The organism is Pseudomonas sp. H1h, assembly GCF_000633255.1.
Lineage (GTDB): Bacteria > Pseudomonadota > Gammaproteobacteria > Pseudomonadales > Pseudomonadaceae > Aquipseudomonas.
Genome location: NZ_AYMJ01000031.1, coordinates 403112 through 621538, shown reverse-complemented (window position 1 = coordinate 621538; position 218427 = coordinate 403112). Strand labels below are relative to the sequence as shown.

Sequence of the window (218427 nt, the reverse complement as noted above, 5' to 3'; positions counted from 1 at the left end):
AAAAGCGCCAGACATGCCGGCATTTTCAACTCCTTCCAGGCTTCGATGAACTGAAGCAAGCCGCTGTCGAAAACTGCGTAACTCTTTGAATCTCAAGGAGTTTTCCGTTTCGACTGCGCCGGAAGTGGGGCGAATTATAGACCTCCAGAATCTGCCGTCAACCGTTAATTTTAGTTTTCTGTCGAGACACTGAAAAAGCCTGCTTATATATAGACGCAATGCCATCGAATGCGCAGTATATTGCCCAACACCTAAAACAATACCCTGCTCTTACCTTCGGATGATGCCTCGCAATGACTGACCAACCCCGCTCTCTGGCCTCAATGCTGTTCCCGGTTGGCCTGTTATTGATAGCCATGGCATCCATCCAGTCCGGCGCGTCACTGGCCAAGAGCATGTTTCCGGTGGTCGGCGCTCAGGGAACGACCACCCTGCGCCTGATCTTCGCCAGCGTGATCATGTTGATACTGCTACGTCCATGGCGCGCCAGGCTGACGGCCCAGTCCCTGCGGACAGTGATCGTTTATGGCATGGCGCTGGGCGGAATGAATTTCCTCTTCTATATGTCATTGCGAACGGTACCGCTCGGAATCGCAGTCGCACTCGAATTTACCGGCCCGCTGGCCGTCGCCATTTATGCTTCCCGTCGTGCCATCGACTTTCTCTGGATTGCTTTGGCTGCGGTCGGCCTGCTTTTGCTGATCCCCACTGGAGCGACAACAGCAGGAATTGATCTGGTCGGGGCTGGTTATGCCTTGGGCGCCGGCGTCTGCTGGGCACTTTACATTCTGTTTGGTCAGAAGGCCGGCGCAGACAACGGCGTTACCACTGCGGCCCTGGGTGTAATGATTGCCGCACTGTTTGTTGCACCGATTGGTATTGTCCACGCAGGCGCTGCTCTGTTGACGCCGTCACTCATCCCGATTGCTATTGGCGTCGCCGTCCTGTCGACCGCTTTGCCCTACACGCTGGAGATGGTCGCCCTCACCCGCATACCCGCACGTACCTTTGGCACTTTGATGAGCATAGAACCCGCCTTCGGCGCACTGTCAGGACTGCTTTTCCTGCAGGAATACCTCACGCTGTCACAATGGATGGCGATCCTGTGCATAATTCTGGCGTCAGTCGGAGCCACCATGACGATGGGCAGCACCGCCAAGCCCGCCATTGCGGCAGATTGAAACAGGATTTGATGAAGGTCTGGCAATTGGCGCTCATTTAGGCCATGTTTAGATCCCTTAACTCAGTGTCAGATATGGATTTTTTCGGACAGGGATATCAGAACGCTTAAAGCGCAAGCGAATACAGGCAGACCCGAGCGCCAGACTCGTGGCTACCATAAGGACGGTAATGAAACGATTTTTGATACTGATCGCTGTGTTGGCAGTAACGGGGTGCGCAGCGACCTCCGAGACCCAAGTGAAGCACGGTAGAAAAGGGCTGCACATCAACTGTTCGGGGCTGTCGTCCTCCTGGGACAAGTGTTACACCAGCGCCGCCAACGCTTGCGCTCCGAAGGGTTACAAGGTCATCGCCAAATCAGGAGACGCCGTGGAAGAACCTGGCGACTACCCGTTCGGTCTCAATCCGGCTGGCTATACCAGTCGAAGCATGATTGTCATCTGCAAATGAATCATTCTGGCTGCTCGTCTCGCCGAGCAGCCAGTTGACGCCCGATTTCTTCATGGCTGGACTTCAATACCGTCCGTTGAATCTCCGGCGTCACCAACATCCGCGCAACCACCAACGCGCCGACGCATTGCGACAGAATCGCCCATGCCAGGCTGTCACTCTGCAGAATCTGCGCCCAACTGGTTTGCAGCCGACAAATCCACAGCTCGGCCTGCTCGCGAACCTGATCATCTGAACGGGCTATTTCCGCACCCAGCGTCGGCAAGGCACACCCCGATTCAGGCTGCTCTACGTGAGCCATGCTCAGGTATTGTTTGAGACAGCGCTCCAGCCGCTCGCGATCCTGCTCACCTCTCCCACCCAGTCGCTCCAGGCTCTGACACAGTTCGCGTTCGACGATTGCCGTGAATAACGCGTCTTTCGATGAGAAGTGGCTATAGAAGGCCGCCCCACTCAGGCCGATGGCTTTCATCAATCCATCGACTCCGACAGTCGAAAATCCAGCGCGCTTTGCCGACAGCGCACTGCTGTTCAGCAGCTTTTCCCGGGTTTCCAGCTTATGACCGGCGGAATACCGCATGCACTTACCCTCTTGATCGACCGCCTTGACGTTGCCCGAATCCTAGCATAACGTTCGTTCACTTAACGATCGTTTACTAAAGGGAAACACCCATGAATAACAACAAGGTCGTACTAGTGGTCGGTGCTGGCGATGCTACCGGCGGAGCCATCGCCAAGCGTTTTGCCAAAGAAGGTTTTGTTGCCTGCGTTACCCGACGCAGTGCTGACAAATTGCAGCCGCTGGTCGAGGCCATTCAGGCCGAGGGTGGAGAAGCACATGGCTTCGCCTGCGATGCACGCAAGGAAGAAGACGTCATTGCGCTGATTGAAGAGATTGAAACCCGCCTCGGCCCGATCGAAGCGTTTGTTTTCAACATCGGCGCCAACGTGCCTTGCAGCATTCTTGAAGAAACTGCGCGCAAATACTTCAAGATCTGGGAGATGGCCTGTTTCTCGGGTTTTCTCAATGCCCGCGAAGTGGCCAAGCGCATGGTCACCCGCAAGCGCGGCACCATTCTGTTTACCGGGGCCACCGCCGGGCTTCGCGGCGCCGCCGGTTTTGCCGCATTTGCCGGCGCCAAACACGGTATTCGTGCGCTGGCGCAAAGCATGGCGCGCGAGTTGGGGCCGATGAACATCCACGTCGCCCACGTGGTGGTTGATGGCGCCATCGATACCGACTTCATCCGAAACAGCTTTCCGGAGAAGTACGCGACCAAGGATGAGGACGGTATTCTCAATCCCGAGCACATCGCCGAAAACTACTGGTATCTGCACAGTCAGCCACGAGATGCGTGGACGTTCGAGCTGGATCTACGTCCATGGAACGAACGCTGGTAATCCCCCTCCTCCATAACAATAAATAGAGAGCAGCGAATATGACGAAAACCGTGGAGTTCTATTTCGACCTCGGCAGCCCTGCCACTTATCTGGCCTACACCCAGTTACCGAAAATCTGTGCCGACACCCATAGCGAATTGATCTACATCCCGATGCTGCTGGGCGGTGTGTTTAAGGCGACCGGCAATGCCTCACCGGCGATGATCCCGGCCAAGGGCCGCTACATGTTTCAGGATCTGGATCGCTACGCCAAACGATATGGCGTGCCACTGAAGTTCAATCCGCATTTCCCGATCAACACACTGATGCTGATGCGCGCCGTCACCGGCATACAACTGCGCCAGCCGGAACGCTTTCAGGCGTTTATCGATTGCCTGTTCAAGGCACTGTGGGTGGAGGGACGTCCTCTCGATGAGCCGGCCACTGTCGCAGCGGTGTTGAGCGAACACGGCTTCGATCCCAATGAAGTCCTGGCCCTGACCAACGACGAGGCGGTCAAGGCAGCACTCAAGGACAACACCGAGACAGCCATTAAACGCGGGGTGTTTGGTGCGCCAAGCATGTTCATCGGCAATCAGTTGTTCTTCGGTCAGGACCGCCTCGACTTTATCGAAGAAGCCCTGCGTCAGGCTTAGAAGGAGAACAGACCCGGGCGCCACACAGCTCCCGGGTTGATGCCATCAGATAGCCGCTGTCCGCGTGTTCAGCCACGCCAGTGCAGCGCCCTCCAGCAACGGACTCAAGCGCTCACGCACTTCGGCGTGATAGGCGTTGAACCACTGCTTCTCCTCCTGCGTCAGCAAAGACGGCTCCAGGCAGCGCGTGTCGATCGGGCACAGAGTCAAGGTTTCAAACTTGAGGAACTCGCCAAACTCGCTGCTGCCCGCCTCGCGATTCATGGCCAGGTTCTCGATTCGCACACCCCAACGGCCCGGACGGTAAGTGCCCGGCTCGATCGATGTGATCATCCCCGGCTGCATTGCCGTTTGCGGAGCCGCTGCGGCCTGATACGCAATCACCTGCGGGCCTTCGTGAACGTTGAGGAAATAGCCGACCCCATGACCGGTGCCGTGGCCATAATCCACGCTTTCAGCCCAGATCGGTGCACGGGCGATGGCATCCAGCAACGGCGACAGAATGCCTTTCGGGAACTGTGCCCGCGACAGTGCGATCACCCCTTTGAGCACGCGCGTGCAGTCACGCTTCTGCTCATCCGTTGGCGTACCGACCGGCACCATGCGCGTGATGTCGGTCGTGCCGCCCAGGTACTGGCCGCCCGAGTCGATCAGCAGCAAGCCATCACCCTCGATCACCGCGTGTTCTTCTTCGGTGGCGTGATAGTGCGGCATCGCGCCATTGGCGTTAAACGCGGCAATCGTGTTGAAGCTTAGCGACACGTAATCCGGACGGCGTTCGCGGGCGGCGGTGAGCTTCTCGTCGATGGTCAGTTCGGTAATGCGCTCGCGCCCCCAGGCAGACTCCAGCCAGGCGAAAAATTCGCACAATGCCGCACCGTCCTGTTCCATGGCCTGGCGAATGTGCTGCGCATCGGCTTCGCTTTTCTGCGACTTGGCGAGGGTTGTCGGATTCAGGCCTTCGACCAGTTTCACCCCGCTTTCCAGGTTATCCAGCAAACCGCTGGTCACCCGCGCCGGATCCACCAACAGGGTTGCGCCGCCTGGCACAGCGCGCAAGGCGTCGGCCACTTCATGGTAATCACGCAGAGTCACTCCGTCCCGCTCCAGCACCGCACGCAATTCGGCATCGACCTTGCTCAGAGCCACAAACAGTGTCGCTTGCTGTTGATTGATCAACGCAAAAGAAACGAACACCGGGTTGAACGACACATCGCCGCCACGCAGATTGAACAGCCAGGCGATGTCATCAAGGGTGGCGATGAAGTGCCAATCGGCACCACGTTCCTGCAAGGTCTCACGCAGTCTGGCGAGTTTTTCGCCGCGACTGACCGTCGCTTGCGGTGGCAAATGCTGATAGATCGGTGCGTTCGGCAGGCCAGGACGATCGGCCCAGACTTCATTCAGCAGATCGATGTCAGTGCGCAGACGCGCACCACGGGCTTCAAGCTTGCTGCTCAAGGTACGCGCCGAGGCCACGGCCATCACCGCGCCATCAACCGCCACCACGCCACCTTCCGGAGTCTGCTCGGCCAGCCAGTCCAGTGGGCTCGGTTGCCCCGGTTGCAGCTTGACCAGTTCGATGCCGCTGCCTTTGAGTTCCTTGGTCGCCTGTTCCCAATAACGACTGTCGGCCCAGACTCCGGCGAAATCAGCGGTGACAATCAGCGTGCCAACCGAACCATGGAACCCCGACAGCCATTGCCGCCCTTGCCAGTATCCCGGCAGGTATTCCGACAGGTGCGGGTCGGCCGACGGCACCAGCAACGCATGAATGCCTTCGCGGCGCATCAGTTCACGGGTGTGCGCCAGGCGCTGGGGAACCGTTCCTTCGGTCAAAGTCTGGGTACTCATCATGTCTCCTGCCAATCACTTCATCGTTATTGTTCGTAGCCGTGGAAGTCGGCTGGTTAAAGCCCAGTCGCCCAGAATGCCGGAGCACTGGCGCAGGCGCCTTTGATCAGTTCTACCGCCTGATCGATATCGTCGGTGGTGGTGAAGCGGCCGAGGCTCAGGCGAATGGTGCGAGCAGCCAGCCGGGCGTCATGCCCCAGTGCCAGCAGCACGTGGGAAGGCGCATTGCTCGCGGAGTTGCAGGCCGAAGTCGCGGAAAACGCGATCGAATGGCTCAAGGCTGCGCTGTTGAACTCACCTTCACTGAACGTCAGGCTCAAGGTGTGCGCAATACGCTGACTGGCGCTGCCGTTGAGGCGCACGCCCGGCAGGCTCAGCAACGGTTCGAGCAAGCGATCACGCAGCGCCACGATGGACTTTTTCTCCTCATCGAACATCGCAGTGGCCAAGGCGAATGCCGCGCCCATACCCGCAATCTGATGGGTCGCGAGGGTCCCGGAACGCAAGCCGCCTTCGTGCCCGCCACCATGAATCTGCGCCTGCAAACGCTGCTGCGCCCGCGGCCCGACATACAGCGCACCAATGCCTTTGGGGCCGTAGAGCTTGTGCGCCGAAAACGACATCAGGTCCACCGGCCATTGCTGCAGATCGATCGCCACTTTACCGGCGCCCTGCGCCGCATCGACATGGAACAGCGCTCCACGGCTGCGCACGACCTCACCGATGGCCGGGATGTCATTGAGCGTGCCGAGTTCATTGTTGACCAGCATCAACGAGACCAGAAAGGTGTCGTCGCGCATCGCTTCGCTGACTGCCTGCGGGGTGATCAGGCCCTCGGCATCCGGCACCAGGTAGGTCACCGCAACGCCCGCGTCCTGCAGTTGCCGGGCGGTATCGAGGATGGCTTTGTGTTCGATCTGGCTGGTAATGATGTGGCCGCCGGCAACGCCGCGTGCCTGGGCCACGCCTTTGAGGGCGAGGTTGTTGGATTCGGTGGCACCGGAGGTCCAGACGATCTGCGTGGCCTCGGCACCGACCAGTTCGGCGACTTGCCGGCGGGCGTGCTCGACTGTTTGCCGGGCCTGCTGACCGAATGCGTGAGAACTGGACGCCGGATTGCCGAAGTTGGCGTGAAAGCCCAGACAGTCGATCATCACCTGGATGACCCGATCGTCCACCGGAGTGGTGGCGGCATAATCGAAATACAACGGACGTTTATTCATAAAAGACTCGCAGAGCGTGTTCCGGGATCAGGAGGCTCGTGTCTGCAAACGGCACAGCGCAGCCTTGTGAGCTGCGCGTCGGTTCGAGAGCGTCATCAATACCTGATCGGATGCCGTTAAAGAAGAACAACTTCATTTAAAAGTGCGTAGGAACGCTCCTGAAGCCGAGCTTAACAGGCATCGGGCCGGCGGTTGAAGCAATGCGTCAGTGAAAGCTTTCGAGAAGTAACGGGTACAGCGAAATCACCAACAACGTGGCCATGCCCCAGTTGAATACGCGCAACCAGCGTGGGTCCTTCAGCACGTTGCGCAACAACGTGCCGCACGCCGCCCAGACGCCGACACTGGGCAGGTTGATGATGGCGAACACCGCAGCGATCACCACAACATTGGTGAAATACCCCTGCATTGGCGTGTAGGTGCTGATCGCGCCAATGGCCATGATCCAGGCCTTGGGATTGACCCACTGAAACGCGGCGGCGCCCAGATAACTGATCGGTTTGCCCTCGCCTTGCACGCCCTCGCCCACCGGTCCCGAATGAGCGATCTTCCACGCCAGGTACAACAGATACGCGGCGCCTACATAGCGCAGCACCGTGTAGAGCAGTGGATATGTCTGGAACACCGCGCCCAGGCCAAAGCCCACCGCGACCACCAACACGAAGAAACCGCAGGTGATGCCGAGCATATGGGGAATGGTGCGGTTGAAACCGAAGTTCACCCCCGACGCCAGCAACATGGTGTTGTTCGGCCCCGGTGTAATCGAGGTGACAAGGGCAAACAGGGCAAAGCCCAGCAGCAGATCAAGCGAGAGGGTCATGTAGGCATTCCGTCGGGGGTCATTCAGGTGTTGACCCTATCGCACGGCAGCCCGCAAACCCACGGACAGTTGGCTAAAACTTCGAGCAGTACAGTTTGCGATCAGCTTGGACGACCGTGCAGCTGTATGGCACGTCCAGCGCTCATTTCAGCTTTCTTGTCGAACGACGATTGACCCAGCAGCGCCGCTTTTTTCGCGTGGTATTCGTCGAAGGACAAGCCGCTGCGATTCAGCGCTTCCATCGCCAGTTCGCGGGTCTCTTCGGCGGTGTAGGGCCGTTGTTCGGGGGAAACGTGGGTGGCGCATCCGGCGAGCACGGAAACAGCGAGCAGCAGCGAAACAGTCAGTAAACGATTCATGGGGGGCGTCCTGGCGAGCGGTGTTAGTCGATGGACAAAGGCTACGCCCGCGCCTGCCCGGGCAAAAATCAACGCGCTCAATAGTGGCTATCAGGATTTCAGCTTGATCACCCTCATATCTCTTAAAGATCTATAAATATCGATTAACGTTCTTTTACGGAATAACAAGCAACCGCTATAAATCCCTCCATACGGCGAACAGCTGTTGCTCCAGCAACTGTTGCCCAGGCAACAGCAGTTCAACAAACCCGCCTGATATCTGCACAACTCAATGGCGCCAGAACGCTATAGCCCCCGCGAACCGGGCTTCTCAGGAATTGGTACAGCGCTTGCTCAAGCCTTGGCACTTACTCACTGCTCGCTGAGCAACTGTTGATAAAAAGGAACTCATCATGTCGCGTACCCTGAAAGTCGTTGCCCTGTCCGGCGGCACCTGGCGCCCGTCCCGCACCCTGGTGCTGACTCAGGCTTTACTGGCCGAACTGGGCGAGCACCTGCCGCTCGACAGTCACCTGATCGAACTCGGTGACATCGCACGGCCACTCGGTGCTGCGCTGTCGCGTCAAGAACTGAGCGCAGAGGTCGAGGCCGAGCTGCAAGCCATCGAACAGGCCGACCTGCTGATCGTTGCAGCGCCGGTGTATCGAGGCTCCTATCCGGGCCTGCTCAAGCATCTGTTTGACCTGATCGACCTCAATGCACTGATCGACACCCCGGTGTTGCTGGCCGCCACCGGTGGCAGCGAGCGTCATGCGCTGGTGCTCGATCACCAGTTGCGTCCGCTGTTCAGTTTCTTCCAGGCCGTGACCCTGCCGATTGGCGTTTACGCCACCGAGGCCGATTTCGCCGACTACCAGATCACCAGCGAACAGCTGAAAGCGCGCATCCGCCTGGCCGCTGAACGCGCCGCGCCGCTGTTCGGCACGCAAATCAAACCGTTGCTGAAAATCGCTTAAGGAGCTGTTCATGGATGTTTTCTGGTTCCTGCCGACCCACGGCGACGGCCATTATCTGGGCACCACGCAAGGCGCGCGCCCGGTCACACTCAATTACCTCAAACAAGTGGCGCAAGCCGCCGACAGCCTTGGCTACCACGGCGTATTGATCCCCACCGGGCGCTCCTGCGAAGACTCGTGGGTGATCGCCTCGGCGCTGGTGCCGTTGACCGAACGCCTGCGTTATCTGGTGGCGATCCGTCCGGGGATCATCTCGCCGACCGTATCGGCGCGTATGGCGGCGACTCTGGATCGCCTGTCCAACGGTCGCCTGCTGATCAACGTGGTGACCGGCGGCGACCCCGACGAAAACCGTGGCGACGGCAGTTTCCTCAGCCACAGCGAGCGCTACGAAGTCACCGACGAATTCCTCAGGATCTGGCGGCGAGTGCTGCAAGGCGAGGCGGTGGACTTCGAGGGCAAACACCTCAAAGTGCAGAACGCCAAAGCTTTGTATCCGCCGGTGCAGAAGCCGTATCCACCGCTGTATTTCGGCGGTTCCTCCGACGCTGCCCATGACCTGGCCGCCGAGCAAGTAGACGTGTACCTGACCTGGGGCGAACCACCTGCCGCCGTCGCCGAAAAACTTGCCGATGTGCGCGAACGTGCAGCTCGGCACGGGCGCAAGGTGAAGTTCGGAATTCGCCTGCACGTGATCGTCCGCGAGACCGCCGAAGAAGCCTGGAAAGCTGCGGACAAACTGATCGAGCACATCAGCGACGAGACCATCGAGGCGGCGCAGAAATCCTTCTCGCGCTTCGACTCCGAAGGGCAGCGGCGCATGGCGGCGTTGCACGACGGGCGACGCGACAACCTGGAAATCGCCCCCAACCTGTGGGCCGGTGTCGGCTTGGTACGCGGCGGCGCCGGGACTGCGCTGGTCGGCGATCCGCAGCAAGTGGCGGCGCGAATCAAGGAGTACGCCGACCTCGGTATCGAGAGCTTCATTTTTTCCGGTTATCCGCACCTTGAAGAAGCCTACCGCTTTGCCGAACTGGTGTTCCCGCTGCTGCCGGAACCCTACGCGAGCCTGGCCGGGCGCGGCGTGACCAATCTGACCGGGCCGTTTGGCGAAATGATTGCCAACGATGTGTTGCCCACAAAAGCCACTGCCTGAACCGAAACCCTTGTGGGAGCGAGCCTGCTCGCGAATGCAGTGGTCATCTACAGGAATGGTGACTGATACGACCCCTTCGCGAGCAGGCTCGCTCCCACAGGGGACTGCGTTGACTCTCTGAGGAACACCGTGTGACCGCCAAACCACAAAGTACCCTGCTCTCCCCGCTGCAGAACGCCCGCCAACTGGCCACCGAATTTGCCCTCACCGCCGTCGAGCGTGACGAGCGCGGCGGTACGCCGAAGGCCGAACGCGATGCCCTGCGTGACAGCGGCCTGCTGGCCCTGAGCATTCCCACGCGCTACGGCGGCCTCGGCGCGCGCTGGAGCGAAACCCTGCAGATCGTGCGCGAGTTCGCCAAGGTCGATAGTTCCATCGCCCACGTCTTCGGCTTTCATCACTTGATGCTCGCCACCGTCCGCCTGTTCTCGCGCCCGGAACAATGGCAGCCGTGGTTCGAACAGACCGCACGGCAGAACTGGTTCTGGGGCAACGCCCTCAACCCGCTCGACACCCGCACCGTGGTCAAGGACTGCGGCGGCTGGCGCGAATTCTCCGGCAAGAAAAGTTTCTGCTCCGGCGCCAGCGACTCGCAGATGCTGATCGCTTCGGCGGTGGACGAAAGCGCCGGCGGCAAATTGCTGATCGCGGCGATCCCCAGTGGGCGCAGCGGCATCACCCTGCACGATGACTGGAACAACATCGGCCAGCGCCAGACCGACAGCGGCAGCGCCACGTTCGAACGAGTGCGCGTCGAAGAGTCCGAACTGCTGCTCGATCCCGGCCCGTTGAGCACACCGTTTGCCTGCCTGCGTCCGCTGATCGCACAACTGACGTTCACCCACCTGTTTCTTGGCATCGCCGAAGGCGCTTTTGCCGAAGCCCGCCAATACACGCTGAGCGAAACCCGGCTCTGGCACAAATCCGTGGCCCGTGATGTGCGCGAAGACCCGTACGTGCTCGCGCATTACGGCGAGTTCTGGGTGGCGCTGGAAGGCATTCGCCTGCTGGTCGAACGGGCCGCCTCGCTGCTTGACGACGCCTGGGCCAAAGGCCCGAATCTGACTGCCGAGGAGCGTGGGCATCTGGCCACGGCGATTGCCACGGCCAAGGTCGCCGCCAGTCGTCAGGGGCTGGAGATTTGCAGCCGCTTGTTCGAAGTCACCGGCGCGCGTTCGACCCACGCTTCGCTGCGCCTGGACCGGCACTGGCGCAACCTGCGCACCCAGACCCTGCACGACCCGCTCGACTACAAGCTCCATGAGCTGGGCGACTGGGCGCTGAATCAGGCGCTGCCGGTGCCGACGTTCTATTCCTGATCTTTCCTTTAATGGAGCGTGCCATGCAACTGCTGACCCTTCCGCCCTCACCCGCCCTGGCGACGTCGATCCGCGCCACCGCGCAAGTCTTCGAAGACCCGAAATCCCAGGCCCTGCTCGCGCATCTGCAGCAAGTCGCACCGAGCGAAGCCAGCGTGCTGATCATCGGCGAAACCGGCACCGGCAAGGAGCTGGTGGCGCGGCATATCCACAACCTGAGCAATCGCCGCCATCGGCCGTTTGTCGCGGTCAACTGCGGCGCGTTCTCCGAATCGCTGGTGGAAGCCGAACTGTTCGGCCATGAAAAAGGGGCCTTCACCGGCGCCCTCAGCGCCAAGGCCGGCTGGTTCGAGGAGGCGGACGGCGGCACCTTGTTCCTCGACGAAATCGGCGATTTGCCGATGGCGATTCAGGTCAAGTTGCTGCGGGTGTTACAAGAGCGCGAAGTGGTGCGCCTGGGCTCGCGCAAGAGCATTCCCATCGATGTGCGGGTGCTGGCCGCGACCAACGTGCAACTGGAAAAAGCCATCAATGCCGGCAACTTCCGCGAAGACCTGTTCTACCGCCTGAACGTGGTCAATCTGGAACTCAGCCCGCTACGCGATCGGCCCGGTGACATCCTGCCACTGACCCGACACTTCATCGAAGCCTACAGCCAGCGCCTGGGTTACGGGCGGGTCAGCATCAGCCCCGGCGCCGAGCACAAACTGCGCGGCTACAGTTGGCCGGGCAACATCCGCGAACTGGAAAACGTCATCCATCACACCCTGTTGATCTGCCGCAACGGTGTGATCGAGCGCGATGATTTGCGCCTGTCGAACCTGCGCATCGAGCGCCCGGACGATCAGCAGTCGAGCGCCGACGACTCACCGCAAGCCCTGCTTGAGCGAGCCTTTCAAAAGCTCTTCGAACAACAGGCCGGCGCTCTCCACGAAAAGGTCGAAGACGCCCTGCTGCGCGCCGCGTATCGGTTCTGCCATTACAACCAGGTGCACACCGCTGCCCTGCTGGGCCTGAGCCGCAATGTCACTCGCACGCGGCTGATCAAGATCGGCGAACTGGCGGTTAACAAGCGGCGATTCACGGAGAACCTGCAAGGCGAACGCCTGATCCAGTTGTCGATCTAGCCCACCAGGTTGCAGTGCAGCGCATCGTCATGACTGCGGGCGATGCTGCTCAATACCTGGAACGAATTGAAGGTCACGGTTTTCGCCTGATGGGCACGGATCAGTTGCCAGAAATCCTGCTCGCCACTTTCAAAACGGCTGAACGCTGCTTCCCCGGCCTCGCGGGTCTGCCATTGCAGCAGGCTCAGCACCCGCCGACCGTCGTCACTGACCTGCACGCTGGCGCTGACAAAGCCTGCGTAGCGCTGCGCCAGATGCTCGGTCTGCTGCGCCAGCGCCGACACCAGCGCCGGTTGCTGGCGCGGTTCGATCTCGAATTCGATCAATTGGGTAAAACTGCGATTTTTCGCTGACGTTTGCATGACAAGTCCCCATTCACCGTAAGACGAGTCTTGCGACTCGAAGGCCTGCAGGGTAAAACCTCTAGTTAAGTCAAGGTCAAGAGTCATTTTGCCAATGATCACCAATGAAACCCTGCACAAGCAGCTCACCGTGGGCGAAGTCGCCGCGCGCAGCGGCGTGGCAGTCACCGCCCTGCACTTTTACGAAGCCAAGGGCCTGATCAAGAGCCAGCGCAATGCCGGCAATCAACGCCGCTATCCACGGGAAGTCTTGCGTCGAGTGGCGCTGATCAAGGTCGCGCAACGGCTGGGCATTCCGCTGGCGGAGATTGGCGAGGCGTTGAAGATGCTCCCGGACGATCGCGCGCCGACCGCGGCGGACTGGAAAGTCCTGTCCGAGCAGTGGCGACGCGAACTCGATGAGCGGATCAATCAGTTGACCCTGTTGCGCGATCGGCTCACCGGTTGCATCGGCTGCGGCTGCCTGTCGATGGAGGCCTGCCCGTTGCGCAATCAGGGCGATGTGCTCGGTGAACAGGGGCCAGGCGCGCATTTCCTCGGCTGACTGCTCGTCGGGCAAAAATCCTCGTTGCGCAGACAGTTCTATAGTGAATCTTCCACAAATCCGGTGGAGCCCCACACCTCGCAAAACAAAGAACAGGGAGAACGTCATGAGCGTCAAACCCATTCCCGAGGGGTATCACAGCATTACCCCGTACCTCGGCATCCTCAAGGCCGCCGAAGCCATCGAATTCTATAAAAAAGCCTTCGGCGCCACGGTCGTCATGCGCCTCGACATGCCGGACGGCCGCATCGGCCACGCCGAACTGCGCATTGGCGACAGCGCAATCATGCTCGGCACGCCCTGCGACCAGGGGCCATTGAGCGGTCCGGACAACGCCGTGTCGGTCGGTCTGCATTTGTATGTCACCGATGTCGACAAGTCCTTTCAACGGGCGCTGGATGCCGGGGCCAAGGCGGTGTCCGAGGTCAAGGATCAGTTTTATGGTGACCGCAGCGGGACGCTGAAGGATCCGTATGGACATCTGTGGTTCCTGGCTACGCGCAAGGAAGATCTGACCGAAGAGCAGATCAAGCAGCGGGCGATCGAGATGTTCAGTCAGGGTTGAGACCTTCAGTGTCTTGACCGGCCTCTTCGCGAGCAAGCCCGCTCCCACAGGGATCTCTGGTGTGAACACTATCGTGGTCAAACAGCAGAACACTGTGGGAGCGGGCTTGCTCGCGAAGGGGCCAGTGCGGACACATCACACTTCATGAACCACCACACCACGCTGCGCCTGTTGCTCCCGAACGCAAACACTTTCAGCATGCCGACAACGACTGAAAAAAGGATCAGCCCGATGTTTGCCGGATTTTGCAAAGACCAGCGCCACGTCAACGGCATCGACATCGCCTACCGCCTCGGCGGCAGCGGCCCGGGCCTGTTGCTGTTGCACGGTCACCCACAGACCCACGTGATCTGGCACAAGCTTGCCGAGCAACTGGCCGGGCACTTCACCGTGGTCGCCGCCGACCTGCGCGGTTATGGCGACAGCAGCCGGCCCGCCGCCGATGAGCAGCACCGTAACTATTCAAAACGTGAAATGGCCAGGGACAACGTCGAGCTGATGCATGCGCTGGGTTTCGCGCAGTTCTCGGTGCTGGCCCACGACCGTGGCGCCCGGGTCGCCCATCGCCTGGCCCTCGACCACCCAACTGCCGTGCAGCGGATGATGCTGCTCGACATCGCCCCGACTCTGTCGATGTACACGCAGACCAACGAAGCCTTCGCCCGTGCCTATTGGCACTGGTTCTTCCTGATCCGCCCGGCGCCATTGCCGGAAACCTTGATCGAGGCCGATCCCGAAGCCTATCTGCGCAGCGTCATGGGCAGCCGCAGCGCCGGGCTCACACCGTTCACCGAGCCCGCGTTCAGCGAATACCTGCGCTGCCTGCGACGTCCCGGCAGCGCCCGGGGCATTTGCGAAGACTACCGCGCCAGCGCCGCCATCGACCTTGAACATGACCGCGCCGACATCGCCGCCGGCCATCAGCTGCATCTGCCGCTGCGCGTGCTGTGGGGCGCCGAAGGCACGGTCGGACGTTGCTTCGAACCGCTGCGCGAATGGCAGCAAGTGGCAACCGATGTCAGCGGTAAAGCACTGCCCGCCGGGCATTATCTGGCCGAGGAAGTGCCTGATCTGCTGCTCGCCGAAGCCCTGGATTTCCTGCGCTGAATCGAGCCTTGCCTGCCGATGCTATGCTGGCGGCTTGTGCCGCCAGTGCCCGTGCCAACATGTCCCAGAACCAAGAACCCGTGCCCCTGCCCGAAGACCTGCGCGTGCTGTTGACGGTGATCCGCAAGAACGGTTTCGCGGCCGCCGCCGACGAGCTGGGCCTGTCCCCGGCCTACGTCAGCAAACGCATCCAGATTCTCGAATCGACCCTCGGTACCCGCCTGCTGCACCGCACCAGTCGCCGCGTGTCTTTGACCGAGGACGGTGAGCGGGTGCAGCGCTGGGCCTTGCGCATCCTCGATGACTTTCAGCAACTGCGCGACGACCTCGCCGACGCCCACGACAGCCCGCGCGGGCGCCTGCACATCTGCAGCAGTTTCGGCTTTGGCCGCAATCACGTGGCGCCCGCCGTTTCGCTGCTGGCCGAACGTCACCCGCAATTGCAGATTCGCCTCGATCTGTTCGACCGCGCGGTGGACATCGTCAACGAAGGCTTCGATCTGGAAATCCGCGTCGGCGATGACCTGCCCGGCCAGCACATCGGCCGGCAACTGGTGAGCAATCGCCGAGTGCTGTGCGCAGCGCCCGAATACCTGCAACGCCACGGTACACCGCAGACGCTGGACGACTTGCAACAGCATGACTGCCTGGTGATCAAGGAGCGCGACAACGCATTCGGCATCTGGCACCTGGATCGCGACGGCGCGCAGGAAAGCGTGCGGGTCAGCGGGCCGCTGTCGTCCAACAACGGTGAGATCGTCCTGCAATGGGCGCTCGACGGACGTGGCGTGTTGCTGCGCTCATTGTGGGATGTGAAGCCGTTGCTGGAACAAGGCCGATTGGTGCCGGTGCTGGCCGATTACAGCCAGAGCGCCAACGTCTGGGCGGTGTACCCGACGCGGCTGGCCAACTCCGGAAAGCTGCGGGCGTGTGTGGAGTTTTTGCAGGGGCATTTCAAGGATCTTTCACTGTAGCCCTTGTAGGCCTTCGCCTGCTCGCGATGGCGGTCATTCAGCCAATGATGATGTTCACTGACACGACGCTATCGCGAGCAGGCGAAGGCCTACACAGGTTGGTACTGTGTCAGGCAAGCCATGGGTTGTTGGTCAGGTGTTCGCGCTCGAACGCCTTGATCTGTTCACGCCGCTGCAAGGTACTGCCAATCGCATCCAGCCCCAGCAACAGGGCGGTTTTGCGCAAGCCCTCCATCTGGAAATCCAGCACTTCGCCGTCCGCCAGACGGATCTGCTGCGCCTCCAGATCAATACTGAGCCGTGCACTTTCCGGCTGACTCACCCGCCGGCCAATGCGCTGCACCTGCGCCTCGTCGAGGGTGATCAGCAACACCCCGTTGCGCTGGCAATTGTCGTAAAAGATCCCGGCGAAACGGCTGCCGATCAGCGCGCGAATCCCCAACTGCTGCAGCCCCCACACCGCGTGTTCACGGCTGGAGCCGCAGCCGAAATTCGGCCCGACCACCAGAAAGCTCGCACCCTGCCAGGCCGGCTGGTTCAACACGAACTCAGGGTTGGGCGTACCGTCGGCAAAAAAACGCAGATCGAAAAACACCCCGCGATCCAGTCCCTGACGATCAATGCCCTTGAGAAACTGCTTGGGCATGATCACGTCGGTGTCGACGTTGGCCGCCAGCAGCGGCGCGGCCTGGCCGCTGACCTGAGTGAAGGGTTGCAGGCTCATGGGCGTTCTCCAAAGTGACGAATGTCGGTGAGGTGGCCGCTGATCGCGGCGGCGGCGACCATCGCCGGACTCATCAGGTGGGTGCGCGCTCCGGCACCCTGCCGGCCTTCGAAATTGCGGTTGGTGCTGGAGGCGCAGCGGTCGCCGGGCGCCAGCACGTCATCGTTCATCGCCAGGCACATCGAGCAGCCGGACTGGCGCCATTCAAACCCGGCGTCGATGAAGATCTGCGCCAGGCCTTCGACCTCGGCCTGAGCGCGGACTTCGCTGGAGCCGGGCACGATCATCGCCCGCACATGTTCGGCCACTCTCCTCCCGCGCACGACAGCGGCGGCGTCGCGCAAATCCTCGATCCGCGCGTTGGTGCAGGAACCAATGAACGCATGGCTGATGACGATATCGCGCAGCGCCATCCCCGGTTCCAGGCCCATGTAATGCAGGGCCCGGCGCATGTCCTGACGCAGGATCGGATCGTCGATGCTTTGCGGGTCCGGCACTTGCGCGCCGATGGCTACCGCCTGATCCGGGCTGGTGCCCCAGGTGACCATCGGTTCCAGCAGGCTCGCGTCGAGGTGCACTTCGCGGTCGAACACGGCGCCGGGATCGCTGCGCAGTTCACGCCACTTCTGCAACCCGCGTTCCCAGAGTTCACCCTGCGGTGCTCGGGGTTTGCCCTTGAGATAGGCAAACACTTTTTCGTCCGGCGCCATGAACGCACCGCGCGCACCGGCCTCGACCGCCATGTTGCAAATGGTCATGCGCGCTTCGACGCTCAGGGCATCGATGGTCGAACCGCTGAACTCGATGGCGTAGCCGCTGGCACCGGAGGCACCGATGCGGCCGATCAGCGCCATGATCACGTCCTTGGAGGTCAGGCCCGGCGCCAACGCGCCGTCGACGGTTACGCGCATGCTTTTCAGGCGTTTGTAGACCAGGGTCTGCGAGGCCAGCAGGTGTTCGATCTCCGAGGTGCCGATGCCGAAACCGAACGCCCCCAGCGCACCGTAGGTGGTGGTGTGGCTGTCGCCGGCGGCGATGACCATCCCCGGCAGAATGAAGCCTTGCTCTGGGGCGATCACATGCTCGATGCCTTGGCGCTTGTCGAGGATGTCCAGCAGTTCGATACCGAAGTCCCGGCAGTTTTCCGCCAGATACGACACCTGCCGCGCACCGCCCGCATCAGGCATCGCCGCGACCCGCAACGGTGTGGTCGGGTTGACGTGATCAACCACCGCCAGCGCCGTGCCCGGCCGCCAGACCTGACGCCCGGCTGCACGCAAACCGCTGAAGGCCTGGGGGCTGGTGTATTCGTTGATCACCTGACGATCGATATACAGCAGGACATGGCCCTGCTCGTCGAGGCGGCACACGGCGTGCGAGTCGATGTGTTTGTCGTAGAGGGTTCTGGGGCTCATCAAGGCGCTCGCTCAGGGGAATCCGGTGATTTCCATCATAGGGAGCGGTTGGCGGCCATCAATTGGCAGGAAGTGAGAGCGGCGTTCATGAATCGTGTTCGATCCCCTGGCCACCGAACGCCCCCTGTAGGAGGGTTGGTGGTGTCCGGGGGAAGTGCGAAACATTTACTTTCATATAAGCCATCGGGATTTACCCGGCTCATCCGTCCTATAGAGATGCAGGCCGTTCGCGTAGGCAACAGCCACGACCGCGCCTTTCAGGGTCACCCTTGCTGCGAAGCCCGTAGCCGCGTGCCCTTTCATCGCAATCAAGACGCGCAATCATGTCGAAGAAATCCCGTTCCAAACTGTGGTTCCTGGTGCATAGCTGGCTCGCGCTGCCGATCTGGTTTTTTGTCCTGATCGTCTGTGTCACCGGCACACTGGCGGTGGTCAGCCAGGAGATCGTCTGGCTGGCCAACCCGCAAATGCGCGCCAGCCAACCGGCGGACGACGCTCCGCTGCTCAGTTACGATCAAGTGCTGGCCGCAATCAAGAAAGCCGAACCGCAAACACTGGTCCAAAGCATCAGCCGCCCCGACGAGTCGCATTTCGCCCTCGACGTCGAGGTCAGCTACCCCGACGGCCGCGCGCAGACGGTGTACGTCAACCCGTACACCGGCGCGATCCAGGGCCCGGCGCCGGACTTCAACTTCAAGGCATTCACCCGTGCCCTGCACGGCTGGTGGCTGGTGCCGTTCACCAACGGCTATAGCTGGGGCTGGTACCTGGTGTCGTTTCTCGGCCTGCCGATGCTCGCCTCGCTGGTCACCGGGCTGGTGGTCTACAAGCGTTTCTGGAAAGGCTTTTTCAAGCCTACGCTGCGTTTTCGCCACGGCGCCCGGATCTTCTGGGGGGACTTCCATCGACTGAGCGGCATCTGGTCGATCTGGTTCATTGCCGTGATTTCCATCACCGGCACCTGGTTTCTGATTCAGGCGTTTTTGTTCGATAACCAGGTGTCCATCACCACCGAGCCGATCATCCCGGCGATGGCCCGCGAAGACGTGCCAATGTCGGCCGACGCCGGGCCACCGCCACGGATCAGCCTGGATCGCGCGGTGCAGATCGCCGAACAGCAAATCCCCGGGCTGGAAGTCAGCTTCATCAGCCTGCCGGGCAACGCCTACAGCCATCTGAGTGTCGGCGGTCGCGGCTGGTATCCGCTGATGTTCCAGACCGCCACGCTCAACCCTTACAACGGCGACATGGCTGCCTCGCGGCTGATCTCCGACCGCTCCTCGCTGGAGTTCGTCACCGAGTCGATGCGACCGTTGCACACCGGTGATTTCGGCGGCCTGTGGATCAAGCTGATCTGGTTCTTCTTCGGCCTGTTGCTGAGCATGATGGTGCTCAGCGGCCTGTTGATCTGGACCAAACGCACCGCGCTGGCCACCGCCAACGCGCTCAAGCGCGAGAGTAAAAAAGCCCGCAGCACCAGCGTCAGTCGTGAACCGGCGGAGGTCAGCCTGTGAGCCCGTCCAACCGCACTGTCCAGCCGTCCACACTGCGCCGCTTCTGGCACAAATGGCGCTTTCATCTGAATGCGCTGCTGCTGCTGATTCCGTTGGGTTTCATGCCCAAGTACTTCGCCGACGCTGCGCTGTTTCGCGGCGATGTCGGCCTCGGCGAGCACCAGATCGGTGACATCCAGGTCGGGCCCTGGAGCCTGCGCCTGGCCGAACTGCGAAACGAAGCGCCGCATCTCGACGGCCCCGCCGGTTACATGAAGGACTTCAATGCAGCCCTGTGCGACGCCTGCGTCGAACAGGTCAAGGCCACCTACCTGCGCATCGGCAAGCCCCGCAGCCTGCGCGCCGCCGGGGTGATTTTCTTCGGCACGCCGTACCGCATGGGCGCGCAGTTGCCGGTGGCGGAAAAGACCCAGGCCGACGCCGACCTGTGGATCACCATGGAAGGCTGGGACGGCAGCCTGCATCAAGCCTCGATTCCGCTGCGCCGGGCCTCTCCCGCCACCATTGCCTGGCTGAACAAACAAGGAGCCAAACCATGAACCGCGTTCAACGCTCTTTCCGCCTGCGATTGCGCGCTGCCTTGCTGCTGTTGTGCAGCGGTTTCAGCGCCGGCGCCCTGGCCCACAACCCGATGTGTGAATGCAAAGCCGTCGATGCCGAGCAGATCAAATGCACCGGCGGCTTTTCCGATGGCAGCGGCGCGCCCGGGGTGACTCTGGACGTGATCGGTTACGACGAAACCATTCTGCTGCCGGGCAAGCTCGGCGCCGACTCGAGCCTGACCTTCAAGAAACCCGCCGCCGAGTTTTACGTGCTGTTCGACGCCGGCCCCGGTCACGTCGTGGAAATCGACCAAGCAGACATCGAGGCCCCATGAGTACGCCCACCACGCAAGTCGTCCGTCCGGCCGGCGCCGGCCATGAAACCCTCAACGTCCTGCTGCTGTGCCTGTTGATCCTCGCGGTTGCCGGTTCGGTGGTGGCGTGGCGCGGGGTGTCCCATGAACCGCAGCCGGTCGCCAGCCATCAGCTCGATGCCCGGCGCGACCTCAGCGCCGCCGAGCAAGGCATCTACGCCGACCTGCGGGTGACCCTGGACGAAATCCGCCTGTTGCGCGAAGAGCAGCAAACCCTGCCGACCCCGCACACACTGGCAGAGGAAGGTTTTGCGCCGTTCGCCCAGGACGCCAGTTCGGTCAGCCGTGGTGGACATGCCTGGCAGTTGCTGGCGGACACCGCCTATTTCGGCCATAGCCAGTCGCCGGCCGTGGCGGGATCGTTCGTGATGCTGCTGAGCGCCGATGCCCATGCGGCGCCGGACATCTGGCTCAACCGCGCCGCCGATCTGCAGACGCCCGCCGAACTGACCGACACCGCGCTGTCGGCCGCTGGCTGGAAGCAGATCGTCGCGCAATTCGATGCCGGCGTGACTCGCGAGCATCGCCACTGAACCTTCGCCTTCACCCCAGAGAAGACCGCTTGCCCATGTCTATTTCATCGCCTCGCCGTCCCTTCCTGCGCCTGCTGCTGGCAGGCCTTTGCGCCTGCCTGCTGAGCCCGCTTGCCAGCGCCGATCCGGGCAAGCGCCTGCGCATCGGCATCACGCTGCACCCGTATTACAGCTATGTGGCCAACATCGTCGGCGACAAGGCCGACGTGGTGCCGCTGATTCCTGCCGGTTTCAATCCGCACGCCTATGAGCCACGGGCCGAGGACATCAAACGCATCAGCGGGCTGGACGTGATCGTCCTCAACGGTGTCGGCCATGACGACTTCGCCGACCGCATGATCGCGGCCAGCGAAACGCCGAACATCAAGACCATCGAAGCCAACGAGAACGTGCCGCTGCTGGCCGCCACCGGTACCGCCGCGCGTGGTGCCGGCAAAGTGGTCAACCCGCACACTTTCCTGTCGATCAGCGCCTCGATTGCCCAGGTCAATAACATCGCCCGCGAGCTGGGCAAACTCGACCCGGACAACGCCAGGACCTACACCCAGAACGCCCGCGCCTACGGCAAACGCCTGCGGCAGATGCGCGCCGATGCGCTGGCGAAACTGACTCAGGCCCCCAACGCCGAGTTGCGGGTGGCGACAGTGCACGCGGCGTACGACTATCTGCTGCGCGAGTTCGGCCTGGAAGTCACTGCCGTGGTCGAGCCGGCCCACGGTATCGAACCCAGCCCGAGCCAGTTGAAAAAGACCATCGACCAACTGCGCGAACTCGACGTGAAGGTGATCTTCTCGGAAATGGACTTCCCGTCCACCTACGTTGAAACCATTCAGCGCGAATCCGGCGTGAAGCTGTACCCGCTGTCGCACATTTCCTACGGCGAATACACCGCCGACAAGTATGAAAAGGAAATGACCGGCAACCTCAACACCGTGGTGCGAGCGATTCAGGAGTCCGGGGCATGACGGTAAAAGAAACCCTCTCTGATACCCCCCAATCCCCTGTGGGAGCGAGCCTGCTCGCGAAAGCGCCCGGCCAGTCAACCACATCGTTGAATGACACACCGCCATCGCGAGCAGGCGAAGGCCTACAAAGGGTCAGCGGGCCGACGCTGGAGTTTGCGCAGGTCAGCCTGACCCTGGGGCGTACCACAATTCTCGACAACGTCACCTTCCAGGTGCAGCCCGGCCACGTACACGCATTGGTCGGCCCCAACGGCGGCGGCAAAAGCTCACTGATCAAGACCTTGCTGGGACAGATGCCGCATCAAGGTCAGTTGAGCCTGCGCTGGCCGGGCGAACCCGGCACCATCGGTTATGTGCCGCAGGCGCTGGAGTTCGATCGCGGCCTGCCAATGACCGTTGACGATTTCATGGCCGCCATGTGCCAGCGCCGTCCGGCGTTTCTTGGCCTGAGCAAGCACTACGCCAAGGCCATCGGCGAGGCACTGGAACGGGTCGGCATGCAAGACAAACGCAAGCGACGCATGGGCGCGCTGTCCGGCGGTGAGCGGCAGCGCGTCCTGCTCGCCCAAGGGTTGATCCCGCCGCCACAACTGCTGGTGCTGGATGAACCGATGTCGGCGCTCGACGAAGCCGGAATTCAAGTGTTCGAGCGCTTGCTCGGCGACTGGCGCGCCGCTGGCATCACCGTGCTGTGGATCGAGCACGATCTGGAAGCGGTCAAGCGCCTGGCTATTCGGGTCACCGGCCTCAACCGGCGCGTACTGTTCGACGCCACGCCGCAACAGGCGCTGACTCCGGAACGGCTGCTGACGCTGTTCTCGACCCATCCTCGGAGCGCTGTCTGATGAGTTACGAAGCCTTTCGTTTGATGGTTCAAGGCTGGGCCACCTCCGGTTACCTGCCGGAAGCGCTGGCCTACGGTTTTGTGGTCAATGCGCTGCTCGCCGGCCTGCTGATCGGCCCGGTGCTCGGCGGCCTCGGCACACTGGTGGTGGTCAAGCGCTTCGCGTTTTTCTCCGAAGCGGTCGGCCATGCGGCGCTGACCGGCGTGGCCATCGGCATTCTGCTCGGCGAACCCTACACCGGGCCGTACGGCAGCCTGTTCGGTTACTGCCTGCTGTTCGGCATCCTGCTCAACTACCTGCGCAACCGTACCGGCCTGGCGCCGGACACGCTGATCGGCGTGTTCCTCTCGGTGTCACTGGCGCTGGGGGCGAGCCTGCTGCTGATTCTGGCCGGCAAGATCAACGTGCACATTCTGGAGAACGTGCTGTTCGGTTCGGTGCTGACGGTCAACGGCAACGACCTGCTGGTGCTGGCGATCGTCGGTTCGCTGGTCATGGCCCTGGCGCTGCCGTTGTACAACCGGATCATGCTCGCCAGTTTCAACCCGCAACTGGCGGCGGTGCGCGGCGTGGCGGTGAAGACCCTGGATTACCTGTTCGTGATTCTGGTGACGCTGATCACCGTTGCCGCAGTGAAGGTCATCGGTGCAATCCTCGTCGGTGCGCTGCTGGTGATTCCGGCAGCGGCGGCGCGCTTGCTCAGCCAGTCGCTCAAGGGCTTCTTCTGGTGCTCAGTGCTGATTGCCACCGTCAGCACCTTGTGCGGGATTCTCGCGCCGATCGTCTTCGATCTGCCAATTCCGTCCGGCGCCGCGATCATTCTGGTCGCCGGCATCGCCTTCGCCCTCGCCGCCATTGCGCGCGGGGTTGTTCCGAGTCTGAAAGGGAACCTTGGATAAATGGCTTTCTCATTGCGCAAACTGACCCTGGCCATGGCCCTGTGCGGCGTGATCTGCACGCCCCTGATCGCTGCCGAAAACGCCAAACCGTTGCGCGTGCTGGCCTCGTTGCCGATCACCTACGGGCTGGGCGAGGTGCTGCTCAAGGGCACCGATGTCAGCCTGGAACGCGCGGCCCCGGCGAATCTGCCGGGCAGCCGTCAGACCGCCTACTTCACCGGTCGCGGTGCGCCGGCACTGGGCAAACTGGCGAACGACGCCGACGCGGTGATCGGCGTACGTTCGCTGTGGGCCGATGATCCTCTGTACCCGATCGCCCGGCGCAGCAACATTCGCATCGTCGAGGTCGACGCGGCGCGCCCGGTCGATGGCGCCTTGCCCGGAATTGCCGTGCAACCGGGGCTCAAGGTCGATGGCTTGAACAGTCAGCCATGGCTGGCGAGCAACAACATGGGGCGCATGGCCGACGTGATGGCGGCGGACCTGGTGCGCCTGGCACCGTCCGCCAAGCCGAAGATCGAGGCCAATCTGGCGGCGTTGAAACAGCGCTTGCTCAAGCTCAGCGCCGACAGCGAAGCGCGTCTGGCCGAGATCGACAACCTCAGTGTGATGAGCCTCAGCGATCACTTCGGTTACCTGATTGGCAGCCTGAACCTGGAGCTGATCGGCCAGGATCCACGACCGGATGCCGAATGGACTGCGGAGGATCTGCAGAAACTCACGGCGACGCTCAAGGACAACGACGTGGCGCTGGTACTGCATCATCGTCAGCCATCGGAGGCGGTGAAAACGGCGATTGCCGAGTCGGGGAGTCGGTTGCTGGTGTTGAGTACCGATGCCGAAGATCCGGTGGCGGAGCTGGAAGGGAATGTGGATTTGCTGCTCAAGGGTTTGAACGGGGCGTAGTTTCAGTTGCGCCGCGTTATCGTTCTTCGCGAGCAGGCTCGCTCCCACACCGGATCTGTGTCACTCACAAATCCCCTGTGGGGGCGAGCCTGCTCGCGAAGAGGCCCGCCAAAACACCACAAATGCCAGCCATGAAAAAACCCGCTGACTGTCACCAGTCCAGCGGGTTTCTTTTGTCTGTCAGCTTACTGAGCAGCCGCCTGCCCTTCCATCTTCTGGCGCAGGCTCAGCGGACGCATGTCGGTCCAGGTTTCCTCGATGTAGGCCAGGCATTCCTTTTTCAGGCCGCTCTTGCCCACGGTGCGCCAGCCTTGCGGCACGGCCTTGTAGTCCGGCCAGATCGAGTATTGCTCTTCGTGGTTGACCACGACCTGAAAGAGGATGTCCTCGCGGTCGAATACTGACGTCATGCTGGTTCTCCATCGTTGTAGGGGTGGGCTGCACACAGGGTGCAGCCGGGTATGTAGAAAGAACGTTGGGCGCTGTAAAAAATTTACCCGGCTGCGGTGGCAGCGGCCAAGGCACGCCCGAAGATTTCGGCGACGCGGTCGATTTCGGCAGCAGTGATCACCAGTGGGGGCAGGAAGCGCACCACCGCGCCATGGCGGCCGCCCAGCTCCAGAATCAGCCCGCGCTTGAGGCATTCGCGCTGCACCAGCGGCGCCAGACGGGCGAAGGCCGGCGGATGGCCGAGGGCGTCCGGCGTACCGTTCGGGTCCACCAGTTCGACGCCGAGCATCAAGCCGCGACCACGAATGTCGCCCAGTTGCGGGAAGTCGCGTTGCAGAATGCGCAGGTGTTCGCTCAGGCGCTCGCCCATGGCCGCGGCGTGTTCGCAGACCTTGTGCTCAACCAGATAACGCATCACCGCAGAACCTGCGGCCATCGCCATCTGATTGCCACGGAAGGTGCCGGCATGGGCGCCCGGTTGCCAGGTGTCGAGCCAGTCGCGATAGACCACCACCGCCAATGGCAGGCTGCCGCCGATGGCTTTGGACAACACCACCACGTCCGGGGTGATGCCGGCGTGCTCAAAGGCAAACATCTTGCCGGTGCGGGCGAAACCGCTCTGGATCTCGTCGACGATCAGCGCCACACCAGCCTTTTCAGTGATCCGACGCAAGCCGCGCAGCCACTCGATATCGGCCGGAATCACCCCGCCCTCGCCCTGCACCGCTTCGACAATCACCGCCGCCGGCAACTGCACGCCGGCCTCGGGATCGTTGAGCAGATTTTCCAGATAACTCAGGTTGGCTTTGACCCCAGCCGCGCCGCCGAGGCCGAACGGGCAGCGGTAGTCATAGGGGAACGGCATGAACTGCACGCCGTTGCTGAGCAAGGCAGCCAATGGCTTCTTCGGCCCCAGACTGCCCATCAGGCTCAACGCGCCCTGGCTCATGCCGTGATAACCGCCGGAGAACGACAGCACAGTGCTGCGCCCGGTGGCGGTGCGCACCAGTTTCAACGCGGCTTCCACCGCGTCGGTGCCGGTCGGGCCGCAGAACTGGATCTTCGCCTCGGCCGCCAGTGCCGGCGGCAGCAGGCCGAACAGATCCTGCACAAACTGATCCTTGACCGGTGTGGTCAGGTCGAGGGTGTGCAGCGGCAACTCATCGGCGAGCACTTGCTGGATCGCCTCGATCACCACCGGATGGTTGTGTCCCAACGCCAGCGTGCCGGCACCGGCCAGGCAATCGATGAAGGTGCGGCCTTCAACGTCTTCGACGTACAGCCCCTTGGCACGTTTGAGCGCCAGCGGAATACGTCGCGGGTAGCTGCGGGCGTTGGATTCCTGCTGGCTCTGACGGGCCAGCAGTGGCGACTCGGTGAACTGATACAGGGTTTCGGCCGGCGCGGAGGTGATCCGGGCCGACGACTCTTCGATAAGGCTGGTGGCGACTGACATCTCTCGACCCCTCAATACGCTATGGATAGTGACCAAAACAGCACACCGCACAGGTGCGCGTTCCGGTCGCGGGGCGCACATGCAGGTTTTCCTGTTCTGGAAACGCTTAAGCGGGGCGAGGATTTAGACCCTTGATCGCGTTGTCAGTCGGGCAATGGCAACGGTTTGTGCAACACGACGCGCTGCAAGCCCTGATCGATGAAGGTTGGCGCCGACTCGCGGTAGCCCAGATACCGATAAAAAGCCGCACCGGTGCGTGTACTGACGATATTCACCTGAGGCACTGCGCGAATCCGCAACCAGCCTTCCAGGTCCGTCATCAGCGCCCGCCCCGCGCCACGGCGAAACCATTCCGGTTGCACATGACAAAAGCCGATGTCGCCGCTGACCATGGCCATGCCGACGCCCACCGGCTTGCCCTGCAACAGCGCGATATTCAGGTAGCAATGCGGGTCGGCCAGCTGCGCGCTGATGAAATCAGCACAGTGCTGCGCAATCCAGCGGTTGAGCAGTTGAGGGTCGTTACGGTGTTCGAGCGCACAACCGAGACGGATCGAACGTTCGATGATCCGGCTGATAATGCCGGCGTCGGCAAGTTTCGCCGGGCAGATACAGATTGCTGCTTCCATGCTGCGGTCCCTCAATCCATTGAGTCAGAGCAGCCCCGACCATAACGCCGGGACTGGCGAATGACCAATGCGCAGACGTTACATTTGATGTGCCCGCAACACAGATCCCCTGCAGGAGTGCAGCCTGTTCGCGAAGGCGGTGTGTCAGTCAACGCATCACTAACTGACACACCGCCTTCGCGAGCAAGCCCGCTCCCACAAGGGAGTTGCGGTGGAGTCAAACAGGTTGCAACGGCATCGTCAGCTCCACGCGCAGGCCATCCGGGCGGCTGTCGAAATGCAGGGTGCAGGCGCAACGCTGGACGATGGCTTGCACGATGGCCAGGCCGAGTCCGCAGCCAGTGCTCTGGCCGTTGCGCCAGAAGCGCTGGGTCAGATGCTGCAGATCATCCGCAGCAATCCCCGGGCCGTGGTCGCGTACCACAAAGCGTGCGCGCTGGCCGACGGTTTCCAGGCTCAGTTCCACGGCAGCGTCCGCCGGGGTATGGCGCAGGGCGTTGTCGAGCAGATTGCGCAGCGCGGCAATCGACAGCACCGCCGGCATCTGCACCGGCGCGCTGGACAGCGGCGTCGGCAATTGCAGTTTGATGCGCTGGCGCTCGCCGCCGGCCGCATCCTGCATCGCCAGTTTCGCCACCTGCTCGGCACTGCACTGCACGCCATCGTCGAACGACAGACTGCCCTCGACCCGCGCCAGCAACAGCAATTGCTCCAGCGTGCGGTGCATGCGGTCGGCGCCCTCCTCGGCCCGGGCCAGCGACTGATCGCGGGCACTGCCCTCGGTCATGCGCGCCACTTGCAGGTGAGTCTTGATCGCTGTCAGCGGGCTGCGCAGCTCATGGGCGGCGTCACCGGTCAGGCGGCGTTCACGTTCGATGGTCTTGCCGATGCGCTGGAACAGCTGGTTCTGGGTGTCGAGCAGCGGTTTCAGTTCGCTGGGAAACGACTGCAGTTGCAACGGTTCGAGCGAGTCGGCGTTACGCCGCATCAAGGCTTCGCGCAGGCGATTGAGCGGCGCCAGGCCCTGACCGATGCCCAGCCACAACAGGCACAGGCAACCGAGCAGCGCCACGCCGACCGGCACCGAGGCCGCCAGCAGAATCGACATGTTCAGGGCTTCGCGCTCAATCTGCCGATCGGCCGTGGTGATCCGCACGTCACCGCGCGCGAGGGTGAAACTGCGCCACGGCGCGCCATCGATCATCTGGTCGTGAAAGCCCATTTTCTCGGCTTCCAGGGTTTGCTCTGGGCTGCTGTGGCTGCGGGCAAGAATCTCCCCGCGCAACGAACTGACCTGACAGGCCATGCCGCCGGGAATGTTCAATTGTTCGGCGCTGAAATGGGTGCCCTCGCCCTTGCTCGGTAACGCCGGCAGTTGCTCCAGCAACCCGGCGACCATGCGCGCCGAAGCCACCAGCCGCTGGTCGAGGGAAAACATCATCTGATTGCGCAAGTCACTGAGCATCCAGGCCGCGGCCAGGGCCCAGATCAGGGCGAACGCGGCGCCGAGGGTCAGACTCAGGCGCAGACGCAGGCTCATCACTTCTGTTGCTCTCCACCATCGGCCGGCCCGAGGCGATAACCCAGACCGCGAACGGTTTCGACGATGCCCTTGCCGAGCTTGCTGCGCAGGTGATGGATATGCACGTTCAGGGCGTTGCTCTCCAGTTCGTCATTGAAGCCGTAGACGCTGTCTTTCAATTGCTCGGTGGACAGCACCCGGCCACGATTGTGCAACAGCGCCTGCAACAGCGATTGCTCGCGCCGCGACAGGTCCACCGGTTGCCCGGCCAAGGTGGTTTCACGGCTGCTTGGATCGTAGGTCAGCGCGCCATGTTCGATCAGGTTGACACTGCGCCCGGCGACCCGGCGCAACAAGGTTTGCAAACGGGCGAACAATTCACGCAGATCGAATGGTTTGAGCAGGTAATCGTCAGCCCCGGCCTGCAAACCATCGACGCGGTCGGTCACCGAGTCCCGCGCGGTCAGAATCAGCACCGGAATTTCCAGGCCCTGTTGCCGCAACTGTTGCAGCAATTTGAGGCCATCTTCGTCGGGCAGGCCGAGGTCGAGCACCATCACGTCGAATTCGGCGACCTTGAGCATCGCCCGCGCCTTGGAAGCCGTATTGACATGCTCCACGGTGAGGCCTTGGGCTGTGAGCCCGGCAACGATACCGCTGGCGATCAATTCATCGTCTTCGCAAACCAGTACGTGCATGATCAGTCCCGTAGAAAAAAGCCGATTAGGCCGTTGGCCGATTAAGCTGACATTATGGCGCCCAACGCAACAGCGACAAGGGCGTGACGCTTAATCATCGGTTAATCGCCATCCACCATTGTGCCCACACTTGCACAGGGACAAGGCTCCTCCATGCGTCATTTTTTTCTTTTGTTTGCACTGCTGATCTCCGGCCTGGCCCAGGCGGGAAATAATCCATTCGAGAGCAAACCGGAATTTCTGCCGGTCGACAAAGCGTTCGTGCTCACCTCCGAACGCCTGGAATCCGGGGAAACCCAGCTTTTCTGGCAGATTACCGACGGCTACTACCTGTATCAGAAGCGTCTGAAATTCGACGGCCTCAAAGCCGAGCAACAGCCGGTTCTGCCCGAGGGCGAGTCCCACAGCGACGAATTTTTCGGTGAACAGCCAGTGTATCGCCAGGGGCTGGAGGTGAAAGTCCCGGCCTCGGCCAGCGGTCAGATCAAAGTCAGTTACCAGGGCTGCGCCGATGCAGGCCTGTGTTACCCACCGCAAACCCGGGTCATCGATCTGGGTGGCAAAGCGGCACCGTCGACCAGCGCTGAAGCACCGGATCAAGCCTTGGCCAGCGGCCTTGAGCAACGCGCGTTGGGCTGGAGCCTGCTGGTGTTCTTCGGCCTTGGCCTGTTGCTGGCATTTACCCCGTGCTCGTTGCCGATGTTGCCGATCCTGGCGGGGATGATCGTCGGCAGTGGTGCCACGCCTCGTCGTGGTTTTGCGCTGGCCAGCAGCTATGTGATCTGCATGGCGCTGGTGTATGCGGCGATGGGCGTGGTTGCTTCTCTGCTCGGCGCCAACCTGCAGGCATGGCTGCAAAATCCATGGCTGCTCGGTGCGTTTGCCGCAGTGTTCGTGGTGCTCGCACTGCCGATGTTCGGTTTCTTCGAATTGCAATTGCCGGTGGCATTGCGTGACCGCCTCGAACACGCCTCGCGCAGCCGCAACGGCGGCAGCCTGATCGGCGCCGGGGTGCTCGGGGCCTTGTCCGGTCTGCTGGTCGGCCCGTGCATGACCGCGCCGCTGGCCGGCGCCCTGTTGTACATCGCCCAGAGCGGCAACGCGCTGCACGGTGGGCTGATTCTGTTCGCGCTGGGCATCGGCATTGGTGTGCCGCTGTTGCTGCTGGTGACCGTCGGCAACCGCTTCCTGCCAAAACCCGGGGCGTGGATGAACCTGCTCAAGGGCATCTTCGGTTTCCTGTTTCTGGCGACTGCGCTGCTGATGTTGCGCCCGGTGCTGGACTCGTCCCTATGGCTGGGCCTGTGCGGCGCGCTGCTGTTGATCGCCGCGTTCTGCGCCTGGAAACAATCGGAAGGTTTCGGACGGGTCGCCCAAGTGTTCGGCGCCAGTTCGTTGCTGCTCGGTCTTTGGGGCAGCCTGTTGATGATCGGTGCCGCTGGCGGCAGTGACGACCCGTATCAGCCGCTGCAGGTGTACAGCGCCGGCCGTGTTGCCAGCGCCACGCCGAGCGGGCACGACGCGTTCACCACGATCAAGGATCCGGCAGCGCTGCAACGTGAGCTGGATGCCGCCAAGGCCCAGGGTCAATGGGTGTTGCTCGATTACTACGCCGACTGGTGCGTGTCGTGCAAAGTCATGGAGAAACAAGTGTTCGGCAAGGACAAGGTCATGCAGGCGCTCAGCGACGTGCGTCTGCTGCGGCTGGACGTTACCGCCGACAATGCCGCCAGCCGCGAGCTGCTCGGTCGCTACAAAGTCCCGGGGCCACCGAGTTTTGTCTGGATCGGCGCCGACGGCGAAGAACGGCGTAACCAGCGCATCACCGGTGAGGTCGATGCCGATACGTTCCTGCAACGCTGGACCACCACCCGAGACGCCAATTAATGCTGACGTTCACCCTCGGCACCTTTGCCATCGCGCTTAACCACCTGCTGCTGATCAGTGCCTTGGCGCTGGCGACCTTTGTCGGCTGGCGGGTGGCCAAGCGTGGCGGCGATAACCCCGAGTCGGCGCTGTTCAGTCTGTTTCTGCTCGGCATGCTCGCCGCGCGCGTGGCGTTTGTCGCGCTGTATTGGGGCCACTATCGCAACGATCCGTGGCAGATCATCGACCTGCGCGATGGCGGTTTTCTCGCCTGGCCGGGGGTGATCGTGCTGTTACTTGCGGCGTTGTATCGCGGCTGGCGCCGCCCGGGCCTGCGTCGGCCGCTGGGTTTTGGCGTGGCCAGCGGTGTGCTGTTCTGGCTGTTGGCGACCCTGTCGTTGAACATCTACGAGCAAGGCACCCGCCTGCCGGAGATCACCCTGCGCAACGCCGCCGGGGAGACCATCCAGCTCAGCGATTATCAAGGCGGTCCGCTGGTGATCAACCTGTGGGCGACCTGGTGCCCACCGTGTCGGCGCGAAATGCCGGTGCTGGAAAGCGCCCAGCAACAACGCCCGGACCTGACCTTTCTGTTCGTCAATCAGGCCGAAAGCATGCAAAGCGTTGCCACCTTTCTCGAAACCCAGGGCCTGAGCCTGAACAATGTGCTGTTCGACCGCAGCGGCCGACTCGGTCAGGCCGTGGGTTCCATGGCGCTGCCGACTACGCTGTTCTATAGCCCGGATGGACGACTGTTGACCAGCCATCTGGGCGAGTTGTCGAACGCCAGCCTGGCCCGCGCCCTGGAAAATTTCGACATTGCGAACCCATCCGCCGCACCGGCCACCTCTGCAAGGAAACTGCCATGCCCCGCCTCCGCCACCTGCTGACGCTGACTCTGGGCACTGCCCTGCTGCACCTGCCGTCGCTACAGGCCGCCGAAGAATTGCCCGCCGCGATCAAGCAGATCGAAGCCAAGGGCGCAAAAATCGTCGGCCAGTTCGACGCCCCGGACGGTTTGCGCGGTTATGCGGCGCAGTATCAGAACCGAGGCATGGCGTTGTACCTGACGCCGGACGGCCAACATGTGTTGCTGGGCAATCTGTACGACGCCGACGGCAAGGACTTGAGCAGCGAGCCGTTGCAGAAACTGGTCTACGCGCCGATGGCCAAGGAAATCTGGGGCAAGTTCGAAGCCAGCAACTGGATTCAGGACGGCAACAAGGATGCACCGCGCACCGTGTACCTGTTCAGCGATCCGAATTGCCCGTACTGCAACATGTTCTGGGAACAGGCCCGTCCATGGGTCAAGGCCGGCAAGGTGCAGTTGCGGCACATCATGGTCGGGATCATCCGCGAAGACAGCCCGGCGAAATCCGCCGCATTGCTGGCGGCGAAGGATCCGGCCAAGGCCCTGGAAGAGCACGAGAAGGCGGGCAAGGAAAGTTCGCTAAAACCATTGAAGAACATTCCACCTGCGGTGCAGACCAAACTGGCGGCCAACATGCAGTTGATGGAAGACCTGGAGTTGCAGGCGACTCCGGCGATTTTCTACATGGATGACAAGGGTGAGCTGCAACAGCAACAAGGCGCGCCGTCGCCGGATAAGTTGGCGAAGATTCTTGGGCCTAAGTAACGTCGGATTCTTTATTGCCTGAAGCGGCCTTTTCGCGAGCAGGCTCGCTCCCACACTTGGTTCTGTATACGCAGAGCCATTGTGGCAGCGAGCTTGTTTGCGGGGCGGCGTTCCGACGAAGAACGATTACTCGGTGCGCCGGTTGCGCTCGCTGAGGAAGGTAAACAACACCTCGTTCACAAACTCCGGGTTCTCCAGACTGGAGATATGCCCCGCCTCCGGCACCAGCGCCCACGGACAACCAATCAACTCGGCCATTTCCTGCGCCTCCGACGGCGGTCGCGGTTTGTCCTGATCGCCGCACAGCACCAGCGTGGTCGCGGCATTCAATTCGCCCAGACGCGGCAACAGATCATCACGACTGAACGTGATACGCCCCATCGGCACAATGCTTTCGCGCAGGCGATCAGTGGTGTAAGCCGCCAGTTTGGCGCGGAAGCCCTGATACAGCGCCGACTGTGGATCGATGCCTGGGCGGAAGAAAATCGGTACGACAATGTCGAGCAACTGCTCGGAAATTTCGCCGCTTTCTTCGATCTGCTTGAACAGCGAGAAGTAGTACTGACGCGTTGGCTCAGGCTCCACGCCGACGTAAGTGTCCATCAGCACCAGGCCGTTGAGCCGCTGCGGTGCCGACAACGCCAGGCGCACGCCCCACATGCCGCCGACCGACAGCCCGACCAGAGTGACCTGATCGATATCCAGATGATCGAGCAAGGCCTGCGCCTGACGGGCAATGTCATCCAGTGATGCCGTGCCTTCAGGTAACCGTCCCGACTCACCATGGCCCCAAAGGTCCAGTGCGATCACCCGATAGTGCGGCGCCAGCGCTGCGATCTGCGGTGCCCACATGGCGCTGTCCCACAGATAACTGCCTGCCAGCATGACGGCCGGGCCGGTGCCTTGATCAATGTAGTGCAGCGCTTGTCCGTCAACCCTGAAAAAAGGCATCGACCACCCCCGCGACAAAAAAGAGAACCGGCAGACTGAGCTGCCGGTTCTGGATCGTCAACCCTGGATGTGTACGTGAATATGCCGGTTTATTGTGTTGAATTCACTGACGCCTTCGCGAGCAAGCCCGTTCCCACAAGGGATCTGTGATCGACACAAAACCCCTGCGGGAGCGAGCCTGCTCGCGAAGCGGCCGCGGCAGACGCTGGAGATTAAAAGCCTTCCAGTTCCGCCATCAGATCATTCAACCGATCCACTTTGTCCTCGGTGATGTCGCTGACCGCCAAGCCCTCAATGTACTCGGCCAGTTCCTGCACCGTGCTGCACTCGAACATCGCTCGCAGCGGCACGTCGCGTTGCAGGGTTTTCTGTACCCGCGAGGCGATCTGCGTGGCGAGCAGCGAGTGACCGCCCAACTCGAAGAAGTTGTCGCGTACACCGACCTTGTCGACCTTGAGCACCTCGGCCCAGATATCGGCCAGGGTCTGTTCCAGCTCATTGCGCGGGGCCAGGTAATCCTGGCTCTGCAGCTGGCCAATCTCCAGCGCCGGCAGGGCCTTGCGGTCGAGTTTGCCATTGGCGTTGTGCGGCAGTTGATCCAGCCACAACCAATGCAGCGGCACCATGTACTCCGGCAGCTCGCTGCGCAGGCGCTGCTTGATTCGCTCCAGGCGTTCGCTCGGATTCAGCGCAGTGTCGGCGGCGACCAGATAACCGACCAGATGCTTGCCATTGACCCCTTCCTGCACACCGACCGCCGCATCGCGGACTTCCGGTTGTTCGTGCAGACGCGCCTCGATCTCGCCCAGTTCGATGCGGTAGCCGCGAATCTTCACCTGATGGTCGACCCGGCCGACGTACTCCAGCACACCGTCACTGCGACGGCGCGCCAGGTCACCAGTGCGATACAGACGTTCGCCCGGCGCGCCGAACGGGTTCGGCACGAACACCGGCGCGGTGCGCAGCGGATCGCCGACGTAACCGCGACCGACGCCGGTACCGGCCACGCACAACTCACCCACCGCTCCCAACGGCACCAGTTCCAGCGCGCCATCGACCAGGTACAGCAAGTTGTTGTCGGTCGGCGTACCGATCGGCAAGTAACTGCCGCGAGTCGAAGCCATATCGACACGGAAGAACGCCACGTCATCGGAACATTCCGCCGGACCGTAGGCGTTGACCAGACCGATCTGCGGATAACGCAACAGCCACTGATGCGCCAGCTCCGGCGGCATCGCTTCGCCGGTCGGCAGCATCCAGCGCAGGCCGTCGAGGCTCAGGCGCTCAGTGGCGAGCATGCCCTGAATCAGCGACGGCACGCTCTCCAGCACGGTAATGCCCTGGGCCTGTACATGCACCAGCAAACCTTGCGGATCGTGGGCGATGGTATTCGGCACGATGTCCACTCGTGCGCCAAACAACGGCGCGGCGAGGAACTGCCAGACCGAGATGTCGAAGCTTTGCGAAGCGGTCTGCGCGATCACATCGGCGTCCGTCAACTTCAGGTACGGCACCTTGCTCAACTGGTTGTTGAGCATGCCGCGCTGCTCGACCATCACGCCTTTCGGCAAGCCGGTTGAACCCGAGGTGTAGATCACATACGCGAGGTTGTCCGGGCCACTGTAGATGCCCGGGTTTTGCAGCGCCGTCGCCAGCGCTTGCACCTCCTCCCAGACCAACAGCCGTGGGCGGTTGGCGCAGCTGAATTCATCGAGCAAGGTCTGCGCCTGTTCGCGACAGGCTTGCGTGCACACCAGCAGCGGCGTACGGCTCAGCTCGATGATGCGTTGCAGACGCTGGCTCGGCAGGCCCGGATCCAGCGGCAGATAACCGGCGCCGGCCTTGAAGCTGCCGATGATCATGCCCAGCAGGTCGAGGTTACGCTCCGCCAGCAACGCCACCGGTTGATCCATTTGCACCCCGGCCGCGACCAGTGCATGGCCGAGGCGGTTGGCGTTGTGGTTCAGCTCGGCATAGCTCAGTTGCTGATCGAGGCAAGTGGCGGCAATGCGCTGCGGATGCGCCGCAACCTGCGCTTCGAACAGCGCAACGTAGCTCTGCTCCAGCGGATAATCGTGCGCGCTCTGGTTGCAACCGTGCAGCAGGAATTGCTGTTCATCAGAGCCCAGCAGCGGCAGATCGGCCATGTCGCCATGGAAGCCATCGACCAGTGCCAGCAACAGACGCTTGAACTCGCCGAGCATGCGCTCGATGGTCGACTCGTCGAAATAACGCTGGTCGTACGACAGGTGCAGACCGAGGTCATCGCCCGGGTAGCACACCGCCGTCAGCGGGAAGTTGGTGTGGGTGCGACCGGAATCCGAGGTCGCGTTCAAGCTCTGCGCGCGGTCGAGTACCGAGACTTCCACTGGCGCGTTTTCAAACACGAACAGGCTGTCGAACAGCGGTTGGCCTTTGGGCAGTTCGCTCTGCTCCTGGATGTTCACCAGCGGCAGGTATTCGTACTCGCGCAGTTGCATGTTGCTGTCGAGCAAACCGCTGAGCCACTGACGCACGCTGCTGCGCTGATCGTCCTCAGGCATTTTCACTCGCAGGGCGATGCTGTTGATGAACAGGCCGACCGTGCGCTGCATTTCCGGCATGTCCACCGGACGCCCGGCCACGGTCACACCGAACAGTACGTCGCGATCACCACTCAGGCGCCGCAGGACCAAGGCCCACGCCGCTTGGGCGAAGGTGTTGATGGTCAATTGATGGGCCTGGGCCAATTCACGCAGGCGGGCGCCATCCTCGACATCAAGGCGAGTGTAGCGGTCGCCAACGATCATCCCGCCGCTTTCGCCAGCGTGCTCACGCAGGAACGGCCGGTCGCTCGGGATCGGCGTGGTACGTTCGAAACCTTGCAGGTTCTGCTGCCACCACTGGCGCGCCTCGGCCAGGCTCTGGCGTTGCAGCCAGCCGATGTAGTCGCGGTAACGCGGCGGCAGCGACAACTGCGCTTCGCGACCTTCACCCAAGGCGGTGTAAATCTCGAAGAAGTCGTTCATCAGCAACGAGCGGCACCAGGCATCGATGAGGATGTGGTGGTTGCTCATCATGAACCAGTAGCGCGCCGCGCCGACCTTGATCAGGCGCAGGTGGAACGGTGCCTGGTTGAGCAGATCGAAACCGGCCTCGCGCTCGCTTTTGAGCAGCGCTTGCAGTTGCGGTTCCTGTTCGTCCTCGGCAACGGCGCTCCAGTCCAGGTACTCGATCGGCGTGCGCCCCGGAGTGTGGATCACTTGCAGCATGTCTTCGCCAACGTTCCAGCAGAACGATGCACGCAACGCTTCGTGACGGGCGACCACCGCTTGCCAGGCCTGGGCGAAACGCTGGGGATCGAGCTCGCTGTTGATGCGGTAGCGATCCTGCATGTAGTACAGGCCAGTGCCCGGTTCGAGCAAGGTGTGCAGCAACATGCCCTCCTGCATCGGCGTCAGCGGATAGACGTCTTCGATATGCGCCGCCGGCACCGGCAACGCGTCGAGTTGCGCCTGGGTCAGTTTCGCCAGCGGGAAGTCCGATGGCGTGAGGCCGCCGGCGGCGTCTTGCAGACAATGGGCGATCAGGCTTTGCAGTTCGCCGAGGTAGGCGTCGGCCAGCTCATTGATAGTCTGCGCGTCATGACGCTCGGCACTGAAAGTCCAGCGCAGCAGCAGTTCACCGCCGTACACCTGACTGTCGATGCTCAACTCGTTGGGCAGCGGCGCCTGCGGATCGTGGGCCGCACCGACCGCCTCGTCCAGCGGACGGAACAGCGCATCGCTGCCGAAACTCTGGTCGAACTGGCCGAGGTAGTTGAAGGTGACCGGTGCGTTCGGCAACGCCGCCATGCTGCGCTGGCTGAGTTCATCAGCCAGATAACGCAGCACGCCATAGCCCAGGCCTTTGTGCGGCACACCGCGCAGTTGTTCCTTGATCGCCTTGATCGAAGCGCCCTGCCCGGCGGCTTCTTCGATGTTGTGCGGGGTGAGGCGTAGTGGGTAAGCGCTGGTGAACCAGCCGACAGTGCGGGTCAGGTCAATCTCGTCGAACAGGGTTTCGCGGCCGTGGCCTTCCAGCTGAATCAGCGCTGACGGCTGACCGCTCCAGCGGCACAACACACGGGCCAATGCGGTCAGCAGCAGGTCGTTGACCTGAGTGCGATAGGCGCGCGGCGCCTGTTGCAGCAGCTGTTGAGTGCGCTCGGCATCGAGGCGCACGCTGACGGTTTGCGCATGGCGGTTCTGCCGCCCACCCTGCGGGTTTTCGCACGGCAGTTCAGCGCTCGGCCCGGCCAGTTGCGTCTGCCACCAGCGCAATTCTTCACGCAACGATTCGCTGCCGGCATAGGCTTGCAAGCGTGCCGCCCAGTCCTTAAAGGCACTGGTTTTCGCTGGCAGTTTCACCGACTGTTCGGCGTCGAGTTGGCGATACACGGTTTGCAGATCGTCGAGCAATACGCGCCACGACACACCGTCGACCACCAAGTGATGGATCGCGATGAACAGGCGTTGCTGACCTTCGGGGCCGTCTACCAGCAAGGCGCGAACCAGCGGGCCATTTTCCAGATCAAGGCTGCGCTGGGCATCGGCAAACAGGGCTTCGCACTTGTCCATCGAGGTGACGCGCACTTGCCACAACACGGCCGCATCGGACACCGGTTGGTGCGTCGCGTGCCACTCGCGGTTGGCCTCGGTGAAGCGCAGACGCAAAGCGTCATGCTGTTCGATCACCACCAGCAGTGCCTGCTCCAGGCGATGCGCTTGCAGTGTCACGCTCGGCTCCAGCAGCAACGCCTGGTTCCAGTGCTGACGCTCAGGGATTTCAGTGTCGAAGAACCAGTGCTGAATGGGCGTCAGTGCCGACTCACCGCTGACCAGACCTTGCTCGGCCGTCACCTGTTCGCTGCGGCTGGCGACGCCGGCGAGGGTCTGCACGGTCTGATGCTGGAACAGATCGCGCGGGCTGAAGTGAATGCCCTGCTGCCGCGCCCGGCTGACCACTTGAATCGACAGAATCGAGTCGCCGCCAAGCTCGAAGAAGTTGTCGTTGAGACCGACCTGCTCGACGTTGAGCACTTCGCACCAGATCTGCGCCAGGGTCTGCTCCAACTCATTGCTTGGGGCGACGTAGTCCTGGCGATTCAACTCAGGGTCCGGCGCCGGCAAGGCACGGCGGTCGAGTTTGCCGTTGGCGGTCAGCGGCATGCTGGCCAGCAGGATCAGGTGCGTCGGCACCATGTAGTCCGGCAACTGGAGCTTGAGGTGCGACTTCAGCGCTTCGCGCAGTTCGGCCTGTTGTACTGCGCCTTGCTCGGCGACATCGGTAACCAGGTAGGCAACCAGTTGTTTACCGCTCGGCGTATCCAGCGCCAGCACCACCGCTTCACGGATTGAAGCGTGATCGAGCAGACGGGTTTCAATTTCGCCCAACTCGATCCGGAAACCGCGAATCTTCACCTGATGGTCGATCCGCCCCAGGTATTCCACCAGCCCGTCGGCACGCTGGCGCACCAGGTCGCCGGTGCGGTACATGCGTGCGCCATTGGCGGCAAACGGGTCGGCGACAAAACGCTCGGCGCTGATGCCCGGACGGTCGTGATACCCCTGCGCCAAACCCGCGCCACCGACGCACAATTCACCGGTGGCGCCTTGCGGCACCAGCGCCAGATCGGCGTCGAGAATGTACGCCACGCGGTCGCCGATCACGCTGCCGATCGGCACACTGCCGGCGCCCTCTTCCAGCACTTGCGGCGCCAGACTGGCGAGCGGCATGACCACGGTTTCAGTCGGGCCGTAAGCGTTGAAGAACAGGCTCGGTTTGAACGCCGCGCGAATCCGCTGCAGGTGTTCGCCGGTCAGCGCTTCGCCGCCGGTGATGATCATCCGCACCGGCAGGATCTCGTGTTGCGTGGCGAGGAACTGTGCCAACTGGCTGCCGTAACTCGGGGTGAAACCGAGAATATTGATGCGATGTTCGCGAATCAGGCCGCAGATTTCTTCCGCGTCCCACTGCCCTTGCGCCCGCAACACCACTTGCGCACCGCTGAGCAACGGCACCAGCAGACGCTCGGTGGCGGCGTCGAAGTTGATCGAATAGAAATGCAGTTCGCAGTCGTCCGGGCGCATACCGAAACGTGCAATCACCGCCTGGCAATGCATGGCGATTTCACCGTGGGACACCACCACGCCTTTCGGCTTGCCGGTGGAACCCGAGGTGTAGATCAGGTACGCCTGATGCTGCGGCAGGCTGATAAATGGCAACTCGCTGGCCGGGTAATCGGCCAGCGCCGCGCTGTCCTCTTCCAGGCACCAGCGCGCCACGCTCGGCGGCAGATCACCGAGGGCGTTGAACATCGCCCGATCGCTGAGCAGCAGACCGATGCGGCTGTCTTCGATCATGTAGTGCAAACGGTCGAGCGGGTATTCCGGGTCGAGCGGCACGTAGGCGCCACCGGCCTTGAGAATCGCCAGCAGGCCGACAACCATTTCCAACGAGCGCTCCAGCGCCAGACCGACTCGCACTTGCGGGCCGACGCCGCGCTCACGCAGGGCCCAGGCCAGGCGATTGGCACGAGCGTCGAGTTCGGCGTAGCTCAGGGTCTGCCCGGCGAAGGTCAGGGCCGGCGCGTCTTTGCGCGCCAGCGCCTGCTCGGCGAACAGGTGATGGAGGCACTGGTCGAGGCGATGTTCGCCCGGCTCGACACCGAGGCTGTCGAGCAACTGCTGTTGCTCCGGCGCAGCCAGCAGCGGCAATTGACTGAGGCGCTGCTGCGGATCGGCGATCAACGCTTCCAGCAGATTGCGCCAATGCTGGGCCATGCGTGCGATGGTCGGCTCGTCGAACAGGTCGGTGCTGTACGTCAGGCAGCAACCAAGACGATGGTCGAGATCGGTGACTTCCAGGTTGAGGTCGAACTTGGTCGCCCGCGCATCGTTGGCCAGGTACTCGACGGTCATCCCGGCGAGCATGCGGCTCTGCTGGAATTCCCAGCGCTGCACGTTGCACATCACCTGGAACAGCGGATTGTACGCGGCGCTGCGCGGAGGTTGCAGGGCTTCAACCAGATGATCGAACGGCAGGTCCTGATGCGACTGGCCTTCGATCACGGTGTGACGCACCTGCTCGAACAACTCGCCGACCGACATCTGGCCGTCGAGCTGGCAACGCAGCACCTGGGTGTTGAGGAACGCACCGATCAGCGCTTCGCTTTCCGGGCGGATACGGTTGGCTACCGGCGCACCAATGCGCAGATCGGTCTGGCCGCTGTAGCGGTAGAGCAACGTGGCGAGCGCGGCGGTCATGGTCATGAACAGAGTCAGACCGTTTTGCGCGTTGAACGCACGGACACGGGCAGCGAGGTCATCACTGAGGTCAAAACGGAACAGTTCGCCCTGATGACTTTGTACCGGCGGACGCGGACGGTCGCCGGGCAGCTCCAGCAGTGGATGCTCGCGACCCAGTTGCGCGGTCCAGTAGTCGAGTTGACGCTGACGCTCACCGGACTCCAACCAGTTGCGCTGCCACACGCTGTAGTCCAAGTACTGCACCGGCAGCGGCTCCAGCGGCGAGTCGCGGTCATCGACGAACGCTTCGTACAGCGCGCTGAGTTCGCGGGCAAAGATATCCATCGCCCAGCCTTCGGTGACGATGTGGTGCAGGGTCAGGACGAAGTAATGCTCGTGCTCGGCGGTCTTCACCAGACAGGCGCGCAGCAGCGGGCCGGTCTCCAGATCGAACGGCAGATGCGCTTCTTCGTCGGCCAGTTGCTGAACCTTTTGCTCACGCTGCTCAGCCGCCAGTTTCGAGAAATCCTTCCAGCCCATGCGCACGCCCGTCTCGGCATGCACTTGCTGACGCGCCACGCCGTCGACGCTCGGGAAGGTGGTGCGCAGGGTTTCGTGGCGCAGGATCAACGCCTGCAGAGCGGCCTCGAAACGCTCGACATGCAACACGCCACGCAGGCGCGCCATGCCGCCGACGTTGTACGCCGGGCTGTCCGGCTCCATCTGCCAGAGGAACCACATGCGTTGTTGTGAATAGGACAGCGGCACAGGTTTGCTGCGATCAACCTTGTCGATCGGCGGCTGTTTATTGGTGCGGCCGCTGGCCTGAATCAGACGGATTTGCTCGGCGAAATCCGCCAGTTCGCTGTGCTCGAACAAGGCACGCAACGGCAGTTCGACGTCGCAGGCCTGACGGGTACGCGAAATGATTTGCGTGGCCAGCAAGGAGTGACCACCGAGGGCGAAGAAGTCGTCGCGCAGACCGACTTGCGCCAGGCCCAGCACTTCACGCCAGATCGCGGCGATCTGTTGTTCGAGTTCAGTGACAGGTTCGACATGCTCACGCACTTGCCAGTGCGGCTCGGGCAACGCGCGACGGTCGAGTTTGCCGCTCGGACTCAGGGGCATTTGCGCCAGACGCATCAGTTGCGCCGGCACCATGTATTCCGGCAGCTCGGCGGCCAATGCAGTTTTCAGGCGGGCGATCTGCGCGTCCTGATCTTCGCTGGCATCAAGCGCGGTGAAATAGCCGATCAGTTGTGCGCCGGCCGCTGTTTCACGTACCAGCACCACGGCTTGGGCGATGCCGTCCTGGGCCAGCAGGCGTGCTTCGATTTCTTCCGGTTCAACGCGAAAGCCACGCAGTTTGACCTGCTGATCGAGACGCCCGAGGTATTCGATCACGCCGTCCGAGGTCCAGCGTGCACGGTCACCGGTGCGGTACAAACGTGCGCCCTGCTCGCCCAGCGGATCGACCACGAAACGCTCGGCAGTCAGCGCCGGGCGACCGAGGTAACCGCGAGCCAGTCCGATGCCGCTGATGCACAGTTCACCCGGCACACCGGCCGGCACGGGATTGAGATCGGCGTCGAGTACGCGGCAGACCACGTTGCCCAGCGGACGGCCAATCGGCGAACGTTCGCCGTCGGCGCTTGTGCAGTGCCAGTGGGTGACGTTAATCGCGGTTTCGGTCGGGCCATAACGGTTGTGCAATTGCACCGCCGGCAGTTGCGCCAACACTCGGTTACGCAGTTCCGCCGGCAGCGCTTCACCGCCGGAGAATACCCGGCGCAGGCGGGTGCACTCAGCGCTCAGCGGTTCATCGATGAACAGCGAGAGCAACGGCGGCACGAAGTGCAGCGTGGTCACGCCGTACTCTTGAACCAGCTGGGCGATGCGATGCGGATCACGGTGCTCGCCCGGTGCGGCAATCAGCAATCGTGCGCCGGTGATCAGCGGCCAGAAGCACTCCCACACCGACACGTCGAAACTGATCGGCGCCTTTTGCATCAGCACGTCGGCGTCGTTCAGGCGATAAGTGTTCTGCATCCATTGCAGTCGTTCGGCCAATGCCGCGTGAGTGTTGCCGACGCCTTTCGGCTGGCCGGTGGAGCCCGAGGTGTAAATCACATAGGCGAGGTTGTCGCCGTGCAGGTGCAGGCCCGGTGCCTGACTCGGCCAGTTCTCCAGGTGCAGGGTGTCCATGGCGATCACGCTGACGCCTTCACTGGCCGGCAAGCGATCGAGCAACGCAGTCTGGGTCAGCAGCAGCTCGACACCGCTGTCGCTGAGCATGTAGGCCAGGCGCTCGGCCGGGTAATCCGGGTCCAGCGGCACATAGGCGCCGCCAGCCTTGATGATTGCCAGCAGGCCGATCAGCAGTTGCGGCGAACGCTCGGCGGCAATCGCCACGCACACATCCGGGCCGACACCTTTGTCGCGCAGGTAGTGCGCAAGACGGTTGGCCTGGGCGTGCAGTTCGGCGAAATCGAGGCTGCCACCGTCCCACACCAGCGCAGTGCGTTCCGGGGTCTGGCGTGCCTGCTCGTTGAGCAGTTCCGGCAGCCATTGTTGCGCTGGGGTGCACGGTGCGACGCTCCATGCCTGCTGCTGTTCGTGCTCGCACGGAGTGAGCATTTGCAGGTCACCGATCGCTTGTAGCGGTTGCTCGCAGACAGCGCGCAGCAGGTTGCTGAAGTGTTCGGCCAGCCGCTCGATGGTCGCCGCCTCGAACAACTCATCGGCGTAGTCGAAGGATAGGGTCAGGCGCCCATTGCGATCCTCTTCGCTGTGCAGTTGCAGGTCGAACTTGGCCTCGCGGCTATGCCACGGCAGTTCTTCGGCGAGCAGCCCCGGCAAGCGCTTGAGCGCACTCAAGTCGCGTTGCTGGTGGTTGAACATGACCTGGAACAGACCCTGCTCCCGGGCCTGCGGGAAGGCTTCGAGCAGTTGTTCGAAAGGCAGGTCCTGATTCGCCTGAGCGCCGAGCGATGCCTGGCGGGTTTGCGCCAGCAACTCGACAAACGACAAGCGCGAATCAACCTCCGCGCGCAGTACCTGGGTGTTGATAAAGAAGCCGATCAGGCCCTGGGTTTCCAGGCGCGGTCGGTTGGCATTGGGCACGCCGATGCGAATGTCACGCTGGCCGCTGTAGCGGTGCAACAGACTCTGGAATGCCGCGAGCAACAGCATGAACGGCGTCGATTGATGTGCCTGGGCGGTCTGCCTGATCGCATCGCTGAGGCTGACGCCAAGACGCACGCTGTGGCGGGCGGCGCTGTACAGCTGTCTGGCCGAGCGCGGGTGGTCGGTCGCCAGTTCCAGCACTGGATGTTCGTCGCCCAGTTGGGCTTTCCAGTAGCTCAGCTGCCGCTCGCCCTCGCCTTGCGCCAGCCACTGGCGCTGCCAGCTGCCGTAGTCGGCGTATTGGGTCGGCAACGGCGCGAGGTCGGCGCGCTGGCCTTGGGAGGCCGCCGCGTACAGCCGCGAGAATTCATCGATCAGCACGTTCAGCGACCAGCCGTCAGCGATGATGTGGTGCAGTGTCACCAGCAACTGGTGATCTTCGTCGTCAAGACGTACCAGCGTCACCCACAGCAGCGGGCCTTTTTCCAGATCGAACTGAGTGCGCGCTTCGTCTTCGCGGATCTGTTGCGCGCGGGCTTCACGCTCGTGCGCCGGCAGGTCACTGATATCGATCAGTTGCAAGTTGAATTCACTCGCCGCGTCGACGTGTTGCAGCGCCACGCCGTCACGTTCGAAGAAGCGCGTGCGCAGGGATTCGTGGCGTTCGAACAGTTGCTGGAAGCTGGCGCGCAACGCCTCCTCGTCCAGTTCACCGCGCAGACGCAAAGCGCCGGGGATGTTGTAGGCGCTGCTTTGTGGGTCGAGCTGCCAGGTGATCCACAAACGGTTTTGCGCCAGCGATTGCGGCATCGCTTCAGTGCGCGCCAGGGCGGTGATTTCGCCTTGGGCGCTGCCACCGTTGTGTTGCTGTTGCGCCACGGCAGCGGCGAACGCGGCCAGGGTCGGTGCTTCGAACAGCAGGCGCAGGTTAAGCTCCAGGTCCAGTTCTTCGCGCACTTTGGCGATCACCTGAGTTGCCGCAATCGAGTTGCCGCCGAGGAGAAAGAAATGGTCGTCGGCGTTGACCTGTTTGACGCTCAGTTGCTCGGCCCAGATCTTGCCGATCAGGGCTTCCAGCCCGGACGCCGAGGCGCCTGGGTTCTCAGTGGCTTCGCTGGCGGACGGGAACACCGCATAGCTGTCGAGGCTGCCATCGGCCAGACGATTGCGACAGGCGGAACGCTGCAGCTTGCCGCTGGAGGTTTTCGGCAACGCGCCCGGATTGAGCAGTACCACCACGCTCGGTGCTTCCTGATACGCCTCGGCCACCGCTTGGCGAATGGCTTTGATCAGTGCTTCGGGCGGGAGGATTTTCTGCACGCTGCGGCTGATTTCTGCGGCGATGCCGATGCCTTCCTCACCGTCCTGACTGACCGCGAATGCCGCAACCCGACCCTTGCGCACCACTTCCACTTCGCGCTCGACGGTTTGCTCGATGTCCTGCGGGTATAGGTTGTGGCCGCGCACGATCAGCATGTCTTTCAGGCGCCCGGTGATGAACAGTTCACCGTCGCGAATGAAGCCCAGATCACCGGTACGCAGCCAGGTCTGGCCGGCGTGCTGAACAAAGGTCTTGGCGCTGGCTTCAGGGTTGCGCCAGTAGCCATGGGCAATGCTCGGCCCCGCAGCCCAGACTTCGCCGACGAGGCTGTCAGGCTGTTCTTTCAGCGTGACCGGGTCAGCAATCAACACGGCGTGATCGGGTTGGCTGACGCCACAACTCATGATCGGGCTGCCGTCGCCCGGCTCGGCGCGGTTTTGCGCCAGCGCCTGATCGTCCACGCGCAGCGCAGGAATGCCGGTGCCACGCGGTGTGCCGGCAACGAATAGCGTCGCTTCGGCCAGGCCGTAAGAGGCCATGAAGCTGTCTTCACTGAAACCGCACGCGGTGAACTTCTCGGCGAAGCGTTCAAGGGTGTCGAGACGAATCGGTTCCGAGCCGGAATAGGCCACGCGCCAGCGGCTCAGATCGAGACGCTCCAGCGCCGATTCACTGACGCGCTCGCTGCACAGACGGTAGGCGAAATCCGGGCCGCCGCTGATGGTGCCGCCGTATTCGCTGATCGCTTCGAGCCAGCGCAACGGCCGACCGAGGAAGTACGCCGGCGACATCAGAATGCACGGCACGCCGCTGAAGATCGGTTGCAACAGACCGCCGATCAGGCCCATGTCGTGGTACAGCGGCAGCCAGCTGACGATCACGTCGTCGGGGTTCACATCGATGCCGAAACCGTGGCGGATCAGCAGTTCGTTGGCCACGAGGTTGCCATGGCTGACCTGCACGCCTTTGGGCAGCGCGGTAGAACCGGAGGTGTATTGCAGGAAGGCGATGTGGTCTTGCGGCAGGTTTGGCTCAACCCAGTGCTCGGCCAGTGCGCTGTCGAGAGTATCGACGCACAGCAATGGCGGTGCCCCTTCGATCTGCTGCAAGGCATCGCGCAGGTCGGCGCTGGTCAGCAGCAGACGCGGTTCGGCATCGGCAATGATCGACAGCAGCCGCTCCTGATGATGACGGCGGGCGGACTCCGGAGGGTAGGCCGGTACCGCGATCACGCCGGCGTACAGGCAACCGAAGAACGCCGCGACGTAGTCCGGGCCGCTGGGAAACAGCAGCACCGCGCGATCGCCGAATTCGGCTTCAGCCTGCAACGCGGCCGCGATGCGGCGGGCGCGCTGATCGAGTTCGCGATAGCTGAGCACCACAGCCTGCTCTGCGTTTTCGGCAAGAAAACGCAAGGCCAGTTGATCCGGTGTCCGGGCCGCGCGGCGCTGGAGGGCTTGGACCAGGGTGCTGGGGAGTTCGAACGCGTCGGTCATGAGGTTTCCTGCCTGAATTCGGCTTGCTAATGGAATCGGGTTGCTGCGTCACGCCCCTCGAAGGGCATGCAGGGCGCGGTCTGTGCCGACCGCGCAAGGCTTCGGAATGCTGTCTGGCCGGGGTTGTGTACCCGGAACCATTCACCAATGAGAACGGATGGCGTCTTGAAATAATTAGTCGGCAGGCTGGATCGCCAATGGGAGCGGGAGTGTGGCGGTGTGTCGCAGTGCTCGCTTCGCACTTTTATGGAGCATTACTTCTCTTTCTCAATTGACAATCATTATCATTCAACATAATTTGTCGCTCGATGTGTAGGACGGCCCCGTCCCCCAGGCGTCCCACTAACCTATTGGCAGCAAGGTGATTTCCATGACGGAACAAGTATCCACAAGCAGGTGCGATTCACCGCTACTTCAGGCCTTCGTCGACAATCGACTGATTCTGGTGAAGATTGCAGCGCGCATTACCGGCTGCCGTTCGCGCGCCGAAGACGTGGTGCAGGATGCGTTCTTCCGGTTGCAGTCGGCGCCGCAAATCACCTCGTCGATCAAGGCGCAATTGAGTTACCTGTTCCAGATCGTGCGCAACCTTGCCATCGATCATTACCGCAAACAGGCGCTGGAGCAGAAATACGCAGGACCCGAAGAGGAAGGATTGAATGTGGTCATCCAGGGCGCTTCGCCGGAAACCTCGCACATCAATTTCTCGACGCTGGAACATATTGCCGACGCGCTGACCGAACTGCCGAGCCGCACCCGCTACGCTTTCGAGATGTACCGCCTGCATGGCGTGCCGCAGAAGGACATCGCCAAGGAACTCGGCGTCTCGCCGACCCTGGTCAACTTCATGATTCGCGACGCGCTGGTGCACTGCCGCAAGGTGTCGGGCAGTCGTGGGGATGCGGCATCGATGGGTCGTCGTTAATCAGAAAAATCGTGGCGCCCTCATTCGCGAGCAGGCTCGCTCCCACACTGGTTCTGCGTACACAGGACAAATGTGGGAGCGAGCCTGCTTGCGAAGGCGACCTCAGGATCATTGAAATCCCGAGGCCTGAGCATCAAGCCAACTTGCACCGATCAAAAAACCGCTCACGCCCCAGAATCATCAACGCCGCGCGCTTGTGCGGGAAGTCGAATTCCTTTTCGCAGTGGAAGCACTGGTTGTGCATGTGGCCGATCATCTTCGCGTTGTCGGCACGCGGTTCGGCGACCACTCGCTGAGTGCGCGGATCGTCCAGAAACAGGTAATGCACCAGCGCCGACAACCAGCTCGCCACCTTGTGCGGGCCACGGTGATCTTCCTCCCCGACCAGCATGTGAATGCCGCGATCGTAATTGTCGGCGTCGTAGAACGGCGCGATACGATCTTCCTTGGCCCAGTAGGCTTCGAAGTAAGCGAAGGGCTGATCGTCGAAACAGCCGATCAGGGTCAGCGTGTGCGGGTCGGCGTCGAGCTTGCTCAGGTACTCGCGATGCTGCTCAAGACTGCCCTCTTCCTGCCAGAAACTGGCGACCCGCGGGCTGTTCTGCCAGCGATTGAAACGCGGCAGATCCTGCTCGATCTCCACCGTGCGCAGGGAAATCCAGGCGCCGAGACGCGCATCGAAACGCCGATAGACTTCACCGCGCGGTTTCACCGGGCGCAGCGGGTGACGCTTGCCATGGCTGATCACCATGTGCTGCGGATAGCTGCCGCTCAGAGACGTGCCGAGCCATGGTTGCGGCAGTTGCCAGAACAGCGCGCGTTCGCAGCGATATTCACCGGCCACCTCGGTGCTGACCAGCAGACCGCTGAGCAAGGCCTCGGTAGGCGGTTGATCGAGTTGCCAGGTCAATTGCTGGCGCGCCGGCTCGCGGGCAAACAACCAATAGCAGGCCGCCCATAGCGCCAGGCCTGGCGGCAGGGCAAAACGCTCATCGAGCTGGATCGGGCCGTTGCCTTCACGATCCAGGCGCAGGCGAATCAGCGGTTGCCCGTCCAGACTCAGGCTCAGACGGCTTTCAGTTGCATCGGCTACCAGTTGGCTGCCCGAAGGCAAGGCCAGGGCAGTCAGGTCATTCAGATTGGACATGGGTCGGGCTCACGATAATCGTCGACAGTTCAACGATGGGACGTGAGCCGAGAGCGGAAATTTAGCCGCGCGGGTGAAAAACGGTCAGGGATGGGGCACCGGCACCACGGCAATTTTGTAAGGATCGAATATCTTCAGCATCTGGCCGTTGTCGCGCAAACCCTGCAGCAACTTGCCGAATGCCTCGCCGGTAATCGGAGCGGTCGGGCGCAGAATGGCGTAGTGGTGATAAATCTGATCGATGCGCTGCGACACCAGCAGATCGTCTTTCACCTTTTCGTTGCGCTTCAGATAATCGAACAGGTAGGAGCGAGTCACCAAGGCAATGTCGGCCCGCCCGCGCAGCACCATCAGCAGGTTGCTGTCGTGGGAATAGGTCAGCGTGGCGTTGAATGTATCAGCAAGGTATTTGGGATCGGCATTGAAGTTGGCGAACTCATAGTGATAACCGCTGTACAGCGCCAGGCGCTTGCCCTTGAGGTCGGCGAAATAGTTCTGCTGACGACCGTCTTCGCGCTGCGCCACGAAAATCTCGGCATCTTCCAGGCCCATATCGACATCCGTGTGCGGGATATCCTTCCAGCCCCAGTCGGGATTCTCGAAGATCGCCATGTCGATCCGGCCCTGCTTGAAATCACCGAAGCGACGGGGAATCGAGGTCGGCACGAGGACAAACTGATAATTCGTCTGCAACGCATTGAGCGCCTCGACCAACTCCGGCAGCAGCCCGGTATCGGCACCGCTTTCCGGACGGATCGTGTAAGGCGGGAAGTGCGCGGCGCCCACTCGAACCAGTTGCGCCGCCTGCGCAGGCAACCCTGAAAATGCCGTCAGCGCGACGAGTACCAGACCCGTGGCCGTCCGAATTGGCGAAGACTTCAAAACACCCCACTCCCCGAAAAAAATACCGATCAATGCATTCAAGCTAGGCGGTTTCGCCCAGTTAGCCAGTTTCCCGACCCGTTAGAAAGTGGATCAGCGCTCTTCGAGCACCAGAACCAGCGCTTCATCGGCCAGTTGATCGAGGCTCAGACTGCCGCCGGCACGGAACCAGGTGGTGGTCCAGGACAACGCGCCAGTGAGAAAACGTCGGGTTACGAACACATCACCACGGATAAATCCGGCCGCCTTGGCTTCGCCCAGCACCTGCAGCCAGATGTCTTCGTAGACATCGCGCAGGGCCAGCACTTTGGCCTGACCGTCTTCGGACAGCGAACGCCATTCGTAGACCAGCACCGCCATCGCTTCGCCGCTGCCGCCCATGATCGATTGCAATTCGCAGCGGATCAGCGCCAGCACCCGCTCGCGCACATTTGTCGCGTCGGCCAGTGCGGCGCGCATCAGCGCGGTGTTGTAGCGGATGGTCTCTTCCATCACCGCACGGAGGATTTCGTCCTTGCTTTTGAAGTGATGAAAAATGCTCCCGGACTGAATCCCCACCGCCCCGGCCAGGTCACGCACGGTGGTGCGCTCATAGCCCTTGTTGCGAAACAGGTGAGCGGCCACTTGCAGCAGTTTGCCGCGGGCGCTGTCAGGGTCGGTCAACTGGCCCTGGTCGACCAGTTCGCGCATGACCCTCAGGGCTTTTTGCTCGTCCACCCGTTCTCTCCTACAGTCGATCAGTCTGTTGCCCCCTGAACATGCAGGGTTGCGCGCAATTTAAGCCGCGGGCTGCGACCAAGCAAGCGCTTGGGCAGAAGATATTTCTACTGTTTACAAACCAAGCGCTTGCTTGGTAGCCTCCAGACACTTCTGTCGCAGGTTCCTGAGTCGGAGATAACAATGCCAACCACCGTTCGCATCGGATGCGCCAGCGCATTCTGGGGTGACACCAGTACCGCCGCCGCGCAGCTTGTGGCAGGCGGGCGCCTGGATTATCTGGTGTTCGACTACCTGGCCGAGATCACCCTGTCGATCATGGCCGGCGCCCGTCTGAAAGATCCTCAGGCCGGGTTCGCCGGGGACTTCATCGAGGTGCTCGCCCCGCTGCTGCCACAACTGGCCGAACAGAACATCCGCGTCATCAGCAACGCTGGCGGTATCAATCCACAGGCCTGCGCCGCCGCCCTGCAAGCGGCCTGCGACAAGGCCGGCGTGGCGCTGAAAATCGCCGTGCTACTGGGTGATGACCTGCAACCGCAATTCAAGCAACTCGCCTCTCAGGGCATCCATGAGATGTTCAACGGCACGCCGCTGCCGCCAATCTGCGTGTCGACCAATGCCTACCTTGGCGCGCCAGGCATCGTCGAGGCTCTGCGCCTGGGCGCCGACATCGTCATCACCGGGCGCGTGGTCGACAGCGCGGTGGTCAGTGCCGCACTGGTGCATGAATTCGGCTGGGCGTGGCACGACTACGACAAGCTCGCCCAGGCCGCACTGGCCGGGCACATCATCGAATGCGGCGCGCAGTGCACCGGCGGCAATTTCACCGACTGGCGCGACGTGCCGGATTACGAACACATCGGTTTTCCCATCGTTGAAGTCCGCGCCGACGGCCAGTTCATCGTCAGCAAACCCGAAGGCTCCGGCGGCCTGGTGACGCCACTGACCGTCGGCGAGCAGTTGCTCTACGAAATCGGCGACCCGCAGGCGTACCTGTTGCCGGACGTGGTCTGCGATTTCACCCAGGTCAAATTGCAGCAACAAGGCAAAAACACCGTGCATGTGCACGGCGCCAAAGGCTTGCCGCCCAGCGACAAATACAAGGTCAGCGCCACCTGGCCGGACGGTTTTCGTTGCACCGCCAGTTGCCTGATCGCCGGCATCGATGCGGTGGACAAGGCGCGACGCGTCAGCCAGGCGATCATCGACAAGACATCCGAGATGTTCAGCCAACGCGGCTGGCCAGGCTACAGCGAAGTCGACATCGAACTGCTCGGCAGCGAAGCCACCTACGGCCCGCACGGCCAGCGCCGAGACAGTCGCGAGGTGGTGATCAAACTCGCCGTGCGCCATCCACAGAAACAGGCGCTGGTGCTGTTCTCCCGGGAAATCGCTCAGGCCGCCACCGGCATGGCGCCTGGGCTGACCGGCATCGTCGGCGGACGGCCGACGGTGTACCCGCTGATTCGCCTGTTCTCGTTCCTGATCGATAAAACTGCCTGCACCCTGCAAATCGACATGGCCGGTGCGCAACATCCCTGCGCCCTGCCCGCGCAGACCCCGCTCGACAGCCACGACCTGCCCACCCCCGACCAGCCGCCCAAACCCCAAGGCCGCGCCGACGCCAGTGTGCCATTGGTCAAACTGGCGGTGGCGCGCTCCGGTGACAAAGGCAATCACAGCAACATCGGCGTATTGCCGCGCCGGCCCGAATACCTGCCGTGGATCGCCGAAGCGCTGACCCCGGCGGTGCTCGTCGACTGGATGCGCCACGTGCTCGACCCGATCCACGGCCGGGTTGAACGCTGGTATTTGCCCGGCACCCACAGCCTGAACTTTCTGCTGGAAAACGCTCTCGGTGGCGGCGGTGTCGCAAGTCTGCGCATCGACCCACAGGGCAAAGCCTTCGCCCAGCAACTGCTGGAAATCCAGATCCCGGTGCCGCGGAGCATCGCCGAACAACTCGACTAGAGGTTGGGCTTCATGGCTTACGAATCGATTTTCAAAGCCGATCTGTTCAGCGGCCAGACCATCATCGTTACCGGTGGCGGCAGCGGCATCGGGCGCTGCACTGCGCATGAACTGGCGGCGCTCGGGGCCACGGTGCTGCTGGTCGGGCGCAAGCCGGAGAAGCTGCAAAAGGTCGCCGCCGAAATCACCGAAGACGGCGGCCGCGCCCACTGGCAAGCCTGCGACATCCGTGACGAAGAAGCAGTCAAGCAATTGGTCGGCGAGGTGATCGCCGAACACGGGCCGATCCACGGTCTGGTCAACAATGCCGGCGGCCAGTACCCGTCGCCGTTGGCCTCGATCAATCAGAAAGGCTTTGAAACCGTGTTGCGGACCAATCTGGTCGGCGGTTTCCTGATGGCCCGGGAAGTGTTCAACCAGTCGATGAGCAAGCACGGCGGCAATATCGTCAACATGCTCGCCGACATGTGGGGCGGCATGCCCGGCATGGGACACTCGGGCGCGGCACGCTCGGGCATGGACAATTTCACCAAGACTGCCGCCTTCGAATGGGGTTACGCCGGAGTGCGGGTCAATGCAGTGGCCCCGGGCTGGATCGCCTCCAGCGGCATGGACACCTACGAAGGCGCGTTCAAGGCGGTGATTCCGACGTTGCGCGAACACGTGCCGCTCAAGCGCATCGGTACTGAATCGGAAGTCAGCGCGGCGATCGTTTTCCTGCTCAGCCCGGCGGCGGCGTTCATCAGTGGCAGCACCTTGAAAATCGATGGCGCGGCCAGCCTCGGCAGCCGCGCGTGGCCGCTGCACAAGGCGAGCCACAGCCAGTCGTTCAACGGTTTCCATCGGGCGTACTTGCCCGACGTCCTCAAGGACAAGGAGTAAGCCATGCCGCAGATCCAGTCCCAACTCGATCCGCACAGCGAAGCGTTCGCCCGCAACCGCGCGGTGATGCTCACGGCCATCGAGCAAGTCCAGCAACTGGAGCAGAACCTGCTGAACAAGGCCGCTGAAGCCAAGGCCAAATTCGACAAACGCGGGCAACTGCTGCCCCGCGAACGTCTGAACCTGTTGCTCGACCCCGGCGCACCGTTCCTCGAACTGGCGAGCCTGGCCGGTTACAAACTGCACGACGACAAGGACGGCAGTGCCGCTGGCGGGGGCTTGATCGCCGGCATCGGTTACGTGTCCGGCGTGCGCGCACTGGTGGTGGCCAACAACAGCGCAATCAAGGGCGGCACCATTTCGCCGAGCGGCCTGAAAAAATCCCTGCGCCTGCAACAGATCGCCCAGGAAAACAAACTGCCGGTGATCACCCTCGCCGAAAGCGGTGGCGCCAACCTCAACTACGCCGCCGAGATCTTCGTCGAAGGCGCACGCAGCTTTGCCAATCAGGCGCGCATGTCGGCCATGGGCCTGCCGCAGATCACCGTGGTGCATGGCTCGGCCACCGCCGGTGGCGCCTATCAGCCGGGGCTGTCGGATTACGTGGTGGTGGTGCGGGGCAAAGCCAAGCTGTTTCTTGCCGGGCCACCCCTGCTCAAGGCCGCGACCGGCGAAGTCGCCACCGATGAAGAACTGGGCGGCGCCGAGATGCATGCGCAGGTTGCCGGCACCGCCGAATACCTGGCCGAGAACGACGCCGATGGCGTACGGCTGGTGCGCGAGATCCTGCGCATGCTGCCATGGAACGAGCAACTGCCGTGGCTGCCGGAGCCGCAATACAAGGCGCCGCTCTACCCGATCGACGAACTGCTCGGGCTGATTCCCGACGACCCGAAAAAACCCTACGACGTGCGCGAAATCATTGCGCGAATCGCCGACGAATCGGAGTTTCTCGAATTCAAGGGCGAGTTCGATCAACAGACCGTGTGCGGCCAACTGAAAATCCACGGCCGCGCCTGCGGCCTGATCGGCAACAACGGCCCGATCACACCGGCCGGTGCGAGCAAGGCAGCCCAATTCATCCAGCTGTGCGACCAGAGCCAGACACCGTTGCTGTTTTTCCACAACACCACCGGGTTCATGGTCGGCACCGAATCCGAGCAGCAAGGCGTGATCAAACACGGCTCGAAACTGATTCAAGCGGTGGCCAATGCGCGCGTGCCTAAACTGACCATCGTCGTGGGTGGCTCCTACGGCGCCGGCAACTATGCGATGTGCGGGCGTGGTCTCGATCCTCGGTTCATCTTCGCCTGGCCCAACAGCCGCACGGCGGTGATGGGCGGCGCGCAAGCCGGCAAGGTGCTGCGTATCGTCACCGAGGCCAAGCAGCTCAAGGAGGGACTGGTGCCGGACCCGAAGATGCTCGACATGCTCGAACAGGTCACTGCGCAGAAACTCGACAGCCAGTCCACCGCGCTCTACGGCAGCGCCAACCTGTGGGATGACGGCCTGATCGACCCGCGTGACACCCGCACCCTGCTCGGCTACCTGCTGGAGATCTGCCACGAAGCCGACATCCGCACGCTGCAACCCAACAGCTTCGGCGTCAGCCGTTTCTGACGGCCACGGATCCCAAGGAGAACAATAAAAATGATCTTCACCCCGGAACACGAAGCACTGCGCCGCACCGTCCGCCAATTCGTCGAACACGAGATCAATCCGCACGTCGATGAGTGGGAAAAGGCCGGGCGTTTTCCGATCCACGAGATTTTTCGCAAGGCCGGCGACCTCGGTCTGCTGGGGATTTCCAAACCGGAAAAGTTCGGCGGCATGGGCCTCGACTACAGCTACTCGATTGTCGCCGCCGAAGAGTTCGGCACCATCCATTGCGGCGGCATTCCGATGTCCATCGGCGTACAGACCGACATGTGCACCCCGGCGCTGGCCCGCTTCGGTTCCGATGAGTTGCGCGAAGAGTTTCTGCGCCCGGCCATCAGCGGTGAGCACGTTGGCTGCATCGGGGTCTCGGAAGTCGGTGCCGGTTCCGACGTCGCCGGGCTCAAGACCACCGCGCGCAAAGATGGCGATGACTACCTGATCAACGGCAGCAAGATGTGGATCACCAACTCGCCGAGCGCCGACTTCATCTGCCTGCTGGCCAACACCTCGGATGACAAGCCGCACATCAACAAGTCGCTGATCATGGTGCCGATGAACACCCCGGGGATCAGCCTCAGTTCGCACCTGGACAAGCTTGGCATGCGCAGCTCGGAAACCGCCCAGGTGTTTTTCGACAACGTGCGTGTGCCTCAGCGCAACCGCATCGGCCACGAAGGCGCCGGTTTCATGATGCAGATGCTGCAGTTCCAGGAGGAACGCCTGTTCGGCGCCGCGAACATGATCAAGGGCCTGGAATATTGCGTCGACAGCACCATCGAGTACTGCAAGGAACGCAAGACCTTCGGCAATGCGCTGATCGACAATCAAGTGATCCACTTTCGCCTGGCGGAGCTGCAAACCGAAATCGAGTGCCTGCGCGCGCTGGTCTATCAGGCCACCGAGCAGTACGTGAAAGGCCAGGACGTCACACGACTGGCATCGATGGCCAAGCTCAAGGCCGGGCGTCTCGGCCGAGAAGTCAGCGACAGCTGCCTGCAATATTGGGGCGGCATGGGCTTCATGTGGGATAACCCGGTGGCGCGTGCCTATCGCGATGTGCGGCTGGTGTCGATTGGCGGCGGTGCCGACGAAATCATGCTCGGCATCATCTGCAAACTGATGGGCATCCTGCCGGGGAAAAAGAAATGAGCACCCTGCCCGATTGCCAGACGCTGTTGCTGGAGCTGCATGGCGGCGTGCTGCACATCACCCTCAATCGCCCGGACAGCCGCAACGCGATGAGTCTGCAGATGGTCAGCGAACTGCGTGCCGTGTTGGCCGCAGTAAGGGATGACCGCCGTGTCCGGGCCTTGGTGCTCAGTGGCGCCGGCGGGCATTTCTGTGCCGGCGGCGATATCAAGGACATGGCCAACGCCCGCGCCCAGGGCGCCGATGCTTACCGTGATTTGAATCGCGCTTTCGGCGCGCTGCTGGAAGAAGCGCAGCACGCGCCGCAAGTGCTGATCAGCGTGTTGCAAGGTGCGGTGCTGGGCGGCGGGTTCGGACTGGCGTGTGTCAGCGACATCGCCATGGCCGACCATCAGGCGCAGTTCGGTCTGCCGGAAACCAGCCTCGGCCTGCTGCCGGCGCAGATCGCCCCGTTCGTGGTGCAACGCATCGGCCTGACCGAGACCCGCCGACTGGCGCTGACCGCTGCGCGCTTCGATGGGCATCAGGCGCGGCGTCTGGGACTGGTGCACTTTGTCGAGCAGGATCCGCAGGCACTGGCCGAACGCCTCGATGAGGTTCTGCAGCATGTGTTGTGTTGCGCGCCGGAGGCGAATGCCATGACCAAGAAGTTACTGCTGGCCAGCGCCGGACAACCGTCGAGTGAATTGCTGGACGAGGCGGCGCAGTGGTTCAGCGAGGCGGTGACCGGGGCCGAGGGGGTCGAGGGCACCATGGCTTTTGTGCAAAAGCGTAAACCCGGGTGGGCCACCTGAAAAGCTTCGCGAGCAGGCTCGCTCCCACAGGGGCAGCAACGCATTCCAGATGTGGGAGCGAGCCTGCTGGCAAAGAGGCCAGCACATGCACCGCAAATTCCGAGGAAACAGCCATGCCCACCCTCCACAAAATCCTGATCGCCAACCGCGGTGAAATCGCCTGCCGCATCCAGCGCACCGCCCATGCCCTGGGCTATCGCACCGTCGCGGTGTTCAGCGACGCCGACGCCCAGGCTTTGCATGTGCAGATGGCTGATCAAGCGGTGAACATCGGCCCGGCACCGGTGCAACAGTCCTACCTGAACATCCCGGCGATCCTCGACGCCGCGCGCCGCAGCGGTGCCGACGCAATTCATCCCGGTTACGGTTTCCTCTCGGAAAATGCCGGATTCGCCCGCGCCTGCGAAGAAGCCGGCCTGATTTTTATCGGCCCCAGTGCCGACGCCATCGAGCTGATGGGCAGCAAGCGCCTGTCGAAAATCGCCATGCTCGACGCCGGTGTACCGTGCATCGCTGGCTATCAAGGCGCCGCGCAGGACGACGCGACCTTGCTGCGTGAAGCCGAACGCATTGGCTATCCGCTGATGATCAAAGCCAGCGCCGGGGGCGGCGGACGCGGCATGCGTCTGGTGCACAGCCGCGATGAGTTGCCGGCGCAATTGCGTACGGCGCGCTCCGAGGCATTGAACGGCTTCGGCAGTGACGAACTGATCCTCGAACAGGCGCTGATCGAACCGCGACACGTCGAGGTGCAATTGTTCGGCGATAGCCACGGCAATCTGGTCTATCTGGGCGAACGCGATTGCTCGGTGCAGCGGCGCCACCAGAAAGTCATCGAGGAGGCACCCTGCCCGGTCATGACTCAGGCGTTGCGTCAGGCCATGGGCGAAGCGGCGCTCAAGGCTGGCCGTGCAGTGAATTATGTGGGTGCCGGCACCGTCGAATTTCTGCTCGACGCCCGTGGGCAATTCTACTTTCTGGAAATGAACACCCGTCTGCAGGTCGAGCATCCCGTCACCGAACTGATCACCGGGCTGGACCTGGTCGCCTGGCAACTCGCAGTCGCCGAGGGGCAGCCGCTGCCATTGACCCAGGATCAGGTCACGCTCAGCGGCCACGCCATGGAAGTACGCCTGTATGCCGAAGACCCGACGCAGGATTTCCTGCCGCAGACCGGGCGCATTCAGGCCTGGGAACCGGTCTTGACGTCGGGCGCACGGATCGATCATGGCCTGCTCGAAGGTCAGTCGATCAGCCCGTTCTACGACCCGATGCTCGGCAAGCTGATCGCCCACGGCGCCACCCGCGAGGAGGCGCGGCGCAAGCTTCTGCGCGCGGTGCAAGACAGCGTGCTGCTCGGTGTACAAAGCAATCAGCGCTTGCTGGCCAGCCTGCTGCAACATCCGCAGTTCATCAGCGGCGAATTCAGTACCGCGTTCATCGCCCAACACTTCACCGACCACGCTTGCCTGCACGCCTACGTGCCCGGTGCCGAGGAACTGGCCATCGCCGCCGTGCTGTTTTATCAGTCTGGCGCGCAGGCCCATCGTGCGCCGCTCAAGGGTTGGCGCAACAATGCTGGGGCGCCGCTCAATTACCGCCTTGGCCTTGAAGAACAGGACTGGACGCTGCAACTGCTGGCGGACAGCGATGGCCACTTCATCGTGAACGTGATGGAGCGCTCGCTGGCGCTGAACATTATCGATTGCAACGAGCGCTCGCTGACCCTGGAAATCGACGGCCTGCGCCAGCGTCACGCCTATCGGCTGGAGGGCGGACAACTCTGGCTGTTCACCCGCCCCGGCAACCTGCGGCTGGAGGATCGAACTCATGCACTGATCAGCAGTCAGAGCAGCGTCATCTCCGGCACGCTGAAGGCACCGATGGACGGTGCTATCGTCGACGTGCTGGTCAGCGAAGGCAGCCCGGTCAGCAAGGGTCAACTGCTGGTGGTGCTGGAGGCAATGAAAATGGAGCACCCGCTCAAGGCCGGAATCGACGGCGTGCTCAAGCGGGTGCAGGTCAAGGTCGGCGATCAGGTAAAAAATCGTCAGGTTCTGTTGCAGGTCGAGTGAGTCACCAAGCGCAAACGCGAGGTTTGACTACGCTCTGATCTATCAGGACGCGTAAATCAGGAAACCTGCGATGCCCCATTGGCTGGTCATTGATCTGGAAGCCACCACGGATGAAGGTGGCTGGCCGGTTACGGAAATGGAAATCATCGAAATCGGCGCCACGCTGGTCGATCGTGCCGGTCGTGAGCAGGATCACTTTCAGCGTTTCGTCAAACCGACACGGCGGCCGTTGCTGACGGCATTCTGCCGTGAGCTCACGCACATCACCCAGGCCAATATCGACGCCGCGCAGCCGTTGACCGAGGTCTGGCCGGCCTTCGAACGCTGGCTCGGCCAACACCAGACGCGCCTCGAAGGCTGGGCCAGTTGGGGTGACTACGACCGCAAGCAATTGCTTCAGGAATGGCAGCGCCTGCAACTCGACAGCGTGTTGAGCCGGGTGCCGCACATGAACCTCAAACAGCGCTTTGCCAAGGCCCGGCGCCTGGAGCGGCCGTTGGGGCTGAACGGGGCGCTGCAACTGGCTGGCATGCAGTTCAGCGGTCAGCAGCATCGAGCCCTGGAGGATGCGCGCAATACCGCGCGATTGTTGCCGTTGGTATTGCCACTCTAGAGTCAGGGCGGGAACTTGCCGGACACGCCCCGGGCAGGTGACGGCGCCAGGAGCCTTGTGCATACTGGCCAGCCTTTTTTAACCCTTTTTTGCCCTTTTCGAGAGGAATCGCCCATGTTCAAAGTCAACGAGTACTTCGACGGCACCGTCAAGTCGATCGCTTTTGGCACCGCTGAAGGTCCGGCGACCATCGGCGTCATGGCCCCGGGCGAGTACGAATTCGGCACCAGCCAACGGGAAATCATGCACGTGGTCTCCGGCGCACTGACCGTCAAACTGCCGGACAGCAGCGACTGGGAAACCTTCGCCGCCGGCAGCCAGTTCAACGTACCGGCCAACAGCAAGTTCCAGCTGAAAGTCGCCGTCGACACTGCTTACCTGTGCGAATACCGCGGCTGACGCTGCAGGTTTTCCCGGTGCAAAAAAATGCCCGTGTCGAAGGACACGGGCATTTTCATTTCAGGAACGGTTACTCGAGGACTTCCACCGGCATCCCGACTTCCAAGTGACCATTGCTGTCGTTGACCAGGTTCTGGCCAAACATTGCGCCATCGGCCTGGGCACGGTATTTCTGCAAGGTAGCCAGCGGTTCGCGATCAGCACTGCGCTCGCCAGTCTGCGGGTCGATGGTGGTCAGAATGCACCGTGAGCACGGCTTCACCACCCGAAACTCGACATCACCGATGCGGATCCGCTTCCAGCCATCCTCGGCGAACGGCGCGCTGCCTTCGATCACCAGATTGGGCCGAAAGCGCAGCATCTCCAGCGAACGCCCGACCCTTTGCGAAAGATCCTGGAGGGACGCCTCGCCGATCAGCAACAACGGGAAGCCATCGGCGAACGCAACCTGATCGTCGTCGCGGCCATAGCCGTCCTGAGTCATGCGAGCGCGGTTCAGTGGCACCTGCACCAGGCGGGTGGGTTTGCCAATGAAATCGCTGACCCAACGAGCCGCTGCGTCACCGGCATCCGGTACGCGCAAGGTGTCGCGCCAAATGGTCACGCCGCGCAGGCCGGTGTCAGTATCCTGCTCGGGCAACGGCACATCCAGCGCCGCGTGCCCTGGCGCGCTGAGGGTCAGGCCGCCCTGAGCATTCCACAGCGCCGACAGCTGGCTCATTTTCGCCTCGGCCCGCTGGGTCAGAAAGCGCCCGCTGGCCTCGTCCACCAGCATCCAGCGGCGGTCGCCTTCAAGGCCCAGTTTATCCAGACCAATCGATTGCAGAATCTCGGGTTTGCCGGATTTCAACGGGTAACGATAAAGCGCGCTCAGACGCAGCATGGCCAGCTCCCTGGAGGATCAAAACGCCACCCTATACGAGCTTTATTCGCGAATCAAAGAACAAACACTGCAGGCTCACTCCTGCAAGACGTTGTGATCAGGCCGGCACTTCATCGAGCATCAGACGCTGGCGCACCACATCGACCAGCTTGTCCGGCTGGAACTTGGAGAGGAAGTTGTCGCAGCCGACCTTCTTGACCATCGAGTCGTTGAAGCTGCCGGACAACGAGGTGTGCAACACCACGTACAGGCCACGCAGACGCGGGTCGTTGCGGATCTCGGTGGTCAGGCGGTAACCGTCCATTTCCGGCATTTCCGCGTCGGTGAACACCATCAACAGTTTGTCGGTCATGTTCACGCCGGTATCGGCCCAGGCCTTGAGCATGTTCAGCGCTTTCAGACCATCGCTGGCGATGTGCATTTTCACCCCGAGCTGGCCGAGGGTGTCACGCAGTTGCGAGAGCGCGACATTGGAGTCGTCCACCAGCAACACTTCGCGGCCACGGGCACGCTCCAGCACCGGATCATCCAGCTTGTCGCGCGAGACCTTGGCGTTGTACGGGACGATTTCGGCGAGGACTTTCTCGACGTCGATGATTTCCACCAATTGCTCGTCGACCTTGCTGATCGCAGTCAGGTAATGCTGGCGCCCGGCGCTGGTCGGCGGCGGCAGAATGGCTTCCCAGTTCATGTTGACGATGCGATCCACGCCACCGACGAGGAAGGCCTGCACTGAACGGTTGTACTCGGTGACGATAATCGTGCTGTTGGGACCCGGTACCAGCGGACGCATGCCGATCGCCTGGGACAGGTCGATCACCGGCAGCGTCTGGCCACGCAGGTTGACCACGCCGCAGACAAACGGGTGGCGCTGAGGCATCAGGGTCAGCTTCGGCAGTTGCAGAACTTCCTGAACCTTGAACACGTTGATCGCGAACAGTTGGCGTCCGGCCAGTCGAAACATGAGAATTTCCAGGCGATTCTCACCCACCAGTTGCGTGCGTTGGTCTACCGTGTCGAGAATGCCGGCCATCAATGACTCCTGGGCTTGTTCTGATGAATTCACTAAGAGGGGTTATCGGCTGTTCATGGTGAATCTTGATCCCCGCACAAATCACCAACAAAATGCCATACACAGGCATTGATGTCACATTAACATCATGCTTTACTGGCTCGGTGATTTCATCTGCTACATTCTCTTCTGGCGCGACCACGGTTTGCGCCACAGGTTCCCGCGTGTAAGGGAATCCCCTAGTAACAATCAGGCCCAACCTGATGTTCGCAATATCCAATAGCCATTAATGTGACGCCATTCTCATTGCATGAACGGAGTCAGGCTATTGTGTGCGATCGCAGTTCGGTGGAAACGCATCCTCTCGAAACCCTCAGCTTGTGCACTTGCACGCCGGGGCGCGGTCTCGCGACGATTCACGATCGTCGACACACACGGCATTCCCTCATCAGACATGACGCTGTGGAGATAAGCATGCCAATCGACCGTAAAGACTGGGCACAACGCTTTCCCGAATTTCTCGTCGAGGCAGAAACACTCCTGGCCAAATCCGAAGAATGCCTGAGCCACCTGCAACTGATCAGCAACGACAAGGACGCCATTGACTGCATGCTCAGCACCCTGCTAAAACTCGCAGGCCGGGCTGAAGCATTGGCGCTGGAAGCGGTTTCCGAGTTTTCCCTGCACATTCACAGCCTGCTCACCCACGCGCCGGATCATATCGATCTGCACGCACAGGCACTGGATGCGCTCAAAGACTGCTTCACCCTGATGGCTTGGCAAATCGAACTGGTTGACCAGAACACCGGCCAGTTGAGCCTTGATGACAGCGAACAGACTTCCCTGATCGAAGCCTTTGCATTCCAGGTAGGCCAAAGCCAGTTTCAGCCATCGCTCTCGACCCGATCACTATCGTTCACGCCCTACTCGGAGCGTCAGGCCTGATTGGCCGCTGTTAATACGCAAATCGAGGCTGTATATCCGAGTCGCTGAATGTCGCAATTGAATAGTTCATACCTGCCAGCGACAAGCCGAATTAAATAATCACACCCGTCAGCAGCGGATATTTTCCCGCGGCCTCAGGGTTTTCCTGTGTCCGTGTAACGAACAACTTCGAGTGACGTGGATATCTAGCGAGCACAATAAAGCGACTTTTTTCCATTATGGAACTCGCGTCCAACATGGGGTCTTTCCTGACTCGTTGGACATATATGGCAAACGCGACCAACGGTATCTTAAGTGGTATTATGCCGGCCATTAGTTGCTTTCAATTAATGGCACAGTGATTCAGTGACAGGCATCCACCAAACTTGGCGGTCAAATATCGCTCACTGAACCTCGTTAAATTCAATAACATAATTGACAGCATTTTCAGACAGAGATCCGCCAGCCACCGGCCGGTCTGCCCGCAGCGAACATCCATTGGCTCCATCCGTTATGTACGCCAGCCTCAAGTCAATCACTACATGGCCACCTTCCCGGGAAAATGCCCGCCGGTTCACGCTCATATTGAGTGTCGTCGCGACTGTCGGCAGCCTGCTGACCTACGGTTTGTCGGCGCCACTGTCACTGGGATTGCTACTGCTGAATGTCGCGGCCAACGCTTGCGTCTGGGTGCAATACCGGCTGTCGCGCAAATCGATCAAGTTCCAGCCTCAGGAACTCGCAGACCGCCTGCTCGAAGTGCAGGAAAACGAACGGCACCGACTCAGCCGCGAACTGCATGACGATATCGGTCAGCTGCTGACGGCTGCCAAGCTGCAAAGCGAATGGCTGAAGAGACGCCTGCCGCAGGACTTGCAAGAACATTGCTCGACACTTTGCGACACGCTTGAAGAAACCCTCAACAAGGTGCGCGATGTTTCAGCCATTCTCAACCCGCGCCAACTGACTAGCCTCGGGCTCGAAGCCAGCCTGCGCGCGCACTTGCTCAAGGCTCTGGCGAACACCCCGGTGCACTGGAGCCTCGATTGCCAGCAACGCCTCAATGGCATTCCGGAAGAAATGGCGGTCGCCGCCTTTCGTATTACTCAGGAAGCGGTCACTAATATCCTGCGTCATGCGCAGGCGAAAAACCTGCTGATCCGCGTACAACGCCTGCCGCAAGGTCTGACGTTGTTTATCAGTGACGATGGCCTGGGATTTGCGCCTGCCGCCGACCCGGCCCGCGAGGGACAACGTGGCATGGCCGGGATGGCCGAAAGAATCGAACAACTGGGCGGCACACTGAACGTCATCAGCGAGCCGGGCAAAGGCACTCAAATCGAAGCACTATTCCCCTGGGCGCCCCGTGCACTCGAGCGGGCCAGTACGAATAAGGTTATGCGTTGACTTGTAACTTACTTCTGGTGGATGACCACTCGCTGATCAGGGCCGGCGTGCGCGCTCTGGTGCTCGATATTCCCGGTTACGCGGTCATTGGCGAAGCCAGCGATGGCTCGCAGCTGCTCGAAATGGTCGAGCAACTGACGCCCGACATCGTGTTGCTGGATATCTCGATGAAAGAAACCGGTGGACTGGAAGCCCTGCAACGACTCAAGCGGGTGCGTCCGCAAAGCAAGGTGCTGATCCTGTCGATGCACACCGATCCGGCGCTGATCATGCAGGCACTGGAGTCCGGCGCACACGGCTATTTGCTCAAGGACACCACGGCCACCGAACTTGAACATGCCCTTGAAGCGCTGCGCAACAACGAACGCTACCTGAGCCCGGCCATCGCCCATACCGTGATCAACCAGGCGCTGACCCGCACGCAGAAAAATCAGCCGGAAGTGGCCGATTCGCACAACCTGACGGCTCGTCAGCTGGAAATCCTGCGGTTGATCGTGCGCGGCAAGTCCACCCGGGAAATCGCCAACGGCCTGGGCTTGAGCATCAAGACCGTCGAAACCCACCGCTCACAGATCATGAAGCGCCTGCAGATCTACGATGTGGCGGGTCTGGTGCTGTTCGCGGTACGTGAACAGATCATCAGTCTCGACGACTGACCGACCGCGCGCCGCCCAACAGCGGCGAATGCTCGGGCAAGTGCACCCGCAAGGCTGCGGGGCGCACCTCGAAGCGCAGGCTTTCACCTTCCAGCGGTTCGCCGTCAAGATTGATGCTCAACCCTTCGGCGACCTTGATTTCGACCCAGGGCAAGCGCGCCCGGACAAACATATTGTCGAGGCCGAAGCCATCGCTGAGCAGGTTCTTCAGCGTGCCGAACAACTCCTGTGGTGCCGGCAGGATGCTGATATCCAACAGGCCATCATCGGCCAATGCCTGCGGACACAATTCGTGTCCGCCGCCCGCCTGGCGGCCATTGCCGATACCCAGCGCCAGCAACTCGCCACTCCAGTGAAAATCCGGTCCATGCAATTCGCCGTAGGCCGCGTGCAACTCACTGAACCGCGACAGACCAGTGAACAGATAGGCCGCCCCGCCGAGTACTTTTTTCAGATCCTCAGACGTATTGGCGGTGACCTGGCTGCCGAAACCACCCGTCGCCATGTTGAGGAAAATCTGTCCACCGACTTCACCCAGATCAATCTCGCGCGGTGGCACATCCAGCAGCTCCAGCGCCTCGGCCGGCTCCAGCGGGATCCCCGCTGCGCGGGAAAAATCGTTGGCCGTCCCCAGCGGCAGCAGCACCAGACTGGCCTGATGCGGATGTGCGGCGAGCGCTTCGGCGATATCGCGTAACGTACCGTCCCCGCCGCCAGCGATAATCTGTTTGTACCCGGCCGCCAATGCCTCTTGCACCAGACGCTGAGCGTCACCGGCTTCCCAGGTCAGTCGCACCGCAAGCTCCCAGCCCTGTTTGCGTTTGCCTTCGACGGCGGTGCGAACCGCCTCATTGAGTGCCTGCTTGCCATGCAGAATCAACAGCGCCCTGCGTTCACTCATAACCATTACTCCCCACGTTTGACTCGGTCTGAGACATCTTGACCACTGGCGCACGTAAAAAAGCCGCAGGAATCACTTTTAATTCAAGCGACTGACCTGTTGCGTCCTACACAGCGGTATTTTTTCTTACAACATGTGAGGAATCGGCTCAATTGACCCGTCGCGTTCATTGATTCACCGTGTGCAGGTGATATCAATCTTCGATTTAACAACACAAGGATGTGCAGGTCATGAGTGGATACACCCTCCGAACGGGTAACAGTTTGAATCATGGAAAGCTTAGCGAGCTTACAATTGAAACAGCCGACGGACATTTCCATGCAAAGCCATGAAGCCAGAATTTCAACTAGTCCGCTGCCCTCTCTCACCGAAAGTCGCGCCAGTCACACATCCGATTTCAAAAAGAGCGCCAGAGCCACTGGAGAAGTTGATATGGAACCGCGCGTGACCGAACTGGAAACCCACCTCAAATACATTCGCCGGGATATGGATGAAGTCCGCGGCGATGTCAAAACCATCAAGCACCGCCTCGCCTATTCGGCGGGGGCAACAGCGGTGGTGCTGGGGCTGCTTGGGTGGGTCGCCAATAGCAGGTTCGATCAACTGGTCACACTGATGAGCCATTGATTGGGAATGCAGGCATCGACGCTGTATCGGTCGAGCCTGCACTTGCAAGGCGGAGGATCAGCCGAGCAGATCACTCAGAGGAATGAAGACAACTTGATCGTCTTCCACCAGTGTGCGTCCCTCAAGCACTTCTACCAGTCCATCCGCCCAGGCAGCACTGCGCAGTACCCCTGAACTTTGATTGCGGTAGATGATTGCACGGCCTTGTTCGAGTCGACCGCGCAAGTATTCACGCCGATTGCCCGCCACAGGCCAGACAAAGCCTGCCGGTACCGTGAACTTCAGCGGTTCGACGTCCTTCACACCCTGACGCCGCAACAAGTAGGGCCGTGTGAGCAGGGCAAAGGTCACCAGCGTCGAAGCAGGGTTACCGGGCAAACCAATGACCGGCACATTGCGAAAATGGCCGAACGTCAGCGGTTTTCCAGGTTTGATTGCCAGTTTCCATAGCGCCAATTCGCCCTCCTCTCTCAAGGCGATGCCCAGAAAATCCGCTTCGCCAACCGATACCCCTCCCGTCGAGAGAATCAGGTCGACATTCTGCAACTCGCCCAGACGTGCACGGGTGGCATCCAGATCGTCCGGAAGAATGCCGGCATCGATCACCTCACAACCCAGACGCTGCAGCCAACTGCACAGCACCACTCGATTGCTGTTGTAGATCTGGCCCGGGCCCAACGCCTGGCCGGGTTCGACCAGTTCATCGCCGGTAGACAGCACCGCCACCCGCACCTTGCGTACCACACTCAGCCCGGCGCAACCCAGCGATGCCGACAAACCTTGTTCGATCGGTCCCAGCCGGGTACCTGCCGGCAGGATCAACTCACCGATGGTGGTTTCCTGGCCTTGCGGGCGAATGTTCTGGCCGACGGTGATAGTTTCGGTAAAACGCACCCGGCCGTCGGCCTGAACCTCGGCGTTTTCCTGCATCTCCACGCAATCTGCCCCGGCAGGCACGGGTGCGCCGGTGAAGATCCGCGCACAGGTACCGGGCTTCAAGGGCTCGGGCGCCTGCCCGGCGAACACCTTTTGGCTGACCGGCAAAGGCTCTCCGGTCCAGTCTGCAAGATTCAGGGCGTAACCATCCATGGCACTGTTTGGCCAGGGCGGCAGGTCCAGGGTCGAGATCAAGTCCTCGGCCAGCACCCGCCCCTCGACGTCAGCCAATGGCAGGAACTCTCGCTCGACAATCAGCGAGGCCTCGGCCATTGCCAGCAGGCGAGCCAGCGCTTCTTCGACAGGCATCAGACTGCCGGTCTTGCCCGGCTTACCCACGGGATTCACAAGGCGCCGCCTGTTTCAGGTGAGGTACGAAGTTGCAGGGGCGGTGCCGCGAGTCCAGTTGTTCAGCCAGAATGCCGTCCCAACCAGTGCGCACGGCGTTAGTCGAGCCTGGCAGACAGCATACCAGCGTGCCATTGGCCAGCCCCGCCAATGCCCGCGACTGCACGGTCGAGGTGCCGATATCGGCCACTGATATCTGGCGGAACAATTCGCCAAAGCCATCGACCTGCTTGTCGAGCAGACAGGCCACGGCTTCCGGTGTGCTGTCACGCCCGGTGAAGCCGGTACCGCCGGTAATCAGCACGACCTGCACCACGTCCTCGGCAATCCAGTGGGCAACTTGCGCGCGAATCTTGTACAGGTCATCTTTGAGCAAGACCCGTTCGGCCAGGCGGTGGCCGGCAGCGCTCAGGCGGTCGACAAAGACCTGGCCTGAGGTGTCGGTTTCCAGGGTTCGGGTATCGCTGACAGTCAGCACCGCAATGTTCAGCGGTGCAAAAGGTACATCGGCCTTGGCTTTCATTAGGCTCGTCCAGTTGTAGGAGAAACAGCCCGGTGTTATATCACAGCGCCTGAATTTTTCGCCGCCCTGCTGGAGAGCTGCCATGACCTCGAATGCGCCATTGCCCCCCTGCTCCATTCTGCTCCTGGCGGGTGGACGCGGCCAGCGCATGGGCGGCCAGGACAAAGGCCTGATCGAATGGCAGGGTGAACCGCTGATTGCCCATCTGCAGCGCAAAGTGCGGCCACTGACCGACGACTTGATCATCTCCTGCAATCGCAATCACGAGCGCTACGCCGCGTACGCCGATCAGCTGGTGAGCGATGCAGAAGGCGACTTTCCCGGCCCATTGGCCGGCATACTCGCCGGGCTCAAGGCCGCGCGCCGGTCACACCTGCTGGTCTTGCCCTGCGATGTACCGCGCATCGACGCCGCGCTGCTGCACGACATGCGAATAACCGCCGGCCAGTTTCCTGACAAACCTTTAATGTTGCGTCACGACGGGCACTGGGAACCGCTGCTGTGCGTGATTCCAGTAGCCCTGTTGGCCGCGTTCGAGGCGGCCTGGAACGCTGGTGAACGCAGCCCCGGCCGGGTCATGCGCGACCTTGGCGTCACTGCCCTGCAATGCCCGGACAATGACCCGCGACTGGCCAACCTGAACACCCCCGAACTGTTAAATGCGCATAACACTGTGTCAGACTGACAGCATTCAAGGAACTCTCACGCCTTGTATACGTCTCAAGCTCAGTAACCAAAAGTATTCCCATTCGGAGACACACCCATGACTCAACGGACCCTCGCCACTTTCATGCTCGCACTGGGCCTGGCAACTCTCGCTGGTTGCTCCTCGCCAACAGTGATCACCTTGAATGACGGTCGCGAAATCCAGGCCGTCGACACCCCGAAATATGACGAAGATTCGGGTTTCTACGAGTTCAAGCAACTGGATGGCAAACAGACCCGCATCAACAAGGATCAGGTTCGTACCGTTAAAGAGCTGTAAGCTTTACGTCGACGCCGGATACAGAAAAGCCCGCATTAATGCGGGCTTTTTCATGGGCGCTGGAAAAGTCGGTTGTCTCACCACAGCAGGGTGATCCGGCTCTCGAACGAGCGCTCTTCGCCCGTCACCGGGTCGATAAACCGCAACCCCTGCGCGAGCAGTTTCAGCGGATTGGCGTAGTCATCCTCAGCGTCTTTCAACACATCCGGGTAAAACGGATCATTGCAGATACTCGCCCCCAGCGCGGTCATGTGCACCCGCAACTGATGTTTCTTGCCGGTCACCGGATACAGTCCGTAGCGCCAGAGTTCACCGTTTTTCTCCCGCACCTCGACCGCCGTTTCCGTGTTGGCAACACCGGGGCCTTCCTGCATGCGGAAGAACGGTTCGCCATCGATCAGACGACTTTTGTGTACGAGGGGAAATTCCAGATCCGGCAGCGCGGGGGCAATGGCCTCATAGCGCTTATCGATCTGCCGGGTTGGAAACAGCGACTGATATGCCGAACGGGTCTGCGGATTGGCCGAGAAGATCACCAACCCCGCCGTGTGCCGGTCGATGCGGTGCAACGGCACCAGATGCGGATTGTCCAGGCGCCGGATCAGTCGGCGCAGCAAGGTTTGCTCGACATATTCGCCGGCGGGTGTCACCGGCAGAAAATGCGGTTTGTCCGCTACCACCAGATGGTCGTCGGCATAGAGGATCGATTCCAGCACCGGAATCGGCTTCTCATCCGGCACTTCACGGAAGTAGTGAATCCGCAGGCCTTCCTTGTACGGCAGGTCCAGCGCAATCGGCTGGCCCTGACCATCCAGCACCCGCCCCCGCGCAATCCGGTCCAGCCATTGCTCGCGACTGATCGCACTGAAATGTTCGCACAGGCAATCAAGCACGGTGAGCCAGGCGCCTGGCGGCAGGTAAAGGGTGCTGGCCTGATTCTGGGCAGCGGAAAATGTTGGTGTGGACATACGGAAATTCGAACCCTCGATGCAGGTCGGCATTATCCAACACTGAGCGATGCGAACCTAGCGCAGATTCCGCCGCCCGCCTCAGGCCGGGATCGACTTGAGCGCTGCGGCTTCGGTGAATTCCTTGAGCCAGCGCAGGACATCGACCGCCTCCCAGCGCCCCGGGTCGTACAAGGCGTACAACAGCCCCTGATAGCCGACCACATCCAGTTGCTTGTGATAACCGGCACGCTGGAACAGCGCCTCGATTTCGGCAAAGCAGGTGTTGAAATGCAATTTGTTGAACGGCGTCTTGCCCTCCGTGACCAGCCCGTCCAGGCGCAACTCGAGGACTGCCTCGCGCACCACGTCAACCGACATCCGGTTCACGCTGTTCTTCAACTGTTCGACATTGACCACGGTTCGTCCCTCTGACTGCCGGATTCACCTGCTCAAGTCATGCAAAGCAGCAGGCCAATCCAATTACTGTATGCACATACAGTAACTGAATAAACCGCAAAGTGCCAAGGGACGGATGCACGCTCGCGACCGGCGGAGGACAGTGGCACGCCAGCAGGAAACAGTTCAGCGCAGGAAGGCCACTACCTGATCGGCATTGAACGGCCAGCCCAGTTCTGCACCATTATCAATCCGGCGCAGCACCGGAATCCGCAGGCTGTAAGCCTCGTACCAGGGTTCATCGTCGGCAATATCCACCAGTTCCACCAACAGACCGTGCTCGACAAAAGGCATCAACTCGGCCTCTGCCAACTCACACAAGTGGCATCCCAGGGTGCCGAACAGCTGACATTCAGGGGGCATGATCGCTCAACCGGAAAAATGAGCGTTCATTCTAGGCTTGCCTCGAAAACCCGTCGAGCCACTGCCCAAAGGTCCCGACACGACACCCAGTACGCAAAACCCTGACGCAAATCAGCCCGCACAAAAGCCAATCAGGCGATGCTCCCGCGCTTTTTGCCTCTACGCTTGAGAAGCCAGAGCCTGACATCGGAGTGTTTTGTGTTTGCCAACCTGTTGATCATTCTTGCCTCATCCCTGGTGATGATTGCCCTGTTCCGTCGCCTGCGGTTGCCGCCAGTGCTGGGCTATCTGTGTGTGGGCTTGATGGTCGGGCCGACCGCATTCAACTGGGTCAACGAAAGCGAACACCTGCCTGACGTGGCCGAGTTGGGCGTGGTGTTCCTGTTGTTTTCGCTGGGCCTCGAATTTTCCCTGTCAAAGATGATCGCGCTGCGCCAGGTGGTGTTTCGCCTGGGCAGCCAACAGGTGTTGCTCAGCACCGGGGTGCTGGGCCTGGTGTTGATCCTGCTGGGCATGCCGGTGACCCCGGCACTGCTACTTGGCGCCGGACTGTCGTTGTCGTCGACGGCGATTGTCACCAAGGAGTTGAGCAGCCTGGGTGAGGTGTTCAGCAGTCACGGGCAGAACGCGGTCGGGGTCTTGCTGTTTCAGGATGTGGTTGCGGTGTTGCTGCTGACGCTGGTGCCGGTGTTCGCCGGGAGCAGCGCGCAAGCCTGGTACTGGGCGCTGCCGCTGACTCTGGGAAAAACCGTGGTGCTGTTTGTCGGTTTGCTGTTGGCCAGCCGCTGGTTGCTGCCACGACTGTTTCATGAGGTGGCCGCCTCGCGCTCGGCGGAACTGTTCGTGTTGCTGGCGCTGGTCATTGTGCTGCTGACCGCATGGCTGACGCACCTGTTAGGCCTGTCCCCTGCCCTCGGTGCATTTCTGGCCGGCATGTTGCTGGGCGAGAGCCACTACCGCCACCAGATCGAAGCCGACATCCGGCCGTTTCGCGACATTCTGCTCGGGGTGTTTTTCGTCAGCATCGGCATGCTGATCGACCTGCAACTGTTCGTCAGCCACAGCGTGCTGATCATCGGTCTTACCCTCGGCCTGATGCTGATCAAGGGCACTGTCGTGGCGCTGCTGGTGAAGTGGCGCGGCAGCGATCACGAAACCGCCTGGCGCAGCGGCCTGGCCCTGGCGCAGGGCGGTGAGTTCTGCTTTGCGCTGATGGCGCAGATGCAGCAAAACAGGATGCTGCCTGACGAGCTGGGCGGCCTGCTGCTCGCGGCAACGTTCTGCTCGATGCTGCTGACCCCGCTGCTGCTGCGCGCGGCGCCGAACATTGCCTTGCGCCTCCATCGCAAGCCGAATCAGGAGGCGCAAATCGAAGAAATCAGTGCGCTCAATGCCGACCTCGACCAGCATGTGGTGATTTGCGGGTACGGGCGGGTCGGCCAGTCCATTGGCCGTTTCATGCGCAACGCGAATCAGCCTTACATCGCCCTGGACAACGACCCCGTGCGGATCCAGGAAGCTGCCGTCGGCGAAAGCAATGTGCATTACGGCGACTCGTCTCGCGCCGATCTGCTGATCGCCGTCGGATTGTTGCGCGCACGGCTGGTGGTGATCGCGGTGGATCAAGGCGACGTTGCCCTGCGCGTTCTCAAGGAAGCCCGCCGCCACAATGATCAGGTGCCGATTCTGGTGCGTACCCGCGACGATAGCCAATGGGCGGAACTCAAGGCTGCCGGCGCCACCGAAGTGGTGCCGGAGCTGCTGGAATCGAGCCTGATGCTCGGCTCACACGCACTGATCATGCTCGGATTGCCAGCGCGCCAGGTCCAGGAGCGAGTCGATCAGGTGCGCAGTGACCGTTATCGCCTGCTGCACGGTTTTTACCCCGGCGCCGACGATGAGGAAACTTAATCCTGACTCACCGCGCCGATCTTGTGCAGCGACAGGTCGGCGCCGTAATACTCCTGCTCCTGACTCAGGCGCAGGCCGTGCAACGCCTTGATCAAACCGTAGACGGCGAATCCGCCAATCAGCGCGACCGCCACCCCCAGGGCGGTACCGATCAACTGACTGATCAGACTGACACCGCCCAGGCCACCGAGCGCACTCTGGCCGAAGATGCCGCAGGCGATCCCGCCCCAGACCCCGCACAAACCGTGCAACGGCCAGACCCCCAGCACATCATCGATGCGCCATTTGACTTGCGCCGCGGTAAAGCACCAGACAAACAGCGCACCGGCAATCGCGCCAGTCACCAAGGCACCCACCGGATGCATCAGGTCGGAGCCGGCGCAGATCGCCACCAGCCCGGCCAGCGGGCCGTTGTGCAGAAAGCCCGGGTCGTTGCGCCCGACGATCAATGCCGCCACAGTGCCGCCGACCATCGCCATCAACGAGTTGACAGCGACCAGACCGCTGACACCCTGCAAGGTCTGCGCGCTCATCACGTTGAAGCCAAACCAGCCAACAATCAGAATCCACGAACCCAGCGCCAGAAACGGAATGCTCGACGGTGCGAACGCCACCAGGCGCCCGTCGCGATAGCGGCCGTTGCGCGGACCGAGCAACAGCACCGCCGCCAGCGCCAGCCAGCCGCCCATGGCATGGACCACCACCGAGCCTGCGAAATCATGGAACGCAGCGCCGAACCGGCCCGTGAGCCAGGCTTGCAGACCGTAGTTGCCGTTCCAGACCACACCTTCGAAAAACGGATAGATGAACGCCACGATCAGCGCCGTCGCGCACAGTTGCGGAACGAATCGTGCGCGCTCGGCAATGCCGCCGGAAATGATCGCCGGAATCGCCGCCGCGAAGGTCAGCAAAAAGAAAAACTTCACCAGACCGTAACCGTGATCGGCACTGAGCACCGCGGCCGGTTGCATGAAGGTCACCCCGTAGGAGATCCAATAGCCTATAAAGAAATAGGCCAGGGTCGAGACCGCGAAGTCGCTGAGAATCTTCGACAGCGCGTTGACCTGGTTTTTCTGGCGAACCGTGCCGACTTCAAGAAAGGCGAAACCGGCGTGCATCGCCAGCACCATCACCGCACCGATCAGAATGAACAACGTGTTGGAACTGTGAACCAGCGTGTCCACAGCGCTTTGCAGATTTTCCATAAAGAGGCAGACCTGAAGGCTGAAAAAGGCACCAAAGCGGTTCGCGCGGACAATTCATGCACCAAGTTGCGCCTTGCCGGGCACCGCACTGGAGCTGCGATGAACCGCTTTGGCGCACAAGGTCGATGTCCTGACACAAACCCGGATTATTTGAGTTAAGGTTTTCCTGCAAGTACGCCCGCCAACAGCGCACGGCGGTTGCAAGACGCACCACGACATAGCAAAAGCTGTACCAGTCATTTGTACTGAACCTTCGTGCAAGGCTCATACTCGAACGCTTCAGACGTCACTTACGGAGATCCACCCATGGCCAGCATCAAGGCAAAGACTGCTCAAGAAATCCTGATGAACGACTTCCAGACTCTGGTGGCCGACACCGAACGGTTGCTTGAGCACACCGCGACTCTGGCAGGCGATCAGGCCGATGAGCTGCGCGAACAGATCCACGACAGCCTGCTGCGCGCCCGGGAAACCCTGAAGCTGACCGAAGACACTCTGCGCGATCGCGGCCAGGCCGCCGTCACCGCGACCGAAGACTACGTGTCGGCCAACCCTTGGCAATCGGTGGGCATCGCCGCCGGGGTAGGTTTTCTGATTGGCCTGCTGGCCACTCGGCGCTGATCATGTCGATCGGAGAATCCGGCCTGGGGTCGGGCACCACTTCTTCCACGCGGCGTCTGGGCGCCGCTGTTCTTGGATTGCTGCACAGCCATGTCGAACTGTTCGGCATTGAACTGCAGGAGCAGAAATCACGCACCGTCAGCCTGTTGCTGTTCGCAGGTCTGGCACTGGTGTTTGCACTGCTGTTGCTGGTCGGCCTGTCGACGCTGGTGCTGATCCTGTTCTGGGACACCTACCGTCTCCCCGCCATCATCGGCCTGTGCGTGTTCTACACATTGGCGGCCGCTTTCTGTGGACTGCGTCTGAAGGCTGCGGTTTTCGATGAATCCTCTCCCTTCCACGGCACCCTGGAAGAATTGGCCAACGATCGGGAGCGCCTGTTGCCATGAGCCTGCCTGAACTGCCACACAACAGCTCGCGCCGGGAAATGCGCAAGGCGCTGATCCGCCTGCGCATGGAAATGCATCGTCAGGAAATCCGCCATGAAGCCGGGCAAGTGCTGCAACCGCTGCAGCGCATGCGCGGCATGACGCAAAACCTGCAAGACGGTTTTGGCATCAAGCACGCGCCGCTATGGGGCGTGGCCGCCGTCACCCTGCTGGGTTTCATCACGGGCAAAGGCGCGAAAAGCGGTGGCGTCGGTGGCCTGACCCGGCTGATTCGTCTGGGGACCAGCCTCGGGCCGCTGATCAAACTGGTGATGCAGAACTCAGACAAACGCTGAGCCGCGCATCTGGCTGCATTCTTGCAATACCCGCGGGATGAACCTCTTACCTGGAGGCTCAATCCCGCGTGCCTACCCGGTCAGCGCGGTTCAACCAGAACAAAAACGACTAAGGAGGCCCCGTGATCGACGGGCAACCGCTCGCCTGCTTTCAGCCTTTCATCGATACCGCCACCGGACGAATTGCAGGCGTCGAAGCACTGGGCCGCTTGCGTCAGATTGACGGCCAACTGGCCTCGGTCGGCCCACTGTTCGCCGATCCGCGCTCACCCGCCATCGCCCTGCGGCGCCTCGACCGGCAAATCCGCGACAACGCCCTGAGTCGACTGCATGAAGCCCCCGCCGAGTGGTTTCTCAGCCTGAACATGTCGCCGCGCTGGATCAGTCGCCTGCGCACGGATCAGCCGCTGCCCAGCTTCAAGCAGATACTGCGCCACGGCGTCGACCCGCAACGCATCGTCTTCGAAATCACTGAACTGGGCGGCAACAGCCAGCGCCTGACCGAAGTGGTTGCGCGTTATCGCGACGCCGGCGCGCGGATCGCCATCGATGATTTCGGTGCCGGTTATTCACAGCTTGATCGGGTGCTGGCGTTGCAGCCGGACATTCTCAAACTCGACATGCGGCTGTTTCAGGCCGCAGCGTTGGGCGGGCCGAGCAGTGATGTGGTCAAGGCACTCGCGCAAATGGCCGAGAAGACCGGCTGCTGGATCATTGCCGAAGGCGTGGAAACCGAAGCACAGCTCAATTTCGCACTGGAATGCGGGTCGCGTTACGTCCAGGGTTTCCTGTTCGCCCGGGCGCAGGAAGCCTTCTATCCCACTGACGCCTTCGTGCAACGCTTCGCCGAACTGCGCCAGCGTTACGTGCGGCAGAAACTGGCCGAACGCGGACGCCTGATGCAAATGCGTCAGCAGCTCGGCGAACTCATGTCGATTCTCCAGGCCTGGGCGCAGGCCCGCGCTCCGCTCAGTGCACTGCCGCAGCTGGACGCCTTTCCGTGGTTGCTGCGGTTCTATCAATGCGACCGCCACGGTACGCAGTTGACACCCAACCTGGAATGGCGCCAGCGCGGCTGGGTCGCCGACGACCGCTATCTGGGACACAACTGGTCATGGCGCCCGTACTTCTATCATTTGCTGGCCGAAGGTTGGGAGGAGCGTCGCTTGACCCTTTCCAACACCTACCGCGATGCCACCAGCAACCAGTATTGCCTGACCGCGGGCCAGTTCTTCGATAACGGCGAGCGCCTGCTGCTGATCGATATTGATGCTGCGGGACTTTAGTTCCGCTTGCAGCTGGAGGCCCGAACCGGGAAGCTAGGGCAACAGTCATCCCAGTCACCGACGGAGAGAACCAGCCTTGGATTGGCAGACCCTGCTCAACCGCGAACGCCTTGGAAAACCGCTGCACAGCCCGCAAGAGCTGGGGCGCAGCCCGTTCCACAAAGACCATGACCGCATCATTTTCTCCGGCGCCTTCCGGCGTCTGGGACGCAAGACCCAGGTGCATCCGGTGTCGAGTAACGATCACATCCACACGCGCCTGACCCACTCGCTGGAAGTCAGCTGCGTGGGTCGTTCGCTGGGCATGCGCGTCGGTGAAACCTTGCGCAGCGCCCTGCCCGACTGGTGTGAGCCCAGCGATCTGGGCATGGTCGTGCAGTCGGCCTGCCTGGCCCATGACATCGGCAATCCACCCTTCGGCCATTCCGGTGAAGACGCGATTCGCCACTGGTTCCAGCAGGCGGCCGGGCGTGGCTGGCTCGACGCAATGAGCGAAGCCGAGCGCGGTGACTTCCTCAATTTCGAAGGTAACGCACAAGGTTTCCGGGTGCTGACCCAGCTTGAGTACCATCAGTTCGACGGCGGCACCCGTCTCACCTATGCCACCCTCGGCACCTATCTGAAATATCCGTGGACGGCGCGTCACGCCGACTCGCTGGGTTACAAGAAACACAAGTTCGGCTGCTACCAGAGTGAACTGCCGCTGCTGGAACAGATCGCCCACAAGCTCGGCCTGCCGCAGTTGGAAGACCAGCGCTGGGCGCGTCATCCATTGGTGTACCTGATGGAGGCCGCCGATGACATCTGTTATGCGCTGATTGACCTCGAAGACGGCCTGGAAATGGAGCTGCTGGACTACGCAGAAGTCGAATCGCTGCTGCTCGGTCTGGTGGGTGACGATCTGCCGGAAACCTATCGTCAGCTCGGCCCCCAGGATTCGCGTCGACGCAAACTGGCAATCCTGCGCGGCAAGGCCATCGAGCACTTGACCAATGCCGCCGCCCGGGCGTTCGTCGAACAACAGGACGCGCTGCTGGCCGGCACCCTGCACGGTGACCTCGTCGAACACATGCACGGCCCGGCCAAACGTTGCGTGCTGAACGCCAAGGACATCGCCCGCAAGAAAATCTTCCAGGACAAGCGCAAGACGCTGCATGAAATCGGCGCCTACACCACCCTGGAAATCCTCCTCAATGCGTTCTGCGGCGCGGCGCTGGAGCAACACGGCGGCCGCACCCCGTCGTTCAAGAGCCGGCGCATCCTCGATCTGCTGGGCAACAATGCGCCGGATCCACACGGCCCGCTGCACAGTTCGTTTCTGCGCATGATCGACTTCATCGCCGGGATGACTGACAGCTACGCCAGCGACATGGCGCTGGAAATGACCGGGCGCTCCAGCCACTGACGAGACGCTTCGTCTCGACCGGTCAGTATGACTGCCCGGTCGAGCGACTTGCTCATTAAACTGGTTCTGCAGCGTTCGATTATCTTTTGATCAGCGAATAAAAACTCAAACAAAAACGCTGCATGCGCCACACTCTGCAAGCAACTTAAAGCATTCAGATAAACAAACATTCCCAACACTTCCTTACGCGACACAGAGCTTTGTCGTAGTAGATTTCCTTTTAGTGTGTAGGACTTATCCTATATTGCCGCTAATGCCATGCGAGTTCATGCGGCCGCTCATTTTTCTGAGCTAAGGTGCGCGCTTTATTCGCGCACGTATGGGATTTGATTATGAACTCCGTTTTTATTGTCGATGATCACCCCGTCATCCGGCTTGCCGTTCGAATGCTGCTCGAACATGAAGGTTACAAAGTCGTCGGCGAAACCGATAACGGGGTCGATGCCATGCAAATGGTCCGCGAATGCATGCCCGACCTGATCATCCTCGATATCAGCATCCCCAAACTGGACGGCCTGGAAGTCCTCGCGCGCTTCAACGCCATGGGCACTCCGCTCAAGACCTTGGTACTGACGGCGCAATGCCCGACATTGTTCGGTATTCGCTGCATGCAGTCCGGTGCGTCCGGTTATGTCTGCAAGGAAGAAGATCTGAGCGAACTGGTCAGCGCGATCAAGGCAGTTCTTTCCGGTTACAACTACTTCCCCAGCCAAGCGTTGAATCCGGTGCGCAGCGACGATGTGCGTTATGCCGAACTGGAACTTTTCAAGTCCGTCAATGACCGTGAACTTATGGTCTTGCAGTTACTTGCTCAAGGGCGCACCAACAAGGAAATTGCCAAGGGCATGTTTCTCAGTAACAAGACAGTCAGTACCTACAAGAAACGCTTGATGCAAAAACTCAAAGCCAGGTCTCTGGTGGAACTTATCGAGATGGCCAAGCGCAATGCGCTAGTGTGAGGGCGCGCATGCTCAGTCGTTTAAAGATCTATCTCGCTGGATTGTGCGCGAGCCTGTGCCTGACGCCCCAGGTGAATGCCGAGCTCATTACGGCGCAAGATTACGTGCTGCGCAGCCGTTCGAGTCACGAAACGCTGTCCGTGTCCCTGCAACCGGCGCAACGCCAATGGTTGCAGACTCGCAGCGAACTGATACTGGGCACTTCCGCACCGGATTATCCGCCCTTCGACATGACCGCCAGCGGGCGCGATTACGAAGGTTTCACCGCCGACTACGCCGGCCTCCTCGGTCAGGCCATCCAGTTGCCGATCCGGGTCAAGCGTTTTGCCTCACGGGACATAGCCTTGCGCGCGTTGTTAGCCGGACAGGTCGACATGCTCGGCACGGCCAACGGTTTCGAGGCGAGTAACGCAGACGTCCTGCTTTCAACCCCTTACGCCATTGATCAACCCGTGTTGGTCACCCGTGAGGGCGAGACCCGCACACTCACCGAAGGCCTGGCCGGACTGCGACTGAGCATGGTCTACCACTATTTGCCACAGGATGAAGTCAAGGCGCTGTACCCCAAAGCCATCCTGACCTCCTACCCCTCTTATCAAAACGCAATCAACGCGGTGGCGTTCGATCAGGCCGACGTGTTTCTGGGCGATACCATCTCCACCCACTACATGATCAACAAGGGCTATCTGAACAACATTCGCATGGCCAATTTCGGCAAACAGGAAGCCCACGGTTTCAGCTTCGCCGTGCGCGCAGACAACACGCAACTCCTCACCCTCATCAACACCGTGCTGCGGGCCGTTCCGGTCAGTGAACGGGACAGCGTTGCCAAACGCTGGAGCGCTGGCAGCGACATCCTGCTGACCGACCAGAAGCTGCAATTGACCGATCATGAAGAGCAATGGCTAAAGCAACATCCGGTGCTGCGTGTGGTGGTGAACGAAGCGTTCGCCCCGATGACTTTTTTCGACAGCGACGGCAATCTGCGCGGCATCACCGCAGACCTGCTGGAGCTACTGCGCCTGCGCACCGGCATGCGTTTCGAACTGGTGCGCAGCCGCAGCGACGGCGACATGATCGAGCAGATCAATCAGCATCAGGCCGATCTGATCGCAGCGTTGCTCCCCACCCCCCAACGCGAAAAGACGCTGCAATTCAGTCGCCCCTATCTGGAAAACTCGTTTGTCCTGCTGACTCGCAAATCCGCCGACAGCCCAACTCATCCGACCCAGCTCAAGGACAAGTACCTGGCAATCGCTCAGGGCAATCCAATGGCCGATTACCTGCGCCGCGAGTTCCCCAGTATTCACCTGACGGAAACCTCCGACACCTTTGGTGCCGCGACCTTGCTCGCCGAAGGCAAGGCCGATGGCGCCGTCACCTCGCTGGTGATCGCCAACTATCTGATTGCATCGCGGCTCTTCGAGCACCCGTTGCAGATCACCACCACCCTGGGCACCCACCAGGCCGCCTTTTCACTGGCCACCGCCCGCGACAACATCGAATTGGGGTCGATCCTCGACAAGGCGCTGTTGAGCATCACGCCGGAAGAGCTGGGGGTCATCAACAGTCGCTGGCGGGGTTTTTCCAACGCCGCGCAAGGCAACTGGAATCACTATCAGCGTCTGTTTTACCAACTGATTGGCGCGGCGTGCCTGCTGTTGGTGCTGTCACTGTTGTGGAACGCCTACATGCGGCGCCAGATCAAGCAGCGTCAGGCGGCCGAGCGCGCCTTGAACGATCAGTTCGAATTCATGCGCTCGCTGGTTAACGGTACACCGCACCCGATCTACGTGCGCGACCGTCGTGGCCTGCTGCAAAGTTGCAACGACAGCTACCTCGAAGCCTTCAACGCCAAACGCGAAGACGTGATCGGCAAAAGTGTCATGCAGGGCACCCTGAGCAATGCCTTCGAAGCGCAGAGCTATCAGGCCGATTACCAACGGGTGGTGGCCGAAGGCACACCCTTGGTGCTGGACCGACCGCTGCACATTGGTGGCCGGCGGCTGACGATCTACCACTGGATCCTGCCGTACCGCGACTCCAGCGGTGATGTGCAAGGCATCATCGGCGGCTGGATCGACATCAGCGAGCGCCGCCAGCTGTTCGATGAACTGCGCACGGCCAAGGAGCAGGCGGACAACGCCAACCGCGCCAAAAGTACCTTTCTGGCAACCATGAGCCACGAAATCCGTACGCCGATGAATGCCATCATCGGCATGCTCGAGTTGACCCTCAAACGCATGACCCGACAACACCCGGACCGCACATCCATCGAAACGGCTTACTCTTCGGCCAAGGACCTGCTGGGCCTGATCGGCGACATCCTCGATATCGCCCGGATCGAGTCAGGGCGCCTGAGCCTGAGTCCGGAGCGGGTCAATCTGGTCGATACGGTAATGTCGGTGGTCAGGATCTTCGACGGCCTGGCCCGACAGAAAAACCTCGCCCTGCCCCTGACCCTCAATCCTCCCGGACTCGAAGTCGATGTAGAACTGGACCCGTTACGCTTCAAGCAAATCCTCTCCAACCTGATCAGCAATGCCATCAAGTTCACCGAGTGCGGGCATGTCCGGATCACTCTGGACGTACTGCCCGGACGGGTCGACGGTTGCTCGCTTATCCAGTTGACGGTTCAGGACACCGGAATCGGGATCAGCATCGAAGATCAGCAGCGCCTGTTCGAGCCCTTCGCCCAGGCCGACGGAGGTCGGCAGCAGGCGCGCAGTGGCGCCGGTCTGGGGCTGGTCATCAGCCGCAACCTCTGTGAAATGATGGGCGGCCAGTTGCAATTGAGCAGCCAGCCGGGGATCGGCACCCAGGTCTGCCTGTCGCTGCCGCTGCAGACGCTACCGTGCACAGTCGCCACGACGAAATTCGAGCCGCCGATCCGTGCATCGTTTACCCCGCTGAATATTCTGGTGGTCGACGATCACCCCGCCAATCGCCTGCTGATGTGCCAGCAACTGGAGTTTCTGGGCCACCGCTTCAGCCTTGCCGAAGAAGGTCGAAGCGGGTTTGCACAGTGGCAGACCGGCGAATTCGACCTGGTCATTGCCGACTGCAACATGCCAGTGATGAACGGCTACGAACTGACCGCCGCCATCCGCCAGCAGGAACAACGCACAGGGCGTGCACCTTGTACCGTGCTGGGCTTCACTGCCAACGCGCAGCCTGAAGAAGTGCAGCGCTGCAAGCAGGCCGGGATGAACGACTGCCTGTTCAAACCCCTGAGCCTCAGCGCGCTGAGCCAATGGGTCAACGGGTTGCAGCCCGTAGCGTCCGAGCCACCTTTCAATCTTCAGGGCTTGCATCAGTTGACTGGCGGCAATCCGCTGCAGGCCCGGCGCCTGCTCAGCGAATTGCTCAAGAGCAGCCGCCTTGACCGCCAGGAACTGTTGGCCCTGGCCCCGCACAATGACCGTGAAGCATTGGCAGTGGTAGCGCACAAGATCAAGGGGGCTGCGCGGATCGCCCAGGCCTCGCGCCTGATTGCCTGTTGCGACGCCCTCGAACAAGCCTGTACGCCCACATCTCCCGTCCCCGTTATCGTGCGTTGCGTTCAGGCCACCGATGCTGCCATGGTCGAACTGGAGCAGGCGTTGCAGCAACAACTGGAGTCGTTTGAACAAAGCACAATGACCGAGCCTTAACTATGCTTGAACGCTGAGCAGTGTGTTTACCTCAATGGAGAGTCAGCAATGCCCAGCCCACTGCGCCCGGATCAACGCCGGTTCCCGTTGCACGTGCATATCAGCGTCATGTTTACCTTTCTGCTATTGCTGACGGGCATCGTGCTGGGATTGTTCAATTATCGCCAGACCACCAAAATCATCCTGTCGAGCAGCGAAAACCTGTTCAATCGCATCGAGCAGGACGTGCGGCTGGATCTGCACGCCACTTATGAACCGATCCGACATTTACTGAGTCTTTTGGCCGCCAATCAGGCGGCCGAGGCCTCGAACCTGCAGCAGCGTCTGGCATTGCTCAAGCCGTTCAGTCAGTCGCTCAAGGACAATACCGACCTCGCTTCTCTGTATCTGGGGTATGGCAACGGCGACTTCTTCATGGTCCGCCCCTTGCGTACCAGCGCTCTGAAGGCTCTGGTCAAGGCGCCGCCGACAGCGGCTTATCAAGTCTGGAGTATCGAGCACGCTGCCAGCGGGACAGCGTCTTCACAATCGTTGTTTTTCGACGAAGCGCTGAACCCGGTCGGTCGTCAGGACAACACTGAAGACAGCTACGACCCACGAACCCGCAAGTGGTACAGCAACGCCCTGCAACAAGGCGATCAGATCACCACCGAACCCTATGTGTTTTTCTCCACGCACAACGTGGGCACCACCCTGGCCCGACGCAGCAGCGAAACCACAGTGATCGGTGCCGACCTGACCCTGGCCGCGCTCTCGGCCACCTTGATCAAGCACGTAGTGACCCCCTCCACCGAAATCGTCCTTTTTGATGCCGATGGCAATGCCGTGGCCTATCCGGACAGCCGCCGGTTGATTGTCGACGACAGCAGCGCACGCCTGGCCAAGGCCGCCGACCTGAGCCCGACCCTGCATGCACTGCTGTCCTCGGCGCACCCGGGCAAGCGACTTGACGTCGATGGACGCCACTGGATCGTCGCCCGCAGCAACCTGCAGGAAGGTGGGCCGAAAGGTCTGCAGATGGCCCTGCTGGTGCCGGAGGACGAGTTGCTCGCCGACGCCTACCGCATGCGCTGGCAAGGAGCGCTGATCACTTTGGCGACATTGTTGTTATGCCTGCCGCTGGGGTGGCTGACTTCACGGATTCTGGTCAAGCCGCTGCATGCGCTGGTCAAGGAAGCCGACGCGATTCGCAGTTTCGATTTCAACTTTCCGGTCACGCGCCGCTCGCCGGTGCTGGAGGTCGACCAGTTGAGCCTGTCGATGGCGCGCATGAAGGACACCCTCGCCAGTTTCTTCCGCATCACTGACAGCCTGTGCGCCGAAACCCGCTTCACCCCGCTGCTGCAACGGGTGCTGTTCGAAACGGTGCAGATCGCCCAGGCCCAGGCAGGCTTGATCTACCTGCGCGAAAGCGATGGCAGCCGGATGGAGCCCTACGGACTGGTCATCGATGGCGTCGCGCAGGAGCCGGGCGAGTTCGATGTGCTGGGCCAGGATCTACTGGCAGGCCAGGGGCCGGGATGGTTCCAGCAACTGACAAATTGCGACAACGTGGTGAGCAGCCTTGGCTTCGAACAGGCCGCAGACCTGCAGAGAGTGCTGCTGGCGATGCAGTCACCGCGTATCCACTTGATCGGCCTCCGCCTGCGCAACCGGCACAACGAAACCATCGGCCTGTTGATTCTGCTGGTCAACGACAGCGGCGCCACGCAAGACCTGGAGAAGTTGCGCCCGGATCGCATCGCCTTCCTGCAGGCAGTCTCTGGCGCCGCTGCGGTGAGTATCGAAAGCCAGCGCCTGCAAGCCAAGCAGAAGCAGTTGCTCGATGCGTTCATTCAGTTGCTTGCCGGCGCCATCGATGCCAAGAGCCCCTACACTGGCGGCCACTGCCAGCGCGTCCCCGAACTGACCCTGATGCTCGCGCAGGCCGCTGCCGCCAGTCAGGCGCCGGCCTTCCAGAGCTACCAGCCAAACGAAGACGATTGGGAAGCGCTGCACATCGCCGCCTGGCTGCACGATTGCGGCAAGGTCACGACGCCGGAATATGTCGTCGACAAAGCCACCAAGCTGGAAACCCTCAACGATCGCATCCACGAAATCCGCACCCGCTTCGAGGTGCTCAAACGCGACGCCTGGATCAGCTACTGGCAGGCGCTGGCCTTGGGCGGTGAGGAGGTGCGACTGAGTGAACAGCGTGAAGCCACGCTGACGGAACTGGACGACGACTTTGCATTTGTCGCCCGCTGCAATCTGGGCAGCGAGGCCATGGCGCCGGACGATCTGCAACGCCTTGAGCGCATCGCCGAGCGCCGCTGGACGCGCACCCTCGATGATCGACTGGGCGTGTCATGGGAAGAAAACCGGCGGCAGACGCGAACCCCGGCACCGACGCTTCCAGCCAGCGAACCACTGCTGGCGGACAAACCCGAACACCTGATCGAACGCGCCGACAGCGAACTGATTCCGCAAGACAACCCGTGGGGGTTCAAGCTGGATGTGCCGCGCTACAAATACAATCGCGGCGAACATTACAACCTGAGCATTGCGCGCGGCACGCTGACCCGCGAAGAGCGCTACATCATCAATCACCACATGGTGCAGACGATCCTGATGCTCAGCCACCTGCCTTTCCCCGGACATCTGGACAGCGTCGCGGAAATCGCCGGCGGGCATCACGAAAAGATGGACGGCAGCGGCTACCCCAAACGCTTGAAGCGCGAAGACATGAGCCTGCCGGCGCGGATGATGGCGATTGCCGATATTTTCGAAGCACTGACGGCCGCTGACCGGCCGTACAAGAAGGCCAAGTCCCTGAGCGAGGCCTTGGGGATCATGGCCACCATGTGCCGCGAAGCACACATCGACGCCGAGCTGTTTGGGCTGTTCCTCAACGACGGGGTGTACCTGCAGTATGCCGCGCGTTTTCTCGACCCGCGGCAAATCGATGCAGTGGAACCGGCCAGCCTGCTGCGCAAGGCTGGCCTGAGCACCTGATCAGCAGTCGGTCAGACGCAGGAAGATCGCCGCCAGTTGCTCGATACCGGCCTGATCGTGCGCAGCGAAACGCGCCAGCTTCGGGCTGTCGAGGTCGAGCACGCCGATCAACCGGCCGTCCTTGACCAGCGGCACCACCAGCTCGCTGTTCGAGGCGCTGTCGCAGGCGATATGCCCGGCAAATGCATGCACATCTTCGACGCGCTGGGTCTGCAGGCTGGCCGCCGCCGCGCCACACACGCCGCGCCCGAATGGAATGCGCACGCAGGCGATCTGGCCCTGGAACGGGCCAAGCACCAGTTCTTCGTTGCGATTGAGGTAGAAGCCAGCCCAGTTCAGATCATCGAGCTGGTTGAACAGGAACGCCGAAAACTGCGCGGCGTTGGCGATAAAATCGCGCTCGTCCGCCAGCAGCGACTCCAGTTGCGCGGCCAACAGGCCATAGCCTTCAAGGCCCTGGCCGCTTTGTTGCAAATCAATCATGCCTTGTGCTCCAGCAATTTCAGTCCCACCCAGTAACGGGCGAATTGGTACGCGCAACGTCCGTTGCGATTGCCGCGCCCGGTTGCCCAGCGCACAGCGAGGATGTCCAGCGCTTCGTCACGCTGCCAGCTCAAGCCGGCCTTGGAAGCCAACTGACCGATCCAGTGTTCGACGACGTTGAGAAAGTGTTCCTGGGTAAACGGATAAAACGACAGCCACAGGCCGAACCGATCCGACAGCGCGATCTTGTCTTCTACCGCTTCGCTGGGGTGCAGTTCGCCGTCGACGCGTTTCCAGTTTTCGTTGTCGCTTTCCTTCTCCGGCACCAAGTGGCGACGGTTGGAAGTGGCGTACAGCAAGACGTTGTCCGGGGCTTGTTCGAGCGAGCCGTCGAGGACGCTTTTCAGCACGCGATAATCGCCTTCGCCGGATTCGAACGACAGGTCATCGCAGAACAGCACGAAGCGCTGCGGCAGTTTGGCGATCTGCTCCACCACCCGCGGCAGGTCGGCCAAGTGATCGCGCTCGATCTCGATCAAACGCAGCCCGGCCTTGGCGTGCTCGGCCAGCAGCGCCCGCACCAGCGAGGATTTACCGGTACCGCGCGAGCCCCACAGCAGCGCGTGGTTGGCCGGCATGCCGTCGAGGAACTGTTGGGTGTTACGCCCCAGTTGCTCCAGTTGTCGGTCGACGCCGATCAGATCGGACAGACGCATATCGAGGCTGACTTCCAGCGGCAGCAGATAGCCGCTGCGCCCGTCACGCTGCCAGCGCGCCGCCAGGCATGTGCCCCAGTCGATCAACGGACGCGGCGCCGGCAGCAACGGTTCGATGCGCGCCAGAACCGACTCGGCACGTTCAAGAAAAGCATTCAATCGGGAATCCACGTCTTCTCCTCGGGCACGTTCACAGTGATGATGTCGATCCAGCGACGACAGACAGATCTCAATCCCCGCTCAGGCCTTGTTACAAGGCGATTCGGGAACCTCGGTATCCATACATGATCGACTATGCTTGAGCAGCGAAGGGAAACGGAAGTGGTTCAACACCCCATGGATATCAAATTCACCCACCGGCTGTCTTACAAGCAAGCCAGATTCACTGTGCTGGTAGGGTTCGTTCTGGGCACGCTGCTCAGCCTGCTGCAAATCGGCATCGATTATGCCAGCGAAGACGCCTCCATCAACCGTGAAATCCTGTCTTTACTGGAAATCAGCCACAATCCGGCGTCACGGATCGCCTACAACATCGACGCGGAACTGGCTCAGGAACTGACCCTGGGCCTGTTGCGTTCGCCGGCGATCATCTCGGCGCAACTGACCGACAACAATGGCAACGTTCTGGCCAACGTCAAACGCCCGGAGCTGCAGAGCGGCTATCGAGTAATCAGCGACTTCCTGTTCGGCGCCAAACGCGAGTTCGAAGACCGCCTCTACCTCGACCACCTGCCCAACGAATCGCTGGGCATTCTGAGCCTGGAAGTCGATACCTATGCGTTCGGCAGCCGGTTCCTGCGTCGTGCCGAGATCACCCTGCTCAACGGGTTTGCCCGTAGCCTGATCCTTACCGGAATCCTGCTGGCATTGTTCTATGTGATGCTGACCAAGCCACTGGTGCGGTTGATCCGCGAACTCAGTGGCCGCGATGCGCGCAGTGCAGAACCCACGACGCTGGAATGCCCGGCCGGGCACGCCAACGACGAGATCGGCGTGCTGGTCAGGGTTGCCAACCAGCAGTTCGACAACATCGCCACGGAAATCCAGCAACGACGCAACGCCGAAAACCGCCTCACGGAGTACCTCGGGCAACTGGAGCACATCGTTTCGGCGCGCACCGCCGAGCTCAAGGCGATCAACACCCGGCTCAGCCAGTCCAACCAGGAACTGGAAGTCGCCCGCAGCACCGCCCTGGACATGGCCGAAGCACGTTCGGCGTTCCTCGCCAACATGAGCCACGAGATCCGCACCCCGCTCAACGGCTTGCTGGGCATGATCGCCCTCTCCCTCGACGGGCCACTGAATGCCGAACAGCAACAACAGCTGTCGATTGCCCATGACTCGGGCAAGGTCCTGGTGGAATTGCTCAACGATATTCTCGACTTGTCCAAGTTCGACGCCGGGCAGCTGGAGCTGGAACACATCCCGTTCGACCTCGGCTCGCTGATTGAGGACACCGCCAACCTGTTATCGCAGAACGCGGCGCCCAGCGTCGAACTGACGTGCCTGATCGACCCGCACTTCCCGGCGCTGGTGCTGGGGGATCCGACCCGGGTGCGGCAGATCGTCAGCAATCTTTTGTCCAACGCCCTGAAGTTCACCCGGTTCGGCCGGGTCGATGTGCGTCTTTGCGCCCACAAGGACGGGGTGCGCATCGAAGTCTGCGACACCGGCATCGGAATCGCCCAGGAAGCCCAGGTGAAAATCTTCCAGCCGTTCACCCAGGCCGGCGCGGGCATCACCCGTCAGTACGGCGGCACCGGCCTCGGCCTGGCGCTGACCTACAACCTGTGCGAAGCCATGCAGGGCCGGCTGACCATCAGTTCCGAAGCTGGTTTCGGCAGTCAGTTCTGCGCCGAACTGCCGCTACCGTGCCACACCCGCGCGATCGCACCGCCACCGCTGCACGGCAAAGTCCTGGCGATCACCGCCGCCAGCAGCGGGTTGGCCGAGCTGCTCAAATCCTTGCTGCCGGTGTGGGGCGTGACCTACGAACAGCGCACGATGGACGAGCCGTTGCTGGGCCTGTCCCCTGACCTGGTGATCACCGATTGCCCGGAATGCCTGTTCAGTCTGCGCCCGACCCTCAGCGCACCGATCCTGGTGGTCACCGCCTATGGCAGCTTCATGCCCGGTGAAGAAGCCGCCGCGCTGGCTCCGCTGCAACAACAGGCCCGACCGCTGGCACGCAACGCGCTGTATCAGATCCTGAGGCGCATCCTGCTCGCCGACCTCACTACGATCAACGACGCACGTCTTGAGAGCCTGCCGATCCAGCGGCGCGGCAAGGTGTTGCTGGTGGAAGACAATCCGGTCAACCAACTGGTGGCCAAAGGCATGCTCGGCAAACTCGGCTGCGACGTGGTCGTCGCCGCCCACGGTGCCGAAGCGCTCGATCAACTGGAGCACGATGAGTTCGATCTGGTGCTGATGGACTGCAACATGCCGGTGATGGACGGTTACGAAGCGAGCCGGCAAATCCGCCAGAGCGGGCGCTGGCCACATCTGCCGATCGTCGCACTGACCGCCAACGCCATGTCTGAGGAACGCGAGCGCTGCCGTGCCGCCGGCATGAGCGATTACCTGGCCAAGCCGTTCCGCCGCGAAGAGCTGGCGGCGCTGCTCGACCAGTGGATTCCGACTACGACAGCGCTTTGATCTGCCCCAGCAGGTGATCAAGGCCGTTGCGCAAATCGTTGAGCCGATTAAGGTCCACCCCGCTGTCGCACAACAATCGGGCCTTGAGCGGCCCGACCTGCTCGCGCAGCGCCTGCCCTTGCGATGTCAGGCTCAGGTGGACTTCGCGTTCATCGAGCGCCGAGCGCTGACGCTGCACCAACTGCAGTTGCTCAAGACGCTTGAGTAGCGGCGTCAGGGTGCCGGAATCCAGCAGCAGCCGCTCGCCCAACGCCTTGACCGTCGGTTGCTCTGGCGCATTCTGCTGCCATTCCCACAGCACCAGCATCGCCAGGTATTGCGGGTAGGTCAGGCCGAGCTGATCGAGCATCGGCTTGTAAGCGCGAATCACCGCCCGGGACGCGGCGTACAACTTGAAGCACAACTGACTGTCGAGCTTCAGCGAATCGACGGGCAGGCTGTTCATTTGAGCAAGGCTTCAATCTCGCTGGTCAGGTCCTGCGGCTTGGTGGCCGGGGCGAAACGCTTGACCAGTTGACCATCCTTGCCAATCAGGAACTTGGTGAAGTTCCACTTGATGCCTTGTGAGCCGAGCAGACCCGGAGCGCGCTTTTTCAACTGCACGAACAGCGGATGCGCGTCGGTACCGTTGACGTCGATCTTCTTGAACAGCGGGAAGCTGACGCCGTAGTTCAGCTCACAGAACTCACTGATCGCGCCCTCGTTGCCCGGCTCCTGTTTGCCGAACTGATTGCACGGGAAGCCCAGCACCACCAGGCCCTGATCCTTGTAGGTCTGCCAGAGTTCTTCCAGACCTTTGTATTGCGGGGTGAAACCGCATTTGCTGGCGGTGTTGACCACCAGCACCGCTTTGCCGGCGTATTCGGCGAGGGTCTTTTGCTCGCCCTTGATGTTCGTGACAGGGATATTCAGCAGGTTGTCGCTCATGAGTCGGCTCCACGGGTTATCGGGAAAAACCAAACATAGCGAGCAATTAAATTGTGTGCAATTTAATTATCCGAAAGGCGGCCCGCAGGTCGCCCGTTCGATTACTCGCGCGGCTCGAGATTCAGGCACACCGAGTTGATGCAATAACGCAGGCCAGTCGGTGGCGGACCGTCAGGGAATACGTGGCCCAGATGCGCATCGCAGCGAGCACACTTGACCTCGGTGCGAATCATGCCGTGGCTGGTATCGCGAATCTCGGTCATGGCGCTTTCGCCGATCGGCGCGTAGAAGCTTGGCCAGCCGCAGCCGGAATCGAATTTGGTCCTGGAGTCGAACAGCGCTTCATTGCAGCAGACGCAGTGATAGACGCCATCGGTTTTGGTGGCGTTGTATTTGCCGGAGAACGGCCGTTCGGTAGCACTGAGTCGGCAAACGTTGTACTGCTCCGGGTCGAGCATCGCACGCCATTCTTCCAGGGTTTTTTCCAACTTTTCCATCATCACACCTCAGCGGCTGAAAAAGCCCGATCTGTACCTTTTCCACGGATCGGGTGGCACGTATGATTGCGCCTCGTCACACGCCAGTCTGGCAGCCAGACCGGGCGCATTCAAACGGATTCTCGGCGCCACGGCGCAAGACTCCGCCTGTGCGAAGACGCAGGAATCCCAGCACGGTTGTCCATTCGCCGTCTGGATCGTTCATTTTCGGGATCACATCGCCATGCAGTTCAGCAAATCGAACAAGCTCGCCAACGTCTGCTACGACATTCGCGGCCCAGTGCTCAAGCACGCCAAACGTCTGGAAGAGGAAGGCCAGCGCATCCTCAAGCTGAACATCGGCAACCCGGCGCCGTTTGGTTTCGAAGCGCCGGACGAAATTCTCCAGGATGTGATCCGCAACTTGCCGACGGCCCAGGGCTACAGCGACTCCAAAGGCCTGTTCAGCGCACGTAAAGCGGTGATGCAGTACTACCAGCAAAAAAATGTTGAAGGTGTCGGCATCGAAGACATCTACCTGGGCAACGGCGTGTCCGAACTGATCGTGATGTCGTTGCAGGCGCTGCTCAACAACGGTGACGAAGTTCTGGTGCCAGCGCCGGACTACCCGCTGTGGACCGCCGCCGTGAGTCTGGCCGGCGGTAACGCCGTGCATTACCTGTGCGACGAAGGTGCCGGCTGGTTCCCTGACCTGGCCGACATCAAGGCCAAGATCACCCCGAACACCAAGGCCATGGTGATCATCAACCCAAACAACCCGACCGGTGCGGTGTATTCGAAGGAAGTCCTGCTGGGCATGCTGGAAATCGCCCGTGCACACAACCTGGTGGTGTTCTCCGACGAGATCTACGACAAGATCCTCTACGACGATGCCGTGCACATCTGCACCGCTTCGCTGGCTCCTGACCTGCTATGCCTGACCTTCAATGGTCTGTCGAAATCCTACCGCGTCGCCGGCTTCCGCTCCGGCTGGATCGCCATCTCCGGGCCGAAACACAATGCCCAGAGTTACATCGAAGGCATCGACATGCTGGCCAACATGCGCCTGTGTGCCAACGTGCCGAGCCAGCATGCGATCCAGACCGCCCTCGGTGGTTACCAGAGCATCAATGACCTGGTACTGCCGCAGGGTCGTCTGCTGGAGCAGCGCAACCGCACATGGGAGCTGCTCAACGACATTCCGGGTGTCAGCTGCGTCAAGCCGATGGGCGCGCTGTACGCGTTCCCGAAGATCGACCCGAAGGTCTGCCCGATCCACAACGACGAGAAGTTCGTGCTGGACCTGCTGCTCTCCGAGAAGCTGCTGGTAGTGCAAGGTACAGCGTTCAACTGGCCGTGGCCGGATCACTTCCGCGTGGTGACCCTGCCACGTGTCGACGACCTCGAGATGGCCATCGGGCGCATCGGCAACTTCCTCAAGTCCTACCGCCAGTAACGGCCAGACCGTGCGCAACGGGCCGAACGTTGCGCACTGTCTGATTCAGCAACACTTCTGCCCTCCCCGCCTCGCTGCGCCTTCTACACTTGCGATTCGTATGGCTTACACGCATCTGACGTAATGGCGGCGGGTGGCGGCTGTCTGTCAGTCCTTTCGGTTTTGCTCGTGGGGAATGACCTGCCCGCCATGGATTCCGCTGTAGGACACAGTTTGAAATAGTCACTCGGTTGAATCACCCGGTGCCGCACCTTATATACCCCGCAGTACGCTACATCTTTAGCTTGAGGAGATTTCTACAACCATGATGCGCATCCTGCTGTTTTTGGCCACTAACCTGGCGGTCGTGCTGATAGCCAGCATCACCCTGAGCCTGTTCGGCTTCAACGGGTTCATGGCGGCCAACGGGGTTGATCTCAACCTCAGTCAGCTGCTGGTTTTCTGTGCGGTCTTTGGTTTCGCCGGTTCGCTGTTCTCGCTGTTCATCTCCAAGTGGATGGCGAAGATGAGCACCAGCACCCAGATCATCAGCCAGCCACGTACCCGGCATGAGCAATGGCTGCTGCAAACCGTCGAGCAACTGTCCCGCGAAGCCGGGATCAAGATGCCCGAAGTCGGTATTTTCCCGGCCTACGAAGCAAACGCCTTCGCCACCGGCTGGAACAAGAACGACGCGCTGGTCGCGGTCAGCCAGGGCCTGCTCGAGCGCTTTTCGCCGGACGAAGTGAAAGCCGTACTGGCCCACGAAATCGGCCACGTCGCCAACGGTGACATGGTCACCCTGGCGTTGATCCAGGGCGTGGTGAACACCTTCGTGATGTTCTTTGCGCGGATCATCGGCAACTTCGTCGACAAGGTGATCTTCAAGAACGAGGAAGGCCAGGGTATCGCCTACTACGTGGCGACCATCTTCGCCGAATTGGTACTGGGCATTCTCGCCAGCGCCATCGTCATGTGGTTCTCGCGCAAACGCGAATTCCGTGCCGACGAGGCCGGTGCACGGTTGGCCGGCACCAACGCAATGATCGGCGCCCTGCAACGCCTGCGCGCCGAACAGGGCCTGCCGGTACACATGCCCGACACCCTGAATGCCTTCGGCATCAACGGTGGCATCAAGCAGGGCTTCGCCCGCATGTTCATGAGCCACCCGCCGCTGGAAGAGCGTATCGACGCCCTGCGTCGTCGCGGTTGATCGGTTTGGCGCAGTAAAGAAAAGGCCCGCAGCGATGCGGGCCTTTTTTATGCTCTGGATTATGCGGCGCCTGTTCTGGCCCCTTCGGGAGCAAGCCCCCTCCCACAATGTTTTTTGTGTATTCAAGATGCCGAGAACACCCGCGATCCCCCTGTGGGAGCGGGCTTGCTCGCGAAGAGGCCGTTAATGCCGACAAAAAACTACCGGCCAGTGACGCGGTAAACCCGCTCCCCCAGCCGCGTCACTCCCGCCTGCTCTTCAAGCATCTGCACCTGCCAGACACCCGTTCTGGCCCCTTCGGGAGCAAGCCCCCTCCCACAGTGATTTTTCGTATATTCAAGATGCCGAGAACACCCGCGATCCCCTGTGGGAGCGGGCTTGCTCGCGAAGAGGCCGTTAATGCCGACAAAAAACTACCGGCCAGTGACGCGGTAAACCCGCTCCTCCAGCCGCGTCACTCCCGCCTGCTCTTCAAGCATCTGCACCTGCCAGACACCCGTTCTGGCCCCTTCGGGAGCAAGCCCCCTCCCACAGTGATTTTTGTGTATTCAAGATACCGAGAACACCCGCGATCCCCTGTGGGAGCGGGCTTGCTCGCGAAGAGGCCGTTAATGCCGGCAAAAAACTACCGGCCAGTGACGCGGTAAACCCGCTCCCCTAGCCGCGTCACTCCCGCCTGCTCTTCAAGCATCTGCACCTGCCAGACATCGGTTCTGGCCTCTTCGGGAGCAAGCCCCCTCCCACAATGTTTTTTGTGTATTCAAGATGCCGAGAACACCCGCGATCCCCTGTGGGAGCGGGCTTGCTCGCGAAGAGGCCGTTAATGCCGACAAAAAACTACCGGCCAGTGACGCGGTAAACCCGCTCCCCCAGCCGCGTCACTCCCGCCTGCTCTTCAAGCATCTACACCTGCCAGACACCCGTTCTGGCCCCTTCGGGAGCAAGCCCCCTCCCACAGTGATTTTTCGTATATTCAAGATGCCGAGAACACCCGCGATCCCCTGTGGGAGCGGGCTTGCTCGCGAAGAGGCCATTAATGCCGACAAAAAACTACCGGCCAGTGATGCGGTAAACCCGCTCCCCCAGCCGCGTCACTCCCGCCTGCAGGAACTTCCAGCTCTCCCCCAGCACATCCTGCTCTTCAAGCATCTGCACCTGCCACGCATGTCCCAGCAAGCGCTGCACCTCATCATCACCCACCGCAAACGGCGGCCCGGACATCTGCGCCTGATCGTAATCCAGCGTGATCAGCAACCCTTGCACCGCCTGCGGCAGGATCTGCTGCAGATGCGTCGCATAGCGCTCACGCATCGCCGGCGGCAAGGCAATCAGCGCGGCCCGGTCATACAGCGCCGCGCAATCTGCCACGTCGCCTGCGGTCAATGCGAAGAAATCGCCACACCACAACTCAATACCGTCACCACGATAGACCTTGAACGCGCCCTTTTCGCTGATCTGCGGCGCTATCTGATGCTCACCGAAGAAGTCCTCAATAGCCCTTTCCGATAATTCGATCCCTAGCACCTGATGACCGCGCCCAGCCAGCCATGCCAGATCCAGACTTTTCCCGCACAACGGCACCAACACCCGCGCCTGCGCCTGGAGGGCCAGTTGCGGCCAGTGACGCTGCAAATACGGGTTTACCTCAGGCAAATGAAAGCCGATCTGATTGGACTCCCACTTCTTGTGCCAAAACTCAGGCTGCATGCATCCCTCCAATAAATTCGATCAAAAGGCGTTAAAACTTATATTAGATTTAGATCAATGGTCTGACTGAAGATGAGGCCATCTTACCGCTCAGGAACCCATCATGTTTCCCAGCCTGTTTATTTCCCACGGCTCACCCATGCTTGCTCTGGAGCCAGGCGCCAGCGGCCCGGCCCTGAAGCGCCTGGCAGCCGAGTTGCCCCGACCGAAAGCCATCGTGATCGTCTCCGCGCACTGGGAGAGCCACGAACTGCTGGTCAGCAGCCACGCGCAGCCGGAAACCTGGCATGACTTCAGTGGCTTCCCGCGCGCCCTGTTCGACGTGCAGTACCCGGCACCGGGCGACCCGCAACTGGCGGCCGAGGTCGCCCAATTACTGCAGGCCGCGCATCTGCCAGCACGTCTCGATCCGCAACGCCCGTTCGATCACGGTGTGTGGGTGCCACTGTCGCTGATGTATCCGCAAGCGGATATCCCGGTGGTGCAGGTTTCGCTGCCGAGTCGCGGCGGCCCGGCGCTGCAAACCCGCGTGGGGCAAGCGCTGGCGAGCCTGCGCGATCAGGGCATTTTGCTGATTGGCTCTGGTAGCATCACACACAATCTGCGTGAACTGGACTGGCACGCCGGCCCGGACAGCGTCGAGCCGTGGGCCAGGGACTTTCGCGACTGGATCATCGACAAGCTTGCCGCTGACGATGAGACGGCACTGCACGACTACCGTCAGCAGGCGCCGAACGCGGTGCGCAGCCATCCGAGTGACGAGCATTTGTTGCCGTTGTATTTTGCCCGCGGTGCCGGGGGTGAGTTCAGCGTGGCGCACCAAGGGTTCACCATGGGGGCGCTGGGTATGGACATTTATCGCTTCGGCTGACGCATTCCCGAGCAGGCTCGCGTACAGGCTGGTGTGGCAACCCGAAAGGCAGGCATAAAAAATCCCCGAACCAGTCGGGGATTTTTTATGTTCGATCAATCAGCCCAGGGGCGGATCAATCTTCGCGATAGCGACGCAGTTTCAGCTGCTTGCCAGCGACACGAGTGTCCTTCAGCTTGGTCAGGAGTTTGTCCAAACCATCTTCCGGCAGCTCGACGAGGCTGAAGCTGTCACGCACCTGGATGCGACCGATCGCTTCGCGGGCCAGACCACCTTCATTGAGGATGGCGCCCAGCAGGTTCTTGGCGGCGATACCGTCACGCGCACCCAGCGCGGTACGGCAACGGGCACGACCTTCGCCCAAAGGCATTGGCGCACGACGCTCGCGGTCACCACGATCCGGACGATCACCGGAACGCTCAGGACGGTCGCCACGCGGTGCGTTGTTCGGCACCAGTGGACGTTCCTTCTCGATCGCAGCCAGGTTCAACGCTTGACCGTTGGTAGCCTTGCGCAGCAGAGCAGCAGCCAGAGCACGCGGAGTGCAGCCGATGTCTGCAGTCAGACGATCGAGCAGCTCACCGTGAGTCGACTCGGCATCAGCGACCAGCGGCGACAGGCTGTTGGTCAGTTTCTTGATGCGTGCATCGAGAACAGCCTGAGCGTCCGGCAGACGCACTTCGGCAACCTTCTGACCAGTTACACGCTCGATCACTTGCAGCATGCGGCGCTCACGTGGCGTCACCAGCAGCAACGCACGACCTTCGCGACCGGCACGGCCGGTACGGCCGATACGGTGCACGTAGGACTCTGGGTCGTACGGCATGTCCACGTTGAATACGTGGGTGATGCGCGGAACGTCCAGACCACGGGCAGCCACGTCAGTCGCCACAACGATGTCCAGACGGCCATCTTTCAGCGAGTCGATGACGCGCTCACGCTGGTTCTGGGCGATGTCACCGTTCAGCGCAGCGGCTTTGTAGCCTTTGGCGTCGAGGGCACTGGCCAGATCCAGGGTCGCTTGCTTGGTGCGCACGAACATGATCAGAGCGTCGAAATCTTCCACTTCCAGCAAGCTGAGAACGGCGGACGTCTTCTGGTCAGCGTGAACCAACAGGTGAGCCTGTTCGATCGCGGTAACGGTCTGGGTCTTGCTCTGGATCTTCACATGCTTCGGGTCGCGCAGGTGGCGCTCGGCGATGGCACGGATCGACTGCGGCAGGGTCGCCGAGAACAATACGGTCTGACGGGTTTCCGGCATGGCCTTGAAGATAACTTCCAGGTCGTCCATGAAGCCCAGTTTGAGCATTTCGTCTGCTTCGTCCAGAACCAGGTGGTTCACGGTAGCGAGGACTTTTTCGTCGCGACGCAGGTGGTCGCACAGACGGCCCGGAGTGGCGACAACGATCTGTGCGCCATTACGGATTGCTTTCAATTGTGGGCCCATCGGCGCGCCGCCGTAGACAGCCACAACAGTTACGCCCGGCATTTGCTTGGCGTAGGTTTCGAAAGCGGTTGCAACTTGTAGCGCCAACTCACGAGTTGGGGCCAGGATCAGAGCTTGCGGCTCGCGCTTGGACGGATCAATGCGGTGCAGGATAGGCAGGGCAAAGGCAGCGGTTTTACCGGTACCGGTTTGCGCCTGACCAATCATATCGTGACCGGCGAGGATGATCGGGATCGACTGCTGCTGAATGGCCGAAGGCTCTTCATAGCCGGTAGCGACTACTGCAGCGACAATATTGGGATGAAGTTCAAGAGCGGCGAAGCCGCCGATTTCCTGGGTCATGGGTCTGCCTCTAAGTGCATCCGCAAAGACCCATGCTCCAAAGCTGCACATGCCGTGTTGAGACTCAAGAGTCGCCCTGGCAGCTTTGTCGGCGGGGATTTGCGAAAACGTATGAATGAAAAAGAATCGTCAAGGAAGAGCCCGCAGTGCGGACGTGCAGCCGAAGCTGACTTCGGGGAATTGCGCTACCTAAACGCGGCCCGGTTAAAGGCCGGCGCGCACTATACCGGAATTTGCCCAAAAAGGGAGCTTTTTTTATCGCCTGAATCCGTGTGTCACCGCTGTGTAATGGGGTTTTGCGGATAATCGTGCGAAGGCCTATTTTGCAAAGGCCCGGCCCTGCGGGTGATGACGCTTAAACGATTCATCGATGTGCGGCATACCGTCGCTGCACCCGCCCTTCCCGCCCGAGGATTTACCCATGAATCAGCCCTGCCCCGGCCGCGTCAGCCGTGAACGTCGTGGTCATGTCCACCTGATCGGCCTGGATCGGGCCGCCAAACGCAATGCGTTCGACCTCGACCTGCTCAATGCGCTGAGCCTGGCCTACGGTGAATTCGAGGCCGACAGCGAAGCGCGGGTGGCCGTGGTGTTCGGGCATGGCGAGCACTTTACCGCCGGTCTGGATTTGTTGAACGCGAGTGCTGCGCTCGCCGAAGGCTGGCAGGTTCCGACCGGCGGTTGCGATCCGTGGGGCGTTTTCGTTGGGCCACGGGTCAGCAAACCGGTGATTGTCGCCGCGCAGGGTTACTGCCTGACCATCGGAATCGAGTTGATGCTCGCGGCGGATATCAACCTGTGCGCAAGCAATACCCGCTTCGCGCAAATGGAAGTGCAGCGTGGGATTTTTCCTTTTGGTGGCGCGACCTTACGCTTTCATCAAGTGGCCGGCTGGGGCAATGCCATGCGCTGGCTGCTGACCGGTGATGAGTTCGATGCGCATGATGCGCTGCGCCTGGGACTGGTGCAGGAAGTGATGGCCAGTGAGGACCTGTTGCCCCGAGCGATCGAACTGGCCGAGCGCATTGCCCGACAGGCCCCGCTGGGCGTGCAGGCGACGCTGATGTCGGCGCGGCAGGCACGCTATGAAGGCGAGACGGCGGCGGCGCAAGGGTTGCCGGCGCTGGTGAAGAAGTTGCTCGGCAGTGAGGATGCCAAGGAGGGGGTGCGTTCGCTGGTTGAGCGGCGGCCGGGGATTTTCAAAGGGATCTGAAAATCATGGCGCCTGTCAGGGCGCCATCGCGAGCAGGCTCGCTCCTACAGGGGGAATGCATTCCAATGTAGGAGTGAGCCTGCTCGCGAAAGGGCCATCACTGACGACTCAAGTCGCCGGGCGAATCGCCTTGATCAGCGACTGCAACGAATACCCCAACTGTGGCGCCAGCGCTTCAGCCCGGGCCGTCAGAGCCTGCATGTCCAGCGCCTGATCGAGGTCGGCCGGCACAATCAGAATCACATTGCCCTCCTTCACCGGCAGCTCCCAGTAGTGCCGGTGATAAAGACCGCGCAACAGCGCCGCACCCAGTGGTTTGCCGTCATCGGTAGCCCACTGGTTGATCACCAGCCAGCCGCCCGGATTCAGGCGCTTCTGACAGTCACCGAGAAAACTCCAGGCCAGATGCCCGACACCCGGGCCGACATCGGTATACAGGTCGACAAAGATCAGATCCGCTGGCTCGGCCGTCGGCAGCAGTTCCAGCGCATCGCCGACACGAATATAGAGGCGCGGGTCATCATCCAGCCCGAGGTATTCGATGGCCAGGCGCGGTACATCCGGGCGCAGTTCGATGGCTTCGACGTCTTCCAGCGGCAGGAACTTGAGGCAGGCCTGGGTCAACGTGCCGGCACCGAGGCCGAGAAACAGCGCGCTCTCCGGTTGTTCGTGGCACAACGCGCCAATCAGCATTGCCCGGGTGTAGTCGTACTCCAGCCAGCTCGGATCGGCGGTAAACACGCAGCTCTGCTCGATAGCATCGCCGAACTCCAGAAAGCGGTAATCGGCCACTTCCAGCACGCGAATCACGCCGAACTCATCCTGTACCTCGGCGAGCAACAGCTCGACGCGCTCCTCAGTCATTTCGTCTCCTGATGGTCACCGGGCGCGGTGACGCGATGGCACCGCTCAGGCGCCGTGGCAAAGCGGCGATTGTCGGTGATGGGGTGGGAGCAGGTCACGCACTAATTGCTGCTACCATGGGCTTCCCGTGCGTAGAACCAATTAGAGACCGTGATGAGCCAACCGTGGAGCCCTGACAGCTGGCGCGCCCTGCCGATCCAGCAACAACCCCAATACCCCGACGCTGCGCATCTGCGCCAGGTCGAGCAGACCCTCGCCAGCTACCCGCCACTGGTGTTTGCCGGCGAAGCGCGCGAGCTGCGCCGACAGTTTGCCGAAGTGACCCAGGGCCGGGCGTTCCTGCTGCAGGGCGGCGATTGTGCGGAAAGCTTCGCCGAGTTCTCGGCAGCGAAGATTCGCGATACGTTCAAAGTGTTGCTGCAGATGGCGATCGTCATGACCTTTGCCGCCGGTTGCCCGGTGGTCAAGGTCGGGCGCATGGCCGGCCAGTTCGCCAAGCCGCGCTCGGCCAACGATGAAACCATCGATGGCGTAACCCTGCCGGCCTACCGTGGCGACATTGTCAACGGCATCGGTTTCGACGAAAAAAGCCGCGTGCCGGATCCTGAGCGTCTGCTGCAGTCGTATCACCAGTCCACCGCCACCCTCAATCTGCTGCGCGCCTTCGCCCAGGGCGGTTTTGCCGACCTGCATCAGGTCCACAAGTGGAACCTCGATTTCATCGCCAACTCGGCGCTGGCCGAGAAATACAGCCACCTCGCCGACCGCATCGATGAAACCCTGGCGTTCATGCGCGCCTGCGGCATGGACAGCTCGCCGCAACTGCGCGAAACCAGTTTCTTCACCGCCCACGAAGCGCTGCTGCTGAACTACGAAGAAGCCTTCGTGCGTCGCGACAGCCTGACCAACGATTACTACGACTGCTCGGCGCACATGCTGTGGATCGGCGACCGCACCCGTCAGCTCGACGGCGCCCACGTCGAATTCCTGCGCGGGGTGAACAACCCGATTGGCGTAAAAGTCGGCCCGAGTATGAACCCGGACGACCTGATCCGCCTGATCGACGTGCTCAATCCGGACAACGATCCAGGCCGTCTGAACCTGATCGCGCGGATGGGCGCGAACAAGGTCGGCGATCACCTGCCGGCGCTGATCCGCGCGGTGCAGCGTGAAGGCAAACAGGTGCTGTGGAGTTCCGACCCGATGCACGGCAACACCATCAAGGCCAGCAGCGGCTACAAGACCCGCGACTTCGCGCAGATCCTTGGCGAAGTGAAGCAGTTCTTCCAGGTGCACGAAGCCGAAGGCACTTATGCCGGCGGGATTCACATCGAGATGACCGGGCAGAATGTCACCGAGTGCATCGGGGGCGCGCGACCGATTACTGAAGACGGGTTGTCGGACCGTTATCACACCCACTGCGATCCGCGGATGAATGCCGATCAGTCGCTGGAGCTGGCGTTTTTGATCGCGGAAACACTGAAGCAGGTTCGGCGCTGAATCCGTCAGGTATCTAGCGTCTGACCGGCCGCCTTCGCGAGCAGGCTCGCTCCCACATTGGATCTGTGTCGTTCACAAGTCCCCTGCTCGCGAAGAGGCCAGGTCAAGCCCCGGCCAATCGGCCTCCGCCGCAAATTCAAGGCCAGCGCCAGCATCCCCTCATCTCCCAGCCCCGGTTCCTCCTCCCACATTGGATCTGTGTCGTTCACAAGTCTCCTGTGGGAGCGGGCTTGCTCGCGAAGAGGCCAGCTCAGTCACAGCCAATCTGCGCCAATGCCACCCGCAACCGCCCCGCACTCTCTCGCTGACAATTCAGTTGCACCCGCTCAAGCCCCAGCCAATCGGCCATCCGCCGCAAATTCAAGGCCAGCGCCAGCATCCCCTCATCTCCCAGCCCCGGTTCCTCCTCGTGCACCGCATGCACCGCCAGGCGTCCCGACGCCCGTTCGGCGCGTAGATCGACCCGCGCGGCAATCCGCTCGTTGTGCAAGAACGGCAATACGTAATAGCCGTAGACCCGCTTGTCCTGCGGCGTGTAGATCTCCAGTCGATAGCGGAAATCGAACAACCGCTCGGTGCGGCTGCGCTCCCAGATCAACGAGTCGAACGGCGACAACAGCGCACTGGCGACAACTTTGCGCGGCACTTTCGGTTCCGGCAGGCAATAGGCGATCTGTCGCCAACCGGCAACTTCGCAGGTCTGCAATTGCCCGTCCTCGACCAGTTCCGCCAGTCGCGGTCGAGCATCTCCCGGATTCAGGCGAAAGTAATCGCGCAGGTCTTTTTCAGTGCCGACACCCAACGCCTGGGCCGCATGCAGCAGCAAACCGCGCTGGGCTTCGGCTTCATCCGGCAGCGGCTGCTGCAGAACCGGCGCCGGGATGACCCGCTCCGGCAAATCATACAAACGCTCAAACCCCCGGCGGCCGGCCACGGTCACTTCACCGGCAGCAAACAACCATTCCAGTGCATGCTTCTCCGCGCTCCAGTCCCACCACGGCCCGGCCTTGTCTTCGCGGGTCGACAGACTGCCGGCGCCCAGTGCGCCTTGCTCTTCGACAGATGCCAGCACCCGGCGAATCGTCTCCTGCTGCTCACGCCCGAACCTGGCCAATTGTTGATAGATGTCTTCACCACGCCTGGCGCGCTGCATGCGCCAGCCGAGTAACGGATACATCGACAGCGGCAACAATGACGCTTCATGGCCCCAGTATTCGAACAACGTGCGACGTCGCCCCGAACTCCAGGCAGCCTGGTCGAGCAAATCAGAGGAATAGGCACCCAGACGGGAAAACAGCGGCAGGTAGTGCGAGCGCACCACGGCATTGACGGAGTCGATCTGCAGCAGGCCCAGCCGTTCGATCAACCGGTTGAGCTGCGGCGCTTTGACGGTCGGCGGCTGGCGCCCGTTGAACCCTTGGGCAGCCAGCGCCAGACGTCGCGCCTGTTTGAGGGAAAAGGCCAGAGTCGCGGGCATGAACATCTCCTTGTCTGCTCGCAACCTACCTCACTTGAAAGTGGTTTGTGTAGTAAGGCCCTGATCATTTATGCATCGGATCGTCCCAGAACGGCCGGATGGCCTCGTGCTCAACGTCGGCACGGCTGACCCCGATGTCCTTCAGCGCTTCGTCGCTCAGACTGGCGAGCAACTCGCGTTCGCGGTGCAGTTCATACCAGCGGCTAAACTTGTGCAGCAGGTCGGAAACGATATGGCCGTGGCCGGAAAATTTTGTTTCGTCTACATACTCTCTTTGACCTTTCATCGTGTTGCCCTCCTTGTGGATGGCTCAAGTCTCGCGCTGGCGTTAAGATCAATCCAACGAATGTTTCTGATGGCATTCATCACGGAGATTCATCAATTGTCGGCCTACCCCAGTATCGATACCGATGTCCTGCGCACCTTCGTCGCGATTGCCGACCAGGGCGGGTTTACCCGCGCCGGCGAAATGGTCAACCGCACGCAATCGGCAGTGAGCATGCAGATGAAGCGTCTGGAAGAAGACGTGCTGCAGCGCCAGTTGTTCGAGCGTGACGGCCGTCAGGTACGACTGACCGCCGAGGGCCAAGTGCTGCTCGGGTATGCGCGGCGCATCCTCAAGTTGCACAGCGAGGTGTTCAACACCCTGCGCGAACCGCACATGGTCGGCACCGTGCGCATCGGTACGCCGGACGATTACGTGATGCGATTTCTGCCGGGGATCCTGTCGCGGTTTGCCCAGTTCTATCCGCTGATCCAGATTGAAGTGCACTGCGAATCCAGCAAGCAGTTGTTGCAGCGCACTGACCTCGACTTGTCGATTGTCACGCGTGAGCCGGGCAACGAGATCGGTCAGTTGCTACGCAAGGAGCGTTTCGTCTGGGCCGAGGCGCAAAACTTCAGCGCTCACGAGCAGACGCCGCTGCCGCTGGCGATGTTCAACAGTGATTGTTTTTGCCGCTTGTGGGCCTGCAATGCGCTGGACGCAATGGGCCGTGATTACCGCATCGCCTATAACAGCACCAGCCTGTCGGCGCTGATGGCGGTGGTGAGCGCGGGTCTGGCGATCACTGCGCAACTGGAAAGCCTGATCACCCCGGACATGCGCATTCTCGGCGCTGCCGAAGATCTGCCGCTGCTGCCCGAAGCCAGCATCATGCTGATCCGTAACCTGAACAATCCGTCGCCGATCACCGAATGCCTGGCCGAGCACATCGTCGAAGGCTTCAAGCTTTAAGGGCGAGCATTACCGCACACAGCACCAGGAAACCGCAAAACAGCCCGCGCAGCAGCCTTTCCGGCATGGCGTGGGCCACTTTCACGCCCCAACTGATGCTCGCCAGACCGCCGACGGCCAGCGGCAGGCCGATCATCCAGTCCACCTCGTGATGCACCGCGTACGTCACCAGCGTCACGCCGGTGCTCGGCAACGCCAGAGCCAGCGACAGGCCCTGAGCAACCACTTGGGTGGTGCCGAACAGGCTGGTCAGCACTGGCGTCGCCACCACGGCCCCGCCGACACCAAACAGTCCGCCCATGGTTCCGGGCGCCGCGCCTAGCACGCCGAGCCACGGCCAGGAATAACGCATCCGGGAAGTGGCAGACGGTTGCTTGCCGAACATCTTCAGCAAGTTGTACGCCGAGAGCACCACGAGGAAAGCGACAAAGCCGATACGCATGGTTTGTGCATCGATCCCCACCGCCCAGATCGATCCGATCCAGGCGAAGCAGAAGCCCATGATCGCCAACGGCAGTGCATGGCGCAGTTCGATGCGATTGCGCTGGTGATAGCGCCACAGCGCCAGCATCACGTTGGGCACGACCATCACCAGCGCCGTGCCTTGGGCGATCTGCTGATCGAGACCGAACCAGACACCCAGCAGCGGAATCGCGATCAGCCCACCGCCGATGCCGAATATGCCGCCCAATGTGCCAAGGGCGGCGCCAAACAGCAGGTACAACAAAAACTCGAGCACAGCGATTCCCTCATCCGTCAGGTGATTCATCCTACGCAGTCGAGGCTGGCGGGGAAACGCACAGCAACGCACAATGGCTATGCCAACTTTGCACAAGCACTGAACACTCATGAACCCCAACCAATTGACCGACCAGCTCGGGCTGTTTCTCGATGTGTTGGAAAGCGGCAGTTTTTCTGCGGCTTCCCGTCGTCATCCACTGACGCCTTCCGCCGTGGCGCGGCGGATCGACAGCCTGGAAAGTGCAGTCGGCAGCCAGTTGTTCATCCGCAGCACCCACGCAGTGCGGGCCACACCGGCCGGGCTGGCGTTTGCCGAACGGGCACGGCGCATCGTCAGCGAGCTGCAACTGGCCCGGGCCGAAGCGGTGTCGTTGAGCAGTGCGCCGGAAGGCTTGATCCGCATCGATGCCCCAGCGGCGTTCGGTCGCCGCCATCTCGCGCCAGTGATTGCCGACTTTCTGGTGTTGTACCCGGGCCTCGACGTGCAATTGCACCTGATCGACAGCTTCATCGACATGCACGGCTCAAACCTGGGCAAGGTCGACCTGGTCTTGCGTGCAGGGCAAATGGCCGATACGCGGCTGGTCGCTACCCCGCTGGCCAGCATGGTGCGCATTGCTTGCGCCAGCCCCGACTACCTCAAGCGGCGCGGTGCGCCGAGCCATCCCGGTCAGTTGAGTGAACATGACGGACTGGATTGGGAAGGCCTTGCCCCGCCCTTCGCCTGGCGCTTCGAACAGGACGGGCAGATGCAGTTGCATCGCCCCTCGCGTATCCGCATGAGCGCCAACAATGCCGAGGCGCTGGTGTGCGGTGCACTGGCCGGGCTGGGCATCGCGCATTTGCCGACCTGGCTGGCCAGTGAGTACCTGCTGCGTGGCGAGCTATTGCCGCTGTTCTGCGAGAACGGTCTGCCACAACCGGAGACCACCGGCATTTATGCACTGCGCATGGAACAGCAGACCCACTCGCGCAGCCGCTTGCTCCTCGAATACCTGAAGACTCGCTTCAGCCCGGTACCACCGTGGGATCTGGCGCTGCAACGAGAACTGGGCCGGCACTAGATTCGGGATAATTATCTGGCGCCTTAAACATTCGCGCGCTAGATTCAAACCCTTCATCGAACAAGGCTTTGCCATGACCACCGAACGCGACATCACCGACAACTGCGATCACCTGCTGCTGGATAACCAGGCCTGCTTCGCCCTGCATTCCACCTCGCTGATGATGACCAAAGTCTACAAGCCGCTGCTGCAAGCGCTGGGCCTGACCTATCCGCAATACCTGGCGATGATGGTGCTGTGGGAAAAAGACGGTTTGACCGTGGGTGAAATCAGCGCGCGGTTGCTGACCGATCCGGGGTCATTGACGCCGTTGCTCAAGCGCCTGGAAGGCGAAGGCCTGCTCAGCCGTACGCGCAGTCGCGAGGATGAGCGGGTGGTGATCGTCGAATTGACCGCACAGGGCCTAGCCCTTCGTGACCAGGCCAAGCGCGTTCCGCAATGCATCCTGGGCGCCAGCGGCTTTACCGTCGAGCGCCTGCAACACCTGCAGTCGGAGCTGCAAGCCCTGCGCAGCCACCTGCAAGACAGCCTGACCGAGTCCACCTGATTTCCCCTTGTGGGAGCGAGCCTGCTCGCAAAGGCGTTCTTCCAGCCCACACCTTCGCTGACTGACGCACCGCTTACGCGAGCAGGCTCGCTCCCACAGAAACCTCCTGCTGATCTGAAAATATTGACGCTGCGAAAATTATTTTGCTGGCGCTGATTCGCCTTAAGCCGCTCTAGAACAAACCTTCCAGCCGGCCGCACCACCGCGCTTGGTGGCATATCCCGATTTTCCTCAAAAAATTATCTTGCGCACTAAATATTGGCGAGCTACATTCATCTCGCACTTACTTAGCGCGCAAACAATTAGCGCAGCAAAATACACCCAACGAGGCCCACACCATGCAAACTCTCTACACTGCAATCGCAACCTCCACTGGCGGCCGTGACGGTCGTGCGATCTCCAGCGACAACATCCTCGATGTCAAACTCGCCACTCCGAAAGAACTTGGCGGTGCCGGCGGCGCAGCGACCAACCCTGAGCAACTGTTCGCGGCTGGCTACTCGGCCTGCTTCATCGGTGCACTGAAATTCGTGGCCAGCCAGACCAAACGTAAAATCCCCGACGACGCCTCGATCACCGCCCATGTCGGTATTGGTCAGATCCCTGGCGGTTTCGGTCTGGACATCGACCTGCACATCAGCCTGCCGGGTCTGGAACAAGCGGATGCACAGAGCCTGGTCGAGGCGGCGCATCAGGTCTGCCCGTACTCCAACGCGACCCGCGGCAACGTCGATGTGCGCCTGCACACCACCGTTTGAGATCAGCGCCTATCCACTGTGGGAGCGAGCCTGCTCGCGAAGGCATCCTGACAGTTAACACTTCACTGGATGACACACCGCCTTCGCGAGCAGGCTCGCTCCCACGGGGCCGGTGTTGAAGGTGAAATCGCAGGCACAAAAAAGCCCGGCTCAATGGCCGGGCTTTTTCTTTCCGCAAAAAGCTGTGCTTATTTGGCACGGCCTTTGTAGGAACCGCCTTCGCGGGTGTCGATCTCGATCTTGTCACCGATTTCGATGAAATCAGCAACCTGCAGCTCAGTACCGTTGCTCAGCTTGGCTGGCTTCATGACTTTGCCGGAAGTGTCGCCGCGAGCCGAACCTTCGGTGTAGTCAACTACGCGCACGATGGTGGTCGGCAGCTCTACGGAAACCAGACGCTCTTCGAAGAACACGGCTTCGCAAACGTCGGTCATGCCTTCTTCAACGAAAGGCAGAACGCTTTCGATGTCTTCGGCGTTCAGCTCGTACATGGTGTAGTCAGTGGTGTCCATGAACGTGTAGGTGTCACCGCTGATGAAAGACAGGGTGGCTTCTTTACGATCCAGGATCACGTCGTCCAGCTTGTCGTCCGCACCGTAAACGGTTTCGGTCTTGTAACCGGTCAGCAGGTTCTTCAGCTTGGTCTTCATGATCGCGCTGTTACGGCCCGATTTGGTGAATTCAGCTTTCTGAACCAGCCAAGGATCGTTGTCGATACGGATCACGGTACCGGGTTTGAGTTCTTTACCAGTTTTCATTGCGAATATCCGAATTTGGATGGGATTTACAAAAATCTAGGCCGCGTATCATATCCAATTTAGGTAAAACTGTACCAGCGCCGTGGCAAGATCCGCCTGCAAGCCTTGTTCCAGACACCATTGCTCGGCATTTTCCTGCAGCTGCGGCCAATGTTTACGGGCCTCTAGCCAGTGCTCGCCGATCGGTTGCCCGGCACTCCAGGCTCGCCACAGACCGTTCATCGCCTCGGCCGCCGCCGGCGAAAGACCTTTCGTGTACAGCGCAAGGAAGGCGTCGAGCTTGTCCAGATGGATGTCTTCGTCCTGCTGGTAGATGTGCCAGAGCATCGGGCGACCGGCCCACTGTGCCCGGACAAATGAATCTTCCCCGCGCACCGCATTGAAGTCGCAGCACCACAGCAACTGATCGTATTGATCCTGGCGGACGAAGGGCAACACTTGCACCGTCAGCGCCTGCCGTACGTTGAAGTCGCCGGCGGCCAGCGAATCGACTCCGAGCCAGCGCGCGACGTCGCCGAGAATCCGCCCTTCCGGCACCAGCAGGTGGGTTGGCACAGCGTCCGCAGCCAGCACGTCCAGCCAACTGGCAAGCCCGGCATTTTCGTAGGCAAACAAGGAGATCAATTGTGCATCCGGTGCACGATCAACCCCCAGCCCCAGCAGGAATTGTCGCTGCGCCCCGTCGTCAGCCTGAAACGCACGACGCCGCTCTAGCAAGCCCCGTTCGCGTAGCAATCCGCCAGTGCCTGGCTGAAACCCCGGAAAGAAGAAAAACTTCTGCACCGATTTGTACTTCACCGAGGGCAAGCCGTGACAACCGCTTACCCAGTCTTCGGCGCTGAGGTAATCGAGGTTCATCCACAGCGGCGGTTGTTGCCGCTCGGCCATGGCGTCCATATAAGCGGGTGGTAGCTGGCAAGCGAAAGCGGCAATCACCACGTCCGCCGCGGCCGTCTGCGGCCAGTCACTCGGCCAGTGCCGCACCTCGACCCCCTGCTGCGATTGCTGCGCAACGTGGATATCGATCTCGGGGCAGATACGCTCGAAGGCGCGCAAGTCATCGACCCACAGGCGCACAGTCATGCCATGCTCGGCCACCAGTTGCCGGGCCAGACGCCAGGTCACGCCGATGTCGCCATAGTTGTCGACCACGGTACAAAAAATATCCCAGCGGGTTTCCGATACCGACATGCAAGACTCCCGTTGGCAAAAGCGCTGATTGTCCGCATAAATGACGTCGCGCAGAAGAGCCGACGGCGATTAATCTTCGTGCGACAATCGCCACTTGCCCGCAATCATCCGCCAGGAGGCAGCCATGCCCTATCGTCCCAACCCGCGTCGTCCGTTGCCTGTTCAGCTTAGCGCGCTGCAACTGACCGGCAGTATTGCCCTGGGCATGTGGCTGGGCTTTCTGGCCATCGCCCTGACCTGCTGGCTGCTCTCGCGTTTCATGTTCACCGAACAACTGGCGCCTGTCGCTCAGGCGGTGCAGCAACTGGCCAAGCCGCCAGCGGCCGTCCAGGTACAACCGGACATTCCGCCACAGAGCCCGCTGTTCGAGCAGTACGAAGAGAACCTGCGCAAGAACGAACAGCAGGCACGTCTGGATCAGGCTCGCGGTAGCAGTCGCAACCAGTCGAATGCGAAATGCCAGTTCTGGCTGCAACAGGACCAGACCGCGCCGAGCGAAAAGAGCCGCGCCAACGTTTTGCAATTCTGCGATTGATCATGAACAAACACACCGTCCACCAACTGATCCTCGACAAACTGCGCGTCGACCTCGACATCGCCGAGCGTGCCGCGCAGACCGCTTACGAAACCGCGACCCACGAAGAGAACATCGCCGAGAACAAATACGACACGCTCGGGCTTGAGGCGTCTTATCTGGCGGCGGGTCAGGCGAAACGGGTCGAGGAAATCCGCCAGTCGCTGGCGCTGTGCCAGAACCTGGCGCTGCGCGCCTACGATGAAAATCGCGGCATCGAGATCGGCGCCCTGCTCGGTCTGGAAGACGAAAAGGGTCGCGAGCAATGGCTGTTTCTGGCGCCGGATGCGGCAGGCCTGAAAGTCGATGTGGTGGGTCAGCCGATTACCGTCATCACCCCGCGCTCACCGCTGGGTAAAAGCCTGCTGGGCAAGTTCGAGGGTGACGAGGTGGAGATTCTGGTGGCGGGCACCCGGCAACAGTTCGCTGTCACCGAGGTGCTCTGAGGCAGGGTCTTAGTGGACCGGCAGTTCGACGCCGTCGAACAGCTCTTCCAGCTCCTGCTTGTTGTGGCACTGAATGGCTTTGGCCATCACTTCACGGGTCAGGTGCGGAGCGAACTTCTCGATGAAGTCGCACATGAAACCACGCAGGAACGTGCCGCGACGGAAACCGATCTTGGTGATACTCGACTCGAACAGCTCGCTGGCATCCAGCACCACCAGGTCGTTGTCCAGTTTGGTGTCGACCGCCATCTTGGCCACGATGCCCACACCCAGGCCCAGGCGCACGTAGGTTTTGATCACGTCGGCGTCGGCAGCGGTGAACACCACTTTCGGCGTCAGGCCACGATGGCTGAAGGCCTCGTCAAGTTTCGAACGGCCGGTGAAACCGAACACGTACGTCACGATCGGGTATTCGGCCAGCGCTTCAAGGGTCAGCTTCGGCAGCTTGGTCAGCGGGTGCCCCTGCGGCACCACCACACAGCGGTTCCAGCGGTAGCACGGCATCATCACCAGGTCACCGAACAGCTCCAGCGCTTCGGTGGCAATGGCGAAATCAACGGTGCCGTCAGCGGCCATTTCGGCGATCTGCATCGGCGACCCCTGGTGCATGTGCAGCGCCACGTCCGGGTATTGCTTGATGAAATTGCTGATCACCGGCGGCAGTGCATAACGCGCCTGGGTGTGGGTGGTGGCGATCGACAGGGTACCTTTCTTCTCGTTGGAGAATTCCTGGGCAATCTGTTTGATGCTTTCAACTTTGCGCAGAATCTCGCCAGCGGTGGTGATGATGCGCTCGCCGGCCGGCGTGACGCGGGTCAGGTGCTTGCCGCTGCGGGCGAACACTTCAACGCCAAGTTCGTCTTCCAGCAGGCGGATCTGTTTACTGATACCCGGTTGCGAGGTGTAAAGGCTTTGGGCTGTAGCGGAAACGTTGAGGTCGTGGTGCGCCACTTCCCAGATGTAGCGCAATTGTTGAAGCTTCATATGTATCCCTCAAAGCAGGTAGACGCCACGGGCATCAGCGACGGTATATAACTATATTAATGGTTTGATGAATAAATCTAGAACTTTTTTATCAAAACGCCATTATTACCGCTTCAGCGATCCCCCCGACGCCGACGCTCCACCAACGGCACCAGATAAACCGGCACCTTGGCCAATTGCAGGACTCGCGTGGCCGTGCGCCCCAACGGCGTTTCCACCCCCACACCGTGGCTATGCGTGCCGACGATCAGCAAATCCACCGAGAGCTTTTGCACCTGGTCGAGAATCACCTGCGCCGGATCGCCCTGCAGCACCCGAACCGCGCGAATCCGCTGCAGATCCTGCTCGCCCTCGTCCCCCAGCTCTTCGCGAAAACTGTCGAGCACCCGCTGTTCGATATTGGCGATGACAGTTTTCAGACCCTGACTGTGGAATTCGTTCAATGCCTGCTCGTCGAGATAGCTTTGCAACACCGACTCGGCAAACAACCCCATAGGCTCCACCGCATGCACCACATACAAGTCGGCATTGAATGTTCGCGCCAACGCCAGGGCATGCTGCATCACTAACGGTGCGTACAGACCGAGGTCAGTGGCATACAGCATCGAACGAATCATATGACCTCCTCGCGTGCCAACATGGCGGAGATTTGATTCAGCTTAGCAGTGCCCAGGCGAGTACGACGTGCGACGCAACGTCTTGAAGCACAGGGGCTTTAGATCGACGGTTCGTTGCTGATGCCGTGCGGCACGTGGCCGGTGGCGACCACTTCGCGGGCGAGCTCGCAGTGGCCGGCCTGATCGTCGAAAAACACATCGGCAGCAAAGGCTTCGAGAAACGCCGATTTGGTCAGCCCGCCGAGGAACAACGACTCGTCGAGACGGATGTCCCACTCGCGCAAGGTGCGGATCACCCGCTCGTGGGCCGGCGCCGAACGTGCGGTCACCAGCGCCGTGCGAATCGGGCAATCGTCCTCGGGGAACTCGCGCTGCAGCGCATTGAGCGCCGCCAGGAAGCCTTTGAACGGCCCGCCGCGCAATGGCTCGCGCGCCGCCTCACGCTCCTTGGCCTGAAACGCCTCCAGCCCGCCGGACTGATAAATGCGCTCGGACTCATCGGAGAACAGCACCGCGTCGCCATCGAAGGCAATGCGCAACTCGTCACTGGCAGCACGACTGGCGCCACCGGACAGAATTGTCGCGGCAGCAAATCCGGCGTCCAGCGCGGCGCGTACATCTTCGGCGTGCGTGGACAGAAACAGATCACAGCCAAAGGCTTTGAGGTACGGATACGGACTGCGCCCGCCGACGAATGCCGCCCGAGAGATGTCCAGCCCATAGTGATGGATCGAATTGAAAGCGCGCAGACCGGTGTCGGCACTGTTACGCGAGACCAGAATCACCTCGACCCGGGCGCGGTCGAGGCGACTGTTGAGGCTGAGAAGTTTTTCCACCAGGGGAAAGGCATCGCCGGGGGCGAGAATCTCGTCTTCGTGCTCGATCTGATATTGCCGGTAGGCTTCGACGCCGCTCGACAGGTAGACCTTGTGACTCTCGCTCAGGTCGAACAAGGCGCGAGACGAAATCGCCAGCACCAGCTTGTCATCGATGTTCTTGGCCATGCCTTCCCCCACTTCCCGAAAAACCGACTCAGGTGTTGCGTCGGTCGATGAAACTCAACGTGCGATACAGCGCTTCAATACGCGGCAGTTCACACCCTGCCGCCTTGGCTGCCGCCAATGGCCGGGCATAAATCGCTTCCAGCTCCAGCGGCCGCTTGTGCAGAAAATCGTGGTACATGCTCGGCCAATAGTCGGGCATTTTCTCGGTCATCATGAACAGATACTCGGCGTAACCGGGCGGCATGTCGTGACCACAGGCCCTGGCGCCCTGCACCACTTCGGCCATCAAGGCCTGGATCAGCGCGCGACCGTCGGCATCGGCCATCAGCGGCGTGGTACTGGCACCGAGCAACACCGAGAGGCCGTTGTAGGGAATATTCCAGACCAGTTTCTGCCAGCGCGCCTGATGCAGATTGGGCATCGCCTGTGAATCGATGCCGGCAGCACGGAACAGCCCGGAGCCCTCCTCGACGATCGCCATGCGCTCTGCGTCGCCCGCCGCCGGGCCGCTGTGGTAACCGACGTTCACCGCCCCCAGAGCCTGATGAGTAATGTGCCCGGGGCCTTCGCGATGCACGCAGATCAGGCACAGACCGCCGAGCAGATGCAGGGAATCAGGCAGCAACTCGCGCAAGCTATCTTCGACATCGAGGCCGTTTTGCAGCACAAGCACTTTCGCACCGGGTTTGGCCGCAGCGATGATCGCCGGGGCCAGCCCGGCGCTGCTGGTGGTCTTGGCGCCCACCAGCAGCCAGTCGCAGGCCGGCATGTCCTCGGCCTTCGCATAGGCCTGCAACGGGTTCAGCGTCAGCGTGCCATGAACGGCACTGTCCACCTGCAAACCACGTTCGGCCACTGCGGCGAATTCACTGCGCAGTAAGAAGTGCACATCGCAACCGGCTCGCGCCAGCATCAAACCGTAGAATCCCCCAATCGCGCCGGTGCCGATAATCCCCACCACCGGTTTGCTGACCTCTCCCATCATGGCAACTCCTCTGCAATTCGACCCAGCGCCTGCGCCACTGCCGCGTTCAGCGCGTCGGCTGTCAGGCGCGTGTGCAATGCCCCAAAGAACTCACCGTCGCGCACTACAAACAGCGCCGGCAAATGAAAGACCTGATAACGCTCCACCAACCCGCCATTGTCGCCGGCATCGATCCAGCACAGGCGATCGACCGCCAGCTCGAACCCGGGCAACACCTCCCTGGCAAAGCGGCAGCTGGAGCAGCCGACACTGGTGAAAATCACCAGTGAAACACCGCTCATCGCCAGCAGCCACTGGTCGGCGTCAAAATCGGTCAGCTGCGATTCGACCACTATACTGGGTGAAACAATGTCAAATGGCCGACACAGGGAGTCTGTGCTCATGGGACGTTTCATTCCTCATCCGGACGAAGTGCCTGTCGAATTAACGCTACTCAAGCCCGAGTGCATTTCCAGGCAACAGCTGCACACTATCAGCCTCGGCGGGATCGCTTGCAATTATCACCGCGCCTGGCGCCACGGCACCGCACTGCAAGTACGCATGCCGACGCTCAACTCCGACATTTGTTACCCAGGCTATGTGGCGTGGTGCCTGCGGCGTAAAAAGGGCTATCTGGTGGGGATCGCGTTCACCGACGAGCAGACGCTGTTCAGCGCCCGAATGGGCGAACAGGTGTGCCAGATCGAACGCTATTGCCGCATGAACGAGGCCCACGACGACCTGCAGGATATTCAGGCGCTGGCGCTGCAATGGGTCGAACAACACGCCGACGAGTTCTCTCACGACAGCGTTCGCAAGGCTTTTGCCCAGCCAGTGCTGGATTAAAGCGGCGTTTGCCCATTGTCGAGCCGCGTCTGACGCGCTAAGGTTCGGCTCCCCGACGCGCTTAAATCTGCTGTGCTCCGCCGCGCGGGGATCGCTGGCGGCCGGCACCCGTGACCTGACGAGTAAACGATGGCTGATTTACCGATCAACGACCTAAACGTCGCCTCTAACGAGACCCTGATCACTCCCGATCAGCTCAAGCGTGATATCCCTCTGAGCGACGCTGCCCTGCGCACCGTCACCAAGGGCCGCGAAGTCATTCGCAACATTCTTGATGGCACCGACCACCGTCTGTTCGTAGTGATCGGCCCGTGCTCGATCCACGACATCAAGGCTGCCCACGAATACGCTGACCGCCTCAAGGAACTGGCGGCGGAAGTCTCCGATACCCTGTATCTGGTCATGCGCGTGTATTTCGAGAAGCCACGGACCACCGTCGGCTGGAAAGGTCTGATCAACGATCCGTACCTCGACGACTCGTTCAAGATTCAGGACGGCCTGCACATCGGTCGCCAGTTGCTGCTGGACCTGGCCGAAAAAGGCCTGCCGACCGCCACCGAAGCCCTCGACCCGATCTCCCCGCAGTATCTGCAGGACCTGATCAGCTGGTCGGCGATCGGCGCGCGCACCACCGAATCGCAGACTCACCGTGAAATGGCTTCCGGCCTGTCCTCGGCCGTCGGCTTCAAGAACGGCACCGATGGCGGCCTGACCGTGGCGATCAATGCCTTGCAGTCGGTCTCCAGCCCGCACCGCTTCCTGGGGATCAACCAGGAAGGTGGCGTGTCGATCGTCACCACCAAGGGCAACGCCTACGGTCACGTGGTGCTGCGTGGCGGCAACGGCAAGCCGAACTACGATTCGGTCAGCGTCGCCCTCTGCGAGCAGGCGCTGAACAAGGCGAAGATCAAGCCGAACATCATGGTCGATTGCAGTCACGCCAACTCCAACAAGGATCCGGCCCTGCAACCGCTGGTGATGGAGAACGTCGCCAACCAGATCCTCGAAGGCAACCAGTCGATCATCGGTCTGATGGTCGAGAGTCACCTGAACTGGGGCTGCCAGGCGATCCCGAAAGACCTCGCCGACCTGCAATACGGCGTGTCGATCACCGACGCCTGCATCGATTGGGCTGCCACCGAGAACACCCTGCGCAGCATGCACGCCAAACTCAAGGATGTTCTGCCGAAACGTCAGCGCAGCTGATCAGCGTTTCGCAGGCATAAAAAAACGCCGGGCTCAGCCCGGCGTTTTTGTGTGTAGGGTTTGTCAGATTTTCGCGGCGCGCTTCTGATGGCGCTCCATGTAGCGCTCGACGTAGGAGCACGACGGTATCACCGTGTAGCCCATTTCCTCGGCGTATTGCAGCGCGCTTTCAGTCAGCGCAGCCGCAATGCCCCGGCCACGCAGCGCGTTGGGCACGAAAGTGCGATAGATATCCAGGGTCTGTTTCCCCAGATCCATATAGGTCAGGTAGGCACGATGACCGTCCACATTGGTCTCGAACTGATGACCAGCCTGGTCATGGTGGATGGACAACGCCTCGCTCATCACTACTCCTCGCGGGTCTTGAATTCTGACCCCTACCTTACCGATGTTTTTCCGGCGAAGGAACATCTACGCCACCCCGTGCCTGATGAACACCGAGAAGAGCCACACCGATCTCGCACAACCGAGCACGTGATAAATAGTAGGCACCATTGGCGAAAATGCTCAAGGTGCGCTCGTCATCATGCTCATTGACCGGGTGACATCGATGGGCGTAGTGGCAGGCGTGGGGAAGATCTTCCCGAAGCGCTCACCTGAACATTGCCGAATGTCGAGACTTAAGACGTAGCGTCTTGTTTAAAGTCACCTCAAGAGAGACAAAGATAGGTGAGGCATCATGCAAAATCGGAACAAAAGTGTAGACGAATTCATCTAGACAGACTTGGTGCAAGACGGCAAAAACTGCACCGGGCAACGGGAACTTTTTCTCAATAACTCGCTCAAGCCGGGGCTTGTAGCTGGATATTTTTTATACAGCCCAGTTAAAAGTTGCTCGAAAAAGAATCAACGCCTACAATTTTTTTTGCTTCTTGCGCTACGTCAGTTTACTTACTACAAGTAATGGGTAGTATGTACGCCGGCTATTTCCTCAATCGGAGGAGAAAGCCACTTAATTGAAAGTCCTTGAAGGGGAACACGATGAACAACGTTCTGAAATTCTCTGCTCTGGCTCTGGCCGCAGTTCTGGCTACCGGTTGCAGCAGCGCATCGAAAGAAACCGAAGCACGTCTGACCGCTACTGAAGACGCAGCTGCTCGCGCTCAAGCTCGTGCAGACGAAGCATACCGTAAAGCTGATGAAGCTCTGGCTGCTGCTCAAAAAGCACAACAGACTGCTGACGAAGCTAACGAGCGTGCTCTGCGTATGCTGGACAAAGCTAGCCGCAAGTAATAATCCCTCGGGATTGTTATCAAGCCGACCCAGTTTCTGGGTCGGCTTTTTTTTGCCTGATGCTTTTGTCCGGGCAATAAAAAACCCGCCGACGCTGCACGCGCCGGCGGGTCCGGATCGACCTTACTGTTGCAGATCGATCGGCGTGTTCGAAACCATCGGCGCCGCCGCACCCGGCGTACCGATTTCGGTTGGCAGGCCGTCTTCAGCCGCCACTACATCGCGCACAACGTCCCAGTTTACCCGTACGTTGTTGGCGATATCTTCACGCTTGAGCATCGCGTTGATCACCGCAGTGTGCTTGTCGACCACCGACGGGTTGCCCTTGTCGTCGATCGGCGTGTGCGCTTCCAGGTAGACCTTGCCACCACTGCGACCGAACTTGTACGCGTCGTTGAGAATGCGCACCGAGGTACCGACCGGCACCATGCTGGCCATTTCCAGCACGTTGTTGTTGAACATGCGGAAGCAGCCGTGGCTGGTGCGCATGCCGATGCCGAACTTCTTGTTCGAACCATGGATCAGGTAACCGGGTGTGCCGAGGCTGAACTTGAACGGCCCCAGCGGGTTGTCAGGACCGGCCGGCACCACGTTCGGCAGCGGATCACCATCGGCGGCGTGCTCGGCCTTGATCGACGCTGGAGGGGTCCAGGTCGGGTTCGGCGTTTTCGCGGTGATAGTGGTGTGAGCGATCGGCGAACCCCAGCCTTCACGACCGATACCCAACGGAAAGGTGTACACCACGTTCCGGCCTTTCGGGTAGTAGTAGAGGCGGTATTCGGCGAGGTTGATCACGATGCCTTCGCGCGGACCCGGCGGCAGGATGAACCGCGTCGGCAGGACGATTTCAGTGCCGGCGCCCGGCAGCCAGGCATCGACGCCCGGGTTGGCCGCGACCATTTCCGAATAGCCCAGATCGTAGGTGGTGCCCAGGTCAGCGAAGGTATCTTCGTACTTGGCCTTGATCACCTGCACCTGGCCGATGATGTCCTCACCGGGTGGTGGCAGGGGAAACTCCAATGCAGCAACGGGACCGGCCACACACAGGGCGGCAAGTGACAGGCAGCGGGTGACGGCAGGAAAGCGCGGCAACATCCGGAAAATCCTTCGCATGATCAACAAGGGTATAAGAGCGCGATTGTACACCGCGCCTCGGGAATTCGGGGAGACCACCCTGCAGCAGGCGACAAGGTGCCTAGGGTGGGAGCGGGCTTGCTCGCGAATGCGGTGTGTCAGTCAAAGCATTCGTTGAATGAAACACCGCATTCGCGAGCAAGCCCGCTCCCACAAGGTCAGAGCTCGAAACGCAACTCAGGCCAGATCGGCGAGGTACCGCGCTTCTGCGACTCAAGGATCGCCCGGCACAACGAGCACAGGCGCTGATCCTGAAACACCCGGCGATCGACACTCGACCAGCGCGGCTGCGCCGGCAGCAAGCTGCCACACAACGTCCGGTCGGCCGAGCCACCGAGTTCGAGTTGACGGGTCACCAGATGCACCCGCACTTCCTGGCAGGCGAACAGATCCAGCTGTTCGTCAGGCTCGATCAGTTGGTAGGCAAACAGGGACCAGGCAGAACGCGACATCGGGGGCTCCAAATAAGGGGGCGCCACATTAGCCGAAAGCCTGCCACTAGAAAAGCCTCATAACAGCGGTTTTAGCGTCGGCCAGACATTTTCCAGCAACTTGCCCTGAGCCCCGACTGCCGGGTGCAGACCATCGGCCTGCATCAGATCGGGATGGCCACCGATGCCATCGAGGAAAAACGGCACCAGCGGGATCTTTTTCTCGGTGGCGAGTTTGCCGTAGACCTCGGCGAAAGCATCGGTGTAACGCTTGCCGTAGTTGGGCGGCAGTTGCATGCCGAGCAACAGCACCTTGGCGCCGTTCTGGCGGGAGCTGTCGATCATCGCCGCAAGGTTTTGTTGCAATTGCGTTGGCGGCATTCCGCGCAGGCCGTCATTGCCACCCAATTCGAGAATCACCAGTTCCGGCTTGTGCTCTGCAAGCAGCGCCGGCAGGCGCGCCTGGCCTCCGGCACTGGTGTCGCCGCTGATGGAGGCATTGACCACTTTGTCGTCAAAACCTTCCTGTTTGAGCCGTTGCTCGAGCAGCGATACCCATCCCAGGCGGGTATCCAGTCCGAAACCGGCGCTGATACTATCGCCAACGATCAGGACAGTACCCGCCGCTGCGTTCTGGGCCATGCACATCAAGGCCAGGCCAGCACTCAAAAACCACACACGCATCGGATTCTCCATGGGCGCAAGCATTCTCACCGCGAAGAACCTCAGCAAAGTGGTTCCCAGCGCGGAAGGTGAACTGACTATCCTGCACGAACTCAGCCTGGAACTGAACAAGGGCGACAGCCTGGCCATCGTCGGCGCGTCCGGTTCCGGCAAATCCACCCTGCTCGGCCTGCTGGCCGGCCTCGACCTGCCGAGCAGCGGCGAAGTCATCCTCGCCGGGCAAGCCCTGAGCAATCTCGACGAAGACCAGCGCGCGCGTATCCGCGCCGAGCACGTAGGTTTCGTCTTTCAATCCTTCCAGTTGCTCGACAGCCTCAACGCACTGGAAAACGTCATGCTGCCGCTGGAACTCGATGGCCGCAAAGACGCCCGCGAACGCGCCACCGAATTGCTGCAACGGGTCGGTCTTGGCCAGCGCCTGACGCACTCGCCACGCCAGCTCTCCGGCGGCGAACAACAACGCGTGGCGATTGCCCGGGCCTTCGCCGCCGAACCGGACGTGCTGTTCGCCGACGAACCCACCGGCAACCTCGACAGCCATACCGGCGAGCGCATCAGTGACTTGCTGTTCGAGCTGAATATGGAGCGCGGCACCACGCTGGTGCTGGTGACCCACGATGAACGCCTGGCCCATCGCTGCCGGCGCCTGATCCGACTTGAAGCCGGGCTGCTGGTCGCCCCTCTGGAGCCTTGATGGCACGTCTGCCGCTGTTGCGTCTGTTCAGCCTCGCTATCCGCCAGTTGCTGCGCGATGCCCGCGCCGGTGAATTGCGCGTGCTGTTCTTCGCGCTGGTCGTCGCGGTGGCGGCAAGTACCGCCATCGGCTATTTCGGCGCCCGCCTCAACGGCGCGATGATGCTGCGCGCCACCGAGTTCCTTGGCGCCGACCTGGTGCTTGAAGGCAGCTCACCGGCCCGTGACGAACAGATCCGCAGCGGCACCGAACTGCGCTTGATTCATGCCCAGGTGGTGGAGTTTTCCAGCGTCATCGCCACCGACAACGGCATTCAGTTATCGAGCATCAAAGCAGTCGACCGCGCATACCCACTGCGCGGCGAACTGAAAAGTGCCCCCGCTCCATTTGCCGCAGAAACCTCCGGAGGCGAGCCGCAACCCGGCGAAGCGTGGGTCGAAGCACGACTGTTGACCGCGCTGGATCTGAAGATCGGCGACAGCATCGACGTCGGCATGAAAACCCTGAAGCTGACCCGCGTGCTGACCTACGAGCCGGATCGTGCGGGCAACTTCTACAGCCTCACGCCTCGGGTGATGATCAACCTTGATGACCTCGCCGCCACGGGTGTGGTGCAACCGGGCAGCCGGGTCAGCTATCGCGAGTTGTGGCGCGGCGAACCGCAGGCGCTGGAAACCTACCGACAGCTGATCAAACCGGGACTGGCCGCCAACCAGCGGATTCAGGATGCCCGCGACGGTAACCGACAGATCGGCGGTGCGCTGGGCAAGGCCGAGCGCTACCTGAACATGGCCAGTCTGGTCGCGGTGCTGTTGGCCGGTGTGGCCGTGGCGCTGTCGGCGAACCGTTTTGCCAGTCGCCGCTTCGATGCCAGTGCCCTGCTGCGCTGCCTTGGCTTGTCGCGTCGGGAAACCATGCTGTTGTTCAGTATTCAACTGACGGTACTGGGCCTGGGCGCCGCCCTCAGTGGTGCGGTGCTCGGCTGGCTGGCTCAACTGGGGCTGTTTGCCCTGCTGCATGACTTGCTGCCGGCGGATGTACCGCCGGGTGGGCTGTTTCCAGCGATGGCCGGGATCGGTACCGGTCTGGTGGCGCTCGCCGGGTTCGCCCTGCCGCCGCTTGCCGCGCTGGGTCGAGTGCCACCGCTGCGGGTACTGCGCCGCGACATGCTGCCGATTCCGTCGAGCACCTGGATGGTCTATGGCGCAGCACTGGGCGCACTCGGTCTGATCATGTGGCGCCTGAGTCTCGATTTATTGCTGACCTTCGCCCTGCTCGGTGGCGGTGTCGTGGCGGCGGTGATCCTCGGCGGGTTGCTGCTGTTACTGCTGAACAGCCTGCGTCGTCTGTTGGCGCGAGCCTCGCTGCCTTGGCGCCTGGGGCTGGGTCAGTTGCTACGCCATCCACTGGCGGCCGCTGGACAATCACTGGCGTTCGGTCTGATCCTGCTGTCGATGGCGCTGATCGCCCTGCTGCGCGGCGAACTGCTCGACACCTGGCAAAACCAGTTGCCGAAAAACGCCCCGAACTATTTCGCCTTGAACATCCTGCCGGCGGACAAACAGGCCTTCACCGAGCACCTGGTCAGCGTCTCCGCACAAGCGGCGCCACTGTACCCGGTGGTGCCAGGACGACTGGTCAGCATCAATGGCGAGCCAGTGCAGCAAATCGTCAGCAAGGATTCGGCCGGCGACCGCGCGGTTCAGCGTGATCTGAGTCTGACCTGGGCCGCCGATCTGCCGGCCGGCAACAAGCTTACCGCCGGCACTTGGTGGACCGCGCAACCCTCGGATGACGTACCGGGCGTGTCGGTGGAAGGCAAGGTCGCCGAAAGCCTCAAGCTCAAGCTGGGCGATCACCTGGTGTTCAGCGTCGGCGGCGTCAATCGCGAAGCGAAAGTCACCAGCCTGCGCGAGATCAACTGGGACAATTTTCAGCCGAACTTCTTCATGATCTTCCAGCCCGGTACGCTGAAGGATCTGCCGGCGACCTATCTGACCAGTTTCTACCTGGCACCCGGTCACGATCAGCAGATCGTCGAGTTATCGCGAGCGTTTCCGGCGGTGACCATTCTTCAGGTCGAAGCCCTGCTCGAACAACTGCGCAGCATCCTCGCCCAAGTCACCCTGGCGGTGGAGTATGTGTTGTTGTTCGTGTTGGCAGCAGGGATGGCGGTGCTGTTCTCCGGCTTGCAGGCGACGCTGGATGAACGCATTCGCCAAGGCGCACTGTTGCGAGCGCTGGGTGCGGAACGGCAGTTGCTGGTCAAGGCCCGGCGCATCGAGTTCGGCTTGCTCGGTGCGGTCAGCGGGCTGCTCGCGGCCATCGGCTCGGAGGTGGTGAGCCTGGTGTTGTATCGCTATGCGTTCGATCTGCCGTGGCATCCGCATCCGTGGCTGCTGGTGCTGCCTTTGATCGGTGCAGCGCTGATTGGCGGTGCCGGTGTGTTCGGCACGCGTCGGGCACTGAATGCGAGTCCGCTGACAGTCTTGCGCGAGGGTTGATAGACTCCAGCCTTCGTCACCACAAGAAGTTGCCATGAGCCGTTATCGCCCTCCCCGCACCGCCGGCACCGCGCTGATCACCCCAGAGGGTGAAGCGCGGATGCGCGCCGAATTCCATGAGCTGTGGCATGTGCGCCGCCCGCAAGTGACGCAATCGGTCAGCGAAGCCGCGGCTCAGGGCGATCGTTCGGAAAACGCCGAGTACACCTACGGCAAAAAGATGCTGCGCGAAATCGACAGCCGCGTGCGTTTTCTCACCAAGCGCCTGGAAGCACTCAAGGTCGTCAGCGAAAAACCCAGCGATCCGAACAAGGTCTACTTCGGTGCCTGGGTGACCATCGAGGACGAAGACGGCAAGCAATCACGCTACCGCATCGTCGGCCCGGATGAACTGGATCTGAAACTGGGTTTGATCAGCATCGACTCACCGCTGGCCCGCGCCTTGATCGGCAAGGCGCTGGACGCCGAAGTTCGGGTACAGACGCCAACCGGTGAGCAGTGTGTCTATATCGTGGCGATCGATTATCCGTAACGCGTTTCAGCGACGAGTGATCAACCCCTGACGCGCAACGCGGGTCAGTTGCTTGATCATTTCCGGAGCGTCTTCAGCGCTCGGCGCCTGAATCACTGCCAGATCGAAACTGTCACTGGCAAAGCGTGCCAGGGACTCGCCGTCTTCGACAAACTGGATCAGGAACGCGGCAGGACCACCGCTGCGACGTGGCCAACCATCGAGATAACGCAACAGCGTCGGCTGATGTTTGCCGCCAAGCAGAATTTTCGGGTTGCGCTGAGTGATATGTGCCGTGATCGGCGCGGGACGTGCTGGAGGGCGTAGTGCATTCATCGTGTCGTGTCTCTGCCTCAAAAGTCTGCATGGCAGGTGAGAGGCAACACCGAACCAGCGCTTTAGCGGTATTTCGAAGCCCTGTTCCGGCTTCTGACGGCAACTCTCTGAGTCACCTGGCGCCCCGCAAGTAGCTGTTTAAATCGGCGCATGAGCAACATCCTAGAGAACGTGACCGACGAGTGTCAAGAATCAACCACAACAAAAAAGGCCCGCACAATGCGGGCCTTTTGCTTGATTCAGAGCGCTCAACCGGCGATGGCGCGATCCACCGACAGCTTGCCGGCGCCTTCGATCATCACCGCGAGGCTGCCACCAAGCAGCGCCAGGGCGAACTCGTAACCGTTGTTGGCCATGAACAGGCCGTTGCTGATGTGAACGGTGAAGATCGCCACCAGCGACAGGAAGGTCAGCCCCAGCGCCGCCGGACGCACCAGCAGGCCGATGATCAACGCCAGACCGGCGAAGAACTCGGTACCGCCGGCCAGCGTGGCCATCAGATAACCCGGGTGCAGACCAACGCTGTCCATGTACTGCGCGGTGCCCGCCAGACCGTAGCCACCGAACAGACCGAAGAGCTTTTGCGAACCGTGTGCGGCGAAGATCACGCCGACGGCGATGCGCAGAATGGTCAGGCCGTAACCGGCGCGAGTGAACAGAACCTTGTTGATCAGAGAGCTCATGGGGCATTCCTTGTTTTGCGAGAAGTGTGTTGGGATTGGCCGCTATATTAATCAGTTAATTTCATGTTAAAAGCGCAATTATTCCGCCATAACAATCAGATTATTAGATCATTTGCGTGAGGCAACTTTCTGTCCCCGGGGCTCCAGCGATTCTCGCTCCCGGTCGAACGCCAAGTAGTACTTGTTCACGCTATTAACATAGCTGACGGCCCCCATGCCGACCTGCTCCATTGCGATGCGCTCGACCTGGAAGAACCACTGATTGGGGTTCAACCCACGTCGCCGCGCCTCGGCACGCATGCCTTGCACGCGCTCCGGGCCGATGTTGTAGGCCGCCAGGGTGAACGCCATGCGCTCGCGTTCATTGAGTTTCGGACTGTTGAAAAACTTGCGGCGGATCATCGCCAGGTACTTGGCCCCGGCCTGCACATTTGCATCGAGATTCTGGATATTGTTCACACCGACCCGTTGCGCCGCGGACGGAGTGATCTGCATCAACCCGGTCGGGCCACTGCCGCTGCGGGCGCTGGGTTGCAGGGCTGATTCCTTGAACGCCAGCGCCGCCAGATTCAGCCAGTCCATGTTTTGCGCGTCGGCGTGTTTTTGCAGGGTCGGACGCAGTTTTTCCAGACGCTGGCGGTCCGCCTTGGCCAACGGATAGTGCACTTGATAAAGGCGCCGATAGATCCGCAGAAACTCTGCGTCTTCGTTCGAGGGCTTCTTGTAGCCGACCAGGAAGCGATCGATGCTCGCCCGCAACATCGAGGCATCGCGGCGCACGAACCAGTATTCCTCGCCCGGCTCGCTGATCATCAACTGGCGATCGAAACGCAACCTAGGCAGGATTTTGCCCCAGCGCTCGGCGATGGGTTGCTCGACGATGGTCAGGTGAAATATCCCGCCCTGCACCATCTCCAGTACGTCTTCGACAGCCAGGGTGGGGTCGACCCACTCGATCTTGATCGGCGCCAGTTTGTGCAACGCGAGTTTCTGATTGAGCTGGCTGACCGCCTCCCCCGCCGCGCTGCCGGTCGGCAAGGCCAGGGTTTTGCCGGACAGCTGTTCAACCTTGGTGTAACGGCGCTCGCCCTTGATGCCGACCAGCACCAACGGCACATTGCGGGCAATCGGCTCGCTGCTGGCAACCGCGTGGCCCGGCTGCAGATCAAGCAGTTCTCCTGGGGCTACCACGTCACCTTCGCCGCGCTGCAAGGCACCGAGCAGTTGGTCCTTGGCTTTGGGAATGATCTTGAGGGTGATTTCCTGGCCATCGCGGGCGTGGCCATTGAGGTATTGCTCGAAGGCGCGCAGGCGGTGGTATTCGACACCGATGGCCTGACCCTGAACTTCACCGGAGCTGTTGCGGCTCTGGTTGACCAGCACTCGCAGCACGCGGCTGCTACGGATCTCCGACAGGTCTCGGACCTTGGCGGCCGGCACGGCTTGCAGTGGCCCGGGCAAGCGCGCAACCGCCGTTATCGGCAGCAGCAGCGACGCACACAACAGGAGCAAAACCGAGGGACGATGCATCCACTCTCCGGAAAGAATACGGGGTGTTTTTACCGCTGAACGGTCAAAAACACCGACGAAAACAGAGCGCCTATGAGCGCTGGCAAAGTGCGAGAGACTGGCACAGTGATGGCACTTCTGCCAACCCGGGCTGCGTCACGGCATCAAAAGACAGCTATAACTCTTTGTAGTTCTTGGCTTTTCTTATAAATCTACAGCTCTGGTATGCTTTCCGGCCTTCGGCCCGAGGTAGAACCATGCAACTCATCGATATCGGCGTCAACCTGACCAACCCAAGTTTCGCCGAAAAACATCAGGCCGTGCTCGACCGCGCCTACGCCGCCGGGGTCTGCCAACTGGTGCTGACCGGCACCAGCGTCGAGGGTAGCGAGCAGGCGCTGGAACTGTGCCAGCAACTGGATGACAGCGGGCAACGACTGTTCGCCACCGCCGGCATTCACCCGCATTCGGCCAGTGATTGGAACGCTGACAGCGCACGTCGTTTGCGCAGCCTGCTGCAAGAGCAAAACGTGGTCGCCGTGGGTGAATGCGGGCTGGATTTCAACCGCGATTTCTCGCCGCGCCCGCAACAGGAAAAAGTGCTGGAAGAACACCTGGCACTGGCCGCAGAACTGCAACTGCCGGTGTTCCTGCACGAGCGTGATGCCAGTCAGCTCCTGCTGGAAATGCTCCGGGACTTCCGCGATCAGTTGCCCGCTGCCGTGGTGCACTGCTTTACCGGCGAACAAAAAGCCCTGTTCAGCTATCTGGATCTGGACCTGCACATCGGCATCACCGGCTGGATTTGCGACGAGCGCCGGGGCACCCATCTGCACCCGCTGGTCAAGGAGATCAAGCGCGGACGGCTGATGCTCGAAAGCGACGCGCCGTACCTGCTGCCGCGCACTCTGCGACCGAAGCCGAAAAACGGCCGCAATGAGCCGGCGTATCTGAGCGAAGTACTGCGCGAGGTAGCGCTGCATCGCGGCGAGAGCGAGGACGACCTGGCGGCACACACCACGGCGTGCGCCCGTGCGTTCTTCAACCTGCCCACCCTCCCCTGACCCCCCAGAATTTCTCTGTGGGAGCGAGCCTGGTCGCGAAAGCAATGGTTCAGACAGCAACGATGTCGACTGACACGGCCTCTTCGCGAGCAGGCTCGCTCCCACAGGGGAGAGTGCGGTCTGTTGACTCATATCAAGACGTCTATATCTGCGTAGCGGCACAATGCTGGCACCTTGCCGAAACTGTTTCCGCTATCAGAGAAGACCTCCATGGGTGCCTGGCTTAGCAATATCTCGCTGAAATACAAATTCTGGGCGGTCAACGCGGTCGCCTTTGTCACCACCCTGCTGCTGGTGCTGTACGCCGTGCAACTGGAGCAACAGGCCCGCAGCCACGCCTCACAAGCATCCGCTCAGGCCCAGGCACAATTGCTCAAGGCCTGGCCGACCGGACAGGCCTTGCCCAAGGCTGACCAGGTGCTGACCTTCAAACGCGGGGAAGCGCCGCGCCTCAACGATCAACCCGTACTGGAAATCAGCGACAGCAACGGCTGGAACGCAATCAATCACCTGCCGCTGTTCGGCGACAACCCATTGATGGGCGCTGAAGTATTCAGCCGCGCCGATGGCCAACAGGTCGCAGTCATCGCCTATGGTCCAAGCCTGGCGCAAGTGTTCAGCGAGCGTTTTGCCAACTACGCGGTGGCGGTGTTCATCCTGATGTTCGCGATGCTCTGCGCGTCGCAGTTGCTGATCCGCTTCCTGCTCAGCCAGCTCAACACGCTGAAGGACGTGATGCTGCATGTCGAGAAAAGCGGTGACCTCTCGGCCCGCGTACCGTTGGCCTGCAAGGATGAAGTCGGACAGATGGCCAATGCGTTCAACGCGATGCAGGCCGGTTATCAGCGCGTGGTCACGACGGTCGCCAACACTGCGCGGCAACTCGACGTCGGTGCTGCACGCCTGGCGGCGAGCATGAACGAGGTGCGCCACGGCATGCTCGGCCAGCAGAGCGAAACCGATCAGGCCGCCACCGCGATCAACGAAATGACCGCCACGGTTTATCACATTGCCCAGCATGCCGGCGCCACCCGCGATCTGTCGCAGACCGCCGATGGCCTCGCGGGCAGCGGCCAGCAAGTGGTCAGTCGGGTGCAGCAATCGATTGCCGGACTTTCCAGCGGCGTGCAGCAGACCGCAGAGATGATCCAGCGCCTGGCCGAAGACAGCCAGAAGATCAACGGCGTGGTCAGCGTGATTCACAGCATCGCCGAGCAGACCAACCTGCTGGCACTGAATGCCGCCATCGAAGCCGCCCGGGCCGGCGAGATGGGCCGCGGTTTTGCCGTGGTCGCCGACGAGGTGCGCAATCTGGCAAAACGCGTGCAGACCTCCACCGATGAAATCACCACCATGGTCTCGGCGTTGCAGGCCGGCACCCGCGATGCGGTGGACTTCATGCAGGAGAGCTCGTACAAGGCCGACGACTGCGTGCAACAGGCGCAGGAGGCTGGCGAGGCGCTGGCGGAAATCACCGGCGCCGTGGCGCAGATGCGTGAGAGCAACACCCAGATTGCGGTGGCGGCCGAGCAGCAGAGTCAGGTAGCGGAAGAGATGAATCGGGCAGTGGTGAGCATTCGTGATGTGACCGAGAACACGGTGCAGCAGACCGTGGATTCGGCGACCACCAGTAATGAGCTGGCGACGTTGGCCGGAGAGTTGAGCAAGGCCATCGGTCAGTTGAAACTCTGACGGCCGCTTCGCGAGCAAGCCCGCTTCCACAGGGGATCTGCGGCGTACACAAATCTGCTGTGCGGGCTTGCTCGCGAAGGCGTCAGCCGGGCCAACATCAAATCCGGCGATGACGCCTATCACCGCAATAGCCAACCTTGATTCGCCGCCCTACCCGCCCCGGCCTATTCTTCAATCATGTGTTCAACATGGATCGAGGAGTAACCAACATGGGCAAACGTCACCCCAATCTTCCCGCGTGGCAATGGCGCGCGTACCCGAACAATCACCAGCACCCGACCAATCTGGTGTTGCACCTGATTGCAGTGCCGTTGTTCATCGTCGCGTTTCTGTTGATCGTGTCCGGGGTGTTCAGCCTGAGCCTGGCCAGCGTCGCCATCGGCGTGATCGGTATCGTCGCGGCGCTGGGTCTGCAGCGCCACGGCCACAGCCTGGAGGCGCAAGCCTCCGAGCCGTTCAGTGACCGCAAAGATGCAATGTCACGCTTGCTGGTCGAACAGTTCCTGACCTTTCCGCGGTTTTTCCTCAGCGGCGGCTGGTGGCGCGCCTGGCGTGAGCGCCATCGTCGGCATTGACTCAGGCAAAAATCGTCACGGTCTGTCGACTCATGGCGATCAACTCTCCTTCCGCGCTCCACAGTTTCGCGGCGACATGGCCGTAGCCGTCGGCGGCGTACTCGATGTCAGCCAGGTATTTGCACCAGTCCAGCGTGCTCAAGTCGCGTAGCGGCTGAACGAATTCAATGGTCCAGGTCAACGTGCTGCCCGGTGCCGGTTTTTTCAGGTACGGCAACAGTGCCGGCGGCCATGCATCTACTAGCGCCAGCAGATGCGCTTCATTGACCGGCTCTTCCTTGACGTCTCCACGCAACCGCACCCAACCGCCCATTTGCCGCGATTTGTTGCCGGTGAACGGCATGCCGCCGACACTCCAGCGCATCGACAGGTGACGCATGAACTCCGGGGTCACACCCTTGATGTAGGGCAGCTCCTGGCATTCATCCCAATGGTTCATTTCGGCCGCCGGATAAGCTGCAACGGCCACTTCCGAAGGTCTGGAAGCACCAAAGCTGCCTTGCACGATCGTCACCACCTGCCCGTTCTGCATCGCACGCCCCAGCACCTGACTGACCGCCTTGCCTTCGCGCAGCACATCGACTTCAAAACGCACCGGGACTTCCGGCTCCACCGGGCCGACGAAGGTAATAGCCAAAGAGCGCACCGGACGATCTGCGGGGACCTTCGCGCGCATGGCTTCATATTGCAGCGCCGCTACCAGGCCACCAAAACTGGCCCGACCCTGGCCCCACTCGGCGGGAACGGTCAGTTCTGGATCGCGGCGGACCGCATCGAGCAGATCGGAAAAGCGCATGACAACCTCGGAAAGCGAAAAGTGTATGCAGCGATCTTAACCAGCATGGCAGAGCGCCGCAGCGTCTATTCCGGTCAAATGGACTGACAGAAAGGCCTTAAGGCCAAGGAGATATTCGAAGGTGGGAGCGAGCTTGCTCGCGAAAGCGGTAGATCAGCAGACACATCGGTGACTGATATTCCGCTTTCGCGAGCAAGCCCGCTCCCACAGGGGTTCTATGGAGGATCAGGATTTGAAGCAGGCAGTGCTGAGTTTTTCGAGCACTCGATCCGCCTTGGCTTCAGCCTTGATCAGGCCCGCCTGCCAGGTCGCAACGCACGGTTGCAGATCGCTTTCCTGCTCGGCCCGCGCCAGCCACTGCCAGCAATCGTGCCAGTCGCCCAGCGCGCCTTGTGCAGACTTCAATCGCGCCAGCGCCGCCGCAGGCAAGCGATCCAGCTCCGGATACGCTTCGATGCCATAGCGCACGCGCTTGATCAACAAGCGCAAGCGATGCCGATCGTGGGCCGGATCGCGCAGGGCCTCGTCGAGTTTTTTCCATTGTTTGTGCAGGCGTTTTTCGATGCGCGTGGCCAGCCCCTTGAGCAGACCCTGACGTTCAGACGCACGCAGGAATCGCGGGAAGGCGTCGAGGATGATCAGCAGCGAAGCCACTTCCGTACTTGCTGCCAATGCCGGATAGGCTTCGGCCATTTGCGCCATGCGTCGCTGCGCCGCTTGCGGTTGATCATGCTTGAGCAGATACGCCGCCAGCACCTCGCGATCACGCCACGGCGTGGTCACCTGCCCCACCGCTGACGCCGCCACTTCCAATTGCTCGACACCGGGCAAGCCGCGCAATGGCCGCAGCAGGCTGCGCAAGCGCCGCACCGTGGTGCGCAAGTCATGCAGCGCTTCGGGGTCGGTGCGCGCGGTCAAGCGCGCCTGACACGCCAGCAGCCGCACTTCCAGGCTCAGGACATGAGCCACCAACCGATCCACCAACGCAGACATCACTTGCTCCTGATTCAAATGGCTTGAAGGACCAGTCTGCCTCAGGAAGGCAGCCGCATCCTTGCGTCAAGTCAGCAGCTTAGCGGCCGGCGCGGGATTCGCGAATATAGAAACGGGCTTTCTCGGCCTTATTGCTGCAGCCCTCGAAGCCTTCGAATTGCTGCTGGGTCTTGGCGGCCGTCAGCAACGACAGCGCCTTGGAATAGCTGACCGTACCGGCGAAACCTTCGGCCTTGGCCAGGTCCAGTTCATGCCACGCCGCATCAAGCTGAGTGCCACAGCTGTCACGATAAGCAGTCTTGCCCGCGCAACCGGCCAATGCCAGCGCGATCAACGGCACACAGATCCAGGCTTTCATCACTTACACCTCAAAATAGGTCAACAGTCGTGCAGTTAAGACGGTGCGGCGAGGAAAAAGTGCCTTGGCGCCCGATGAATCTGCGGTGACTCAAGGATAGCGTCGAGTGGTCACGGAGTATCGAAAAAACGACGCCCCCGCCGCCCCGAACGACCCTGCCGATTGTCGCCCGCCCCAGGATAGGTGCATTGTGGAACCTTGTCGGGAGGAAGTCAGATGAAAAAGCGTGTCGCACTGGTGCTGGGCTCCGGTGGCGCCCGGGGCTATGCCCATATCGGGGTCATTGAGGAGATCGAAAGACGCGGTTACGACATTGCCTGCATTGCCGGTTGTTCGATGGGCGCGGTGGTCGGCGGGATCTATGCGGCGGGCAAACTCGACGAGTACCGCACGTGGATCGAATCCCTCGACTATCTGGATGTGCTGCGGCTGGTGGACGTGAGTTTCCGCCTCGGCGCGATCCGTGGCGAAAAAGTCTTCGGGCAGATCCGCAAGATCGTCGGCGAGATCAACATCGAGGACCTGCGCATCCCCTACACCGCTGTCGCCGCCGACCTCACCAACCAGCAGGAAATCTGGTTCCAGGAAGGCTGTCTGCATCAGGCGATGCGCGCTTCGGCGGCGATTCCCAGCCTGTTCACCCCGGTGATGCAAGGCAACCGGATGCTGGTGGACGGTGGCATTCTCAACCCGTTGCCGATCGTGCCGGTGGTGTCCAGCCACTGCGACCTGATCATCGCGGTCAACCTCAACGCGACCAACCAGCGGCATTACAAATTGCCGGTGATCCAGCGTCCGCCAGCCTTTCGCTCGCGCTTCGACAGCCTGCTCAGCTCGCTGGGTTCGAAGATGCCGTTCCGGCGCAAACAGGCCGAGCAGTTGCTGTTGCTCGAGCAGGAAGCCCTGCGCGCGGAAGCGGCGGACATCAACCCCTGGCTGGAAGGCAGCGAACCGGAAAGCCAGCAGCCGGCGGCGGCACCCGAACGCGAAGGCGCACCGAAATCCGCCACCGGTTCGTTCATCATCGACAACGTCGGGCCGGCGTCACTGCTGGACCTGATCAACCAGAGTTTCGAGGTGATGCAGACCTCGCTGGCGCAGTACAAGATCGCCGGCTATCCGCCGGACATTCTGATCAACGTGCCGAAGCGCGTGTGCCGGTTTTTCGAGTTCTACAAGGCGCCGGAACTGATCGCGCTGGGGCGCGAAATTGCGCGGGATACGCTGGACCGGTATGAGAGTGAACAAGGCTGAAATCCCGGCAGCCTGTCAGGCCTCTTCGCGAGCAAGCCCGCTCCCACAGGGGTTGGGTGATCCAATGTGGGAGCGGGCTTGCTCGCGAAGAGACCAGACACCCCAAAAACTACAGGCTGCCCTCACTCAACAACCGATACCCAACCCCCGCCTCAGTCACGATAAATCGCGGCCGTGTCGGATCATCCGCCAGTTTCTGCCGCAAATGCCCGACGACAATCCGCAGGTAGTGACTGTCTTCGGTATGCGTCGGCCCCCAGATGTCCTTGAGCAATTGCTGCTGGGTGATCACCCGCCCCGGGTGCCGCGCCAGTTGCGCCAGCACCGCGTACTCCTTGCGGGTCAGCGCCACTTCGGCGCCATCGAGCAACACCCGCCGATAGGCCAGATCAACCGTCAACGGGCCAAACGTCAACGCCGCTTGTTGCGCTTCGCCGGCCGGTGCCTGGCGCAACAAAGCGCGGACCCGGGCGAGAAACTCCTGAATGCCGAACGGCTTGGTCACGTAGTCGTTGGCGCCGCCATCCAGCGCCTGGACTTTCTGCCCTTCGCTGGCCCGCACCGAAAGCACCAGCACCGGCGCGGTGGCCCATTCGCGAAATTCGCGCAGCACCTGCTGGCCGTCCATGTCCGGCAGGCCGAGGTCTAGCACCAGCAAGTCCGGTTTGTTCAACGCGGCCTGGGCCAGGCCCTCGGCGCCGGTGCCGGCTTCCAGCACTTTGTAGCCTTGTGAGGAGAGGCTGATGCGCAGGAATTTACGGATCTGCGGTTCGTCATCAATGACCAAAATGGTCGCGGTCTGGCTCATGAATTCACATCAACGCAAAAGATTGGCAAGAGAGTAGCGCAGCCGGGCTCAGGCTTCATTGTCCATCCCCGGTTGCGCCTGCAACGGCAAATGCAGGGTGATGCTGGTGCCGCGCCCGTCGATGCCGTCGGCGACGCTGATCCGCCCGCCATGCGCACCCACCATACCCTGACAGATCGCCAACCCTAGACCGGTGCCCTGGCCGCCGCGATCACCGCGGGCAGCGGTGTAGAACATGTCGAAAATCTTCGCCCGCTCATCTTCTGGAATCCCCGGCCCCTCATCGCTGACCGTGAAAAAAATCTCTTCACCGCTCGCCCCGGCGCTCAATTGCAAACGCCCATGGGCAGGCGAAAAACGCGCAGCGTTTTCCAGCACATTGACCAGCGCCTGTTCGATCAGCGCCGCATGCACGAACAGCAGCGGCAACTCGGCCGGCACGTCGGTGCTGACCTGCAACGGCGCCAGCACCGCACGCAGGCGATTGAGCGAGCTGCCGACAATGTCGGCCGGCGCCACCCAGTCCCGCGCCAGCTTCAACGCCCCGTGGCCGAGACGGGTCATGTCCAGCAGGTTCTGGATGTAGCGGTCGAGGCGTTCGGCCTCATCACGAGTGCCTTCGAGCAACTCACGGCGATCTTCCAGCGGAATGGCTTCGCCGAGCGCCAGCAAACTATCGATGCTGCCGCGCATGGCGGTCAGCGGTGTGCGCAGATCGTGGGACACCGAGGCCAGCAGCGCACTGCGCAATTGCTCGGTTTCACCGTGCAGGCGCGCGGCTTCCAGATCGTCCGCCAGTTGCGCCCGGGCCAGTGCCTGAGCGAGTGGCTGACTCAACGCGGTAAGCAGGCGTCGGCGCTGGCCGCTCAAGGTCTGGCCCTCTTTGGCGCAGACCCCGAGCAGCGCCAGCGGCCCGTCTTCCACCGACAGCGGCCACCACCACCAGCGGCCGAATGGCAGCGTGCCGGTGCCCATGCCCGCCGGTTGATCGTGCTGCCAGGCCCAGTCGGCGGCGGCACGTTCGGATTCGGTAAATTCCAGCGGCCCGCCGGTCTCGACTTTCCAGCCACCCTGGCCGTCACGATTGAGCAGGCACAATTGCAGATCGCTCCAGCCATTGAGGTGTTGCGCGGCGGCGCTGACCACCGCCTGACGGTCGGTCGCCGCAGTCAGTTTGCGCGACAGATCGAGCAGTTCTGTGGTCTCTTCCTGAGTGTCACGCAGGGCCTGCAACTGCCGCCGCTGGCGCGCCGCGAGATTGCCGGTGAGCGCCGCCATCAGCAGGAAGAACAGCAAGGTCAGGACATCTTCTTCGCGCTGAATGGCGAAGGAAAAATTCGGTGGAATGAACAGAAAATCGTAAGTCAGAAACGACAACGCCGCGCAGGCCAGCGCCGGCCCCAGACTGCTGCGCACCGCCACCAGCAACACCGCCGCGAGGAACACCAGCGAGATGTTCGGCAGCGGCAACACACTCGACACCGCCCACGCCAGGGCACTGGCCAACACCGTGGCCGCCAGCGCCAGCGCATAGTCGAACCAGACCAGCGTCGGCGTGACCCGCAGGCGCGGTTGAGGGTGTTCATGGTCGTTGTCGAGAACGTTGATTTCCAGTCCGTGAGCCTGGCGCAACAAGCGTGCTGCAAGCCCACCACCGAACAGGCGACGACGCAGGCTCGGTCGCGACTGGCCGACCAGCACCAGGCTCGCACGGCGTTCGCTGGCGTGTTGAATCAGGGTCTTCGCCACTTCACCGGCACGCAGCAGCACCACTTCGCCACCGAGGCGTTCAGCCAATTGCTGAGCGCTTTGCAGACGCAGGCGCGATTGCTCATCGCGCACCGTGCCGTTGTCGACGTGCACCAGGCTCCACGGCAAATGCCGCCGCTGGGCCACGCGACTGGCGTGACGCACCAGGCGTTCGGCATGGGCATCGCCATCGACGCCGACCAGCAGACGCCCGCGCACCGCCGGGGCCGCCTGACCGAGTTGACGATAGCCTTGCGCGAGATCGTTATCGACCTGTGCCGCCGCCGTTTGCATCGCCAGTTCGCGCAACGCGGTGAGGTTGGTCTGAGTGAAAAACGCATCGATTGCCGCCCGCGCCTGTTCCGGCACGTAGACCTTGCCTTCGCGCAGACGCTCAAGCAGCTCGCGCGGCGGCAGGTCGATCAGCAGCAGTTCGTAGGCTTCCTGCAGCACCCAGTCCGGCAGGGTTTCGCGCACCAGCACGCCGGTGATGCCACGCACCTGATCGTTGAGGCTTTCCAGGTGTTGGACGTTGACCGTGGTGTACACGTCGATGCCGGCGGCGAGCAGTTCCTGAATGTCCTGCCAGCGTTTGGCATGGCGGCTGCCGGGGGCGTTGGTGTGCGCCAGTTCATCCACCAGCACAAGCTTCGGTTTGGCCGCGAGCAGGCCGTCGAGGTCCATTTCTTCGAGCATCACACCGCGGTATTCCGAGCGCACCAGCGGCTGCTGCGGCAAGCCGCCGAGCAACGCTTCGGTTTCGGCCCGGCCGTGGGTTTCGACGACGCCGGCGATGATTTTCACGCCTTGGCGCAATTGTGTGTGCGCGGCCTGGAGCATGGCGTAAGTCTTGCCGACACCGGGGGCGGCGCCGAGGAAGACTTTCAGCCGGCCACGGCCGTCGCGGGGCAGGTCTGCTAACAACGCGTCGGCGCGGCCGGAGTCACTCATGCTTGATCTCTTCAGTCAGATGTTTATGTGTTACCTGTGCGGGCCTCTTCGCGAGCAAGCCCGCTCGCACATTCTGGAATGCATTCTCCTGTGGGAGCGAGCCTGCTCGCGAATGGCCGTGCCGCAGATTTACAGTTTCTCGAGCGCCATGTTCAGCTCCAGCACATTCACCACCGGCGGCCCCACCAGAGGCTGTTCGATGTGCGCATCGAGCAGTTGCTGCAAGGTCGACACCGGCAGGTTGCGGGCTGCCGCGACACGCGCCAGTTGATAGGCAATTGCCGCCGGTGGCAAGTGCGGATCGAGACCGCTGCCGGAGGTGGTCAGCAACGCCAATGGCACTGGCCCCTGACCGGGCACCTGCAACTTGTTGGCGTCGTCGATCACCCGGGTGGCCAGTGCCGGATTGCTCGGCGCCAGGTTGCTGGCGCTGCTGGAAACCGTAGCAAAAGCACCCGCCGAAGGACGTGGATGGAACCACGCATCACCGACGAAATCCTGGGCGATCAGCGCCGAGCCACGCACCTTGCCGTCGGCGTCGTGGACCAGACTGCCGTTGGCCTGTTCAGGGAAAGCGACCTGCGCAACACCGGTTACCACCAGCGGGTAGGCCACGCCGGTGATCAGGGTCATCAGCACCAGCAGGCTCAGGGCCGGACGTATCATTGTGGACATTGCAAAATCCTCGAATTCGTTGGGCAACTTGGGTGGAGTGTCAGGGAGACTTCTTCCCCCTCACCCCAGCCCTCTCCCCCGAGGGGAAGAGGTTAAAGGGAGCCGATCCTGGTGTTGTTCAAGACCTGAGTTCGGCTCGGTATTTCAGGTCGATCCAGCTCCCGCAAACACCTCGGTCGGTCCCCTCTACCCCAGGAAGAAGGTTTAGGGTGAGGGGCTCTTTCAGTCTCAAACCAGATGCAGCGCCGTCAGCAGCATGTCGATCGCCTTGATCCCCACGAACGGCACCAGAATCCCGCCCAGTCCGTAGATCAGCAGGTTGCGGCGCAGCAATGCCGCCGCACTTGCCGCCTGCACGCGCACGCCACGCAATGCCAGCGGAATCAGCACTACGATGATCAAGGCGTTGAAAACAATGGCCGAGAGAATCGCGCTCTGCGGACTGGTCAGGTGCATGATGTTCAGCACGCCCAGTTGCGGATAAATCGCGGCGAACAGTGCCGGCAGAATCGCGAAGTATTTGGCGACGTCGTTGGCGATGGAAAAGGTCGTCAGCGCGCCACGGGTCACCAGCAATTCCTTGCCGATCTGCACCACGTCCAGCAGCTTGGTCGGGTCGCTGTCGAGGTCGACCATGTTCGCCGCTTCGCGTGCGGCTTGCGTGCCGTCGTTCATCGCCATGCCGACGTCCGCCTGGGCCAGCGCTGGTGCGTCGTTGGCACCGTCGCCGCACATGGCGACCAGACGACCGTCGTTCTGTTCGTGACGAATGCGTGCCAGTTTTTTCTCAGGGGTAGCTTCAGCGAGCACGTCATCGACGCCTGCTTCTGCCGCGATGGCCGCTGCGGTCAACGGGTTGTCACCGGTGACCATCACGGTGCGAATCCCCAGTTTGCGCAGCTCGGCAAACCGCTCGCGAATGCCCGGCTTGACCACGTCCTTGAGGTGGATCGCACCGAGCAGTTTGCCGTCGGCGCAGACCAGCAACGGGGTGCCGCCACTCTGGGCGATCTTGTCGATTTCCCGCGACAGCGCAGGCGCCAGATCGGCACGTTGTTGGCCGAGGAAGGCCAGCAGCGAATCCACTGCACCCTTGCGGTAAACGCGGCCCTGATAGTCGACACCGGACAAACGGGTTTCAGCACTGAATGGCACGGCGGTCAGGCTGTCCAGCGTCGGCTCAGGCTGTGGGTGCAGACCGCGCAGGTATTCAACGATGGATTTGCCTTCAGCGGTTTCATCCGCCAGCGAAGCGAACAACGCGCCTTCGGCCAGTTCGCGACCATTGACGCCAGGCGCGGCGTACACCGCGCTGCAACGACGGTTGCCGAAGGTGATGGTGCCGGTCTTGTCCAGCAGCAGCACGTGCACGTCACCGGCCGCTTCCACCGCGCGACCGGACTTGGCGATCACATTCAGGCGCACCAGACGGTCCATCCCGGCGATACCAATCGCCGACAGCAAGCCACCGATGGTGGTTGGAATCAGCGTGACCAGCAGCGCCACCAGGAACACCAGCGGCAGGTTGCCGTTGGCGAAATGGGCGAATGGCTGCAGGGTCACCACCACCAACAGGAAAATAAGGGTCAGACCGATCAGCAGGATGTCCAGCGCAACTTCGTTCGGGGTCTTCTGGCGTTTGGCGCCTTCGACCAGTGCAATCATGCGGTCGAGGGTCGATTCACCCGGGTTGGCGGTGATCTTCACCAACAGCCAGTCGGACACCAGTCGCGTGTTGCCGGTGACCGCCGAACGATCGCCCCCGGACTCGCGAATCACCGGCGCCGATTCGCCAGTGATCGCCGCTTCGTTGACGGCCGCGATGCCTTCGATGACCTCGCCGTCACCGGGGATCATCTCCCCCGCTTCGACGCGCACCACATCACCTTTGCGCAGGTTGGCAGCGGGCACCACCTGGAAGCTGCCATTGGCCATTTTACGCCGCGCGCTGAGGCCTTCGCTGCCCGCCTTGAGACTGTCGGCGCGGGCCTTGCCGCGACCTTCGGCCAAGGCTTCGGCGAAGTTGGCGAACAGCACGGTGAACCACAGCCACAGGGCAATCTGCGCAGCGACGAAAGTCGGCACGACGTTGTCCGGGATGAAGCACAGCACGGTGGTGAAGATCGCGGTCAGTTCGACCACCAGCATCACGGGCGAGCGCACCAGCTGGCGTGGGTCGAGCTTGACGAACGCTTGCACCAGCGCCGGGCGCCACAGGGCCGAGAGCGCGGTTTTCGCTTGTTCCGGTGCCTTGATGGCAGCGGGTTTGATTGCGGGCATATTCATCATTGAGTCCTCAGAAGCCCATGCTCAGATGTTCAGCGATTGGGCCCAACGCCAGGGTCGGCAGGAAGGTCAGGCCGCCCACCAGCAAAATGGTCACGGTCAACAAGGTCACGAACAGCGGGCCATGGGTCGGGAAGCTGTTCTGGCCGATCGGTGCGGTTTTCTTCATCGCCAGGCTACCGGCCAGTGCCAGCACCGGCAGGATGTAACCGAAGCGCCCGATCAACATGCCCAGACCGAGCATCAGGTTGTGGAACGGCGTGTTGGCACTCAGGCCACCGAAGGCCGAACCGTTGTTGGCGCTGGCCGAGGTGTAGGCGTATAGCAACTGGCTGAAACCGTGCGGGCCGGGGTTGCTGATGGTCGCCGCCGGGCCAGGCAGGGCCGCCGCGATGGCGCCGAGGACGAGCACGCCAACCGGCATCACCAGCAAGGTCACCACCAGCAATTGCACTTCCCGCGCCTGCAGTTTCTTGCCGAGGTATTCGGGGGTGCGGCCGATCATCAGGCCGGCGAGGAACACCGCGATCAGCACGTTGAGCAACATGCCGTAGAGCCCGGCACCGACGCCGCCGAAGATCACTTCGCCGACCATCATGTTGACCAGCGCGACCATGCCACTGAGCGGGTTGAGGCTGTCGTGCATGCCGTTGACCGAACCGTTCGACGCGGCGGTGGTGGTCACCGACCACAGCACGGTGGCGGTGGTGCCGAAGCGCGCTTCCTTGCCTTCCAGCGGTGCGGTCTGCTCGACGGCGACGTTGTTCAGCGCAGGGTTAGGCTGATATTCGGCCCATAGCGAAGTCGCGCCGCCGATCAGGAACAGTGCCAGCATGCAGGCGATGATCGCGCGGCTCTGACGCTGGTCCTTGACGTAATGGCCGAAGGTGAACACCAGCGCCACCGGGATCAGAATGATCGAAGTGACTTCGAACAGGTTGCTCCACGCGGTCGGGTTCTCGAACGGATGCGCCGAGTTGACGCCGAAGAAGCCACCGCCGTTGGTGCCCAGTTGTTTGATCGCAATCTGGCTGGCCGCCGGGCCGAGCGGGATCACTTGATCAACACCCTGCATCGTCACGACATTGACGTATTGCGCGAAGGTTTGTGGCACGCCTTGCCACACCAGGTACAACGCCAGCAGCAGGCACAGTGGCAGCAAGCCGTAGAGAGTGGCGCGGGTCATGTCGACCCAGAAGTTGCCCAGGGTCTTGGTCGACTTGCGCCCGATACCACGGCACAGCGCAACCAGCACGGCGAGGCCGGTGGCGGCGCTGACAAAGTTCTGCACGGTGAGACCGACCATCTGGCTCAGGTAGCTGAGGGTCGCTTCACCGCTGTAGGACTGCCAGTTGGTGTTGGTCATGAAACTGACCGCGGTGTTGAATGCCTGAGTCCATTCCTGGCCCGGCAGGTTTTGCGGGTTCAGCGGCAGGTGATCCTGAAACAACAGGATCGCGAACAGCAGCAGGAAACCGGCGAGGTTGAACGCCAGCAGTGCCAGCGTGTATTTCTGCCAGCTCTGTTCAGCCTGTGGATCAACCCCGGCAATGCGATAGCAGCCGCGCTCGACCGGGCCGAGAATCGGCGTCAGCCAGGTGCGCTGACCTTCCATCACTTTGTAGTAGAAGCGCCCGAGGAACGGCGCCGGCAACAAGACCACCGCGAAAAACGCGAGGATCAGCCAATAGTCATAACTGTGCATAGCCGCTCCTAGTTCCGGTCCGCGCGCAACAGCGCAACCAACAGATAAATGAACAGCCCGGCTGCCAACAGCAGGGACACCCCGTCCAGAACGCTCATGGAAGATCTCCGTGTTACGGCGTATTGCCGCGTGTGGAGGCATTGTCGGAAAGGAGGCTGTAAAGGAACGAGACCGAGGGGTGTGGCGGGGCATAAAGAAAGCGTAAAGAGTGGGTTTATGCGGGCGTTACAGCAGGTTTTTGCGCCGTCAGGCCGGGCTTCTTCGCGAGCAGGCTCGCTCGCACAATTTGAAATGCATTCCCCTGCTCGCGAAGACGGCATAACCGTCAACATCGCACTCAACTGGCGCACAAAAAGCCGTTATTGCGCCGCGAACATCCCCGATACGACAGCTTTCAACTCATTACGACTCGTTTCACAGCAATGGCACGCCCACTGCACACGCCCTCCCCCGAGCTTTCCAAACCGTTCAGGGAGCATGCGCATGAACACACAACTCAAACCCACGCTGGGCACCCTGCACCTGTGGGGCATCGCCGTCGGGCTGGTGATTTCCGGCGAGTATTTCGGCTGGAGTTACGGCTGGGGCGTAGCCGGCACGCTGGGCTTTCTGGTGACCTCGTTCATGGTCGCCACCATGTACACCTGCTTCATCTTCAGCTTCACCGAACTGACTACGGCGATTCCTCACGCGGGCGGCCCGTTCGCCTACAGCCGGCGCGCGTTCGGTGAAAAAGGCGGACTGATCGCCGGGCTGGCGACGCTGATCGAATTCGTCTTCGCACCACCGGCTATTGCGCTGGCAATTGGTGCTTATCTGAATGTGCAATTTCCTGCGCTCGACCCGAAACACGCAGCGGTCGGTGCCTACGTTGTGTTCATGACCCTGAATATCCTCGGGGTGAAACTGGCGGCGACGTTCGAGCTGATCGTTTGCGTGCTGGCGGTGATCGAATTGCTGGTGTTCATGGGCGTGGTCGCGCCGGCGTTCAGCTTCAGCAGTTTTGCGCTCAATGGCTGGGCCGGTTCCGATGTGTTCGGTGCACCGGCGATTGCCGGGATGTTCGCCGCGATTCCGTTTGCGATCTGGTTTTTCCTCGCCATCGAAGGCGCGGCCATGGCAGCCGAAGAGGCCAAGGATCCCAAGCGCACGATCCCCAAGGCTTACATCAGCGGCATCCTGACGCTGGTGCTGCTGGCGATGGGCGTGATGTTTTTCGCGGGTGGTGTGGGTGACTGGCGCACGCTGGCAAACATCAACGACCCGTTGCCCCAAGCAATGAAAACCGTGGTCGGCGACAACTCCGGGTGGCTGCACATGCTGGTGTGGATCGGCCTGTTCGGTCTGGTGGCGAGTTTCCACGGGATCATCCTCGGCTACTCGCGACAGTTCTTCGCCCTTGCCCGCGCCGGATATTTGCCGGCCTCGCTGGCGAAACTGTCGCGCTTCCAGACCCCACACCGGGCGATCATCGCCGGAGGCATCATCGGCATTGCCGCGATCTACAGCGACGGACTGATCAACCTCGGCGGCATGACCCTCACCGCCGCGATGATCACCATGGCCGTGTTCGGCGCTATCGTGATGTACATCATGAGCATGCTCAGCCTGTTCAAACTGCGTAAGTGCGAACCGAATCTGGAGCGTACTTTCCGTGCGCCGTGCTATCCGTTGGTGCCGATGATTGCGCTGGTGCTGGCAGTGGTGTGCCTGGTCGCCATGGCCTGGTTCAACGCGCTGATCGGGCTGATCTTTCTTGGCTTCATGGCGGTCGGCTTCGGCTACTTCCTGCTGACCGGTCAATTGCGTGCTGACGCCCCAGCGGATGCAATGCTGACGGGTCGTTGAGGGATTTCGGGTGCACCGGGCATAACCGGCCTAGAATGGAACCACTGCGAACTCACTTCGCTCAAAGTGGTATGCAGCGTCTGTGGTGAAACCCTCGCCCGTCGAGCTGCCATTAAGGAGAGCCGTTATGCCCTGGTATGCCTGGTTGATTCTGGTCGTTGCAATCGGCTCGATCGTTGGCGGATTGATGATGCTGCGCGACACCGCCAACAAGGTCGAACTGACCGATGAAGAACGTAAGCGCGTTGCGCAGCGCAACGCCGAAGCGGACATCAAGGACGCACAGGATCGTTGAATAAAAACCCCGCCGGAACAGGCGGGGTTTGTTTTTGTACAGACTTTTACTGGCTGCGTATGTCCGGTAGTGCCCTCAAGGATCATGTTGGACTGAGCGGCGCGCTATTAAGAAGTAGAAGTACAGTCACCATGTCATTTTCCTTGGTTAAGATGGCGGTCTTGTTGCGGAGAGTTCCACATGCGTTACTCGCAAGATCATAAAGCTCAGACCCATCAACGAATCATCAAGGAAGCTTCGGCGCGATTTCGCAAGGACGGCATCGGCGCCACCGGTCTGCAGCCGCTGATGAAAGCACTGGGGCTGACCCATGGCGGCTTTTACTCACACTTCAAATCCAAAGATGAACTGGTCGAAAAAGCCCTGCAGGAGGCGAGCGATCAGGTCGACGGTTTGTGCGCAGAGATCTTTGCCCAGGAAAACCCGCTGCACGCGTTTATCGACACCTACCTGTCCGAATGGCACCAGACCTCCCCGCACGAAGGCTGTCCGCTGCCGACGATCTCTTCAGAACTGGGCCTGCGCGGCCATCCGAGTCCGACCAGTGATGCCGTACTCATTGCCCGACTGAACCAGATCGAGAGCACCCTCAAAGACAACAGCGCCGACGAGGCCATCGTCATCATGTCGACGCTGGTCGGCGCGCTGTTGCTGTCACGCAGTGTCGCTGACGCCGAGTTTGCCCAACGCATCCTCGACGTCACTCGCGATCACCTCAAGCAATCACAGGACTAAGCCTGCCAACGCTTGAACAGCACACTGGCGTTCACCCCGCCAAAGCCGAAACCGTTGGACAGGGCATATTCGATCGGCATCGAACGCGCCTGACCATGGACGATGTCTACGCCCGCGCTCGCAGGATCGGGGTTATCGAAATTGAGCGTCGGCGGCACGATCTGATCGCGTATAGCCAACAGGGTGAAGATCGCTTCCAGCCCGCCCGCTGCCCCGAGCAAATGCCCAGTGGCTGACTTGGTCGAGGTCACGGCGATTTTATTCTCTGTGCCGAACAACCCCTTGATGGCTGCCAACTCGCCAAGATCGCCGACCGGCGTGGAGGTCGCATGTGCATTGAGATGCTGCACCTGATCGGGCGTGACACCGCCCTGCGCCAATGCCAGCGCCATGGCACGACGTGCCCCGCTACCGTCCTCCGGCCCGGCGGTGAGGTGATAGGCATCGGCGGTAGTGCCATAACCGACCAGCTCGGCCAAGGGCTGCGCTCCACGTGCCAGCGCATGCTCCAGCGATTCGATCACCAACAGGCCCGCGCCCTCGCCCATCACAAAGCCATCGCGCCCACTGTCGAACGGCCGTGAGGCGCGTTCGGGGGTGTCGTTGTAACCGCTGGACAGTGCTCGCGCCGCTGCAAAACCGGCCAGGCTGACCCGATCGATGCACGCCTCCGCCCCGCCGCACACCGCTATATCCGCCTCGCCTGCGCGAATCAGGCGGGCCGCATCGCCAATCGCCTGAACCCCGGCGGCACAAGCAGTTACCGGTGCCCCCAGTGCGCCTTTCAATCCGTGCTCGATCGATACGTGTCCAGCGGCAAGATTGACCAGAAACGATGGAATGGTGAACGGCGACAGACGACGCGGACCGCGACTGTCGGTGGTGCGCACCGCGTCAGCTATCGCACCGAATCCGCCCACACCGGAACCGATGATGGTCGCGGTGCGCACCTGATCCTTGTCCTCGGTCGGGTGCCAACCGGCCTGCGCCAACGCCTGCCGCGCCGCCTCCATGGCAAACAGGATGAAGCGATCCATCTTCTTCTGCTCTTTGGGTGGCGTGGAACGATCCGGATCGAAACCGGCCTCGGCATCCTCCGCCATTGCCGGTACTACGCCGCCGACGCGGGTCGGCAGATCAGCGATCACCGCGTCCGGTAAGTTACGCAGGCCGGAACGCCCGGCCAGCAAGCGCTGCCAGACAATCTCGACATCACTGCCCAAAGGAGAAACCAGCCCCATGCCGGTAACAACAATTCGACGTTGACTCATACCACAGTTACCTCTGATCAGTTCTTGTAGCGTTGGGCTGCCGAACTGCGCGACAGGTTCGGCGCCATGACATGCCGGGCACGAACAAAGGACTGCCATTCACCTTCGTCAGGCAGCGACGGGATGGTGATCAACTCGCCCTGATCCAGACCGGCCAGCGCCGCATCGACCATCTCACCCGCCTCCATCACCATCTCCGCCGGAATGCCACTGGCATCAATGCCCGAGCGCTCCCAGATTTCGGTGCGGGTAACGCCCGGTAATACCGCTTGTACCTTGACGCCGGTGCCTTCGAGCTCGGTGTTGAGCGACTGGGTCAGGCTTAATACGTAGGCTTTGCTGGCGCTGTAGGTCGCGTTGAAACGCTCGGGAAACAGCGCCACCACCGAGGCAATATTGATGATCGTGCCACGACCAGCCTGAGTGAAACTGGCGGCAGCCGCCGCAGCCAACAGGGTCACGGCGGTGACGTTCAACTGAATCAGGCGCTCCAGTTGCTCGGCGTCAGCATCGGCCAACAGTCCATTGGCTGCCACACCCGCGTTGTTCACCAACAGGCTGATGCTCGAATCACTGCGCAGGCGTTGCTGGAGTTTCAGCAGATCATCCTTTCGCGTCAGATCGGCTTTGAGCACTTCGACCTGAACACCATGGGCCTCGCGTAATTGGCTCGCGGCACTTTCCAGTCGTTGCTGATCACGGGCCACCAGCAGCAGATCAAAGCCCCGCGCCGCCAGCCGCTGTGCGTAAACGGCACCGATACCGGACGATGCACCGGTGACAACAGCGGTACCTTGAGACTGAACCGAATTCATGAGGGTGCTCCTGAAACAGTGGGGAACATTAACCTCCAACCCACACAGGTCTGGAGGCGACGGAAATTATTATAGGCATAATACCAAGACAATATGATACCCATAATTTTCAACTCACCGACAAACGCGTGAGCCTCCCTCCACCGAATTTCCGGCATCCGAAAACAGAAAGGCCGGTCAATGACCGGCCCCTTGGCGTTGAATAATCAGCTTAGTTCACTTCCAGCTTCTCGCGATTGCGATCAAGAATCGCCTTGCCGATGCCTTTGACTTCCAGCAGCTCATCCACCGACGCGAATGGCCCATTAGCATCACGGTACGCAACAATCGCTTTGGCCTTCGCCTCGCCTATCCCGGACAATTGCTTTTGCAGAGTTGCCGCATCTGCACCGTTGAGATCGACCTTTTCACTCGGGGACTGCGCCTGGGCATCAGTCACCATCGCCGCCTTTTCGGTGGAAGAAGTAACAGCAGGCGCTGCAATTACGGCAACTGAAGCACCGGTAAGCAGAGCAAAAACCAGAGAGTAGAAAAAACCGTTACGCATAAATGACGCTCCATGACATCGTTTGAGAAAGCAGCTTTTCCCAAGCTGCTCTTACAAACCTAGGCCATGGAGGGCAGGTGTCAAAAATGCGTCTATTACAGGATGTGAAACAATCAGGGTTCGAGGCGGCGCTGCTGGTAAATCCAGTCGACGATTTCGCCGTCGGGGGTATAACCGCTGACGGTTTCGCGCAGGAGTTGGCGAACTCGGGAATAGTCGTCCCTATCTACCGCAGCGAGCAGATCGTTCAACTTGACCTTGAGTGCGTCCCAGGGGAGATGGTCTTCATTGGCTGTCATGATCATCGGATGGGGCGTGGCCGCCACGTTATCGCCGATCAACAACTCCTCGTAAAGCTTTTCACCGGGTCGCAAACCGGTGAATTCGATTGAGATATCGCCCTGAGGATTGCGATCGGAACGAATGCTCAATCCCGACAAATGGATCATTTTCTCTGCCAGCTCGACGATTTTTACCGGCTCGCCCATATCAAGCACAAAGACATCGCCGCCCTGCCCCATCGAACCTGCCTGGATGACCAGTTGGGCCGCTTCGGGAATGGTCATGAAATAGCGGGTGATTTTCGGGTGCGTGACGGTCAGCGGGCCGCCGGACTTGATCTGGCTATGAAACAGTGGAATCACTGACCCGGACGATCCCAATACATTGCCGAAGCGGACCATGGTGAAACGTGTCTTGTTGACCCGGGAAACATTGGCTTTGTCGCCGAACAGGACCGGAGCGACTTCACGGCTCAAAGCCTGCAGTGTCAGCTCGGCAAGTCGTTTGGTGCTGCCCATCACATTGGTTGGGCGAACAGCCTTGTCGGTCGAGATCAGTACGAAGTTCGACACACCGGACTGCAATGCGGCCTGGGCAGTGTTCAACGTGCCAATGACATTGTTCAGCACGCCTTCGGCAATGTTGTGCTCAACCATTGGCACATGTTTATACGCAGCTGCGTGATAAACCGTATCAACCTTCCAGGTCTTCATCACATCAAGCAATTTGTCCTGATGGCGGATGGAGCCAAGGATGGGCAGCAGGCGCACAGAAATTGATTCACGGGTGCAACGCGGCTCAAGCTCGGAAAGAATGCTGTAAAGATTGAACTCACTGTGCTCGAACAGTAAAAGCGTGGTCGGTCCTAGCGAAAATATCTGCCTGCACAACTCTGCACCGATCGACCCCCCGGCCCCAGTAACCATGACAGTCTTGCCCTTGATACAGCGTTCAAGCAGGTCGGGCTGTGCTGGCACGGCATCGCGTCCCAGCAAGTCCGCAATGTCGACCTCCTGGATATCCTCGACCTTGACTCGGCCACTGGCCAGATCGGTGAAATTGGGTACGCTGCGAACATGGAGCGGGAAACCTTCCAGCATATTGAGGATTTCCCTGCGCCGAGCACGGGTCGACGATGGCAGCGCGAGAAGAATCTCCTGCGCACCCGTCATGTCGATCATCTGCTGGATATGCTTGGGCTTGTAGACCTGAAGACCCGAAATGGAACGCTCGGCAATACCAGCATCATCATCAAGAAAAGCGACCGGGCGCATGACGCGGCCCATGCGTAGTGCAGCCACCAATTGATTGCCGGCGACACCGGCACCGTAAATCGCAACCTTGGTAAGGCCGTCATCACGATTGGCAAAGGGGACATGCTGCGCTGCGGTAAACCAGTCGCCCATAAAGTACTGACGCATGAATAAGCGCAGACCGCCGATGATGACCAGGCTCAACCACCAATAATTGAAGATGATGGAACGCGGGACAACGGCTTCGTGATTGCTGTACCAGAACACCACGAGGGCCAGGATCAACGACGAAAGGCTCACGGCCTTGACGATAGCGATCAAGGCATCGTTGCCAAAGTAGCGCATGACTGCCCGATACATGCCAAAACGCACAAAGAGCGGGATCGCGATCAGCGGCGCTGATACGAACAGCCAAAAATGCGCCCTGAGAGGGTTGTACATATCGTCGACACCAAGGCGCACAATGAAGGCCAGCCAAAGCGCCAACCAAACGAGTACGACATCGGTGGCTACCTGAATCAGCCTTTTCTTGCGGCGAGGTAACCCAAGTAACAAAGCCCGAAATCTATCCATAATGCTTTCGTTCTCATCAACTTTCGATACTAAGTCCACGACTCAGGCAATATCCCTGAAGAATACAGCACCCGTCAGCCGGATGCGCCATTGTCATGGTCCTTGAGTGGCGCCTTCCAGTGCACCGGCGTGATATTTAATAGCCAGCAGTACCAGCGGAACATAAGCCAACACCACGCCGGCCAGCCCCGGAAAATCAAGCCGCACAACGCAGAATGCAATGGGCAGCAACCAGAAAAGATTAATCAATCCTACGCACAGCGTAACCGGCAGATGTTTACCCACCTGACGAGAGGCAAACTGATAAGCATGCGAACGATGAGCCTCATACACTTTGTCGCCCCGCAGCAAACGCCTCAAAAGAGTAAATGTCGCGTCAACGATAAACACCCCCATCAGGATCAACCACGGCCAGATTAACCCGGGTTGCTTGAATGCGGCCTGAAGTGAGAGTCCGGCCAACACAACGCCGAGGAAGCCACTGCCAGCATCGCCCATGAATATCTTCGCAGGCGGGAAATTCAAAATCAGAAAGCCGGCAACACAGGTGGCAAGTAACAGCGGTGCCAGGATCAGCTCGAAATGCTGCGTGATGCTGTACAGCACAACCATCCCCAGACAGGTTGTCACCGCTTCGACTGCGGCGATTCCATCGATGCCATCCATGAAGTTGTAGAGATTCAGCATCCAGACCAGATAGACGGCAGACAGCACCAGCCCGATCACGCCCATATCGAGCGCAAAACCCGCCATCGTGATCGTTGGAAATGGACCGAGTGGAGCAATGACCAAAACGGCTGCTGTGAAGTGTCCGATCAGGCGCCAACGCGCAGCTATATGGCGATGGTCATCGATAAAGCCAATTATTGCGACGAGCGCCCCTGCTCCCGCGCTACTCATAAGCGTCGAACTATCGACCTTTGAGAAAAACCACGCAAGTGTCAGAAATACAAGATACGTCAATACAAACGCCACACCACCACCACGTGGAGTCGGTACTGAGTGGGAACTACGCGAATTGGGGACATCCAGAAGTTTTCGGTGCAGCGCGTAATGACGCAAGTAAAGTGTCAGTGCAAACGACATGACCAGGATCAACAGCATCCACAAAAAATAATAATCCATCACAACCCGTCACCCTGTAATTCTCGTCGACCAAGGACACTGTGTTTCGCAGTAACTGTGACTTCGCTGATATGTGCAAAGAAAACAGTTACTGGAAACACATTTATCTTTAGCGCCCTATACAGCGGCTTTTTCCACTTGCGGCAGAGACTCCTGAACCGACACTTTCTTAGTCGAACGGGCATATTTCTGCATCAGTGGACGCTCAAAGAAATGCCAGGACACGGACGCCAGCGTAATGGTCAACACCAGAGCCAACACTACAATTTGTTCAAAGCTCAGCCAATTCAGACGCTTGAGCGAAAGCAGCACAGGAAGATGCCAGAGGTAGATGCCGAAGGAGATCTCACCCAGATAAGTGAGCGGCCACAACAGGCGCTTGACCTGGACGCTTGGGGTAATCACGCAGGCAGCAAAAATGATCATGCCAAATGACACTGCAATGAAGGTTCGGAACAACACGACCATCACCGGGATGTCCCAGAAACTGGCGTGTTTCCAATAGATGGAAAGCATCAAATAAAACACTGCGGCGGCGACGGCACATACGCCCAGCGCAACAGGCAGCTTCTGACAGTAGTCAAAAATCCTGTGCCCCAAGTCACTGCGAAACAGCTTCGCCATCACAATACCGATGGCGAATTCATCCAGCATCCCCGGCAACTGTGTCGAGACCAAAAAGATCTTGAAGGGTCCCATTGCATCAGGCTCGACAAACCAGACCGTCCCCAACCGCCACGCCCAGGCCACCATCAAAAACGCAAACAGCACTTTCCAGATGCGAGCGACGTACAGCCACGGGGAAACCACCACCATCAGTGCGTAAAACTGCATCTCGGTCCCCAGCGACCAGTTGCTGCCGTTTATTGCACCGTGAAAGGCGGGAAAGAGGTTATGCAGGAAAAACAAATGCGTAAGCAGATTTGCCCAAAATCCCTGAAACATGACCTCAGGCATAATGAAAGCGATGAAAACAAGCATGGTCAGGTAATGAAGTGGCACGATCCGGGCGATACGACGCCGGATGAAATCCGCGCGAAACCCTTGCGGACCGAACTTATCAATGCCTGAAAACGCTGCGAGGCCGATCACCAGACCCGAAATTACAAAAAAAAGGTCAACTCCCATCCAGCCAATTCGAAACCAGCTCAAAATACCCTCAGCTGGAAACGCCTTCCATGAGAAGTGTTCGATGATGTGATAAATCACTACAGATATAGCTGCAAATCCCCTTAACAAATCGATCAAGGGAAAGTGCAAAGATCGACGCTGCTGTAAAATTTCCGTAGTCATAATCGCAATATCAAGCCAGTGTGAGTCGAACTACCCTGTGCGTCTGACTTCATTCCATTCTCAGGACACAGGACAATAAAAAAATCGGCCAGCCCGCATGACGGGCTAGCCGATGTGCAACATTAACCCAAGAGCTTATTCTTCAAACCCCGAAGACCCTGGTTGCGCAGGACTTCCCAGCCCTTCTTGGCCATCTCGCCACCGGTTCTCGGATTCATGATGGATTGCTTCAGCAGGCCACCCAAGCGCGACCAGTCCACGGTTTCCATGCCACCACGAAAACCTGGGGTCAGCACTCGCGAGAACTCGAGCAACGCTGCCGCTTCTTGCTTCTTGTCGTGGAACTGCGGGTATTCGACCTTACCCTGAGTTTCCCACCAAGCCTTGTAACCGGTGGCATCGAACGGTTCCGGGAACGCACGCTGCAAGTCGATACGCTCACGATAAACAGCGCGGGCGCCCTTGCTGATCGGAGTGCTATCAGAGTATTGACCGTAGGCCCACACTTCTTTGGCAAGCGGATCTTCCGCCAGCTTCTTGGTTTCATCGTCGTACCAGTTAACCAGCTTGCTGACTGCCGAGTTGGTACCGCCATTTTTCGCTGCCATGACGCGGTGAGCACCGCTGTCAAAACCGGTGAAGTGATAAAAGCCCAAAGGCTCGCCGTTCACCAGGTAAGTCCCGTTGTCATCAATAGTGATTTCACGGGTGGTCAGGTTCCATGGTGCGACGTTATGGCGAGGTGTGCGCATGATCGCGACACCTTCAAACAGCGCAGGTACCAGGTCGATCCACTTCTGGTCGGTAAACAGACCATTCGGGATGTCGGCACGGCAGAAGTGATAAATCCGCTCACCCCACCAGTTGGCGAAGGCTTTACCGGTATCTGTTGCTGCAACGGCGGCGAAGCCCAGGTTGTAGACACCGTGCTTCAGGCTGCAGATTTCGTTGTCCATCACTGCGGCAAGGCTGGACTCAGGTGTAATCTGGTGTGGCGTCAACACGACATTGGACTCATCGAGTGCAGCAACGATGTCATCCAGGCGCGAGAAGGCAACGGTGTCCGGATCCAGATAGATAACTTTGGCGGTATCCGGCAACGCGAGCAGTCGTGACAACGTGAATGGCTTGATGGCCGTGGCGAGCTCAACGATGGTGTGGCAGAACGCCCAGGCTTTCCAGTGTGGAATATTCAATTCGCTGAGGGGAATAACCTCGTCGAAAGGCTCGCTGCTCAGGTCAATATTGTCACGCAACTCATCAGCCAGAGCCAAATGCAGGCGCCATTCTGGATGGTGCTCACGCAGCGAATTGAACAACATCCTCACTTTTGGAATGTAGTTGAATGCCGCGCTGGTGAAAACGTGCACTTGAGTCATTTCCAATACTCCTAAACCGAATAAATTCTTTTATGAAACATTACCAGCTCACTCAGAACTGACGGCACGTCGAAGTTCTTGAGTATGAGCGCTTTTTGATAGCTGGCAAGACGTTCTGCGGGTGCCCCTAGATCAAAACTGGCTACGGGCAATTTCATTTCCATCAACTCTTGGACGACGTAAGAGAACGTTTCTGGCCAAATGGACGGGAACAGCATGACATTCACGCCCGAAGATTCGATCAATTTTGCCAGATCGTCATGCTTGTAGTGGCCGGTTTGTGTAACCACCGACGCATCACACTGCGTCTCGATCGAACCGATGATGACAATCTTGATATCAAGCTGCTGACTCATGATCTCTTCAGACAAACGCTGGACAATCTGAGCCCCTTTATGGAGCCCGATCTGTCCCACCACCCCGATTCTGAGTTCGGAGGTCTGGGAAGGTTTCACTGCGCCAAAATCGATGTATTCAACCACGTGCGGCTTGACCACGGCGCGCGACAAATCAATAGATGGATAAGCCTTGCACAGCAGTTCCAGCGTGTTGGTGGAGAAGGTACGGACCTCATCCGCAACACTGAGGACAGTTCCCCACAGCGCTCGCCACTGATGCATATCTCGAGCACTGAACAGCGAAGTAAAACCGTTGTGGTTATTCAACAAGCACGACTGGCACTTGCTAAGGTCGGGAATACCACAATACTTGTTGCTGTCATCGATCAGGAAGTGTGAAGGACACACCATGAAAAAATCGTGGACCAGCAACAACAACTTTGAATTGAGCTCTTTTTTCAGTTCAATAATAAGTTGTGGAATCTCTTCCGAGCGTGCAAATGAAACGCCCGTATTGTAGACGATCTCGTCAATCTTCAGCGACTTGCACAGCTCGATCAGAAACTCGTAGCCGGGAATCGACAATGTCTCACTCGTCGCGCCCTTCCTGACCATGAGGACATAAGACAATGTGGCAATATGGAAGCTGAAAATATAAACAACTTTCCCTTCCTGAATTTTTTCTGCGACCAGCCGTTCGCGATAATGGTTGGCACCGCCACCCAGATCATGATCAATAATCAGGACCGAGGATTGCGAGCCCGTAACACCCAACTGATTGCGTGCGTTCGACACATCATTTAACGATCCCGAAGGACGGTTACGAGTATATCGCTGGATTTTCTCGACCAACAATTTAAACTTCAACTGCCTGATTAACGACAAGCCACGTTTGAAAAATGCCCAAAACTGTTTCGCCAATGGCAACGCATTGGCTGACGTTTTCTCTAAAGAAATTAGCGAGGAAACCGAGACAGGAAGTTCTACCGAAGTACCATCGGCAAACTCAATCAGAAGAAATAAGTTATCACCACTTTCGGCATCGGCTTTACAACTACCATACATTACAAAACCGGAATGCAAGGCATTTTGCTTGCCGGAAAAATGAGAGGAGACATCTTCCCTCGGATTCCCGTAGCTAGCTGGAATTGCTTGAAAAGAGCCATTTTTGGTCTTGACCGCCAGTTTAACGCCTACGATCACCTTCTCTTCGTGAAAAGCCCAGCCAAATCCAAAATAAGTCTGGTTCCGCAGTACTAACGAATCAACGGACCAATGTAGCTTTTCCACTATCAATTCCCTTCACTTTTTTTAATAGCATCGAGCTCAGCCAAACGAGAAATTGCCAATTCCTCCGCAAAAGTCTTGGCGTCTTCTGTAAGTTGTAGCCTTTCCCTTAAAGCTTGATTCTCTGCATGGAGCCCAACAATCTCATCCTGCTTTTCAGTATTCTCTTTGAATGCATTGAGTTCATCCAATCGAGAAATGGCCAATTCCTCCGCAAAAGCCTTGGCGTCTTCTGTCAGTTGTAGCCTTTCCCTTAAAGCTTGATTCTCTGCATAGAGCCCAACAATCTCATCCTGCTTTTCAGTATTCTCTTTGAGTGCATTGAGTTCATCCAATCGAGCAATGGCCAATTTCTCCGCAAAAGCCTTGGCGTCTTCTGTCGCTTGCAACTGTTCTGTCAGTGAACGAAGCTCTGCACCAAACTTTTTGGACTGCTCTATGCTTTTTACATTGAGTGCATCAAGCTCGCTCAAGCGGGAAATGGCCAGAGCGTCAGATTCATCCTTTGCGCTCTCAGTCAGACTCAACTGTTCTCTCAGATCATCATTTACCGTGCAAAGGAAGTGAATTCTGTCCATTGAGCTAACGTTGGCGTTTAATGCATCCAGCTGAGCCAAGCGGGAAATCGCCAACGATTCTGCGTAGCCCTTGGCGTCTTCCGTCAGTTTTAACTGATCCTGAACCTTTTGAATTTCGGAACAAAGGCTGTTTATCTCATCCAGGCGTCCGAACGCCAGATCCTCAGCGTACTTCTTGGCCGTCAACGTTTCATTAAGGCGAGCGTGGAGAGAGACCTTTTCAGCGCTGCATTCTTGCAACTCCAGCGAAACTCTATTGAAAGCACTACGCAATGCATTTCGCGCAACTTCGTCCAATGCCGACAAAATAAAACATTCAGAAGCCACAGAGGACTTCGATGCGATATTCAGTGCCGAGGCACACTGAACGGCACCGTCGATGATTTCCACGGAATCATTCAACGAGAACATGAAAGGTTGATCGATATTTCCAACAAACTCCAACATATCAGAGCTCAAACACTCAAATGCGAGCTTGACTCCCTGCTTCCACATGCTGATCGCTTGTTCACGCTCACTCGCATTCCAGTGAATCATACCGGCATGATAGGCCGCACTGACCTGCTTTGTTCCAAGTGTCGGCGTGATACTGAAGATCTCGCTATTCACAACACTTTTGTAATACTGCAGCGCTCGCTGTTGCAAATTGGCACGGTGGCAAAATCGAGCCTGAAGATAATTTAACGAAACACACCATCTGCGAACATGCGGATTATCCGACCGATCATTTTTCAGATACAAATCAACCGCGTCACCCCAGCCCAACAAGTCTACCGCCGAATCCGCCTCGAAGTATCGCCACCCGAGGATGGCCAATGCCGCACCTTGGTCTGCGCTGGCATCACTGGAACGTGAGAGTATCTGTTCGGACAATTTGAACAGTTGTTCAGCACTCTTTATCCTCCACGGAATTTCCACTACGGAATGGACAATCCATGGATTTTCGTAATATCGAGCAAAATCAACGAGGTGAGTCTTGCCATTAAATTCCGGCAGATTTCTTTCTTCATACGGCGCAGAATATTTTACGAGGGGACTTCTGAAAAACGAGAGAATCCAGTTACTCTCAGCTGTCTGCGCCTGAAGTGCAGCAATGCTCAGACTTGATTCAAAAAGCAGCCCCTTGGCCTCAAGAGCTGATTTATTCTCGGGGGAAATATCCCCGTCAGCACACGAATCGTTCGAACACCGAACCAGAAGACGACCTCCAGGCCGTAGCTTCTCCGCTGCAAGAGTAGTGAGTAGCGCAAGTCCTGCCGAATCCACAACAGCATCGATGCAAACGATCGTATCGATGTCACGACTTGATTCGGGAACAACGCCTTTTAGAGCAACTGCATCAATGGCGCCACCGGTCAATACTGAGAGAGGGATCTCACTGAATACGAAGTTTCGTGCAATCGAGTGGTTTTTAAACAAACGCAGACTTGCATTCGAACCTAGAAACAGAACGTCTGACAGAGGCGAAAAATACTTCGTTGCCAATTCCTTATAGGCTTCGATATCCAGCAGAGACTTAGGAACGCCACTGTCACGCAGGTTCGCAAAAGTGCTCAATGGATTGGCAAGCAGTTTGTGAGCGAATACGGATTTGTATGCCTCGGGATTCGCTATGGCACGATGAGCCATGTCGACGATATCTTCTCCCGTCCACATCGCGAACAACCCGCCCAACTGCTCCAGCGTCCCCTCAATCTTCCAGGTATTGGAAGGCAGGGCAACAAATGGAGTGTTCGCGAGTAAAGCCAGATAGACGGCGTGGTGGCGACCTGTAATAACAAGCTTCGCTGCGCGAAACTTTCTTAAAGTATCCCGCCAGTCATTTACACTGTTTTCATATTCAAGCGGAAAGTAAACACAATCAGCAGAAAATTCGACGTTGGCTCTTTCCAGAACCTGCCTTACATCCTCTCGAGACAAATGACAGTCGGTGATAATGACCTTGTCACGATAGTTTTCGTCAACACCTGGGTTGAACCGTGCTCCAACAATCGAATCGGATACAATTCGCGAGTCAATACCCAGGCTAGACAGGTATCTGAATGAGTTCACCTCTCTGACGGTCAAGTCATCAAGCTTTGCCAGGACATCGAGATAAACAGGTACATCCTGCAAGACCGCATTCACCAAAACAGTGCGCTTGCCCAACTCTTGAGCATAGGCGAGGATGGCAAGCAAATGAAGGCCTGATCCGTGATGGATCGTGCCTTCACCATTGACCACCACAGCATCCACTGCAGAAATTTCTGCTGCCAGGGCACTATTTGCAAGAAAATCACGGGTCGATTTTTCGTCACCCTGCCACAAATCATGAAACTCATTGACGAAGTGTCGATATTCGACGACTGCCCCCACTTCCGAGAGCATTCTGTCGTGAGCATCCGACACGGCAAGGCAACCTATATGGTGATAGCTGCTGGTGTCATTGAAGATGGCAACTTTCATGCTGAATGCTCTATAAGTTTTTGTTCAAAACCCAAATCGCAAATTCCGCCAACAACATGCTCTTGCTGTTTGATTGCCACAGTAAAGAAGGCAGCTTCGTCCATCCAATGCAATATCTGCTGCGACCCATAATACATATCATGCTCACGAGTCACCGTCGCCTGCACCTCGTAGAGGTTTGCACCAAGCGTGCAGGCAGCATTAAACTCCACCGCAAACTCCGTACCTGCGCTGAAGTTCTTCAACCAAATAATTTCGGACTCATCAGCATTCTTCAGTGATGCACGCATATCATGATTCAATGTGCCCCATGAAGTAATCTTGACGCCTTCCTTGTTTCGAATACGAAATGCAACGTTGACATTATTCAGATCAACGTTCGCCCGCAGCGAGACCTTGATCGTGAGGCGCTCGCCAATATAAAAATGCGAGACCTCAACACCTTTGGAATCGAGGATTTTCACACCCAGAATTTCAGCTTCCAGATCACCAAAAGACTTGATCTTGTTATGTTTCTCCGGAAGTTCAACGCCTTTGACCTTGGCCTCTTTAACAGCCGCTGTAGTGGCTGCCGCATTGGCCGTCAGCTTTGCACCGTACTCAAGAAAGCTCTGGCGTTCATCCTCATGAAGCATCCGACGATACTCCAGAACGACGTCAGATGATTTACCCCACATCTTCCTCACACCTTTGTGAAGAAGCAAAGCTCGGTGAGTCAGGGTGCGAACGCTTTCCTGATCGTGGGAAACAAAAAGTAGCGTGGTGCCATCAGAAATCAGCTTTTCAATCTGCTGAAAGCAGCGCTTTTGAAACAGCGCATCGCCAACTGCGAGCGCCTCGTCAACGATTAGGATGTCCGGAGTCACCTGGACCTGTACGGCAAACGCCAAACGAACCAGCATCCCGCTCGAATATGTTTTAACCGGCTGGTTAAGGTGATCACCGATATCTGCGAAAGCAGCGATGGCGTCAAAACGGTCTTCGATTTCTTTCTGGGTCAGGCCGAGGATCGTGCCATTCAGAAAAATATTCTCACGACCGGTAAAATCTGGATTGAACCCCGAGCCAAGTTCAAGCAACGCAGCAATCCTGCCAAATGTCTGCACGCTGCCGGTGGTCGGGTTCAGCGTGCCGCAGATCATTTGCAAAAGCGTTGATTTGCCCGAACCGTTTCGGCCGAGAATGCCAATCGATTCTCCTCGCTTGACCTCAAACGAAAGATCGCGAAGCGCCCAAAATTCTTTGTAGTACTGCTTTCTCACTGGAGAAAGCATTTGTAGCAAGCGGTCGCTGGGCTTGTCGTAGATGTGATAACACTTGCTCAGGTTCTCAACTTTGATCGAGATATCAGAGGACATCGGCAAACCCCTTTCTTGTTTTTTGGAACCAGGCGAAACCCAACCAGCATACGACGACGGAGACCGCCATGCAGATTGAGTAGAGTCCCCAATCAATACCTTGCCCAAAAAATAGTACGCCTCGCGCCAACTCAATTACTGGGGTCAGAGGGTTCATGAAAAGCAGGCTGCGGAATTCTTCAGGAATGGCTGTTGCCGGATAGAAGATCGGCGACAAAAACATCAGCGTCGTTGTAATAATGCCGATCAGTTGCGATATATCACGCAGAAAAACCCCGGACGCTGCGAGTAGCCAGGAAAACCCCATCACAAACAATATAAGAGGTAAAAAAACCAAAGGAATAAGAAATACGGTCAAATGAGGAATACCAAAAAGCAAGGCATACGCTGCAATCCAGACACTCAAACTGATCAGCGCATGAAATAGAGCCGCCCCCATACTGACCCAAGGCAGAATCTCAAGAGGAAAAATCACTTTCTTTACATAATTTATATTACTTGTAATCAATAACGGTGATTTATTGATACATTCAGCAAAAAAGTTATAAACCAGCAGACCGGCAAACAGCACAAGGGCGAACTCGACTTTAGAGTCACCTCCTCCGCCCCAGCGCGCCTTGAAAATAACACTGAACACGAGTGTATACACACTCAACATAAATACTGGGATCAGGAATGACCACAGAATACCCATCATGGAGCCGCGATAACGCCCAACAATTTCGCGTTTGACCAAAGCCTTGATAAGTCCGCGATTTTTCCAGAAACTACTGACCATATTCAGGGGCGAAATTGAAAACTTTTCCATTACCAGCACACCTCAGCATCGCTCGGGAGATTTCCTGCACCATCTGAAACGATGCGTAACTGCCTAACGTTAATTCCCACAATGATCGACTCGCAAGACCCAAAATGTTCTGCTACACCGCTCATAAAAATCACAGAACCATCCACTTGACCAAACTTCATTTTAAATCCATCTCATTGATTAGAGAAAAGCGAATGATTAGTTAGCCATGTGCAAAACAGCACTTTCATGACAACTTCCAAAAACCACTCCACTTTAACTCCACCACATTAATCCTTTAAGTAAGATTGGTAATGCACCCCAAGAGGAGATATTTCGACTCAAAACTCAACGGGATCCACTACCCTCAAGTACAAAAACAAATATAAAAATACCCCCCATTATACATCAGAACAAAAAAAAGATACAGCCCCAGCAATTATTGTTAATATCTGCAACCTAACAACATTCCAACCGCACTTCAAAAGTTCCAGAGCAACAATAATTTATTGTTGGCTCTCGAGAAACTTTAGTGCAGTTTTCTTCAACTCCACCTCTGGAGAATAAGGCGCAGACCAACCGAGAGCCGCCTTTGTTGCCGTAATGTCAACCTGCAAAGAACCACAAACTCGCTGTATGACAGAGTGCATTCCACACAATCTCAAGACCGCCCTGAGCACCACTTCGGGAAAAGGTATCAGCAACGCCTTGCCACCGATTGTCTCTCGCAGGCAACGCAACAATTCGCTAGTGGACAAATCTCTGCCATCGCTGACCAGGAAGGTCTGATTCCTTGCACCAACGTGATCAACACAGGTGACAATCAGATCCACCAGATTACTGATACCCACCATACTTCTACGATTATTGATTGCGCCCATCGGCAACGGCAACCGCCTCGTCAGCACGCTCATCATCCGGTAGAAATTCGCCTTTACACCCGGCCCATAGACAAGCGGAGGCCTGATAATGACAACCTCCATCCCGGTCTCTTTACCGATACTTTTCAGCGCCTCTTCCGCCTCGAGCTTTGAAATGCCGTACGCATCAAGAGGCGCCGGGATGTCATCGGCCTTGAACGGATGACCTGGCAGCGTCACCTCACCGTTAACCTTGATCGAACTGATAAATATGAAGCGCCTGACCCCTGATTGCGCCGCTTTTCGCGCCAACTTCACAGTACCGTCGACGTTTACTTTTCTAAAGGCTGCGAGCGCATCTGGTGCTGCCTCTTTCATGACATGCACGCGCGCGGCCGCGTGAATCACCGCATCTATATTCTCGAACTCGGGCAGCTCATTCGAACTGGCAAGATCGAACATTACCGCGGGGCACAATCCCGACAAACACGATGCCCTTCTGACGACAGCTACCGGGGTCAGCACTTGATCAAGCAATAATCGGAGAACGACCGCCTCACCGACAAAGCCGGTAGCACCTGTAACTAATACTCTTCGGGAAGTCATCTTGCCTTCCCTCCTAACAGAGAAGTTAACCAACAGGTAAAGAAAAACAACACTTTGTCACGCAATCGTCGCCGGCAACTTGCAGCACTCAGTGATAGTTTGAGTAACTGCCAACGCCCCAGCTTCGACCAGCGCCGAACAAAAGGATCCGAATCCAACCCCACCAACCGCACAATCAATCGCACCTGATCAAACCACCAACCATCATGGATCGTTTTGTATCGAGCAATCAGATTGGAAATTCCGGTATTCGCGCCCACCTGATTGTGCTCGTGCTGCCGATATCGCATAGAAGGCAAAGGATCTATGAACCAGCGATATCCATGGCTGCGCGCAAAGGCGTAACAGAACCAGTCATGCAAAGTGACACCCTGCAGCGAGTGCCAGTTGGCCAGCATTGATTGCTTCAGGTGTTGCGCCAATGCGCGACTGAATACATAGGTACAACCTGGACCTGCCGCCTCGAATATATGATCCCAGGCAACCTGAGGCTGCGCCTTGTTCAAAACAACAGTTCGCCCATCCGACCAAAAGGCCGTGACATTGCTCGAATAAGCGGAGTATTCGCCGGTTGCAAGAATATCGGTGGCGCGCTTCAGTTTTTCAGGAAGCCAAATATCGTCCTGATCGGAAAACCCGACGAAATCAAACGAAGTCAGATCGACATCACGAACCAAGCGATAGAAGTTACATGCAGCGCCGCCATACCGATCACCGGCAGGCAGCACCGTCACACAATCATGTCGGGCGGCAAGATCTGCACACCAGGCTTCAGTACCATCCGTTGAGGGGTCGATACTGATAAAGAGGTTGAGCTCCACCCCTTGCTGGCAAAGAATCGAAGCGACCTGCTCTTCGATCCATGCCATGCCATTGTACGCAGCAAGCAAAATTGCAACTTTAATGGGTCTCACCGCTATACCAGCCCTGAATTACCCCTAAAGAAGGGCGCACTGAATCTTCCCGAGCAAATTCAGATATGACCTGTCTCCAACAGTTGCTGCAGATATTGCCCGTAACCGGTTTTCTTCAAGCGCTCTGCCTGTTGTGCGAGTTGTGCAGCATCAATCCAGCCATTGTTGTAGGCGATTTCTTCCAGGCATGCGACCTTGAAACCTTGCCGATGTTCGATCGTATGCACAAAGTGACTGGCCTCAAGAAGCGATTCGTGAGTCCCTGTATCCAACCATGCGAAACCGCGACCAAGAAGCTCCACTTTCAAGGAGTCCTGGCTCAAATAGGCGCGATTTACATCGGTGATTTCAAGCTCACCACGCGGAGAAGGCTTGATTCCCTTGGCAATCTCGACAACCTTGTTGTCATAGAAATACAAACCGGTAACGGCATAGCTCGATTTGGGCTTTGCCGGCTTCTCTTCAATGCTCAGCGCCCGACCTTGCGCATCAAACTCCACGACACCGAAGCGCTCAGGATCAGAAACATGATATCCGAACACCGTGGCCCCCTCCTGCTGAGAGCAGGCTGAGCGCAGGTTGTCGGAGAAATGCTGACCATGAAAAATATTGTCGCCCAGAATCAGGCAGCAAGGATCATCACCGATGAACTCTTCACCAATGATGAACGCCTGAGCAAGACCATCCGGGCTTGGCTGCTCCGCATAGGTCAGCTTGATACCGTACAGACTTCCGTCTCCCAGCAACTTGCGGAAGCTTGGCAAATCATCGGGCGTGGAAATGATCAGAATTTCACGCATGCCAGCCAGCATCAGCACCGACAAAGGATAAAAGATCATCGGCTTGTCGTAGATGGGCAGCATCTGCTTGGAAACGCCGAGCGTCAGTGGATGCAGGCGTGTGCCGGAACCGCCGGCGAGAATGATGCCTTTACGATTTGTCGTGATCATTTATTCAGAACTTCCATAATCATTCGGGTTACACCACTTTGCCAATCCGGCAAGTGTAGAGAAAAGTTGTCGCGCAGTTTCTGAGTATCAAGTCGGGAATTCAGAGGGCGGCGCGCAGGAGTCGGGTAGGCGGTGGTATCTATCGGATTGATTGCCTTGACGGCAAGCTCCTCACCGTTAGCCTTGGCAAGGTCAATCACATGACAGGCATATCCGTGCCAGGAGATTTCGCCGGCAGCGGCCAAATGATAGAGGCCTGCCAACTCAGGGCGGAGCAGAACCCGCTGAATAGCCAATGCTGTCACGTCAGCAATCAGGTCAGCACCTGTTGGAGCGCCGATCTGATCGGCGATGACGCCAAGCGTCTCGCGATCCTTGGCCAGACGCAGCATGGTCTTGGCGAAATTATTGCCACGCGCTGCATAGACCCAACTTGTACGGAAAATCAGGTGCTTGCAACCCGAGTCGACTATCGCCTGTTCGCCTGCCAGCTTGCTGGCGCCATAGTGATTGACCGGCGATACCGCGTCGGTCTCCCGCCACGCAGCCAAGCCCTCACCACTGAACACATAGTCGGTTGAATAGTGAACCAGCCACGCGTTCAAAGACGCAGCTTCCTGCGCCATAACCTCCGTGGCGAGAGCATTCACGCGATCAGCCAACTCGATTTCGGATTCGGCCTTATCAACGGCAGTGTAAGCCGCCGCATTGACAATGATGTCGGGCTTGACCTGACGAATCGTATTACGCAGCGCGTCAAGGTCAGACAGATCACCAGTCAGACCGCCAACCGGGTGACGATCCAGAGCAACCAGTTCGCCCAGAGGAGCCAGGGAGCGTTGCAGCTCCCAGCCTACCTGGCCGTTTTTTCCAAGTAGAAGGATTTTCATGCTTTTTTTGAACGGTCTGCGTAGTTTTGATCGATCCACTGCTGGTAGCTGCCGCTCTTCACGTGAGCAACCCACTCAGTGTTCTGCAAATACCACTCGACAGTCTTGCGAATACCGGTTTCGAAGGTTTCTTCCGGCGTCCAGCCAAGCTCACGTTGAATCTTGCTTGCATCGATCGCGTAGCGCTGGTCATGGCCAGGGCGATCCTGCACATAAGCAATCAGACTTGCGTGCGGACGATGCGCGGAATCAGGACGAAGCTCATCAAGCAGCGCGCAAAGAGTATGGACAACCTCAATGTTCTGCTTCTCGTTGTGACCACCAATATTGTAGGTCTCGCCAATGACACCTTCAGTTACAACCTTGTACAGCGCACGCGCATGGTCTTCGACATACAACCAGTCGCGAACCTGATTGCCTTTGCCATAGACCGGCAATGGCTTGCCTTCCAATGCATTGAGAATGATCAACGGGATCAACTTCTCGGGAAAGTGGCAAGGGCCGTAATTGTTCGAGCAGTTTGTCACCAGTGTCGGCAAGCCGTAGGTGCGAGCCCATGCGCGAACCAGGTGATCGGAACTGGCCTTGCTGGCCGAGTACGGGGAGCTCGGCTGATAAGGTGTAGTTTCAGTGAACAGATCTTCCGGACCTTCCAGATCACCATAAACTTCATCAGTCGAAATGTGATGGAAACGGAAGCTGGCTTTACGCGCATCATCCAGTGCGGCCCAATAATGGCGAGCCGCTTCAAGCAATGTGTAAGTGCCGATGATGTTGGTCTGGATGAACTCGGAAGGCCCGGAAATAGAGCGATCGACATGAGATTCTGCGGCCAGATGCATAATCGCATCGGGTTGATGCTCACGCAGAACACGATCAATCTGATCACGATCACAAATATCAACACGCTCAAAAGCGTATCGCGAGTCATGACTGACTTCAGCCAAAGACTCCAGGTTACCGGCGTAGGTCAGCTTATCAACGTTAACGACAGAGTCGGTGGTGTTGGAGATGATGTGACGGATGACTGCCGAGCCGATGAACCCGGCGCCGCCGGTAACTAGAATTTTCACGCGAAAGCATACCCTTGAGCTGCGGACAGGCCATATAAGAGCGCTGTCTAATCCATGAATGCGGAAACCACCAACCTCAGGGCTTCCGTCAGAGTCAGTCTGAATCGACGTGGAAATAGACCACTATCGAACAAGGGTTGCATTTTACAGCTTAATGAACGTTTTACTAATGGATATGGACAAGCGACGACCCAAATTTGATAGGCGCGCTGCAACCATCAAACTCAGACAAGGCGCTTTCGTGCAGCTCTGGACGAACGTCCCAGAAACCACCCAAGGATCGGACCAATCAGCATGCCAACGAGCAATGCGCACACCACCACCAACGATACTGGAAGTTGTGGCGCAGCCAAACCGAGGAACATCAACGAGGTGGATTGCTGATTCTCGAGCACGAACGCCAGAATCACCAATACCAACAATAAAATGAAAACGCCAAGAAGCATGCGCTTGAGGTTACGCATGATTGACTCCTTGAGAGATAGCGACTGTCAAACCCCCTCCTCCTCTTCCTCATTCACCCGGTCGCGCAATTCCTTGCCCGGCTTGAAATGCGGAACGAATTTGCCGTCCAGACTGACAGACTGACCAGTCTTTGGATTGCGCCCGACACGCGGCGCACGGTAATGCAGGGAGAAGCTGCCAAACCCGCGGATCTCGATGCGATCACCGGTGGCCAGACATTGGGACATTTGTTCAAGCATGGTCTTGATGGCCAGCTCCACATCCTTGGATGAGAGTAGCCCTTGATGGGTGACAATTCGTTCGATCAACTCCGACTTCGTCATATTTTTCCCTTCTTTTTCAAGCAGCTAGATCAGCGCTTGAAAGGTTTTAGCACGCCCGGAAGATTTTGAACAGCCCAGGGATTGACATATCTTCCTCGGCGTCGAAACGCCCGTTTTCAGAACACAAAAACACCAAACCGGATCAGCGCGCGGTCAGCGACACATCACCAGCATGGTTCGGGTTACATAGCCTGCAGGGTTGAAGCCAAATGGAAACTCATCGTCATCCTTTGCGTCATCAGACCGGGTGAGCACCTTGTAACCCGCCCCCTTGCACTCTTTCGCTGCGCGCCTTTGACATTTCTCCCACCCCGAACCCAGGCCGGAACAATCGATCTCGATGCCACTGACCCCACGTACCGCATGCGTCTTGGCACTTGTGGTGCAACCAGCCAACACCAACACCGACACCAACACCGCCATGAAGACAATAAATCTGTTCATCCACTTCCTTATGCCAGGCAACAGCCCGACCACTACACGACTAACACCTAGCTTAGTCGCGAACAGGCAATTGATCCGATTAAAGAAACAGACAACCAGGCAAACAGATTGGTTTCACCAGCGACCCAATACACCCAGACCGCATCACAACTCACCAAATCGCAGGCACAAAAAAGGGCGACCGAAGTCGCCCTTTTTCATGATCAAGCAGAACTTAGTTCTGTTTGGCCATTGCTTGCTTCAGCAGAGCAGCCATGGTGGTATCGGCTGGAGCTTCCTGAACAGAGTTCAGGCTCTGGATAGCTTCTTTCTCTTCAGCATCGTCTTTCGATTTGATCGACAGCTGAATTACGCGGCTCTTGCGATCAACGCTGATGATCTTGGCTTCTACTTGCTGGCCTTCTTTCAGAACGTTGCGCGCATCTTCAACGCGGTCACGGCTGATTTCGGAGGCTTTCAGAGTTGCTTCGATATCGTCGGCCAGAACGATGATGGCGCCTTTGGCGTCAACTTCTTTCACGGTGCCAGTAACGATTGCGCCCTTGTCGTTAACCGAGACGTACTCGGAGAACGGATCGCTTTCCAGTTGCTTGATACCCAAAGAGATACGCTCGCGCTCTGGGTCAACCGACAGGATAACGGTGTCCAGTTCGTCGCCCTTCTTGAAACGACGTACGGCTTCTTCGCCCACTTCGTTCCAGGAGATGTCGGACAGGTGAACCAGGCCGTCGATGCCGCCGTCCAGACCAATGAAGATACCGAAATCGGTGATCGACTTGATGGTGCCGGAGATTTTATCGCCCTTGTTGAACTGGCCAGAGAAATCTTCCCATGGGTTCGATTTGCACTGCTTGATGCCCAGGGAGATACGACGACGCTCTTCGTCGATGTCCAGAACCATAACTTCCACTTCGTCGCCGACTTGTACGACTTTCGAAGGATGGATGTTCTTGTTGGTCCAGTCCATTTCCGACACGTGCACCAGACCTTCAACGCCTTCTTCCAGCTCAGCGAAGCAGCCGTAGTCGGTCAGGTTGGTTACACGAGCGGTAACGCGAGTGCTTTCTGGGTAACGGGCTTTGATAGCAACCCATGGATCTTCGCCCAGTTGCTTCAGGCCCAGGGAAACACGGTTGCGTTCGCGATCGTATTTCAGAACCTTAACGTCGATTTCGTCACCAACGTTGACGATCTCGGAAGGATGCTTGATGCGCTTCCAGGCCATGTCGGTGATGTGCAGCAGGCCGTCCACGCCACCCAGATCGACGAATGCGCCGTAATCGGTGAGGTTTTTGACGATACCTTTGACTTGCTGGCCTTCCTGCAGGGATTCCAGCAGAGCTTCACGCTCGGCGGAGTTCTCGGCTTCCAGGACGCTGCGACGGGAAACGACAACGTTGTTGCGCTTCTGGTCCAGCTTGATGACCTTGAATTCCAGCTCTTTGCCTTCCAGGTGCGTGGTGTCGCGCACTGGACGGACGTCAACCAGGGAACCTGGCAGGAACGCACGGATGCCGTTAACGTCGACAGTGAAGCCGCCTTTAACCTTACCGTTGATAACGCCCTTGACCACTTCCTCAGCTGCGAAGGCTGCTTCCAGAACGATCCAGCATTCAGCGCGCTTGGCTTTTTCACGGGACAGCTTGGTTTCACCGAAACCGTCTTCAACCGAGTCCAGAGCAACGTGAACTTCGTCACCGACATTGATAGTCAGATCGCCAGCGTCGTTGTAGAACTGCTCAAGCGGGATGAGTGCTTCAGACTTCAGGCCAGCGTGAACGGTTACCCAGCGAGCTTGGTAATCGATATCAACGATAACACCGGTGATGATGGAGCCTGCCTGAAGGTTCAGGGTTTTTAGGCTTTCTTCAAAGAGTTCCGCAAAGCTTTCGCTCATTTTAATTCCTGTAAATGAGGGCGAAGGATACGCCCATCTCCACACCCCAGACGGTGTGGGTTAGTTTCATATAAAAGAAGCGCTGCAGGACTATGACTGGTCCCCTGTAGCCTTCTTGGTCACCCGGCGATATCGCGAATGGCGATCTCGCTCATGATGCGTGCAAGCACCTGATCGATGGACAACTCCGTGGAATCCAGCTGTATGGCGTCAGCCGCCGGCTTAAGCGGGGCTACCGCTCGCTGGGTGTCACGCTCGTCGCGCGCACGGATCTCATCTAGCAGACTCGACAGACTAACATCCTCGCCTTTGCCCTTCAACTGCAAATATCGACGACGCGCCCGCTCCTCGGCACTGGCCGTCAGGAAAATCTTCAGCGGCGCATCGGGAAACACCACCGTGCCCATGTCCCGACCATCAGCCACCAGCCCCGGAGCCTCCTGAAATGCCCGCTGGCGCTGCAGCAGCGCCTCGCGAACTGCCGGCAATGCCGCCACCTGGGAAGCGCCGGCGCCGATACTTTCAGTGCGGATGACATCACTGACTTCATCACCCTCAAGAATGATGCGCTGCAACTGACCTTCAGTCGCTGCAATGAACTGCACATCCAGATGAGCAGCCAGCTTCTTCAGCAGCTCTTCATTGGTCAGGTCGACACCATGGTTGTGCGCAGCGAACGCCAGCAGGCGATACAGCGCACCGGAATCCAGCAGGTTCCAGCCCAGACGCTTGGCCAGAATCCCGGCTACCGTGCCCTTGCCCGAACCGCTTGGCCCATCGATGGTGATGACCGGTGCGATGTTTTTCACGACTGAGCCTCTTGAGCAACACGAATGCCGACCTGCGCACACAGCGCAAGGAAGTTCGGGAACGACGTCGCGACGTTGGCACAATCATGGATGCGGATCGGCGCCGTGGCGCGCAGCGAGGCGACGCTGAAGGCCATCGCGATACGGTGATCACCATGACCATGCACTTCGCCACCACCGATCTGGCCGCCATCAATGATGATGCCGTCCGGGGTTGGCTGGCATTTGACGCCCAGCGCCAGCAAGCCGTCCGCCATCACCTGAATGCGATCCGACTCCTTGACTCGCAGCTCTTCGGCGCCGGTCAGCACGGTGCGCCCTTCGGCACAGGCCGCTGCCACGAACAGCACCGGGAATTCGTCAATGGCCAGTGGCACCAGCGCTTCCGGAATCTCGATACCTTTGAGTTTAGCTGCCCGCACGCGCAAGTCAGCCACTGGCTCGCCACCGACTTCACGCTGGTTCTCGAGCGTGATGTCCGCACCCATCAGGCGCAGGATGTCGATGACACCGGTACGAGTAGGGTTGATGCCGACGTGTTCCAGCACCAGCTCGGAGCCCTCAGCGATCGATGCCGCCACCAGGAAGAACGCCGACGACGAAATGTCGCCCGGTACTTCGATGTGGGTCGCGGTCAGCTTGCCGCCGGACTCGACCGACGCCGTGGCGCCATCGACGCTCACCGGGTAGCCGAAGCCGCGCAGCATGCGCTCGGTATGGTCACGGGTCGGCGCCGGCTCGGTCACGGTGGTCTTGCCTTCAGCATACAGACCCGCCAGCAGCAGGCAGGACTTCACCTGCGCACTGGCCATCGGCATGGTGTAAGTCAGGCCTTTGAGCTTGTGACCGCCACGAATGGTCATCGGCGGACGACCTTCGGCAGCAGTTTCGATCACCGCGCCCATTTCACGCAGCGGATTGGCCACGCGATTCATCGGACGCTTGGACAGCGAAGCATCACCCGTCAGGGTGCTGTCGAAGTTCTGCGCAGCCAACAGGCCGGACAGCAGACGCATCGAGGTACCGGAGTTGCCCAGATAGATCGGGCCCGGCGCAGGCTTCAGGCCATGCAGGCCGACGCCGTGAATGGTCACACGACCGTGGTGCGGGCCTTCAATGACCACGCCCATGTCACGGAACGCCTGCAAGGTTGCCAGGGCATCTTCGCCCTCAAGGAAACCTTCGACTTCGGTCACGCCTTCAGCCAGCGAGCCGAGCATGATCGAGCGATGGGAAATCGATTTGTCACCCGGTACGCGAATCCGACCGGACAGGCGGCCACCAGGTTGAGCCAGGAAAATCAGATCGTTGGAATTCATAGCGTCCACATAGGCCCTGCGGGCCAGGATTTTACTGAAATGCTCGCGGGCAACCCGGGCGCGCGTGAAGACGCCCAACAATTGGTGCCCATCCCCTGCATCGACCGCGTCGCGCAAGGCGTCGAGGTCGCTGCGAAATGTATCGAGTGTGCGCAGGACAGCCTCGCGGTTGGCGAGGAAGATGTCGTGCCACATCACCGGGTCGCTTCCGGCGATTCTTGTGAAATCGCGGAAACCGCCCGCAGCGTAACGGAAGATCTCAAGGTTTTCATTGCGTTTGGCCAACGAGTCGACCAGACCGAAAGCCAACAGGTGCGGCAGATGACTGGTCGCAGCCAGCACTTCATCGTGACGCTCGACCTGCATGTGCTCGACATCGGCGCCCAACTCGCGCCACAAGCGATCGACCACCGCCAGCGCGACGGGATCGGTTTGCTCAAGCGGAGTCAGGATCACCTTGTGACGACGGAACAGTTCGGCATTGGAAGCTTCCACCCCGCTCTGCTCGGAACCGGCGATCGGGTGGCCCGGCACGAAACGCGCCGGCATGCCGCCGAACGCCTCGGTCGCCGCACGCACCACATTGCCTTTGGCACTGCCGACATCGGTCAGAATTGCCTGGCCCAGATCAACGCTCGCCAGACGGGCCAGCACTTTTTCCATGGCCAGGATCGGCACCGCCAACTGAATCACGTCGGCGCCCTGACAGGCAGCGATCAGGTCGTCCTCACAACGATCCACCACGCCCAACTCGACCGCCAGCTTGCGTGATTGCGGATCGAGATCGACCCCGACCACTTCGCGGCAGATACCACTTTCACGCAAACCTTTGGCAAACGAACCACCGATCAATCCCAGACCGACCACCACCAGGCGACCGATCATAGGTGCAGCAGATTGCAGAGCAGTGACATCACCCACGAGCCAGAACCTTACGCAGCGCCTCGAGGAAGCGGCTGTTTTCCGCCGGCAGACCGATGGTCACCCGCAGGTGGTTCGGCATGCCGTAATTGGCCACCGGACGCACAATCACGCCCTCACGCAGAAGGCCCTGGAAAATCGGCGCTGCCACCTGACCGAGGTCGACACAGATGAAGTTGCCCTTGGACTCGATCCAGCTCAGACCCAGCTCCCGAAAACCTGCCTGCAGTTGCTGCATGCCGGCCTCGTTGAGCTGACGGCTTTGCGCCAGATACTCTTCGTCTTTCAGCGCTGCACAGGCCGCAGCCAGGGCAAGGCTGTTGACGTTGAACGGCTGGCGTACGCGGTTCAGCACGTCTGCCACGACAGCGGTGGACAGGCCATAACCCACGCGCAGCGCTGCCAGACCATAGGCCTTGGAGAAGGTGCGCGACACCAGCAGGTTCGGATACGCCGCAAGGAAGTCCAGACCGTCCGGCAGATCGCTGCCTTCGGCGTACTCGATGTACGCCTCGTCCAGCACCACCAGCACATGCTCCGGCACATCCTGCAGGAACTCGTCCAGCGCTTCAGCGCCGAACCAGGTGCCGGTCGGGTTGTTCGGGTTGGCGATGAACACCACGCGAGTGTTGGCGTCGATGGCCGCGAGCATCGCAGGCAGGTCATGCCCCCAATCTCTGGCCGCAACCACTTTGGCCTCAGCGCCGACCGCCTGGGTCGCAATCGGGTAAACGGCGAATGCGTGCTCGCTGAATACCGCGTTCAGGCCCGGCGCCAGGTAAGCGCGCGCCACCAGCTCGAGAATGTCGTTGGAGCCGTTGCCCAGCGTCACCTGATTGAGCTCGACGCGGCACTGCTCGGCCAGCAGGGATTTGAGCGCGAAGCCGTTGCCGTCCGGATAGCGGGTCAGCTCGGTCAGCTCTTCGCGGATTGCCGCCAGCGCTTTCGGACTGGCGCCCAGCGGATTTTCGTTGCTCGCCAGTTTGACGATTTTCGCCGGATCCAGATCCAGCTCGCGCGCCAGTTCGTCCACAGGCTTGCCCGGAACGTACGGCGAAAGTTGTTGCACGCCCGGCTGTGCCAGAGCGAGGAAATTGCCACTCATTTGCTACCGCCCCTTAGAGAACTGCTTTCGGGTAGGAACCCAGCACTTTGAGTGCCACTGCTTCCTGACTGATCTTTTCCAGCACACTTTTGACCAACGGGTCGCGGTGGTGGCCGACGAAGTCAATGAAGAACACATACGTCCATTTGCCGCTGCGCGATGGACGGGTTTCGATACGAGTCAGGTCGATGCCATTGTCGTGGAACGGCACCAGCAACTCATGGAGTGCACCGGGCTTGTTGCTCATCGAAACGATGATCGAAGTCTTGTCATCGCCGGTCGGCGGCACTTCCTGGTTACCGATCATCAGGAAGCGCGTCGAGTTGTCCGGACGGTCTTCGATCTTCTCGGCCAGACGCGTCAAGCCATACAAACCTGCAGCCATGTCGCCGGCAATCGCCGCCGAATTCCACTCACCTTTAACCCGCTTGGCTGCTTCGGCGTTGCTCGACACCGCGACGCGCTCGACATTCGGGTAGTGCGCGTCCAGCCACTTGCGGCACTGGGCCAGCGACTGGGCGTGGGAGTAGATGCGGCTGATGCTGTCGGTCTTGGTGTTTTCACCGACCAACAGGTGGTGGTGAATGCGCAACTCGACCTCACCACAGATCACCATGTCGTGCTCGAGGAAGCTGTCGAGGGTGTGGTTGACCGCACCTTCGGTGGAGTTCTCCACCGGCACCACGCCAAAATTCACCGCACCCGCCGCCACTTCACGGAACACTTCATCGATCGCCGCCATCGGCTTGCTGATCACCGCGTGACCGAAGTGCTTCATGGCCGCAGCTTGCGTGAAGGTACCTTCAGGGCCGAGATAAGCCACTTTCAGCGGCTGCTCCAAGGCCAGGCACGAGGACATGATTTCGCGAAACAAGCGCGCCATCTCTTCGTTGCCCAGCGGCCCCTGATTGCGCTCCATCACACGCTTGAGCACCTGAGCTTCGCGCTCAGGACGATAGAACACCGGCACTTCGCCCTCGGCCAGCGAGGCCATCTTTACTCGCGCGACTTCCTGGGCGCAACGCGCACGCTCACTGATCAGCTCCAGGACTTTGGTGTCGAGGGCATCAATGCGAACGCGCAGTGCCTTGAGTTCTTGCTCGGACATCAGCCGTGCTCCTTCTCGAATTCAGCCATGTACGCCACCAGCGCATTGACGGCGTTGATGTCGACGGCGTTGTAGATGGAGGCGCGCATGCCGCCCACGGAGCGATGGCCCTTGAGATTGAGCAGACCGCGCTCGTCGGCACCCGCCAGGAACGGCTTGTCCAGGCGATCGTCAGCCAGACGGAACGGCACGTTCATCCACGAGCGGTCCGACTTCTTGATCGGGTTGCTGTAGAGGCCACTGGCATCAATGAAGTCGTACAGTGTGCGCTGCTTGGCGTCATTGAGCCTGGCGATGGCCTCAACGCCACCCTGCTCTTTGAGCCACTGGAACACCAGGCCGGACAGGTACCAGGCCAGGGTCGGCGGGGTGTTGTACATCGAGCCATTATCGGCCGCGACCTTGTAGTCGAGCATGGTCGGGCACAGCGCACGAGCCTTGCCCAGCAAGTCTTCACGGATGATGTTGACCACGATGCCGCTCGGACCGATGTTCTTCTGGGCACCGGCGTAGATCATGCCGAAACGCGAGATGTCGACCGGACGCGAGAGGATGTCCGAAGACATGTCAGCCACCAGTGGTACGTCGCCGGTTTCCGGGATCCACTGGAATTCCAGGCCGCCGATGGTTTCGTTCGGCGCGTAGTGGACATAAGCGGCGTCTTTCGACAGGTTCCACTCGCTCTGACCCGGGATGGCGAAATAGTCGTAAGGCTTGGCGGTAGCGGCAACATTGACGTGGCCGTAGCGCGAGGCTTCTTCGATGGCTTTCTGCGACCAGATGCCGGTATCGATGTAATCGGCAGAACCGTTTTCCGGCAGCAGGTTCAGTGGAATCTGCGCAAATTGCTGGCTGGCGCCACCTTGCAGAAACAGCACTTTATAGTTCGACGGGATATTCAGCAGGTCACGCAGATCCTGCTCGGCCTGATTGGCAATGGACACGAACTCATCACTGCGATGGCTCATTTCCATGACCGACAGACCCTTGCCATGCCAATCAAGGAGTTCACCCTGGGCACGTTGCAGGACAGCTTCAGGAAGCGCCGCAGGACCGGCACAGAAGTTATAGGCTCGCTTGCTCACATCCAATCTCGCTCTGATTTGGTGGTATCACGCAATAAATCACAACATCAATCAACACAGGGCCCCTGCCGAGACAGGAAATCTGTGGGAGCGAGCCTGCTCGCGAATGCATCACCACGGTGCTTCAGAGGTACCGCAGCGCCTGTATTCGCGAGCAGGCTCGCTCTCACAAGGGGTCGCCCTGGACATCAAACTTTCTGTTCGGACAAATAACAAGGGGGCGAATTTTCATCCGCCCCCTCGCTTGTCCGCTTATTCCTGCGGCTCTTCGTCAGCTGCGGCGTCGAGTTGCTGGTCTTCGGCAGCATCGTCGATCACGACATTGCCTTCGAACGCCTCACCCTCTTCACCTTCAAACTCTTCACCTTCGACTTCCGAAGGCTCCTGAACCCGCTCCAGACCGACCAGGGTTTCATCCTTGGCCAGTTTGATCAGGGTCACGCCCTGCGTGTTACGACCCAGGCTCGACACTTCGTCGACACGGGTACGCACCAGGGTGCCCTGATCGGAGATCAGCATGATTTCTTCGCCATCCTGCACCTGAACCGCACCGACCAGACGGCCGTTACGCTCGTTGCTGACCATAGCGATAACGCCCTGGCCGCCACGCTTGTACTCAGGGAACTCGGAGATGGCTGTACGCTTGCCGTAGCCGCGCTCGGATGCAGTCAGAATTTCGCTGCCTTCTTCCGGAATCAACATGGAAATCAGCTTCTGCCCTTCCGGCAGACGCATGCCACGCACACCACGAGCGGTACGGCCCATGGCACGAACTTCGGATTCCTTGAAGCGCGTCACTTTGCCGCCGTCGGAGAACAGCATGATTTCCTGCTCGCCATCAGTGATGGCTGCGGAGATCAGGATATCGCCTTCGTCCAGCTCCAGCGCGATCAGACCGACACTGCGCTGACGGCTGAAGGCCACCAGCGGCGTCTTCTTCACAGTACCGTTAGCGGTCGACATGAAGATGAACGGAGCCTTCTTGCGGTCAGCAGCCTTGATACGCGCGCGACGCTCTTCGTCGGTCTCGTTGCTGTTTTCGATTTCCTCTACATCAGCCTCGGCGCCTTCAGCCTCTTCTTCGTCAGCCTGACGCTTCATGGCCTCGAGATCGACCGGCAGCATCGTGGTGATGTATTCGCCTTCGCTCAACGGCAACAGGTTGACCAACGGACGGCCACGGGCAGCACGGGATGCTTCCGGAATTTCGTACGTCTTGAGCCAGTACACCTTGCCCTTGCTGGAGAACAGCAGCAGCGTGGTGTGGCTGTTGGCAACCAGCAGGTGAGCAATGTAGTCCTCATCCTTGACGCCAGTGGCCGACTTGCCTTTACCGCCACGACGCTGAGCCTGGTACGCAGCCAGCGGCTGGGTCTTGGCGTAGCCACCGTGGGAGATGGTCACGACGCGCTCTTCTTCCGGGATCATGTCACCCAGGGTGAGGTCGAGACGCGCATCGAGAATTTCGGTGCGGCGCACGTCGCCGTATTCGGCGCGGATCACTTCCAGCTCTTCGCGGATCACTTCCATCAGGCGCACGGCGCTGTTGAGGATGCGGATCAGCTCGCCGATCTGGTTGAGAATCTCTTGATACTCGGCCAGCAGCTTCTCGTGTTCCAGACCGGTCAGACGGTGCAGACGCAGCTCCAGAATGGCTTGCGCCTGCTCTGGCGACAGGAAGTATTTACCTTCGCGCAGACCGTATTGCGGATCGAGGTTTTCCGGACGGCACGAATCGGCACCGGCACGCTCAACCATCGCCACTACGGCACTGGATTCCCACGGGGTGCTGACCAGTGCTTCTTTCGCTTCCGACGGGGTCGGCGAAGCCTTGATCAGGGCAATGACCGGGTCGATGTTCGACAGGGCAACGGCCTGGCCTTCGAGGATGTGACCACGCTCCCGAGCCTTGCGCAGTTCGAACACGGTACGACGGGTGACCACTTCGCGACGGTGGCGAACGAAGGCTTCCAGCAGATCCTTGAGGTTAAGGATGCGTGGACGACCGTCGATCAGCGCAACGATGTTGATGCCGAATACCGATTGCAGCTGGGTCTGGGCGTAGAGGTTGTTGAGGATGACCTCAGGCACTTCACCGCGACGCAGTTCGATCACGACGCGCATACCGTCCTTGTCGGACTCATCGCGCAGTTCGGTGATGCCTTCGAGCTTCTTCTCTTTTACCAGCTCGGCGATCTTCTCGATCAGACGCGCCTTGTTCAGTTGGTAAGGCAATTCGGTGATGACGATCTGCTGACGACCACCAACCTTGTCGATGTCTTCGATGATCGAGCGTGCGCGCATGTAAATGCGGCCGCGACCGGTGCGATAGGCCTCGATGATGCCGGCGCGACCGTTGATGATCGCGGCAGTCGGGAAGTCCGGACCGGGGATGTATTGCATCAGCTCATCAACGGTCAGCTCGGGGTTGTCGATGAGGGCCAGGCAACCGTCGATGACTTCACCGAGGTTGTGCGGCGGAATGTTGGTCGCCATGCCCACGGCGATACCGCTGGAACCGTTGACCAGCAGGTTCGGCACGCGGGTCGGCATGACCGCCGGGATCAGTTCGGTGCCGTCGTAGTTCGGCACCCAGTCCACGGTTTCCTTGTGCAGGTCGGCCAGCAGCTCGTGTGCCAGCTTGGTCATGCGCACTTCGGTGTATCGCATGGCCGCGGCGTTGTCGCCGTCGACCGAACCGAAGTTGCCCTGACCGTCAACCAGCAGGTAGCGCAGGGAGAAAGGCTGAGCCATGCGGACGATGGTGTCGTACACCGCGGTATCACCGTGCGGGTGATACTTACCGATCACGTCACCGACAACACGGGCAGATTTCTTGTACGGCTTGTTGAAGTCATTGCCCAGCTCGCTCATCGCGAACAGTACGCGACGGTGCACGGGCTTGAGGCCATCGCGCGCATCCGGCAGTGCACGGCCGACGATTACGCTCATTGCGTAGTCGAGGTAGGACTGTTTCAGCTCGTCTTCGATATTGACCGGGAGGATTTCTTTGGCCAGTTCGCCCATGAGAAGCCTGATTCCTTTTTCTGGTGAAACTTCGTCATATCCATATGGGATGAACGAAGCTCGTCGGGGCAGGCTGAGTGCCATGCGCCGACTTACGACAAATCAACATTGGATCGTGGATTTGCGCAGTAAAGACAGCTCCGTGAAGCTGCCTCGGAAAACGCCGGATGTTATCACAAGAGCCGCCACGCACCTATCCCCCAGATGCGCATGGAGCATAGTTAGTTGACCGATGACAGGCGTAAAGGGGACGAGAGAGGCTCAGAGCTTCTTTGAATGCAGATTTGAGGCTTGGTTTGTGGATGTTTATTGACTTTTAAGCCCCTTTCGCGAGCAGGCTCGCTCCCACAGTGTTCTGCAGTGAATGCAAAACCTGCGGGATCGAGCCTGCTCGCGAAGAGGCCGACGCCGCTGCTGAACCTGTCAATGCAGGCGCTTGCGGCACATCAACTGGGCCATTTTCGCGGTGTCCGGACGCTCGACGATGCCTTTCTCGGTCACGATCGCATCGATCAGATCCGCCGGCGTCACGTCAAACACCGGGTTGAACGCCTCGACGTCTGCACCGACGCGCTTGCCACCGACTTCCAGCAGTTCGGCGCCGTCACGCTCCTCGATCGGGATGTCGTCGCCACTGGCCAGATTCATGTCGATGGTCGAACTCGGCGCCACCACCATGAAGCGCACGCCGTGGTGCATGGCATTGACCGCCAGTTGATAGGTACCGATCTTGTTCGCCACATCGCCATTGGCGGTGATGCGGTCAGCGCCGACGATCACCCAGGTCACGCCTTTGGTCTTCATGATGTGCGCGGCGGCGGAGTCGGCATTGAGAGTCACCGGGATGCCTTCATTCGCCAACTCCCACGCGGTCAGACGCGAACCCTGCAGCCACGGCCGGGTTTCGTCGGCATAAACCCGCTCCACCATACCTTCAAGGTACGCCGCACGAATTACCCCCAGCGCCGTACCGAAACCGCCAGTGGCCAGCGCACCGGTGTTGCAGTGGGTCAGGATCGCCTGGGCATTGCCCTGATGCTTGCGAATCAGATCGACGCCGAGCTGGGCCATGGTCAGGTTGGCTTCGCGATCGCTTTCATGAATGGCGATAGCTTCGGCTTCCAGCGCCGCCAGCGGATCGGCGTTTTCTTTCAGGCGATCCAGGCGATCGTGCATGCGGCCAAGGGCCCAGAACAGATTGACTGCGGTCGGGCGGGAGTCGGCCAGCAAGGCGAAATCCTCTTCCAGCGCCGCGTACCAGTCACCACCTTCGGCGATCCGCGCACGGGCCGCGAGGACGATGCCATAAGCCGCACTGATGCCAATGGCCGGCGCGCCCCGCACCACCATCGAACGAATTGCCTCAGCCACGCCAGCGGCGCTGGTGTAGGCAATCCAGGTTTCCTCGAACGGCAAAATACGCTGATCCAGCAGGTGGAGCGCGCCATCTCGCCAATCGATGGCCTTTACTTTCTCCGCAGCCAACAGTCGATCGCGCATCCCTCACCCCGCACTCATGAACAAAAGCCGCCGATTATAGCGATCCCCCCGCGAAGACGCTCGGGTATACTTCGCCATCCTTTACAAAAGCACTGGAACCGACCCTCGATGCCGAAACCTGCCATTGCGCTCGACTTACTATTGCTGCCGACCTGGCTGGTACCCGTCGAACCCGCAGGCGTTGTGCTCAAAGAGCATGGCCTGGGCATCCGCGACGGTCGCATCGTGTTTATCGGCCCACGCGCTGAAGCACTGAAGTGTAACGCCACTGAAATCCGAGAGTTGCCGGACATGCTGCTCGCTCCGGGCCTGATCAACGCCCACGGCCACGCAGCAATGACCCTGTTCCGTGGCCTGGCCGACGATCTGCCGCTGATGACCTGGCTGGAAAACCACATCTGGCCGGCCGAGGCCAAATGGGTCGATGAAGACTTTGTCCGCGATGGCACTGATCTGGCCATCGCCGAGCAGATCAAGGGCGGTATCACCTGCTTCTCGGACATGTACTTCTTCCCGAAAGTCGCCAGCGAGCGCGTGCACAACAGCGGCATTCGCGCGCAGATCGCGATTCCGATCCTCGATTTTCCGATTCCCGGCGCGGCCAGTGCCGATGAGGCCATTCGCCAGGGCGTCGAGCTGTTTGGCGATCTGAAACATCACGAACGGATCAAGATCACCTTCGGCCCTCATGCACCCTACACCGTGGGTGACGAGAACCTGGAAAAAATCCGCGTGATCGCCGAAGAGCTGGACGCGTCGATTCACATGCATGTCCATGAAACCGCCTTCGAAGTCCAGCAATCACTGGAACATCGCGGCGAGCGGCCACTGGCCCGTCTGGGTCGCCTGGGCCTGCTCGGCCCGCGCTTTCAGGCGGTGCACATGACCCAGATCAGCGATGACGATCTGGCATTGCTGGTAGAAAGCAACACCAGCGTGATCCACTGCCCGGAATCGAACCTGAAGCTGGCCAGCGGTTTCTGCCCGGTGGAGCGTCTGTGGCAGGCCGGGGTCAACGTGGCCGTCGGCACCGATGGCGCAGCGAGCAACAATGATCTGGACCTGCTTGGCGAAACCCGCACTGCTGCCCTGCTGGCCAAAGCCGTTGCCGGCTCGGCCACTGCGCTGGACGCCCATCGCGCGCTGCGCATGGCCACCCTCAATGGCGCCCGCGCCCTGGGCATCGAGACGCAGGTCGGCTCGCTGGAGATTGGCAAGGCCGCCGACATCGTTGCGTTCGACCTGTCCGGCCTGGCCCAGCAACCGGTCTACGACCCGGTGTCGCAGCTTATATATGCCACCGGCCGCGATTGCGTGAAACACCTGTGGGTCGCCGGCAAACAGTTACTCGACGACCGGCGCCTGACCCGCCTGGATGAACAACAGCTGGGCGCCACCGCCCGAGCCTGGGGCCAGCGCATCAGCGGCCATACCGAATCGTAAACACCCCGGAACAGAATCCGGGGCTACAACCTTTTTCAAGTTTCAGAGGAATAGATCATGAGCAACGTCGACCACGCCGAAATCGCCAAATTCGAAGCCCTGGCCCATCGCTGGTGGGATCGCGAAAGCGAGTTCAAACCGCTGCACGACATCAACCCGTTGCGGGTCAACTGGATCGACGAGCGGGTCAACCTGGCCGGCAAGAAAGTCCTCGACGTTGGTTGCGGCGGCGGCATCCTCAGCGAAGCCATGGCTCAGCGCGGCGCAACCGTGATGGGCATTGACATGGGCGAAGCGCCGCTGGCGGTCGCGCAATTGCATCAACTGGAATCCGGCGTCAGCGTCGAATACCGCCAGATCACCGCCGAAGCCCTGGCCGAGGAAATGCCCGAGCAGTTCGACGTGGTGACGTGCCTGGAAATGCTCGAACACGTGCCGGACCCATCGTCGGTGATCCGTGCCTGCTTCCGCATGGTCAAGCCGGGTGGCCAGGTGTTCTTCTCGACCATCAACCGCAACCCGAAGGCGTATCTGTTCGCCATTGTCGGCGCTGAATACATCATGAAGCTGCTGCCGCGCGGCACCCACGACTTCAAGAAATTCATCCGCCCCTCCGAGCTCGGCGCCTGGAGCCGCATGGCTGGCCTGACCGTCAAGGACATCATCGGCCTGACCTACAACCCGCTGACCAAGCACTACAAGCTGGCCAACGACGTTGACGTCAACTACATGATCCAGACCCTGCGCGAGGAGTAAGCCGATGGCCATCAGAGCAGTCCTTTTCGACATGGACGGCACCCTGCTCGACACCGCGCCAGACTTCATCGCCATCTGTCAGGCGATGCGCGCGGATCGTGGTTTGCCGCCGATGAATGACAAGCACATCCGCGACGAAATCTCCGGCGGCGCCAAAGCCATGGTCGCCGTGACCTTTTCGATGGACCCGGAATCGCCGGGTTTCGAGGAACTGCGCCTGGAATTTCTTGAGCGCTATCTGGTTTGCTGCGCAGTGCACAGCAAACTGTTCGAAGGCATGGGCGAGCTGCTGGCCGATATTGAAAAGGCCAACCTGATCTGGGGCGTGGTCACCAACAAGCCCCTGCGCTTTGCCGAGCCGATCATGCAACAGCTGGGGCTGGCCGAACGTTCGGCGCTGCTGATCTGCCCGGATCACGTGAAGAACAGCAAGCCGGACCCGGAACCGTTGATCCTCGCGTGCAAGATGCTTGATCTGGATCCGTCGACTGTTCTGTTTGTGGGCGATGATCTGCGCGATATCGAATCCGGGCGCGATGCCGGCACAAAAACGGCTGCCGTGACCTACGGCTACATCCATCCGGACGATAACCCGCGACACTGGGGCGCGGATGTGGTGGTGGATCATCCGCTGGAATTGCGCAAGGTGCTCGACAGCGCGCTTTGCAGCTGCTGACCTGACACAACCCCTGCGGCAAGGGTGAAGCAGGTCTTCATGAATGGATTGTGAGGTTTTTATGTTTGATTATTCCGCTCGTCCCGAATTGCTCAAGGATCGGGTCATTCTGGTCACCGGTGCCGGTCGTGGCATTGGCGCGGCTGCCGCAAAAACCTATGCCGCCCACGGCGCCACAGTGCTGTTGCTGGGCAAGACCGAAGCCAACCTCACGCAGGTCTACGACGAGATCGAGGCCGCGGGCCACCCGCAACCGGCGGTGATCCCGTTCAACCTCGAAACCGCCCTGCCCCATCAGTACGATGAGCTGGCAGCGATGATCGAGACCGAGTTCGGCCATCTCGACGGCCTGCTGCACAATGCCTCGATCATTGGTCCGCGCACACCGATCGAACAACTGTCGGGCGAAAACTTCATGCGCGTCATGCAAGTCAACGTCAACGCCATGTTCATGCTGACCAGCACCCTGCTGCCGCTGCTCAAGCTGTCGCAGGATGCCTCGGTGGTGTTCACCTCCAGCAGCGTCGGGCGCAAGGGCCGGGCCTACTGGGGCGCCTACGGCGTGTCGAAATTCGCCACCGAAGGCCTGATGCAGACCCTGGCCGACGAAGTCGACGGCGTGGCGCCGGTACGCTCCAACAGCATCAACCCGGGCGGCACCCGCACCAGCATGCGCGCCCAGGCTTACCCGGGAGAGAATCCGCTGAACAATCCGACCCCGGAAGAGATCATGCCGGTGTATCTGTACCTGATGGGCCCGGACAGCACGGGCATCAATGGTCAGGCATTCAACGCCCAATAACTGCCATACGTCGCTTTTGTTGCCGTGGCGGATTCCCGTCGCGGCACGCCTTTGCCGCCTCTCGCCGGCACTTTTCAGTCAAATATCTGCCACCCCCTCCCAAAGCAAAACGCCATCCTGTTGATTCATAACGGTTTTAATAAACATGAACCGAATGGCACGACTTTCGCTCTAATTTTCCTCAAAGCACGCCGTGTGAAGGCAGTGGGGCAAGGCCGATTTCGATAGCTGACTAATCGTCATCAGGCAGACTAAACTTACGCCAAATGTCCTACGGGACTGATGGATCAGTATGACGCGCAGCCCATAGCCGCTCTCACCCAGCCTGTAAGACAGACTTACTGCTTAGGGGCTCACGCCATATGAAATCACCCTCCCAGACCAATGCAATTGACTTTGACAGTGCCAAATTGCAACGCCTGGGCTTTGGTCAGCTGCCTCCACTTCTGGAACGCCCGGCCAGCCTGGCGCAATTGCGCCAGCAAATGAGCCTGCAACTGCAAACCAGTCTTGAACCGCAACGCATCCTCGGTCTGTTTTTCCGCGAAGTTCAGCGCCTCGTGCCGCTCGACGCCTTGAGCTATGTGCATCAGGGCAGCGATCTGCGCCTGGAGTTCGGCGCACGCGGTCACCATTCGGTCAGTTACAGCCTGAGTCACGAAGGCGAACATCTGGGCGAACTGGTATTTCGCCGCAACCAGCGCTTCAGCGAGCAGGACCAAGGCAACCTCGAATCATTGCTGTCGTCGCTGCTGTTCCCGATGCGCAACGCCCTGCTCTATCGCGCCGCCACACAAAGTGCCTTGCGTGACCCGTTGACCGGGACCGGCAACCGGATCGCCATGGAGCAGACCCTGCAACGCGAGATCGACATGTCGCGTCGGCACCTGCAACCGTTGTCGGTGCTGATGCTCGACATCGACCACTTCAAACGGGTCAACGACAGCCACGGACACAGCGCCGGGGACGACGTGCTCAAGGCCGTGGCGGCGTCGATCAAGGGCCAGCTGCGCAACGTCGACATGGTGTTTCGCTATGGCGGGGAAGAGTTTCTGATCCTGCTGTCCAACACCGCCCGGGAAGCGGCGGCGATGGTCGGCGAGCGACTGCGCCACGCGGCGCAGGCTGCGGAATACTTTGCGGATGGTCAGTTGATTGACCTGACCGTGAGCCTTGGTTGCTCGACCCTGCTGCCGGGGGAGTCGGCCGACAGCCTGCTGCGCCGTGCCGATAGCGCGCTGTATGTGGCCAAGCGTGAAGGCCGCAATCGCCTGGCGATGGCTGGTTAAGTTCTGCTGGCCAGCACAAACCAAATGTGGGAGCGGGCTTGCTCGCGAAAGCGGACTTTCAGTCAACTGGATGTTGAATGTCAGATCGCATTCGCGAGCAAGCCCGCTCCCACATTTTTGCCTTGTGTACCGCCGTAAATCAGCTCTCTACCAACGCCAGACGCTCACGTCCATGGATTGCCCGCTCTGAGGTTTCCAGCTGCATGCAGCGCTCAAGGAACAGGTACATGTAGTCGTAGCTCTTGCAGACCGCCTGGCGCAGTTCGGTCTGCAATGCCTTGCTCGGGTTCATCCCGGCCAGCGTGCAGATGATTTCCAGGGCTTCCCAAGGATGGGCATCATCGTATTGAGCATGCATCTTCAGCCACTTCATGGCGCGCTTGCGCTCCTCTTCCGGGAAGGCCGCGGCGTACACGCCGGTGGAGCAGACGAGCGCCGACCACTCCCCGGTCGCACCTTCGATTGCATAGTTGGTGGCGGCGATGGCGACGATCAGTGAATCTGCCGAGCTGGTATGCCAGCACCAGTGACTCAAGGCGTGCAACTCGGGCGGGACTTGCTGGGCCTGCAGATCCTCCAGGCTGACGCCATGCGCGCGGCTCCAGTTCAGCCAATAGTCGGCATGGTTGAGTTCGACGCGGATGTTGCGCATCAACCAGCGGCGCGCCATGTCCTCCCCAGGATGGCGCGCAAACTTGGTCTTGGTCAGGTTCTGTGCCATATACAAGGCAAACTGTTCAACCACTGGCCAGCCCCCGATCAGGTACTGACGCATGGTCTTGGCGCTGAGCTTGTTATCGCGCATGCGCAGGTACAGTTCATGTTCGACAACCCGGCGCTTGCTCTCGCTGCAATCCGCAATGAGCTGTTGCGCCCAGGCAGGATAACTTGCAGCTTCCATGAGTGGTCCGGTTCGGTTGAATGTGTCGATCACTGTTCGGCTCCTTTTGATTTGTGATTGTAAGGATCGGCAAGAGATTTCAACGGAACGTGCCAGGCGCCTTGAACAACAACGGCTGCGGCCTGGCGGGCCGACTTTGCAAACTGTCGCAGGTAAACAACTGTGGGCGCTCGATGACATAACCCTGAGCGTAATCCACCCCGATTTCAAGCAATGCCTGCTCGATCTGGGTTGTTTCAACAAACTCGGCAATTGTCTGCTTACCCATGACATGGCCGATGTGATTGATCACTTCGACCATTGCGCGGTTAATCGGGTCGTCCAGCATATCCTTTACGAAACTCCCGTCGATCTTCAGGAAGTCTACAGGCAAATGTTTCAGATAAGCGAATGAAGACATTCCGGCGCAAAAGTCATCGAGCGAGAAGTAACAGCCTAAGCCTTTGAGTTCATTAATAAATCGAATGGCACTACCGAGATTGGAAATGGCACTGGTTTCAGTAATTTCAAAACAAATCATTTCAGGTGGTATGGCGTAATTAACAAACTGTTCACGCAGAAAGTGCAAGAACGCGTCATCTCCGATAGTAATGCCTGAAAGATTAATCGCACACATTGCCAACGGCCCTTCATGTTGTTCGGCAATACATTGGGCAATGACTTTAAAAACATTCTCGACCACCCAGCGGTCGAGTTGACTCATCAGACCATAACGTTCGGCTGCCGGAATGAAACTGTCCGGCAAGATCATCCGCCCGGCCTCATCATGCAGGCGCAGAAGTATTTCGATGTGCCCTGCGCCTCCCGCCGCGGGGCTCAGCGGGGCAATTTCCTGGGCGTAGAGGCAGAAGCGGTTTTCTTCCAGCGCCATGTGCAGACGCTGCACCCAGGCCATTTCGCCAAAGCGCAAGGACAGCTCGGAATCATCGGCATGGTAGACCTGCACCCGGTTACGGCCCTTTTCCTTGGCCATGTAGCACGCCATGTCGGCGGCGCGCAGCGAAGCTTCGAGGGTGGCCGGTGTCTGGGCGATGTGCACCAGGCCGATGCTCACGGTGGTCAGGAATGGTCGCCCCTTCCACACGAAGTGCAAGTTCTGCACGGTCTGGCGCAGGCTCTCGGCGATCTTCTCCGCAGCCTCCGGTGCGCAGTTCTCCAGCAAGATACCGAACTCGTCCCCGCCCAGCCGCGCCAGGGTGTCGCCTTCACGCAAGCCCGATTGCAACAGCGTGCAGATGTGGCGCAACAACTCATCGCCGGCGGCGTGACCGCAGGTGTCGTTGACCAGTTTGAACTGGTCCAGGTCAAGGAACATCAGCGCATGCCGCCCGGACTGCCGTGTCAGGTTGTGCAGGGCCTGCTCCAGGCGGTATTCGAATTCGCGGCGGTTGGCCAGACCGGTCAGGGCATCGTGGGTCGCCTGCCACGACAGATTAGCGATGTACTGCCGCTCCTGCGTCATGTCATGCAGCACCAGCACCGTGCCACTGATCTTTTCGGCATTGCGGATCGGCGCGCCCACCAGTGTCACCGAGACCGTGCTGCCGTCCAGACGCTGTATCAGCTTCGAGTGCTCGCTGCCGCCGACCAGTTTGCCGCTGAGAATATGCTCGATCAGCGTCAGCCCTTCAGCCTGGGCGTTGTCATCCAGCAGGTTGAACAACGCCGCCAGCGGCAGACCTGCCGCGTGCTCGGCCTTCCAGTGCGTCATGGCCTCGGCGGCCGGGTTCATGTAATCGATGGCGCCGTCGACATCGGTGGTGATGACGCCGTCGCCGATCGATTGCAGGGTGATGTGCGCCCTGTCTTTCTCCAGTTGCAGCGCCTGGGCAAAGGCATGGCGCTGCTTGAGCAGCTTGTGCGTGCGCAACAGGGCCAGCACGATCAGCCCGAGCGCCGTCGCCAGATTGGTGAACAGCAGCAGGCGCAGGATCATCCGCGAGCCTTCACCCAACGCATCGCTGAACGCCTTGGCCGCCGGCGTCACACCGTCATTGATGGCGAAAATCCGCGCTTTCCAGTGCTGAATATCAGCCGGCGTTACGAGGTTTTCGCTGATGCGCTGATGCATCTCACGTGCGACATTGTCCAGTTGAACCAGATAGCCATCGCCAATCGTCCAGCGATCGATCGCGGTTTCCAGATAACTGAAATGGCGAAAATTGAGGTACAGCCAGATCAGGCTGGAGACGTCATCGGGATGATTGCCGCCCTTCAGGATCCCGTCCCGCGCCGCCTGTAGATCCGGTGGCTGTCGATCAAGGGCCAGACGCAACTCATGCCCGCCCTGTGGCACGGCAATCGCTTCCTTGTACTTGAGGAAGATCGCCTCGTCGCGGCTGTCAGCGTAGAGATTCAGATAATAGATGGCGTCTTTCTGGCCCTTGGACCAAAGACTTTCACCGGCCACATAGCCGCGAACGGCCGACAGGACGTAAAGACTCACGCCCCCCAATAACGCCTGAAATAACACGACGGCAATAAATGGCCAGACGATGCCTAACAACCGTGGCGTTCCGAGAGTCCTTTTTTGCTTCATGAGGTCCTTTGCGCACGCACTGCCATCATCAAGAGGAGACCGCTAGAGCTAGCCTAGGGGGCGATCCCCCTTCCGGCAAGCCAGGACATTTTCAACCTGCGTTACCTATGTACCGCACCCAGGGTTCTCGATGCTTCGACACTGACGGCTTCCGATCATTCCAGAGCTGTTTCCCCCATGCAATCACCGATATCCGCACTGCAACGCCATACCGCCCAACAGGCAGAATACCGTTCGCTGAACACCGCACTGCGCGCCGCCCTCACGGCCTCGACCTCGTTGGACACCTACTACCTGTCACCCCAAGCGCATTCGCGCCTCGGCACGGCGCACGAGCGAGCGCAAACACTTCTGCAAGCGCTGTTCGAAGAAGCCGGCAATCGGCAACTGCACGAGCATCTGCAAGCCGCCAAAGGGCTGCTGTTAGAAGTCAGTGCCGTGGGCGATCAGTGCCACTTTACGTTCAGCCGTCGCGACGAAAGCACAGCCCGCCACACCATCGAGGATGTCAAAAAGGCCTCCGCCAGCATTCAAGAGTTTCAGCGAGCGTTGCTGAGTATAGGCGCACACCTGCGTACCGACAGGCTGTTGCCGCTCTCACAACTGCTGCGTGAGTCCGGGTTCACATTACCGGGCAAGCCGGACGCCACGACACTGGCCCGGCTGATCAACGAAATAGAAGAACAACGCGCCAGCCACCGACTGAATCTGCGCCAGAACCCGGGGCTGACGCTATTGATGAGCGACGACGACAAAGTCGCGATTATCGACCTGATTGGCGATTGGCTCACCGGCAAAACCCTGTCCCCCACCGACAGTCTGGCCGCTGAGGTCATACCGGCGTTCACCCGCAAGCAGCTGGAAGATCAGCCCGCCTCGTGCCTGGAGCGTCTGCTCAATACGCCCAAGGCGCAGGATCTGGGCCAGCGTATTCTGCAAGCACTGCAGTGGTATGGCGCACAGCCTGACGAGCAGACGCTGCCTGACGTCGGCGCACGCCTGCTGCTTGAGGCCTTGTGCCTGTGGTACGAGGTGGCCAACGACGGCAGCTCGGCCCAGGTGGCGGGTTTTGCACTTGAACAACGGGCTTACTACGGGAAGAGCTACACCCGCCTTCGCCGGGATTTTCTGAAGCATCTGGAGGACTCTTGCCACACGTCGACAGCGATCGAGAAACACCTGTTGGGGTGGGTATGCCTGGCGCGGTTCCCACTGGAGTTTCAAGTGCGCGACATTCCTGAAGACTTGCCCTATGCCTGTTCGACGGTCTGGGTGAATTTCGTGCACGGCGCCCACCTCGCCCATGCCCTTGACCCGGAGCTGCTGCACGCCCTGACCTTTCAACAGTTGCTCGACCTGCCCCTGACGAAAAGCACAAACGCCAACGCCGACCTGCAAGCCCTGATTGCCGCGACTCGTGCGCCAGCAGCGCAAACCTGGGCGCTGGCGACGGGGGCATTGACGCCCTCGGACGCGCCATCAACCGCGCAGGCTGCCATGCAAGCGCTGGAGGTTCACGAGGCGCAACTGAACAAGGCGATCCTGCAACTGGATGTCGAGCCGCCGCAACGCCTGCCACTGGCCAGGCAATTGCTGCAACGCGCGCTGGCCAATGACCTTTACGACCACACGAAGATTCACCTCAAGCGCCACCATCATCAATCGGCCAACCGTCATCGACGCAGCATTCTCGACACCCCGGACGTCGCGCTCCCCATCTGGCCGTTGCTGGAGGTGTATGCCAGCGGCGCGCTGACCGTCGATGCCCGCTGGTACGTCAGCGAGGATGGCAGGCGTGCCAGCGAATGGATCAGCCTGAGTGCAGAAGGCAAACTGCAAAGCGGATTTGTCGACAGCGCAGGCTCGCACCCGGGCCAACGCCTCTCCCAATTCCCGACCGGTCGCACCCTGCCCGACATCAAGAACGTGTTCGAGCAGCAGTTCGATACCTATCTGGCCAAGACCAGAAGTGCCTATGAGTACCTGATTAAAAGCCAACTGGTGACACTGCCATCGGCTGATCGTCAGGCGCTGGAGCATGGTGAAGTGAAAATCCTCAGCCTCAGGGAACAGACCCGTCGCATCGAGGCTCACCTGGAAACACCGGAAAACATCCTGCGGCACCGGGCACGCATGGGGTTTGTGCTACAGGCGACTTATCAGGGGGAATCAAGCTTCTACGAGTGCCTGCCGCGCGCCGGCATGATTCGCAAACGCCCGGACCTGACAGTCAGCCATGTGGGCGGGTTTGTATTGCCGCCACTGCCGCCAAAACGCGGGAGGACCAAGGGCCAGAGCATCCGTCGTATCACTGCCCGCCCGCTGCCGTTCGACCACGATGCGCACAGGAACGGCTCAATACCCAGGCAGCAGGCCAGATGTGTCGCGATTCTCGAACCGCTGGGCGATGCATTGCCCCCTTCGACGCTCCCGTCGGCCCATCACCCAAGCGCACCGAACCTGAACTTCACCTCGCCGCGAACCGGGCAGATCGCCTCTTTCGTCGCCACCCGGTTGTTCTATGTCGATGAACAGGCGCTACGCCGCGAAGCCTGGGGCGAAACCCGCTTCGAGCGAGAAAACAACAAGCAACACTGGATCTTCCGGCTCAAGGCATTTATCCCGTTCTGGGGCAACCTCGACGACCTGCAATCAGACACACCCGGCACACGCTTGTTGGGCATCGTCGGCCTGCTGTTCGACATCGTTTCGTTCGCGATTCCGCTGGGCAAGTTCATCGCCGGCAGCATTCGCCTGGCCGCCGCGGCAGGAAAAATGGCAATTCGTGCAACCCTGCCACGCATGGCGCAACTGTCGACAAGTCTGGTCATTGCCAGCCTGAGAAATCTCAACCCGCTGGACGCGGTGTCGGCCTTGCTCAAGCTCGGTGGCCGCGGTGTGATCGGCGCGGTGCGGGCCGCTGCACACCTGGAAAACCGTGCGGTATTGCGCCTGAAAAAACTGGCCGGCAGAAGCGGAGAATACGATCTGCTGCACAGCCTGCCGCAAACGCTGGATGCCGGAAGCTGGAAACCCCTGAGCCCGGCCGATCACTTGGCCGTGGTCAGAGGCATTGACGATGTGCCGGTGCGCAACGTTGCCGTCAGCGGGTTCCGGCATCATCTGCTCGACCCGCTCTCCAACCGCCCTTACGGGCCGCGACTGATTACGCAGAAGCATGACTTTTCACTCGGGCGCTCACACTACCGCGGGGTGACGAAAACCGACGATCAAATCGTCATCGATCTGCCGCAAAACGCGCGAGTGGAACATCTGCCCGAAACAAGTGGACGGACCACGGTGCTGATCGACGACGTGCCCTATCGATTCGACGGCGACGAACTGCGCCGCGTCGATCTTCTCGACGAGAGTCAGCACTGGAAGCTGTTGCCATGCCGTATTCGCCGCGCACCCGGGCCAGCAGGCGACTGCCGCGTCAGCTATATCACCGCAGAGCCCGCACCGACCCCGCCTCTGGGCACGATCGACAAGGAAAAAGGCTATGCGCCATGGTTCGGCGAGCGAGTCTCGGAACCGGTCCCCCTGCCCGGGCACAACGGTACGTTCCTGGCCGTCGACGCCAAGCTCTATCGCATCGTCGACAACCGCCCGACTTTGTTCACCGGTGATCTGCATCGCCTGGGGTTCAGTCATGGCAGGCTGGTGCCGCGGCAACAGATTCAGGCCACGTTGCAGTTTCGCAAAGGGATTTTTGCCCGCATCAAGACGGGTGGCACCTACGATGGCATCAACGATTCGCATCAGGTCGGCGCAGTGCTCGTGCCGGCCATCGACGACTCCTGCGCTCACGTGTTTTTTCGGGTCAATAACCACGAGTATTACCTCGCCAGCATTGCCAAGAGCGACGTTCCCGGCAACCGGTTGACCTTCAAACGCCTGACACCTGCAGAGCTTGCCGACGGCACGCTGGGCGCGGAACTGCTGACGGTCTACACCGGTTCGCTGCATGCCAACAATGTCGTGCGCATCCATGGCTTCGAAGCGGTGCAGCGCGCTATGCACACCATGGAACAGATCGCGATTCCCATCGGCACCCAGGCAAACCCTGCGAACAACATGAAATGGCTGAAGGTCGATACCAGTCCGGGCGAGGCGCTGATGTTCGATCACTCGACCCGAATGATCGTCACGCGACTGCCCGAAGGTGCCGCCACCTGGGCACGTAGCAAAGAAGCACCGCAGGCCTTTCGAGAAAAAACCGCGGAGATTTTCGACACCCTGTTCCTGTCACCCACCGTGCACCCGACCCATGCCAACGCGGCACTGCGCATCGACGGCGCCATGCAGAAACTGCAGAACCTGCTGCCCCTGCGTGAGCGACCGGTCAACCCGCGCAACATAGCCTACGCCGAAGTCACCACCGCCAGCGGCCTGCGCGAAATCTACGTCAGCGTCTCCGGCGCGCAAGGCAGCACGCAGCGCCTGCCGCTGTTTCGGCACATGGGCGCCAATCACGTGCGGATCGGTCAGACCACCTACATCAACATCGACTACAACCCGGCCTTTGCGCGCACTTCGCTGGAGGTGACCGAAGAGGGTCAACTGCTGGCGGTGCCGCTGACCATCAAGGAGTTGAAAAGCTATCAGCCAACGCAGACCAGCCGCCCCACTTCACTGGACAGTGAGAGCAAGCTGATCAGCATGATTCGCGAAAAATACCCTGATCCGAAGGAAATCCGCGCCGTCGACATCGCGACGACCATGCGCCCGTGCGAATCCTGTTCAGTGGTGATGAAGCAGTTCGCCCATGACGGCGGGGATGCGGCGTTGCAAGTGCTCTGGGGCTGATTACAGGCGTTGCAGATGGCCATACAGCTTGGCATACAAGCCGCCATCAGCGATCAGTTGCTGGTGGTCGCCGTCCTCGGCCACTTGCCCGCTGTCGAACACCAGCACCCGATCCGCCTGCTTCACCGCTGACAGGCGATGGGCAATGATCAGCGTGGTGCGACCATTGAGGAACCGCGCCATGGCCTGATGCAGGTTGTACTCGGTCGCAGCATCGAGGGCCGAGGTGGCTTCGTCGAGGATCACCACTTTCGGCTCGGCAAGGATCATCCGCGCGATTGCCAGGCGCTGACGCTGACCACCCGACAGGCGCACGCCAGAGCGTCCGACAATGCTGTCGAGGCCGTCCGGCAGCGCCCGAATGGTCGCCTCGAGCTGGGCGATTTCCAGCGCCTGCCAACAAGCCTCGTCGCTGCGGGTGCGGCCCATGGTCAGGTTGGCGCGCACCGTGTCGTTGAACAGTGCCGGATGCTGCAACACCACCGCGACGTTTTCGCGAATCAGCTCCAGGCCGATTTCCTGCTGAGTCGAACCGCCGAAACGGATGGTGCCGGCCACCGGCGTGTACAGCCCGAGCAGCAACTGCACCAGGGTACTTTTGCCACCGCCACTGGCACCGACAATCGCGACTTTTTCACCGGGAGCGATGGACAGGTTCATCTGATCCACCACCAGTTCATCGCCGTAACCGAAGCTCAGCCCCTGCACCTCGATACCCACGGTTTCACGGCCCTTGAACGGATCGATGCCGCCCGGGTACTGCGGCTCGTCAGCCCGCGCCAGCAGTTCGTTGATCCGTGACAGTGCGCCGCCCGCCGAGTAGTAGGCGTATTGCAGATTGAGCAGTTGTTCGACCGGGCCGATCATGAACCACAGGTAACTGAACACCGCGAGCATCTGCCCGATCGACAGGTCGGAAAACAGCACCGTGAGCATGGCAGCGGCGCGAAAGATGTCGATGCCGAACTGGAACAGCAGGCCGCTGGCGCGGTTCGAAGCGTCAGTCTTCCACTGCGAGTTGACCGCGTAGTTGCGCACTTCCTGCGCGCGCAATCCGAGTCGCCCGAGAAAGAAACCCTGACGATTGCCGGCGCGCACTTCCTGGATCGCATCAAGGGTTTCACTCAGGGCCTGCGTGAAGCGCGAGGTGCTGTCGTTTTCCAGTTTCTTCAGGTGTTTGACCCGCTTGCCCAGTTGCACCGTGGCGTAGATCACCAGCGGGTTGAACAGCAGGATCAGCAGCGCCAGTTTCCAGTGCATCCACATCAGGATGCTGGCGGTGCCGACCAGCGTCAGCATCGCCACCAGAAAACGGCTGAGGGTTTCGCCGACGAACTTGTCGAGGGTGTCCAGATCGGTGACCAGGTGCGTGGTCACCGTGCCGCTGCCGAGGCTTTCGTACTCACCGAGGGAGATACGTTTGAGGCGCTCGATCAGGCGCACGCGAATGCGGTAGACGATGTCCTTGGCCAACCGCGCAAACAGTCGCGCCTGTAGCACGCCAAAGCACAGGGCACTGCAACGCAGAGTCAGGGTGACCACCAGCATCAGGCCGATATAGCCCGCCGCCTGCTGCCACATCGACGGCAACACGTGGTTCATGATGTTCAGTGCCGCATCGCCATGGCCGAGCAGGACTTCGTCCACCAGCAATGGCAACAGCAACGGAATCGGCACGCTGCACAGCGTCGCCAGGACGGCCACGCCGTTAGCGATCCACAGGGATTTTTTGTGATGAAGTGCCAGACGCCGGACTTCTGCCCAGCTCAGCCGGTCGACACGCTTTACGGCTGGCGTGTCATCGGCCCGGTCAGGCACAGGCTGCGCGCTCCAGCCAGCGGCCGAGCAATGGCGCCAGCTCACTGAGCGGTTGATAGCCGTTGGTCAGCAACGCCAGTTGGCCGTTGCGTTCGGCGAGCAGGGTCGGGAACCCGGCGATGCCCAGATCCTGCACCCAACTGAAATCGGCCTGCGTCGCCTTGTGCTGATCGGCATGATCGAACAAGGCAGCGAATTCGATACGCGGCACGCCAGCCTTTTCAGCCAGTTCCACCAGCACGCCGGCCTGGGTGACATCGCGACCTTCAGCGTAAAACGCCTGCTGGATCAAACCGACCAGTGTCCACGCGCAATCCGGCGCCAGGCTGCGCGCGGTGACGATCGCCCGGCAGGCAGGCTCGGTGTCGTAGACAAAACCGTCGGACAACGCGCCGTCAAACTTGAACGGCTGACCGGTGGCCTCGGTGACCGCTTGCCAGTGCTCAAGGATGTAGCGCCGCGTGGTCGGTTCCAGCGCCGCACCGCTACCGGTGCGCAAGCCGCCGACCACCAGATGCAACTCCACCCCGGCTGCCTGCGCCTGTTCGACCAATGCCTTGGCGACCGGAGCGAACCCCCAGCACCAGGAACACATCGGGTCCATCACATAGAGCAGGCGCGCAGACATGATCAGGCCTCGGTGGATGCTTGTTTATAGTTGTAGCCGATCGGGTGCGGCATGTTGCGCGCCTTGGCCAGTTCGATCTGTTTCTGCCGATCGATGGCGCTGCGCCGGGTTTTCTCGCTCAGCTTGTCCCAGCAATGCGGGCAGCTGATGCCGGCCACGTAATGCTCGGAGGCGCGATCTTCAACGCTGACCGGTGTGCGGCAGGCATGACATTGATCGTAGTCGCCTTCGCTGAGGTCGTGACGCACAGTCACGCGGTTGTCGAACACAAAGCAGTCGCCCTGCCACTTGGTTTCTTCCTGCGGCACCTCTTCGAGGTACTTCAGGATGCCGCCCTTGAGGTGATAAACCTCTTCATAACCTTCGCCGAGCATGTAGCTGGAGGCCTTTTCGCAGCGAATGCCGCCGGTGCAGAACATCGCGACCTTCTTGTGCACGGCCGGGTTGAAGTGTTCTTTGATGTAGTCGGGGAATTCGCGAAAACTGGTGGTTTTCGGATCGATGGCGCCTTCGAAGGTGCCGATCGACACTTCGTAGTCGTTACGGGTGTCGATCAGCAGCACTTCCGGATCGCTGATCAGCGCGTTCCAGTCTTGCGGCTCGACGTAGGTGCCAACCTTTTTGTTCGGGTCCACGCCTTCGACGCCGAGGGTGACGATCTCTTTCTTCAGTTTGACTTTGGTACGGTAGAACGGCTGTTCGTCGCAGTACGACTCTTTGTGGTCGATGTCGATCATGCGCGGGTCGTTCTTCAGCCAGGCGAGCAGGCCGTCGATGCCTTCGCGGCTGCCGGACACCGTGCCGTTGATGCCTTCTTCGGCGATCAGCAGAGTGCCTTTGATGCCATTGTCGACCATCGCTTGCAGCAGCGGCTCGCGCAGGTTGACGTAATCTTCGAGGGTGACGAACTTATACAGTGCCGCCACGACAATCGGTTGTGTCATGGGTATTTCTCCAGGTGGCTACCCTCGCAAAGGGTGAACCGGACTCAAAAAAAAACGCGCCGGATGAGCGGCGCGTTGCGGATTCTAGCAAAAAACACGGGTTTAGTGCTTGCTGCCGCCAGCACAGGTCGGCGACGCCGGGGCGGCGCCCACCTCTGCCCATTCCTGCGGGGTGTACGTGTGCAGCGCCAACGCATGGAACTCGCCCATCAGCTCGCCGAGCGTGCCGTAGACTTTCTGGTGGCGCTTGACCCGGTTCAGGCCTTCGAACTGCGCGCTGACCACCACCGCCTTGTAGTGGGTCTGCAACCCGCGACTGTGCATGTGGCTTTCGTCCAGCACCTGCAGATGCTCAGGCTGAAGCAGGTTCAGCGTCGATTCGATGCGTTGTTGCATGGTCATCACGAACTCCGCTTACTTCTTCTTGGCCGGCGCAGCGCCTTTCGGTGCCAGCTCGTTGGTCATGTCGTCGAGCAGCTTGTTGACGACAGGGACGGCGCTTTCCAGTTTGGCCTGGGTCATCTGGGCCGATTGCTGGGTCAGCTGCGGCATTTTTTCCAGGACTTTCTTGCCCAGTGGCGACTGGTAGAACGCGACCAGGTCCTTGAGCTCCGATTCGCTGAAGTTGCTGGTGTAGAGCTTGACCATGTCAGGCTTGAGCTTGTTCCAGCCGATGGCCTGGTCCAGGGCGGCATTGGCCTTGGCCTGGTAGGTTTCCAGTACGGCTTTCTTGGATTCCGGGGCTTTGGTCTGTTCAAAGCGCTGAGCAAACATCTGCTGCACTTGCATGTACACCGGAGTGCCCAGTTTGTCAGCGTGCGCCAGGGTCAGGAAAGCTTCGGCACTGGCGTTGTGGCTGGCGGTATCGGCAAGCACCTGGCCGCTGGCGCAAACCAGTGCAACCGCGGTACAGATGGCACGAAGACGAGTCATCGAGTTTCCTTTTCTAGCTAGCGAGGTAAAACCCCAAGGGCGACCATTCTGCGCCTAAAAAACCTCGTGGCTCAACCCCCCGGCCCTTGCCGTGCTTGATTGACGGGGTTTTACCGGTCAACAATCGGTTCAAGGGAACCACCAAGGCCTGACCGGGCCTAAACTGCGCAAACAGACCAACAGGAGTGTGCACGATGAGCCGTATCGAAACCGACAGCCTGGGCCAGATCGAAGTCCCGGACGACGCTTACTGGGGTGCTCAGACGCAACGCTCGCTGATCAACTTCGCCATCGGTCAGGAACGCATGCCACTGCCGGTACTGCACGCCCTGGCCCTGATCAAGAAAGCCGCCGCACGGGTCAACGACCGCAACGGCGACCTGCCCGCCGACATCGCCCGCCTGATCGAACAGGCCGCCGACGAAGTGCTCGACGGCCAGCACGATGACCAGTTCCCGCTGGTGGTCTGGCAGACCGGTAGCGGCACCCAGAGCAACATGAACGTCAACGAAGTGATCGCCGGCCGCGCCAACGAACTGGCCGGCAACCCGCGCGGTGGCAAGACGCCAGTGCACCCCAACGATCACGTCAACCGCTCGCAAAGCTCCAACGACTGCTTCCCCACCGCCATGAGCATCGCCACCGCCAAGGCCGTGCAGGAGCAATTGCTGCCGGCCATCGCCGAGCTGTCCGGCGGTCTGGCCGAACTGGCGGCACGCCACATGAAACTGGTGAAGACCGGTCGCACGCACATGATGGATGCAACGCCGATCACCTTCGGTCAGGAATTATCGGGTTTTATAGCGCAGCTGGATTACGCCGAGCGGGCGATCCGCTCAGCGCTGCCGGCGGTGTGTGAACTGGCGCAGGGCGGGACGGCTGTCGGCACGGGTTTGAATTCGCCGCACGGCTTCGGCGAAGCGATTGCCGCAGAGCTTGCCGCCCTGTCCGGCCTGCCGTTCGTCACCGCGCCGAACAAGTTTGCCGCGCTGGCCGGGCATGAACCGCTGACCAGCCTGTCCGGCGCCTTGAAAACTCTCGCCGTGGCCCTGATGAAAATCGCCAACGACCTGCGCCTGCTCGGCTCTGGCCCGCGCGCAGGCTTTGCCGAAGTCAAGCTGCCGGCCAATGAACCGGGCAGCTCGATCATGCCGGGCAAGGTCAACCCGACCCAGTGTGAAGCCCTGTCGATGCTCGCCTGCCAGGTGTTGGGCAACGATGTCACCATCGGCATCGCGGCGAGTCAGGGCCACCTGCAACTGAACGTGTACAAACCGGTGATCATCCACAACCTGCTGCAATCGATCCGCCTGCTCGCCGACGGTTGCAGCAACTTCCAGCAGCACTGCATCGCCGGTCTTGAGCCAGACGCCGAAGTCATGGCCAGACACCTGGAACGCGGGCTGATGCTGGTGACGGCGCTGAACCCGCACATCGGTTATGACAAGTCGGCAGAGATTGCCAAGAAGGCTTACAGCGAAGGCCTGACCTTGCGTGAAGCGGCGCTGCAGCTGGGGTATCTGACGGATGAAGAGTTCGATGCGTGGGTACGGCCGGAGAACATGATCGAGGCTGGTGCCAAGGGCTGATTTGTAGCGCCTGAAAGTCCGTCTTCGCGAGCAGGCTCGCTCCCACAGTGGACCGCATTCTCATGTTGGAAATGCGGTCAAATGTGGGAGCGAGCCTGCTCGCGAATGGGAGCGACGCGGTCTAACCGGCTGCAATCCGCATCCGCCGCGCCTTCAGCCCGGCAATCAACGACGGTCCCAACGCCACCAGCGCCGACCCCAGCACCACCAGCACTGCCCCGCCATAACCCAGACCATTGATCTGCTCGGCATGCACATAATCCGGCCACACCCCGGCGGCAATCGCCACTGCGCCGAAGGTCACCAACGGCGTGATCGCCAACGTCGCACTGACCCGCGACGCCTCCCAATGTGCCAGCGCCTCGGCAAATGCGCCGTAGGCAATCAGCGTGTTCATGCAGCACGCCAGCAGTAGCCAGCCCTGCAACGGGCTCAACTCCAGGGCTTTGAGCGGATGCACCCACGGCGTAAGCAACAGCGCGCAGAACAGGTAGATCACCATCATCACCTGCAACGAGTTCCACACCGTGAGCAGTTGCTTCTGGCCCAGCGCGTAAAACGTCCAGACCGTAGAGGCCAACAGCACCAGTAACACACCCGCGGTGTAGTCCGACAAAGAGGTGAGCAATTCGGCCAGGCGCTGATTGAAGAACAGCACAAAGCCGATCAGCAACACCGCCAGACCAATGCCCTGACCGATACTGAAACGCTCCTTGAACACAAACAGGCTGGCGATCAGCAACATGATCGGCCCCATCTGCACCACCAGTTGCGCGGTGCCAGGGCTCAGCAGGTTAAGCCCCATCAGGTACAGCACGTAGTTGCCTACCAGCCCGAGAACCGCCATCAGCACCAGCCAGCCGCCTCGAGGGCCGAGCACCTTGCGGCTCGGCAGACGCTTGACCGAAGCCAGATAAATGAACAGGCAACCGCCGGAAACCAGCAGGCGAAACCAGGTCACGGTGATCGGGTCCATCACCTGCAACACCTGTTTGAGCTTGATCGGCAGGATGCCCCACAGAAACGCCGTCAGCAGCGCCAGGAACAGACCGTAAACCCAGCGACCGGATGAAATGTGCATGCGAACCCCAATGCCTGCTGACAAGAGCGGTCATTCTAGGCCCGCACGCAGACGCAACACAGGGACAGTTCGGGCCAGGCCGCGAATGAAACTGTGCAGGTCGCAGCATTAAATTGACGAATCGCCGTTGATCGGCTGCCCGGGCGTGCCAAGTGCTTCAGGCATAAGCTCATTGGATCCTTTCACCCGATCATCCAAGGAGCCCGATCATGTTAGGAATGCGCGCCCAGGACAGCGCCCCCGCCACGCACTTTCGTAGCGACCGGGTGTGTCGGGTCAATGGCGAACTGTTTTTCTGCACACGGGAGAACACCCTTGAAGGGCCGTTCGACAGCCAGGAGACAGCCGAGCAGGAAATAAAGGCGTATATCGCGCGGATGCAGGTTCTGGATTCAAACCGGTAAATCCGGTTTGATCCCTTCGCGAGCAGGCTCGCTCCCACAGGAGAACGCGGCCACCTGTGGGAGCGAGCCTGCTCGCGAAAGCGTCCTGACAGGCAATACAAATCTGCAGGGTCAGCGCACCGCCTCAAACAACCCCGTCGCCCCCATCCCGCCCCCCACGCACATGGTCACGACGCCGTAACGCAGATGGCGCCGCTGCAACTCACGCACCAGATGCCCGACCTGCCGCGACCCGGTCATGCCGAACGGGTGGCCGATGGAAATCGAGCCGCCGTTGACGTTGTACTTGTCGTTATCGATCTCCAACCGGTCCCGGGCATACAGGCACTGCGAAGCAAACGCCTCGTTGAGTTCCCACAGATCAATATCCGCCACCTGCAAGCCTTTGGCCTTGAGCAGTTTCGGCACCGAGAACACCGGGCCGATGCCCATCTCGTCCGGCTCGCAGCCAGCCACGGTAAAACCACGGAAAAACGCCTTGGGCTTGAGTCCCAGTTGCAGGGCTTTTTCCAGGCTCATCACCAGGGTCATCGACGCGCCGTCGGACAGCTGCGACGAATTGCCGGCGGTCACCGAACCGTCCTCGGCGAACACCGGCTTCAAGCCGGCGAGGCTTTCGTAGGTGGTGTCCGGCCGGTTGCAGTCGTCGTGATCGACAATCCCGTCGAGAATCTGCACCTCACCGCTGTTTTTGTCCTCGACCCGGTACTTGACCGCCATCGGCACGATTTCATCATTGAACAGCCCGGCGGCCTGCGCCTGGGCGGTGCGCAGCTGACTTTGCAGCGCATAACGGTCCTGGGCCTCGCGGCTGACATCGTAACGGCGCGCAACCACTTCGGCAGTCTGGCCCATCGTGTAATAGATGCCCGGCACCTGCTGCTTGAGCAACGGGTTGATCAGGTGATCGGTGTTGACGCTTTTGAGGGTCAGACTGATCGACTCGACGCCGCCGGCAACAATGATGTCGCTGCAACCGGAAGCGATCTGGTTGGCGGCAATCGCGATCGCCTGCAGGCCCGAAGAGCAGAAGCGATTAAGGGTCATGCCGGCCACGTTGGTGCCCAGGCGTGAGAGCACCGCCACGTTGCGGCCGATGTTGTAACCCTGCGCGCCTTCGTTGGAGCCGGCGCCGACAATGCAGTCCTCGACGCTGGCCGGATCGATGTCGTTGCGCGACAGCAGCGCATTGACGCAATGGGCCGCCATGTCGTCGGGACGGGTCTGGTTGAACTTGCCGCGAAAGGACTTGGCCAGGCCGGTCCGCACGCTGTCGACGATCACCACTTCACGCATGGCATACCTCAATTGTTGTTGTCGGATGAGAGTGCACCGAGCATAAGTCCACCCCGCCGCCGACCGCGACAATCATTCACCCCGCGTATGCGTGTCCATCGGTCAGTCCTTGTGCTTTTTCGCGCGCTTGTCGGACTTCTCGAACGCCTCTTCGAGCGCGCGGTTGATCGTGCGCAACACTTTGACCCGCGCCCAGCGCTTGTCGTTGGCCTCGACCAGGGTCCACGGCGAAATCTCGGTGCTGGTGCGGTCGACCATGTCGCCCACGGCTGCGCGATAGGCATCCCACTTGTCGCGGTTGCGCCAGTCGTCTTCGGTGATCTTGAAGCGCTTGAACGGAATCTGCTCCCGGGCCTGGAAGCGCTCCATCTGCGTGTCTTTGTCGATCGCCAGCCAGAACTTGACGACGATGACCCCGGCGTCGGCGATCTGCTCTTCGAAGTCATTGATCTCGCTGTAGGCGCGCAGCCAGTCGGCCGGGCTGCAAAAACCCTCGACCCGCTCCACCAGCACCCGGCCATACCATGAGCGATCGAACACGGTGAACTTGCCCCGCGCCGGCAGGTGCCGCCAGAAACGCCACAAGTACGGTTGCGCGCGCTCCTCCTCGGTCGGCGCTGCAATCGGCACGATGCTGTACTGACGCGGATCGAGCGCTGCCGCCACCCGGCGGATCGCCCCACCCTTGCCCGCCGCATCGTTGCCTTCGAACACCGCCACCAACGCGTGGCGGCGCATGCGTTTGTCACGCATCAGCCCGGACAGCCGCGCCTGCTCGGTGATCAATTGTTCTTCATAGTCTTTCTTTTCCAGTCGTTGATTGAGGTCGAGACTGTCGAGCAGGTTCAGTTGATCGACCGCAGTGCCCAGCGGTGCGGCGTTGACCTCCTCGGTATGAACATCCGGGCGTTTCAAGGCATTCTGCAAACCTTCGAGCAGGATCTTGCCGACCGCCAGACTGCGGTAATTGGCGTCCATGCCTTCGATGATGTGCCACGGCGCGTAGTCGCGGCTGGTGCGGCGCAGCACGCGCTCGCCGTATTTGACGAACTTGTCGTAGGTTTCAGATTGCTGCCAGTCCAGCGGGCTGATGCGCCAGCTGTGCAACGGGTCATCGGCCAGCGCCTTGAGGCGGGCCTTCATCTGTTTCTTGGACAGGTGAAACCAGAACTTGAAGATCAGCGCGCCTTCATCGCAGAGCATCTTTTCCAGACGCTCGGCGGCGTTGATCGCCTGATCCAGACGCGGATCCTTGAACAAACCGTGAACCCGCCCCTGGAGCATCTGGCTGTACCAGTTGCCGAAGAAAATCCCCATCCGCCCCTTGGCCGGGAGCATCCGCCAGTAACGCCAGGCCGGTGGTCGCGCCAGCTCTTCGTCGGTCTGCTGGTCGAAGGTGCGCACCTCGATCAGGCGCGGGTCCATCCACTCGTTGAGTAACTTGACGGTCTCGCCCTTGCCCGCGCCTTCGATGCCGTTGATCAAAATGATCACCGGGAAACGCTTCTGCTGCTGCAACTCGAACTGCGCTTCGAGCAGCGCCTCACGCAAAGCAGGCACAGCCGCGTCGTATGTCTCTTTGTCGATGGCGTGACCGATTTCAGCGGATTCAAACATGGGGACGGCTCCTTCCAGGATTCAGCAAGACTAGCGGATTGGGCACGGCGATGGAGGAGAAATTCCCCGCCTATGTTGTGTAGGAAGCCCCTCTTCACGGGGATCTATGTTCAGCGCCCAAATCATCGATTGTCTTCGAGACTGCGCAACCAGGCCTTGCCATGGATCAAGCAGCCTGCGCCCGATCGGCTAGAATGGCCGCCTTGTCGTTGCCGAGCCTGCCATGAAACCTGTATCGCCCCACGCCCAACTCGACTGGGATGACCAAGGACGCCCGCGTTCGCGAGTGTTCGATGACGTGTACTTTTCCGACCAGTCGGGGCTGGATGAAACCCGCTACGTGTTCCTCGAACAGAACCGTCTGGCCGAGCGGTTTGCCGCGTTGCCAGCGCACGGGCGACTGGTGATCGGCGAAACCGGCTTCGGCACCGGGCTGAATTTTCTTTGCGCCTGGCAGTTGTTCGAGCAACACGCGGTCGCCGGTGCGCGACTGCATTTTGTCAGCGTCGAAAAGTACCCGCTGAGTCCAGCCGACCTGCAACGGGCGTTGGCCTTGTGGCCTGAGCTCAAGCCGCTGGCCGATCAGTTGCTGACCCGTTACGTGGCGATCCATCAGGGCTTCCAGCGGATCATTCTGGGTAGTGGCCGAGTCACGCTGACGCTGCTGATCGGCGATGCGCTGGAGCAACTGCCGCAGCTCGATGCGCAGATCGATGCGTGGTTTCTCGACGGTTTCGCCCCGGCGAAAAACCCGGAGATGTGGACCGCCGAGCTGTTCATCGAACTGGCTCGACTGGCCGCACCCGGTTCGACCATCAGCACCTTTACCAGCACCGGCTGGGTGCGGCGTTTGCTCAATGCCGCCGGCTTCAAGATGAAGCGCACACCGGGCATTGGTCACAAGTGGGAAATCCTGCGCGGCGAGTTTCTCGGCTGGCCGCAGGACGTCGCGCTACCCGCGCCGGACAAACCGTGGTTCGCCCGCCCTGCCCCGCTGACCGGTGAGCGTCGAGCGCTGGTGATCGGCGCCGGGCTGGCCGGTTGCGCGACCGCTGCCAGTCTCGCGGCACGGGGCTGGCAGGTCAGCCTGCTGGAGCGGCATGCCGACGTGGCGCAAGAAGCGTCGGGCAATCCGCAAGGCGTGCTGTACCTGAAGTTATCGGCCCACGGCACCGCGTTGTCGCAACTGATCGTCAGCGGCTTCGGCTACACCCGCCGTCTGCTGGAAACCCTGCAACGCGGTACGGATTGGGACGATTGCGGCGTGCTGCAATTGGCGTTCAATGCCAAAGAGGCCGAACGTCAGGCGCAACTGGCCGCGGCGTTCCCGGAAGACTTGGTGCACTGGCTCGATCAGCCGCAAGCCGAAATTCAGGCCGGGATCGGTCTGGCCCACGGCGGCTTGTACTACCCCGAGGGCGGCTGGGTGCATCCACCAGCGCTGTGCCATGCACAAGCCGCGCAACCGAACATCCAATTGCTCAAGCATCACGACGCGCTGGAGCTGCGCAAGGTCGAGGGCCAATGGCAAGCCCTCGATGGCGACCGCCTGCTCGCCAGCGCCCCGGTGGTGGTATTGGCCGGCGCGGCGGAAATCAAACGTTTTGCGCAAAGTGCCGAGCTGCCGCTCAAGCGCATTCGCGGGCAGATCACGCGCCTGCCACAAACCGCCGAGAGTCAGGCGCTGCACACCGTGGTCTGCGCCGAAGGTTATGTCGCACCGGCACGTCTTGGCGAACATACCCTCGGTGCCAGTTTCGACTTCAACAGCGATGACCTGACGCCGACCACCGCCGAACACCTGGGTAACCTGGCGATGCTCGAAGAGATTTCCGGCGATCTGGTCGCACGCCTGCACATCACTGAACGACCTGCAGAAATGCTCGAAGGCCGCGCCGCTTTCCGCTGCACCAGCCCCGACTATTTGCCGATCGTCGGCCCGCTGGCCGACCGCCAGGCGTTTGCGCAGGCCTACGCGGTGTTGAGCAAGGATGCGCGACAAGTGCCGGACATTGCCTGCCCGTGGCTCGACGGTCTGTACGTCAACAGTGGCCACGGCTCACGGGGGCTGATCACCGCGCCGCTGTCCGGTGAGCTGCTCGCCGCGTGGCTGGATAACGAGCCGCTGCCACTGCCCAGAAGCGTCGCCGAGGCCTGCCATCCCAACCGTTTCGCGCTGCGCACGTTGATTCGCGGCAAGTGAAAAAGTGCGACTGGCCGCTGGTCAGTCGCCACCCCTTATAACTTATCGTTCTAAAACTCCCACAACTGCACCGGGTCAGTTTCTGAGTAGCGGCCATTTTGGCCAGACTTGAATGACCCTCCCCAACGGAAAAACCGGTAAGGACTTTATGTGCGGATTAGCTGGCGAGTTACGTTTTGATCATCAACCTGCGGACCTTGCAGCGGTTGAGCGAATTACCCATCACCTGGCCCCTCGCGGCCCCGACGCGTGGGGCTTCCATGCCCAAGGGCCGATTGCCCTGGGCCATCGTCGCCTGAAAATCATGGACCTGTCGGACGGCTCGGCGCAGCCGATGATCGACAGCCAACTGGGCTTGTCGCTGGCCTTCAACGGTGCGATCTACAACTTCCCGGAACTGCGCGCCGAACTCGAAGCGCTCGGTTATGCCTTCTATTCCGGTGGCGACACCGAAGTGTTGCTCAAGGGCTACCACGCCTGGGGCGAAGCGCTGCTGCCGAAACTCAACGGCATGTTTGCCTTTGCCATCTGGGAGCGTGACGCCCAGCGCCTGTTCATCGCTCGCGACCGTCTCGGTGTAAAGCCGCTGTACCTGTCGCGCACCGGCCAGCGTTTGCGCTTTGCCTCGGCCCTGCCGGCGCTGCTCAAGGGCGGTGACATCAACCCGATCCTCGACCCGGTGGCGCTCAATCACTACCTGAATTTCCACGCGGTGGTGCCTGCTCCACGCACCTTGCTCGCGGGCATCGAAAAGCTGCCGCCAGCGACCTGGATGCGCGTTGAAGCCGATGGCCGCACCGAGCAGAAAACCTGGTGGACCCTGCCCTACGGCCCACACGAGGACGAGAAGAATCTGACCCTCGAAGACTGGCGTGACCGCGTGCTCGACAGCACCCGTGAAGCCGTGGCGATCCGTCAACGTGCGGCAGTGGATGTCGGCGTGCTGCTTTCCGGCGGTGTCGATTCGAGCATGCTCGTCGGCCTGCTGCGCGAAGTCGGCGTGGAAAATCTGTCGACCTTTTCCATCGGTTTCCAGGACGCTGGCGGCGAACGCGGTGACGAGTTCCAGTATTCGGACCTGATCGCCAAACACTACGGCACTCAGCACCACCAATTGCGCATCGACGAAAAAGAGATCATCGAGCAATTGCCCGCCGCGTTCCGCGCGATGAGCGAGCCGATGGTCAGCCACGACTGCATCGCTTTCTATCTGTTGTCCCGCGAAGTGGCCAAGCACTGCAAAGTGGTGCAGAGCGGCCAGGGTGCCGACGAACTGTTCGCCGGCTATCACTGGTACCCGCAAGTCGACGGTGCGGCCGATCCGTACGCAGCCTATCGCGCGGCGTTCTTCGACCGCAGCTACGACGACTACGCCGCCACCGTGCAACCAAAATGGCTGACGGCCAATGACGCGGCCGGCGACTTCGTGAAGGAACATTTCGCACAGCCTGGCGCTGATGCAGCGGTCGATAAAGCCCTGCGTCTGGACAGCACGGTGATGCTGGTGGATGACCCGGTCAAACGTGTCGACAACATGACCATGGCCTGGGGCCTGGAAGCGCGCACGCCGTTTCTCGACTATCGCCTGGTGGAACTCTCGGCGCGGATTCCCGGCCAGTTCAAGCTACCGGACGGCGGTAAACAAGTGCTGAAAGAAGCCGCACGCCTGGTGATCCCAAGCGAAGTGATCGACCGCAAAAAAGGCTATTTTCCGGTACCGGGCCTGAAGCACTTGCAGGGCGACACCTTGAACTGGGTGCGTGAACTGCTGCTGGATCCGAGTCAGGATCGCGGCCTGTTCAACCCGGCGATGCTCGACAAACTGCTGACTGATCCGCAAGGCCAACTGACGCCGTTGCGCGGCTCGAAACTGTGGCAACTGGCGGCCCTGAACCTGTGGCTCAGTGAACAAGGAATCTGATTGATGAAACCTCACGCCACGGCTATCAGCCAACGCCTGCTGCGCGGTCAGACACCGTCGTATGAACGCTTGCAGGCGCGTCTGGCCGAAGACGGCAGCGAACTCGGCGCCGACCCTATCGCTGTGCATTGCGGTTGGGGCCGGCTGCTGATCGGTCACACCTTTCCTGACCCGGCAACGCTGGCGCAGGAACTGCTCAACGAGCAGCCCGGCGAACGTGACATCGCGCTGTACGTCGCCGCGCCGCAACAGATTCTTGGGCTGGAACCGACGCAGCTGTTTCTCGACCCTTCCGACACCCTGCGCCTGTGGTTCAGCGATTACCGCCAAGCCACCCGAGTATTTCGCGGCTTCCGCATTCGTCGGGCACAGAGCGAAGCGGACTGGCAGGCAATCAATCTGCTGTATCAGGCGCGCGGCATGCTGCCGATCGATGCCACGCGGCTGACCCCGCATCATCAGGGCGGCCCGGTGTACTGGCTGGCCGAAGATGAAGACAGCGGCGCGGTGATCGGCAGCGTCATGGGCCTCAACCACCAGAAAGCCTTCAACGACCCGGAACACGGCAGCAGCCTGTGGTGCCTGGCGGTCGATCCACAGTGTTCGCGCCCAGGTGTCGGCGAAGTGCTGGTGCGACACTTGATCGAGCACTTCATGAGTCGCGGCCTGAGCTATCTGGACCTGTCGGTGCTGCACGACAACCGTCAGGCGAAGAACCTCTATGCCAAGCTCGGTTTTCGCAATCTCTCGACGTTCGCCATCAAGCGCAAGAACGGTATCAATCAGACGCTGTTCCTCGGGCCAGGGCCGGAAGCCAACTTCAACCCTTATGCGCGGATCATCGTCGAAGAAGCGCACCGACGCGGCATCGATGTGCAAGTGGATGACGCCGATGCCGGGCTGTTCACCCTCAGCCATGGCGGACGCCGGGTGCGTTGCCGCGAATCCCTGAGCGACCTGACCAGCGCGATCAGCATGAGCCTGTGCCAGGACAAAAGCCTGACCCACAAAGTGCTGAAAGCCGCCGGCCTGAACCTGCCCTCGCAGCAGCTGGCGGGCAATGCCGACGACAACCTGGCGTTTCTCGACGAACATCAGCGGGTGGTGGTAAAGCCGCTCGACGGTGAACAGGGTCAAGGTGTGGCGGTGGATTTGCAGGGCATCGAAGAGGTGCAGCAAGCCATCGAGTCCGCCAAACGTTTTGACAGCCGTGTGCTGCTTGAAAGCTTCCACGAAGGGCTGGACCTGCGGATTCTGGTGATCGGTTTTGAAGTGGTGGCGGCGGCGATTCGCCGTCCCGCTGAAGTCGTCGGCGACGGGCACCATTCGATTGGCGCGCTTATCGAGGCCCAGAGCCGACGCCGGCAAGCCGCCACTGGTGGCGAAAGCAAGATCCCGCTGGATCACGAAACCCAGCGCACCCTGCACGCAGCCGGGTATGACTACAGCAGCATTCTGCCGGCCGGCGAGCACCTTTTCGTGCGTCGCACCGCCAACCTGCACACCGGCGGCACGCTGGAGGATGTCACGGCGATCCTGCATCCGACCCTGGTCGATGCCGCTGTTCGGGCCGCGCGGGCGCTGGACATCCCAATGGTGGGTCTCGATTTGATGGTGCCGGCGGCGGATCAGCCGGAGTACGTGTTTATCGAAGCCAACGAACGCGCGGGCCTGGCCAACCACGAACCGCAGCCGACGGCAGAGCGGTTTGTCGATTTGTTGTTTCCGCACAGTCAGCCGGCTGTTTCTTGATTCCGAGGCGCCTGGACTGACGCCTTCGCGAACAAGCCCGCTCCCACAGGGTGAACGCATTCCAAATGTGGGAGCGGGCTTGCTCGCGAAGGGGCCGCAACAGACACCCTGAATCACCCCTCATCGAAACCATCGATGCGCCTCAACTCATCAGGAGTTTCCATGACCACACAAATCCCTGAACCGGATCTGAACTACCTGCAAAAAGTCCTGCTGGAAATGCTCGCCATTCCCAGCCCTACCGGGTTCACCGACACCATCGTGCGTTATGTCGCCGAGCGTCTGGAGGAACTCGGCATCCCGTTCGAAATGACCCGTCGCGGCACGATCCGCGCCACCCTGAAGGGTAAGAAAAACAGCCCCGACCGCGCCGTTTCCGCGCACCTGGACACCATCGGCGCCGCCGTGCGTGCAGTGAAGGACAACGGACGCCTGAGCCTGGCCCCGGTCGGCTGCTGGTCGAGCCGGTTTGCCGAGGGCAGCCGGGTCAGCCTGTTCACCGACAACGGCGTGATTCGCGGCAGCGTGCTGCCGCTGATGGCATCCGGGCACGCGTTCAATACCGCCGTGGACGAGATGCCGATCAGTTGGGATCACGTCGAACTGCGTCTGGATGCCTATTGCGCAACCAGGGCCGATTGCGACTCGTTGGGCATCAGCGTCGGCGACGTGGTGGCCTTCGACCCATTGCCTGAGTTCACCGACAGCGGCCACATCAGCGCTCGCCATCTGGATGACAAGGCCGGCGTCGCGGCGTTGCTCGCCTCGCTCAAAGCCATCGTCGACAGCGGCCAGGAGTTGATGATCGACTGTCACCCGCTGTTCACCATCACCGAAGAAACCGGCAGCGGCGCAGCGGCAGCCTTGCCGTGGGACGTCAGCGAATTCGTCGGCATCGACATTGCGCCGGTCGCCCCGGGCCAGCATTCCAGTGAACACGCGGTCAGTGTGGCAATGCAGGACTCCGGCGGGCCATACGACTATCACCTGTCACGGCATTTGCTGCGCCTGGCCAGTGAACACGAACTGCCGGTGCGCCGTGACCTGTTTCGCTACTACTTCAGCGACGCGCATTCGGCTGTCACCGCCGGGCATGACATCCGCACCGCGCTGCTGGCGTTCGGCTGCGATGCCACCCACGGTTACGAGCGCACGCACATCGACAGCCTCGCGGCACTCAGCCGCCTGCTCGGGGCGTACATCCTGAGCCCGCCGGTGTTCGCCAGCGATGCAGCACCGGCCAATGCGTCGCTCGATCGCTTCAGTCATCAGATCGAGCATGAGACGCAGATGGAGAGCGATACCCGGGTGCCTTCGGTGGACAGCCTGGTGGGGCAGCGTTCCGACAGTTGATTCCTTGTTGGCAGAACAATCGCCTTCGCGAGCAGGCTCGCTCCCACAGGGGGAACACATCCCGAATGTGGGAGCGAACCTGTTCGCGAATTGGCATGCCGCAAAAACTGGCAGGTAAAACGTAATCGCCGTAGCATCCCGACATTGATTGAACCGAGGTGCCCATGCTGATTCCCTACGACGCTCTTGAAGTCGACACCCTCACCCGCCTGATCGAGGATTTCGTCACCCGTGACGGCACCGACAACGGTGATGACACACCGCTGGAAACCCGTGTGCTACGCGTGCGCCAGGCGCTGACCAAAGGCCAGGCGCTGATCGTGTTCGATCCGGAAAGCGAGCAATGCCAATTGATGCTCAAACACGATGTGCCCAAGCATCTTTTCGACTGAACATTTCAGCCCGCCTTTTCGCTGGCCTGTTTGCGCTGGATCCGCTCGTACACTTCAGAACGGTGCACATTGACCTTCGGCGGTGCCTCGACACCAAAGCGCACACTGGAGCCGTTGACCGACAGAACGCGCACGGAAATGTCGTCACCGATGGAAATCAACTCGCCTACAACACGGCTGAGTACAAGCATGGAGTTCGTCCTTCAGGGTTAGCCAGCCCTGAAGATGCGCGGTGAGCGCCCGCTCGACAATGCGTGGCGAGCAAATCAGTCTTGCCCTACAGCCTCAAGCGCTGCGCCCGTCAGACATTTCCTGCAAATCGCTAAACAGTCTCGTCTCAAGCAGCGGAAAAGCGCGGCCCGAACAGAATCACGCTGGCCCCGATCACGCACAGTGCCACGCCGATCCAGTCCGACCCCAGCGGGCGCACGCGCTCGACCACTGCCAGCCAACCGATCGATGCCACGATGTAGATCCCGCCATAGGCGGCATAGGCGCGACCGGCGTAAGCCGCTTCGACACGGGTCAACAACAGCGCAAACAGCGTCAGACTGAGCAACGCCGGGATGACCCACAAGGCACTTTTACCTTGGCGCAACCACATGAAAAAAGCGAAACAACCGGCGATTTCAAACAGCGCCGCGAGAAAGAACCACAAGTAATTGAGCATTGATGCGTCTCGACAGGGTGACCATTGCGGCCACCCTAACGACGCAACACCCGGCGGGCAAGTTCAACCATTGCTGGATTTAGCCTTGGCGCGCATTTTATCGGCCATGCTGGTCATTTCGTTGTAGATCAGTTGCGGGTTCTTCTGCTTGATCGCCCAGGCCATGCGCCCTTGTTCGTGCGGCAGGATCATGAACTCGCCAGCGGCCACTTGCTGATAGATGTAATCGGCAATGTCGGCGGCGCTGATCGGCGAACTTTCCAGCAACTTGCCGACCTGCGCTTTCATTGCCGGGGTCGGGCCACGGAACGAATCGAGCAAGTTGGTCTGGAAGAACGAGGGGCAAACCACGTGCACCCCGACTTCCTGCTGCGCCAGTTCCACCAGCAGGCTTTCCGACAACGCCACCACACCGGCCTTGGCCACGTTGTAGTTGCTCATCGCCGGGCCTTGCATCAATGCGGCCATCGAGGCGATGTTGATGATTTTGCCTTTGCTCTGCTCCAGCAGTGGCAGGAACGCCTTGCAGCCCTTGACCACGCCCATCAGGTTGATTGCGATCTGCCAGTCCCAATCCTCCAGCGACAGTTCGCTGAAGAACCCGCCGGACGCCACGCCTGCGTTATTGACGATGACATCGATGCCGCCCAGTTTCACTTCGCAGGCCTGGGCAAACGCGGTGAGCTGGCTGTAATCGCGCACATCGCAACGTTGGGTGAAACCGTCGCCACCAGCCTCGCGCACCCGCTTCAGGGTCTCCTGCAGGCCAGGCTCGCTGACGTCGGACAAGGCCAGTTGCCAGCCTTCACGCGCCCAGCGCAGCGCGATTTCGCGACCCAAACCTGAACCCGCGCCAGTGATCATCATGCGATTTTGCATAGCAGACAGCCTTGTTGTTCCGTAGGAGATGCGCGGAGTGTAGCGAAGGATCCGCGACCACCCACGCTCCATCAGATTGCTGAATGGTGGGGGCAAACCGTGGCGCGTTGGATTCGTTTGAAAAGGCAGAGTTCTGCACTTGCGGGGCGGGAAAAGGAAATAAGCCTGCGGACTAAATACATTAAAAAAACTTTGAATTTTCTGTCATTCGCACCGGTCGGAATTTGTAAGCCGTCTGGATTTAGTTAGCCTCCAGTCGCCCTTGAATACCAAGACTTCTCGAACACTATCAACAAGGAAATCGACATGGGCACAATTCTTATCATCATCCTGATCCTGTTGCTGATCGGTGGTCTGCCGGTCTTCCCGCACTCCAGAAGTTGGGGTTATGGCCCGTCGGGTATTATCGGCGTGGTATTGGTGGTGCTGTTGGTCTTGCTGTTACTTGGCAGGATATAAAACCCCAAGACAAAAAAAAGAGGCCTTGAGGGCCTCTTTTTTTGTGCAGCGGTTTTATCAGTCCGGCTTGCCGTTGATCACACCGGCGGTGTTGTCCATCAGGCTCTTGGTCGCGGTTTGCAGGAACGCTTCAAGCTTGAGTTTCAGTTCGGCGGTACGCGGTGCGTCCGGAATGACCTCGGCAGAAGGGTTCGCGCCCAGTTGGTACTGATAGATCTTCGGCGCCATTTCCTTCTCTTTCGGCAGCACCAGAATCTGGTCGGCCGTCACGATGGCGGTGGTCTGCTCGCTGCCCGACGGCTTGATCACACCGAAACCGGTGTCGCCTGCCGGCAGGTTGAGCAGGTCACGGCCCCAGCACTGGTGACGTACTTCGCCGCCCAGACGGCCCATGATGGTCGGCACGATGTCGATCTGGGTGCCCACGGTGTGGTCACGCGTACCGAACTTCTCCTGGATGCCCGGTGCAATCATCAGCATCGGCACGTTGAAGCGGCCCAGGTCCATTTCGGTGATCTGACGCTCGTTGCCGAAACCGTGGTCGCCGACGATCACGAACAGGGTTTCCTTGAAGTACGGCTCTTTACGCGCCTTCTCGAAGAACTGACCCAGTGCCCAGTCGGCGTAACGCATGGCGGTCAGGTGTTCGTTGAGCGTGCCGCGATCGGTTACGCGCTCGACCGGCAATGGCGTCGGCAAGGCGTACGGCGTGTGGTTGGACAGGGTTTGCAGCAGCGCGTAGAACGGCTTGCCGTTTTCCCGCGCCTTCAGCTCCACCAGACCACGGTCGAACATGTCCTGGTCGGACACACCCCAGGTCGGATCGGAGAACACCGGGTTGACGAAGTCGTTACGGCCAACGAAGTTGGTCATGCCCTGGTTGCTGAAGAAGCCCGACTGGTTGTCCCAGGCGAAGTCACCGTTGTAGACGTAGACGTCGTCATACTTGCGCGCACTGAGCAGCTGCGGCAGGCCGGAGAGCTTGTGGCTGCCTTCCGGGGTCTGCATCAGGTATTCGAAGCCTGGCAGGTTCGGGAAGCACGCCATGGTCGCGAACATGCCCTGGTGGGTATGCGTGCCGTTGGAGAAGAAGCGGTCGAACAACAGGCCTTCCTTCGACAGTTTGTCGAGGTACGGCGTGATGTTGCCCGGCGCGCCCAGGGCGCCCACCGAGTGACCGGCCATGCTTTCCATCAGGATCACGACCACGTTCTTGATCGGCAGGGTCTTGTCGGCCGGTGGCGTGTAATCACGACGCACGGCAGCAATGTCGGCATCGACCAGTTTGTCGTCCGGCATCACCAGCATCTCGCGCACGACTTTCTGCGCCTGTTCCTGCGGCAGTGTGGCTTTCCAGATGTTGTTGCGATCCTCGCCCATGCGGTCTTTGGCGGCCGCGATCAGCGACAGCGTACCGTTGAGGCCGAGCTGGTTGGCGAAGTTCGATTCGGTGGTGTACACGTCACCCCAGCGCAGCGGCGGGCCCTGACGCAGGGTGCCACGGGCAGCCACGACGCAGATCAGCAGGCAGACCACGAACACCGCCAGGCGGGTGTACCACGGCGCCACCTGACGGGTGCCGACGTTGCCGCCGCTGAACGGTCCGCGTGGCCGGGTCGCACGGTCGGCGCCCTTGAAGGCCAGCGTCAGAATCACCGTGCCGACGACCCATGCCAACAGGTAGCGCACCACCGGGAAACCGTACCAGAGCATGCTCATCACGGTTTTCGGGTCTTCCTTCACGTACTGGAATACCAGGCCGTTGAGACGCTGGTGGAACTCACGGTAGAAGTCCATCTCCATCAGGCCGAGGAACAGCGCGATGCTGGATGCAACGGTCAGCCACAGACGGAAGAAACCACGCGCCGCCATCGCCCGGGCACTGAACAGTGCCAGCAGCAGCGGAACGCAGACGTAGACCACCAGGCGCAGGTCGAAACGCAGGCCGTTGGCGAAGGCTTCGAGGAAAGTCGAAGCCGGGGTATCGAGGATCATCTCGCGGTTGTAGACCAGCAGCGCGAGGCGCAGCACGGAAAACATCACCATCATGACCAGGGCACACAGCAGTGTGTAGGCCAGATGCGATTTGACGGTCGGTTGCAGCAGGCGAGTGGAAGATCGCTGCTGATTCAGGGCGTCCGGGTTTGCCATGTCGTTTTAGGACCCATTGGAAGTTGAGGTTGCAAAATACAGCGGCGCCATGCCCTCTATTGGCCAATCCAGGCCCCGGGGCGTGCGCGGTGCGCAAATGTTGCACGATCAACGTCAGCATTGCCATTGATTAGTGCCCCACTGCCCGACTCTTTCACACAGGCAGTCGCAGGGGGGCGACGTGAATTGCGCGGGCGAATTGTCTGGAACACTTTGTGAAAGTTTCGTGCAACGCATATCTGGAAACACAATATAACGACAAAACAAAAACGCCCCGAATCGATCGGGGCGTTTTGCGTTAAGCGCGCGGATTACTTCTCGGCGCGTTCTTTCAGTGCTTTAAGGGTGTTGAACGGCGCATCGACCACGAACTTGTTGGCAATCATGCTCGGCACGCTGCCACCTGGCTCGGTGTGCACTTGATAGGTCACTTCGACCTGATCGCCTTTGGGCACGAACTTCCAGAAACCTTTGACCTGGGCGACACGGACAAAGCCTTTCTCTTCAGGAATGTACTTCGGCACACCTTCGAGATTGCGGGTCAGGCTGCCATCGGCACCTTCAACGGTGGTGACGTGCAGCACCGAATCACGCGGAGTCACTGGCCATGGCGTATTGAACTGGGTGTAGGTCCAGCTCTGATCGCCTTCGTGCTTGAGCAGTTTCTGGGTCTTGCACTCGTGAATCCAGGCGCAAGCTCCGGACACGTCTTCCTGCAAGGCACGCAGTTTGGCAACGGTGGTCTTCATCAGGGCAACACCCTGATAGGACTTGTAATCGGAACCCGGCACTTCGGCCAGCGAGACCTTGATCCCGTCCTGCTCCTTGGCGACCTTCCAGTCCTCGGCCTGAGCAACCGAAGTAGCCAGCACGGCCGTCAAACCACACAACACAGCGATACGATGCAGCGAACCCATAGTCTTATTCCTTATTGTTGAAGTTCCGTTCGTTTGACACATCACGCCGCTGTCATCTGCTCCCACCAGCCGATCAGTTTGATCGCTTCTTCCGAGCTGCTGCCACAGACTTCGACATCAGCTGCGAAGCCAGAACAGACCGCCGGACGCTCCGGTTGGCCGAAAATGCTGCACAGGTTTTCGACCGACAGCTGCACGCAACGTTCGCCGGCGGGTTTGCCATCGGGCATGCCCGGAATGGCAGAACTGATGGAAGGGGCAATACAGCAAGCGCCACAGCCTTCACGGCATTTCATGACGAGCAAGTCCTCGCGACGGGCAATGTGTTAAAGAGACACGGACAGAGTAACCGCTAAAACGGTTGTTTCAAATTCCCTGAACCGGGGTTTTTACCGATAACTGAATGTGACTGACCAGTCTCCGACAAAGCGTCTGGTCTGCGGGTCACGGATCGATTGAAATTACTGCTTGAACTCGAAATCGAGCGCGGCGCCTTCGACTTCGCGACGTTCTTCGTTGCGCAGCTGCAACTGCATTTCGTTGCTCAGCAGGCGTCCATTTAGCTGGAAGCCGCTGTTCTTCTCACCAAACATCTGCGGCAGGATCGCGTCGTGTTTGGGCATCGGCACGGTACCGGCCGGTTTCAGCTGCTGGACCATGTCCTTGGGCAGGCTCAGATCCAGTTTGGCCGGCGGCAGTTTGGTTTTCACCACCTCACTGGCCGGTTTCGACTTGGAAGCGACCGGAGGCCGTTTCTTCACCGTGGCGGCTTTCTTCTGCCGGGCCTTTGTATCCTGAGCCTTTTTATCGGCAACGGCTTTTTTGCTGGCGACCGCTTTGCTCGTTGATGCGGACGCTGCCGGTTTTTCCTGAACGGCGGCGGCCATGACACCGGGCACGTGGCCCATCGTCAACACACAAAGCAAAACCCAGGCGGCAGGAAAAATCGCTTTCATGAACCCAACAACACTAACGGCAGAGGGCCATATGCTCGCTTGTTGGGCGTCACAAGACAAGCACGACGCAGCGCTTGTTCAGAATCCGCCAGCAGTTTCCTGACACAGTTGCGTCGCCAGCAAACCGAGGGTCATCAGCGCCCTCTCCGCCTCGCGATTCCACGGCGTGCCGCAATTGAGGCGGATACAGTGGTTGAACTGCTCGGTATTACTGAAGATCAGCCCCGGCGCGATGCTGATGCCTTGTTGCAATGCGCGGACATGCAACTCCTGGGTATTGACCCTCCCCGGCAAGCTCACCCAGAGGATGAAACCGCCCGTGGGCCGGGTCATTTGCGTGCCTTCAGGGAAGTACTGCTGCACCGCCAGCTGAAAGGCGCTGAGGTTTTTCCGGTATTCCTGGCGGATGTACCGTAAATGCCGGTCATAACCGCCATTTTCCAGATAAGCGGCAATCGCCATTTGCGTGACGCTGCACGCCGAATGCGTGGTGAACGTCTGCAGGCGCTGGATTTCCTGCTGATACTTGCCGGCAATCATCCAGCCGACACGCACTCCCGGCGACAAGGTTTTGGAGAAGCTTGAGCAGTAGATCACCCGGTCGAGCCGGTCGTAGGCTTTCAGGGCTTTGGTGCGCCCCTGCTCAAACATCAACTCGCCATAGATGTCGTCTTCGACAATCTGGATATCGAAGTCCGAGGCCAGGCGCAGCAACTGTTTCTGCCGCTCTTCGGGCATGGTGCCGCCCAGGGGATTGCTCAGGCGGGTCGTCAGCACCAGGGCCTTGATCGACCATTGGTTGGCCGCCAGTTGCAAGGCTTCGAGGCTCATGCCGGTGGCTGGATCGCTGGGGATCTCGATCACTTTCAGGCCCAACAGGTCGGCCAGTTGCAGCAAGCCGTAATAGGTCGGCGATTCGGCGGCGATCAGGTCGCCCGGACGGGTCAGCACGCGCAATGACATCTGCAGCGCATCGACGCAACCGTGGGTGATCACCACTTCTGACGGGTCGACCACGACGCCGGCGTCGCGCATGCGGATCGCCACTTGCCGGCGCAGCGGTTCGAAACCCGGGCTGAACATATAGCTGAATGCCCGAGGGCTATGGAAACGCGTGACTTTCGCCAATTGTTGATGCAATGCACGCACCGGCAAATAGTCGACGCTCGGCACCGCCGCGCCCAAAGGGAACACCCCTTCACGACGCGATTCGACCAACACTTGCTGAATGATGCTGGCGCGTGTGACCAGTCCCGGCCGTTCGACCCGGGCAATGTCCGGCGTCGGTGCCGTCAGCGCCGGAGTCTGGTGCACGTAGTACCCGGACTGCGGCCGCGCGCGAATCAGCCCCTGATCCTCGAGATTGGCGTAAGCCTGCAACACCGTCGCATGGCTGACATTGAGCTGCGAACTCATCTTGCGCACCGACGGTACGCGTTCCCCGGGTTGATAGACGCCACGGCGGATGTCTTCAGCCAGTTGTTGAGCAATACGCTGGTAGAGCAAGAGATTGGTCATGACGCAGCACTCGATTTCACGGGCATTTTATTCTTGTGTGAAACAATACCGGAACAGTTTAGAAGTGTACTGGGACAGTTGTCACCATAGTCGACCATACAGTGCAGTGTCAGCTGCAACTGTATGGAATTGAGCGCTATTCGACAGACGTAAAAAAGCCCGGCGCTGCATGACAGCCCGGGCTTTCCAGAGACGCAGCCCTCAGCGGGCGGCGCCGAGCTGGCCTTTTTCGTCGGAGAACACAATTTCCACCCGACGGTTCTGTGCCCGCCCGCGCTCGGAAGCGTTGGCGTCCACCGGGTACTCGTCGCCGTAGCCTTCGACCTGAATCCGCTTGTCTTCGATGCCCAGGTCCATCAGCACATCGGCCACCGCTTGTGCACGATCACGCGACAGCTTGAGATTGTCCTGCTTGCCGCCGGTGCTGTCGGTGTAGCCCTCGATACGCACCACGCGTTTCGGGTTGAGCTGCAGGAACTGCACGATCTTCAACACCACGCGGTTGGCCGAGTTCTTCAGCTCCGCTTCGCCAGTGTCGAACAGCACATCGCCGAGGGTCATGACCAGACCGCGATCGGTTTGCGTGGTGGCCAGCGCGACGATCTGTTCTTCGAGCCACTTGCCCTGCTGCTGCACGCTCAGCAATTTGGACTCGCGCAGAGCCAGTTGCAGGCGCTGACGCTCCAATTCGAGCTTCGCCGCACGCTCTTCGTTGAGCACCAGATTGGTGTGCTCGCGGGCGATTTCGCTGTAGCGCTGGCTCAGGTAAGCGTAATGCGCAACGTCCCAGCCGCTGCCCCAATAGGTCGACAGCCGATCGGCCCGGGCCAGCGACTCACCCGCGCGGATCACGTCTTTCGGCGCGATGCGCAGCACGTTGGAGTCTTCCTTGACCTTCTGGAAATCACTGCTGGCCTGCTGCAAGGCGGCCTCGCTGTGTTGACCGGCGCAACCGTAGAGGCTCGCGCAACCGGCGAGAATCAGGCCGCCGAGGGCTTTTGACTTGAGGCTCATTGGGCATCTCCCAGTTGCTTGCGCAGACGGATGATGCGGGTGTTCAGCACATTCAATTGCTCTTCGCTCTTTTGCGTCAGCACTTTGGCTTCGGCCAGACGTGCGTCCAGCTCGGCCTGCTCGGAACGCATGCGCGCGTTCTTGTACGACTCGTCGGCCATGTTGCCCTTGGCCCGATTGAACTTGTCTTCGGCCAGTTTCATTTC

At 60.2% G+C, this 218427-nt stretch carries 194 protein-coding genes (1 of these 194 running past the window's edge); 86 read left to right on the top strand and 108 right to left on the bottom strand.

Annotation, left to right across the window (positions count from 1 at the left end; translation table 11 throughout):
- The first annotated feature begins 293 nt into the window (after nucleotides 1-293).
- Nucleotides 294-1181 carry a threonine/homoserine exporter RhtA gene (gene rhtA / locus U862_RS0126845; protein WP_025113229.1) on the top strand — a complete coding sequence of 296 codons (888 nt, stop codon included), beginning with the start codon at nucleotides 294-296 and terminating at the stop codon, nucleotides 1179-1181.
- A gap of 169 nt (nucleotides 1182-1350) precedes the next feature.
- Nucleotides 1351-1632, top strand: coding sequence for a hypothetical protein (locus U862_RS0126840; protein ID WP_025113228.1), 282 nt, complete (start codon nucleotides 1351-1353; stop codon nucleotides 1630-1632).
- 1 nt (nucleotide 1633) lies between these two features.
- Here U862_RS0126840 and U862_RS0126835 read toward each other — a convergent pair whose 3' ends face one another.
- Entirely contained in the window at nucleotides 1634-2212 is a 579-nt protein-coding gene (locus U862_RS0126835) for a TetR/AcrR family transcriptional regulator (protein ID WP_025113227.1), read from the bottom strand.
- 92 nt (nucleotides 2213-2304) lie between these two features.
- Here U862_RS0126835 and U862_RS0126830 point away from each other — a divergent pair, with 92 nt between their 5' ends.
- Nucleotides 2305-3033, top strand: a complete 729-nt coding sequence (locus U862_RS0126830; RefSeq protein WP_025113226.1) for an SDR family oxidoreductase — start codon at nucleotides 2305-2307, stop codon at nucleotides 3031-3033.
- 38 nt (nucleotides 3034-3071) lie between these two features.
- Nucleotides 3072-3668: a 2-hydroxychromene-2-carboxylate isomerase gene (locus U862_RS0126825; protein WP_025113225.1), complete on the top strand. Its 597-nt coding sequence runs from the start codon at nucleotides 3072-3074 to the stop codon at nucleotides 3666-3668.
- Between the two features lie 45 nt (nucleotides 3669-3713).
- On the opposite strand, the gene U862_RS0126820 is transcribed toward U862_RS0126825, so the two are convergent.
- From U862_RS0126820 to U862_RS0126805, 4 genes are all read right to left on the bottom strand, one after another.
- Nucleotides 3714-5522 (bottom strand): aminopeptidase P family protein, encoded by a 1809-nt coding sequence (locus U862_RS0126820; RefSeq protein WP_025113224.1) that lies wholly within the window; start codon nucleotides 5520-5522, stop codon nucleotides 3714-3716.
- Between the two features lie 56 nt (nucleotides 5523-5578).
- On the bottom strand, nucleotides 5579-6745 hold the full coding sequence (locus tag U862_RS0126815) for an aminotransferase class V-fold PLP-dependent enzyme (RefSeq protein ID WP_025113223.1): 1167 nt from the start codon (nucleotides 6743-6745) through the stop codon (nucleotides 5579-5581).
- 205 nt (nucleotides 6746-6950) lie between these two features.
- Entirely contained in the window at nucleotides 6951-7565 is a 615-nt protein-coding gene (locus tag U862_RS0126810; RefSeq protein ID WP_025113222.1) for a LysE family translocator, read from the bottom strand.
- 101 nt (nucleotides 7566-7666) lie between these two features.
- Nucleotides 7667-7924, bottom strand: a complete 258-nt coding sequence (locus U862_RS0126805) for a hypothetical protein (RefSeq protein ID WP_025113221.1) — start codon at nucleotides 7922-7924, stop codon at nucleotides 7667-7669.
- Nucleotides 7925-8316: 392 nt separating this feature from the next.
- Here U862_RS0126805 and msuE point away from each other — a divergent pair, with 392 nt between their 5' ends.
- The 4 genes from msuE (at nucleotide 8317) to U862_RS0126785 (ending at nucleotide 12482) form a co-directional block, all read left to right on the top strand.
- Nucleotides 8317-8880, top strand: a complete 564-nt coding sequence (msuE, locus tag U862_RS0126800; protein ID WP_025113220.1) for an FMN reductase — start codon at nucleotides 8317-8319, stop codon at nucleotides 8878-8880.
- 10 nt (nucleotides 8881-8890) lie between these two features.
- Nucleotides 8891-10036 (top strand): FMNH2-dependent alkanesulfonate monooxygenase, encoded by a 1146-nt coding sequence (gene ssuD / locus U862_RS0126795; protein WP_025113219.1) that lies wholly within the window; start codon nucleotides 8891-8893, stop codon nucleotides 10034-10036.
- A 131-nt stretch (nucleotides 10037-10167) separates the two neighbouring features.
- Nucleotides 10168-11355, top strand: coding sequence for an acyl-CoA dehydrogenase family protein (locus tag U862_RS0126790; protein WP_025113218.1), 1188 nt, complete (start codon nucleotides 10168-10170; stop codon nucleotides 11353-11355).
- Nucleotides 11356-11378: 23 nt separating this feature from the next.
- Complete coding sequence (locus U862_RS0126785; RefSeq protein ID WP_025113217.1) at nucleotides 11379-12482, top strand: sigma-54-dependent Fis family transcriptional regulator; 1104 nt, start codon at nucleotides 11379-11381, stop codon at nucleotides 12480-12482.
- Here U862_RS0126785 and U862_RS0126780 read toward each other — a convergent pair.
- Complete coding sequence (locus tag U862_RS0126780; RefSeq protein ID WP_025113216.1) at nucleotides 12479-12844, bottom strand: antibiotic biosynthesis monooxygenase; 366 nt, start codon at nucleotides 12842-12844, stop codon at nucleotides 12479-12481. The two genes, U862_RS0126785 and U862_RS0126780, sit on opposite strands and share 4 nt — an antisense overlap.
- A 94-nt stretch (nucleotides 12845-12938) precedes the next feature.
- Between U862_RS0126780 and soxR the strand changes: the two genes are divergently transcribed.
- The 4 genes from soxR to U862_RS0126760 all read left to right on the top strand — a co-directional run bounded on the left by soxR (nucleotide 12939) and on the right by U862_RS0126760 (nucleotide 16034).
- A complete protein-coding gene (gene soxR, locus U862_RS0126775; RefSeq protein ID WP_025113215.1) occupies nucleotides 12939-13388 on the top strand; it encodes a redox-sensitive transcriptional activator SoxR in 450 nt (149 codons plus the stop codon).
- Between the two features lie 106 nt (nucleotides 13389-13494).
- The gene (locus U862_RS0126770; RefSeq protein WP_025113214.1) at nucleotides 13495-13953 is read left to right on the top strand and encodes a VOC family protein; all 459 of its coding nucleotides are present in this window, start codon (nucleotides 13495-13497) and stop codon (nucleotides 13951-13953) included.
- 231 nt (nucleotides 13954-14184) lie between these two features.
- The gene (locus U862_RS0126765) at nucleotides 14185-15060 is read left to right on the top strand and encodes an alpha/beta fold hydrolase (protein WP_025113213.1); all 876 of its coding nucleotides are present in this window, start codon (nucleotides 14185-14187) and stop codon (nucleotides 15058-15060) included.
- A 23-nt stretch (nucleotides 15061-15083) separates the two neighbouring features.
- Nucleotides 15084-16034, top strand: a complete 951-nt coding sequence (locus U862_RS0126760) for a LysR substrate-binding domain-containing protein (protein WP_025113212.1) — start codon at nucleotides 15084-15086, stop codon at nucleotides 16032-16034.
- A gap of 109 nt (nucleotides 16035-16143) precedes the next feature.
- On the opposite strand, the gene leuD is transcribed toward U862_RS0126760, so the two are convergent.
- Nucleotides 16144-16758 (bottom strand): 3-isopropylmalate dehydratase small subunit, encoded by a 615-nt coding sequence (gene leuD, locus U862_RS0126755; protein ID WP_025113211.1) that lies wholly within the window; start codon nucleotides 16756-16758, stop codon nucleotides 16144-16146.
- Nucleotides 16755-18173: a 3-isopropylmalate dehydratase large subunit gene (gene leuC / locus U862_RS0126750; protein WP_025113210.1), complete on the bottom strand. Its 1419-nt coding sequence runs from the start codon at nucleotides 18171-18173 to the stop codon at nucleotides 16755-16757. The genes leuD and leuC overlap by 4 nt, the downstream gene beginning before the upstream one ends.
- Before the next feature lie 323 nt (nucleotides 18174-18496).
- Here leuC and U862_RS0126740 point away from each other — a divergent pair, with 323 nt between their 5' ends.
- The 8 genes from U862_RS0126740 to U862_RS0126705 are packed head-to-tail and all read left to right on the top strand — an operon-like array spanning nucleotide 18497 to nucleotide 24751.
- Entirely contained in the window at nucleotides 18497-19687 is a 1191-nt protein-coding gene (locus tag U862_RS0126740; RefSeq protein ID WP_025113209.1) for a PepSY domain-containing protein, read from the top strand.
- Nucleotides 19684-20226, top strand: a complete 543-nt coding sequence (locus U862_RS0126735) for a hypothetical protein (RefSeq protein WP_025113208.1) — start codon at nucleotides 19684-19686, stop codon at nucleotides 20224-20226. The genes U862_RS0126740 and U862_RS0126735 overlap by 4 nt, the downstream gene beginning before the upstream one ends.
- Nucleotides 20223-20564, top strand: coding sequence for a hypothetical protein (locus U862_RS0126730; protein ID WP_025113207.1), 342 nt, complete (start codon nucleotides 20223-20225; stop codon nucleotides 20562-20564). The genes U862_RS0126735 and U862_RS0126730 overlap by 4 nt, the downstream gene beginning before the upstream one ends.
- Nucleotides 20561-21136: a DUF6162 family protein gene (locus tag U862_RS0126725; protein ID WP_025113206.1), complete on the top strand. Its 576-nt coding sequence runs from the start codon at nucleotides 20561-20563 to the stop codon at nucleotides 21134-21136. Before U862_RS0126730 ends, U862_RS0126725 begins: the two co-directional genes overlap by 4 nt.
- A 35-nt stretch (nucleotides 21137-21171) precedes the next feature.
- Nucleotides 21172-22101 (top strand): metal ABC transporter substrate-binding protein, encoded by a 930-nt coding sequence (locus U862_RS0126720; protein ID WP_025113205.1) that lies wholly within the window; start codon nucleotides 21172-21174, stop codon nucleotides 22099-22101.
- A complete protein-coding gene (locus tag U862_RS0126715) occupies nucleotides 22098-22946 on the top strand; it encodes a metal ABC transporter ATP-binding protein (protein WP_025113204.1) in 849 nt (282 codons plus the stop codon). Before U862_RS0126720 ends, U862_RS0126715 begins: the two co-directional genes overlap by 4 nt.
- Nucleotides 22946-23845, top strand: a complete 900-nt coding sequence (locus tag U862_RS0126710; protein WP_025113203.1) for a metal ABC transporter permease — start codon at nucleotides 22946-22948, stop codon at nucleotides 23843-23845. The genes U862_RS0126715 and U862_RS0126710 overlap by 1 nt, the downstream gene beginning before the upstream one ends.
- On the top strand, nucleotides 23846-24751 hold the full coding sequence (locus U862_RS0126705) for a metal ABC transporter solute-binding protein, Zn/Mn family (RefSeq protein WP_025113202.1): 906 nt from the start codon (nucleotides 23846-23848) through the stop codon (nucleotides 24749-24751).
- Between the two features lie 185 nt (nucleotides 24752-24936).
- Here the strand turns inward: U862_RS0126705 and U862_RS0126700 are convergent, their stop codons facing one another.
- The 5 genes from U862_RS0126700 to U862_RS0126680 form a co-directional block, all read right to left on the bottom strand.
- A complete protein-coding gene (locus tag U862_RS0126700) occupies nucleotides 24937-25161 on the bottom strand; it encodes an MbtH family protein (protein WP_025113201.1) in 225 nt (74 codons plus the stop codon).
- A gap of 83 nt (nucleotides 25162-25244) precedes the next feature.
- Nucleotides 25245-26657 (bottom strand): aspartate aminotransferase family protein, encoded by a 1413-nt coding sequence (locus U862_RS0126695; RefSeq protein ID WP_025113200.1) that lies wholly within the window; start codon nucleotides 26655-26657, stop codon nucleotides 25245-25247.
- Nucleotides 26658-26800: 143 nt separating this feature from the next.
- Complete coding sequence (locus U862_RS0126690) at nucleotides 26801-27286, bottom strand: GNAT family N-acetyltransferase (RefSeq protein ID WP_025113199.1); 486 nt, start codon at nucleotides 27284-27286, stop codon at nucleotides 26801-26803.
- Nucleotides 27287-27503: 217 nt separating this feature from the next.
- Nucleotides 27504-28826 (bottom strand): ATP-binding protein, encoded by a 1323-nt coding sequence (locus U862_RS0126685; protein WP_029977855.1) that lies wholly within the window; start codon nucleotides 28824-28826, stop codon nucleotides 27504-27506.
- Complete coding sequence (locus tag U862_RS0126680; protein ID WP_007969056.1) at nucleotides 28826-29506, bottom strand: response regulator; 681 nt, start codon at nucleotides 29504-29506, stop codon at nucleotides 28826-28828. Before U862_RS0126680 ends, U862_RS0126685 begins: the two co-directional genes overlap by 1 nt.
- A gap of 153 nt (nucleotides 29507-29659) precedes the next feature.
- On the opposite strand from U862_RS0126680, the gene dsbD reads away from it, so the two are divergent.
- The 3 genes from dsbD to dsbG are packed head-to-tail and all read left to right on the top strand — an operon-like array spanning nucleotide 29660 to nucleotide 33008.
- Complete coding sequence (gene dsbD / locus U862_RS0126675; RefSeq protein ID WP_025113197.1) at nucleotides 29660-31393, top strand: protein-disulfide reductase DsbD; 1734 nt, start codon at nucleotides 29660-29662, stop codon at nucleotides 31391-31393.
- Entirely contained in the window at nucleotides 31393-32262 is an 870-nt protein-coding gene (locus U862_RS0126670; RefSeq protein WP_025113196.1) for a TlpA disulfide reductase family protein, read from the top strand. The genes dsbD and U862_RS0126670 overlap by 1 nt, the downstream gene beginning before the upstream one ends.
- Nucleotides 32238-33008 carry a thiol:disulfide interchange protein DsbG gene (dsbG, locus tag U862_RS0126665; RefSeq protein ID WP_025113195.1) on the top strand — a complete coding sequence of 257 codons (771 nt, stop codon included), beginning with the start codon at nucleotides 32238-32240 and terminating at the stop codon, nucleotides 33006-33008. The genes U862_RS0126670 and dsbG overlap by 25 nt, the downstream gene beginning before the upstream one ends.
- Before the next feature lie 126 nt (nucleotides 33009-33134).
- Here the strand turns inward: dsbG and U862_RS0126660 are convergent, their stop codons facing one another.
- Together U862_RS0126660 and U862_RS0126655 are read right to left on the bottom strand one after the other, a co-directional pair.
- Nucleotides 33135-33959 (bottom strand): alpha/beta fold hydrolase, encoded by an 825-nt coding sequence (locus tag U862_RS0126660; protein WP_025113194.1) that lies wholly within the window; start codon nucleotides 33957-33959, stop codon nucleotides 33135-33137.
- Between the two features lie 212 nt (nucleotides 33960-34171).
- On the bottom strand, nucleotides 34172-47170 hold the full coding sequence (locus U862_RS0126655; RefSeq protein WP_025113193.1) for a non-ribosomal peptide synthetase: 12999 nt from the start codon (nucleotides 47168-47170) through the stop codon (nucleotides 34172-34174).
- A 370-nt stretch (nucleotides 47171-47540) separates the two neighbouring features.
- Here U862_RS0126655 and U862_RS0126650 point away from each other — a divergent pair, with 370 nt between their 5' ends.
- The gene (locus U862_RS0126650; protein ID WP_025113192.1) at nucleotides 47541-48095 is read left to right on the top strand and encodes an RNA polymerase factor sigma-70; all 555 of its coding nucleotides are present in this window, start codon (nucleotides 47541-47543) and stop codon (nucleotides 48093-48095) included.
- 133 nt (nucleotides 48096-48228) lie between these two features.
- On the opposite strand, the gene U862_RS0126645 is transcribed toward U862_RS0126650, so the two are convergent.
- From U862_RS0126645 to U862_RS0126635, 3 genes are all read right to left on the bottom strand, one after another.
- A complete protein-coding gene (locus U862_RS0126645) occupies nucleotides 48229-49242 on the bottom strand; it encodes a GNAT family N-acetyltransferase (RefSeq protein WP_025113191.1) in 1014 nt (337 codons plus the stop codon).
- 84 nt (nucleotides 49243-49326) lie between these two features.
- Nucleotides 49327-50124 (bottom strand): ABC transporter substrate-binding protein, encoded by a 798-nt coding sequence (locus U862_RS0126640; protein ID WP_025113190.1) that lies wholly within the window; start codon nucleotides 50122-50124, stop codon nucleotides 49327-49329.
- A gap of 93 nt (nucleotides 50125-50217) precedes the next feature.
- A complete protein-coding gene (locus tag U862_RS0126635; protein ID WP_025113189.1) occupies nucleotides 50218-50841 on the bottom strand; it encodes a TetR/AcrR family transcriptional regulator in 624 nt (207 codons plus the stop codon).
- A 183-nt stretch (nucleotides 50842-51024) separates the two neighbouring features.
- Between U862_RS0126635 and U862_RS0126630 the strand changes: the two genes are divergently transcribed.
- The 8 genes from U862_RS0126630 (at nucleotide 51025) to U862_RS0126595 (ending at nucleotide 60386) form a co-directional block, all read left to right on the top strand.
- Nucleotides 51025-52815 (top strand): acyclic terpene utilization AtuA family protein, encoded by a 1791-nt coding sequence (locus tag U862_RS0126630; protein WP_025113188.1) that lies wholly within the window; start codon nucleotides 51025-51027, stop codon nucleotides 52813-52815.
- 12 nt (nucleotides 52816-52827) lie between these two features.
- Nucleotides 52828-53697, top strand: coding sequence for an SDR family oxidoreductase (locus U862_RS0126625; protein ID WP_025113187.1), 870 nt, complete (start codon nucleotides 52828-52830; stop codon nucleotides 53695-53697).
- A gap of 3 nt (nucleotides 53698-53700) precedes the next feature.
- Nucleotides 53701-55317 (top strand): geranyl-CoA carboxylase subunit beta, encoded by a 1617-nt coding sequence (atuC, locus tag U862_RS0126620; protein ID WP_025113186.1) that lies wholly within the window; start codon nucleotides 53701-53703, stop codon nucleotides 55315-55317.
- Between the two features lie 30 nt (nucleotides 55318-55347).
- Nucleotides 55348-56505 carry a citronellyl-CoA dehydrogenase gene (gene atuD, locus U862_RS0126615; RefSeq protein ID WP_025113185.1) on the top strand — a complete coding sequence of 386 codons (1158 nt, stop codon included), beginning with the start codon at nucleotides 55348-55350 and terminating at the stop codon, nucleotides 56503-56505.
- Nucleotides 56502-57299 carry an enoyl-CoA hydratase/isomerase family protein gene (locus tag U862_RS0126610; RefSeq protein ID WP_025113184.1) on the top strand — a complete coding sequence of 266 codons (798 nt, stop codon included), beginning with the start codon at nucleotides 56502-56504 and terminating at the stop codon, nucleotides 57297-57299. Before atuD ends, U862_RS0126610 begins: the two co-directional genes overlap by 4 nt.
- A 113-nt stretch (nucleotides 57300-57412) precedes the next feature.
- The gene (locus U862_RS0126605) at nucleotides 57413-59374 is read left to right on the top strand and encodes an acetyl/propionyl/methylcrotonyl-CoA carboxylase subunit alpha (protein WP_025113183.1); all 1962 of its coding nucleotides are present in this window, start codon (nucleotides 57413-57415) and stop codon (nucleotides 59372-59374) included.
- Between the two features lie 70 nt (nucleotides 59375-59444).
- Complete coding sequence (locus U862_RS0126600; RefSeq protein WP_025113182.1) at nucleotides 59445-59987, top strand: exonuclease domain-containing protein; 543 nt, start codon at nucleotides 59445-59447, stop codon at nucleotides 59985-59987.
- A gap of 114 nt (nucleotides 59988-60101) precedes the next feature.
- Complete coding sequence (locus tag U862_RS0126595) at nucleotides 60102-60386, top strand: pyrimidine/purine nucleoside phosphorylase (protein ID WP_007940055.1); 285 nt, start codon at nucleotides 60102-60104, stop codon at nucleotides 60384-60386.
- Nucleotides 60387-60456: 70 nt separating this feature from the next.
- Here U862_RS0126595 and U862_RS0126590 read toward each other — a convergent pair whose 3' ends face one another.
- Together U862_RS0126590 and U862_RS0126585 are read right to left on the bottom strand one after the other, a co-directional pair.
- Nucleotides 60457-61269, bottom strand: a complete 813-nt coding sequence (locus U862_RS0126590) for an MOSC domain-containing protein (RefSeq protein ID WP_025113181.1) — start codon at nucleotides 61267-61269, stop codon at nucleotides 60457-60459.
- Between the two features lie 97 nt (nucleotides 61270-61366).
- Nucleotides 61367-62302, bottom strand: a complete 936-nt coding sequence (locus U862_RS0126585) for a chemotaxis protein CheV (protein ID WP_025113180.1) — start codon at nucleotides 62300-62302, stop codon at nucleotides 61367-61369.
- 453 nt (nucleotides 62303-62755) lie between these two features.
- On the opposite strand from U862_RS0126585, the gene U862_RS0126580 reads away from it, so the two are divergent.
- From U862_RS0126580 to U862_RS0126565, 3 genes are all read left to right on the top strand, one after another.
- A complete protein-coding gene (locus U862_RS0126580) occupies nucleotides 62756-63226 on the top strand; it encodes a hypothetical protein (RefSeq protein ID WP_025113179.1) in 471 nt (156 codons plus the stop codon).
- A gap of 492 nt (nucleotides 63227-63718) precedes the next feature.
- Entirely contained in the window at nucleotides 63719-64612 is an 894-nt protein-coding gene (locus U862_RS0126570) for a sensor histidine kinase (RefSeq protein ID WP_025113177.1), read from the top strand.
- On the top strand, nucleotides 64609-65268 hold the full coding sequence (locus U862_RS0126565; RefSeq protein ID WP_025113176.1) for a response regulator transcription factor: 660 nt from the start codon (nucleotides 64609-64611) through the stop codon (nucleotides 65266-65268). Before U862_RS0126570 ends, U862_RS0126565 begins: the two co-directional genes overlap by 4 nt.
- On the opposite strand, the gene yegS is transcribed toward U862_RS0126565, so the two are convergent.
- Entirely contained in the window at nucleotides 65252-66169 is a 918-nt protein-coding gene (yegS, locus tag U862_RS0126560; protein WP_025113175.1) for a lipid kinase YegS, read from the bottom strand. The genes U862_RS0126565 and yegS overlap by 17 nt on opposite strands.
- A 318-nt stretch (nucleotides 66170-66487) precedes the next feature.
- Between yegS and U862_RS30955 the strand changes: the two genes are divergently transcribed.
- Nucleotides 66488-66796, top strand: a complete 309-nt coding sequence (locus U862_RS30955) for a hypothetical protein (protein ID WP_177327370.1) — start codon at nucleotides 66488-66490, stop codon at nucleotides 66794-66796.
- A 57-nt stretch (nucleotides 66797-66853) separates the two neighbouring features.
- Here U862_RS30955 and glp read toward each other — a convergent pair whose 3' ends face one another.
- The gene (glp, locus tag U862_RS0126550) at nucleotides 66854-68080 is read right to left on the bottom strand and encodes a gephyrin-like molybdotransferase Glp (RefSeq protein WP_025113174.1); all 1227 of its coding nucleotides are present in this window, start codon (nucleotides 68078-68080) and stop codon (nucleotides 66854-66856) included.
- Nucleotides 68064-68603 (bottom strand): molybdenum cofactor biosynthesis protein B, encoded by a 540-nt coding sequence (moaB, locus tag U862_RS0126545; protein WP_025113173.1) that lies wholly within the window; start codon nucleotides 68601-68603, stop codon nucleotides 68064-68066. The genes glp and moaB overlap by 17 nt, the downstream gene beginning before the upstream one ends.
- Before the next feature lie 82 nt (nucleotides 68604-68685).
- On the opposite strand from moaB, the gene mobA reads away from it, so the two are divergent.
- Both mobA and U862_RS0126535 read left to right on the top strand, forming a co-directional pair.
- Complete coding sequence (gene mobA / locus U862_RS0126540; RefSeq protein WP_025113172.1) at nucleotides 68686-69288, top strand: molybdenum cofactor guanylyltransferase MobA; 603 nt, start codon at nucleotides 68686-68688, stop codon at nucleotides 69286-69288.
- A gap of 78 nt (nucleotides 69289-69366) precedes the next feature.
- Nucleotides 69367-69588 carry a YgdI/YgdR family lipoprotein gene (locus U862_RS0126535; RefSeq protein WP_025113171.1) on the top strand — a complete coding sequence of 74 codons (222 nt, stop codon included), beginning with the start codon at nucleotides 69367-69369 and terminating at the stop codon, nucleotides 69586-69588.
- Nucleotides 69589-69665: 77 nt separating this feature from the next.
- Here the strand turns inward: U862_RS0126535 and U862_RS0126530 are convergent, their stop codons facing one another.
- The 3 genes from U862_RS0126530 to U862_RS0126520 all read right to left on the bottom strand — a co-directional run bounded on the left by U862_RS0126530 (nucleotide 69666) and on the right by U862_RS0126520 (nucleotide 71357).
- Nucleotides 69666-70556, bottom strand: a complete 891-nt coding sequence (locus U862_RS0126530) for a pseudouridine synthase (RefSeq protein WP_025113170.1) — start codon at nucleotides 70554-70556, stop codon at nucleotides 69666-69668.
- A gap of 81 nt (nucleotides 70557-70637) precedes the next feature.
- Nucleotides 70638-70955, bottom strand: a complete 318-nt coding sequence (locus tag U862_RS0126525; protein ID WP_003226726.1) for a transcriptional regulator — start codon at nucleotides 70953-70955, stop codon at nucleotides 70638-70640.
- A gap of 165 nt (nucleotides 70956-71120) precedes the next feature.
- A complete protein-coding gene (locus U862_RS0126520; RefSeq protein ID WP_025113169.1) occupies nucleotides 71121-71357 on the bottom strand; it encodes a glutaredoxin family protein in 237 nt (78 codons plus the stop codon).
- A 198-nt stretch (nucleotides 71358-71555) separates the two neighbouring features.
- Here U862_RS0126520 and U862_RS0126515 point away from each other — a divergent pair, with 198 nt between their 5' ends.
- Nucleotides 71556-73268: a monovalent cation:proton antiporter-2 (CPA2) family protein gene (locus U862_RS0126515; protein WP_025113168.1), complete on the top strand. Its 1713-nt coding sequence runs from the start codon at nucleotides 71556-71558 to the stop codon at nucleotides 73266-73268.
- Here U862_RS0126515 and U862_RS0126510 read toward each other — a convergent pair.
- Nucleotides 73265-74473, bottom strand: coding sequence for an ammonium transporter (locus U862_RS0126510; RefSeq protein ID WP_025113167.1), 1209 nt, complete (start codon nucleotides 74471-74473; stop codon nucleotides 73265-73267). The genes U862_RS0126515 and U862_RS0126510 overlap by 4 nt on opposite strands.
- A 306-nt stretch (nucleotides 74474-74779) precedes the next feature.
- Here U862_RS0126510 and U862_RS0126505 point away from each other — a divergent pair, with 306 nt between their 5' ends.
- The 8 genes from U862_RS0126505 to U862_RS0126470 all read left to right on the top strand — a co-directional run bounded on the left by U862_RS0126505 (nucleotide 74780) and on the right by U862_RS0126470 (nucleotide 86115).
- The gene (locus U862_RS0126505) at nucleotides 74780-75094 is read left to right on the top strand and encodes a YqjD family protein (RefSeq protein ID WP_025113166.1); all 315 of its coding nucleotides are present in this window, start codon (nucleotides 74780-74782) and stop codon (nucleotides 75092-75094) included.
- Nucleotides 75095-75096: 2 nt separating this feature from the next.
- Nucleotides 75097-75483 (top strand): phage holin family protein, encoded by a 387-nt coding sequence (locus tag U862_RS0126500; RefSeq protein ID WP_025113165.1) that lies wholly within the window; start codon nucleotides 75097-75099, stop codon nucleotides 75481-75483.
- Nucleotides 75480-75818, top strand: coding sequence for a hypothetical protein (locus tag U862_RS0126495; protein ID WP_025113164.1), 339 nt, complete (start codon nucleotides 75480-75482; stop codon nucleotides 75816-75818). The genes U862_RS0126500 and U862_RS0126495 overlap by 4 nt, the downstream gene beginning before the upstream one ends.
- A gap of 122 nt (nucleotides 75819-75940) precedes the next feature.
- The gene (locus U862_RS0126490; RefSeq protein WP_025113163.1) at nucleotides 75941-77104 is read left to right on the top strand and encodes an EAL domain-containing protein; all 1164 of its coding nucleotides are present in this window, start codon (nucleotides 75941-75943) and stop codon (nucleotides 77102-77104) included.
- A 76-nt stretch (nucleotides 77105-77180) separates the two neighbouring features.
- On the top strand, nucleotides 77181-78509 hold the full coding sequence (locus U862_RS0126485) for a deoxyguanosinetriphosphate triphosphohydrolase (RefSeq protein ID WP_025113162.1): 1329 nt from the start codon (nucleotides 77181-77183) through the stop codon (nucleotides 78507-78509).
- A gap of 332 nt (nucleotides 78510-78841) precedes the next feature.
- Complete coding sequence (locus tag U862_RS0126480; protein ID WP_025113161.1) at nucleotides 78842-79468, top strand: response regulator transcription factor; 627 nt, start codon at nucleotides 78842-78844, stop codon at nucleotides 79466-79468.
- A gap of 8 nt (nucleotides 79469-79476) precedes the next feature.
- Complete coding sequence (locus tag U862_RS0126475) at nucleotides 79477-83121, top strand: transporter substrate-binding domain-containing protein (RefSeq protein ID WP_025113160.1); 3645 nt, start codon at nucleotides 79477-79479, stop codon at nucleotides 83119-83121.
- Between the two features lie 48 nt (nucleotides 83122-83169).
- Complete coding sequence (locus U862_RS0126470) at nucleotides 83170-86115, top strand: HD domain-containing phosphohydrolase (protein ID WP_025113159.1); 2946 nt, start codon at nucleotides 83170-83172, stop codon at nucleotides 86113-86115.
- Here the strand turns inward: U862_RS0126470 and U862_RS0126465 are convergent, their stop codons facing one another.
- Both U862_RS0126465 and U862_RS0126460 read right to left on the bottom strand, forming a co-directional pair.
- On the bottom strand, nucleotides 86116-86598 hold the full coding sequence (locus U862_RS0126465; protein ID WP_025113158.1) for a GAF domain-containing protein: 483 nt from the start codon (nucleotides 86596-86598) through the stop codon (nucleotides 86116-86118).
- Nucleotides 86595-87485 (bottom strand): ATP-binding protein, encoded by an 891-nt coding sequence (locus U862_RS0126460; RefSeq protein ID WP_025113157.1) that lies wholly within the window; start codon nucleotides 87483-87485, stop codon nucleotides 86595-86597. Before U862_RS0126460 ends, U862_RS0126465 begins: the two co-directional genes overlap by 4 nt.
- A 165-nt stretch (nucleotides 87486-87650) precedes the next feature.
- On the opposite strand from U862_RS0126460, the gene U862_RS0126455 reads away from it, so the two are divergent.
- Nucleotides 87651-89972 (top strand): response regulator, encoded by a 2322-nt coding sequence (locus tag U862_RS0126455; protein ID WP_025113156.1) that lies wholly within the window; start codon nucleotides 87651-87653, stop codon nucleotides 89970-89972.
- Here the strand turns inward: U862_RS0126455 and U862_RS0126450 are convergent.
- From U862_RS0126450 to msrB, 3 genes are all read right to left on the bottom strand, one after another.
- Entirely contained in the window at nucleotides 89956-90417 is a 462-nt protein-coding gene (locus U862_RS0126450; protein WP_025113155.1) for a MarR family winged helix-turn-helix transcriptional regulator, read from the bottom strand. The genes U862_RS0126455 and U862_RS0126450 overlap by 17 nt on opposite strands.
- A complete protein-coding gene (locus U862_RS0126445) occupies nucleotides 90414-90899 on the bottom strand; it encodes a glutathione peroxidase (protein WP_025113154.1) in 486 nt (161 codons plus the stop codon). Before U862_RS0126445 ends, U862_RS0126450 begins: the two co-directional genes overlap by 4 nt.
- A 101-nt stretch (nucleotides 90900-91000) precedes the next feature.
- Nucleotides 91001-91396, bottom strand: coding sequence for a peptide-methionine (R)-S-oxide reductase MsrB (msrB, locus tag U862_RS0126440; RefSeq protein WP_025113153.1), 396 nt, complete (start codon nucleotides 91394-91396; stop codon nucleotides 91001-91003).
- Nucleotides 91397-91619: 223 nt separating this feature from the next.
- Here msrB and U862_RS0126435 point away from each other — a divergent pair, with 223 nt between their 5' ends.
- Both U862_RS0126435 and htpX read left to right on the top strand, forming a co-directional pair.
- Entirely contained in the window at nucleotides 91620-92831 is a 1212-nt protein-coding gene (locus U862_RS0126435) for a pyridoxal phosphate-dependent aminotransferase (RefSeq protein ID WP_025113152.1), read from the top strand.
- A 304-nt stretch (nucleotides 92832-93135) separates the two neighbouring features.
- The gene (htpX, locus tag U862_RS0126430) at nucleotides 93136-94023 is read left to right on the top strand and encodes a protease HtpX (protein WP_007964827.1); all 888 of its coding nucleotides are present in this window, start codon (nucleotides 93136-93138) and stop codon (nucleotides 94021-94023) included.
- A gap of 1050 nt (nucleotides 94024-95073) precedes the next feature.
- Here htpX and U862_RS0126425 read toward each other — a convergent pair.
- Nucleotides 95074-95730: a thiopurine S-methyltransferase gene (locus U862_RS0126425; protein WP_025113151.1), complete on the bottom strand. Its 657-nt coding sequence runs from the start codon at nucleotides 95728-95730 to the stop codon at nucleotides 95074-95076.
- A gap of 103 nt (nucleotides 95731-95833) precedes the next feature.
- On the opposite strand from U862_RS0126425, the gene U862_RS0126420 reads away from it, so the two are divergent.
- Complete coding sequence (locus U862_RS0126420; protein WP_025113150.1) at nucleotides 95834-96601, top strand: class III extradiol ring-cleavage dioxygenase; 768 nt, start codon at nucleotides 95834-95836, stop codon at nucleotides 96599-96601.
- 115 nt (nucleotides 96602-96716) lie between these two features.
- Here U862_RS0126420 and U862_RS0126415 read toward each other — a convergent pair whose 3' ends face one another.
- On the bottom strand, nucleotides 96717-98390 hold the full coding sequence (locus U862_RS0126415; protein ID WP_007964821.1) for a DEAD/DEAH box helicase: 1674 nt from the start codon (nucleotides 98388-98390) through the stop codon (nucleotides 96717-96719).
- A 421-nt stretch (nucleotides 98391-98811) separates the two neighbouring features.
- Here U862_RS0126415 and U862_RS0126410 point away from each other — a divergent pair, with 421 nt between their 5' ends.
- The gene (locus U862_RS0126410) at nucleotides 98812-99603 is read left to right on the top strand and encodes a crotonase/enoyl-CoA hydratase family protein (RefSeq protein WP_003226769.1); all 792 of its coding nucleotides are present in this window, start codon (nucleotides 98812-98814) and stop codon (nucleotides 99601-99603) included.
- 108 nt (nucleotides 99604-99711) lie between these two features.
- On the opposite strand, the gene U862_RS0126405 is transcribed toward U862_RS0126410, so the two are convergent.
- Nucleotides 99712-100467 carry a spermidine synthase gene (locus tag U862_RS0126405; protein ID WP_025113149.1) on the bottom strand — a complete coding sequence of 252 codons (756 nt, stop codon included), beginning with the start codon at nucleotides 100465-100467 and terminating at the stop codon, nucleotides 99712-99714.
- Between the two features lie 153 nt (nucleotides 100468-100620).
- On the opposite strand from U862_RS0126405, the gene U862_RS0126400 reads away from it, so the two are divergent.
- Complete coding sequence (locus tag U862_RS0126400) at nucleotides 100621-101967, top strand: class II 3-deoxy-7-phosphoheptulonate synthase (RefSeq protein ID WP_007964815.1); 1347 nt, start codon at nucleotides 100621-100623, stop codon at nucleotides 101965-101967.
- A gap of 250 nt (nucleotides 101968-102217) precedes the next feature.
- Here the strand turns inward: U862_RS0126400 and U862_RS0126390 are convergent, their stop codons facing one another.
- Both U862_RS0126390 and U862_RS0126385 read right to left on the bottom strand, forming a co-directional pair.
- Nucleotides 102218-103444, bottom strand: coding sequence for a winged helix-turn-helix domain-containing protein (locus U862_RS0126390; RefSeq protein WP_025113147.1), 1227 nt, complete (start codon nucleotides 103442-103444; stop codon nucleotides 102218-102220).
- A 64-nt stretch (nucleotides 103445-103508) separates the two neighbouring features.
- The gene (locus U862_RS0126385) at nucleotides 103509-103730 is read right to left on the bottom strand and encodes a DUF1127 domain-containing protein (protein WP_025113146.1); all 222 of its coding nucleotides are present in this window, start codon (nucleotides 103728-103730) and stop codon (nucleotides 103509-103511) included.
- A 96-nt stretch (nucleotides 103731-103826) separates the two neighbouring features.
- Between U862_RS0126385 and U862_RS0126380 the strand changes: the two genes are divergently transcribed.
- Nucleotides 103827-104681, top strand: a complete 855-nt coding sequence (locus U862_RS0126380) for a LysR substrate-binding domain-containing protein (RefSeq protein ID WP_025113145.1) — start codon at nucleotides 103827-103829, stop codon at nucleotides 104679-104681.
- Here U862_RS0126380 and U862_RS0126375 read toward each other — a convergent pair.
- Nucleotides 104671-105420, bottom strand: a complete 750-nt coding sequence (locus U862_RS0126375; RefSeq protein WP_025113144.1) for a sulfite exporter TauE/SafE family protein — start codon at nucleotides 105418-105420, stop codon at nucleotides 104671-104673. The two genes, U862_RS0126380 and U862_RS0126375, sit on opposite strands and share 11 nt — an antisense overlap.
- A 109-nt stretch (nucleotides 105421-105529) precedes the next feature.
- Between U862_RS0126375 and U862_RS0126370 the strand changes: the two genes are divergently transcribed.
- The 3 genes from U862_RS0126370 (at nucleotide 105530) to U862_RS0126360 (ending at nucleotide 107791) form a co-directional block, all read left to right on the top strand.
- A complete protein-coding gene (locus U862_RS0126370) occupies nucleotides 105530-106486 on the top strand; it encodes a LysR family transcriptional regulator (RefSeq protein ID WP_025113143.1) in 957 nt (318 codons plus the stop codon).
- 73 nt (nucleotides 106487-106559) lie between these two features.
- Entirely contained in the window at nucleotides 106560-107033 is a 474-nt protein-coding gene (locus U862_RS0126365) for a MarR family winged helix-turn-helix transcriptional regulator (RefSeq protein ID WP_025113142.1), read from the top strand.
- Between the two features lie 338 nt (nucleotides 107034-107371).
- Nucleotides 107372-107791, top strand: coding sequence for an organic hydroperoxide resistance protein (locus tag U862_RS0126360; RefSeq protein WP_007964807.1), 420 nt, complete (start codon nucleotides 107372-107374; stop codon nucleotides 107789-107791).
- A gap of 188 nt (nucleotides 107792-107979) precedes the next feature.
- Here U862_RS0126360 and U862_RS0126355 read toward each other — a convergent pair whose 3' ends face one another.
- Both U862_RS0126355 and earP read right to left on the bottom strand, forming a co-directional pair.
- Nucleotides 107980-108549 (bottom strand): elongation factor P, encoded by a 570-nt coding sequence (locus tag U862_RS0126355; RefSeq protein WP_025113141.1) that lies wholly within the window; start codon nucleotides 108547-108549, stop codon nucleotides 107980-107982.
- A gap of 48 nt (nucleotides 108550-108597) precedes the next feature.
- On the bottom strand, nucleotides 108598-109740 hold the full coding sequence (gene earP, locus U862_RS0126350) for an elongation factor P maturation arginine rhamnosyltransferase EarP (protein ID WP_025113140.1): 1143 nt from the start codon (nucleotides 109738-109740) through the stop codon (nucleotides 108598-108600).
- A 124-nt stretch (nucleotides 109741-109864) separates the two neighbouring features.
- On the opposite strand from earP, the gene U862_RS0126345 reads away from it, so the two are divergent.
- Both U862_RS0126345 and U862_RS0126340 read left to right on the top strand, forming a co-directional pair.
- Nucleotides 109865-110275, top strand: a complete 411-nt coding sequence (locus U862_RS0126345) for a hypothetical protein (protein WP_025113139.1) — start codon at nucleotides 109865-109867, stop codon at nucleotides 110273-110275.
- 2 nt (nucleotides 110276-110277) lie between these two features.
- On the top strand, nucleotides 110278-110760 hold the full coding sequence (locus U862_RS0126340) for a GreA/GreB family elongation factor (RefSeq protein ID WP_025113138.1): 483 nt from the start codon (nucleotides 110278-110280) through the stop codon (nucleotides 110758-110760).
- A 9-nt stretch (nucleotides 110761-110769) separates the two neighbouring features.
- Here U862_RS0126340 and cysB read toward each other — a convergent pair whose 3' ends face one another.
- The 5 genes from cysB to U862_RS0126315 all read right to left on the bottom strand — a co-directional run bounded on the left by cysB (nucleotide 110770) and on the right by U862_RS0126315 (nucleotide 114733).
- Nucleotides 110770-111744, bottom strand: a complete 975-nt coding sequence (gene cysB / locus U862_RS0126335; RefSeq protein WP_007908591.1) for an HTH-type transcriptional regulator CysB — start codon at nucleotides 111742-111744, stop codon at nucleotides 110770-110772.
- Nucleotides 111745-111857: 113 nt separating this feature from the next.
- Nucleotides 111858-112361, bottom strand: a complete 504-nt coding sequence (locus U862_RS0126330; RefSeq protein ID WP_025113137.1) for a universal stress protein — start codon at nucleotides 112359-112361, stop codon at nucleotides 111858-111860.
- A gap of 98 nt (nucleotides 112362-112459) precedes the next feature.
- Nucleotides 112460-113365 (bottom strand): 5'-nucleotidase, encoded by a 906-nt coding sequence (locus U862_RS0126325; protein WP_025113136.1) that lies wholly within the window; start codon nucleotides 113363-113365, stop codon nucleotides 112460-112462.
- 28 nt (nucleotides 113366-113393) lie between these two features.
- On the bottom strand, nucleotides 113394-114350 hold the full coding sequence (locus U862_RS0126320; protein WP_025113135.1) for a putative 2-dehydropantoate 2-reductase: 957 nt from the start codon (nucleotides 114348-114350) through the stop codon (nucleotides 113394-113396).
- Complete coding sequence (locus U862_RS0126315; protein WP_025113134.1) at nucleotides 114347-114733, bottom strand: co-chaperone YbbN; 387 nt, start codon at nucleotides 114731-114733, stop codon at nucleotides 114347-114349. The genes U862_RS0126320 and U862_RS0126315 overlap by 4 nt, the downstream gene beginning before the upstream one ends.
- Here U862_RS0126315 and U862_RS0126310 point away from each other — a divergent pair.
- On the top strand, nucleotides 114732-115175 hold the full coding sequence (locus U862_RS0126310; protein ID WP_025113133.1) for a PilZ domain-containing protein: 444 nt from the start codon (nucleotides 114732-114734) through the stop codon (nucleotides 115173-115175). The two genes, U862_RS0126315 and U862_RS0126310, sit on opposite strands and share 2 nt — an antisense overlap.
- A gap of 129 nt (nucleotides 115176-115304) precedes the next feature.
- Complete coding sequence (locus tag U862_RS0126305) at nucleotides 115305-116381, top strand: 3-deoxy-7-phosphoheptulonate synthase (protein ID WP_025113132.1); 1077 nt, start codon at nucleotides 115305-115307, stop codon at nucleotides 116379-116381.
- Nucleotides 116382-116444: 63 nt separating this feature from the next.
- On the opposite strand, the gene U862_RS0126300 is transcribed toward U862_RS0126305, so the two are convergent.
- Nucleotides 116445-116726 (bottom strand): GNAT family N-acetyltransferase, encoded by a 282-nt coding sequence (locus tag U862_RS0126300; protein WP_025113131.1) that lies wholly within the window; start codon nucleotides 116724-116726, stop codon nucleotides 116445-116447.
- A 636-nt stretch (nucleotides 116727-117362) separates the two neighbouring features.
- Here U862_RS0126300 and oprI point away from each other — a divergent pair.
- Nucleotides 117363-117614 carry an outer membrane lipoprotei OprI gene (gene oprI, locus U862_RS0126295; protein WP_025113130.1) on the top strand — a complete coding sequence of 84 codons (252 nt, stop codon included), beginning with the start codon at nucleotides 117363-117365 and terminating at the stop codon, nucleotides 117612-117614.
- A 123-nt stretch (nucleotides 117615-117737) separates the two neighbouring features.
- Here oprI and U862_RS0126290 read toward each other — a convergent pair whose 3' ends face one another.
- The 3 genes from U862_RS0126290 to U862_RS0126280 all read right to left on the bottom strand — a co-directional run bounded on the left by U862_RS0126290 (nucleotide 117738) and on the right by U862_RS0126280 (nucleotide 119863).
- Complete coding sequence (locus U862_RS0126290) at nucleotides 117738-118709, bottom strand: L,D-transpeptidase family protein (protein ID WP_025113129.1); 972 nt, start codon at nucleotides 118707-118709, stop codon at nucleotides 117738-117740.
- A gap of 197 nt (nucleotides 118710-118906) precedes the next feature.
- Nucleotides 118907-119200: a hypothetical protein gene (locus tag U862_RS0126285; RefSeq protein WP_007908575.1), complete on the bottom strand. Its 294-nt coding sequence runs from the start codon at nucleotides 119198-119200 to the stop codon at nucleotides 118907-118909.
- A 57-nt stretch (nucleotides 119201-119257) separates the two neighbouring features.
- Nucleotides 119258-119863, bottom strand: coding sequence for an arylesterase (locus U862_RS0126280; RefSeq protein ID WP_025113128.1), 606 nt, complete (start codon nucleotides 119861-119863; stop codon nucleotides 119258-119260).
- Between the two features lie 10 nt (nucleotides 119864-119873).
- Here U862_RS0126280 and U862_RS0126275 point away from each other — a divergent pair, with 10 nt between their 5' ends.
- Genes U862_RS0126275 through greB form a run of 3 tightly spaced genes read left to right on the top strand, consistent with a single transcriptional unit; the run spans nucleotide 119874 to nucleotide 123593 of the window.
- Complete coding sequence (locus tag U862_RS0126275; RefSeq protein ID WP_025113127.1) at nucleotides 119874-120557, top strand: ABC transporter ATP-binding protein; 684 nt, start codon at nucleotides 119874-119876, stop codon at nucleotides 120555-120557.
- Entirely contained in the window at nucleotides 120557-123061 is a 2505-nt protein-coding gene (locus U862_RS0126270; RefSeq protein WP_025113126.1) for an ABC transporter permease, read from the top strand. The genes U862_RS0126275 and U862_RS0126270 overlap by 1 nt, the downstream gene beginning before the upstream one ends.
- A 34-nt stretch (nucleotides 123062-123095) precedes the next feature.
- Entirely contained in the window at nucleotides 123096-123593 is a 498-nt protein-coding gene (greB, locus tag U862_RS0126265; RefSeq protein WP_025113125.1) for a transcription elongation factor GreB, read from the top strand.
- A gap of 6 nt (nucleotides 123594-123599) precedes the next feature.
- Here greB and U862_RS0126260 read toward each other — a convergent pair whose 3' ends face one another.
- From U862_RS0126260 to U862_RS0126250, 3 genes are all read right to left on the bottom strand, one after another.
- A complete protein-coding gene (locus U862_RS0126260) occupies nucleotides 123600-123908 on the bottom strand; it encodes a hypothetical protein (RefSeq protein WP_003226820.1) in 309 nt (102 codons plus the stop codon).
- A 248-nt stretch (nucleotides 123909-124156) separates the two neighbouring features.
- Nucleotides 124157-124591: a DoxX family protein gene (locus U862_RS0126255; RefSeq protein WP_025113124.1), complete on the bottom strand. Its 435-nt coding sequence runs from the start codon at nucleotides 124589-124591 to the stop codon at nucleotides 124157-124159.
- A 108-nt stretch (nucleotides 124592-124699) separates the two neighbouring features.
- A complete protein-coding gene (locus U862_RS0126250) occupies nucleotides 124700-126121 on the bottom strand; it encodes a transglycosylase SLT domain-containing protein (RefSeq protein WP_025113123.1) in 1422 nt (473 codons plus the stop codon).
- Between the two features lie 236 nt (nucleotides 126122-126357).
- Here U862_RS0126250 and U862_RS0126245 point away from each other — a divergent pair, with 236 nt between their 5' ends.
- From U862_RS0126245 to U862_RS0126235, 3 genes are all read left to right on the top strand, one after another.
- Nucleotides 126358-127164: a TatD family hydrolase gene (locus tag U862_RS0126245; RefSeq protein ID WP_025113122.1), complete on the top strand. Its 807-nt coding sequence runs from the start codon at nucleotides 126358-126360 to the stop codon at nucleotides 127162-127164.
- A 210-nt stretch (nucleotides 127165-127374) separates the two neighbouring features.
- Nucleotides 127375-128856, top strand: coding sequence for a methyl-accepting chemotaxis protein (locus tag U862_RS0126240; protein WP_025113121.1), 1482 nt, complete (start codon nucleotides 127375-127377; stop codon nucleotides 128854-128856).
- Nucleotides 128857-129065: 209 nt separating this feature from the next.
- Nucleotides 129066-129431 (top strand): Mpo1-like protein, encoded by a 366-nt coding sequence (locus tag U862_RS0126235; RefSeq protein ID WP_025113120.1) that lies wholly within the window; start codon nucleotides 129066-129068, stop codon nucleotides 129429-129431.
- 1 nt (nucleotide 129432) lies between these two features.
- Here the strand turns inward: U862_RS0126235 and U862_RS0126230 are convergent, their stop codons facing one another.
- From U862_RS0126230 to U862_RS0126220, 3 genes are all read right to left on the bottom strand, one after another.
- Nucleotides 129433-130227, bottom strand: a complete 795-nt coding sequence (locus tag U862_RS0126230; RefSeq protein ID WP_025113119.1) for an acyl-CoA thioesterase II — start codon at nucleotides 130225-130227, stop codon at nucleotides 129433-129435.
- Nucleotides 130228-130452: 225 nt separating this feature from the next.
- A complete protein-coding gene (locus tag U862_RS0126225) occupies nucleotides 130453-131220 on the bottom strand; it encodes a CHAD domain-containing protein (protein ID WP_025113118.1) in 768 nt (255 codons plus the stop codon).
- A gap of 79 nt (nucleotides 131221-131299) precedes the next feature.
- On the bottom strand, nucleotides 131300-131578 hold the full coding sequence (locus U862_RS0126220; RefSeq protein WP_025113117.1) for a hypothetical protein: 279 nt from the start codon (nucleotides 131576-131578) through the stop codon (nucleotides 131300-131302).
- A 216-nt stretch (nucleotides 131579-131794) separates the two neighbouring features.
- On the opposite strand from U862_RS0126220, the gene U862_RS0126215 reads away from it, so the two are divergent.
- Entirely contained in the window at nucleotides 131795-132832 is a 1038-nt protein-coding gene (locus U862_RS0126215) for a patatin-like phospholipase family protein (RefSeq protein WP_025113116.1), read from the top strand.
- Between the two features lie 109 nt (nucleotides 132833-132941).
- On the opposite strand, the gene U862_RS0126210 is transcribed toward U862_RS0126215, so the two are convergent.
- The 6 genes from U862_RS0126210 to kdpF all read right to left on the bottom strand — a co-directional run bounded on the left by U862_RS0126210 (nucleotide 132942) and on the right by kdpF (nucleotide 141104).
- Nucleotides 132942-133640, bottom strand: coding sequence for a response regulator (locus tag U862_RS0126210; protein WP_025113115.1), 699 nt, complete (start codon nucleotides 133638-133640; stop codon nucleotides 132942-132944).
- Nucleotides 133641-133688: 48 nt separating this feature from the next.
- Complete coding sequence (locus tag U862_RS0126205) at nucleotides 133689-136340, bottom strand: sensor histidine kinase KdpD (protein ID WP_025113114.1); 2652 nt, start codon at nucleotides 136338-136340, stop codon at nucleotides 133689-133691.
- A 129-nt stretch (nucleotides 136341-136469) separates the two neighbouring features.
- Nucleotides 136470-137015: a potassium-transporting ATPase subunit KdpC gene (gene kdpC / locus U862_RS0126200; protein ID WP_025113113.1), complete on the bottom strand. Its 546-nt coding sequence runs from the start codon at nucleotides 137013-137015 to the stop codon at nucleotides 136470-136472.
- Between the two features lie 228 nt (nucleotides 137016-137243).
- Nucleotides 137244-139301, bottom strand: coding sequence for a potassium-transporting ATPase subunit KdpB (gene kdpB / locus U862_RS0126195; protein WP_025113112.1), 2058 nt, complete (start codon nucleotides 139299-139301; stop codon nucleotides 137244-137246).
- Nucleotides 139302-139311: 10 nt separating this feature from the next.
- The gene (gene kdpA / locus U862_RS0126190; RefSeq protein WP_025113111.1) at nucleotides 139312-141006 is read right to left on the bottom strand and encodes a potassium-transporting ATPase subunit KdpA; all 1695 of its coding nucleotides are present in this window, start codon (nucleotides 141004-141006) and stop codon (nucleotides 139312-139314) included.
- A gap of 8 nt (nucleotides 141007-141014) precedes the next feature.
- Nucleotides 141015-141104 carry a K(+)-transporting ATPase subunit F gene (gene kdpF, locus U862_RS29225; RefSeq protein WP_007963673.1) on the bottom strand — a complete coding sequence of 30 codons (90 nt, stop codon included), beginning with the start codon at nucleotides 141102-141104 and terminating at the stop codon, nucleotides 141015-141017.
- Between the two features lie 385 nt (nucleotides 141105-141489).
- Here kdpF and eat point away from each other — a divergent pair, with 385 nt between their 5' ends.
- The 3 genes from eat (at nucleotide 141490) to U862_RS0126170 (ending at nucleotide 143884) form a co-directional block, all read left to right on the top strand.
- Entirely contained in the window at nucleotides 141490-142854 is a 1365-nt protein-coding gene (gene eat / locus U862_RS0126180) for an ethanolamine permease (protein WP_025113110.1), read from the top strand.
- 127 nt (nucleotides 142855-142981) lie between these two features.
- Nucleotides 142982-143149, top strand: a complete 168-nt coding sequence (locus U862_RS29840; protein WP_003226857.1) for a DUF2897 family protein — start codon at nucleotides 142982-142984, stop codon at nucleotides 143147-143149.
- Between the two features lie 180 nt (nucleotides 143150-143329).
- Entirely contained in the window at nucleotides 143330-143884 is a 555-nt protein-coding gene (locus U862_RS0126170; RefSeq protein WP_025113109.1) for a TetR/AcrR family transcriptional regulator, read from the top strand.
- On the opposite strand, the gene fabF is transcribed toward U862_RS0126170, so the two are convergent.
- From fabF to mtnA, 27 genes are all read right to left on the bottom strand, one after another.
- Nucleotides 143881-145155 carry a beta-ketoacyl-ACP synthase II gene (gene fabF / locus U862_RS0126165; protein ID WP_025113108.1) on the bottom strand — a complete coding sequence of 425 codons (1275 nt, stop codon included), beginning with the start codon at nucleotides 145153-145155 and terminating at the stop codon, nucleotides 143881-143883. The genes U862_RS0126170 and fabF overlap by 4 nt on opposite strands.
- A 17-nt stretch (nucleotides 145156-145172) precedes the next feature.
- Nucleotides 145173-145970 carry an SDR family oxidoreductase gene (locus U862_RS0126160; RefSeq protein ID WP_025113107.1) on the bottom strand — a complete coding sequence of 266 codons (798 nt, stop codon included), beginning with the start codon at nucleotides 145968-145970 and terminating at the stop codon, nucleotides 145173-145175.
- 211 nt (nucleotides 145971-146181) lie between these two features.
- Complete coding sequence (locus tag U862_RS0126155; protein ID WP_025113106.1) at nucleotides 146182-146517, bottom strand: helix-hairpin-helix domain-containing protein; 336 nt, start codon at nucleotides 146515-146517, stop codon at nucleotides 146182-146184.
- A 113-nt stretch (nucleotides 146518-146630) separates the two neighbouring features.
- Entirely contained in the window at nucleotides 146631-148625 is a 1995-nt protein-coding gene (locus U862_RS0126150; protein WP_025113105.1) for a nucleoside-diphosphate sugar epimerase/dehydratase, read from the bottom strand.
- Between the two features lie 93 nt (nucleotides 148626-148718).
- Nucleotides 148719-149750, bottom strand: coding sequence for a glycosyltransferase family 4 protein (locus U862_RS0126145; RefSeq protein ID WP_025113104.1), 1032 nt, complete (start codon nucleotides 149748-149750; stop codon nucleotides 148719-148721).
- Nucleotides 149751-149867: 117 nt separating this feature from the next.
- A complete protein-coding gene (locus U862_RS0126140) occupies nucleotides 149868-151043 on the bottom strand; it encodes an acyltransferase (RefSeq protein WP_025113103.1) in 1176 nt (391 codons plus the stop codon).
- Between the two features lie 122 nt (nucleotides 151044-151165).
- Nucleotides 151166-152422 carry a hypothetical protein gene (locus tag U862_RS0126135; RefSeq protein WP_025113102.1) on the bottom strand — a complete coding sequence of 419 codons (1257 nt, stop codon included), beginning with the start codon at nucleotides 152420-152422 and terminating at the stop codon, nucleotides 151166-151168.
- Nucleotides 152423-152433: 11 nt separating this feature from the next.
- A complete protein-coding gene (locus U862_RS0126130; protein WP_025113101.1) occupies nucleotides 152434-154050 on the bottom strand; it encodes a glycosyltransferase in 1617 nt (538 codons plus the stop codon).
- Between the two features lie 2 nt (nucleotides 154051-154052).
- Nucleotides 154053-157070 (bottom strand): polysaccharide pyruvyl transferase family protein, encoded by a 3018-nt coding sequence (locus U862_RS0126125; protein ID WP_025113100.1) that lies wholly within the window; start codon nucleotides 157068-157070, stop codon nucleotides 154053-154055.
- Entirely contained in the window at nucleotides 157067-158428 is a 1362-nt protein-coding gene (locus U862_RS0126120; protein WP_025113099.1) for an ABC transporter ATP-binding protein, read from the bottom strand. Before U862_RS0126120 ends, U862_RS0126125 begins: the two co-directional genes overlap by 4 nt.
- Nucleotides 158418-159236: an ABC transporter permease gene (locus U862_RS0126115; RefSeq protein WP_025113098.1), complete on the bottom strand. Its 819-nt coding sequence runs from the start codon at nucleotides 159234-159236 to the stop codon at nucleotides 158418-158420. Before U862_RS0126115 ends, U862_RS0126120 begins: the two co-directional genes overlap by 11 nt.
- A gap of 485 nt (nucleotides 159237-159721) precedes the next feature.
- Nucleotides 159722-160681, bottom strand: coding sequence for an SDR family oxidoreductase (locus tag U862_RS0126110; protein WP_025113097.1), 960 nt, complete (start codon nucleotides 160679-160681; stop codon nucleotides 159722-159724).
- Nucleotides 160678-161601, bottom strand: coding sequence for a glycosyltransferase (locus U862_RS0126105; protein ID WP_025113096.1), 924 nt, complete (start codon nucleotides 161599-161601; stop codon nucleotides 160678-160680). The genes U862_RS0126110 and U862_RS0126105 overlap by 4 nt, the downstream gene beginning before the upstream one ends.
- A 53-nt stretch (nucleotides 161602-161654) precedes the next feature.
- The gene (gene rfbA, locus U862_RS0126100; protein WP_025113095.1) at nucleotides 161655-162545 is read right to left on the bottom strand and encodes a glucose-1-phosphate thymidylyltransferase RfbA; all 891 of its coding nucleotides are present in this window, start codon (nucleotides 162543-162545) and stop codon (nucleotides 161655-161657) included.
- Nucleotides 162542-163435, bottom strand: coding sequence for a dTDP-4-dehydrorhamnose reductase (rfbD, locus tag U862_RS0126095; protein ID WP_025113094.1), 894 nt, complete (start codon nucleotides 163433-163435; stop codon nucleotides 162542-162544). The genes rfbA and rfbD overlap by 4 nt, the downstream gene beginning before the upstream one ends.
- Nucleotides 163432-164508 (bottom strand): dTDP-glucose 4,6-dehydratase, encoded by a 1077-nt coding sequence (rfbB, locus tag U862_RS0126090; protein WP_025113093.1) that lies wholly within the window; start codon nucleotides 164506-164508, stop codon nucleotides 163432-163434. The genes rfbD and rfbB overlap by 4 nt, the downstream gene beginning before the upstream one ends.
- Nucleotides 164509-164732: 224 nt before the next feature.
- Nucleotides 164733-164972 (bottom strand): LapA family protein, encoded by a 240-nt coding sequence (locus U862_RS0126085; RefSeq protein WP_025113092.1) that lies wholly within the window; start codon nucleotides 164970-164972, stop codon nucleotides 164733-164735.
- Nucleotides 164973-164999: 27 nt separating this feature from the next.
- On the bottom strand, nucleotides 165000-165296 hold the full coding sequence (gene ihfB / locus U862_RS0126080) for an integration host factor subunit beta (RefSeq protein WP_003189779.1): 297 nt from the start codon (nucleotides 165294-165296) through the stop codon (nucleotides 165000-165002).
- Nucleotides 165297-165449: 153 nt separating this feature from the next.
- Nucleotides 165450-165740 carry a hypothetical protein gene (locus tag U862_RS0126075; RefSeq protein WP_025113091.1) on the bottom strand — a complete coding sequence of 97 codons (291 nt, stop codon included), beginning with the start codon at nucleotides 165738-165740 and terminating at the stop codon, nucleotides 165450-165452.
- A 214-nt stretch (nucleotides 165741-165954) separates the two neighbouring features.
- A complete protein-coding gene (gene rpsA, locus U862_RS0126070) occupies nucleotides 165955-167637 on the bottom strand; it encodes a 30S ribosomal protein S1 (protein ID WP_025113090.1) in 1683 nt (560 codons plus the stop codon).
- Between the two features lie 119 nt (nucleotides 167638-167756).
- Entirely contained in the window at nucleotides 167757-168446 is a 690-nt protein-coding gene (gene cmk / locus U862_RS0126065) for a (d)CMP kinase (RefSeq protein ID WP_025113089.1), read from the bottom strand.
- Complete coding sequence (locus U862_RS0126060) at nucleotides 168443-170650, bottom strand: bifunctional prephenate dehydrogenase/3-phosphoshikimate 1-carboxyvinyltransferase (RefSeq protein WP_025113088.1); 2208 nt, start codon at nucleotides 170648-170650, stop codon at nucleotides 168443-168445. The genes cmk and U862_RS0126060 overlap by 4 nt, the downstream gene beginning before the upstream one ends.
- Nucleotides 170651-170678: 28 nt before the next feature.
- Entirely contained in the window at nucleotides 170679-171791 is a 1113-nt protein-coding gene (hisC, locus tag U862_RS0126055; RefSeq protein WP_025113087.1) for a histidinol-phosphate transaminase, read from the bottom strand.
- A gap of 13 nt (nucleotides 171792-171804) precedes the next feature.
- Nucleotides 171805-172899, bottom strand: coding sequence for a prephenate dehydratase (gene pheA / locus U862_RS0126050; RefSeq protein WP_025113086.1), 1095 nt, complete (start codon nucleotides 172897-172899; stop codon nucleotides 171805-171807).
- Nucleotides 172899-173984 (bottom strand): 3-phosphoserine/phosphohydroxythreonine transaminase, encoded by a 1086-nt coding sequence (serC, locus tag U862_RS0126045; protein WP_025113085.1) that lies wholly within the window; start codon nucleotides 173982-173984, stop codon nucleotides 172899-172901. Before serC ends, pheA begins: the two co-directional genes overlap by 1 nt.
- 252 nt (nucleotides 173985-174236) lie before the next feature.
- Nucleotides 174237-177011, bottom strand: a complete 2775-nt coding sequence (gene gyrA, locus U862_RS0126040) for a DNA gyrase subunit A (protein ID WP_025113084.1) — start codon at nucleotides 177009-177011, stop codon at nucleotides 174237-174239.
- Nucleotides 177012-177434: 423 nt separating this feature from the next.
- Nucleotides 177435-178511 carry an S-methyl-5-thioribose-1-phosphate isomerase gene (gene mtnA, locus U862_RS0126035; protein ID WP_025113083.1) on the bottom strand — a complete coding sequence of 359 codons (1077 nt, stop codon included), beginning with the start codon at nucleotides 178509-178511 and terminating at the stop codon, nucleotides 177435-177437.
- A gap of 108 nt (nucleotides 178512-178619) precedes the next feature.
- Here mtnA and U862_RS0126030 point away from each other — a divergent pair, with 108 nt between their 5' ends.
- The 5 genes from U862_RS0126030 (at nucleotide 178620) to U862_RS0126010 (ending at nucleotide 183477) form a co-directional block, all read left to right on the top strand.
- On the top strand, nucleotides 178620-179954 hold the full coding sequence (locus tag U862_RS0126030) for a TRZ/ATZ family hydrolase (RefSeq protein ID WP_025113082.1): 1335 nt from the start codon (nucleotides 178620-178622) through the stop codon (nucleotides 179952-179954).
- Between the two features lie 57 nt (nucleotides 179955-180011).
- Nucleotides 180012-180710: a bifunctional 2-polyprenyl-6-hydroxyphenol methylase/3-demethylubiquinol 3-O-methyltransferase UbiG gene (ubiG, locus tag U862_RS0126025; protein ID WP_025113081.1), complete on the top strand. Its 699-nt coding sequence runs from the start codon at nucleotides 180012-180014 to the stop codon at nucleotides 180708-180710.
- Between the two features lie 4 nt (nucleotides 180711-180714).
- Nucleotides 180715-181386 carry an N-acetylmuramic acid 6-phosphate phosphatase MupP gene (gene mupP / locus U862_RS0126020; RefSeq protein WP_025113080.1) on the top strand — a complete coding sequence of 224 codons (672 nt, stop codon included), beginning with the start codon at nucleotides 180715-180717 and terminating at the stop codon, nucleotides 181384-181386.
- Nucleotides 181387-181447: 61 nt separating this feature from the next.
- Nucleotides 181448-182188, top strand: a complete 741-nt coding sequence (locus U862_RS0126015; protein WP_025113079.1) for a YciK family oxidoreductase — start codon at nucleotides 181448-181450, stop codon at nucleotides 182186-182188.
- A gap of 362 nt (nucleotides 182189-182550) precedes the next feature.
- Nucleotides 182551-183477, top strand: a complete 927-nt coding sequence (locus U862_RS0126010; RefSeq protein ID WP_025113078.1) for a GGDEF domain-containing protein — start codon at nucleotides 182551-182553, stop codon at nucleotides 183475-183477.
- Between the two features lie 139 nt (nucleotides 183478-183616).
- Here U862_RS0126010 and U862_RS0126005 read toward each other — a convergent pair whose 3' ends face one another.
- Together U862_RS0126005 and U862_RS0126000 are read right to left on the bottom strand one after the other, a co-directional pair.
- Nucleotides 183617-184378 carry a TenA family transcriptional regulator gene (locus U862_RS0126005; protein WP_371262587.1) on the bottom strand — a complete coding sequence of 254 codons (762 nt, stop codon included), beginning with the start codon at nucleotides 184376-184378 and terminating at the stop codon, nucleotides 183617-183619.
- Between the two features lie 79 nt (nucleotides 184379-184457).
- Entirely contained in the window at nucleotides 184458-186917 is a 2460-nt protein-coding gene (locus U862_RS0126000; protein WP_025113076.1) for an EAL domain-containing protein, read from the bottom strand.
- A 177-nt stretch (nucleotides 186918-187094) separates the two neighbouring features.
- Here U862_RS0126000 and U862_RS0125995 point away from each other — a divergent pair, with 177 nt between their 5' ends.
- Nucleotides 187095-191726: a deaminase domain-containing protein gene (locus U862_RS0125995; RefSeq protein ID WP_025113075.1), complete on the top strand. Its 4632-nt coding sequence runs from the start codon at nucleotides 187095-187097 to the stop codon at nucleotides 191724-191726.
- Here the strand turns inward: U862_RS0125995 and U862_RS0125990 are convergent, their stop codons facing one another.
- From U862_RS0125990 to U862_RS0125970, 5 genes are all read right to left on the bottom strand, one after another.
- Nucleotides 191727-193544 carry an ABC transporter ATP-binding protein gene (locus U862_RS0125990; RefSeq protein WP_025113074.1) on the bottom strand — a complete coding sequence of 606 codons (1818 nt, stop codon included), beginning with the start codon at nucleotides 193542-193544 and terminating at the stop codon, nucleotides 191727-191729.
- On the bottom strand, nucleotides 193537-194139 hold the full coding sequence (locus U862_RS0125985) for a DsbA family protein (protein WP_177327375.1): 603 nt from the start codon (nucleotides 194137-194139) through the stop codon (nucleotides 193537-193539). The genes U862_RS0125990 and U862_RS0125985 overlap by 8 nt, the downstream gene beginning before the upstream one ends.
- A gap of 35 nt (nucleotides 194140-194174) precedes the next feature.
- Nucleotides 194175-195116 carry a rhodanese-related sulfurtransferase gene (locus tag U862_RS0125980; RefSeq protein WP_025113072.1) on the bottom strand — a complete coding sequence of 314 codons (942 nt, stop codon included), beginning with the start codon at nucleotides 195114-195116 and terminating at the stop codon, nucleotides 194175-194177.
- 102 nt (nucleotides 195117-195218) lie between these two features.
- Complete coding sequence (locus U862_RS0125975) at nucleotides 195219-195518, bottom strand: BolA family transcriptional regulator (protein ID WP_025113071.1); 300 nt, start codon at nucleotides 195516-195518, stop codon at nucleotides 195219-195221.
- 12 nt (nucleotides 195519-195530) lie between these two features.
- Nucleotides 195531-196049 (bottom strand): DUF2059 domain-containing protein, encoded by a 519-nt coding sequence (locus U862_RS0125970; RefSeq protein ID WP_003226938.1) that lies wholly within the window; start codon nucleotides 196047-196049, stop codon nucleotides 195531-195533.
- Between the two features lie 194 nt (nucleotides 196050-196243).
- Between U862_RS0125970 and U862_RS0125965 the strand changes: the two genes are divergently transcribed.
- Nucleotides 196244-197638 (top strand): class II fumarate hydratase, encoded by a 1395-nt coding sequence (locus U862_RS0125965; protein WP_025113070.1) that lies wholly within the window; start codon nucleotides 196244-196246, stop codon nucleotides 197636-197638.
- Between the two features lie 121 nt (nucleotides 197639-197759).
- Here the strand turns inward: U862_RS0125965 and U862_RS0125960 are convergent, their stop codons facing one another.
- A complete protein-coding gene (locus tag U862_RS0125960; RefSeq protein ID WP_025113069.1) occupies nucleotides 197760-198719 on the bottom strand; it encodes a DMT family transporter in 960 nt (319 codons plus the stop codon).
- Between the two features lie 209 nt (nucleotides 198720-198928).
- Here U862_RS0125960 and U862_RS0125955 point away from each other — a divergent pair, with 209 nt between their 5' ends.
- The gene (locus U862_RS0125955; RefSeq protein ID WP_025113068.1) at nucleotides 198929-199123 is read left to right on the top strand and encodes a DUF6316 family protein; all 195 of its coding nucleotides are present in this window, start codon (nucleotides 198929-198931) and stop codon (nucleotides 199121-199123) included.
- A gap of 111 nt (nucleotides 199124-199234) precedes the next feature.
- Here the strand turns inward: U862_RS0125955 and U862_RS0125950 are convergent, their stop codons facing one another.
- Both U862_RS0125950 and pap read right to left on the bottom strand, forming a co-directional pair.
- Nucleotides 199235-200419, bottom strand: coding sequence for a thiolase family protein (locus tag U862_RS0125950; RefSeq protein ID WP_025113067.1), 1185 nt, complete (start codon nucleotides 200417-200419; stop codon nucleotides 199235-199237).
- Between the two features lie 102 nt (nucleotides 200420-200521).
- Nucleotides 200522-202036, bottom strand: a complete 1515-nt coding sequence (pap, locus tag U862_RS0125945; protein WP_025113066.1) for a polyphosphate:AMP phosphotransferase — start codon at nucleotides 202034-202036, stop codon at nucleotides 200522-200524.
- Nucleotides 202037-202259: 223 nt separating this feature from the next.
- Between pap and mnmC the strand changes: the two genes are divergently transcribed.
- From mnmC to U862_RS0125920, 5 genes are all read left to right on the top strand, one after another.
- Nucleotides 202260-204239, top strand: coding sequence for a bifunctional tRNA (5-methylaminomethyl-2-thiouridine)(34)-methyltransferase MnmD/FAD-dependent 5-carboxymethylaminomethyl-2-thiouridine(34) oxidoreductase MnmC (mnmC, locus tag U862_RS0125940; protein ID WP_025113065.1), 1980 nt, complete (start codon nucleotides 202260-202262; stop codon nucleotides 204237-204239).
- A gap of 148 nt (nucleotides 204240-204387) precedes the next feature.
- Complete coding sequence (locus tag U862_RS0125935; protein WP_025113064.1) at nucleotides 204388-206160, top strand: N-acetylglutaminylglutamine amidotransferase; 1773 nt, start codon at nucleotides 204388-204390, stop codon at nucleotides 206158-206160.
- A 3-nt stretch (nucleotides 206161-206163) separates the two neighbouring features.
- Complete coding sequence (gene ngg, locus U862_RS0125930; protein ID WP_025113063.1) at nucleotides 206164-207912, top strand: N-acetylglutaminylglutamine synthetase; 1749 nt, start codon at nucleotides 206164-206166, stop codon at nucleotides 207910-207912.
- A gap of 162 nt (nucleotides 207913-208074) precedes the next feature.
- A complete protein-coding gene (locus tag U862_RS0125925) occupies nucleotides 208075-209265 on the top strand; it encodes an osmoprotectant NAGGN system M42 family peptidase (RefSeq protein WP_025113062.1) in 1191 nt (396 codons plus the stop codon).
- 164 nt (nucleotides 209266-209429) lie between these two features.
- A complete protein-coding gene (locus U862_RS0125920) occupies nucleotides 209430-209657 on the top strand; it encodes a YheU family protein (protein ID WP_003192759.1) in 228 nt (75 codons plus the stop codon).
- A 5-nt stretch (nucleotides 209658-209662) separates the two neighbouring features.
- Here the strand turns inward: U862_RS0125920 and csrA are convergent, their stop codons facing one another.
- The 3 genes from csrA to U862_RS0125905 all read right to left on the bottom strand — a co-directional run bounded on the left by csrA (nucleotide 209663) and on the right by U862_RS0125905 (nucleotide 211206).
- On the bottom strand, nucleotides 209663-209848 hold the full coding sequence (gene csrA / locus U862_RS0125915; protein ID WP_025113061.1) for a carbon storage regulator CsrA: 186 nt from the start codon (nucleotides 209846-209848) through the stop codon (nucleotides 209663-209665).
- Nucleotides 209849-209994: 146 nt separating this feature from the next.
- The gene (locus U862_RS0125910) at nucleotides 209995-210327 is read right to left on the bottom strand and encodes a YnfA family protein (RefSeq protein ID WP_003226957.1); all 333 of its coding nucleotides are present in this window, start codon (nucleotides 210325-210327) and stop codon (nucleotides 209995-209997) included.
- A 63-nt stretch (nucleotides 210328-210390) separates the two neighbouring features.
- Entirely contained in the window at nucleotides 210391-211206 is an 816-nt protein-coding gene (locus U862_RS0125905) for an SDR family oxidoreductase (protein WP_025113060.1), read from the bottom strand.
- A 300-nt stretch (nucleotides 211207-211506) separates the two neighbouring features.
- On the opposite strand from U862_RS0125905, the gene U862_RS29835 reads away from it, so the two are divergent.
- Nucleotides 211507-211665 carry a DUF3309 family protein gene (locus U862_RS29835; RefSeq protein ID WP_169432680.1) on the top strand — a complete coding sequence of 53 codons (159 nt, stop codon included), beginning with the start codon at nucleotides 211507-211509 and terminating at the stop codon, nucleotides 211663-211665.
- A gap of 57 nt (nucleotides 211666-211722) precedes the next feature.
- Here U862_RS29835 and U862_RS0125895 read toward each other — a convergent pair whose 3' ends face one another.
- From U862_RS0125895 to U862_RS0125865, 7 genes are all read right to left on the bottom strand, one after another.
- On the bottom strand, nucleotides 211723-213816 hold the full coding sequence (locus tag U862_RS0125895) for an LTA synthase family protein (protein ID WP_025113059.1): 2094 nt from the start codon (nucleotides 213814-213816) through the stop codon (nucleotides 211723-211725).
- Between the two features lie 311 nt (nucleotides 213817-214127).
- The gene (locus U862_RS0125890; protein WP_025113058.1) at nucleotides 214128-214733 is read right to left on the bottom strand and encodes an START domain-containing protein; all 606 of its coding nucleotides are present in this window, start codon (nucleotides 214731-214733) and stop codon (nucleotides 214128-214130) included.
- A 41-nt stretch (nucleotides 214734-214774) separates the two neighbouring features.
- Nucleotides 214775-215029: a YkgJ family cysteine cluster protein gene (locus tag U862_RS0125885; RefSeq protein WP_025113057.1), complete on the bottom strand. Its 255-nt coding sequence runs from the start codon at nucleotides 215027-215029 to the stop codon at nucleotides 214775-214777.
- A 165-nt stretch (nucleotides 215030-215194) separates the two neighbouring features.
- Nucleotides 215195-215689 carry a hypothetical protein gene (locus U862_RS0125880; protein WP_025113056.1) on the bottom strand — a complete coding sequence of 165 codons (495 nt, stop codon included), beginning with the start codon at nucleotides 215687-215689 and terminating at the stop codon, nucleotides 215195-215197.
- Nucleotides 215690-215767: 78 nt separating this feature from the next.
- Nucleotides 215768-217207, bottom strand: a complete 1440-nt coding sequence (locus tag U862_RS0125875) for a PLP-dependent aminotransferase family protein (RefSeq protein WP_003226969.1) — start codon at nucleotides 217205-217207, stop codon at nucleotides 215768-215770.
- Nucleotides 217208-217408: 201 nt separating this feature from the next.
- Nucleotides 217409-218221, bottom strand: a complete 813-nt coding sequence (locus U862_RS0125870; protein ID WP_025113055.1) for an OmpA family protein — start codon at nucleotides 218219-218221, stop codon at nucleotides 217409-217411.
- Nucleotides 218218-218427, bottom strand: the 3' portion of a protein-coding gene (locus tag U862_RS0125865; RefSeq protein WP_025113054.1) for a DUF4398 domain-containing protein. The gene runs 147 nt beyond the window's last position; 210 of the gene's 357 nt are visible here — the last part of the coding sequence; its start codon lies beyond the right edge, outside the window; it ends in the stop codon at nucleotides 218218-218220. The genes U862_RS0125870 and U862_RS0125865 overlap by 4 nt, the downstream gene beginning before the upstream one ends.

Excerpts from the sequence above, each read along its gene's own strand:
- rhtA (WP_025113229.1), top strand. The coding sequence starts at position 294 with ATGACTGACCAACCCCGCTCTCTGGCCTCAATGCTGTTCCCGGTTGGC.
- U862_RS0126840 (WP_025113228.1), top strand. The coding sequence starts at position 1,351 with ATGAAACGATTTTTGATACTGATCGCTGTGTTGGCAGTAACGGGGTGC.
- U862_RS0126835 (WP_025113227.1), bottom strand. The coding sequence starts at position 2,212 with ATGCGGTATTCCGCCGGTCATAAGCTGGAAACCCGGGAAAAGCTGCTG.
- U862_RS0126830 (WP_025113226.1), top strand. The coding sequence starts at position 2,305 with ATGAATAACAACAAGGTCGTACTAGTGGTCGGTGCTGGCGATGCTACC.
- U862_RS0126825 (WP_025113225.1), top strand. The coding sequence starts at position 3,072 with ATGACGAAAACCGTGGAGTTCTATTTCGACCTCGGCAGCCCTGCCACT.
- U862_RS0126820 (WP_025113224.1), bottom strand. The coding sequence starts at position 5,522 with ATGAGTACCCAGACTTTGACCGAAGGAACGGTTCCCCAGCGCCTGGCG.
- U862_RS0126815 (WP_025113223.1), bottom strand. The coding sequence starts at position 6,745 with ATGAATAAACGTCCGTTGTATTTCGATTATGCCGCCACCACTCCGGTG.
- U862_RS0126810 (WP_025113222.1), bottom strand. The coding sequence starts at position 7,565 with ATGACCCTCTCGCTTGATCTGCTGCTGGGCTTTGCCCTGTTTGCCCTT.
- U862_RS0126805 (WP_025113221.1), bottom strand. The coding sequence starts at position 7,924 with ATGAATCGTTTACTGACTGTTTCGCTGCTGCTCGCTGTTTCCGTGCTC.
- msuE (WP_025113220.1), top strand. The coding sequence starts at position 8,317 with ATGTCGCGTACCCTGAAAGTCGTTGCCCTGTCCGGCGGCACCTGGCGC.
- ssuD (WP_025113219.1), top strand. The coding sequence starts at position 8,891 with ATGGATGTTTTCTGGTTCCTGCCGACCCACGGCGACGGCCATTATCTG.
- U862_RS0126785 (WP_025113217.1), top strand. The coding sequence starts at position 11,379 with ATGCAACTGCTGACCCTTCCGCCCTCACCCGCCCTGGCGACGTCGATC.
- U862_RS0126780 (WP_025113216.1), bottom strand. The coding sequence starts at position 12,844 with ATGCAAACGTCAGCGAAAAATCGCAGTTTTACCCAATTGATCGAATTC.
- soxR (WP_025113215.1), top strand. The coding sequence starts at position 12,939 with ATGATCACCAATGAAACCCTGCACAAGCAGCTCACCGTGGGCGAAGTC.
- U862_RS0126770 (WP_025113214.1), top strand. The coding sequence starts at position 13,495 with ATGAGCGTCAAACCCATTCCCGAGGGGTATCACAGCATTACCCCGTAC.
- U862_RS0126765 (WP_025113213.1), top strand. The coding sequence starts at position 14,185 with ATGTTTGCCGGATTTTGCAAAGACCAGCGCCACGTCAACGGCATCGAC.
- U862_RS0126760 (WP_025113212.1), top strand. The coding sequence starts at position 15,084 with ATGCTGGCGGCTTGTGCCGCCAGTGCCCGTGCCAACATGTCCCAGAAC.
- leuD (WP_025113211.1), bottom strand. The coding sequence starts at position 16,758 with ATGAGCCTGCAACCCTTCACTCAGGTCAGCGGCCAGGCCGCGCCGCTG.
- leuC (WP_025113210.1), bottom strand. The coding sequence starts at position 18,173 with ATGAGCCCCAGAACCCTCTACGACAAACACATCGACTCGCACGCCGTG.
- U862_RS0126740 (WP_025113209.1), top strand. The coding sequence starts at position 18,497 with ATGTCGAAGAAATCCCGTTCCAAACTGTGGTTCCTGGTGCATAGCTGG.
- U862_RS0126730 (WP_025113207.1), top strand. The coding sequence starts at position 20,223 with ATGAACCGCGTTCAACGCTCTTTCCGCCTGCGATTGCGCGCTGCCTTG.
- U862_RS0126725 (WP_025113206.1), top strand. The coding sequence starts at position 20,561 with ATGAGTACGCCCACCACGCAAGTCGTCCGTCCGGCCGGCGCCGGCCAT.
- U862_RS0126720 (WP_025113205.1), top strand. The coding sequence starts at position 21,172 with ATGTCTATTTCATCGCCTCGCCGTCCCTTCCTGCGCCTGCTGCTGGCA.
- U862_RS0126715 (WP_025113204.1), top strand. The coding sequence starts at position 22,098 with ATGACGGTAAAAGAAACCCTCTCTGATACCCCCCAATCCCCTGTGGGA.
- U862_RS0126710 (WP_025113203.1), top strand. The coding sequence starts at position 22,946 with ATGAGTTACGAAGCCTTTCGTTTGATGGTTCAAGGCTGGGCCACCTCC.
- U862_RS0126705 (WP_025113202.1), top strand. The coding sequence starts at position 23,846 with ATGGCTTTCTCATTGCGCAAACTGACCCTGGCCATGGCCCTGTGCGGC.
- U862_RS0126700 (WP_025113201.1), bottom strand. The coding sequence starts at position 25,161 with ATGACGTCAGTATTCGACCGCGAGGACATCCTCTTTCAGGTCGTGGTC.
- U862_RS0126695 (WP_025113200.1), bottom strand. The coding sequence starts at position 26,657 with ATGTCAGTCGCCACCAGCCTTATCGAAGAGTCGTCGGCCCGGATCACC.
- U862_RS0126690 (WP_025113199.1), bottom strand. The coding sequence starts at position 27,286 with ATGGAAGCAGCAATCTGTATCTGCCCGGCGAAACTTGCCGACGCCGGC.
- U862_RS0126685 (WP_029977855.1), bottom strand. The coding sequence starts at position 28,826 with ATGAGCCTGCGTCTGCGCCTGAGTCTGACCCTCGGCGCCGCGTTCGCC.
- U862_RS0126680 (WP_007969056.1), bottom strand. The coding sequence starts at position 29,506 with ATGCACGTACTGGTTTGCGAAGACGATGAATTGATCGCCAGCGGTATC.
- dsbD (WP_025113197.1), top strand. The coding sequence starts at position 29,660 with ATGCGTCATTTTTTTCTTTTGTTTGCACTGCTGATCTCCGGCCTGGCC.
- U862_RS0126670 (WP_025113196.1), top strand. The coding sequence starts at position 31,393 with ATGCTGACGTTCACCCTCGGCACCTTTGCCATCGCGCTTAACCACCTG.
- dsbG (WP_025113195.1), top strand. The coding sequence starts at position 32,238 with ATGCCCCGCCTCCGCCACCTGCTGACGCTGACTCTGGGCACTGCCCTG.
- U862_RS0126660 (WP_025113194.1), bottom strand. The coding sequence starts at position 33,959 with ATGCCTTTTTTCAGGGTTGACGGACAAGCGCTGCACTACATTGATCAA.
- U862_RS0126655 (WP_025113193.1), bottom strand. The coding sequence starts at position 47,170 with ATGACCGACGCGTTCGAACTCCCCAGCACCCTGGTCCAAGCCCTCCAG.
- U862_RS0126650 (WP_025113192.1), top strand. The coding sequence starts at position 47,541 with ATGACGGAACAAGTATCCACAAGCAGGTGCGATTCACCGCTACTTCAG.
- U862_RS0126645 (WP_025113191.1), bottom strand. The coding sequence starts at position 49,242 with ATGTCCAATCTGAATGACCTGACTGCCCTGGCCTTGCCTTCGGGCAGC.
- U862_RS0126630 (WP_025113188.1), top strand. The coding sequence starts at position 51,025 with ATGCCAACCACCGTTCGCATCGGATGCGCCAGCGCATTCTGGGGTGAC.
- U862_RS0126625 (WP_025113187.1), top strand. The coding sequence starts at position 52,828 with ATGGCTTACGAATCGATTTTCAAAGCCGATCTGTTCAGCGGCCAGACC.
- atuC (WP_025113186.1), top strand. The coding sequence starts at position 53,701 with ATGCCGCAGATCCAGTCCCAACTCGATCCGCACAGCGAAGCGTTCGCC.
- atuD (WP_025113185.1), top strand. The coding sequence starts at position 55,348 with ATGATCTTCACCCCGGAACACGAAGCACTGCGCCGCACCGTCCGCCAA.
- U862_RS0126610 (WP_025113184.1), top strand. The coding sequence starts at position 56,502 with ATGAGCACCCTGCCCGATTGCCAGACGCTGTTGCTGGAGCTGCATGGC.
- U862_RS0126605 (WP_025113183.1), top strand. The coding sequence starts at position 57,413 with ATGCCCACCCTCCACAAAATCCTGATCGCCAACCGCGGTGAAATCGCC.
- U862_RS0126600 (WP_025113182.1), top strand. The coding sequence starts at position 59,445 with ATGCCCCATTGGCTGGTCATTGATCTGGAAGCCACCACGGATGAAGGT.
- U862_RS0126595 (WP_007940055.1), top strand. The coding sequence starts at position 60,102 with ATGTTCAAAGTCAACGAGTACTTCGACGGCACCGTCAAGTCGATCGCT.
- U862_RS0126590 (WP_025113181.1), bottom strand. The coding sequence starts at position 61,269 with ATGCTGCGTCTGAGCGCGCTTTATCGTTACCCGTTGAAATCCGGCAAA.
- U862_RS0126585 (WP_025113180.1), bottom strand. The coding sequence starts at position 62,302 with ATGGCCGGCATTCTCGACACGGTAGACCAACGCACGCAACTGGTGGGT.
- U862_RS0126580 (WP_025113179.1), top strand. The coding sequence starts at position 62,756 with ATGCCAATCGACCGTAAAGACTGGGCACAACGCTTTCCCGAATTTCTC.
- U862_RS0126570 (WP_025113177.1), top strand. The coding sequence starts at position 63,719 with ATGTACGCCAGCCTCAAGTCAATCACTACATGGCCACCTTCCCGGGAA.
- yegS (WP_025113175.1), bottom strand. The coding sequence starts at position 66,169 with ATGAGTGAACGCAGGGCGCTGTTGATTCTGCATGGCAAGCAGGCACTC.
- U862_RS30955 (WP_177327370.1), top strand. The coding sequence starts at position 66,488 with ATGCAAAGCCATGAAGCCAGAATTTCAACTAGTCCGCTGCCCTCTCTC.
- moaB (WP_025113173.1), bottom strand. The coding sequence starts at position 68,603 with ATGAAAGCCAAGGCCGATGTACCTTTTGCACCGCTGAACATTGCGGTG.
- mobA (WP_025113172.1), top strand. The coding sequence starts at position 68,686 with ATGACCTCGAATGCGCCATTGCCCCCCTGCTCCATTCTGCTCCTGGCG.
- U862_RS0126535 (WP_025113171.1), top strand. The coding sequence starts at position 69,367 with ATGACTCAACGGACCCTCGCCACTTTCATGCTCGCACTGGGCCTGGCA.
- U862_RS0126530 (WP_025113170.1), bottom strand. The coding sequence starts at position 70,556 with ATGTCCACACCAACATTTTCCGCTGCCCAGAATCAGGCCAGCACCCTT.
- U862_RS0126520 (WP_025113169.1), bottom strand. The coding sequence starts at position 71,357 with ATGCCCCCTGAATGTCAGCTGTTCGGCACCCTGGGATGCCACTTGTGT.
- U862_RS0126510 (WP_025113167.1), bottom strand. The coding sequence starts at position 74,473 with ATGGAAAATCTGCAAAGCGCTGTGGACACGCTGGTTCACAGTTCCAAC.
- U862_RS0126505 (WP_025113166.1), top strand. The coding sequence starts at position 74,780 with ATGGCCAGCATCAAGGCAAAGACTGCTCAAGAAATCCTGATGAACGAC.
- U862_RS0126500 (WP_025113165.1), top strand. The coding sequence starts at position 75,097 with ATGTCGATCGGAGAATCCGGCCTGGGGTCGGGCACCACTTCTTCCACG.
- U862_RS0126495 (WP_025113164.1), top strand. The coding sequence starts at position 75,480 with ATGAGCCTGCCTGAACTGCCACACAACAGCTCGCGCCGGGAAATGCGC.
- U862_RS0126480 (WP_025113161.1), top strand. The coding sequence starts at position 78,842 with ATGAACTCCGTTTTTATTGTCGATGATCACCCCGTCATCCGGCTTGCC.
- U862_RS0126475 (WP_025113160.1), top strand. The coding sequence starts at position 79,477 with ATGCTCAGTCGTTTAAAGATCTATCTCGCTGGATTGTGCGCGAGCCTG.
- U862_RS0126470 (WP_025113159.1), top strand. The coding sequence starts at position 83,170 with ATGCCCAGCCCACTGCGCCCGGATCAACGCCGGTTCCCGTTGCACGTG.
- U862_RS0126465 (WP_025113158.1), bottom strand. The coding sequence starts at position 86,598 with ATGATTGATTTGCAACAAAGCGGCCAGGGCCTTGAAGGCTATGGCCTG.
- U862_RS0126455 (WP_025113156.1), top strand. The coding sequence starts at position 87,651 with ATGGATATCAAATTCACCCACCGGCTGTCTTACAAGCAAGCCAGATTC.
- U862_RS0126450 (WP_025113155.1), bottom strand. The coding sequence starts at position 90,417 with ATGAACAGCCTGCCCGTCGATTCGCTGAAGCTCGACAGTCAGTTGTGC.
- U862_RS0126445 (WP_025113154.1), bottom strand. The coding sequence starts at position 90,899 with ATGAGCGACAACCTGCTGAATATCCCTGTCACGAACATCAAGGGCGAG.
- msrB (WP_025113153.1), bottom strand. The coding sequence starts at position 91,396 with ATGGAAAAGTTGGAAAAAACCCTGGAAGAATGGCGTGCGATGCTCGAC.
- U862_RS0126435 (WP_025113152.1), top strand. The coding sequence starts at position 91,620 with ATGCAGTTCAGCAAATCGAACAAGCTCGCCAACGTCTGCTACGACATT.
- htpX (WP_007964827.1), top strand. The coding sequence starts at position 93,136 with ATGATGCGCATCCTGCTGTTTTTGGCCACTAACCTGGCGGTCGTGCTG.
- U862_RS0126425 (WP_025113151.1), bottom strand. The coding sequence starts at position 95,730 with ATGCAGCCTGAGTTTTGGCACAAGAAGTGGGAGTCCAATCAGATCGGC.
- U862_RS0126420 (WP_025113150.1), top strand. The coding sequence starts at position 95,834 with ATGTTTCCCAGCCTGTTTATTTCCCACGGCTCACCCATGCTTGCTCTG.
- U862_RS0126415 (WP_007964821.1), bottom strand. The coding sequence starts at position 98,390 with ATGACCCAGGAAATCGGCGGCTTCGCCGCTCTTGAACTTCATCCCAAT.
- U862_RS0126410 (WP_003226769.1), top strand. The coding sequence starts at position 98,812 with ATGAATCAGCCCTGCCCCGGCCGCGTCAGCCGTGAACGTCGTGGTCAT.
- U862_RS0126405 (WP_025113149.1), bottom strand. The coding sequence starts at position 100,467 with ATGACTGAGGAGCGCGTCGAGCTGTTGCTCGCCGAGGTACAGGATGAG.
- U862_RS0126400 (WP_007964815.1), top strand. The coding sequence starts at position 100,621 with ATGAGCCAACCGTGGAGCCCTGACAGCTGGCGCGCCCTGCCGATCCAG.
- U862_RS0126390 (WP_025113147.1), bottom strand. The coding sequence starts at position 103,444 with ATGCCCGCGACTCTGGCCTTTTCCCTCAAACAGGCGCGACGTCTGGCG.
- U862_RS0126385 (WP_025113146.1), bottom strand. The coding sequence starts at position 103,730 with ATGAAAGGTCAAAGAGAGTATGTAGACGAAACAAAATTTTCCGGCCAC.
- U862_RS0126370 (WP_025113143.1), top strand. The coding sequence starts at position 105,530 with ATGAACCCCAACCAATTGACCGACCAGCTCGGGCTGTTTCTCGATGTG.
- U862_RS0126365 (WP_025113142.1), top strand. The coding sequence starts at position 106,560 with ATGACCACCGAACGCGACATCACCGACAACTGCGATCACCTGCTGCTG.
- U862_RS0126360 (WP_007964807.1), top strand. The coding sequence starts at position 107,372 with ATGCAAACTCTCTACACTGCAATCGCAACCTCCACTGGCGGCCGTGAC.
- U862_RS0126355 (WP_025113141.1), bottom strand. The coding sequence starts at position 108,549 with ATGAAAACTGGTAAAGAACTCAAACCCGGTACCGTGATCCGTATCGAC.
- earP (WP_025113140.1), bottom strand. The coding sequence starts at position 109,740 with ATGTCGGTATCGGAAACCCGCTGGGATATTTTTTGTACCGTGGTCGAC.
- U862_RS0126345 (WP_025113139.1), top strand. The coding sequence starts at position 109,865 with ATGCCCTATCGTCCCAACCCGCGTCGTCCGTTGCCTGTTCAGCTTAGC.
- U862_RS0126340 (WP_025113138.1), top strand. The coding sequence starts at position 110,278 with ATGAACAAACACACCGTCCACCAACTGATCCTCGACAAACTGCGCGTC.
- cysB (WP_007908591.1), bottom strand. The coding sequence starts at position 111,744 with ATGAAGCTTCAACAATTGCGCTACATCTGGGAAGTGGCGCACCACGAC.
- U862_RS0126330 (WP_025113137.1), bottom strand. The coding sequence starts at position 112,361 with ATGATTCGTTCGATGCTGTATGCCACTGACCTCGGTCTGTACGCACCG.
- U862_RS0126325 (WP_025113136.1), bottom strand. The coding sequence starts at position 113,365 with ATGGCCAAGAACATCGATGACAAGCTGGTGCTGGCGATTTCGTCTCGC.
- U862_RS0126320 (WP_025113135.1), bottom strand. The coding sequence starts at position 114,350 with ATGATGGGAGAGGTCAGCAAACCGGTGGTGGGGATTATCGGCACCGGC.
- U862_RS0126310 (WP_025113133.1), top strand. The coding sequence starts at position 114,732 with ATGGGACGTTTCATTCCTCATCCGGACGAAGTGCCTGTCGAATTAACG.
- U862_RS0126315 (WP_025113134.1), bottom strand. The coding sequence starts at position 114,733 with ATGAGCACAGACTCCCTGTGTCGGCCATTTGACATTGTTTCACCCAGT.
- U862_RS0126305 (WP_025113132.1), top strand. The coding sequence starts at position 115,305 with ATGGCTGATTTACCGATCAACGACCTAAACGTCGCCTCTAACGAGACC.
- U862_RS0126300 (WP_025113131.1), bottom strand. The coding sequence starts at position 116,726 with ATGAGCGAGGCGTTGTCCATCCACCATGACCAGGCTGGTCATCAGTTC.
- oprI (WP_025113130.1), top strand. The coding sequence starts at position 117,363 with ATGAACAACGTTCTGAAATTCTCTGCTCTGGCTCTGGCCGCAGTTCTG.
- U862_RS0126290 (WP_025113129.1), bottom strand. The coding sequence starts at position 118,709 with ATGTTGCCGCGCTTTCCTGCCGTCACCCGCTGCCTGTCACTTGCCGCC.
- U862_RS0126285 (WP_007908575.1), bottom strand. The coding sequence starts at position 119,200 with ATGTCGCGTTCTGCCTGGTCCCTGTTTGCCTACCAACTGATCGAGCCT.
- U862_RS0126280 (WP_025113128.1), bottom strand. The coding sequence starts at position 119,863 with ATGCGTGTGTGGTTTTTGAGTGCTGGCCTGGCCTTGATGTGCATGGCC.
- U862_RS0126275 (WP_025113127.1), top strand. The coding sequence starts at position 119,874 with ATGGGCGCAAGCATTCTCACCGCGAAGAACCTCAGCAAAGTGGTTCCC.
- U862_RS0126270 (WP_025113126.1), top strand. The coding sequence starts at position 120,557 with ATGGCACGTCTGCCGCTGTTGCGTCTGTTCAGCCTCGCTATCCGCCAG.
- greB (WP_025113125.1), top strand. The coding sequence starts at position 123,096 with ATGAGCCGTTATCGCCCTCCCCGCACCGCCGGCACCGCGCTGATCACC.
- U862_RS0126260 (WP_003226820.1), bottom strand. The coding sequence starts at position 123,908 with ATGAATGCACTACGCCCTCCAGCACGTCCCGCGCCGATCACGGCACAT.
- U862_RS0126255 (WP_025113124.1), bottom strand. The coding sequence starts at position 124,591 with ATGAGCTCTCTGATCAACAAGGTTCTGTTCACTCGCGCCGGTTACGGC.
- U862_RS0126250 (WP_025113123.1), bottom strand. The coding sequence starts at position 126,121 with ATGCATCGTCCCTCGGTTTTGCTCCTGTTGTGTGCGTCGCTGCTGCTG.
- U862_RS0126245 (WP_025113122.1), top strand. The coding sequence starts at position 126,358 with ATGCAACTCATCGATATCGGCGTCAACCTGACCAACCCAAGTTTCGCC.
- U862_RS0126240 (WP_025113121.1), top strand. The coding sequence starts at position 127,375 with ATGGGTGCCTGGCTTAGCAATATCTCGCTGAAATACAAATTCTGGGCG.
- U862_RS0126235 (WP_025113120.1), top strand. The coding sequence starts at position 129,066 with ATGGGCAAACGTCACCCCAATCTTCCCGCGTGGCAATGGCGCGCGTAC.
- U862_RS0126230 (WP_025113119.1), bottom strand. The coding sequence starts at position 130,227 with ATGCGCTTTTCCGATCTGCTCGATGCGGTCCGCCGCGATCCAGAACTG.
- U862_RS0126225 (WP_025113118.1), bottom strand. The coding sequence starts at position 131,220 with ATGTCTGCGTTGGTGGATCGGTTGGTGGCTCATGTCCTGAGCCTGGAA.
- U862_RS0126220 (WP_025113117.1), bottom strand. The coding sequence starts at position 131,578 with ATGAAAGCCTGGATCTGTGTGCCGTTGATCGCGCTGGCATTGGCCGGT.
- U862_RS0126215 (WP_025113116.1), top strand. The coding sequence starts at position 131,795 with ATGAAAAAGCGTGTCGCACTGGTGCTGGGCTCCGGTGGCGCCCGGGGC.
- U862_RS0126210 (WP_025113115.1), bottom strand. The coding sequence starts at position 133,640 with ATGAGCCAGACCGCGACCATTTTGGTCATTGATGACGAACCGCAGATC.
- U862_RS0126205 (WP_025113114.1), bottom strand. The coding sequence starts at position 136,340 with ATGAGTGACTCCGGCCGCGCCGACGCGTTGTTAGCAGACCTGCCCCGC.
- kdpC (WP_025113113.1), bottom strand. The coding sequence starts at position 137,015 with ATGTCCACAATGATACGTCCGGCCCTGAGCCTGCTGGTGCTGATGACC.
- kdpB (WP_025113112.1), bottom strand. The coding sequence starts at position 139,301 with ATGAATATGCCCGCAATCAAACCCGCTGCCATCAAGGCACCGGAACAA.
- kdpA (WP_025113111.1), bottom strand. The coding sequence starts at position 141,006 with ATGCACAGTTATGACTATTGGCTGATCCTCGCGTTTTTCGCGGTGGTC.
- kdpF (WP_007963673.1), bottom strand. The coding sequence starts at position 141,104 with ATGAGCGTTCTGGACGGGGTGTCCCTGCTGTTGGCAGCCGGGCTGTTC.
- eat (WP_025113110.1), top strand. The coding sequence starts at position 141,490 with ATGAACACACAACTCAAACCCACGCTGGGCACCCTGCACCTGTGGGGC.
- U862_RS29840 (WP_003226857.1), top strand. The coding sequence starts at position 142,982 with ATGCCCTGGTATGCCTGGTTGATTCTGGTCGTTGCAATCGGCTCGATC.
- U862_RS0126170 (WP_025113109.1), top strand. The coding sequence starts at position 143,330 with ATGCGTTACTCGCAAGATCATAAAGCTCAGACCCATCAACGAATCATC.
- fabF (WP_025113108.1), bottom strand. The coding sequence starts at position 145,155 with ATGAGTCAACGTCGAATTGTTGTTACCGGCATGGGGCTGGTTTCTCCT.
- U862_RS0126160 (WP_025113107.1), bottom strand. The coding sequence starts at position 145,970 with ATGAATTCGGTTCAGTCTCAAGGTACCGCTGTTGTCACCGGTGCATCG.
- U862_RS0126155 (WP_025113106.1), bottom strand. The coding sequence starts at position 146,517 with ATGCGTAACGGTTTTTTCTACTCTCTGGTTTTTGCTCTGCTTACCGGT.
- U862_RS0126150 (WP_025113105.1), bottom strand. The coding sequence starts at position 148,625 with ATGGATAGATTTCGGGCTTTGTTACTTGGGTTACCTCGCCGCAAGAAA.
- U862_RS0126145 (WP_025113104.1), bottom strand. The coding sequence starts at position 149,750 with ATGGATTATTATTTTTTGTGGATGCTGTTGATCCTGGTCATGTCGTTT.
- U862_RS0126140 (WP_025113103.1), bottom strand. The coding sequence starts at position 151,043 with ATGACTACGGAAATTTTACAGCAGCGTCGATCTTTGCACTTTCCCTTG.
- U862_RS0126135 (WP_025113102.1), bottom strand. The coding sequence starts at position 152,422 with ATGACTCAAGTGCACGTTTTCACCAGCGCGGCATTCAACTACATTCCA.
- U862_RS0126125 (WP_025113100.1), bottom strand. The coding sequence starts at position 157,070 with ATGAAAGTTGCCATCTTCAATGACACCAGCAGCTATCACCATATAGGT.
- U862_RS0126120 (WP_025113099.1), bottom strand. The coding sequence starts at position 158,428 with ATGTCCTCTGATATCTCGATCAAAGTTGAGAACCTGAGCAAGTGTTAT.
- U862_RS0126115 (WP_025113098.1), bottom strand. The coding sequence starts at position 159,236 with ATGGAAAAGTTTTCAATTTCGCCCCTGAATATGGTCAGTAGTTTCTGG.
- U862_RS0126110 (WP_025113097.1), bottom strand. The coding sequence starts at position 160,681 with ATGACTTCCCGAAGAGTATTAGTTACAGGTGCTACCGGCTTTGTCGGT.
- rfbA (WP_025113095.1), bottom strand. The coding sequence starts at position 162,545 with ATGATCACGACAAATCGTAAAGGCATCATTCTCGCCGGCGGTTCCGGC.
- rfbD (WP_025113094.1), bottom strand. The coding sequence starts at position 163,435 with ATGAAAATCCTTCTACTTGGAAAAAACGGCCAGGTAGGCTGGGAGCTG.
- U862_RS0126085 (WP_025113092.1), bottom strand. The coding sequence starts at position 164,972 with ATGCGTAACCTCAAGCGCATGCTTCTTGGCGTTTTCATTTTATTGTTG.
- ihfB (WP_003189779.1), bottom strand. The coding sequence starts at position 165,296 with ATGACGAAGTCGGAGTTGATCGAACGAATTGTCACCCATCAAGGGCTA.
- U862_RS0126075 (WP_025113091.1), bottom strand. The coding sequence starts at position 165,740 with ATGAACAGATTTATTGTCTTCATGGCGGTGTTGGTGTCGGTGTTGGTG.
- rpsA (WP_025113090.1), bottom strand. The coding sequence starts at position 167,637 with ATGAGCGAAAGCTTTGCGGAACTCTTTGAAGAAAGCCTAAAAACCCTG.
- U862_RS0126060 (WP_025113088.1), bottom strand. The coding sequence starts at position 170,650 with ATGATCGGTCGCCTGGTGGTGGTCGGTCTGGGATTGATCGGTGGTTCG.
- hisC (WP_025113087.1), bottom strand. The coding sequence starts at position 171,791 with ATGAGTGGCAATTTCCTCGCTCTGGCACAGCCGGGCGTGCAACAACTT.
- pheA (WP_025113086.1), bottom strand. The coding sequence starts at position 172,899 with ATGTCCGAGCAAGAACTCAAGGCACTGCGCGTTCGCATTGATGCCCTC.
- gyrA (WP_025113084.1), bottom strand. The coding sequence starts at position 177,011 with ATGGGCGAACTGGCCAAAGAAATCCTCCCGGTCAATATCGAAGACGAG.
- mtnA (WP_025113083.1), bottom strand. The coding sequence starts at position 178,511 with ATGCGCGATCGACTGTTGGCTGCGGAGAAAGTAAAGGCCATCGATTGG.
- U862_RS0126030 (WP_025113082.1), top strand. The coding sequence starts at position 178,620 with ATGCCGAAACCTGCCATTGCGCTCGACTTACTATTGCTGCCGACCTGG.
- ubiG (WP_025113081.1), top strand. The coding sequence starts at position 180,012 with ATGAGCAACGTCGACCACGCCGAAATCGCCAAATTCGAAGCCCTGGCC.
- mupP (WP_025113080.1), top strand. The coding sequence starts at position 180,715 with ATGGCCATCAGAGCAGTCCTTTTCGACATGGACGGCACCCTGCTCGAC.
- U862_RS0126015 (WP_025113079.1), top strand. The coding sequence starts at position 181,448 with ATGTTTGATTATTCCGCTCGTCCCGAATTGCTCAAGGATCGGGTCATT.
- U862_RS0126010 (WP_025113078.1), top strand. The coding sequence starts at position 182,551 with ATGAAATCACCCTCCCAGACCAATGCAATTGACTTTGACAGTGCCAAA.
- U862_RS0126005 (WP_371262587.1), bottom strand. The coding sequence starts at position 184,378 with ATGGAAGCTGCAAGTTATCCTGCCTGGGCGCAACAGCTCATTGCGGAT.
- U862_RS0126000 (WP_025113076.1), bottom strand. The coding sequence starts at position 186,917 with ATGAAGCAAAAAAGGACTCTCGGAACGCCACGGTTGTTAGGCATCGTC.
- U862_RS0125995 (WP_025113075.1), top strand. The coding sequence starts at position 187,095 with ATGCAATCACCGATATCCGCACTGCAACGCCATACCGCCCAACAGGCA.
- U862_RS0125985 (WP_177327375.1), bottom strand. The coding sequence starts at position 194,139 with ATGTGTTCCTGGTGCTGGGGGTTCGCTCCGGTCGCCAAGGCATTGGTC.
- U862_RS0125980 (WP_025113072.1), bottom strand. The coding sequence starts at position 195,116 with ATGACACAACCGATTGTCGTGGCGGCACTGTATAAGTTCGTCACCCTC.
- U862_RS0125975 (WP_025113071.1), bottom strand. The coding sequence starts at position 195,518 with ATGACCATGCAACAACGCATCGAATCGACGCTGAACCTGCTTCAGCCT.
- U862_RS0125970 (WP_003226938.1), bottom strand. The coding sequence starts at position 196,049 with ATGACTCGTCTTCGTGCCATCTGTACCGCGGTTGCACTGGTTTGCGCC.
- U862_RS0125965 (WP_025113070.1), top strand. The coding sequence starts at position 196,244 with ATGAGCCGTATCGAAACCGACAGCCTGGGCCAGATCGAAGTCCCGGAC.
- U862_RS0125960 (WP_025113069.1), bottom strand. The coding sequence starts at position 198,719 with ATGCACATTTCATCCGGTCGCTGGGTTTACGGTCTGTTCCTGGCGCTG.
- U862_RS0125955 (WP_025113068.1), top strand. The coding sequence starts at position 198,929 with ATGTTAGGAATGCGCGCCCAGGACAGCGCCCCCGCCACGCACTTTCGT.
- U862_RS0125950 (WP_025113067.1), bottom strand. The coding sequence starts at position 200,419 with ATGCGTGAAGTGGTGATCGTCGACAGCGTGCGGACCGGCCTGGCCAAG.
- pap (WP_025113066.1), bottom strand. The coding sequence starts at position 202,036 with ATGTTTGAATCCGCTGAAATCGGTCACGCCATCGACAAAGAGACATAC.
- mnmC (WP_025113065.1), top strand. The coding sequence starts at position 202,260 with ATGAAACCTGTATCGCCCCACGCCCAACTCGACTGGGATGACCAAGGA.
- U862_RS0125935 (WP_025113064.1), top strand. The coding sequence starts at position 204,388 with ATGTGCGGATTAGCTGGCGAGTTACGTTTTGATCATCAACCTGCGGAC.
- ngg (WP_025113063.1), top strand. The coding sequence starts at position 206,164 with ATGAAACCTCACGCCACGGCTATCAGCCAACGCCTGCTGCGCGGTCAG.
- U862_RS0125925 (WP_025113062.1), top strand. The coding sequence starts at position 208,075 with ATGACCACACAAATCCCTGAACCGGATCTGAACTACCTGCAAAAAGTC.
- U862_RS0125920 (WP_003192759.1), top strand. The coding sequence starts at position 209,430 with ATGCTGATTCCCTACGACGCTCTTGAAGTCGACACCCTCACCCGCCTG.
- csrA (WP_025113061.1), bottom strand. The coding sequence starts at position 209,848 with ATGCTTGTACTCAGCCGTGTTGTAGGCGAGTTGATTTCCATCGGTGAC.
- U862_RS0125910 (WP_003226957.1), bottom strand. The coding sequence starts at position 210,327 with ATGCTCAATTACTTGTGGTTCTTTCTCGCGGCGCTGTTTGAAATCGCC.
- U862_RS0125905 (WP_025113060.1), bottom strand. The coding sequence starts at position 211,206 with ATGCAAAATCGCATGATGATCACTGGCGCGGGTTCAGGTTTGGGTCGC.
- U862_RS0125895 (WP_025113059.1), bottom strand. The coding sequence starts at position 213,816 with ATGGCAAACCCGGACGCCCTGAATCAGCAGCGATCTTCCACTCGCCTG.
- U862_RS0125890 (WP_025113058.1), bottom strand. The coding sequence starts at position 214,733 with ATGGGTTCGCTGCATCGTATCGCTGTGTTGTGTGGTTTGACGGCCGTG.
- U862_RS0125885 (WP_025113057.1), bottom strand. The coding sequence starts at position 215,029 with ATGAAATGCCGTGAAGGCTGTGGCGCTTGCTGTATTGCCCCTTCCATC.
- U862_RS0125880 (WP_025113056.1), bottom strand. The coding sequence starts at position 215,689 with ATGAAAGCGATTTTTCCTGCCGCCTGGGTTTTGCTTTGTGTGTTGACG.
- U862_RS0125875 (WP_003226969.1), bottom strand. The coding sequence starts at position 217,207 with ATGACCAATCTCTTGCTCTACCAGCGTATTGCTCAACAACTGGCTGAA.
- U862_RS0125870 (WP_025113055.1), bottom strand. The coding sequence starts at position 218,221 with ATGAGCCTCAAGTCAAAAGCCCTCGGCGGCCTGATTCTCGCCGGTTGC.